Origin of the sequence: Synechococcus sp. Cu2B8-bc1011, assembly GCF_047302735.1 — a bacterium.
Classification (GTDB): Bacteria; Cyanobacteriota; Cyanobacteriia; order PCC-6307; family Cyanobiaceae; genus Synechococcus_C.
Genome location: NZ_CP138915.1, coordinates 2,188,879 through 2,410,019 on the forward strand (window position 1 = coordinate 2,188,879; position 221,141 = coordinate 2,410,019).

Here is a 221,141-nt window from a genome sequence, read left to right on the forward strand (position 1 = left end):
GTGGCATTCTTGAAGCTTTTGGATGAGATAAGCGGCTATCCCAGGAGAATCGGCGAGGAGCGGACCGATCCTCCAACCTTCTCCATCTTGCAAAAGGCAGGGGCGAATGCGGCCGAAACCATGGCAGTTTCCCTTGTCATCAAGAATGGTAAGAACCTCACCAGATGGGTGTCCAAGCCAATCAGCAAGGAAGTGGGGCCTTGGGCTTGGCTCCCTCTGGGCGTCGTACAGCTGAACAGCTTCTAAAGGAACACTGCTCCCCTTCACCACCTGCAAACCGGGAGGAAGATCGCCCATCAAGTCTTCTGAATTGCTTTGGTTAAAGCAGCGCCAACGGGTGGTCATCGAAGACGATTCAAACCCCCATCCCGCATAGTCCAAGATTCGAGCAGGGGCTGCCTCTAAACCGATGCAGGTCAGATCAGCAAGGTGGTCGAGAGCATGCATCCAAAGCCGCTGTCCATACCCATGACCACGCTGATGGGGGACCACGAGATAAAGGCCAATAAAACCGTAATCAGGGTTGTACCGAACGCCAACGATGCAACCAATCGGCTCCTGATCGAGCCAAGCAATCCACAAACCCTGACGATCAGTCTGTCGGTAAATCTCAAGATCCCCAAGACCTGGAGCAAATCCCTCACGACGAGACCAATCCGTCACGAGTGGAATCTGGTCAGACTTCAATTCGCGAATTTGAAAACGCCCCATCCAACCGAACCAAACATGGCAAGGTTTCAATCATGGGGAGGAGCCTAGCGAAGTCATCAGAATTCATTCTTGAATATTCGTTCCAAATCCTTTCGAAACTGTTGAGAGCTCAAAGGCTGAGCTTTTTGACGAACTGAATTCCTAATCAGCAAAGAGCGGATCCACCAGATTTGAAGAGCTGCAAAGGAAAATCCCACAATCAGAAGGCTGACTGTGGGGGAATCCAGTGAAATGGCCATGGCTGTGACACTGATCAAGCAGGATGGGGTCTGAACGGGACAGAACCTTGCGCGAAATGAGTGTGGCCGAACTACTACTTCGCAACGTAGGAAAATTTGCTGCGGTATCAGGAGTAATCGGTGTGGTGATTTGGTTGAGCTGGGTCATGCTCGATGTCAAACACCTTCAGTCAGGATTCACCCTTCCTTGAAGCACTCAATGAACTAAGCAACACCATCTGAGACCACTGTGTCAATGGCACCGGATTGCCCACGTTCAAGTTCTGGACTGAAGCGACGCACAATCAATTCATCAATCGAAAACAAACCAGGACCTAAGGCCAAGACCGCAACTGCCGATGCGAAATAAAGACCTAGCAGCTCAAGCAAATAGATGTTGAAACCTGCAGTAATAATTGCGTGATAAATAGCGACAGAGATTGTTCCCATAATCGCGAGAGCACCGAAGCGTGTGAGGAGACCTGTAATCAAAAGCCAACTACCGATGACTTCAGAAAAGGCTGCGATATAGGAAAGAAGTATTGGGAAGGGAAGATGGAGTGGACGTACAAATGCGTCAGCAAAATTCTCAATATTGGCGAGCTTCTCGTAACCGTGATGAATCAAGAGAGTTCCAGTGATGACCCGAAGGATCAAAATCCCGAGATCCGAGAGAAAAGGTTTTGTCGCAATGGATCTCAGCACAGATTTTAATTCTTCTCAACATAGCTTAATAAAAACCTCGCTCCTTTGTGAAGCAAAACGTCGCCAAGACACGACATTAGGAATAAATACTCACTCACACCCAGGCCGGCGCAGGCGTCATAATGAGAGTTGTATCGGATTATTGACATGACAAGCGAAGCGTTGATCACTATTTTTCTAGGGTTTGGGGCAGCAGTGACAAGCCTTGCGTTTTGGAAACTAAGCCAGAGCCGTTCACCCCAGAATTCCTCGACCCGCTGATACAAGCCTCCTGCAGATGCTTCTTGCCTCGAGGCCGAATGTTCATTCAGTCGACGAACCTCTTGTAAAGCCAGCGAACAAACCCGCCAAGAACAGGAATAGGACCAAAGGTAGGGCCGACAAAATCGAAATAATCCCGATGACTAATGACCTTTCCATCAAAATTAAGCTTCAGCCTAGAAACTCCGGGATAGATAAACTCAATTCCCTTGATTTTTAGCCCCATCTCCCATTCAACGAAAGCGATATCGTCGTCAATCGAGATCGCACCTGGGACAAGATAGAGATCATCACACCGCTTGATCAATCCATCCTGTGCTTTGATATATGCCTCGATACCTTGAGATTCCTGCGTTGGATCTCGAAAATAAACGTTCTCGTCATACAACTCTCTCCATTGAGATTCTGTTGGTGCTGGCTGCCCATAGGGTTTGGTGAACAGAGCTTTTAAACGATCAGCATCCATGGGTTCAGGTTTAAGGCTGTCCTAAGCCTATGAAAAGAAGAGTGATCTCTGCATACCATCGAGATCAATTTGTTGGACATCTTGTGTCAAGCCAAAATTTCCAATACGAACCCGTGGAGGCTTTCGGCGAAGGCCTGACCACCAAACGCCCCTGGAATCAAGGGTCACTTGACTTTGTCGAGCGTCTCAACGGAAGAGTCGCAATGTTGGGGTTTATGGCTGCAATTATTGGAGAGTTAATAAGCGGTCATGGCCCAGCAGGTCAACTTGCAGATGTCATCCGCTGGTATTTATCGTTGTAAGCCAAACCAAAAACAATTGACCTCTACTAAGTCAATTCAATAACGGCGTTACCGAGATCAACTGAACACGGCAATTATTTGCTCATTCAATACAAAATCATTCCACATACTCAACCCAGGAGGCGAACTGAGCCAAACAATTCTCCTGATCGCCAAACAGAAACCAACAGATTATTACCATTAGACACACTAACAATGATGGCGCTAATGCACTTATAAACATTATCTCATGTCCCATCCACTCATTTGCTGTTATTTCCAAATTGGACAAACAATAATAATCAACATCAACACATCACGCTTCAAAAAAATCATCGAATCACGACGCGACAATGTCTGACATCTCAGGCTGGAGTAAAACGTCTCGGGCATTGTTCAGACGAATCATTGTCTCTGGATCACCTCCCTTATCAGGGTGATGCTGCACGGCCAATGCTTTGTGCACCCTCTTCACCACCTGTTCAGTTAACCGCCCTGAGAGAGCTAATCCCAAGGTCTGTCTCGCACAAATCGCTTCAAACTCAGGATCCCTCCCCAAGGGCTGACGCTCGCGACCATGGTTGGAATGACCAGGTTTGCGCTTGCCACTTCGGTTTCGCTTGTTCCCACCAGCATGACCTGTTCCAAAACCAGACCCCCCTGGGGCCTCTTGACCGCTCGACATGGTGATCGCACATAACGTGCCAGCCTGCCGGATCGCGATCAGCGAACGCAAAGCAAACCCTCACGGGTTCAAAAACGGCCTTGGGTCTTGATCGAAACGATGCTCAAAGGGCGGGGTGGCTGGCTCTGCCTCACCATCAAGAGCTGCTGTCGCCTCAAGGGCCTTCCTCAACAACCGAGCACTCTGCAATGGCATATCTCTCGGCACCGAAATTCGATCTCTTAAGTAACGCAGACCACTTGCACTGTCAGGATTTGGCTGGCAAGGATCGCCTGATATCAAATAGGTCAATGCAGCACGCAGGGGCTGATCAAACGCAGCACCGAGAGGATTGCGAGCCAACAGCGCAGAACGATGGCGCATAACTCTCTCGAGTGCCCTTTCAGAAGACATCACTCCATCGTCAGTCATCTCGGAAGACCAACCAGTTTCGAGTTCAGCGAGACCAGCACCTTGATCCACCGCACGCGCCATCGCTTGCTGTTCGGGACTTCCATTGCTCCAACAACCACCCATTTGTGGTGGCAAGTCGTGGGCATGGGTATGAACATCGCTTTGGGTACCGCGATAGGTCGGAAGCTGCTCCAAAGCGTTGAGCCATTGATCGATACCTGGATGCTCTTGACGAAGTGCAAAGCCCTTGAAATAGGCCAGCGATGCATTCATCCTCTCGACGTAAGGAACGAACACCAGATCTGCCGTTCCTGGATGAGCTCCACCCGGATGATCAGGATCAAGCCAATGGCCACCTCCCGCAGACAGAGCCTCCTCCATTTGACGTGCAACCGTCTGAAATTGGTCACGCGCTTGAAGCTCCTGCCGGTTGTTCAGCCTGGGAGTACAGAGCCAAATGCACCAAGCGCGAAACAAAAGACGTTCAAGATCGCGCAACCGGCGCACACGTTTGTCATGCATCCCTGCACCCAAAGGGCCAAAGGCATGCTCCAACACTTCAAGGATGCGATCACTTTCTGTAAAAAGACGTCCATCCAACTCAAGGGCTGGAAGCATTCCTGATGGCACCTTGGCGGTAAACCAGGGCTCCTTCGGCCCATAGCAGCGCATGGTGACTTTTCGAATCCGATAGGGGACTCGACGAAACTCCAGCCATAGCCAAACCTTCTGGCAATACGGGCACCAAGCATGGTGATCACGAAATAGCGTGACTCGCACCTGAGACTCCGGCTCTCCGAACAAGCGCAATGTGGCTTGTGCATTAGCTGGACCTTCACAACGCTCTGCAGGATCAGGAGCCAAGGCATCCAGCTGCTCCCAGCTCAGGACAACAGCGTTAGCGAGCAGATCGGCCATAGCCCACGTTCGGATCTATGCATGATCAAGGATCATCGAGCTTACGGTGGCTCAGGAGGGCATACTCCCTAGCCTCGGCCGTGGTGTGCAGCATTGGCTCGCCGCCATTCAGCAGCCAGAATTCCAGCCGAGCGTCATCGGGCGCTTCGAAAAAGTACACCTCTAAAGGCATCAAAACTTTTTCACAAAAGAACTGATTCTCACCAATACATTTGAGAATTATCATTTTTGAGGAGTCGTTCCGATAGCAACATTCACCCATCTAAGAATTCCGTTGACGATCAGAAGAACATCCTCTGAAAATCTCCGAAAGGTTGTCTAACTCAACACAAAAACAGACTCGTTTTAGGTTTTTTTTATTTCCAATGCGACCATTCCCTTGTCCCTGGCCTCTCTCATGAATTTCGCCATTCTGAATGCGAGAGAGAAGGCAGTGCGCTTAACAGGCACTGGTCTCAAGAGCATTGATCTCCTGGGATGCTGGCATCTGCAAACGATTTGGTCGAAGGCAGACCCAAAAGCCAATCCATTTAGCAGCTGGATGCTGAGAAGCCTGAATGCCCGCCTGGAGATCAAAGCAGGGCTAGGGATCAACTGCAAAGACTTGCGTCTTACGAACGCCATCAACTTGGGGCCTGTTGAACTCAAATTTCAAGGTCCAGGTTGGTTGAAAGGGAAGCGGCCATTACTGATGTTTCACTTTGACTCGCTAACTTTGCGGATTGGTGGACTTGTCTTGCTCAAAAAAGCATTGCCCGCTCCAGATCAAAAGCGCACCCCTTTTTTTGCTCTGATCGAACGCAATCCTGATGGCTGGATGGCGGCCCGTGGACGCGGTGGCGGACTCGCGCTCTGGATACTCAAGGATTGATCCTTTGTTCTTGCCATTGCGTGGCGGACAACCACAGCCGTCGCACGTGCGGATGTGGCTTGAGATCGAGCTGCTCGATGCGATGCAAGGAAATCCGAAGCAGGCGCAAATGCTCTGGCATCGCCGAATCGTCTGACACCTCCTGAGGCCATGGGCCTTGTGGATCAAACGGATCACCGGGAGGGGGCCAGGCCCAGACCGATCGCCCAGGTGGTGAGAGCCGCTTCCACTCTTGATTCAAGGCCACAACATCCCCTGTCGGAGCGATCAGTCTTGCCGTTCCACGGAGGCGAAACTGCTCGCGAGCCTTACGAAACAACCAGCACAACTCCACCTCAGGTGTTCGTTCAATCTCTAAACACTTCTCACTGCGGGCATCAGTGAGCAGATCCATGGTCGCCGCCGCACTCCAATCGCGGAAAACGAGCGTTCGCACTCTGGGGCAACCATCAACCCCAAGACTTGCAAGCTGCACCCAGCGACCACCTGGTAACCGGCCTTCCCGCTTGAGTGCCGCAATCAAGAGTGGTCTCCAAGGAGGGAGCTTCTGGGCTGCATCCATCTCAGTGCTTACTCTCCAGCCAAGGATCAAGAAAAGTAAGCGGCTTATTCATGGTCTCCGAGAAGCCCAAGATGCCCTGGTCGCGGTGGACGTAGAGAACGGAATCATCCTCGTCCAGCAGAAATGTGCCGCCTCGCTGCGTGAGATAAGCGTTGTTGGGTACATAAGTACCCCACTTCGTTAGCACTTCATTCATGTTGCGAAGACGAACCGTGGCGAGCTCGAACGGACGCTGGAACCCGTCTCCCCCAGCCAGGCGAAACAGGGGAGAGTCTTCAAAACGGGCGGGAGCATTGCGGTCTCCCGTATATCCCCTGAGAACTTCAGCAAGAGTGCCAGGGGAACCAATCCCTGCACACATCAACAGAAGCGATGGCCAAGGGCCTCCAGCAGCTTGAAGCCCTGGTGATAACCCAACACTGCGATGCAGGTCCGCATCGGGAACCACCCGAAGCTGAGACCTTGGAAATCCTGTAAAGACGCAAAAACGATCAGCGCCTGCTTGATCGCCAATCGCAATGGCCAACGTCTTGATCCCTTGAGTCTCCAAACGAGACAGTGCAGGCACAAGGGCTTGGGCATATTCCATTGAGTCGAAATCACCCAGCTGAGTGAACAGCAACACCAAACGCTTGGAGCCTGATTCCATGCCAGGAATTTGCTGGAGATAAGCGCGTATGGCTTCTGGTGCTTTCATATTGGATCCAGCCTTAACGGAGTCATTCGACACTGAGATCTGAACCCTAATCAAAATTGGATCCGATCTCCTGATTTAAAAAGTCCATGCACCCACTTAGGACGTAGAAAAGATCATGGGGAAGAGTAATCAATTGCTGATTGCACCATCCACAGCAACCTCAAAAGGTTCGGGTATATAGCGTTTGACTGATCAGGTTTGAATCTTCCTAAACACAAACGATGGCCTCTAGGCATGGCCAATTTGCAATGAATTTGATTGCTGCAATCCCTTCGACTGTGCTGAATCGGAACCAGTCTCAAGACAGTGATTGGGGCTCATCACTTCGTACTCCAAAATCCGAGATCATCGACAGGATCGCTTCTTCAATCTCTAACTCTTCTAACCGCCATTGCTTGGAGGAAGCATTCGGAATTTCAATGCGCTTGTAAATGTGACCATCGGTCACGAGGTACTGGCTGGGATGAACCATGTTTTGAGAGGTGACGATCAAGGAGAGGCCTCCATCCACATTCCAAATCTGATCGGACCATCCAGTGTGTCAAAGGGTTTGTCTTGGGGAGCACATCAAGAGTGGCGGCCCCCTCCCTGCCACCAGCCACGCTCACAAGCGATGGTGGGCGGACATTGAGGACTGAGAATCGTGAGCTACAGAGCGATGATGACCCATCCATGAATGCAGCATTCAGCATGAAACCCCAACATCTTTGCCTTCCGCTGCTGCTGCTTGCGCTGGGAGTATCCGGCTCTGTTCATGCCAGTTGCGACTCCTTTTCAACGCAGCTGAGCAGGATTAATGCTGAAGAGAAAGAGTCCTTCAAAAAAGCGCGAAAAAAGCACATCCAAAAGAAATGTGGACCTCAAAGCCAATCCTGGATCGGAGGAGCGGCAGGCTCCAGGCGATTTGAATATTTAAATTGCAAACTCAGTGCGAGGAATAGCGAAGCATTCAAAAAAGAATGGGCTGTCAATGCTGCGACTTGGGAGGCCGAGCGAGAGAAAGTAAACAGTGAGCGCCTCTCTTTAGGTTGTCCTGAATGATTGATTGATTCCACAACACCAATACAACAAACCAGTTCAGCATTCCGCCTCCATAAGGCCGCCTGATGGACTTGATCAAACGGAAGATGCACAACCTGGGGGCTGATTCACCGTCTTAACCACGAGGAGGTCGGTGGTAAGCGCGGTGAGCTCACAGCCCCAGACCTAGCGAACGGCAAACACCAGGTTGGCCCCATCGTCTCGACAAGGAGCTAACGGGTACTGGCTCAAGCACTCTCCGCTTCCCAGACAGACATATCCGCAATCGAGCGAGCAAGCCTGATTCAGCTTTAACCAGCAACAACCTCGGCATTGACGCGCGCGACCAACTCAACTAGAACATCTGTACCAGCGACAGACTCTTGGCTCCGAGCTCGCCCTACGCCACTTTCCAGGCTGAAGCGTGGATGCATCACTCTGTCATCAGCCCTCGAAAGACATGCCACACCAGGACTGGATCCAGGACCCCAACTCCACTGACACGAAACGCTTCCACACCGACGAAAAGAGCTGGAGCCGTGATCCATACGTCTTCGTGGATTCAGGGCGACCTCTTTCAGGTGACCCTCCCTTGTTGAAGACGCGTGTGCATTTGAGCCAGCAAACAGCTGATCAACTTTGGCAAGAGCTCGTACGCGTTGGATGGAGGCCCTGCAGCCCACAGTGGAGCCCAGACTCAGACATCTGAGCTTCTTCCCATACCAATCAACACTGCATTCGGAATGCGTCTTGCGAGGCGTTTAACCGAATTGGTAATGCTTGCGAACAGGTTGGTGAACCTCCCAAGTGCAGCTCATTCCCTTTGGAAACACAACAAGATCTCCAGCCCCAAAGCGGACGGGCTCGCCCCCATCCGGGGTCACCGTCACGTCCCCGTCCAGCAACAGACAGGTTTCACTCTGGTCGTACGTCCAGGGGAATGTGCTGATGTCGCAGCCCCAAATCGGCCAGTCGCGCAACCCAAGAGCCACGATCGTGCTCTCGGGACAAGGCGATGTGACGCTGATCATCGTGCTCATTCAGCAGACTGTCTCAGATTCGCTGATTTCGGGGCGCCTGACCATCCCCAACGAGCAATCCACGCTGCCAACGTGATGTTTGTCGAAGCAAAAGTCCGCTGAAGCCAGCAAGACCGACACCCAACCAAAGCAGCCAACTCAACTGACCGGCTCCCATCAACACAGCAGACAGCCATAGCGATCCCCAAAGCCAAGGCCGTAGGGAGCGAATACGACGCAGAGCAACCGAACAGCTGCGACAGTGCTTGGTATGACTGTGATATCGGTCCATTAAGGCTTCCACATCTTGACGAGGTGGAAGCGGTCGCCCCGCAAAGGGTCCACCACCTTGGCGGTTGACCCAGCGATGCAGGGCCTTGACATATAAATCGGCTGAAGTTGGGAGGACAAAGGCCTGTTCAGCAGCAGCACTACCACCAGCGGTTTCAAGGACCCGTTCTTGCCAGTGCAGGAATACCTGATCGTCTTCCAGGACCTTGTGGTTCCCGATGTGCTGCAACCAGCGAGGCCGCAGTCCCACCAAGAGACGAGGAGCAGCTGCCTTGAACTGAAAGGGAAACCGAGCAAACAAGCGACATTTGCCTGGGCTGATCGGTACGGCGTAAACCACCGTCAAAATGCGCGCAAAACCCTTGGCCGTGAGGTCGTGCCACATCAGCTGGGGAGCTCGAAAGTGCGTGTCCTGTGAGCCGAGCTTTCCCTTGCGAGGACCTTCCTGCCAAAACGCTTCAAACCCTTGCGAGTCCTCGTGGGTAATCACAGCATCCACGGGAGAGGCATTCTCCCTTTTGCCCACGGTGCGGTGATGGGTGAAAGGAACATGACTCACATCCAAGACATTTTCAAGAAGAGTGAGGGCATCCATCGGCAAATCGCGGAAGGTGTCCTGCACAATCCAGCCATCCGCCCAACCATCTCCCTGATCCTGAAGAACGGGAACTAAAGGAAGTGCGGCAGGGTCTGCCGCTGAAGGGGTGCCACTCCAGACAAACAACAATCCCTGACCTGTTGCTGTAGGCAAGCTCCCACAACCCGTTCGCTTTGATTCCGGGCGGCCTCGCTCCCCCATTTGCGGGATCGCCCGGCAAGTGCCTTGCCCATCAAAACTCCAACCGTGATAAGGGCATTCCAAGTGACCAGCCTCATTAATACGGCCTTCACTGAGAGGAACGAGTCGATGAGGGCAGACATCTTGAAAAGCCCTCCAGCGTTGGCCTGGGGCATCCCACCACAACACCAGGTCTTGCTCAAGGAGGGTGAATCTCTGGGGACGGGTCCGAACAAGATCGCGCAAATAGGCCACAGGCCACCACTGTTCACTCCAGCTGGGGTGCACGGCTACCTCACGACTGACGCCATGATCGTCGGATCATGATCCTTGACGTGAGTAGAAATGGCTTAACGAGCAGATTGGCCGTTCAGAACAAGTCAAGCTGACTCCAAAGCGAGCGATCCTTGAAGAAAGGAGACTGATAAGCCTGCCTTTGCAGTGCTCAATGCCATGACCATCTGCTCCCTTCAACCCTTGATCAACTCCTAGACACCTTTTCTATGGTCTTGACCGTTTTTTCATTCCTTCTGGCACTGTTTCATTTCGTCGGGCCGATGCCCAGCGATCTGGGCATCCATCAAGGTCAACTGAGTCCTTGCGAATCACCCGCACACTGCGCTCGACTTGAGTGGGAGCGAAATGATCCAATCGGAAGCCTGAACGAACTCACCAAAGTCATCCAACAAACCCCACGATCCGAGATCGTCGAACAGCGATCAAACTACCTCCATGCAACGGCCAGCAGTCAGATCTTCGGCTTCGTGGACGATCTAGAGCTCTATGCCGATACGGAACGTTCCGTTCTCCAGGCACGCTCAGTTTCAAGACTTGGAGAATCAGATCTTGGCGTCAACGCACAACGTCTTCGACGATTGGAGGCGGCCTTGTCTCAATACGAGTAATTGAAATCATGTGGTGTTCAATGTCATGAGATCACGTCGATCCGTGCACCTCGAACACAGACAGGGGGCGTCGTCATGAACGCTGATTGACGCATCAATGGAACGCCCACTAGAGCTGCTAATCCATTCTGAAATTGTTGTGATCAATGCTTGAGCAGAGCATCTTGATTGGGATCAGTCTTCTGTCAGACCAGTTGAGCGGCTAAATCAACAGCACTTTGCAGAGCGCCTTCCGCCATGCCAAAGCCTGGGCCAGCGATCCAATCTCCACAAAAGCCAACCGAGCTGGGCTCGCACCATTGAAGGGACTTGGGGAGGGGGTGATCGAGAGGCTGAGACGCTCCCCAGCGCATCACCCCCAAGGAACGGGCCAGAGGGAGTGCCTGAGCCAACTCGGGCCAAGGCCGCAATAATTCAGTCAGAGCCTTACGCTGACGTGATTCCTGTTCCAACAACAAACCTGGCTGGCTAGCTGGCGTGATCGGGGATCCGTCGTCGATGCCGTGGACGACTAAACCCAGCCTTTGATCGTGTTGACGATGGAGGACCATCCGTTCGATGCCAAACCTTTCTTGGGCATCAGTGGTCAACCAAATTTGTCTCGGGAGATGGTCGGTACAGCGAGGAAATTCGAGCATCAAATTCCAGCGCACCGATGCATCCATCTCAGATATTTGCGCGAGTGCGGTGTCCAATAAGGGATCGACCGTCAGAGGAACAGCCGAACGCAACGGAACATCGGGCCAACCCAACATCTCTAGAGACCGGGGATGGGCGAGAAGATTGCCTGTGACCACCAAAGAGCGCGCCCGACGCTGACCAGAGAAACACCACCATCCGCTCTCTCTGCGCAAGCGACTGATTCGTTCTCCAAATGCCCCTTGCGTTTTGGAACCTGCAGCCCGCATGAAAGCTTCGGGCACGGATGCCATGGTTGGCACACCACGAAAACGCGGCCCCTGGAGCAGTGGATGCTCTGGTGGGTCAACAAGACAACCCGTCTCACTCAACCCAACCACAAGTCCTAGATCGGGCTGGACAATCCCTTGATCCAGAAGAGGATTCCACAGTTCAGCAAGAGGCCCCTGCGGTTGTTGACTGAAGCTGAAACAAGGTGCTCCATGGTCAAGCCGCCAGATCACGTCATCCCGTCGACGCCTGGTCGACGCACGACCACCCGGACCTCGACCAGCCTCTAGTAGCAAGATTGTGCCGTCAAAACCGCGTTGGCGAAGCGAAGCAGCAAGACCAGTACCGCCAAGACCAGCTCCGATCACAGCAAGATCGACGTCGAGGTGCTGAGAATCAGCCAATAAGGTCATGTTTGTGAAGCGCCAAGGTCGCAGAACGATGTCAAAGCGAATCTTCAAAAACGCCATGCCCATTAAGTCTGGTCCCTACGGCGATCCACCGCGCACAGCGCGTCGGGACTACTTCGTTGTTCTGTTGCTGTTGCTATGGCGTATGCGCTACGACCTCTTGTTGTTAGCCGTAATTGGCACTCTGATCTTGACCGAAACAGTAGCTACAAATTGGCAACAAAGCGGCAGTTTAGTTTCAATTATGGGAATCACCGTCTCAATCTTTATAGGTTTTAGAAATACTCAGGCGATTGGCCGCTGGTGGGAAGCACGACAATTATGGGGTGCAATCGTTAACCAAAGCCGCAACTGGACAGACACCCTGACAAGCCTTCTTCCAGAAGAAGAGTTAATGAGCACTCACGGACGAAATCTAGTGCGTTATCAAGTTGCAATGGTTTGGCAGCTTAACTTTCAGTTAAGGAATTTTTACCATCACGATCTAAGGCGTTTCCAAGACTACCTCCTTGAAAACCTAGGAATGAAACCAACCACAACTCTCAGACAACTAGGAGAGGCCAGGGCAATTGCTGTTCGCGAATTATATGAGAACAATAAAATTGATGCCCGTGGAAGAGAACAATTAATGGACATTGCTAGGGCCACCGTAGATGCCATTGGTGGTCTCGAGAGAATTAGAAACACACCATTGCCTGCAAGCTACGACGTATTTGTCCGGATGCTCAGCTGGATCTTCGGTTTTCAGCTTTTATTAAACTTCAAAATGGATGGCACATCCTTTGTGGGAAGCATCACAGGGATCTTGCTGTTCCTAGGCTTTTTAATGGCAGAGCGCATTGGTGCCTACGTTGAGGGGCCTTTTGACGAAGATGGAAGCACATTTGCATTGCCTCTTAATGCAATCTGTCTAACGATTAGCCGAGACTTACTTGGAAACGAATCCGATTCATGCCTTCACCATTTTTCCAAAGATCCTGTTCGTTGGACATAAATCAGTTAAAACTGAGATAACAAGCCATAATTAGCAAAGTGTCCTCACCAGAGAAAGATGACAGAAGCAAAAGGACTTGAAGCAATTAATCCTGCCACTGGAGCAATCATTGCCACATATCCATGCATGCATCAAGAAGAGATCGTGCAAGCGATAGAGCTGGCGCATTCTGGATTCCAACAATGGAAACACTCTACTTTTTCCGTCAGGTCAAAAGCACTCACTCAGGCCTCACAGGCCTTGAAAGCCAACAACGTTGCCTTGGCGGAATGCATCACCCAAGAAATGGGAAAACCCATTCAGCAATCATTTGCAGAAGTGGAAAAGTGTGCCTGGGTCTGCGACTATTTTGCAACAAATGGTCAACAGCACCTATCTGATGAAACGATCAAACTCGATCACAAGACTGCAATCGTAACGGCACAACCGCTTGGAATTCTATTTGCAGTGATGCCTTGGAATTTCCCTCTATGGCAAGCATTCAGGGCGATTGCACCAGCCTTAATGGCAGGAAATACGCTCCTTCTGAAAGGTGCATCCAATGTGCCGGGATGTAGCAAGGCTATTCAAAACATCTTTGACAGCTGCGACATCCCTCAAGGCGTGTTCACGAATCTGCCTATACGATCAACGGATGCAGAACTGGTGATTTCCCATCCAAACGTGCGCGCTGTCACCCTGACAGGGAGCGAAGAAGCCGGTCGAGCTGTGGCATCGATTGCAGGTGCCAATCTAAAAAAATGTGTTTTAGAACTAGGTGGACAAGACCCCTACCTAGTCCTTCACGATGCAGATCTTGATTTAGCAGCAGAGCGTTGCGCAGCAAGTCGGATGCTTTGCTCCGGACAAGTTTGTATTGCAGCAAAACGATTAATTATTGTCAATGATATTTACGATCAATTCTTGAAACTTCTGCAAGAAAAATTGCACTCCTATGTCTTGGGGGACCCCATGAATCCTGCATTCAATATTGGACCATTGGCACGATTAGATCTACGGCAACAAGTTCATCAGCAGGTTGAAAAAAGTATTGAACAGGGGGCAAAACTTCTCAAAGGTGGCGTTGTCCCAGAACAACAAGGCTGGTGGTATCCCATCACCATCCTTGAAAACGTCAAACCTGGAATGCCTGCATTTGACGATGAAATTTTCGGCCCTGTGCTGAGCCTTGTGCGTGCAGACCATGACGAGCATGCGGTTGAACTGGCCTCAGAAACGCGCTTTGGGTTGGGGGCTGCTATTTTTTCTGCGAACACCGCCAATGCCCAGCGGATCGCCATCGAAGAGATTGAGGCAGGATGCGTCGCTATCAATGATTTTGTACGAAGTGATCCTCGGGTTCCCTTTGGCGGGATCAAAGACAGTGGTTATGGAAGAGAGCTAGGCAAGCTTGGCATCCATGAATTTATCAACAGCAAAAGTATTGTTTGAGCTTGATTGCCACGCAAGCGACTGAAACAATTAAGAGCGATTGAAAAGATGAGTAGCGACGCATCATCTCGTGGAATCAATACTCAATAACGCTTCGGAAAGAGAGATGATTGGTCGAGATGCATCGCTTGTTACTTCAAGAATCCTTCCGATCGAGGCCGGAGTATTCAATGCCTCCAAGCAACAACGAGCGACCAGACGTCTTGGGATGGAATCATTTTCCTGCTGATCGGGACCTGACCAGTACACACCCTCTACGTTAAGTGCTTCCTCTCTTTCACTAAGACCACCCGGCCTAATGACGGTCCAATCAAGGCCGCTATTCTCAAGAGCTTTCTCTCCAATTCGTTTCCAAACAAGAATCAAACCAAACAAGTTCAGGGGGTGACGCCAGCGTCCTGCACAAAGAGAACTCACGAGAATAACCCTGGATACACCAACTCTCAGACAGCTTTCCACCTGAGAACGCACGCCCAATGCGTCAACCCGCATCGGACCTAACAAGTCAATCGAAGGCCTCGCACCCGTTGCAATCACTAAGGCATCAACCCCTTTTAAGGCTGAATCCAAAGCAGTTGGATCTTGCAAGCTGAGTCGAACTTGCTCAGCATTCATGAGGGTGTCGGGAATCACAGAAGAAGACCGGACCAACAAACGCGGACGATCTCCAGAAGCCATCAACTCTTCAGCAACACGAGATCCTGTTTTTCCAGAGGCCCCGGTAATCGCAATCGTCCTGTTACTCATTCAAATCTCCTGGTAGAACCCCAGAATCCATGGGTTAACCGTAAACGAGAACTAAGATGAGTTGTGATCAAAAATGCATCATTCAGGAGGGAAACTGATCAGCCAATGAAATCCTTAACAACCATTGCCTTGCTATTGATTTCCAGCATTCATCCACAGCAAAGCCAAGCGATGACAGAGTGTGAGCTACTGACACGGGTCATGAATAATTTGGGAGCAAAAATGAGCATCAATCGATATGTCATCTCGAGCAAAAAAGACGAAGCTCTGATCAAGCAAGCAAGCAATGATCTCTCCGAACAAACAAAAAACTACAGAGCAGCTAAAGAACAATACAAAAAAGCCAACTGCAAAAGCATCTGGGACAACTAATCAATGATCACTCGATCGTACTCAAAGTGAACAAAAAAAAACCGATAACCAAAGGCTATCGGCAAAAGAATCAAAGAAATTAGACACTCAAATCAATCGAGCGTAACTTATTTGGAGTAAACAACGCCTCGATAGGTCAATGAGGGATGTTCTTGCATTTCAGCCCTGACAAGTTCACGGCACGTGTTGTAGTGCTCATGGCGGTAAGTCAATTCAACGCAAGCTTTAACGTTCGAGGGCTTACGGGTTTCGTAGGCCTGACCTCTGTAGTGAAGGGTAGTCATGATGTTCTCCGAGAAAACCCAAGTCCCCGTTCCTTGGCTTGGGCCGATCTGCGCCTCGCAAAAACGAGGTGAACGATGCAATGGGTAGCGGTTGCTACTGCACAAACATAGTGATCGGTCAAGAGAATCGGCGTTCACCTCGATACAAAGACACAAATCAGGATCAAAGGAAACCATTGGGATGGGTGTGCTGAATTTGCACCACATGACCTTCTCCATTCACACGGCAAAGCCAGGGGGCCTTGGCACGAGGAACATTGACGCGAACCGCAAAGCCCCCCTTATAGGGTTCAGTCCCAACGATCTGAAGCGAATCACGCCTTCGCCCAACCTGATTCGAGACCGCGCGAAGACATGTGGACTCTGCATGCTGGCGCTGATTTCCACCGCCATGGCCAGAGTGACCTTGAATCAAACTACCGATCAAAGCTCCTGCAAACGCTCCGATTGCAGCCCCCGTACTCGTCGAGGAAGAATTGTCATAGCTAGGACTCGGATCGTGCGCAGTTTCTAAACGAACAGCAAGACGCTGCGCTTGACCTCCATCGTTCCATGAAAAAACACTACTGTTTCGGCGATCACGAAATTGCGCGTTGTGTAATCCAGAAGACGTTTCAATTTGCAGCGCCTCCTTGGAAGGTCCGCGAAAGCGATAGACGGCGCCATTATCAAGCTTGATCACCAACACGGTGGTGCCAGCATTCACCTTTTGTTGACTGACGCAATGACCCTGAAATGTGGCAATACCACCACTCATCAATCGGCACACGCCTTGAGCACGAGCGATGGTCTTCGCAGAGACTCTTTCAGGCCCCAACAATAATTGTAGTGATGAAATAGTAGCCACCCCAGATACAGCGACACCAAAACAAACCAAACGCTTCATATCAGTCAAAAAAGATCACCACTCATTGGTAGCAAGACCTCTGGTTCATGGCCAAAATGGGCATCAACAGAAAGCCTTTCGATAGCAAGAGAGCATTCAATATGACGAGCCAAAACAGCTAATGCAGGAAGAGAAATCACTCAGAGCAAAACAACCGATGCACAAAAGGCTGAATCCCAATAGCCTAAAAAGACAAGGTATGATTAATTTAAGCCTAGAAGGCTAAATCAACTGACCAACAAAACTTAAAACCTTGGCAAAACACGATTATTTTCATACCAAAGCGCAGAGAAACCAACAGAAAATCCATGCATTTTCAAGCAATGCTTCGCATCATTCAAAGACTGTTTTTGGCAGCACCTTTGCTATTGATCATGAGCTGTGAGCCGGGAAATTCTGCAAGGCAGTCCAATAGCGCAGACAACATCAAACAACGCCATGCACAACAGTCAAAAATAATTGATCCTGGCCAAACCGGTCCAAATGCTGACCTCCTTCAGGGAAATCACGACGATTTTTCACTCAAAGCCAGGCGTCTTCGCAGCACCGACACAATGAGCAACAGCCAATGGGTGGTCGAATTATTTAAAGGGAGCAAACGCCTTGCCCTATGGCCTGCCATCAGCGGATACAACACCAATCCCACCGCCGACCGGCGTTGGAGCCCAGGAAATGGAGCAGCTCTGCCAATCGGAGACTATTTGCTGGGGCAGCCAGAGCCATGGGGAACAGACATCTGGTTGAATTTGCAGCCACAATTCAAAACAGACCGAAGTGGACTCGGCATACACCATTGCAATCCAGGAAGTGGATGTCTTTGCATTCCTAATCGCAACAACCTAGAAGCCGTTGCTGCATGGGTAAAAGCCACCGGGATCAATACGTTAACTGTTCAGAATTAAACAGAGCAAGACAATACATCACAACAACCATTAGCCAAAGACCCAAGATGGATCAACAGAAACGAATAAAAAAAGCCTTAACAAAGCCCATGGCCAAGACAGATCGAAATCATAGTGAAAACAATTCCGGCAAATACAAAAGCTTCAAAACCGATAAGACGAGAAGCCAAACTTTCTAACCAATCTGTTCAAAATAAATTCATAAAATACAATCATTCGAGCAGCTCCTTCTGCATTAAATTGTCGAAGACTAAATTCACTCAATTGAGCTGATTCTAAATACAAGCAGAATGCTCATAGCCTTGTGGCCTGACAAGCATCACAAGACCAATCACCTTCGCAGTAAATCCAACACTTTACGCTAAAGCGAATCCAAGCAGTTTCAATAATAACACCACTGAAATACAACGAATAACATGCCAGAGTCCCAACGTTTCAAAGAAGATCTCCACACCATAACCATGAGCTGGACCGTTGCTAAATGTTGGACAAGCGTTTTACCCCAGGAGGGCTACCGACATTTTCGCCTCATCCTTCAGGGCGGGAAAGGGCATTCACGATGGGTGGAACTAGAAGCAGTTCTTGATTCAAACGTGCGACTGCGCATCAACTGGAACGAACTCCGAAACCAAGAGATTTGGACCAGCGGTTGGCAACAGCTGCCACCAGAGGAGTGAGGTCTGACTCGCAGGGCAGCCAACAAACGCGCCAAAATAAAGGTATGGCAGTTCAAATTCTTACTGAGGATCAGCGATACAAGCTCGACCGCGAGCCTGATCGAATCTTTTATTCAGAACCACGCTTCGTCCAGCACTTAGACGAAAGCTTCAGGACACGTCTAACGGGCTTTTACAAAGAACATATTCCGTCTGGAGCTGTTGTCCTTGACCTGGGTTCGTCTTGGGTGAGTCACCTGCCAGAAGAGATCCATTACGAGCGAGTGATTGGCCATGGCATGAATGAAGCGGAACTCGCAGCCAACACAAGGCTCGACAGTCACTACGTCCAAGACATGAACCTGGATCCCACAATCCCTTTAAAGGATGCATCCGTTGACGCCTGTCTTGCTGTTGCTGCTTGGCAATACTGGACACAACCAGAAAATGTCGCGTCGGAGATGCTCCGGGTCACGAGACCCAATGGCACAGCCATCGTTGCATTTTCGAATCGGATGTTTTTCACGAAGGCTCCGCAGGTTTGGACCGATAACGACGACACGCAGCATCTCGACTACGTCGGCACGGTGCTGCAAGCCAATGGATGGTCTGACGTACGGGTGTTTGCGGAAGAAACAAAAGCCTCTGGGTTGATGGGACTGGTAGGAGGCAAAGGCGACCCATTTTTCGCAGTTGTCGCGCGCAAAAGCATCGACTCATGATCAAGACATGATCCACAAGACAATCAAAAATCTTGAGAGGAAGCTCAGCCTTCCAGCCCCAGCTCAAAACGAAATCACATCAACACAAACCCGTAGAGATTGGCTCAACAATCAACAAAATCAAGCTCATTATTTAAATTTGATTCTGATTTAAACCTTACAAATAACACATCAAATTCTCCTCTCTTTCAAGTCATTTTTCATTGCTGAGAAGCTGAGAGTTTTGAATTGTCAATCAGAACCTGCGCTTACAGGTCGAGCGCGCGAAGCAAGTCCCGCTGGGCCCTGCGACCGGTAATGGCGTGGGCTGCCATCGCACCACTTGCAGCCACGGGTGGAATACCAATCCCTGGGAAACAACTCGCACCACACTGCAAAAACCCCTCAAGAGGAGTGGTCACCCCAGGGAACAGCCCTTTCGATGCCGACAACGCAGGGCCATAGCTGCCTTGATGCGTGGATAGGTAATGACGGTGGGTAAGAGGAGTTCCCTCCATCACCACTTTGCAACGACCGCGGAGATCGGGAATCCGTTGCTCCAACACATCCCAAAACACCTGACAGCGTTGTCCACGTTTCTCCTGATAAGCCGGCGTTCCCCTCTGAAGACCAGCCCACATTGACCAGGGTTCATTGGCCGGGGTATAGGCATGAAGCACGTGATGGCCCTCAGGCGCCATCGTTGGATCGAGCACAGTTGGAATCGACACCACCACGGCATTGCGCTCAGAATCAATGCCCCGTTCCCAGTCACCAACCCAAACGGTATGGATCGGCAGATTCTCAAGACCGTTCGCATCAAATCCGAGATGAAGATGCAAAAAAGAATGACAACCAGGAGATGACAGCCGTTCCTGACGCCAAGCCTTTGCAGCCATCTCAGGCAACAAAGCCGCCGTACCCCAGGCATCCGCGTTGCTCACCACAACATCGGCGTGAAGCGTCTCACCATTGCTGAGCTCGACGCCGATGACACGATCACCGTCGAGAAGCAGCCGGGTCACTGTTGCACCAAGCCGCAAGCGGCCTCCGTATGACTCCATGCCGCGCACGAGTGCGTTCACGACGGCCGCACTGCCTCCGCGCGGAAAATCAAGACACGATTCAGGGTCAAACCATTCACCAAACAAAGTGGCCATCGCGGCTGCGTTGGTGTCAGCCATCGGCATACCGCTGATCAAAAAACAGAGCAAATCAACCCAGTGGCGAAGAAATGGGTCCTGGAGATGACGATCAACTAGAGGCCCGAACGCACCACTGAGATGGCGGATGGCTGGCAAATGCTGAACCAGTCGTCCACTACGGCTCAACAGAGAACCAATTCCATCCACAGATGCCGGTAACGCCAGCAATGGCAAGGCATCTGCTGCTGCTGCAATCGGCTGCAACACGGCGGTGAAACGCTGCCACTCAGCCACAGCCCCAGGTCCACGCAGCCTTTCCACCACGCGTTCGAAGCCATTTCCTCCAACACCAACACGGAGATGTCCTTCTGGAAACAAGACATCCCAATCCTTGTAGGTCAAGACATCCAGTGGCTGATCCAACGCACGCAGAATTTGAGCAAGGGGATTACTGCTTGGCCAACGTGACAATCCACTCCAAAGGGATGGGCCAGATTCGAAGTGATAGCCCTGTCTTTCAAAGCCATGAGCAGCGCCGCCTGGCTGGCTATGGGCTTCTAGAACCAAAACATCCTTTCCAGCCCGGGCAGTGAGACCGGCACAGCACAAGCCGCCGATCCCGCTTCCAATCACGATCACCTCAGCACTTTTTGGCATCAATCACCAATCAGAGATCCGAACTCGGGTCATAGCCAGTCACAGCTGTGATCGCGAACAACACCTCCCAATCAAAAGATCGGTTGAAATGGTTCAAAGCACCAAGGTCCATGCCAGAACAATCCTCCCCAGGCCAAAACCAGCTGTCGCTATGGCGTCGAACGCCTCCCCTGGTGTTGCCCATGGTGGTGCTGAGCTGCGGGCTAGTTGTCGCCGGAGCTGTTGCTGTGAAAGGAATTCGAACCGCAACAGACACCGTGACCGTGACCGGTGCCAGCACTGAAAGGTTGCGCAGCGACTATGCCGATTGGACCGTGACCGTGAGTGGGAATGGTGTGAGCCAGCAGCAGGCTTATCAAAATCTGCAACCCGATTTAAAGCGCACGCTTGCATTTCTGCTCGATGCTGGCATCCCAGAAAGCAGCACCCAACTCACTGTTTTACGGACTGATCGCAACGATATTCGCAACCGTGTGACCGGGATGCTCACCAGCACCGAGTGGACGGCACGTCAATCCATCCACGTTGGCAGCTCAGATGTGGCCTTAATCCGCAAGGCATCAAACAAAATCAGCAACCTGATTGGCGACGGTGTGTCATTGGCCATTCAGCCTCCGGCTTACACCTACACAAAACTGGCCGAAAAACGTGTCGATATGCTGGCCAAAGCCACCGCTGATGCTCGAGATCGAGCGATTGCGATCGCGAGACAAGCGGGCTCCGGCATAGGAGCGATCACCAATGCCGACACAGGCACCTTCCAAATCACCGTGCCGAACTCCACAAAAATGGGGAGTTATGGCTCCTATGACACCAGCACCATCGACAAAGACATCACCGCCGTGATGGGAGTGACGTTCAGAGTGCAGTGATCATTCTTCCCTTAATCCTGTTAGGTCTGTCCTGGCTGCAGGAAGGCATCGACCAACTCCTGCTGGGCGGACGCTGGAATTTGGCGATGGGGCCCGGCACTCCTTGGTGGACCCTTCTGACCGCTCCGTTCAGCCATGGAGATCTTGGTCACCTGATTGGGAACAGCATTGTTTTTCTCCCGCTCAGCTATCTCGTGCTGTTGAAAAGCCTGCGCGGTTATGTAGCGGTTTGGATTGCCGTGATTCTTCTCGAAATTCCGCTCTGGTTGTTTTGGCCGGTTGGCAGTCACGGGCTCTCAGGAGTCGTCTACGGACTCCTTGGCTACCTCGTTCTGATCGGATTTCTTGAACGCAGACCGCTAGCCATCGCTCTAAGCGTGATCGCCGTTGCCTTGTACGGAAGCGCCCTGCCTGGATTGCTGCCTTGGGCCTCACCCGCGGGGGTGAGCTGGATTGGTCACGCGAGTGGATTCATCGCTGGCCTTTTGGCAGCCGGAGCTGTGTCACGGGAGCCTCATCAGCCGTCGGCTTGATCCTCAGCCGATTTGAGAAAGCGACCTGATAGTCGAACCGCCAAGACAGAGCAAGCGGCTCCATAGCCGATAAAGGTGGCCACTTGACCAAAAGATCCCATCTCGTAAACCTCCCCGCCTAACAACACCCAATCAACGAGTGATGAGGCCACACCCCACACAACAACCCAAACCGAAACGTAGAGAATCCCCCTCACGGCGGTGTTCACGGCAGCTCCTTTTGAAAATGCTTGTTCGATGAGACGCTAGGCCAACCATCAATCCAAGTCCTTCAGGACTGATGGGATCGCTGATCACTGAGCCTGATCACTCATTCCTTTCAAGATGCATTCTTCAAAGCTTCTTGAAGCAACCTGACAACCATGCTTCGTGTCGCTAAGACCTTGGCGTACTCACTTTGATCGAAGCAGAAAGGCTCCCCTATGTCTGAAGACAATCAGCAGCAACCTGTCGTGATCAAGCAAGGAGGCGGCGGCACTGGAATTGGACTGGTTCTGGCGGCATTAATTCTTGGAGGTGCGCTGGTCTACGCCGTCACCATTTGGTCAAACACACAGAAAAGAATGATCGAGGCGCCGAGAGAAACGATCCAGAAAGGCGTGGACACCATTAAAAAAGCGATTCAGCCTGACTCTTAGAAGTCAATCTCTGACTGAATTGAGGAGGGGGCATGGAGTCAAAGATCAGGCTTCACCCTCCCTCGATCGATTGCTGCCGACTGTGATGGCGATAGAGATCGCTGTCTCCATCGTCTTCCGGCTCAGAGTTCTCATGGGGCGCGCGGGGTTCAGCCGCTTCAATCCGCTGTTTAGGGATCACAGCGCTTTCTTCTCTAGCGATCGCACGCTCATAGGCCGAATTGGCCTCTGATAAGCCATCGCTACGAAGAGATGCCATGGCCTCAAAAGCAGTGTGGCCATGATGGCAGTCCTGCGACTCGATGACCATTGCTCAGAAAAGAGCGTGCTTCCCATCTGCTCCACCGCCTGGATGAGCACTATCCAGATCCACCCATTCCTCTCGATCACAGCGACCCTTTCAGCCTGCTGATCGCAGTGCTCCTTAGTGCGCAGTGCACCGACAAAAAAGTCAATGAAGTCACACCAGCCTTATTTGCTGCTGGTCCAACACCAAGTGCCATGGCGGCTTTGACGGAAATGGAGATTTTCGGTCACATCCGCCAGCTCGGGCTTGCCAAAACCAAGGCCCGAAACGTGCGCAAACTCGCTCACCTCTTGACCACGGTGCATGGGGGGATAGTGCCGAGCAGCTTTGAAGAGCTCGAGGCACTGCCGGGCGTTGGCCACAAAACCGCCAGCGTGGTGATGGCCCAAGCCTTCGGAGTACCGGCGTTCCCCGTGGACACTCACATACATCGCCTGGCGCAGCGCTGGGGACTCAGCAATGGAGACAGCGTGGAGCGCACCGAAAAGGATTTGAAAGCACTATTCCCACCGGAACGCTGGAACAAGCTCCACCTGCAAATCATTTTTTATGGACGCGAGCACTGCACTGCTCGCGGATGCGACGGAACGATTTGCCCAATGTGCCGCGAGCTGTACCCGAAGCGACGAACACCAGTGATTTGGAGAAGGCCTTAAACGCAATGCTGCCCAACGTCAAATCTCTGTTACAGTTCGTTTCAATTGCATGACCTCCATGGAACGCACTCCCGCTAACGACGCCTGGTTCCAAGGCAAAGCAGCTCGCTCCATTCACGAAGATCAACTGAAGAAAGTTGAGCTCTTCAACGGTCGTGCGGCCATGATCGGTTTCGTCATCGGTGTGATCACTGAAGGACTTACAGGCCAGGGGATTCTTCATCAAATCGGCCTCGGCCCCCTCGTTGACGGCTACGTCACTTGCAGCGTTCAGACGCTCCCCTTCTGTTTCTGATCAGACCAGACAAGGCTTGTCAGCCCCCTAGCCTTAGGATTAAGGGCTGACAGTCCAAGCCAATGGCTCGAAAGCGGCGCAAACTAAGCAAAGACATGGAGGCCGAAATTAAAGCGGCCCATAAAAAAGTTGAGTTTATTTCCGCGTTAATTCGAGACATCCGAGAAGAAGACATTCAAAACGAATACGCCGAAGCCTTTGTACAGGTGCACGCCGCATGCACCCACCTCGCCCAGCTTTACGAGGCTGAGGGCATTACTGAAGAAAGTGAAGGAACACTGGTGCTCTACAAAGGTCTCCTTAATCAATTTGAAGAAGAATATGAGCTTTAGGACATTTTTATAATCTGGTCCTCTATCACTAATTTTTTTCTAAAAATCCGGTAAAACCGGCTTGGTTATTAGAAACAGATTGATGCCAAACAACGACGAACCACGCTGGTTCACGCTGGCAATGGCAAGCCGCTGGCCCCTCGCTGTTGTCATTGCGGCATGGTCAGTCGCTGTTGCTGCGATCCAGATTCTCCGCCAACCCATCCCGATCGGACTGCCCCTCGATCAGCCATTTCCAGTTCGCCTGGTTGGTGGAGTCACTGTTGACGAACTCAAGGCACCTATCCGCGTGAAAAGTGAAGGATCGATCGCCATTGAAGCTTCGACAAAACTCCCCATCGAAGCCTCTGAAGCTATTCCTGTCCAAGGCCAAGTGTCAGTCAGCAAACCTGTCTTGATTGATTCCAATCAGTCTCTTGAAGTCCAAGGACAGGTTTCAGTTGACGAGGTCATAGCCCCAGTCAAAGTGCAAGGTGTGAATGAAGGTCCTGTCCTTGTAGGAACATCCGACGAAGATCAGTTAACCGTGGGTGGAGCCGTATCAGTAACCGAGGTAGGCGGTCCCATCAATGTGCGCCTGCGCGATGCGGCGAAATCTGTTTTGCCGATTCCTTAAATGGCATCCCTTCCCGCTGATCTCACGCTTGCTGTTGTTGGGCACCTTGAGTGGGTTAATTTCCTTGCCGTTGATGCATTGCCGGCGCCTGGGCAGATCAGCCGTGCCCATCGCTCCCTAGAAGAACCGGCTGGAGCCGGAGCTGTCGTGGCTGTTCAACTGGCCAGACTGACGGGCCAAAGAGTGACCTTCTTCACGGCCCTCGGGGAGGATGAAATCGGCTTACGAAGCGAAGCCCGCCTGCGTGAGTTGGGTGTCACCCCAATTGTGGCCTGGCGGGACCAACCCACCCGACGCGGCATCAGCTTGGTTGATCACAGCAGAGATCGGGCGATCACAGTGATCGGAGAGCGACTGACGCCGGTAGCCAATGATCCATTGCCCTGGGAGCAGCTCGCCGATTGCGATGGGGTGTTCGTCTCGGCAACCGATCCGCAGGGCCTGAGGCTGGCACGAGCAGCCAAGGTTTTAACGGCAACCCCCCGCCTTCGTTTACCGCTTCTTCAAGAGGCAGGAGTCAGTCTCGATGCCTTAATCGGCAGCAATTTGGATCCAGGCGAGTCGATCGAAGAGGGTGCACTCACCCCAGCGCCAACCTTGCGGATCGCCACCGAAGGAGAGAAGGGAGGGCTCTTCAGTCCAGGGGGCCGATTTGAAGCCCAACCTCTCCCCGGCCCCCTGATAGAGACCTACGGATGCGGCGACAGCTTTGCAGCTGGCGTAACAGCCGGACTTGCTGCAGGAGTGTCCATCCCTGACGCGATCAAGCTTGGAGCCCAGTGCGGAGCGACCTGTGCAACACACTTTGGTCCCTACGCCTGAACCCCAAAACACAGCGTTCCAGCGGACTGGGAGAGGCTGTGAGTTGTACATACTCTCGAGAAGACAAGAACCACCGGAAAGACCGTTGCCATGTCTGATCTGAAGTGTCCCTTTAGCGGCCATTCAGGCGGCAACAAGCAGGGCATCTTCACCGGTTGTGATCGCAGCACTGGTGAATCACGCTGGACTGCAAGCCATTGCTGAGGTCTACGCCCAAAACGACGGCCAGGGAGGCTTCGTGGGGGATTGTGTAGATGCATGGGGCAAAGTGATGGAGCTCGATCGCTTGGATAGGTCTTGAGCGGAACTCATCGCTTTAAGCCCAAGCCACAAAAAAGCCCCCGCCTTTCGGCGGGGGCTTCCTCGTTCAGTTGACCTGAACTTGGATTGGGTTCCGGATCAACCGATGGCAGGTGCCTGAAGAGCCACAGGTGTGGACTCAGCAGCAGCCAGGTCGAGGGGGAAGTTATGAGCGTTGCGCTCGTGCATCACTTCCATGCCAAGACCAGCTCTGTTAAGAACGTCGGCCCAGGTGTTCAGGACGCGGCCCTGACCATCAAGGATCGACTGGTTGAAGTTGAAGCCGTTCAGGTTGAAGGCCATGGTTGACACGCCAAGGGCGGTGAACCAGATGCCGACCACAGGCCAGGCTGCAAGGAAGAAGTGCAGGCTACGGCTGTTGTTGAAGGAGGCGTATTGGAAGATCAGGCGACCGAAGTAGCCGTGAGCAGCCACGATGTTGTACGTCTCTTCTTCTTGGCCGAACTTGTAGCCATAGTTCTGGGACTCGGTCTCGGTGGTTTCACGCACCAAGGAGGAGGTCACCAGTGAGCCGTGCATGGCGGAGAACAGTGAACCACCGAAAACACCAGCCACTCCCAGCATGTGGAAGGGGTGCATCAGGATGTTGTGCTCAGCCTGGAACACCAACATGTAGTTGAAGGTTCCAGAGATGCCCAAAGGCATGGCGTCAGAGAACGAACCCTGACCGAAGGGGTAGACCAGGAACACTGCAGATGCAGCAGCAACAGGTGCGCTGTAAGCAACACAGATCCAAGGGCGCATGCCCAAGCGGTAGGAGAGTTCCCACTCACGTCCCATATAGGCGTAGATGCCGATCAGGAAGTGGAACACAACCAGCTGGAAAGGACCGCCGTTGTAGAGCCACTCGTCGAGTGAGGCAGCTTCCCAGATGGGGTAGAAGTGCAAGCCAATGGCGTTGCTGGAAGGAACAACAGCACCAGAAATGATGTTGTTGCCATACATCAGTGAACCTGCAACAGGCTCGCGGATGCCGTCGATATCAACCGGAGGTGCGGCGATGAAAGCGACGATGAAGCAGGTGGTAGCGGCAAGCAGGGTGGGGATCATCAACACACCGAACCAACCGACATACAGACGGTTGTTGGTGGAGGTGACCCACTCACAGAACTGCTGCCAGCCATTAGCGCCGGAGCGCTGCTGGATGGTGGTAGTCATGAGAACGGAAAAGAGCCTTTGGGATGAATCCCGGTGGCGAATAAGGAAGGTCGGTCAACCCGACACAAGAAATGTAACGGAAGTTTGCGCAACTGACACGATCCCCGGCGTGAGGCCTCCTGATCCCAATGATCAGCTCAGCTAATTAATGGCCTTACTGTTGGTGAACAGGCAGCCTGAGGAGAATGCAAACAAGTAGACGGTTATTTCTGAAGCTGTTAGCAACCACGGCAATCAGTCGGGGGTTGCTGAATGCTGTTCAAGCAGCTCCCCATCAGAAAACGTTCGCATCAGGGGATGCCTTAGAGCGAGGAGATCATCGCTTTGCCTTGATCAGTGATCTCAACGGACCTTATGGGTCAACCCTCTACAGCCCAACCGTTGCAAGAGGACTTGATCTGATCTCTGAACTGCAACCAGATCTGGTCCTTTGCGCAGGAGACATGGTGGCCGGCCAGAAGATCAGCCTGACGGATTCTCAGCTGGAGGCGATGTGGAGCAGCTTCCAATCCACCATTCTCAATCCTCTCCTTCAGCAGGGGATTGGAATGATCCCAACGATGGGCAATCACGACGCATCCAGTCAGAAAGGGGCCTCTCAGTTCGTGTTTGCAAGAGAACGCCATCAGGCGGAACGCTTTTGGGAACGACAAAAGAGCCGGCTAGGGCTCGAGTTCATCGATGCGAAGCAGTACCCATTTCAGTTCAGCGTTCAACAACCTGGCTTGTTTGTCGTCGTGATTGATGCCTCTTCCGCCAAGGTTGATCGAGCTCAACGGCAATGGCTTGAGCAAGCACTGGCCTCAGAGTCCAGATCTTCCGACGATTGCTGTGTGGTGATGGGACACCTCCCCCTGACCGCCATCAGCCAGGGTCGGGATCGTGCCGGTGAGTGCATCGAAGACGCCATGCACCTCACCGATTTGATGCAACGCCATCGTGTAGACCTCTATCTCTCAGGACATCACCACGCCTGGTATCCAGGCGAACTCAAAGGGCAGCGACTGCTGAGCCTTGGTGCCATGGGAAACGGACCTCGTCGATTGCTAGGGACGCAACGCACATCTGATCCGAGCCTCACACTGCTTGATCTTTTTCCAGCCACAAAAACAGTTCTTGAAACCACATTTAGCCTGAAAACATTGGAGCCCATCAGTCTTAACTCCCTACCAAAGCAGTTGAGCTCAAAATCGTTTCCAACTTTGGATCGGCGTGAAACCAGCTGGTCCTATGGCTCCTAAAGACGCTTCCTCTCTCATTGACCAAAAAAAAGCCCCCACCTTTCGGCGGGGGCTTCCTCGTTCAGTTGATCTGAACTTGGATTGGGTTCCGGATCAACCGATGGCAGGTGCCTGCAGAGCCACAGGTGTGGACTCAACAGTTGCCAGGTCGAGGGGGAAGTTATGAGCGTTGCGCTCGTGCATCACTTCCATGCCGAGACCGGCACGGTTCACCATGTCGGCCCAGGTGTTCAGGACGCGGCCCTGACTATCAAGGATCGACTGGTTGAAGTTGAAGCCGTTCAGGTTGAAGGCCATGGTTGACACGCCCATGGACGTAAACCAGATGCCAACAACAGGCCAGGCTCCCAGCAAGAAGTGAAGGCTACGGCTGTTGTTGAAGGAGGCGTATTGGAAGATCAGGCGACCGAAGTAGCCGTGAGCAGCCACGATGTTGTACGTCTCTTCTTCTTGGCCGAACTTGTAGCCATAGTTGTGGGACTCGTTCTCAGTGGTTTCACGCACCAAGGAGGAGGTCACCAGTGAGCCGTGCATGGCGGAGAACAGTGAACCACCGAAAACACCAGCCACTCCAAGCATGTGGAAGGGGTGCATCAGGATGTTGTGCTCAGCCTGGAACACCAACATGAAGTTGAAGGTTCCAGAGATGCCCAAAGGCATGCCATCAGAGAACGAACCCTGACCGAAGGGGTAGACCAGGAACACTGCAAAAGCTGCAGACAGCGGAGCGCTGTAAGCAACACAGATCCAAGGGCGCATGCCCAAGCGGTAGGAGAGTTCCCACTGACGGCCCATATAAGCCGAGATGCCGATCAGGAAGTGGAACACCACCAACTGATAGGTGCCGCCGTTGTAGAGCCACTCGTCGAGTGAGGCAGCGTCCCAGATTGGGTAGAAGTGCAAGCCAATGGCGTTGCTGGAAGGAACAACAGCACCAGAAATGATGTTGTTGCCATAAAGAAGTGAGCCAGCGACAGGCTCGCGGATACCGTCGATATCAACCGGAGGTGCGGCGATGAAAGCGACGATGAAGCAGGTGGTAGCTGCAAGCAGACAAGGAATCATCAGCACACCGAACCAACCGATATAAATACGGTTGTTGGTGTCTGTGACCCACTGACAAAAACTTTGCCAGCTGCTTAAGCGACCACTGCGAACGGCAGTTGCCATGAGAAAAAAATAAGAGCAGGATCGATCACTCCATCCTCAAAAAGGACAGACGATCGAGCTCAAGATGATGAAAAGACCTCCACAATTCAAGAGGAACAAACAGATCTCATCATCTCGACAACATTGTTCATGACAACTTCATGAACTCTTCATGAAGTTGTATCAAGCACCAGCATATCTCTGTGATTTGAGCCATTCCTTTGCCTGATCAGCAAAACCGGGGAGATCCAAGCGTTCACGCTCTGCGGCCTTCGCTACCAACAATGGGGCCTGACGCTTCAGATCTTCAAGATCAGGTTCGGCAACTCCTGCATTCAGGGCCATCCAATCCGCCATTGACGCTCCCACAACTCTGGTGAGATAAGCAGCGCTGAGGCCTTGAATCAGTCCCGCCGCCAACCAAGTACCACCGTCAAGTTTGGCCATCCCGAGCAAGGCTTGGCCACTCCACTCCACCACACCCTGACCAAGAGCTGCAGTCCCCAATTGGCGCGCCACAACCTGCAACACCTCAGAGCTCCAGGAGCAGCCCCAGATCTGAGCCATATCCTTCACCATCAAGCCGTTCACCACAGCCACAGCCAGAAGATCAACGCTTGGAACAGGGGAGGCAATCACAACACCAGCCACAATCCACTGACTTCTTTGAAGCAGCGATCGGAAGCGTTCACGACGCAACTGCTCCAGCTCCGCTTGCCAGCGCCGATGAAGAGAGGTCAACAACCGTTGCTTGGTGATCTCTCGGCTCCGAGAAGGCTGAACGAAATGACGTCGTACGGGAAGCAAGCCCTGCCGTAAGTCAGCTGACTCACCACTCCAGAACAAGAGTCGATCGCACCATTGTTTAGGTAACTGACAGCTCAAGGCTTCCTGTCGCGCTTCGCGAGATTGGTGGACAGAATCCCTGATCAACAACCAAGCAGGACGATCCGTTGGCAACTGTTCAAGCCGCAAAAGATCAGCTGCCCTAAGAGGCATTGGAAGTCCATACAAGATCACATCAAGTTCTTCTAGCTCCTGAGGCCAGCTCCAGACATCAGCAACCACTGGCAACGGCTTCGCAATACAGAGCTCAAGTGAATGGACACCCTCCAACGCGATTTGGAGCTCGGACGTGGTCGGATGAGTGCCACCCTCACTCACGACCACTCCGACACTGAGAGGTTCATGCAGAGCTTTCAACCGGTCCAGCTCCTGTTCGCGGGGAGATCGCAACCCATCCAGACCTAATGAAAGCTCAAGCTCCGAGAATTGCGCGAGCACCGCTTCACAACGACGGATCCAACCAGGGAGGGAAGAAGGCTCAGAAAAAGAGGCAGGCTTGGAGGGGCGGGTCACCCACCAGACGCCTGCCCCTAAAGCCAGTAGCCCCGCACCTCCTCCAGGGAGGTGAACAATGTCGCTGAGCACCCAACTTCCAAATACCAGGCTCCCTCCAGCCAGAGCAAGTTTCCCTGCGATGGATGGAATCAGCTTTTTGGTGCTGATTGATGGAACCGGCATCAGCACAACAAATCCACAACTTGGAGCTTACTTAGCTCAACCTTTTAGTCAGAACAAGCACTTGCGCACCTACAAAAACTGGCAGCGCCGACTCCGTCCCTCAAAACGGGACCTTTCAGCTAGACATTCATATGGTTGGTAGGCCTGTGCCTGACATCGATGGCCCGCGATCGTCGACATGAGGTCAAACGGGTCCTACTGGTGGCCCTCATCATCAACGTGGCCATGACGTTGCTGAAGTTGCTGGTGGGTGTAGCTAGCGGATCGCTGGCTGTCATCGCTGACGCGATGCACAGCGCAACCGACGCCCTTTCAAGCTTGACAGGACTGATCACGAACGGGCTTTCGGATCCGAAACCGGATCGGGATCATCCCTATGGCCATCACAAATACGAAGGCATTGGGGCTCTAGCGGTCGCCGGTTTCATCTTCTTCACCGCAATCGAAATCCTGATCACTTCAAGCGAGCGATTGGCTCAGGGTTTGCCTGAACTTCGGATCAATGCCACGGAGCTTTTGCTTCTACTCCTGGTGCTCGTTTTCAATCTTCTGCTCGCAAGCTATGAGCGTCGTCAGGGTCGCCGATTGAACAGTCCGCTGCTCCTCGCCGATGCCCACCACACCACGAGTGACATTTGGACCACGGTGATTGTGCTGGTAGGCCTGACTGGGGCTTGGCTATTCAAAATCAGCTGGCTAGACGTGGCGCTGGCCATGCCACTCGCAGTGCTTCTGATCCGTGTCTGCTGGCAGGTGTTACGCGACAACCTCCCATGGCTTGTGGATCACATTGCAATTGCACCCGAAGCCATCAACGAGCAAGCCTTGGGGGTCCCCGGAGTCCTCAATTGCCATGACATCGCCAGCCGAGGCATCCTGGGCCAGCAGGTGTTTATTGACATGCACATGGTGGTGGATGTCGATGATCTGATCGCAGCACATCAAATCACTGAGCGGGTTGAAGAGCGCCTGGAATCCCGGTTCGGACCTGTTCGTTGCACCATTCATCTCGAACCTCGGGACTATGCCGAACAAGTGATCACCTTCCGTGGGACCCACGGATAAGCGAGGAGATCAAGAAAGGAAGCCTCTTGGCGTTCGATGATGCGTCACACTTGCGCCTGATTCCAGGCCTCGGGCCATGACTGATTCCAACCGAGATTCCCGTCAACAGGGCAGACAAGGCGAGGGCGGCGGGGGCTCCCGTGGCGGCCGCCATTCCGGCAACCGTGAGGGGGGCGGATTCCGTATTCGACTCAGTGATAACGAAATGCGTGCGGTGAGAGCCCTGCAAGAGGCTTTCAATCTGCGCTCAACCGTTGCCGTGCTGGGGTTTGCCGTTCGCACTCTTGCTCAAATGCTGGAGGACGGACAACTCACTGAGCTGGTGGCTCAGCAGAGGGCCCAAGGGGGCGGGCGACGATTCGAAGACGGACGCGGAGACGGCAATCGGGGTGAAAGAAATCGGACACCCCGTCCTGATCCCTTCGCAAGACCAGCTAAACCCCAACCTCCGGCCCCTGAGCCTCAGCCTGAGGCTGAGGCTGAGGCCGCACCTGAAACAGACGCCTCAGCAGACGCCAGCGCTAGCGATGGAACCGACACGCAAGCGACTGACGACAACACTGAGACAGGAGCCTGACCGATGGGGCGTCCGAGGGTGCTCTCCGGCGTTCAACCAACAGGTGCTCTTCACTTGGGCAACTGGTTGGGCGCCATTCGCAATTGGGTGGACCTGCAACACGACAACGACACGTTTTTTTGTGTCGTAGATCTGCATGCCGTCACCGTTCCGCACCAACCAAATCGCTTATCGGAGGACACCCTCAGCACTGCAGCTCTCTACCTGGCCTGCGGTCTCGATCCAGATCAATCCACCGTTTTCATCCAAAGCCAGGTCAAAGCTCACAGCGAGCTCTGCTGGCTTCTGAACTGCGTCACTCCCTTGAACTGGCTGGAGCGCATGATTCAGTTCAAAGAAAAAGCGGTGAAGCAAGGCGACAACGTCTCGGTAGGTCTACTTGACTACCCAGTGTTGATGGCCGCCGACATCCTTCTCTATGACGCAGATCTTGTGCCGGTTGGAGAAGATCAGAAACAACATCTGGAATTGGCGCGCGACATCGCCCAACAACGCATCAACGCTCGCTTCGGCTCAGAGGATCACCCGCTTCTGCAGGTTCCCAAGCCATTGATCATGCGCGAAGGAGCAAGGGTGATGAGCCTGACGGATGGCCGCAACAAAATGAGCAAAAGCGATCCAAACGACAACAGTCGGATCACCCTTCTTGATCCACCCGCACTGATCACCAAAAAAATCAAGCGGGCCAAAACAGACCCTCAAATGGGTCTTGAGTTCAGCAACCCAGATCGACCTGAAACCGACAACCTCCTCGGCCTCTATGCGCTGCTAAGTGGCAAAGGCCGAACAGCCGCGGCCGAGGAATGCGCAGAGATGGGCTGGGGCACGTTTAAGCCCCTACTGGCAGAGGCCGCCGTGAGCGCTCTTGAGCCGATTCAAGATCGATACAACGAGCTCATGAATGACCGGGCGGAACTAGAGAACGTGTTGCAACAAGGCCGTGAACGGGCTGAAGGTGTGGCAACAGCGACCGTGGATCGCGTCCGCAAGGCCATGGGCTTCCTAACGACCTAATCAATAAAGCATTCTTTGAAAAGATTCTCTAATACTTAAAGCTGACTGAGAAGTCTTGACGCCAACCCCGAGAGATGCCAGAGAGAGCTAGCTAAAACAGCGCGTCTCGCGAGTCTCGAGCAGGGATTGATTAAGTGTTTCTGCTCATGCACAACTGATACTCACTCGTCAAGGCGGGTAGGTAACGACTCGCCAAAAGCATCCTTTCCTGAAGAAGGTGGTGTCTCCATTACGGAACGTCACCTTTTGCTGAGCTCCTTCGCCAAGCTGCCCCTCGCCGTCTTACCTGCGTTCCGTCAAGCCAGCGGCGTCGGTGTTGTCAGCTTGGTGCTGCTTCTGGGCGTTGGAGAAGGCATTCACGCCGAACGCTCCAGCGAAAGACTTGATCAAGCAGAAGAAGTGGCATCAGCCCTTCTTCAAGACGTCAAAACGGACCATAAAGCCTCCCCCTACGTCATCACTCCTGAACGACGCGCCCTGCTCAACACCATTCGCTTTGCGGAAGGAACTTGGAAGGACGGGCACGATCTTGGCTATCGCACGCTTTATGGAGGCGGCCAGTTTGAGGATCTCTCCAAACACCCCGAACAGGTGGTCGTTAAGCGTTATGTCAGTGCCGCAGCTGGTGCCTATCAATTCTTGCCAACCACTTGGCAGGAGGTTTCAGGCCGTTTGAGTTTGCCCAGTTTCTCTCCAGAACATCAAGACCAAGCGGCTCTTCATCTGGTCAAAAGACGCGGAGCTCTCAACGAGGTAGACCAAAAAGGCTTAACAGCTGAAGCGATGAATAGCCTCGCCCCTGAATGGGCATCTTTTCCCACTCATTCAGGACTTAGTGCCTACGGTCAGCCCGTCAAAAGCCATGCTGAGTTAGCCAATTTTTATTCAGAAAATCTTCAGAAGCTTCGCCAAGGCGCCTAGAGCGAATTCTTCGCATTCGCCTCGGATACACGGGCGGCAAGGACCCAGACCTCGGTCACAAGCTGGTGCCAAGGAGTCATCGCCTCCATCGAGATGGCCATTGCCGCAGGGGTGGCATTCACGAGGGCTCTTGTAGCCGTAATCGCCTTAAGGCCCTCATCAATTCGAACTCCCATCGCTTCGCGCTCAACGCGTGTCATCACTGAATCCGGACAAGCTGTTAGGAGTTCCTGACCACGTTTGAACCAGTGGTTGAAGTCATTGAGCAACGAGTCCAACAACGACTTGAGCAGTTCATCCGCCTCTTGATTCATTGCATGTTCAACGCACACCCATAGGATGGCGGGCCTTGAACAGGAAACGGTGAGCAGCGTCGCAGCAACCACCCCCGCACCTATCGCGCCTGTGATTCTGCCCAAGACCAGCGAAAGTGAGAATCTGCTCAAGATTCGCCACTCCATGAGCCACGTGATGGCCATGGCAGTTCAGAAGCTATTTCCCAAGGCCCAAGTGACTATTGGTCCCTGGACTGAGGCAGGGTTTTATTACGACTTCGACAATCCGGAACCCTTTACGGAAGCAGATCTCAAGGCGATCAAGAAGGAGATGGGAAAAATCATTGGCCGCAAGCTCCCGTTAGAACGCATTGAAGTCAGTCGTGAGGAAGCAGAACGTCGAATCAAGGCCCAAAACGAGCCTTACAAATTAGAAATTCTCGAGAGACTAGTCGAGCCAATTACGCTCTACACCCTGGGTGAGCATTGGTGGGATCTCTGTGCTGGGCCTCATGTAGCCAACACAAGCGAACTCAATCCAAAAGCGTTTGAGCTCGAAAGTGTGGCAGGTGCCTACTGGCGTGGTGACGAAACCAAGGCTCAGCTTCAGCGCATTTATGGCACGGCGTGGGAGACCGCCGAGCAACTGTCAGAGCACAGACGCCGCAAAGAAGAAGCACTCCGTCGTGATCACCGCCGCCTTGGCAAAGACCTCGATCTGTTCTCCATCGAAGATGAAGCGGGCGCGGGCCTTGTCTTCTGGCATCCCCGAGGCGCACGCATGCGTCTCTTAATTGAAGACTTTTGGAGGCAAGCACACTTTGAGGGGGGGTATGAGCTGCTCTACACACCCCACGTCGCAGACATCAGCCTCTGGAAGACCTCTGGACATCTCGACTTCTATGCGGAGAGCATGTTCGGCCCCATGGAGGTGGATGAGAGGCAATACCAGCTCAAGCCGATGAACTGTCCATTCCACGTTCTGACCTACGCCAGCAAACTTCGCAGCTATCGAGAACTTCCGATCCGATGGGCGGAGCTTGGAACCGTTTACCGCTACGAGCGCCCTGGGGTGATGCACGGGCTGATGAGAGTCCGTGGCTTCACGCAAGACGACGCCCACGTGTTTTGCCTACCCGAACAGATCAGTGATGAGATCTTGCAAATCCTGAATCTCACAGAACGGATTCTTTCAACATTTGATTTCAGTAACTACGAGATCAACCTTTCAACAAAACCAGACAAAGCCATCGGCGATGACGCTGTCTGGGAGCTCGCGACCAAAGGCCTGATCGAAGCCCTAGAACGCAAGGGCTGGGCCTACAAAATCGATGAGGGTGGCGGAGCGTTCTATGGCCCCAAGATCGACCTAAAAATCGAGGATGCCATTGGTCGGATGTGGCAGTGCTCCACCATTCAGCTCGATTTCAACTTGCCTGAGCGTTTCGAACTCGACTACATCGCTGCTGATGGAAGCAAACAGCGCCCGATCATGATTCACCGGGCCATTTTCGGTTCACTCGAACGATTTTTCGGAATCATGACCGAAAACTATGCGGGAGACTTTCCGTTTTGGCTCGCCCCAGAACAGATCCGGCTTCTCCCGGTGACAGATGAAGTTCTGGGTTATTCGGAAGAGCTTCAAAACCAGCTCAAAGCAGCTGGTATTCGCGCCAGCATCGATCGCAGCGGAGACCGTCTTGGGAAGCTGATTCGCACAGGAGAACAAATGAAAATCCCAGTGCTGGCTGTTATTGGAGCCAAAGAAGCTGAACAGGGCGCCGCGAGCCTGCGCAGCCGCCGCGATGGCGACCTTGGCGTGATCACCAAGGAACGCCTGATCGCAACGGCACAATCGGCCAACCAAGACAGGCAAGCATCACTTTCTTTTGACAACAGTGGGAGCGTTGGGGAATGAGCGATCCAGCGATCAATGGTTTGGCCGATCTCAATCGATTACGCAGTGCTCCTCCGCTGAGTGCGATTGAGCGGAAGAATCTCAAAACTGAGCTGATCGCTGAGATGAGCCACTTCGCCTGGTTCACGGTTGGCGTCATGGCCTCCTCATCCATTGAAGCGATGACCTGTCTTCGCGACCTTGAACTGGCGATGGGTTGGCCATCCATGCAGCTCGCGGATGAGACACGGATTGACAGCGGCGTTTTCCTGAAAGCCAACCAATCCACCGGTTGCATTCGCATCCGTGCAGAGGAGGGCCTTGGTCAAGGCTTCTTGCTCAGCGGACATCAAGTTGAATCGCAACACTCAGGTCCGACCTGGGGCCCCCTACCACTCGACCTGTTTCGTGACTGAGCATTCCAGAGCCTTATCAAGACTTGTCGATTCCGATCAAAGCGATCAGCCTTGAGCTGAGATGATCCGATCGATCCAATGCAGGCAACGACTTACCTGGCCGGGGATCTCGGTGGCACCAAAACGCTCCTAGCCATCTACAGCGATCAAAACGGCAAGCTGAAACAAGAGCATGTCCAGCGTTACGTGTCGGCGGAATGGACGTCTCTGGACTCCATGCTCATTCACTTTCTGCAAACGCGCCCAGACACCAACTCCAATCCTCAAACCAGCTGCTTCGCCGTCGCTGGCCCAGTTAAGAACCGAGCTGCTGAACTCACTAATTTGGGATGGTCGATCAGCCAAGAGTCGCTGAAACAATCCGCTGGTTTAGAGCAGGTGGAACTCGTTAACGATTTCGCTGTTCTGATCTACGGCCTTCCCCATTTCAGCGACCGCCAGCAGATCACCCTTCAAGCAGGACGTACAAAGACTTCTGATAGCACTCAATCCGAGCAAGGCCCCGTCGCCATTCTTGGAGCGGGAACGGGCTTGGGCATGGCTCGGGGGCTTCCGAGCAACAAGGGATGGATTGCGTTGCCCAGCGAGGGGGGGCATCGAGAGTTCGCGCCCCGTTCCAACGACGAATGGGCCCTTGTTCAATGGCTCAAGCGTGATTTGTCTCTAGGCCGGATTTCTGTGGAGAGGGTGGTAAGTGGTACCGGATTGGGCCATGTCATGCACTGGATGCTGCAGCAGTCGGAAGATACAAAGCACCCGCTACAAGAGAAGGCCAAAGCATGGAGATGGAACACACCAGGGCAGCCTGATTATCACGATCTCCCGGCTTCAACATGCCAGTACGCCAAAGCTGGCGACCAGCTCGCGAACGCGGCAATGACGCTTTGGCTTAGTGCCTACGGAGCAGCCGCCGGAGACCTTGCCCTACAGGAACTGTGCACGGGTGGGCTCTGGATTGGTGGGGGCACGGCCGAAAAAAATCAGGATGGATTGAAGTCCATGCATTTTTTAAACGCCATGCGTCAAAAGGGGCGCTTTCAACCGTTTTTGGAAGGTTTAACGGTGCGCGCTGTGATCGATCCGGAAGCTGGTCTGTTTAGTGCTGCTTGCAGAGCACGAGAACTGGCTGAGTCGAGTGGGACACTGGCCTGAGTGGAAACGCAGGGATGGCGCAGCCGCGTATCGGCCAAACAGTGGTGGTGGATGTTCCCGCTACCACCGCCAACATTGGACCAGGATTCGACTGTCTAGGCGCTGCTCTGGATCTCAACAACCGTTTCACCATGCGTCGAATCGATGGCGATGGAGAGCGATTTGAACTGATCATCGAGGGACAGGAGGGGTCTCATTTACGGGGAGGACCGGACAACCTCGTGTATCGAGCCGCGCAGAGGGTCTGGAAAGCAGCTGGCCAGGAGCCCATCGCCATCGAGGCTCGAGTGCGTCTAGCCGTTCCTCCAGCCAGGGGGCTCGGCAGCAGTGCCACAGCAATCGTTGCTGGACTCGTGGGTGCTAATGCCTTGGTGGGAGAACCGCTCAGTCGAGAAAAACTGCTGGAGCTCGCCATCGATATCGAAGGACACCCAGACAATGTTGTGCCTTCGCTGCTGGGGGGACTGTGCATGACAGCAAAGGCTGCGTCTCAACGCTGGCGAGTGGTGCGTTGCGAATGGATGCACAGCATTAAGGCCGTTGTTGCGATCCCAGCCATTCGCCTGAGCACCAGCGAAGCGAGGCGTGCCATGCCCAAATCGGTCCCCATTGGTGATGCAGTGGTCAACCTTGGTGCCCTCACCCTGTTGCTGCAAGGCCTCAGGACCGGAAACGGCGATTTGATCTCAGACGGAATGCACGACCGCCTGCACGAGCCCTATCGCTGGAGGCTGATCAAAGGTGGGCAGGAAGTGAAAGAGGCTGCGCTCGCGGCTGGAGCCTGGGGATGCGCCATCAGCGGCGCAGGGCCAAGCATTTTGGCGCTTTGCGCAGAAGAGCGAGGGCAAGCCGTGAGTCATGCCATGGTGAAGGCTTGGGAAGCGGCTGGCGTCGCTAGTCGTGCTCCACTGCTTAGCCTCCAGACGGCGGGGAGCCACTGGCAACCCAAAGCCGCTGAGTAGAATTACTCAGCAAAGCCCCTAGGGCTGATAAGTTCAATCACAATCTTGCGAACGTCATGGACGCCAATTTGCCGTTGACGGCTGCGTCTCAGGCAGCGTTCCCCTGGCTCTCTCTGATCGTTTTGCTTCCTGCAGCGATGGCTTTGTTAATGCCGTTGCTCCCGGGGGACGACTCGAAGCCATCATCTTTGCCGCGCAATCTGGCTATCGGCGTCCTTCTCGTGGACCTCGTGCTGATGCTGGTGGTCTTTAGCCAGCATTTCGACCCCAGCGACAGCAGTCTTCAGCTCGTTGAACGGGTGAGCTGGGTTCCATCGATCGGCCTGGAATGGTCGCTTGGCGCCGACGGCCTTTCAGCTCCCCTTGTGGTTCTAAGCGGACTAGTGACGCTTTTATCCGTTGCCGCCAGCTGGAACGTTCAACACAAAACCAAGCTGTATTTCGGTCTTCTGCTTGTTCAATCCTCTGCTCAGGGACTGGTCTTCCTCTCCCAGGATTTCCTGCTGTTCTTTCTTGCTTGGGAGCTGGAGCTCGTCCCTGTCTACCTCCTCATTGCGATCTGGGGCGGAAGCAATCGTCAATATGCAGCCACAAAATTCATCCTCTACACCGCTGTTGCATCCCTCCTGATTCTGATCAGCGGTCTGGCTCTAGCCCTTTCCGGCGATACCTTCACGCTCAACCTGACTGAGCTCGCTGGTCGATCTCCAGGCGGAACCTTTGGGTTGCTCTGTTATCTCGGCTTCCTGATCGGTTTTGGAGTGAAGTTGCCGATTTTTCCGCTTCACACCTGGCTCCCAGACGCTCACGGAGAGGCCAATGCGCCGGTGTCGATGCTGCTTGCGGGTGTGCTGTTGAAGATGGGCGGTTATGCCTTGCTGCGCTTCAACGTTCAGATGCTTCCCGATGCCCATTTTGTTCTTGCACCAGCACTGATCGTTCTTGGCATCGTCAACATCATTTATGGAGCGTTGAACGCTTTCGCTCAAGACAATGTGAAACGGCGGATCGCCTGCAGCTCAGTCAGCCATATGGGGTTTGTGTTGCTTGGCATCGGTGCTGTCGATGCCCTCAGCCTGAGTGGTGCCATGCTCCAAATGATCAGCCATGGACTGATCGCAGCAGCCATGTTCTTCGTGACAGGCTGTTTTTACGAACGCACCAAAACGCTGTCCATTCCCAACATGGGCGGACTCGCCAAAGTGCTGCCGATCACTTTTGCTTTCTTCCTAGCCAGCTCACTCGCCTCCCTTGCCCTTCCTGGCATGAGCGGATTCATCAGTGAAATCACCATCTTCCTGGGCATCACGAGTCAGGAAAATTTCACCACCTTGTTCCGCGTTACCACTGTTGCAATCGCAGCGATTGGGCTCGTACTGACCCCGATATATCTCCTTTCCATGTGCAGGCGCGTGTTCTTCGGCCCACGAATCCCTGCTTTGGCTTTCATCGATGACATGCGCCCTCGAGAATTAGTGATCGGTCTCACCTTGATGGTGCCAACTTTGGTGATTGGGATTTGGCCCCGTATCGCCATGGATTTCTACGAAGCAGCCACCGATGCTCTCGCCAGTGATCTCGGCACTCATAGCCTGGTGGCTCTCACGACCCTGCTGCCGGCGGGCTGACAGCGATGACCAACTCAGAACTCTTGCGCGGGCATGGCCTTCCGCGCTTCGAGGCCATCGATGCATCCCAGGTCAAAGCTCATATCCCAGCACTGATCAACGACCTAGGAGAACAGCTCAGCACGCTGGAATCCACTCTTCAACAGCGCCTAGCTGACAACAGACCGCTGAGCTGGGATGAGGTGATGACTCCACTTCACCTGCTTGGTGAACGCTTGCGCTGGAGCTGGGGGGTGGTGAGCCATCTCAACGGCGTCTGCAACAGCTCGGAGCTGCGCGAAGCCCATGCCGCACAGCAACCCGATGTCGTCCGTTTTGGCAACCGCGCTGGGCAAAGCCAAATCATTCACCAAGCACTGGAAAGCCTTCAACAGAACCCCAGTCATCCGCTGGATCCCACCCAAATCAGGATCCTTGACGCCGAACTGTTATCGATGCGCCATCGAGGGGTGGGCTTGAGCGGAGCTGATCAAGAAGCTTTTAACGAGGCCAGCGAACAACTCGCCTCGCTCTCCACCCGATTCAGCAATCACGTGCTTGACGCCACCCAGGGTTGGACCCTTCTGGTTGAGGACGCAGACCAACTCCAAGGCGTACCGGAACGGGCCATGCAGGCTTTGGCTGCTGCAGCAAAGGAAGCTGGTGATAAACATCGCGATGGACAGGAACCCACAGCCTTGGAAGGGCCTTGGCGACTAGGTCTCGACATGCCTCGATACCTACCCGTTCTGACCCATGCCGACAACCGCAACCTGAGAGAAACCGTCTACAGAGCCCAGGTGAGTCGGGCGAGCTCAGGAGAACTCGACAACACTCCTCTCATCGAAGAAATCCTCGACCTTCGGACCCATCAGGCTTCCCGCCTTGGCTACCAAAACTGGGCGGAACGAAGCCTGGCTTCAAAAATGGCTGACAACGTCGAAGCAGTTGAAAGGCTTCTCGAAGAACTTCGCGTTGCAGCCCTGCCTATCGCAGAACAAGAGATCGACGAGCTCAGGGACTGTGCCCGTCGTCATGGTGGGAAAGAAGCGGATGATTTCAGCCCCTGGGATGTGAGCTACTGGGCCGAGAAACTTCGTCAAGAACGGTTCAACCTCAATCAAGAGGCTTTACGTCCATGGTTTCCACTTCCACAAGTGCTCGATGGCCTTTTCCATCTCTGCGAACGTTTGTTTTCCATCAAGATTGAAGCTGCTGATGGCGAAGCACCGATCTGGCATCCGGATGTGCGCTTTTTCAGAGTCAACGATCAGGGAGGCCATCCACTCGCAGCGTTTTATCTCGATCCCTTCAGCAGGCCCGCCAGCAAGCGAGGTGGAGCATGGATGGATGAATGTCTAAACCGGTCTCGCAATTCGGAGGGTGTGCTCACCAACCCTGTGGCATACCTGATTTGCAATCAGACCCCACCCTCCGGTGACATCCCAAGTTTGATGAGTTTTGAAGAGGTTGAGACCCTGTTCCATGAGTTCGGCCATGGGCTTCAACACATGCTCACCACGGTGGAACATCCCCAAGCAGCTGGGATTAACAACGTGGAATGGGACGCGGTGGAGCTTCCCAGTCAGTTCATGGAGAACTGGTGCCTTGATCGCCAGACCTTGATGGGAATGGCCCGTCATTGGAAAACAGGGGAGCCCTTGCCTGAAGAGGACTACAACAAACTGCGCAACAGCCGCACCTTCATGCAGGGATGCGGAACGCTACGCCAGGTTCATTTCGCTTTAACCGATTTACGTCTTCACAGCACATGGACTCCTGAGCTGGGTCAATCCCCTGATGCGTTCAGACGCAAGATCGCAGACAGCACGACCGTATTGCCCCCGATCCCTGAAGACCGATTCCTTTGCGCCTTCGGCCATATTTTTGCTGGTGGTTACTCCGCTGGTTATTACTCGTACAAGTGGGCAGAGGTCTTAAGCGCCGATGCTTTTGCCGCTTTCGAGGAGGTTGGCCTCGATCAGGAAAAGGACGTACAAGCCACCGGTCAACGCTTCCGCAACACGGTTCTCAGCCTGGGAGGAAGTCAGCGACCAGCTGATGTCTACAAATCCTTCCGGGGTCGAGCAGCCAGCACTGACGCATTAATTCGCCACTCCGGACTGACAGCAGCCAATCGTTGAACTTGCAGACATGCACCATGACCTGCTTGCACTGAGTTCCAGCTGGAACCTGGCTCAAACCAATCGATCAACGCGTGTTCCGCTGGTCTCGCTGGAGGAAGCCCTTGAGCGCAGCAGTTTGAAGAAAGGGATTAGCCGTCGAGATTTTCTTGCAGCGCTCCTGAAAGACGTTCAACATCAACGCCTTCTTCCTCTGTTGGCGATGCTTCCTCGCCGCTGGCGGCAGGAGCCAGCATCACTGCCGGAACACTTGAGAGGTCTGGGGATCTTGCTTGGAGAGGGACTGATAAGTCCCCTCCTCCTGGCTGCATTCGCTGATGACTTGCAGCACTTACTCCCTCAGCGAACCAACCCAAGACGCTCAGCTTTAGATCTTTGGTGCCAGCGCAACTACAACGATCCCGGCGGCCAGCAATGGCCCCTGCCTGAGGGACTGGATACCTGGAAGTCACAAGCGACGGCATCCCTCTATCCACAGAACCAACACAGTGCGCCGAACTCTCGAACAGGGCTAGCGGGACTGTCATCACTCGGTGGGGAGATTGCTTGGAGCAATCACGGACTCTCCTATCTCCAATCCGCAGAGGCCAGACATCGGAATCAACAGATGGCTCAAGTGTTCAACGTTCTTGGAAGCAATCTTCTGGGTGGACAGAGCCTCAACCTCGACACCTATCGCTTCGAAGGTCAGTCCTGCGGAAAGGATCTAATCCAGTGCCTTCAATCCAAAGGATGGACGTGTCAAGCGAGAGTGCGGACCAGTGTGGCCAGCTTCGGACTTGGAGCCAGTACACCCAGTTCTGATAGCAATCAATGGGCTCAAATCCCCCTTGCGGTCCCTTACCGAACCGGCTTGCAAGAGACGAATCAAAAAGAAATCAACGCGTTACTACCCCACGCCTGCTTAGAGCTGGAATTACAACCGCCAGAGGATGAAACCGTTCTGCTGCAGTACTACCAAGGCACCGAAGGCCTGAATGGCTGGGCCGCGATGAATGACTTGGATCGACCGTGGCAAAACGGACGTTCCAACGGCAGCGTCCAATACTCGCCAACGGTCTTTCGCGATCAACAACTGTCCGACGCGATTGAACTGTGCGAATTAATGGGCGCCATTCACAACAGCGAGGCGAGCATGGAAAACCTCCATCTCGGTGGCTATGGAGCGATCGGTTTCTGCATCGACTCCACCGCGCTCTTGGAATATGCACTGACAGGTCAGACCAACCTGTTTCCACTCACACTCGGAGGCTTATGGCGAGAACGGCTCAGCGCAAAGCTGGATCATTTACTTGAAGAAAGCATGCGTCCCAATGAGGACGCCGTTGATCGCTATAAGGGAGCACTTGAAAACATGCCTCAAGATCTTTATCACACTTCAGTGACCCGAAACGATGCGAAGAGACGCCTTTTAGCCAGTCAACCGAGTTATTCACCTTTTTTACTTATCCAAGATCTCAACCGGCAGAAGAGCTGACCAAACTGCGTTCAAGTTCACTACAAATTGCAGCAACAACCTTTTCACGGAAGGCCACACTAAAAGGTCCGGAAGAACCGTTATGACTCATACGATCAATGAGATAACGATGCAAGCAATGCGATCGCTGCCAACGGTTCCAGTTTGTCAAAGGCAATAAGCTCAATCGACCTGGATAAGCGAGTCGGCCAAACGCAGCCACAGGATCTTTACTGCCGACCACCATCGCAACATCCTGAATACTTTCAAGAGCCGCATTCCCACTAAAAACCCCACAGATCGAAATCACTTGAACAGGACTACAGCAAAGCTTTTGCAACATTTCAGCAGTACCAATCGCCATTTCAGCACCACCGCTATAGCCAACTAAAACCACACGAGATGCGTGCGAAGGATGAAAATTTAACTGCTCTAATCGTCGGGCTATTTTCAAAGCCAATTCATAATTCATCACAGGTCCATAACGTCGATCAGACGAGATACCGACCTTAATGACATTATTTGCCTGAATACAAAATGCACAAATAAATTGGACAAACCCATTAGGATGATGTTCTTGAAGAGCAAACAACCACTGCCAAAACCATCGGGAGTAAGAAGCAGCACGGAGTCCAACATCCGTGATGGTATAAGCCTCAATTCCTTTTACCAATAGGGAATCCTTGGCAATTTCAGACTCCAAACAATTCAGAAACTCTTGAACTCTTGGCGGATGACTCTCTTCACTTTGGTGAATGCCATCGAGATACACCAAAAAATGGCGATGCTCTGACCGCTTCTCCTCATTCCCAACAAACAAACCGCTGGCATCTGGGAAGCTTTGCATCCACCCTTCCCAAAACACAAAGTCAACCATCACCGAATACACACCCACTAAGGCCAGCACAACAACAATCGCTCCTCCAGACACACCAAGAAGCTCTAAGAGAGATCCGGATTGCAGAAGAGAATCCGCATCGCGCCGCACCACCCCGACGCCAATCAGCATCAGGATTCCCACCAAGACCAACACACCAATCAAGACACGCGCGCCTAGGCGAATGCTGTGCCGATGACCATGAACGACGGCGTTGCTTCTAGTCATCGCTGGATTTGAAGTGCAACTTCTTTAGCCAAAGTGTCATAACTCGATCGCCATCGCTGAGAAAACAAAGCCCCTACAAGCAGCAGAGCAATCACAAAGCCAGGCAGGCAAACAAATAGGGCATGAAGGAAAGGAATCCCATACATCGCATTCACTAATATGATCATATTGAGATGCATCCATGCCAGAAGCGTGACGGCAATAAGATCACTCACATAAGGAGCGGCAACCAGGACATAAAAGAGTCCTGGCCAGAGTGCTACTGCCATCCGATTACCAAAAACAATGGGCTGCAAGGGAACCCCTTCCATCAAGGCCAGCATCAGACAATGACTAATCAGGCAAAGCAGAAGAGCCAGACTAAGAACCAGAGCATCGACGACCATATGGAGAAAGATTTGCCTAGGAGTGAGTCGATTAGCAAGCAGAGAAAACAGATGAGACGCAGACATTGAAAAACCGACAGCCACAAGAAGGCCCACACCAGTATCAAGGGCCAGAAGAATCTGACCCATCGCAACAAGCTGCTCTGTAAGTTGCTGAATCATCAGCTCACGAACGCTGAACTTGAGGACGATTTACAATCCATAGCACCATGATAGAAAGAACGGCGCAGTAGAAGCACCAAACAGAATTAAATGTTGCGCTGTAAGTAATCCACGTAAGGAAGATCGAGACAAAGATCAACACACCAAACAACTTCACAGCCCGATCACTTACAGCGACCAGCGGCAGAACAATAAAGCCCCAGTAAACAAGTTCTCCAACCGGCTCAGTATTGACGAAATTATGAAAGATGCTTTGGAGATTAGAGACGTCATACATCAATCGACCGTTACTGAATACGGAAGGCTGAAGAGCTGGAGGATTAAGCAATAAAGGAACATAGAAAAAGATTCCTAAAACCGTTGCAACAATTGCCACCCATTTCAAACGTCTTTGCAAACCAATTGAATCTGTTGTTCGACTAATAGACCAGGCACTCCAGGGAATCCAAATCATCCAAAAACAATAAGCAAAAAACAGGAATCCAAGCCCGGCGATTGATGTCAAAGGCTCAATCTTTCCACCCACGATTCCAGTCCACTCCAACCCCTCTACAAATTGCTGAACACCAAAAAAGAAAGGCACGAGTGCTAAAGGTTTGTATCCAGGCTGTTCAGCCTTAGAAGCGAGGTGATGGGAATACAGCCCTAATGGCATGAGAACCGCAGACGCAGTGAAACTCGCAGAAGCCGAGAAGCACATGAGCTCTAATCAAAATCATCGAACGACCAAGCTTGGCCACGCACGCCAGCGTTGTCAGTTAATCAATAAGAAGTGATTCGATCAACAGATCAAGCGATTTGGGATGTGACATCAATTGCTGATGCGTCCAAACAGGTACTGCAGTGCTCGTCCCGATTGGGAGCACGGCTTGCCACCCAGGGCAGACCATTAGATCCCAACGGCAGAAAAAGCTGATGCACTCCACAGACTGCAAGTCGGAGTAATCGCCGTTCAAAGAGCGCAGCAGGGGACTACCCCGCTTCATGTCTGCCAAACCAGCGAACAACCAGGCAGGAATGCACTGTGCTGTGAGCGTTCCCTGTTGGGGGCTGCCAACACTAATAAACCGATGCGTTCGCTTGGCGCCCCCGAACTCTTGGAGCCAAGTCCGACCAATCACCCCGCCCATTGAAAACCCAAGCAAGTCAATCGTTGTCTCCACTCCCCAACGTTCTTGAATCAGGCCATCCAGCTGCTGAGCGAGCTTACGTAGAGGAATCGCACCGAATCGATGAGGCAAATGGGGGGAAAAGACAGAAGAATGTTGTCCTTCAAGACGACGTTCCAAGCGAGAGAACAACCGAGGCGTATCGAGAAGACCGTGCACCAAAACGATGGGACGGGTGGCAGCTTCAGATTGCATAAAAGCCCTGCTGAACAGACCAGTTACGCCGCCGCTCAATGGCAACCGACCCCGTAAAACCTGCAATAGGAGGGTGGCACTTCTGCAAGACCAGATGCATTGGCAAAGGACCGTAGAGACGTTCCAGCACCTCAAAAATCTCCTCACTGAAACATTCAATGGTGAGGCAACACAGCTCGCTCACCAACGCCTGAAGAGCCCCCACCGCCAAGCTGTAATCAGCGGTTGCGCTGAGATCGTCGGACTTGGCCGATGCACTCAGATCTAACCCCAGAGTGATATCGAGTTGGAACCATTGACCATCCCGTCTTTCATGGTCCAGAACGCCGACATGAGCCCAGAGACGCAGGTCATGGATATGAATCAAATCCAAAGGAGTCACTCCGTCCCGATGGGTAGGTCGTGATGACTGAACGGTTTACGCCCTTCCGCAAAATCAGCAGCAACATGCCCATCACCGCGCAATCGGTAGCGATAGGTCACCAAACCTTCAAGCCCTACAGGCCCACGCGGGGGCAAGGTCTGGGTGCTGATGCCAACTTCTGCACCAAATCCATAGCGGAAGCCATCAGCGAAACGGGTTGAGCAGTTGTGATAAACACCGGCGCTATCCACTGCCCGCAAGAACCGTTCTGCAGTGTCGTGATTCACAGTCGCAATGGCCTCCGTATGGCGTGAGCCGTACGTCCGTATGTGTTCAAGAGCTTCGTCGAAATCCTTCACCACTCGCACAGCCAGCACAAGATCTAGATATTCCTGACTCCAATCGTCCCTGGTGGCGACCTGATCGACCCCTAACTCTCGACTGGCCTCATCACCGCGCAAACACACACCAGCATCTTGGAAGGCGGGAACAGCCTCTTTCAAAAACAATGGCGCAATCTGCTCATGAACCAGGAGCGTCTCGATCGCATTGCAAGCCGCCGGGTACTGGGTCTTGCTGTCGATCGCAATACGCAACGCCTGCGCGCAGTCAACCTCTTGATCTACATACAGATGGCACACACCATCGGCATGGCCAAGAACCGGAATGCGGGTGTTGTCCTGAATGAAGCGGACCAGCTCATTGCTACCCCGGGGAATAATCAAATCGACAAGACCATCGAGGCGCAAAAGAGCCAAACTCTCCGCTCGGGTTGTTAGCAAATCCAACGCATCTGCAGACACCGATGTGCCGTCTAAGCCCTCTTTCAACGACTGCATCACCGCTTGATTCGTGCACTTGGCCTCGCTACCACCCTTCAGGATGGCGCCATTGCCTGAACGAATCGCTAGCGCAGCGATTTGAATCACAGCGTCTGGCCTGGCCTCAAAAATCACCCCTAAAACCCCAAGCGGGACAGTGACGCGCTCCAACACCAGCCCATCGGCCAGCTCGCGATGCAACTGCCTGGCACCCAAAGGGTCCTGCAGGGAAGACAATTGACGAACGCCGTCGATGGCTCCTGCCAATTTGCCCGCATCTAATTTGAGGCGTGCCACCAACGCAGGCGCCAAACCATCAGCGGAGGCCTGAGCGAGATCCTCCGCATTGGCAGCAACGATGCGATCGGCATGGGCCTCCAGCGAGGCTGCCATTGCCATCAAGGCCTGTTGACGCTGTTGATTAGGACTCTGCCCCAGGTCCACTGCAGCGCGCCGAACCTTTGTCGCCAGGCGCAAAAGATCAGCTGATGGTTCTGGCACACCCTGACTGTTCATCGTCGCGCGCTTGTTCTTTGGTTCATCATCTCGTTTCGCGTTACGTCAAGCGTTCGATGGCCAGTCGTGCAGCCCCGAGACGGCCTGCACCGTTTCCAAGAGCACACGCTTCAATCTTCAGACCTTGACGACTCACGGCCTGCACCCGTTGTTCAACTTCCTGACGAACAGCAGGCAGGAAATGGGACGCCGCTCCAGAAATTCCACCACCCACGAGCACCAGTTCTGGCGTAAACATGTACACCAACGAACTAATACCTACGCCAAGGGTGATCCCATAACGGGACCACACCGCTTGAGCTTCCCCATTCCCATTCGCAGCCAAAGTTGCCAATTCCGCTGGGTCTCCATCCCACAGCCGCCTCAAAGCAGAAAGGCTGGCGAACTGTTCGAGACTGCCTCGATTTCCGCTGTTGCAAGGTGGGCCATTGGGGTCGAGACCAATCAGCCCAGGCTCGGCCGCGGCCCCATTGTGACCCGTGAATAAGCGGCCCGACAGCATCACGCCTCCCCCCACACCCGTGCCGAGGGTGAGCATCACCACATCGGAATACCCCTTTGCCGCCCCGTGCCATGCCTCTCCGACCAGGGCACAGTTGCCATCGTTGGCGAGGGTGACCCGACGTTGAAGACGAGACTCCAGCCAATCGGCCAGGGGAATATCCTCCCAGCCAGGCAGGTTGATGCAAACCCTGGCGACGCGGGCCCGCACATCCATTGGACCAGGCAAACCAATTCCAACGATTAAGGCTCGGCGATCGGGATCCAAGGTTTCAATCGCCTCTACCAAAGCAATGCAAACCGCACCAGGCGTAGCAGGCTGAGGGGTCTGCACCTGCAGCATGTCAAGAAGGCAACCATCGGCCGAAAAGCGACCTAACTTGATCGCCGTTCCACCCAAATCGATGCCAATGACCTCAGGGGAATTCATCACTTAGAACCGGAAGAAAAGCTGGAGTTGACTTTGCCAAGTACCTTGCGAATCAACAGCACCAGAGACACTTAGCTTTTGGTTTATTTGATAACTAAGACTGCCCTGAGGAGGAATATCATTACGATTTGGCGCGGACTGGACAGACAAGTCGACGCGATCCGTAATGCTGATTCCCAGGTCAGTCACAATCGCCAATTGAGGAGGGACTTGGCCCGAAAGTCGCTCACTATTATTGTCTACGTTAGGAGTTACGTAAGTTGGGTACAAAGCAAATTGGAGCCTCTGATTAAAGGCATCAGTTAACGTGCCTAACACAGGTGAAAGCAAAGATTGACCGAGAACTGCTGCAAGAGCTGTTCCAGCACCTGCCCCTGTCAACCCAGACAAGGAATTACCTCCAACCAAACCAAGCAGTTGGGTCTGAGACATCGGAGGTGAGCTTCGCAATCGAATACTGTCAGCGAGGCGATTCGCAGGACCTTCAGCCTGGAGCATCACTTTCACCAAACGCAATTGACCTCCGGCGCCGAGAGCTCCTGTGCCATTGGTGTCAAAGATGGACGTATCGGAAGAATTACCACCAAACCCAGCATTAACACTATCCGAAACTCTTGTCGCCATAGCGACATCGACGTAAGGAATCAGGCCAAGAGAGGGAGTAAAAACTGCCACATTTGGAGCTTTACGATCCAAATTAAAGGTGCTCGTGAATAACGAAATACGACCAGTAAGCAACTCCAGCACACCTCGTAGCTCAATATTTGGATCCAGAGGACCATTTAAAGTGATCAATCCCGCTGTTGTAAAGTTAGCCACAGGCTGTACTCTCACCTTTAAACGAGGCCCAAACTGGACCCGAAAGTTATCAAAAGCAATGAACGGCAAATTGGGCAGAGATTCCTTAAGTTTTTTATTTGGATCCTCCTCAACATCAGGCCCGAGCAAAACAAGTGGGGCTTTAAAATTCCAATCTTCTTCAAGCAGAGCATTCGCTGAGACGAAAGGTCTTGCAAGATCAACCTTGGCGGCCGTCTTAGCACTATCCGCATTACTCGTTTTTGATCTTCTAAATAGAGATCTACTTGGAGTAATCGCCCCTTCACTCAGCTGAAGATTGCCTCGAAAATCTGGACTCACAAGTGCTCCACTCACGCGAAGATCAGCAGCAATCGCCACATCAGCAATGGGCACCTTGATTCGAGCCTTCTCAACGGTGATCGCCAAAGGAACCTCTTCAGGCGCAGGTTTAAACATCTTCAGAGCACCACTGGCCCGAATGGTTCCTGAACGACCAATTCGCCCCTTGAGTTCCTGCACCTCAAGGCGATCGAAATCGAACACAACGGAACTTTTAACCTTGCTAATCACTTGGTCCCGAACAACAAATTCTCCATCGTTCATGACGATGAATCCATTGGCCTCAGGGGCTAAAAGACTGCCGCCAATCAACAGTCTGAGATCGGTGTTGCCCTGATTCCAAGCAACGACATCTCTCGAGAAACCAGCCAGGAAGTGAAGACCATCACCATGACTTTCAACCCTGACGTCCAAGGGGCGGTCGGGCGTGAGGGGGACTTGTCCAATCACCGTCAGAGGCTCATCAGCACCCTCTGACCGCAGAGCCAAATCAAGCTGCAACGTCTCATTTGAAAGCAAAATCTGACCGCGATCGAGTGCAATCGGTACCTGCCCCACGCGTGCCTTCTCCAGGACAAGCTCCGTTGTCAGTACTGGTGCCCCCTCACCCAAGCGATAGCTGCCCGTCAGACCTAAAGCCCCTTGCAAAGCTGGTGGAACCGGTGCCACCAGTGCCAGAAGACTGAACGGCAAATGAACCAGAGAGAAGCTGCCTTGACCAGCGTGAAGGGGCCCCTTGATCTCAGCGATGAAGGGTTTCACCTGCAGGGCAATATCTTCGTCATCACCATCGATCCAAAGGTGACCCCGCGCTGTGAGATCCACTTCGAGGCGCTTGAGGCTTGGCCCCTGAACAGCAACGACAGCATCAACTTGCCCCCTTAGATCTTCCGGATGAAACGCTTCTTTCTCTCTGCGATCACGACGGGCCTCTGCCAATGCCAATTGGGATCGTCGAAGCGCCTTCAACTGACCATCGAGTGATCCACCAAAGGTGTTCACCAGCAAGGTGCCTAGGTCGGTGGCATCGCCTTGATTAGGAGGAAGAGCCTGGGAGAGTTGCGGAAGGCTGAGCGCACTGGCTGTCAGCCAGCGTGCACTCAGGCCACGGGCCTGAAGCTTGGCGTTCAGTCCAGCATTCCGATATCCATCAGCCTCAAAGGTGATCTGCCCGCTATCGCGAGGCAGGAGTTCGCCGCTGATGTCATACCGATCGTTTTTGTAGTTGACCGTCATCAGCGCTTGGCCGAACTGAATTCCCAGCAATCCCGGCTGCGCAAGCTTGAGATCGGCCGACATGCTCCAAGGCTGCAAGCTCAAATCACCGGAACCACTCAAACGGCCATACACCCCTTCCCATCGCTGTTTCGGAGGCAGAGCCAACTCCAAACCATCCACACTCAGGTCATTTGCTGTCCAGCGGTAAAGAGCAGGACTGCCACTGATTTGCAGCTCACCGTTCCTGCGCTGCAAGCGCACGGTTTCTGGCAACCAATTGCCCCCGAGTTGAGCGTCAAAGGAGCCAGGAATCACCGCTCCAACGGATGCCATCTGGAGCTGTCCACCACCGCCAGGGCGACCTTGAAAGCGACCTTGCCAACGTTCAACCAGGCGGATACCACCTGCACGAGGACTATTCACTTCGAGCTGAAGGTCAGGCTGCAAGGACTGCAGAGGACCACGGACCTCCCCTTCGGCCGCAATCGTGCCATCCATCACCGTCCCAAGCAGAGAACCAAGCCGGCTAAGTGGATAGTCCCGTAAGCGCACATTGGATTGCAACGCGCCAACCTGCAGGCCACCCTTTCCGAGTTGAAGGGGCAACACAGCATCAGCATTGAGCTGAGGGCTGCTGAAGCGATTGAGGCTCAACAACCCCTGATCTGAAAACCATTCGGCCTGAAGTGACCAACGTTCAAGCAAAGGATTGCTGTCCTGATCGAGCGCCAACTGAAGTCGAGGCGACAGGCTGGGCCCAGACACACGCAACTCACCATTGAGAGGGGCTTTCGTCCCCAACAGCTCAGGAATCAAAGGCAGTCCCTTCCATGCCTTTCCGACCAGTTGAAGCTGCTTGGTCTTGATATCCAGCTGAGGGTACAAGTCTCCCTGCGCCTCTACCGATACACCGGGAGCGTCTAAAGCAAGTGTTTCAAGCTTGGCTTTCCATGCCTTCGGGCGACGCCGATCTCCCCGCAGCTGCAAATCAATCGCAACGGGTTGATCAAGGACCTTGGCTTCGGGAAACCTCCATTGCCCCGACAGCTTGAAACGGGGCTGAGACCAGTCACCATCCAGGCGCATAGCCAGCTGATTGTCCTGATTCAGCTCCTTCAGGGTGGCGCTTAAATCAAGGCTCTGATTCAGTTGAAAGCGACCGCCCAAACTGGCCCGATAGGGGCCATAACGCCAGTCACTGCGTGGAATCGTGAGTCGATCATCATCACAGTGGAGACGTAGCTGTCGCGACGCAAGTGCGTGCTGAAGCGGCTTGCCGCTGATCTTCACGCCGAGAACAGAGACTCCACCATCACAGCTGGTTTGACCTCGATTCCAACCAAAACTGAGATCACCACCCACTTGGCCCCTCAGTTGGATGGGCTCGGCCATCGGAAGCAACCCTTGCAACCGGTTTAGACGGATCTGCTTCAGACGCGTCGTGAGCAGGAATTCAGGACGGTCCCAGTGAGCACGTCCTTTTAACGTCACCGAGCCTCGATCGGGAAGACCAATTTGAAAGCCGCCATCGGCCCATTTCTCATTGAGACGGAGGCGCGTGGCTCCCGCCAAAGAGAGCTGAAGGTCGGCTGGTTCAACACGAATTTGAGCTGGATCAACAAGCCGCACACGAAGGTCGACGCGATGAGGGAAGTCCCCCTTTGGCCGAGGACCTGGCACCCAAAACTGCCCTTGCTGATTGCGACTTAGGTTGACGTTTGCCCCTTTCAGTCGGGCCACGACCACCAGCCGCAAATGGCGAATGCTGGAGAGGGGATCGATCCCCAGGCTTAGTTGTTGGACACGAACGGTGGACGCATCCTTCGTTCCAGGAAGAATCTTGATCTGTCCAATCCCGATTCCATCAAGACCAAGTCCGCGATAAGGACCAATCTCAATCGGATGCCCCAGCGGCAAGGACAGTTGCTGTTCCAGTGAGGGACGCAGGCCATTGACAGCCCCTTCAATCAATCGGTCAGCCGTGAGCCAAATCGCAGCACCAGCCACAACTGTGAGACCAAGTCCCGAGATCACCACTCTTGGAGCCATCGCGCCTTTGCCAGTGCTCCCCATTGATGACCGTCATCCCAGCCAAGGTCGACGCAATATAGAGAGGAGATTTGCCCCTAACCAGCCCATGCCGCTTTCGGAATTATTGGAGGTCTCCAGCACATGGCTGGCCTGGAGTGGCCTAGGCCTCTCAGTTCTGACCGTGGTTGCCTTCGTAGCCCGTTGGGGACTGCGTTTTCGACTTGTTGGCGTCAGTAGTTTTACGTTCTTGTTAGCGGTGAGTTGCTGGGCTTTTTCGATCAGTTATTCCCCCCCGGTGCATGTGGATGGAGCTCTGCAAGTGCCGATAGTGTTTGATAACGGCAGCGACCTTGTCGTGGCACAGGCTTCCAGTGATTTTGAACAAGACGCCATCACACCCACGCTGAACCAGATCGCTGCCAACCTCCGTCCCGGAGGTCGCAACGTAGAAGTACGCATTCGCCTCCGGCAGCTTCAGGCCGTGAGCGAGGGCACCTCCAGACCGGTAGTGCTGGGAGAAACCAAACGAGACTTCAGTCAGGGATGAGCCCAAATGCCCCTCTCCGTGCCCTACCACAAGGTTTTCGAGATGAAGAGCGTGATTTAAAAAAGGCAGGTATCAGCAACTGGGGGCAGCTCCGTGATCTCACAGATCAAAACCTGAGCCGTCTTGTCGCAACGGGTCGATCTACAGCACGCAATCTCAAACGCCTCCGCGGCATCGCTGAATTGGTGTGCTGCTTGGAACTTGCCCCCGCCGATGCAGCTCTATTGATGCACGCAGGCTTTGCAACGATCGCAGCCATCGCAAGCTCCTCCCCACAGGAGATTACGAACCGCACCGGACGCCTGGAACGCCAGTTAGGGAGTGGCAGAGCTCCAGTTGTGGATCTTGCGATTGCCAAACAATGGATCAGGGAAGCGAAAGCCAGGCAAACCACGAACTGACCGCTCCAAGCTGCAACCCCTCTCTTACCCCTTTCAAATAGTTGTAGTTATTCAAGGAGGAACCCTTGCGTCCCCTCCAACAAGGTTTCGTCAAAACGTCGGCTTTGCGCAAGCTGACGATTCGATGCCTGTCACTTTCAATGTTGATATCCGCTTCTGCAGGGTTTGCTCAATCCAGCCTTTTAGAGAGCGTCAAGACAAACCCAGCGGAAGCCAAAGCGCTGTGCCAGTCATTCAGAGCCATGAACAGCAATGGCCAGTCCGCATTGTCATCTGAAGCCATCAATCAACTGGCAAATCAACGCAACCTGAGCGTGAACAATGCAGAAATCTTGGCCACTTATGTGATCGGACTGCACTGCTCGGATGTTCGCTGATCAGATATTCCCTGATCAAAGATTCGCTGACGCGAGATTGACCACCCCTGATGGCGCGTCTTTGGTGTCGCGAATCTGGACTCCACAAGGGACTGGTCCCTGGCCCACCCTGCTGATGAGACAGCCCTACGGCAGGGCCATTGCTTCCACCGTGACCCTCCCCCACCCGCTCTGGTGGACCGACCAAGGATTCGCAGTCGTCGTCCAAGACGTGCGCGGTCAGGGCAGTTCTGAGGGAACGTTTCAAGGGTTTGGCCAAGAAGCTACCGACACCGCCGCGACCCTCAATTGGCTCCGCGAACGGCCTGAATGCAATGGCCGCATTGGCCTGTATGGGTTGTCGTATCAAGGCCTCACCCAACTGCTCGCACCAGCGGATTGCCCAGCTCCTGATTGCCTCGCGCCCGCCATGTGCGGTTTGGCTGAACGAGAACATTGGAGTTGCGAAGGCGGCGCTCACTGGTGGCACCTCGGTCTTGGTTGGGGTTTGCAGCTTGCCGCACTGCAAGCCCAACGCCACAACGATTCCGTCGTCTGGAACGAAATCCAAAGCGCTTTGGTGGATGGTCGCTATCTACGTGAGGGAATCGGGCTCTTGCAGCGACATGACCCCAAGGGAATGGCGTTGCGCTGGTTGCAACAACCTGCAGATCAGGCCGAAGGATGGACTCTCCATCGCCCAACCGAAGCCTGGCTCCGCAAACCCATGCTGCTGATCGGAGGCTGGTGGGATCCCCATCTGCGAGGCCTCCTCGACCTTCTCAAAATGGCCCGATCCAGTGGTGGCAATCCCGAACTTCACATCGGCCCAGCTACCCACCTGAAGTGGTGGCCAGAAACCAACCAGCTACTGCTGGATTTTTTTAATCAACATCTCAAAAATCCTCCGCCCCGCAGCCAAGCCAAGACAAGAGAGATCAGGCTTTGGGATCAAGGCGATGCCACCTGGTCTCGTCAGATTGGAAATGAGTGCTCCAGCGCCTGTTGGCACCTCAGCAGCCAAGGTTTGGCTTGCCTTGATCTCACCGATGGGCAATTGCTCGATGCAGGGATACCTGGATCGGGAACCTGCGTCATCGTGCATGACCCGTGGAGACCCGCACCGGCCATTGGTGGGCATTTGAGTCCCACGGCTGGGCCGTGCGATCGAAGGATTATTGATCAACGTTCGGACGTGGCAGTCTTTAGTTCCGCGCCGCTCCAAACAGCGCTCCAGCTATGCGGTCGCCCTCTCTTGAGATTAAAGGTGTCCGCCGATCAGCCAGCCTTTGACCTCTGCGCTGCACTGTCAAGACTCCCCGCCAATGGAGATGAGGTGCAGCAGCTTTCAACAGGTGTGTTGCGCGTGCGACGGTCCATGGACTCGGAAGATGGCCACATCACACTGGAGTTGCAGCCACTATTTGTGAGCTTCCAACCTGGAGACCGACTACGGCTCTCGCTTGCGGGGGCCTCATGGCCAGCGATTGGGATCAATCCAGGAGATGGGAAGCAACGGTTTGGCCCACCCAACAGCGATTGCCGCGTGATCACCCTTTGCTTACAGCTGGAGGAGGCGACACTGCAAATGGCGCCACTACTCCTTCCCCAAGCCGGATGAACTCCGGCAAACTAACCCCATTGTTGCCCCACATTCATGAAGCTCTCCTCCTGCCTTCTGGTCTGCGCTCTCGCGGCACCGATGCTGCAGGCGTTCCCTGTGCCAGCGGCACGCGGAGAACAGCTTTTAGCCCAGGGAGCACTGGCCCCACGCACTCCTCTGAGCACCAGTGAAGCCAGCCAAGCGGCGGATTCACTCCTGACGGCTCTACAAACCCGTAATGCCCAGGCTCTCTTTGAGCGCCTATCCACCCCGCTGAAAAACGCAACAACCGTTGAAGCCGTTCAAGGTCGCTTAAATAATGCGCATCGGATTAAATCCACGCGCGTTGTGGCGATTTATCCAGGGATAGATGACACAACGGTGGATGTAATTGCCCAAACCGAAGAGGGAAGCAAGGAGCTCCTTCTCGTGCTTGACGATGAAGGCAAGCTTGTGGCCTGGAAGTGGTTGGGTGAAACGTTGCCGATTGAGACAACGGCTCTGAAATTTGTTCGCGATCTCGACGCACAACGCTGGATTGCTGCTCGCTACTACCTTTCGCTTGATTTTCAAAAAGAAATTTCCCCAGAAGATCTGGAACGCAAGTGGAGCAAATTGAGCCGCATTCTGGGAGGCGTGAAGCGGGTCAAAAACGCTGTTGTTTCAAGCAGAGGAGCCGAACAACAACTCGTTCTGGTCACCATTGAATTTGGAACCGTGACCGACAACTTGTTTGTGATTTTCGATTCTCGAGGCCGGATCATCAACGTTGACTTCTCAGAGGATCTGGTCTGATCCCAAAAACTCGGGGGAATCCATGCAGCCGCGGCGGGGTTTCCGCTTAAGCTCCCGGGCTAACGAAGTCCATCCCCCTGCATGACCAGCGCTGTTCTCGACTGGATGGTTCAGGACAGCCAGAGGCTGGCTGAATGCCGACACGATCATCCCTTCTCTCTTCTTGGTCCCCAACAGCTGGAGTCGGGCCAATGGGTTGTTAGGGCCTGGGTTCCTGAAGCTGAAACCGTTGAGTTGATCCTCGATGGCAAACGCCAATCGATGCAGACTCCCCATCACCCATGGGTGTTCGAAGCCGAATGTTCAAGGGATCCAGGACATCACTACAAATTGCAGATTCGCCGAGGCGGGATCGAGCACGAGCAATTTGATCCTTGGGCCTTTCGGCATGAGTGGATGGGAGAGATGGATCGCCATCTGTTTGCAGAAGGCAACCACCATCACATCTGGCGTCGGATGGGGGCCCACCGCTGCCAACAAGGTGGCATCGAGGGGGTGATGTTCTGCCTTTGGGCACCGAACGCACTCACCGTCAGCGTGATTGGCAATCTCAATTCATGGGATGGTCGATATCACCCCATGCAGCAAAGGCTGGGCGGCATCTGGGAATTGTTCGTTCCCGAACTGGAGGAAGGACACTTTTATAAATACGAGATCCGCACCCAAGACGGCCACTGTTATCAGAAGGCTGACCCCTACGGCTTCCAGCATGAAGTCAGGCCTGATACCAGCTCCATCGTGAGTCATCTGGACGGTTTTCAGTGGAATGATGACGCCTGGATCAGTAGCCGAGATCGTCGAAACCCCCTCGATCAGCCGATCTCGGTGTACGAGATGCACCTCGGCAGCTGGATTCATGCCTCAGCGGACGATCCGTTCATCGAAGCCGATGGAACACCACGCCCACCAGTTCCTGCTGCTGATCTCAAGCCAGGTGCCCGCCTACTCACCTATCCCGAGCTGGCCGATCGTCTGATTCCTTACGTCAAAGAGCAGGGGTTCAGCCATATCGAATTGATGCCAATCACGGAGCATCCTTTCGATGGGTCATGGGGATACCAGGTCACAGGTTGGTATGCACCCACAAGCCGCTACGGCACTCCCGACGAATTTCGAGCCTTCGTGGATCGCTGCCATGCCGAGGGCATCGGGGTAATCATCGATTGGGTGCCTGGTCACTTCCCCAAAGACAGTCATGGCCTTGCCTTCTTCGATGGCTGCCACCTCTACGAACACGCCGACCCACGGATTGGCGAGCACAAGGAATGGGGGACGCTGATTTTCAACTACAGCAGGAATGAAGTCAGAAACTTCCTGGTTGCCAATCTCGTCTTCTGGTTTGACCAGTTCCATATCGATGGCATCCGGGTTGATGCGGTGGCATCGATGCTCTACCGGGATTATTTACGACCCGATGGTGAGTGGTTAGCCAACGAACACGGCGGCAGAGAAAACACCGAAGCGGTTCGCTTCCTCCAACAAGCCAACCACGTTCTTTTTCAACATTTCCCCGGCGCGCTTTCAATCGCGGAAGAATCCACTACTTGGCCCATGGTGACTCAGCCCACGGAGAACGGTGGGCTGGGCTTCAATCTCAAATGGAACATGGGTTGGATGCACGACATGCTCGATTACTTCGAGCTGGATCCGTGGTTCCGCCAGTTTCATCAAAACAACATCACGTTTTCGATCTGGTACACCTACACCGAAAACTTCATGCTTGCCCTGAGTCACGACGAGGTCGTGCATGGCAAGAGTCATCTGCTTCACAAGATGCCTGGAGATGACTGGCAGAAGTACGCCAACACCCGTGCCCTACTCGCCTACATGTGGACGCACCCAGGCAAAAAAACGATCTTCATGGGCATGGAGTTCGGCCAACGGGCGGAATGGAACGTATGGGGCGATCTGCAGTGGGATTTGCTGAACTACGCGCCGCACGCAGGCGTTCATCGGATGGTGAAAGAGCTGAATGCGCTCTACAAGCAAGAGCCTGCTCTCTGGCAAGACGATTTTGATCAGTACGGCTTCCAGTGGATCGATTGCAATGACAATCGCCACTCCGTGATCAGCTTCATGCGCCGAGAAAGAACAAACGGCTCCTGGCTCGTGGTCGTGGCCAACTTCACGCCCCAAAGCCATTCCCATTACAAAGTGGGCGTTCCAATAGCTGGCTTCTACGAAGAAATCTTCAACACGGATGCTGCCAAATACGGCGGCAGCAATCTGGGAAATCTTGGTGGGAAGCCCTCCGACGAGTGGGGCATCCATGGGTACGAGAACTCCCTGGAGCTCTGCCTGCCACCGCTCAGCCTGATGGTGTTCAAGCATGACCCCAAAAAAAGTTTGGCCGAAGTCACTAACAAAGAGAGTGCTTAGGTTCAGGTGATGTGACAAAACTGCCCGGATCGCCGTAAAACACAGCGTTTTGGTCAGTTTGGTCAGGTAGGTTGCCGCCTTGATCTGCACGCATTCATGAGCGATACCCTGCCCCTACTGCTCCGTGCCGCCCGCGGAGAATCGGTAGAGCGTCCTCCTGTCTGGATGATGCGCCAGGCAGGTCGCTACATGAAGGTCTATCGCGACCTTCGCGATCGCCACCCGAGCTTCCGAGAACGTTCTGAAAACCCAGATCTCTCCTATGAGATTTCCATGCAGCCGTTCAAGGCGTTCCAGCCTGATGGGGTGATTCTCTTTTCAGACATCTTGACTCCACTCCCTGGCATGGGGATCGATTTCGACATTGTTGAGAGCAAAGGCCCTCAAATTGGTGATCCGATCCGGAGCCTCAGTCAGGTAGACGCTCTGAGACCTCTGCAGCCCGAGGAGAGCATGCCCTTTGTCGGCGAAGTGCTTGGGCGCCTGCGCAGCAGCGTTGGCAATCAGGCCGCCGTCCTTGGCTTTGTAGGCGCACCCTGGACCCTGGCGGCGTACGTCGTGGAAGGGAAAAGCAGCAAGAACTATGCAGTCATTAAAAAGATGGCCTTCCAGGAGCCAGAACTCCTGCACAAACTTCTTGATCACTTCGCAACGTCGATTGCCACCTACCTGCGGTATCAAATCGATTCCGGAGCCCAGGTGGTTCAGATGTTTGACTCCTGGGCAGGGCAACTCAGCCCCGCCGATTACGACACGTTTGCAGCTCCGTATCAGAAAAAAGTTGTCGATCTCGTCAAGCAAACCCATCCCGACACCCCGTTCATCCTTTACATCTCAGGAAGCGCAGGGGTCTTAGAACGTATGGGTCGCACTGGTGTCGACATCATTTCTCTGGACTGGACGGTCGACATGGCTGAGGGACTCGCCCGGCTACCTGACCACGTCGGCGTGCAAGGCAATGTCGATCCAGGACTGTTGTTTGGCACACCAGAAGCGATTCGCGATCGCATCGATGATTGTGTGCGCAAGGCCCGTGGTCGTCGCCACATTCTTAATCTGGGCCACGGGATTTTGCCTGGCACTCCTGAGGAGAACGGTCGCGCTTTCTTTGAAGCCGGCAAGACTGTGATGGATCGAATCGGGGGGGCCTGATTGATCCAAACACCCGCAAGAATCCTGATTACCGGCGCAAGTGGTTGCGTCGGCCAGTACACAGTGGCTTGGCTGCTGGAAAATTCTGATGCTGAGTTGCTGCTGTTGCTGCGTGATCCAGCCAAACTGACTGCGATCTCAGCCGATCAGCCACGTGTTCGCCTGTTGGTTGGAGATCTACGTGAAATAGATCGATTTACCAGCGAACTCTCCACTGTGACCCGAGTGATTCACACGGCTACCGCCTGGGGAGATCCTGAGCGTGCCCATCAGGTCAATGTTGTTGCTGTTAAAAAGATGCTGGCCCTGCTGAATCCGGCAGTCGTTGAGCAGATCGTTTACTTCTCCACCGCCAGCATTCTGGATCGTTCCTTGCAGCCGCTTCCTGAAGCCCTGGCCTATGGCACCGAATACATCCAAACCAAAGCTCAATGCCTGAGGGAGCTTGAACAGCACCCTTTGGCTGAGCGCATCGTGGCGGTGTTTCCAACACTGGTCTTCGGAGGGAGGGTGGATGGAACCAGTCCGTTCCCAACCAGTTATTTAACGGAAGGCCTAGCGGAAGCAAGCAAATGGTTGTGGCTTGCCCGCTGGCTGAGAGCTGATGCCAGCTTTCATTTCATCCATGCCGCTGACATTGCAGCAATCTGCGGACTTCTTGCGACCAAGCCTCACCAACACAATCCAGAGCCTGGCCAGGGACCGGTCCGCAAAATTGTGATGGGCCAGCCGTGGATCAGCGTGAACGAGGCAGTTGCCACGCTCTGTCGCTGGAGAGGGGTGTCGCGAACCCCTGGAATACCCCTTTGGAGCTGGCTGATTGAAGGCTTGATCAAAATCCTCCCGATCGAAATCAACGCATGGGATCGATTTTCAATTCACCAGCGTCACTTCATTCATGATCCCGTGACCCAGCCCGAACGGTTCGGTGGTCAAAGCCATGGGCCAGACCTTGAAACAGTTCTGATGGATTCAGGTCTTCCACACCGTGGAAGACCTGAACAGCGTTAAGATTGTAAAAATGTTTATGTGCTCATGATCAGCCGTTTGCGTTCTCTCCTTTCAGCCGCGATTGCTTTCGCTCTTGTTCTAGGACTTGGCGTTTCCACCGCCAACGCCGCCACTGTTGAAGTGAAGCTCGGTACAGATGCCGGAATGCTTGCTTTTGAGCCAAACACTCTCAACATCAAGGCTGGAGACACTGTCAAATTCGTCAACAACAAGCTGGCCCCTCACAACGCCGTTTTTGATGGCCATGACGAACTCAGCCACAGCGATCTAGCCTTTGCTCCAGGCGAATCCTGGGAAGAAACCTTTACTGAAGCTGGAACTTATGATTTCTATTGCGAGCCCCACCGTGGCGCTGGCATGGTCGGCAAAGTGATCGTTGAATGATCGTTTAAATCAGCAGTTGAACACAAGTCCGGCGAGCGTTTTAACAGATGCTCACCGGACTCTTTTTTTGTTGACCGAAATGGATAGGGTTTAAGGAAGAGAAGCTGATGGTGATGCTCAATCTCATTTCCCTGTTCGCCTTGATCCTCTGCATCAGCCTCAACCTGTTGGGAGCGACACCTGCATCTGCAGCCAGTGCTCCTGGCGTTGACCTCGAGCACGGTGGACAACTCTTTTCTTCAAACTGTGCGGCATGCCACATGGGTGGTGGCAACGTGATCAGTGCGTCCAGAACGTTGAGTCAGAGCGATCTGCAAGCTCATCTCAATGAGTACGGCGACGATCACATCGAGGCCATCGAACACCAAATTGAAAACGGAAAAAATGCAATGCCCTCGTTCGTGGGGAAATTAACTGAGCAAGACATCATTGATGTGGCCGCCTACGTTGAGCTGAAGGCTGAAAAAGGCTGGCAGCGATGAGCCGAGAGGGGTGGAAAGACTTTTTGCATGCCGCAGAACGAAGCCCAGCTCTTCAGCGTGAGCTGAACGCCTGTAGCGAAACAACAGACATCATTGAGCTTGGCAAACGCCTCGGCTTCGCTTTGTGTTTGGACGACCTCAACCAAGACGCACAAGCCGAAGCCATTACTCAGTGGTTCGAGCAGAGCACAATCCAATGATCAAAGCGAATGCAATGGCCAGCGAACAGTTGGATCGGGTCATTGAGATGGCCTGGGAAGACCGCACACCCTTTGAAGCCATTGAATATCAGTTCGGTCTCATGGAAAAAGATGTGATCAGCTTGATGCGCCAGACCTTAAAACCAGGATCCTTCCGTACTTGGCGTCAACGTGTCTCAGGCCGGAAAACCAAACATGCGGCCACGAGCCATGCCGAGCGCTTCAGAGCAGCTTGCCACCACTAGGCAACATCAAGAATTCAATTGTCCGATTGGTTGTTTGAACGACTCGCAATTTTGGCGTCAGCCCAACGTGAGAAAAAATAAACAGCAATAAACATCGGCAAGTAAGCGATCCACATATTGTCAATCTCGAGGCCACTATTGTTAATGAGCACCAAGCCTCCATAGCCAACAACAAAATAAATACCAGCCCTACGAAGAGCACCAGCCAGCTTCGGATTCATCACAATCAAGCACCTTCCCTTACGCTAAGAGATCACTCAAGGAAAGGCATCACCCTCGTTCTAACCGATACGTTTTCGAATGATCTGTTCGCCGTCGTCAAAGAAGCATCGCGAACTCACTAAAGACGGCTTTTCAGCAAATCGGATCGCAACCTCAGAGCTATTCATCGAGTGAGGCAGATTCCTAGATAGCAATCAATCATTGCCACAACCATTCTCTTCCTTATATCAATTCCAGAGGATTACCCAATACCCCTCTACTACATTTCCAGAGATTGACTGGAAATCAGTTAATGGCACCTGAAACAAATCACCGAAAACGCTCATGGATCCCTCATTTACGCACAGCCCCAATGAATGATGATTAACATGACCCGAAAGAACTGATTCAGATGGACTCTCATGGTCTTTACGGACAACCTTTCAGCAAAGATGAAGCCAAAAACCAATGGAAGGAAATTTGTCTATTGAGACAAGAGTTTGTGGCTAAAAACCCCTACTCTCGAAAAGGTGAAGCGATGAATTGGGCTATTGAATCCTACTTTATGGGCATCAGATCTGGGCTTGAAAGACCATTGGTCGCTTAATTTATTTCAGTTGACGTGACCCACCATCATCTCCAAAAAAACAGTTTGCTCCTTAACTCCATTCAGTATTTTTGCCGATAATATTTGCAGCACAGACTTACCTCTGCATAGCTTTCGAGATCAGCGTCATCGAGCAGATCAGAGACGCCTCCTCCACCGAACCAAAAGTTCCAATCTTGAACCACCTGCTCGAAATTATTTTCTTGCGTAATCATGCCTTAGCGCGTAAGGCAGATCAGGGATACAGAGTTTTTTGTGAGTGTGAACCCACTCACCCCTCAATGCAACAACTGTGGGATATGACCTCGTCGAGACATCGCAGCAGGCACTGCACTTTCCCTGCGATTATGTGCACTTACAGGCGTTAGAAGGTTGCACTCAGACTTCAGCCTGTGACTGCTTAGTTGCCTCGAGAACTGCGAGGTAAAGGTCTTCCGACACTTCTCGGATGTCGTATTCCGTAGGCATGGCGCCATGGTGATATTCGTGTACCACTGTCCAGCACTGACGTTCCACATCACTGAGCTGGGCTCCGTAGACGGCATGGACACGTTCCACTAATGCTGTCACCAAAGCTGGATCAGTTGCCATCCCTATGTCCCATTCAACGTTGAGGATCGGCTGACCCTACAAGTGCAGGTCGGTAAGCCGCAGACTGACGCAAAGACCGACCCAACAAGATCGGTTCTCCTCTCTACAAATGGGAAACATCCACATACGGTTCCAATCAATAAAACTTAGACACAACCATGCAACCCACAGCTGAGCAATTCACTGAAAAAGCCTGGTCCGCGATCACATCAGCCCAGCAGCTGGCCCAGAACCGCCGGCATCAACAACTTGAAAGTGAACACCTTTTGAGAGCGTTGTTGGATCAAGAGGGCTTGGCGGGACGAATCTTGGATAAGGCTGGGGTGTCTCCACCAGCTCTCCTAACGGCCGTAGACAGCTATCTCAGCCAACAACCATCACTCACCAACGCTCCGGACTCGGTGTTCCTTGGCAAAGGTCTCAATGCCCTGCTCGATCGAGCTGAAACGCTGAAGCAAAGTTATGGCGATAGCTTTATTTCGATTGAGCATCTGCTGCTGGCCCTCGCCGACGACGGCCGCTGTGGACGTCAGCTTCTTAACCAAGCTGGCACAGATACCTCACGTTTAAAAACCGCCATTAATGCCGTGCGTGGCAGTCAGAAAGTGACCGACCAAAACCCTGAAGGAACCTACGAATCTCTGGAAAAATATGGTCGCGATCTCACCAGCGCTGCTCGCGACGGCAAGCTCGATCCCGTTATCGGTCGGGATGAAGAAATCCGGCGAACCATTCAAATCCTCAGCCGACGCACCAAAAACAATCCTGTCCTGATCGGTGAACCTGGGGTTGGCAAGACAGCGATTGTGGAAGGGCTAGCCCAACGCATCGTCAATGGGGATGTGCCTCAGGCCCTACAAAATCGTCAGCTGATCGCTCTCGATATGGGAGCACTGATCGCTGGAGCCAAATATCGCGGTGAATTCGAGGAACGACTGAAAGCCGTGCTCAAGGAGGTCACCAACTCCGAAGGACAGATTGTCTTGTTTATCGATGAAATTCACACCGTGGTTGGCGCAGGTGCCACCGGTGGGGCCATGGATGCGAGCAACCTGTTGAAGCCCATGCTTGCGCGAGGGGAACTGCGCTGCATCGGTGCCACGACCCTGGACGAGCACAGACAACACATTGAGAAAGACCCCGCTCTGGAACGTCGCTTTCAGCAAGTGCTGGTCGATCAACCCACCGTGGAAGACACCATTTCAATTTTGCGGGGCCTGAAAGAACGCTACGAAGTGCACCACGGAGTCCGCATTGCTGACAGTGCGCTTGTTGCAGCAGCTGTTTTAAGTAGTCGGTACATCGCCGATCGCTTTCTTCCAGACAAAGCCATCGACCTTGTGGACGAATCAGCCGCCAGGCTGAAGATGGAGATCACCTCCAAACCAGAAGAGATTGACGAGATCGATCGCAAAATCTTGCAGCTAGAAATGGAGAGACTCTCGCTAGGACGCGAGTCTGATGCGGCCAGTCAAGAGCGATTGGAGCGCCTGGAACGCGAACTTGCTGAATTATCCGAACAGCAAAGCACCCTCAATGCTCAATGGCAGCAAGAAAAAGGTGCCATTGACGAGCTCTCTTCTCTGAAAGAAGACATCGAACGGGTACAGCTGCAAGTTGAACAAGCCAAGCGGAGTTATGACCTCAACAAGGCCGCAGAGTTGGAATACGGAACACTCGCTGGACTTCAGAAGCAATTGCTTGCGCAGGAACAAGCATTGGTAGACACCGATGACACTGCGGACAAATCACTGCTAAGAGAGGAGGTCAGCGAAGACGACATCGCTGAGGTGATTGCGAAGTGGACGGGAATCCCCGTTGCCAAGCTTGTGCAATCAGAAATGGACAAATTGCTCAAACTTGAAGAGCAACTCCATGAACAGGTCGTAGGACAAAACCAAGCGGTCACAGCTGTAGCAGATGCCATCCAGCGTTCTAGAGCCGGTCTAAGTGACCCCAATCAACCTATCGCCAGTTTTTTATTTTTAGGACCCACCGGAGTAGGCAAAACAGAGCTTTCGAAGGCCTTGGCCGCTCAACTCTTTGATAGTGAAGATGCGTTAGTGCGAATCGACATGTCGGAGTACATGGAGAAACACACGGTGAGTCGCTTAATCGGAGCACCTCCCGGGTATGTGGGATATGAAGCTGGTGGACAACTCACTGAAGCGGTGAGGCGCAGACCCTATGCAGTGATTTTGTTTGATGAAGTGGAGAAAGCTCATCCCGATGTTTTCAATGTGATGCTACAAATCCTTGATGATGGACGTGTCACTGACGGACAAGGACGCACTGTTGATTTCACCAATGCTGTGTTGATTCTTACGAGCAATATCGGCAGTCAATCCATTCTCGATTTAGGAGGTGATGACAACCAACACGAAGAGATGGAGAGCCGAGTCAACGAAGCTCTACGCAGCCACTTCCGACCGGAATTCCTCAATCGAATCGATGACACCATCATTTTCCACAGCTTGCGTCGCGATGAACTGCGCCTGATTGTTGCCCTACAAGTGGAACGGTTACGACAACGCCTTAGCGAGCGCAAACTGGATCTCCAGATCAGCGAAGAAGCGACCGATTGGTTAGCCAACGCCGGCTATGACCCTGTTTATGGCGCTAGGCCACTCAAGCGAGCCATTCAGCGCGAACTAGAAACACCCATCGCAAAGGCGATTCTCTCTGGTCACTATGGAGAGGGAGACACTGCTGATATTCAACTTGAAGGTGAGCGCATTAGCCTGAAATAGTTCTCATTACCTTGACCAAAGGGTGCAGAATCAGCGAGCCTTTCAGAGTGTCTAGATCGACGCTCTGAAAGAGAACGCATTATTCGTCGCATCCAACCTGGACCGAAAGCCACAATTAAACTCGACATGTATCCAAGAAAACCATTTAAGGGGTAGACAATTCATATCATTTCTGGAAGTAGTGTCTACTAATTCCCCCCTCCAAATGCGACGGGAAATGGGGTTGAAGTGCCTGAATCGTTCCCTGTCAGAATCAAGCTTGTGCAATCCCAAGCCAAACCCTGCAAAGGTCACGCCAGCTCGGGATCAACCAAAATCTACGTGGAGAGTTAAATAGTTACGAAAACCCAATTCTTATTTCAACAAGTTTAGTGGAATAAAAATGCAAAGACAGAAGCATTTTATCTTGAACTTGACCCTTCAGGCAACCATTCAATCAGCAAGTGCTATGCAGAACAAATTTCAATGGACAGCCCCGGTAAACCACTCTGGCAACGCCTGAAAACACCCCGCATTGGCCTGGTTTTCCCGAGCCTCTACTTTCCAACAGCAGGTTCGACCAAGATCACGTTCGTTTAAAAGATCATTGGCCCAGTTCCATAACAAATGGGCTGTACTTTCCATTCCCACATTGTTCATAACCCGAAGATCAAGGGCTCCCTGCTCATGTAGGGAACGCCACTGCTCCAGCAAAGGATCATCTTGGTTGACCAAAAAGGTGTGATCAAACTGGTCTCTCAACTGTTTCTCTAAGGGACGCAAGCTTGAAAAATCCACGACAAATCCACAAGCATCCAGCTCATTGGCCACAAACCAAAAGGTGAAGCTTCGGCTATAGCCATGCACAAAATGACAATGTCCAGAGTGTTGCCATTGCCTATGGCAACAGGGATAGCCCTCGAAATGCTTGCTGCAGGTGAAGCCGGCGGGAGGCAGAAACATCAGCTCGGAAGAGGGAGCACACTGCGGGAGAATTGACCTTGTCTACATCTACATGCACCGAGCCCCAATGCCAGCCGCTGATGCCGCCTTCATTGACGAACTCCGCTTCAATGACAAAGGGCTAATTCCTGCAATCGCTCAAGACTGGCTAGACGGAGCGATCCTCATGCAGGCCTGGATGAATCGTGCAGCACTGGAGCTCACACTGAGCACTGGTGAAGTGCACTACTGGAGTCGGTCTCGACAAGAGATGTGGCACAAAGGAGCAACCAGTGGTCACATCCAACATCTCAAGGGCTTTCGCTACGACTGCGACGCGGATGTGCTCCTACTCACCATCGAGCAAGACGGCGATGTGGCTTGTCACACAGGCGCACGCAGCTGTTTTTATGACAATGGTCCAGTGCCCAGCAAAGGAGGACACGACGCAGCCGCCCCTCCAGCCGATGCCTGCACCGAATTGATGCGCATGATTGAGGATCGCCGCAAAAGCCCGGTTGAAGGCAGCTATACCAACCGATTACTCGAAGGGGGAGACAATCAAATTCTCAAAAAAATCGGTGAAGAAAGCGCAGAATTTGTGATGGCATGCAAAGACAACAACGCCAACGAGATCGCAGGGGAAGCGGCTGATTTAATTTTCCATCTCCAGGTGGCACTGGCTCATCACAATGTGAGTTGGCGGGATGTTCAGGCCGTACTAGCCAACCGCCGTGGCGCGCCAAGACGCTCCTAAGGCTTCGGAGTCAAAGGCAAGCCAAATTGACTTGGCTGCCCTCGCATCCACTCCAGGGTGAGCCGATCACGGGGCGACAGCTTCAACACCGGCGAGGCGCCTTGGACAGGTGCCATCGCATCACTGGGCTCCAAGCTATGGGCCCACAGCCCGAACGCATGCCCTAACTCATGAAGCGCTGTGGCCTGTTGAGACTCAGCTCTCAACTCAGGTGACACCATCACGGTGACCTGGGGCTCAAGACGCCACACCCCCTGGCGTTGCACCTCCAACACCTGAAGCACGCTTCTGCCATTGCTCGCGCGCCATCCATCAGCAAGACGTCGCCGGGGCGGCCTGCGTCGCTCTACTCGAATATGGGCCCGCTCAGGATCGTCAACCCGAATGATCGGCAACACAGAAGACCACTCATCAAGAGCACGATCCACAGCACCGAACCATCGACGTTCCCAACGATTGGGCTCAACGCTGTGAACTGGTTGAACCCAGACGCACCAGCGCGGCAAAACCGGAAAACCGGATGAGCTAGTCGCCAATCTGGCCCCATAGCCTGGGGCATGGGTCAGAGCACTTCGGCGCAACGGATCGGTTCTGATCTGCTGAGCCTGAACTGGAGGACAGGGGTCAACTTGCATGCTTCAGATCACGTCGCCGGCAATCCCACACCACGAGCCATCAGCGTTGCCAACAAAGGCACAAGGGCAAAACCCGCAAGCTCAATGTTGACAATCCAGCCCAGACGTGTGGCGAGCGCCTCAGAGACTTTGGGGAGTTCACCCTTTCGCAGGGGAATCGCCCAGAGGATATACGTCACTGTGGGATACAACGACAAGGCACCCACGGATAAATACAGACCGACCTTCCACCAGAACAAGGGATTGGTTGTGTAGAAATCGCTGCCTTGCCCGAAATACAGGACACGAAAAATGCCACTGACCAGCAGTGCCAAAGCGGCCATTCCGTAAATGATGTCGGTGATCACCATGGCCGTAGCGGCCCGACGATCCGGATCCGGACGCAATAAGCGACGCTCAACGACGAGAGCGGCAAAGCAGAGCATGAAACTGAGGTAGTGCACATAGGCCACACCAGCGCTTTTAGCGATCTCTGGGGTCAGCAAAGTGGCCAGCGGCATAACAAATGATTCAGTGGGGCTGACCGTAGCTGCTGGCTTGCCACACTCGCGAAGACTAGAAGCAGAAGGGGGCACAGAGCCCTAGTAAACGCGCAACAAAAAGAAATAATGGAGCAATAGTGAATAACGAAAAAAACATGAATTAAGCTGTAAACATAAATTCCGCACTCTTTATTACGCCCTCTGGATAGAAAGACTTTCGCCCTAAGTTCAAGAAAACCAGGAGTCACAGATGGTGAGTTCTCTGAGTGCTTTTCTCGGCGAAATCGGTCGGCATCAGCTGTTGACGCCTGAACAGGAATTAACCTTGGGCCGGAAGGTGCAGGCCATGGCAGCTCTCACTGAGCGCTGCACAATGGCGGGTGGCGAAGGGGATGCATGCGTTTACAGCGACGAAGAGAAGCGCATTATCAAGCGAGGAGAAAAGGCAAAAAATCAAATGATCACGGCCAATTTAAGGTTGGTGGTGAATCTTGCGAAGCGATATCAAGGCAAGGGACTTGATCTTCTTGACCTGATCCAAGAAGGCACACTTGGACTAACCAGAGCCGTTGAAAAATACGATCCCACCCGAGGCCATCGGTTTTCCACCTACGCCTATTGGTGGATTCGACAAGGATTGAACCGTGCCCTTTCGACACAAAGTAGAACGATTCGGATCCCTGTGAATGTCAATGAAAAGCTGACGAGATTACGCGCTGCTAAAGCGCGACTCATGCAAAGCAATGGACTTACCCCATCCGCCGAGCAATTGGCCGAATGCATGAAGTTGCCAGTCAGCGAAGTTGAGGACTTGTTGGGCTGTGAACTTCGCAGCGTCACCGTGAGCTTGCAGGGAGTGGTGAAGTCAAAATCCGATCCGTCCGAACTGGTGGATGTCCTTCCCAGCGATGAAATTCCACCGATGGAGCGGGCTGAAATCGCCGAGCGCACAGATTCCGCCTGGAATCTGCTCGACAATTCGAACCTGACTCCGAAAGAGAGAACCATCGTCATGCTGCGGTTTGGACTGGATGGAAGCCACGAGTGGCGCACCCTTGCCGAGGTCGCCCGACAGATGAATTGCAGCAGAGAATATTGCCGTCAGGTGGTGCAACGGGCTTTACGCAAACTGCGCAAAACCAGCATCCAGCACGGCTTGGTGGAACCCGCCCACTGAAAAATCAGTGAATTCAGTGATAGTGGAGAAATCTTGACTACCCAACGCTGCATCGTTCATGACTGATGCCTCTTCCTGCACTGATTCCGTTTTTGAAGCTGACGTGATCGACAGCTCCGTCATCGATGAGGGAGTGTTTCAACGACTATTAAGGCGCGCGGGAAGGACGATTGCAGCTCCAGCCCTAGAAGCCCTCGAGATGGTGCTGGATCAGAGCACTCCTCCTCAGGCAAGGCTCACGATGCTGGCAGCGCTGGCCTACCTCCTCATACCGACCGATCTCATCCCCGACTTTTTGCCCGTCGCGGGTTTTAGCGATGACCTTGTTGCCTTAACAGCTGTGATCGGTTTATGCAGTAAGCACATCACACCGGACATTCGTCTACGGGCACAACGCAGACTGGATCGATGGTTTCCCCTCGGACGCTCATGAACCCCTGGTCTCCCGACGTTGAGGAAGAGCTGACCTCAATGTTGAAGGATTGGCTGAAACAGCAGGGTCGAACCCAAGCCGATCTTCGCCGAAGCCTCCGAGCAACCTCAACACGCATGCCCGCTCTGATGGAAGTGCTTGAACGAGAGCATCGGCTCGGAGGACTGCCCCGGCTCGCAGCAAAGCTCTGCAGCATCGAAGCTGATTGGATCAATCAGGCTCCCGCCCATGCCAACGCTTCCGCAGGCGACTTAACGACCGACACGGATCCATTTGGCCAACTCGATCTCCTTCTGCGCGAAATCCGCGACGATCGCGGCAACTGAGCAAAATCACAGGCAAAGTGGTCTTAGATGCCTTCCTGCCTTGCGTTTATCCGCTTCCCTCGTCTTCAGCATCGGACTCATGGCTGGTGCTGGTTTCTGTGTTGTTGCTCCCCAGATGGCGAAGGCTCAAACGGAAACATGGCTCCTTGGACCTAACAGCCGCTCGGGGCCAAGCAGCACTGTGGTGCCAACGGATTGCGTCACGGGAGACGACGGCTCGATCACCTGCGATACCAAGATCGAAAACCCCGCAGGTACAACCCCTGCCAAGCCTTACTACTCCCCATTCACCAACTGATCAGCCGTGCCTCAGGCCCGTCGCAAACGTCGATCCTTCCTGCTGCTCGTCGACTCCGCAGAGCAACAAGTAGCCAAGCTGCTCACGGTCATCACAGCCGTGGTGATTGTGGCCGCCCTGATTCAACTCACGATTCGGGTCAGCCTTGCGCTGATTTATACCGAGCGCAATTCCTATTGGCTCGGTGATGGGCTGATCAAAATTCTTGGAGATCTCCTCACCGTCCTGATTGCCCTTGAAGTTCTTCAGAACGTCACCAGCTACCTCAGGAAACATGTCATCCAGATTGAGCTCGTTCTGGTAACAGCTTTAACGGCTGTTGCCCGAAAAGTGATTGTTTTACCTGCAGGATCTGAAAACAAACCGCAACTTCTGATTGGGCTTGGTATCGCTTCGATTGCCCTTGCCGGCTCCTACTGGCTCGTCAAACGCTCAAGCCCTCTTGATTCAATGGCAAGACAGGAGGACTGGAATTCACAGACCAATACAGAGCGAGCCATACAGTCCCAGGATGAGGATCTGTCCTCGCCAGGCGGTGGCGACGATGGGCTGCAATCAAGAGCTGATCTCCCGCGCTGAGATCGACCCATTCATCGGGATCCTTGAATTGCAATCTGGCACTACCGCGCAACAGGGTTAGCCACTCGTTTTCAGCCTGGTCGTACCAGAACTCCTTCGGGCTAGAAGCCGCGCATGACTCAATCCGCATCAACCGCCAACCACGGCCTTGGCAAAGCATGCTCTCTTGCTCCTCTCCGGGTTCCAAACCCTGTCCGAGGAACAAGTTGTTAGGCGGCCGATCAATCACTGCTCTCTCTTCATCTCCCCAGCGCCGAGCGATTTCAAACCCCCAGGACCGGGCCAGTTGCACGACTGAGTTGTGATCGTCACAAGCAGCGAGCTGCTGACGTCGCTCAGGATGATCGCGAAGTGACTGAACCAAGCCATTCAAATGATTCACCTTCTGCAGGAATCGCTGAAGATCCTTTTCGGCCAACTGGAAGTTCCCTGAATTCTCTAATCCTGCCAACAATCGAGACAAGCATCAGCACTTCGCAGAACAAGGAAGCAAACTATTGCTTGACCAGCATCTGTGAGCATGATTTCACTTCTGTCATCAATTCTGCTTGCCGTGATGCTGGTATGGCCATCGACTGCACTTGCAGTTGAGTCGGGAGCCTCCTTATTTCAAAACAATTGCGCTAGCTGCCACCCCAATGGCACAAACATTATTCGTCGAGGGCGCACACTCAAGATCAAAGCATTGCGACAACGTGGACTCGATAGCAGCGAGGCCATCGCACAAGTTGCCCGAGAAGGAATCGGACAAATGAGTGGTTACGCCGATGCCCTTGGAGACGGTGGGGATGTGGTTGTAGCCGAATGGGTTTGGCAACAGGCTCAAAAGGCTTGGACCCAGGGATAAACATCCAGCTGCGTCCAAATTCCTTCACGCCAATACACATCTTGTTCAAGGAGGGCACAGACGCTGGCTTTGCTGTCTGATTCAAAGATGGCAAAGACATGAGTGCTTCCTTCCGTAGGGCCCAACGTGATTAATGTTCCCTGTTCTTTAAGAGCACGCAGTCCAGCAAGATGCTCATCTCGAAAAGGCTCACGCTTTTGAAGTGCGCCATCACAATATGTACCCCAAAGAACGAAGCGCGCCATTGATCAACCCTCCCTTAAGTGTTTTATTGACAATAGAATGGCATCTTTACACTGCATAAATCATTTAAATCGATTGAATCGTTGTTGACAATCACATTAAGAAGCCTCTGGTTCGATTTCGATCTCTTTGGACAACAGCTTCGATAAGCAAGCCAGATCATCATCCAGCAGCATCCCTCAATTGCCTGCAAAACTCTCCGGCCTCTAATGCGGCTTTCCCGGGCGCTGCAGCGGCAATGCGTTTCACCAGAGCACTGCCCACAATCGCACCATCAGCTCCCCACTGTTTCACTTGCAAAACTTGTTCAGGACCAGAAATCCCAAACCCAACAGCCACCGGACCGCTGTTACAAGCCTTTAAATCGCGCACTAAAGACGCCACGCGATCTTGGAGCTTCACGCGCTCTCCAGTTACACCGGTCACACTCACCAAATAAGTGAAACCACGGCTGGATTCAGCAATTCGCTGCATCCGATTCTGTGGTGTTGTCGGTGCAACGAGCAGCACCAAATCCAGTCCAAACGTCGCAGCCAAAGGCGACAATCTCTCCGCTTCCTCCAAAGGAAGATCAGGCACCACTAAGCCTGCAGCACCAGCAGCAGCAGCATCCGCAAAAAAGCGCTCCGGCCCTCGATTGAGTAGCGGGTTCGTGTAGGTAAACAGAATCACAGGCATGCTGAGCTGATCTTTCAACCCAGCCAACATCTCGATCACTTTCGCTGGCGTGGTCTTTTGCTCCAAAGCCCGAAAGGCAGCAGCCTGAATCACAGGACCATCTGCCAGTGGATCCGAGTAGGGGATCCCTAGCTCAACAATGTCAGCACCATTGGCTTGAAGGCTCAGAAGCAGATCAGCAGTTGCGCTCAAATCTGGATCCCCTGCCATCAAAAATGGCATCAATGCCATGCGTTGCTCCTGAGCCGTTCGGGAGAAAACCGCTTCAATCCTCGAAAATTGATCCGTCACAGAAAGCAGAGGGTCTGATTAACGGAGCCTACGGTTTAGTGGTCTGTTCCGCTTCGGACTCATCCAAATTGAGAGATGCGAGCAAGGCTTGCTGCTCATCCGGGCTTAAGGCATCAAAACGAGCCTGAAGCTGCTCTGTTGTGAGTTGGTCGTATTCCTTTCGGTAGCGGCGTCGCTGCTGCATGTAGGTCATCTGTCCAGTCACCACCCTGAAGAGGTAGGAGCCTGTCCAACCCACAACAATCACCACCAACACAGCTTCAGCAGCGATTCCTGCTGAAAACCCCTCAAACCCTGCAGCCTTAAACAGCCAGAAACCAACACCCCCAGCGAGTAAGAGACCCAGACCAAGCTTGAGAACACCTGCACGCGTCAAGGGACTTAAACCTCCCCTTGGCCGCTGAGGCGGAGATTAAGGAATGGTGCGAACACAATCATCCCCGGGAAGAAGAAGAACACCAGGCCGTACACAGAGAAGCGCTCGATCTTCCCCATCACATGCCAGCGCACATTCATCCAAAAGAAGAGTAGGAGTGGCATCACAACGAGGTAGAGGCCACCCAAAGCCGCATAGCCACCGATCACAAGCAGCGTGTCTAAGGAAACCGAAGACAGAAGATTCTCGATGGACACAGAAGACGACCTGGTTAGGGTGAATCTAAGATGTCGAAGCGAGCTTGCATGGCACGCGGGGGCGTGGCGGAATCGGTAGACGCACGCGACTTAAAATCGTTTGGGCTGAAAAGCCTGTGGGGGTTCAAGTCCCCCCGCCCCCATTAGGTCTGACGTGGTCAAGGCCGAGCACACTTCCTAATTTGAGAGCTCGCACCGATCGGTCGAGTGATGTCCAGTTCCGTCAACGCGCTCTCGACCCAAAAGCGGGAAGAACCTCCTCATGAGATCCATCGCTGCAAAGAGCGTGAGGCTGGGGATGTCGCATGGAATTTATGGGGGACCTACCTCAGCGACCGTCAATGGGGCACCGTTCGGGAGGATTATTCCGCTGACGGCAATGCATGGGAGTCATTTCCCTTCGAGCAGAGCCACCTACGCACCTACCGCTGGGGAGAGGATGGCTTACTTGGCTTGAGCGACGTTGAGGGATTGCTCTGCTTCGCGCCTGCACTTTGGAACGGTCGGGATCCAATTCTCAAGGAACGATTGTTCGGCCTCGGGAATCCCGAAGGCAATCACGGTGAAGACATCAAGGACACGATGTATCACCTGGCAGGAACACCAACCTGCAGTTATGCCAAAGCCCTTTATCGCTACCCACAAGCAACATTTCCCTATCAACATCTTCGTGATGAAAACAGGCGTCGCTCCCGCGACGAAAAAGAATATGAGCTAGTCGATACAGGAATCTTTTCAGACAATCGCTTTTTCGACATGGAAGTCGAATATGCAAAAGCTGATGCCAAAGACATCTTCATTCGCCTCACCATCACAAATCACAGTGATGAATCATCCGAGCTACATCTCTTACCTAGCCTTTGGTACCGCAACACCTGGTCCTGGGGAGATCCTCAGTCGAGACGGCCAAACTTGCATCTCCAAGGAAACAGTTTGGTGTCGGAGGCCATTGATGGCCTTGATGCTTACGAACTGAACTGCAGTGAAAAGGGCACGTGGCTTTTCACAGAAAATGAAACCAATACTCAGGCTCTCTGGGGCGAACCCCTGACTCAGCCTTACGTGAAAGACGCCTTCAACCGCTATCTAATTAACGGGGAACAGAACGCCGTCAATCCAGCTCAGCAGGGCAGCAAAGCCGCTCTTCACCTCCATCACACTCTCGCCGCAGGAGAGTCTTGGGTTGTGCATTTACGACTGCGTCGACAAAGCGACCAAGCAACGAACCAAACATTGCCAATCGCTGCAGCGGACAGCGCACGTTTGGTTGAGATGCGATACCTGGAATGGAAGCATCATCAGGAATGGATTGCTCCAGGTCTCAACGACGAAGACCGCGCCATCCACTCTGCTGCAGGAGCAGGGCTGTTCTGGTGCAGAAAATTTTACAACTGGAATGTCACTCGCTGGCTAAGAGGAGACAACAACTCAACTCGCCCTCCCAAACAACGCTGGGAAACTGAAAACGCTTACTGGAAAACATTACGCGCTAAAAATATTATTTCCATGCCAGATTGCTGGGAATACCCCTACTTCTGCCAATGGGATTTAATGTTTCACGCCGTCGCTTTTGCAGAATTCGATGCTGCTGAAGCGAAGCAACAATGTCGAATGCTAAGACAGGCCTATTACACAGCAACAAATGGTCAATCCCCTGCCTACGAATGGGCACTTTCTGATGCCAATCCACCCATTGGTGCCTGGGCAGCCCTGCGTATCTTTCAGATCAGCCGCCGCCACACAGGAGAAGGAGACTATGCCTTCTTAAGGGCAAGTCTCCGAGAGCTATTGCTCGAATATGGTTGGTGGACAAACAGAACTGATCGCAATGGAGACAACCTGTTTGAGGGAGGCTTCCTAGGCCTCGACAATATTGCCATCTTCGATCGACGCTATCCTCTTAAAGACGGAAGTCGCATCGAACAATCAGATGGCACAGCCTGGATGGGGCTCCTGAGCCTTAACTTGCTACAAACAACGGTGATTCTTGCAGAAGAAGATCGAGAAGAATACATCGAACTGTGCTCACGTTTTGTTCGCGATTTTACTCGTCTAACATATTCTCTAAATAGTTCTGTTGGCCGAGGATTTGTTAACTGGGACGATAAAGATGGCTTTTATTATGACGTTCTCAAGCGCCCTGATGGCTCTACTGATTATCTGCGCACTAGATCGATTAGTGGTCTCATCCCACTTTTAGCTGTCAATAGCTTTGCCGCCAGCAGCGTAAAAGCTATTCCCTCTCTAGACGTTGGCCTACATCTCGCCCAGCTCGAAGAAGAACGGGGAGCACCTTTCGATGCAATCAGCCACCTTGGATCCTGGAATCACGATCGCATTTTGTTCTCCATCGTTCCACCTGAAAGACTTAGGCGCATTCTTAAACGCGTTTTCGATGAAGAAGAATTCCTTTCCCCTTATGGAATCAGAAGCCTATCCAAAGCCTATGAAAACAACCCATATTCATATCAACAGGGTGATGACTATGCTTCGATTAGCTACAGCCCTGCAGACAGCCCCATAGCAATGTTCGGAGGAAATTCAAATTGGCGTGGGCCAGTGTGGATGCCAATTAATTTCCTATTAATCGAGGCTCTTCAGAAATTTGGTCATTTCTTCGGCGATGATTTCAAAATAGAGTTCCCAACAGGTTCTGGACAAGAAATGAATCTCTGGGAAATTTCTCTTGAACTAGAGAAGCGCCTTATTGGAATATTCAGACGGGATGAAAACCAACGCAGAGCCTTCAATGGTGATGTTGAACTCTTCCAAAATGACCCCCTATGGCGTGACTTATTCCTATTCAATGAATATTTTCATGGCTGTAATGGATCAGGGATTGGAGCGAGTCACCAAACAGGCTGGACCGCAATCGTTGCAAAAATGATGACGCAACTTCAGCGTTGGCAACCCAACAAAGAAAGCTGACGCAACGCGCCAATCTGACTACCTTGAAAATGATTTACCCAGATCAAGATCATGGTTTGCTCCACCCGATCGACTGCGCGCTGTACGTCGATCGAACCTCAAGGAGAAGACTTTGATGTTGTGATCATCGGAAGTGGCGCTGGGGGTGGAACTCTGGCCAGGGCACTTGCCGATTCCGGCCATTCGATTCTGATCCTCGAGCGAGGTGGATGGCTGCCAAGAGAACCTCAAAATTGGGATCCGGTTGAAGTGTTCCAAAATGATCGTTATGTCTCCAAGGATCTTTGGGAAGACAAAGATGGGACATCCTTCCAACCAGGAAGCCATTACTTCGTAGGTGGTGCTTCAAAAATGTATGGGGCTGCTCACTTCAGGCTGCGTGAGCGTGACTTTGAATCGGTGATGCATGTTGATGGAGAGTCACCGGAATGGCCGATCAAATATGACGTTTTTGAACCCTATTACCGCAAAGCAGAAGAGTGGTATCACGTGCATGGTTTAAGAGGCGAAGACCCGTTTGAACCCCCTGCATCGTCTCCTTATCCCTACGAACCGATTAGCCATGAACCCCGAATGCAAAAGCTGGTCGATGACCTTCGATCTGCAGGACTAAGACCTTTTCATCAGCCCACAGGTGTTGCTCTCAACGAAACATCGCCAGCATTTAGTGACTGCGTGCGCTGTAACCGCTGCGATGGTTTTCCCTGTTTGGTGCATGCAAAAGGCGATGCTGAAGTGATGGGAGTGAGGCCAGCGCTCAATCATGACAACGTTTTCCTCCTAACCAATGCCGAGGTTGTTCGGCTCAACACCAACTCCTCGGGCCGTGAGGTCAGTGAAGTAGTTGTGAATCACGAAGGCAAAGAACGGCATTTCAAGGGAAGTATTGTTGTGATCTCTGCAGGGGCCGCGAATTCGGCTCGTCTGCTTTTAATGTCAGCTAATGAGGCGCACCCCCACGGATTAGCCAACAGCTCGGATCAGGTAGGAAGAAACTATATGTACCACAACTGCAAAGCAGTTGTGGCCTTAGCGCATGAGCCAAATGACACGGTGTTTCAGAAAACGGTAGCCATCAATGACTGGTACTTCGGAGACAACGATTTTGATTTTCCAATGGGTCATGTGCAAATGACGGGCAAAACCAATGGGGCCATGATGAAAGGATATAAACCACGACTGACCGCCTTAGCTCCGACTTGGAGCATGGACAAACTCGCAGAGCATTCCCTGGATTTTTGGATGCAAACAGAGGATCTACCTCGGTCATCCAATCGTGTCACAGTTAATCATGAAGGTAAAATTCATCTGAACTACACCCCAACCAATAATCAAGCATCGCAGGAGTTAATCTCAAGGTTAGAAGGATTACTAGACAAGCTGTACCTAAAAAATCACTTAGCAGAAAGGCAGGTGTACTTTGCATCAGCCATGGAGCTTGCGGCAGTAGGCCATCAATGCGGCACTTGTCGATTTGGTCAAGACCCAAAAACCTCTGTCCTAAATCTGAATTGCCGCACTCATGATGTCGACAACCTTTACGTTGTTGATACCAGCTTCTTCCCAAGCAGCGCAGCGGTGAATCCATCTCTCACCGCTATCGCTAATGCCATTCGCATCAGCGATCACCTGCGTGAGCGACTCAACGGTTAAGCCAGAAACTGTTGCAAACGTGGAGCAACCCAAAGCAGATCAACACTGATTGGCCCTCCACCTGATGTCATCAAAACTGAACACATCACCACATACATCGCTGCTTTTTCCCAACTAGGAGGCTCTCCAACTCCCATAGGGCCTGCGTAATCTCCCTGAGGGATTTGAAAGGGATCAGGGGCGATAAAGGGAAAGCCATTGCGAAGCTCCAAGACAACGGCATAAATCATCGACACAGCAATGGCCATTGCCGCTAATGGCGTGAGGAACCCAACCACTAAAGCGATACCTCCAGCCCACATTGAAAAGGCCGAAAGAAAGCAGAGCCAAGCGGGAGTTTTCATCGCATCAGCCCAAAGGCCAAGGTTGCTTAATTTCGTCCAGCCATGACGAATGAAAACTAAACCGGTGAAAAGGCGAAGCAAGATCAAACCACTGGATGCAAACCCCAAAGAGGAATCAGGAACCAGAAGAGAAACAACGTCCATGAGTTTCACCACGATGCACAAACATTACAAACAGTTGTCGTTGTAGTCATCAAGGATGAAGCCAAAGGCGATGACCATCAGGATCCACCAACAATTGACCTGTCGCCAAGGTGGTGTCCCTTACCAGGATCTGAGCATAAAGAGCATCTTGAGGATGCAAATCAACGGAGGACGGTCCTATCGGTTCAGGCTGCACGTAACGAAGAAACTCAACTCCACAACCAGATCTTCCTCCAACTCCATGAATCACAACCTCAGCAGCGTCCAAATCATCAAGCCGTTGCTGCTCCACACCCTGGTTGTAAGAGGCGTATCGCAACTCCAATCCCAACTCGCGAACATAAAAGCGCAGGCTCCGATCCGAATCAGAAACAGCGATTGCACTGTGATCAAGCCCCTGAAATAAAGACTCGCCGGATTGATGCCAACGGGGATCGCCCATCCCCTCTGGGAAAAACAAGAGTTCCATCGCATGGCCGCAAGCATTTCTGAATTTCCACGCTCCAACCCCATTGGGCAGATATTGAGGTGCAGCAGAAATGGGGGTCACAACAGGCGCCAATCTCTCAGCAGCCCTCAGCAAATCACGCACCACAATCGCGACATGTTGAAACCACAGTGTGTTCGACGGCCCTGGATCCACCTTGTGGCGTAGTGGTGCCTCCGGGAAGTGAATGATTTCAATGCGTTCATGGCCCAACAAAAAAGGAGTGATCTCTGCCCGACCGGCGCTCAGTCCAAAACGCTGCACAGCGGCCTCTTTCTCGAGACATTGCCGAGGTTGCGCAACAGCTCCGAGAGCATCGAAAAGGGGTGCTAGTGCTTCAGGTTGAGGGGCTGAAAACGCCACACCCTCAATCCGTCCAGATTGTGAAACCATCTATTGTCCTGGAAACCTTTGTCTGTTGATAGCAACAAGGCTTACCGATTAACTGCCAGGACTGACAAAAGCGGCTAATTGAAGAGTAGATCTAAAAAGAGCCATGACTCAGGTTCCCCACGCTTTAGCTTCCCTCTGCCTGCAGGACAAAGTCATTGTTGTCACAGGCGGAAATTCCGGTATTGGCAAAGCAATTGTTGAAGTGGTGGGAAGCCTGGGCGCCAAAGTCGTGATCGACTACCGCTCTCATCCTGAGCGGACTGAGGAATTAATCGATGAAGTGGGCGAACTCGGTGGTCGATCGATTGGTGTTCAGGCTGATGTCAGCAAGCTCGAGGATCTACAACAGTTAATCGATACCGCTGTACAAACATTCGGAAAAATTGATGTGATGGTAAACAATGCTGGTATCGAAACGCGTACATCGATTCTGGATACCTCTCCAGAAGACTTTGACAACGTTATGAATGTGAATTTACGCGGTGTATTCTTCGCTACTCAATACGCTGCAAAACAGATGATTAGCCAAGGAAGTGGTGGCCGAATCATCAATATCTCTTCAGTCCATGAAGATTGGCCTATGCCAAATAACACCCCATACTGCGTCGCCAAAGGGGGCGTTCGCATGCTCACACGCACGGCTGGAGTGGAACTCGCAGGCAAAGGCGTCTCCATCGTGAATGTAGGCCCCGGAGCAGTTGCAACCCCCATTAACGACTCCACCATGAACGATCCAGAATTACTAGCCAAATTGAATGCAGCCATCCCGATTGGGCGTATGGCACAGCCAGCGGAAATCGCTTCAGTGGTTGCCTTTTTGGCCGGGAATGGAGCCAGCTACATGACAGCCACTAGCGTGTTCGCAGATGGCGGGATCATGATGAGCAGCCCTGGGCTCTGATCGCGAAGGCTTCGCAGTTCATCATTCGCATCGGATCAGGTCCACTGAATCACCATCTTCCAAAGATGTCCCTCAAGTTCCTTGCCGGCAGCAAGGGCCTCGAGGGCATCCGGCGAAAACGTCAAGCTCGCTGATGGCTGATGCACCAGGATGTCCAAAGAGCTGAACTAAAATCTATCGTCGTCGCCATGGCTGCAATGTCGTCGAGACAAGCTGCTCATGGGGTCGAAAGTTGACCTTGATTCATTAGGACAGAGCAGGGTGCTGCAGCCCCCTTGTGTTGACATAAATGGAATACATAGTGTCCCAGCTGCACAAAAACAGCCGATTGCCATTCACACCACCGAAGCAGAGGTTGCCGACCAGACGTGGTGTAGCAATCCGGCCCAGCAAAGTTCCATCGGGAGCAATGCAATGGACCCCGTTACCAGCACTGCTCCAGACATTGCCGATCGCATCCACACGAATTCCATCGGCGTTGCCATTGTTGACTCGGTGGAAATCTCGGCGGCCCGAGAGCTTCGAACCGCCTTCCTCAACGTCGAATAGGTGGATCAGGGGATCAGGGGTCGAATCATCCGGGGCACAGGTATCGACGACATACAGCATCGACTCATCAGGTGAAAAGGCAAGCCCATTTGGCCCTTTCACCTCGTCTGGAGACGTCATGGCCTGGAGTGAGCGATCCGCCGGATCAAAGCGATAAATCACCGCTGGCTGACAGGAGTGCCGACGCCCTCCTTCGAAATCATTGACCAGCCCATAGAGAGGATCACTGAACCAGACAGTGCCATCACTCTTGACCACAACATCATTGGGGGTGTTTAAAGGCTGGCCCTGATGAGAGTCCACTAACGAAACAACCTGACCGTTGTGTTCTGTTCGCAGCAAAGCACGATGACCATGGCTGCAAGTCAGTAACCGGCCCTGACGATCCCTTGTTTGCCCATTAGGGAAGCCAGCGGAATGTCGAAAAATACGGAGACCATTGCTTTCATCCCAAGACAAAATCCGATCGTTTGGGATGTCAGACACCAGTAGCCGCTGCTGGTCACCGAACCACACCGGCCCCTCCAGCCATCGGCAACCGTCGAACAGTTTCTCCAACTGTGCGTTGAACAACACCAATGAGTGAAATCGAGGATCGACCACTTCGACACTGGTCTCGACAAACTCACTGCGATACACGCTCATTGTTTGTCCTTTCAGCTGAATGATCCTGGAGGAAGATTTCTCCAAGCTTGATCATTGCGCTGGATAATCAGTTGCACACAGGGTTCATCGCCAACCTGCGCGGAAAGATGTCCAGTGCGTCCATCTGGCGTCATGATGCAACCCTGATCTCCGCCGTACGAATATTCGCCAGCTTTCATCAATGCAATCTGCCCATCCATACTCGTCACAGTCCAGGCCCCACGCAGCACATAAATCCATTTTGGCTCAGGATTCTCATGCCAAGGCCCCACCCAGCCGACCGGCAGATAAGTAACAAACGCATTGCCATCCTTCATCAAACCTCTTGAAAACTGAGGTGAATTGCGCTCTCCCAGACGACCAAGAGTGAACTGACTAATCGTGCAACTCTCTTGCCGACTGATCCCATCGGCATCCGTCCAGAGATGCCAATAGGTTTCAGCAACAGGTGCCAGAGGGTCGCTCATGATCTTGCACGATCTCCTGGCAGAACCCTATTCAGTTTGGGCCGGAGTGCCCATTTATTTCCACACACCAGGCGAGTGTTTCCCCGGCATGAAAAAGGAGAGGCCACTCTGACTCAGGCAAGGTGTCATCCCCAACGCGTGCTGACTGGGGAGGCAACAATCGAGAGGGAATGGGCTGATCCCGCCGAACCAACGTCACGGTGTCTGCATTCAGGGGCAGACCGTAAAAATGCGGACCGTACTCACTGGCAAAGCCCTCAAGGCGATCAAGTGCTCCTTCCTGTTCAAACACGGTGGCATAACTCTCCAGCGCATGGAACGCATTGAAAATTCCTGCACATCCGCACGCTGAGTCCTTACCTGAGCGGGGGTGTGGTGCCGAGTCCGTACCTAAGAAGAAACAAGGAAGACCACTGGTGGCAGCCTGGACCAAAGCCCTTCGGTGGCATTCTCGTTTCACAATCGGAAGACAGTAGAAGTCACTGCGCAGGCCACCGACAAACATCGCATTTCGATTGAGGTGAAGATGATGCGGCGTGATCGTGGCGGCGATGCGTTGATCACCGCCCTGATAAGACTCCCGGATATAGATCACAGCTTCCTCAGTGGTGATGTGCTCGAGAATGATGCGCAGCCTGGGATGACGTTCACGCAAAGGCTTCAAGTGCCGCTCAATGAATTGGGCTTCCCGATCAAACACGTCCACATCGGGATCGGTGACCTCGCCATGAATCAGGAGGGGCATATCAATGGCCTCCATACACTCCAGCACTGCTGAAATGTTATGGAGATCACTCACACCAGCTGCTGAATTGGTGGTGGCATTAGCGGGATAAAGCTTGGCTGCACTGAACACGCCCTCACGAAAGCCGCGGTCCAATTCCCCAGGATCGATGGCATCGGTGAGATAGGCCGTCATCAGAGGTTCAAAGCTGACTCCCTCGGGCAGAGCCGCGAGAATCCTGGCGCGATAAGCGACTGCCTCATCGACCGACGTCACAGGTGGACGCAAATTGGGCATCACGATCGCCCGGGCAAAGGTTCTGGCAGTGGCAGGAAGTACAGCCTTCAACATGGCGCCATCCCTGAGATGCACATGCCAGTCATCCGGACGACGCAAGACCAGACGATCTGAGGACGTCATCTAAGAAGAGAGCTTCTGGAGTGAAGGCAATTGATTCACCGCATTCAGCAAGACCTCGTGGCGATTTGCGCTGACGTGATTTTCTGGGAGAAGATCGAGCAACTTCAGTTTCTCTAAACGCCTTCGAGTTGCGCCTGGCAAGACCACCAAATACACCGAACGACCCACCTCGATAGCCTCCTTGATCGCATTCTCAAGCGCTAGTGAGGCGGTCACACCAAGATGCGAAACTTCGCTGAGATCAAATAACACAGCTTCACAGGCCTCAATCGCATTGTGCTCACGATTGATGGTTTTGGCGACACCAAAAATCATTGGACCTGTGAGCTGAAAGAGCAACAATCGTCCCGAAGCTCGATCGAGCAATGCTTGTTCTTCGAGCGGAAGAGTCACATCATCATCGGTCGTACTAATCGTCTTCACCCCCTTGGACTGAAGGGCCGTCATGCGTTCAATCGTTAAAACATTGGCGACAAACACTCCGATAAAGACGGCCCAAATCAAATCCACAAGAACAGTGAGACCAATCACCCCATAAGTGATGCATGCCGCCTTCATCGATAAATGATGCGCACGCATTAAAAAACTCCAGTCGATAATGTCAAATCCAACCTTGAGAGCAATGCCCGCAAGCACTGCGAGGGGAATGAGCGACGCCAGAGGTGCTGCCAGCAAAATGACAAGCATCAAAATCAGTGCTCGTACAATTCCGGACAAGGCCGAACGCCCTCCAGCCTGAATATTGACAACCGTTCCCATCGTGGCTCCGGCCCCAGGCAAACCACCAAACAAACCAGACACCAAATTCCCGAGACCCTGTCCAATTAATTCTTTATTAGAGTTATGTTCTGTACGCGTCAGGCTATCTGCCACTACAGATGTCAGCAGAGCGTCAATACAGCCGAGCATCCCCAATACTGCTCCATTCACCACCATCAACCGCAGCAAATCTGGAGTGATACCAGATAACGTAGGTGGTTGGAAACTGGGAAAATCAGCTGAAAACTCTGGAATTCGACTTAACCCCACATCCGCAAATACTGTGAGTGATAGAGCTGTTCCAACAATTAAGGCGAGAAGCTGAGGAGGACAAAAACGCTTCCAATTTTCAGGGGTAAACCAGAGGATCAGGAGAGTGATCAGTGCGAGTAAAAACTCAAGGGGTTGTGCACCTGAAATCAATTGAGGAAGACTGGACAAGGTGCCGATCACACCACCGCTTGGATTGGTCTGCCCTAGAAACGGGGCCAACTGAAGGATCACCAGAATCACACCGATTCCAGACATAAAGCCTGAAATCACGGTGTAAGGCATCATCGTGATGTATCGACCTAGTCGACAAAGTCCGAACAGGATCTGGAAAAGACCTGCCAGCATCACCACCATGAAAGCCAGAGCGAGGGCTGTTCCTCGGTCGGGGATTTGACTGGTGAAATTAAGAATCACCGCGGTGAACACCACCGTCATGGGACCAGTGGGTTCGGAAATCAAGGTGGACGTACCGCCGAAAAGAGCAGCCACCAAACCGATAATCACAGCACCCCAGAGACCTGCTGCTGCACCAGCACCAGAGGCCACTCCAAAAGCCAATGCCATCGGAAGTGCAACCACAGCTGCCGTTAGTCCGCCAAAAGCATCCCCCCGGATATTGCGGGTGCTGATGTAATTCAGGAGCACCAGAGTCTCGTCATTGAAGTTGAATGATGTTAATCCTCGTCACCGCTAAAGCCGTTGAGGCTGGTAAGGACAATGGTCGCTAAACAAGCACGGAGTCGATGCCTGACTTTCTGATCTCTACCCTCGAGCTCTTGGTGGGAATCGGACTCCTGTTCGGAGGAGGAGAGTTATTCGTTCAGGGTGCGGTGATTCTTGCCGTCATCCTCGGCGTCCCTCAGCTGGTCATTGGCCTGACAGTTGTTTCGCTTGGAACGAGCGCTCCAGAGTTTTTTGTCAGTATCAGTTCTGTGGTTCAAGGGGCTGATGCACTCGCCGTCAGCAACGTGGTGGGAAGCAACATTTTTAACGTGTTGGTCGTGCTCGGCTGCAGCGCCCTCGTTCTTCCTCTGAAAGTGGAAAGCCGCCTGGTGAGAAGGGATGTCCCCCTCCTCTTAGCCGTCTCGGCGGCGGCTTGGGGGATGGCTTCGGCCGGACGTGTGACCTGGCAATCGGGCGTCGCTCTCTTGCTGGCTCTTGTCATCAACACTGTTTGGGAAATCCGAACCGCACGGGAGGAACCAGAGGAAATGGAGCCTGCCGAACCAGAGATTGACGTGAAAACCGCCCAACAGGGCTGGATCAAAGCCTTGGTTCAACTCGTGGTGGGCATTGTTGTCCTTGGCTGCGGCGCTCACCTGCTGGTGAAAGGAGCCAGCTCCGTTGCCTTAAGCCTGGGCGTGAGTGAAGCCGTGATCGGACTCACCATTGTTTCTGCTGGCACCTCCATGCCGGAATTGATCACCTCTCTGGTCGCTGCATTGCGAGGGAGAACCGATCTCGCCATCGGCAACGTCGTTGGCAGCTGTCTCCTGAATCTTCTCCTTGTTCTTGCTGGAGGTGCCATCGCGGCAGGAGCAAGAGGTCTGAATGTCACTCCGGATTTAATCCATGACGACATGCCTGTGATGATTCTGACCAGCTTGGCTTGCCTACCAATCTTCTGGACAAAAGGACGAATTACCAGACTTGAAGGTGGATTACTAGTCGGCTTATACGTTCTTTACATCACAGACAATGTTCTCCCCCGCACCGGGCTTTCCTCTTGGTCAGATGAATTTCGGCTCGTCATGCTTTGCGTTGTGCTGCCAGCCGTTGTCGTTCTGATCGTCGTTCAGGCAGCTCGCTATTGGAGACAGCTCAAACGCAAAGAGCTCTCAAGCTAAAAAGACTTCTGCTTGCATTCCGTTATGGAGGGATGACTGCAGAGCGAAAGATGTACATGCTTGAAATGCTTCGATCGGCATGCCGATGATTGGGCTGCTCCCCCCGCTCAACGACAAGAATCTCCCCTGGCTAGATGTCATTCATCCCATCGTGGTGCATTTCGTGATTGCGATGGCTCTGATCACGGTGGTGTTTGACCTGATTGGAGTGCTCACACGGCGCCAGAACCTCTTTGAGGTGAGCTTCTGGAACTTGCTGGTGGCGACAGTGGCCATTTTCGTGGCCATCATCTTTGGACAGATTGAAGCCGGTTTAGCCACTCCTTATGGAGCTTCAAGAGACATTTTGAATTACCACAGCACGATTGGTTGGTCCCTCGCTGCGATTCTCAGCCTGCTAACAGGCTGGCGATACGTCGCAAGGCAAAAAGATCCCACAGTGCTGCCCAGAGGATTTCTGATAATTGATTCAGTTTTAGCCATTTTGGTGTTCTGCCAGGTTTACCTAGGCGACAAACTCGTTTGGGTTTATGGACTCCACACGGTCCCGGTTGTCGAAGCAGTCCGTAGTGGAGCCCTGTTATGAATTGCATCAGCACCATTCTCTCGCCGGTGAATGAAATCGCCGACAAACTTGGGGCTAATGATCTCCCCTACTCGATCCCGATCCATCCCAATTTGGTGCATTTCACCATTGGGCTGTTTGCTATCGGAATCGCGTTTGATTTTGCAGGAGCCTTTTACCCTTTGGAGAAACGAGTCTTTCGTTTCCTGGCACTACCGGCAACACGAAGCGGGTTTCACGATGTTGGTTGGTACAACATTCTCGCTTGCAGCGTGATCACCTTTTTCACCGTTGCAGCTGGCTTTTACGAAATGCTCCTTGCCGTTCCACTACAAGGAATTCGCAGCATCATTGGCCAGAATGCAATCGACACCATGCTGTGGCATGCGATCGGAGGGGTCGCCCTGCTACTCATCATTGTGGTGATGGCTATCTGGAGAGGATTTCAGAGATTTTCGTGGCGCAAAGATTACGGTCGTCAGGTGAGCTGGCTCTATCTCGGCTGCGGAGCCGTAGTGCTTCTGGTCATGGGCGTGCATGGAAGCCTTGGGGCATGGCTTGCCAGTGAATTTGGCGTTCATATCACAGCGGATCAACTCCTCGCCGCCGGTGCCGATCTCAATGAGGTGCTGCCATGACGACCACAACGCCCAAGAAGGGACCCAACATCAGCGCGATTGTCATCATCACAGTCGCTATCGCGATCAATCTGATCCTTTCCAAACTGATGGCGAACTGGTCTCTCAGTTGGTTCCCACCACAAGCCTCCAGTGCCGCTCCTTACGTCGACAATTTGTTCGCATTAGAGACGGGGGTCGGCACGTTCATTTTTTTAGGTTGTACAGGTGTGATGGGTTGGGTGCTGTTATTCAACCGGGCTGGAAAATATGACGAAAGTGATGGGGCGCCGATTGAGGGCAACACCAAATTGGAAATCACTTGGACGATCATTCCCCTGGTGACGGTATTCCTAATCGCCACCTATTCGATGAACGTCAATATGAAGCTTCAAACCCTCGGACCCAAGCATAAATACGCCGTCGGCACGGACCCAACCGTGCTGATACAGACCGATCCCATGGCCGAGGTGGGACCCATCGATATCATTGCCCGCCAGTGGAGTTGGGAGTTTGTCTATCCAGACGGAGTTCGCAGCTCTGAGCTACATCTCCCGATTGATCAGCGAGTGAATTTCCGCATGATCTCAGAAGACGTTCTCCACAGTTTCTATGTACCGGCCTTCCGGCTCAAACAAGACATCATCCCAGGCAGCATCATTTCTTACAGCCTTACTCCCACGAAGGAAGGGAGATTCCGACTCCGAGACGCCATGTTCAGCGGCGCCTATTTCTCACAGAACCAGACCGACGTGATTGTCGAAACCGAGCAGGACTTCGCCGCATGGTTAAAGACCACGGCACAACAACCGCTTCAAAAGGGTCTTGATCCAAGTCGCGCCCTCTATGACCGTCGCATCGCGCGCGGTGACAAAGGCTGGGCGACCGTACCTCCAGCTCCTGCACCGATGGTGAACGACCCCGGTGATCCCTCCGTTCCTCACGACGCCTGAGACATGCCATGACAAGCAACACCTACGACCTCCGCATTCTCAAGGCACCTCATCCAGTTCCCGGAGCACCTGACAACTGGAAGCGCTTTTTCAGTTTCAACACCGACGCCAAAGTAATTGGCATTCAATACATCGCTACGGCGCTGTTCTTCCTCTTGGTAGGAGGACTTTTGGCCATGATCGTACGGGGTGAATTAATCACTCCTCCCGCCGATCTTGTGGATCCCACGGTCTACAACGGGCTCTACACCATGCATGGAACAGTGATGCTGTTCCTGTTTTTGTTCCCAATTCTCAACGGCTTCAACAACCTGTTGATTCCAACGATGATCGGGGCACCTGACATGGCATTTCCAAAGCTGAATGCAGCTGCTTTCTGGCTGGTGCCGGTGTTCTCCATCGTCTTGATGGGAAGCTTTTTCGCCCCCGGTGGGCCAGCCTCATCGGGATGGTGGTCCTATCCACCCATGAGTCTGCAAAATCCACTCGGCCATTTCATTAATGGCGAGTTTCTCTGGATTCTTGCAGTAGCACTCTCTGGCATCTCTTCGATCATGGGTGCCATCAACTTCGTAACAACAATCATCCGGATGCGGGCCCCTGGAATGGGTTTCTTCAGAATGCCGATTTTTGTTTGGACCGCATGGGCCGCCCAAACCATCCAGTTGATAGGACTGCCTGCTCTTACTGGTGGTGCGGTGATGCTGCTGTTTGACCTCAGCTTCGGCACAAGCTTTTTCAGGCCAGAGGGTGGCGGCGATCCTGTGTTATTTCAGCACTTTTTCTGGTTCTATTCCCACCCTGCCGTTTATGTGCTGGTGCTGCCTGTCTTTGGCATTTTCTCTGAGCTCTTTCCTGTTTATTCGCGCAAACCTCTCTTTGGCTATCGCTTTGTAGCAATCGCCTCCTTCGGAATTACTTTTCTCAGCCTGATCGTGTGGGCTCACCACATGTTTTACACCGGCACACCGAACTGGATGCGTCACATCTTCATGTTCACCACGATGCTCATTGCCATCCCAACTGGAGTGAAGGTATTTGCCTGGATAGGAACACTCTGGGCAGGCAATTTGAGGTTGAGCACACCAATGCTTTTCTGCATCGGAGGTTTGATCAACTTCATTTTTGCCGGCATTACTGGTGTGATGCTGGCCACAGTGCCAATCGATATCCATGTCGGTAACACCTACTTCGTGGTAGCCCACTTCCACTATGTAATCTTCAACACCATTGTTTTTGGGGTTTTCGCTGGCATTTACCACTGGTTCCCAAAATTCACGGGGAGGATGTATTACGAAGGCCTTGGGAAAGTCCATTTCGTACTCACCTTCATTGGTGCCACGCTCAACTGGCTACCACTCCACTGGGCTGGATTGCTAGGGATGCCCCGACGCGTTGCCTCCTACGACCCAGAATTCGCCATTTGGAACGTGATTGCGAGCATCGGAGCTTTCATGCTTGGCGTTGCCTCAATTCCCTTCATCCTGAACATGGTGAGTTCCTGGGCTCGCGGACCCAAAGCTCCACCCAACCCCTGGAGAGCGATTGGCCTGGAGTGGCTCTTGCCATCCCCACCTCCTGCCGAAAACTTCGAAGACGATATTCCTACTGTCATTAATGGTCCCTATGGCTACGGCTTAGGCAAACCTTTAGTTGAAGACGAGGACTTCTACATCCGTCGCTCCATGGAGGCCTGAAACGATGACCACAACGAATCCCGACTTACCCCTCAATCATCAACCCGGCCACATCAAGCACGATGGGCACAACCTCACAGGTTTCATCATTTTCCTGTGTTCAGAAAGCATCATTTTTCTAGCCTTTTTTACTGGCTTTGCACTTCTAAAAATCACCGCACCAGAATGGCTCCCTGAAGGTGTTGAAGGGCTCGAAACACGCATGCCTTTGATCAACACAATCGTGCTAGTTAGCTCAAGCTTTGTGGCCTATTTTGCTGAACGCTATTTACATCAGAAAAACCTTTGGGGCTTTCGGGCTCTATGGCTCCTCACGATGGCGATGGGAACTTATTTCGTTTACGGGCAATATGTGGAATGGTCAGAACTTCAATTCAGCCTTAGCAGTGGAGTCTTTGGAGGTACATTTTTTCTGCTCACAGGATTCCATGGCCTTCATGTCATCACAGGCATTCTGTTGATGGGATTAATGCTACTTCGATCTTTCAGACCAAACAATTACGAGAAAGGCGAGATGGGCGTCACCTCAGTCAGTCTTTTTTGGCACTTTGTTGATGTTATCTGGATCATTCTTTACCTCTTGATTTACGTCTGGCAACGCACAACCTAATCAATCTGAGCTTTTCAGATCGGCCTTCATTTTTTCAATCATGATCATCGACGACCGCCATTACGACGTCATCATCATCGGCAGTGGTGCCGGTGGTGGCACTGTTGCCGGCGCTCTGAGCCGGCAGGGTCACTCCGTGCTCATGCTCGAGCGAGGAGAAGGCATGGCTCTCGAAGATCAAAATGTGGCAGATGTGGATCTGTTCCGAAAAGATCGTTATCACCCCAGGAATGAGCGCTGGTTTGGGCCCGACGGTGATCCGTTCGCACCACAGACCACCTATGCCCTCGGCGGCAACACCAAAATCTGGGGCGCCGTGCTGGAGCGCATGCGCGAGAAGGATTTTGCGGAAGTCCCCTTGCAAGAGGGAATTTCGCCGTCCTGGCCCATCAGCTACGACCAGCTATCGCCTTATTACTCAGCCGCCGAAAAGCTGTACCGCGTCCACGGTCGCTCAGGAATCGACCCAACAGAACCAAGCCGCTCTTCCCCTTTTGAGCATGAACCAAAACCACTGGTTCCCTTCCTTGAGCCCCTGCGAGAAGCGCTCAAACGCCAGGGATGTCAGCCCTATGACCTACCGCTGAGCTGGTCCAATAACCGGGAGGATCCAAGTGGGGATTCCCAGCTGTATGGCCTCGACAATGCGGACCACTCCAAATTAGAAATCCGAACGCAAGCAACGGTCAAGCGTTTGCACGTGAACCCGCTCGGCAGCTCCATCAAAGGTGTGGAAGCTGACGTAGCAGGAGAAACATGGCTATTCAAAGCCGATCTCATCGTGCTAGCCGCCGGAGCCATCAACTCACCGGCCATCCTGCTGCGATCGCATTCAAGCCATCACCCCCGCGGACTCAACAACGGCTCCGATCAAGTCGGTCGCAACCTGATGAATCTGCAACTCACCTCCATCCTGCAGCTCGCGACCGAACGCAACGACGGACGTTATGCCCGTTCACTCGGAATCAATGACTACTACTGGGGAGACAAAAACGTCTCTTTTCCGCTCGGCCACATTCAGGCCGCGGGAGGCGTCTTGCAGGACGCCCTGTTTGCGGAGTCACCGCCGGTGCTATCCCTTGTCAGCAAAATGATTCCTGATTTTGGGCTGGAGCGACTGGCCTCCCGCTCGGTGGCTTGGTGGGCCATGTCTGAAGTCTTACCCGACACCCACAACAAGGTCTGGCTGAACAACGACCAGATCCGCATCAACTACATCCACAACAACCGCGAAGCCCATGATCGATTGGTCTACCGCTGGATTGACACCCTCAAAGCGATCGAAGCCGACCCACTCACACGGGTCGTGAGTACAGCACCGACCCACCCTCGGGGTGAAGCGCCCCTCAGCGTTGTGGGCTATGCATGCGGAACCTGTTGTATGGGAACCGATCCAGCGGCCTCGGTGGTCGATGCCACCGGTAAGTGCCATGAACTCGACAATCTCTACATTGCCGACACGAGCGTTTTCCCAAGCTGTCCAAGTGTTGGGCCTGGTCTGACCACCATCGCCTTAGCCCTGCGGCTCGCTGACACGCTCAACCAGCGCATGAGCTAACCCAAACCAAGGGCTGAAGAGATCAGGCCATCGTTACAAACTCCTCTGAAACCGTCGGATGCAAGGCCATGGTGCGATCGAAATCGGCCTTGGTCGCCCCCATCCCCACGGCAATAGCAGCCATTTGGATAATTTCAGCGGCATGTTCACCAACCATGTGACATCCGAGCACCTTCTCGCTGCTTGCCTCCAAAACGAGCTTCAACAAACAACGTGGGCCGTGTTTAGGCAAAGCCTGAGCCATGGAGCAAAAACGCGCGCGATGAACCACCACCTGATCCGCACCGAGCTTGGCGATTGCTTCCTCTTCCGATAACCCCACAGTGGCCAGCTCAGGCTGGCTGAACACAGCACTCGCCACTAAGTCGTACTTGACCTGCCTTGGAGTGCTTCCAAACACACTGTCCGCAAAGGCACGCCCCTCATCTACCGCGACGGGGGTCAAGCAAATGCGATCCGTCACATCTCCCACAGCAAAAATGTGCGCATGATTGGTGGCTAGATCTGCGTCCACAGGAATACGCCTCTCCTCAACCACCACACCAGCAGCATCGAGGCCCAGCCCTGAAAGGAATGGTTGACGACCAGTCGCCAAGAGGACCCCGCCACAGGGAAGTCGATCCCCGGTTTTGGTGACGACAGTCAAATCGTTCGGTCCGCCCTCAATCGCAGCAAGTCCTTGTCCAAAGCGCAGGTCGATGCCCTTCTCCTGCATGCCCTCCTGCACAACGCCTGCTAGTTCGCTGTCGAAACCTCGCAAAAGCTTTTCACCACGTACCAATTGGGTCACCCCAACACCAAGGCCTCGCAGGATGCCAGCAAATTCACAAGCAATAAATCCGGCTCCCACCACCACCACCTGGTCCGGGAAACGCTCCTGCAAAAACATGTCATCGCTCACCCAAGCCAGCTCAACCCCTGGAACATCCGGCCGCACGGGGCGCCCACCAACCGAAATCATCACCCGCTTGGCTTGCAGCACCTGATCGATCTCGCCCTCCCGCATCCTTGAGACACCAATGCGATGAGGATCTAGAAATCGCCCCCAGCCTGTGATCAGCTCCACTCCTGCTTTCGCCAAAAACTCGATGTGAAGAGCATTGAGGCGATCCACCTCCTGACGCACATTGCGCAAAAGCACGGACGTATCAAACGTTGCCCCCTCAACACTCACTCCATAACTGGACGCCCCCTGCAGTTGTTCGGAGACAAGAGAGCCATACACCAGAAGTTTTTTCGGCACGCAGCCGCGAATGACACAGGTCCCGCCGACGCGATCTCCCTCCACAATCGCCACCTTGGCTCCATAACGAGCAGCACGTTTGGCAGCGGCTAGACCTCCTGACCCAGCACCGAGAACAACAAGATCAAAACTTTGTTCCATGGAGCCAACTGTTTTTTTCATATTTTGCCCGCTGCCTTCAGTCCACGAGTGCCAAAACAATCAGTGCCAAGTCAGCTCAGGGATGCTTCACGAGTCCATTCACAACTCAACCTCGGCATAGTGGAGTGCATGCAGCGTTGAGATCTGCCCTCTGCATCTTCCTGAATACGCCCCCATACCGGATCACACCAAAGGGTTCAAACTTTTTGAGGTGGCCGTTGCTGACCTTCACCCCACACAGATGTGTGTGGGGATGGCTGAGGTATGGAATCGGCAACGCGATTTCCGTGAGGAAAGTTCTGAAGAACGTCGCAGGTATCTCAATCGCAAGCCAGTGCCTTTGGTACGCAATCAGAGTGGAAAGCTTTGGATGGTGGATCGTCATCACCGCCTCCGAGCCTTGCTCGAAATGGTTCCAACGATCATGACTTACGGCTACGTGATCGACGACCTAACCAGTGACAGCAGGGAGGAGGCTCTCCAGGCCCTGCACGACAAAGGCTGGCTCTATCTTCACGACGGTAGAGGCAATGGCCCGTGGCCAGCGAAAGACCTGCCCGACACCTTGCTTGGCCTCCAGGATGACCCTTACCGCAGCCTGGTTTGGAAACTGAAGCAGGAGGGGGTGATCAAGCCACAGCCCTTGATTCCTTATCACGAGTTCCGTTGGGGCCTCTGGTTGCGCACTCGACCCATGCCTCCATTCAGCTCCAAACATTTGGATCCAGCCCTGCCTGCAGCACGCAGGCTTGCTCGCTCATCAGCGGCATCCCACCTGGCTGGCTGGAAGGGCGGTGATCCTTAACGACGACGTCGAGAGTCAATCTGCAACAGATCCTTCACCCGTTGAACCTGACTAGCGAGTTGAGGGTCGGTCGCCAACTTCTTTTCCACTTGTTCAATGGCATAAATCACGGTGGTGTGATCCTTTCCTCCGAAGGTGTCGCCAATTCTGGGCAAGCTCAAATCTGTTCCCTGCCGCATCAGGAACATCCCCACCTGACGAGCCTGGCTCACCGCCCGACGCCGGCTGCTGCTTCGCATGTCATCCGCGGTGACATCGAACACCTCTGACACCTTGTCAATCACTTGCTGCGGTGTGACATCAACCCCCTGGCCGCTGGGGTCGAGCATCGGCGCCACCGATTCCACGGTCATGGGGATTCCTGTGATCGAAGAGAACGCAACGGCACGGGTGAGCGCTCCCTCAAGCTCGCGAATGTTGGAGGTGAAGCGGCCCGAGATGTATTGGATCAGGTCCCGAGGGAGAGCAACGCGCTCTTGCTCTGCTTTTTTCTGAAGAATCGCCATTCGAGTTTCCAGATCAGGAGCCTGGATATCAGCGATTAATCCCATCGAAAATCGAGAGATCAAACGCTCCTGCAGCCGCGGAATCTGGCTGGGTGGCCTGTCGCTTGCAATCACAATCTGTCGCCCTGCTTCGTGCAAAGCATTGAAGGTATGAAAGAACTCTTCTTGGGTGTATTCCTTCCCTTCAATGAATTGAATGTCATCCACCAAGATGAGATCCGCAGCCCGATAACGGTCTCGGAATGCCTGCATACCGTCCTTACGAATCGCAGTGATCAGATCATTGGTAAACGTTTCAGTCGACACATAAAACACGCGCGCTTCCGGATCAATCTCTAGGCGGTAGTGCCCGATGGCCTGCATGAGATGGGTCTTCCCTAGGCCCACACCTCCACAGATGAACAGCGGATTGAATTCACGACCCGGGGCCTCGGCTACTGCCAAAGCAGCCGCATGCGCCATTCGGCTATTAGGTCCCACCACAAAACGATTGAACACGTAGCGCATGTTCAAGCCGGGAAGCCTCCGAGGCGTCGTGCTCGACGGCGGAGCCACTGCAGCGGCCGTTGAGGGCAACGGCTGGCTAGAAGGCGACAGGCTCGACAGTGGAGCCACCTCAGACCCAGCATCTTCATCGTCTTGAGCGAGCACGATCACCTCGATCGGATGACCAGTGATCTCCTGCGCGACTTCAGCAATGGTGCTGGCGTAATTCTTGCGCAGCCAATTGCTGGCAAAGCTATTGGGAGCCTGCAGGGTGAGCGTCCGTCCTTGAAAAGAGCTGCAGCGTGCAGGACGAATCCACGTTTCGAAGGTGGGCTTACTGAGGTTGCTCTGAAGAGCAAGCTGCACCTTGTTCCACAGCTCACTGCCCGTCAGCGTCACATCCCACCTTCTGCGAATGCCGAATCTACGCGCCTTATGCCGAGCGGCCCGTCTTTAATGAGACCAGTTTCAACTCGTTTCTGTTCATGGCAGCTGCCGTCTCCCGCACCCTCCTGGCACGATCCATGCCCTGGATCGGGATCGGATTAGTCAGCTTGGCCATGGGAGGGTGTGGATCGTCCTTGCGTCAACGTCTTGGCCTAGAGCCTGAAGCGAAGGCACCCGCAACTCTGCCCGAAGTGAGTGATGGGCCGCGGTCGGCGCCGCTGCAACCTGGCCGTAACGTCATCGTCCAAGCCGTTGAAAGGGTTGGTCCGTCGGTTGTACGCATCGACACCGTGAAACGAGTCTCCAATCCATTGGGCAACCTGTTTGGAGGCGGACCAACCACCCAAAAACAAGCTGGTCAAGGTTCAGGATTCATCACACGCTCTGACGGCCTGATCTTCACGAATGCGCACGTGGTGGAAGGCGCTGACAAAGTGGCTGTCACATTGCCGGACGGTCGCAGCTTCAATGGACGGGTTCTGGGCGGCGACCCTTTGACCGATGTTGCTGTGGTGCGCGTGGTGGCTGAAAAGTTACCGATTGCACCCCTTGGGAACTCCAACAACCTCAAACCCGGTGAATGGGCCATTGCGATCGGCAATCCTCTCGGTCTCAACAACACGGTCACAGCGGGCATCATCAGCGCTGTGGATCGGACCAATGCCGTAGGGGAAGGTCAGCGTGTTCCGTACATCCAAACCGATGCTGCTGTGAATCCAGGAAACAGCGGAGGGCCCCTCATTAATGCCGCCGGCCAAGTGATCGGCATCAACACAGCGATTCGCCAAGCGCCTGGCGCGGGACTGAGTTTTGCCATCCCGATCAACTTGGCCGAACGCATTGCCCAACAGATCATCAGCACGGGGCAGGCCTCTCACCCCTTTATCGGTGTACGACTCCAAAGCCTGACCCCCCAGTTGGCCAAGGAAATCAACGCCACGAGCAACCTTTGCACCGTGCCAGAGCTCAATGGCGTGCTCGTGATTGAAGTCGTGGAGGACAGCCCCGCAGCCAAGGCTGGCATTAAACCTTGTGATTTGATCCGAGACGTGAATGGCTCCGCTGTCAACGACCCCTCCGAAGTTCAGCTGGCCGTTGACCGAGGCCAGGTCGGTCAGGCCATGCCGCTGATTGTGGAACGAGATGGAGAACAGCAAACATTGGAGGTCGTACCCGAGGAGCTGCCACGCCGAGGATGAGTCAATCACCCATCCCAACACTCGTTGTGATGGCTCGCTGGCCAGCTAGCGGTCGCTGCAAACGTCGCCTGGCCGTCGACATCGGAAGCGAAAGGGCAGCCATCGTTCAGCAACGCCTCACCGCCCATACCTTTGCCATTGCTGAAGCGCTCACCGAGCAGGGTGAGGTGGACGTCCAGGTGGCGATGAGCGGTGTCAGTATCCGATCAGCCCAACGCTGGCTGCCCTGCTTACCGCCTTGCACCCTCGTGGATCAGGGTCGGGGATCACTGGGGGCGCGCATGCTCCGCCAGATTCAGCATGCGCGCATCGGACAGCCCAACAAGCCGGTGATTGTGATCGGAACCGATCTTGCAGATCTGTGCCAAAACGATCTGCTCCATGCCATCCAGAGACTGCAAAACCAGCCCTTGGTGCTTGGCCCCTCCGCAGATGGTGGCTATTGGTTGCTGGGGCTGGGCAGTGCGTCAACGCAGCTCCAGCTCGATGCACTTTTCACTGCCGTGCCATGGGGAAGCGACAAGGTCTTGGAGATCACTTGCGCTCGCGCTCGGGAACTAGGCCTCACACCCCATCAGCTCAGGATGAAAAACGACATTGATTGTCTTGCTGATCTGAGTTCATGGCAGCGATGAGCGCTGAGACTCCCACTCTCAGCGTGGTTATTCCCTGCCTCAATGAGGCGGAGCGTCTCCCGCTTCTCCTCGCTGACCTGCAACGCTGGCCTCTCCCGATCGAGATCACGGTTGTCGATGGTGGCAGCAACGATCACAGCCCTCGCATCAGCGCTCTTGCGGGTGGTTGCTGCATCACGGAGTATCCACCTGGTCGAGGCAGGCAACTTGCGGCAGGTGCCCGGCACTCCATCCAGCAAAACAAAGGCGAATGGCTTCTCTTTCTCCATGCAGACAGCCGTCTACCAAGCCACTGGGGAAGCAGCGTGCTGCATCGGATTCAACATCCAGATGCGCAACGATTCGCATGGTTTTTTGACTTGCGCATTCAACCCAGCACTCCGGCCCGACGCCTGCTGGAAGCGGCGATCTCTCTTCGAAGCCGCTGGTGCCAACAACCCTACGGAGATCAGGGACTCCTGATCCACAGGTCCCTCTATGAGCGCAGTGAGGGCTATGCACCCTTGCCAGTAATGGAGGATCTCGACCTCGTGCAGCGACTCAGCCCACTCACACGCTTGCGTGCTCTTGGCCTGGCGGTCACTACCGATGGCCGCCGCTGGGAACGGGTGGGCGTGTTGCGTCGCAGCCTTGAGAACGCCATGTTGCGGCATCGCTGGCGACGTGGGGAATCACCAGCTCGCTTGGCAGCGGAGTACTACGGGAAGGCCCTTTCGACCAATCAATTGGAGTACCAAAAACCACAACGATGACCATTGGGCTCTAAGTCCCAGCCAAGTCGGTCATAAAAAGGCAGCACCCCTGGATCGGCAAAGAGCGTGGCGCGCTCCGTTCCCATCTCTCTTAAAGCCTCAAGGATGTAATCCATCAACTGACGCCCAAGCCCAGCGCCCTGATACAGGGGGTGAACAGCTACATCCCAAATCGTGGCCTCAAGAACGCCATCTCCAGTGCAGCGTGCAAAGCCCACCAAGCGTGGAATACGTGGGTCATGGCGCCATAGCCCCACCCTAAGCAAGCTGTTGTCGAGAGCCTTACGAACGCGGCGAACAGGTCTGCGACTCCACCCCACCGCCTCTAGAAGCTGTTCCAGCTCTACCAAATCCATCGGCCGAGATTGGCTAAAAACCAGGCTGAGCTGGGTATTAGACGTTTCACAGATCCGAGCCTCTTTCCCATAGGAATGAACCAAAATCTCTTGGGTGAGAGAGGAAGTGCTAGTCACCCTGTTCTGCGACGATTGATTAATCCTGACGCACCGATGACCTCTGATCTTCTGCTGATCGCCGTGCACGGTTGGATGCTCAGCCGAAAGGTCTGGGCACCATTTGAAGACAGCTGGACTCGTTTAGACACCTCCATTCCTTTGTGGTGTCCTGATTTACCAGGATTTGGAGTGGAGTCTCGACCTCCCCAGCTTCGACCAACTTTGGTGTCCTACGGACAGTGGCTAGCGGGACAGATTCACGCTCGAGCCAAGGGTCGCCAAGTGGTCTTAATGGGCCACTCGCTTGGAGGAAGCATTGCCCTGCATGCGGAAACCTATCTTCGTCGAAAGTGGGATCAGCCACTCTCGGGCCTTGTGATGTTGGCGGCTGGAGGTGGGATCTACCAACCCAGACCGTTTCGACGTCTCAGGTTTGGAGGGCAATTAATTTTGAGACTTCGTCCCGCACATCTTCCAGGGCCCATCGACAAGTTGGGGCCATTTCAAGCGGAACAACGCGCTGCACTGGGGCTTCTGGTCAACAGCACAACCCGAGGAGCTGTCAAACAGATTCCAAACCTGGTTGCGGGATTGAAGACCGACAACCTATGGATTAGCGGTGAACACGATCGCGTCATGGAACCCGGATATGTGCAACACCTGGCCAAATACAGCGACAAACACTGCCTAAAAGAACTCAAGAAGTGCGGACATCTGGCGATGCAGAGCCATCCGGACCTCCTTGCAAAAACGATTCATCATTGGCTTATCGATCAAAGCCTGGCAAGTCCACGCTCCTGAAGATCAGCAAGTTCGGCGTACAAACCGCCACTGGCCCGCAACTGAAGATGGGTGCCCTGCTCGATCAGGCTTCCTCGGCGAAGCACCAAAATCCGATCAGCCGCCTCAACAGTGGCAAGCCGGTGGGCAATCACCACTGCGGTGCGGCGGTTGAGAAGACGATCTAAGTCCCGTTGAAGAGTGGCTTCCGTGGAGGGGTCCATAAACGCAGTGGCTTCATCCATCACCAGGACGGTTGGGTTTCGAATCGCCACCCTGGCCACAGCAAGCAGCTGCCTTTCCCCAGAACTGAGATTGCCACCTCGCTCTCTCAATTCGGTTTCCAAACCTTCGGGCAATCGACCTAAAAGGGTATCCAGGCCCAGATCACGGCAAACATCCTGCAATTTCTGGTCATCGAGCGGCCGATCCAAACGCAAGTTGTCAGCCACCGTTCCACTAAAGAGAAAGGTGTCTTGAAGCACCACACCCAACTGTCGACGCAGCTCTTGCAAAGGCAAAGTGCGTATGTCCTGGCCATCAAGAAGGATTCGTCCCCGCTGGGGCTCGTACAACCTGCAGAGGAGCCGAATCACCGTGGTCTTGCCTGATCCGGTGGGTCCAACAAGCGCAACATGCTCACCAGGAGCGATCCGAAAACTGAGATCTCGCAGAATCGGCTCGTCTTTTCGGTAGGCAAAGTCCACCTCTTCAAAGATCACCTCACCACGCGGTGGTGAGGATGAAGCGTTCGAGAGAAGCGTGGAACCAACCCCGGAACCAGGGGTGGCGCCATGGTCAACAATCTCGAGAGGTTCCTCCAGAAGCTCTCCGATCCGTTCAACGGCAGTCAGTCCACCCTGAATCTGCGTAAACCTCTCAGCCATTTGGCGCAGAGGATCAAACAGGCGCTGTGAATAAAGGATGAAGGTCGTGAGCGTGCCAAGTCCCATCGCTCCTGCTGTCACCATCCATCCGCCAAGAGCAAGCACTAGGGCAACAGCGCCTAAAGACACCCACTCCAAAAAGGCAGAGATGCTGCTGTCAAAAAAGATCGTGCCATTCACGGCACTTCGATACGCCAAACCGGTTCTCTGAAACCGATCTCCATTCACGGCTTCACGGCGAAACATTTGCACAACCTCAAGGCCCTGGAGGTTTTCCTGAAAATCAGCATTGAGTTGTGAAAGCTCCTCTCTCACTCGATAATTGGCCTTGCGATAGCGCCTTTGCAGCCAAACAATCACGAGGGTGACAGGCACTTGGGTCACCAACAACAACAAACCCAAACGCCACTCGATCAGCAGCATCGAAACCGCAATGACCAACAGGCTGACAAGGTCACCGAGCACACCGACGGCACCGCTCCCAAAAACTTCAGCCAAGGCATCCACATCGCTCGTGAGGCGAGTTAGGAGCTTGCCCACAGGCATGCCGTCATGAAACCGCAGAGACAAACTCATCGCATGCGCGAACAAGTCCTTGCGGATTCGAGCGGTGAGCCGCTGGCCGACGGCTTGAATATTGAACGACTGGACCCCCTGAAGAGCCAAGCGGACCAAAACGGAGCCCAGCAACATCAGAATGATCAGTCGGATCGCAACCGTGCTGTCGAGGCCCTGAAAGAGAGGAATCACCGATTCATTAGCGGCCCCACCGACACGCCGTAAAACGGCAATCGCCTGACCGACCAACAGTGGCTGAATTGCGCCGGCAAGTGCCACCGGAATGAGCAGTACCAACGTGAGCGTGAGCCGTCGTCGATCTCGCCCCAAATAGCGTCCTAACCGTTTGACCCGCTGAAAATCCGAACCAGCCATCAGCTGGCCACCTTGGGCACTGGTGTTGTGGACCGCATCGCTTCAACGATCTGGCGCAAATCACCTTGATCAAGGCGCAGTGAGAGGGGATGACCCACCAGACGAGCTGTTGTATGGAAGAGATCTTCGATCGCGACTAAACCGTTGTCGCGAAGGGTCCTGCCCGTAGCCACCAAATCAACAATCGCCTCGGCAATTCCAGTGATCGGACCAAGCTCCACCGAACCTGTGAGGTGGACGAGCTCGACAGGCAAGTCGATGGCATCGAAGTGGTCGCGAGCACAGCGGGTGAATTTGCTTGCCACTCGGCAATGGGGAGGAAGATCCGTCGCCCGTTGATATCCGCTGCTGGCCTTCACAGCGACTGACATTCGGCAACCACCAAAGCCCAGGTCCACCAACTGCGCGACAGGCATCTGATGCTCCCGCAAAACGTCGTAACCCACCACTCCAAGCTGTGCCTGGCCGTATGCCACGTAAACGGGAACATCTCCGTTTCTCACAAGCAAAGCTCGAGCTCGTCCACACGCTGATGGAACCATCAGTTGCCTGTTATCCGGATCGAGAACTGCCGAAAAGTCGAGCCCTGCCGCTGCAAAACGGGCCACTGATTCTTTCAGAAGCGCTCCCTTGGCTAGGGCAACAGTGATCATGGAATCAATCTTTGAACAGAACTTTAACGATGGCGATGGCCTCCACGATTGATGGGATTCACCCGGTTGCTGTCCTCAACGACAACATCGTCTGGGTATGGGTACGTGGGAGTCAGGCCATCGTCATCGATCCTGCCGTCGCCGCCCCCATTGTCGACTGGCTCGATAGACGTGGATTGCAGCTCGTTGCAGTGCTTCAGACCCATCACCATTCCGACCATATCGGCGGCACACCTGGACTTCTTCAACGCTGGTCATCCGCTGAAGTCATCGCAGCCGCGGACGACCAAGAACGCATCCCATTTCAAACTCTGTCCGTCCGCGATGGTGACGAAATCGAGCTCCTAGGCAGGCCGGTCAGGGTTATGGATGTTCGCGCCCATACACGAGCTCACATCGCTTACTGGTTGCCACAAGGAGAGATCTCAACCTCTCTAACGAGTGTGTTGTTTTGCGGCGACACCCTGTTTAGCGGCGGCTGTGGTCGACTCTTTGAGGGAACACCTGCCGATATGCATCGCGCCTTGCAAAGGCTGGGATCACTGCCTCCAGAAACCCTGGTCTGCTGCGCTCACGAATACACCGAGGGGAATCTGCGCTGGGCCGCGCAACAGGAGCCTGACGATGCCCCCATCGCGAAACGACTCAGGGAGGTTGAAGCGAAACGTCGGTCAGGCTCCCTGACCCTTCCCAGCAGCATTGCCGAAGAGTGGCGCTCCAATTTATTTTTGCGGGCAACCAGCTCCGAAGAACTGGGGCGACTGCGTCAACACAAAGACAGCTGGAGAGGCTGATCCCATCAGCTCAAGACTTGAAGCGATAAACACTGAGGGTGGAGCAGAACCTCACTGTTTTGCTGCAAAGAGAGCCTGCAGCGCAATCCCCTTTGATGGTCTTCAGCAAGGGGCCTGATCAGACGCAACTGCTGATCTCCGATCTGAATGCGATAAAGCCAAGAACGACCCAAAAATTCCCGCCCCATCACACAGGCATCTCCTGCAGGATCGGGATCCAAATCAATTAACGCCGGATCAATTAAAACGGTGGCGTCTTCTGGGAGAGCCATGGAGCGCTGCTGTTCAGGGATCTCCAGATCACCAAGCAAACAGTGCAACAACGACATCGATTCGCCCCTCCAGACCGGGAGAACATTGCGTTGAAGCACAAACCGCCCCACGAAGGGTGTTGCCGGAGCCTCCACAAGCTGTCGGGGTGTATCGCATTGATGAAGATGACCGTCGCGCAGAATGGCAACTCGCCCGCAAATGGCAAGGGCCTCCTCCGGGTCGTGGGTCACGAGCAAACCACTGGCACCGCATGCACTCAGCACTCCAGGGAGCTCACTGCGCAAACGCAAACGCACTTCAACATCAAGATTGGAAAAGGGTTCATCCAGCAACAAAACAGAGGGTGCGGGAGCAAGAGCTCTTGCCAGAGCCAAACGTTGACGTTGTCCCCCGGACAATTCATGGGGGTAGCGACCTTTCAGATCGGTTAGGCCCAAAAGCTCAAGCAACCATGACGCGCGGCTGGTGTCCTGACCGCGACGAAGTCCAAAGCAAGTGTTGTCCCAAGCGTTGAGATGGGGAAAGAGCGCATAGTCCTGGAAGACCATGCCCACGCCGCGACGCTCTGGAGCAAGGCGCACATGGGACGACGCGACGTCATTCCCATGCAGTCGAACCACACCCTGGCTGGGATATTCAAAACCAGCAATCAAGCGCAAAAGCGTTGTTTTGCCGCAACCTGATGGCCCCAGCAAACCCACAAGCTCCCCCGTCTTCAGTTGAAGATTGATGTCTTTCAACGTCCACGCTTCCTCCTCGCCGCCATAGCGGTGCCAGAGACGATCAAGCTCAACCGGCCACGACTCCATCAGCACGGAACGCAAAAATGAAGTTTCATTCTGAGCCGTGACCATGTCATCCATCCCACTCAAGGCTGTCATGACCCAAGAGGCACCAGCACCGGTGGGGCCATACAACCAGGCTGTGATCGCGGGCGGTTGGCTGTATTGCTCCGGTCAAATTCCTCTTGATCCTGCAACTGGAACGATGGTGGGGGAGGGAAATGTGGAGGCCGAGACCCGCCAAGTGCTCCGCAACTTAAAAGCTGTTCTCCTTGAGGCGGGTACCGATCCCACAAAAGTCGTGCGTACAACCGTGTTCCTCGTAGATCTCGGTGACTTTCAAGCTGTGAACGCAATTTATGCAGAGATGTTTGGTGATGGAGTCAGTCCTGCCAGAGCTTGCGTTCAGGTTGCAGCGTTGCCGAAGGGCTCAAAAGTAGAAATTGATTGCATTGCATGGCTGAACTAAGGATGGATTGGGCCCTCCTCCAGAGGGGGGGGGGGCCGCGGTTTCTTAGGTTGAGACAATGCTGAGAGAACCTATGGCCCAAGCCAAGCTGACCATTGGCGAACTCGAAGCGGGCTACCCCCTGTACTGCAAGGCCTTACGCAGACTTCTCAAAGAAGGACGAAGCATCAAGGACATTGAACGAACAGTGTGCTGGGGACACCTAGAAACGCTGAATCGCTGCCTTCCAGGGCGCTACAAAGCGCCATCTTATTTGCTTGCATTAATTCGAAGAGATCTCGATCAGCCCAAGCACTCATGACAGATCAAGGAGCGTCAAAAATCGTTGTCAAAGGCTGAGAAGGATCACGCCCCTCGATCTCACCCTGAAAGACACGACTCGCCAAGACATCTTCTGCTTCGATGGTGGTCAGATCATCGCGATCAAGGGATTGATCGAGGCGAGAAAACAAACGATTCGCTTGACGGAGTCTCAGACGATCAAGAGCATTTCGAATCGAACGAGCATTCGCAAAGAATGGCAACTGACGCCTCCTCTTGATGTAACGACAGAAGGCATCATGCGCTGATTCGCTGAAGTGGTAATCCTGCTGATTCAGAAGAAGGAGGGCAATCGCCATGAGCTCCTCTTCGCTGTAATCAGGAAAATCAATATGGTGAGCAACGCGCGAGGACAGACCTGGATTGGATTGATAAAAACTAGCCATTCGATCCTTATACCCAGCAAAAATCACAACAAAATCTGATCGCTGCCGCTCCATATCTTGCAATAAAATTTCAATCGCTTCCGCTCCATAATCACGCTCATTATCGGACTTATAGAGATAATAAGCCTCATCAACAAACAAAACACCACCCAAGGCACGCTTAATCATCTCACGAGTTTTTGGTGCTGTATGTCCAACATATTGCCCCACAAGATCGTCGCGAGTCACGGTCACAACATGCCCCTTTCGCAAATAGCCAAGACGATGAAGTATTTGAGAAATACGCTTAGCAACTGTGGTTTTTCCCGTACCGGGCCTACCAGTAAATGACATATGCAGACCAGGGGCTGTGCTTTGCAAATCCAACTGCTGACGAGCTTGATCCACCAGAAGTAAAGCCGCAATTTCACGAATGCGAGTCTTCACGGGTTGCAAGCCAACCAACTCCTGATCCAACTGCTCAAGAACCTCGGCAACACCTGAATCGGCATAGGCAGCGGCCAGATCAATAGAAGAGGGCATCAATCCCTGAAGCAAAGCAACGATCATCATCACTCAGCTGACTGTCATTGCCTTCAGCCTCAGGACGCAGGGTGATATTCACATAGGTTCGGCCAAAACTAATATCAGGAAATCTTTGCTTCGCTTCGCTGAAATCACCAAGCCGATCAAGAAAATCACGCGTAGCGCTGTAGCTTTCAAACTCAAATCGGCGTTCAAGGCAAACTGGCCTTTTGCGCTCATGCCACTGATCCATAAAACCATCCTTTCATCAGACACAAACCTAGTAGAGAACGTGCCACAGGCAGAAGAAATAAGTTTAAAACTCAACCTACAACTCGAAGGGAATAGAGTGTGAATATCTCCGCAAAGAGAGAAATAGACACATAATCGAAAGCGGTAACAATCGCCAAGCAAAGAAAACTTGACGCAAAAAGATCACGATCCCTCGTCAAGCAAGACAAAAGAATGAACAAATATCATGAAAACTTAAAATAGATACATAGCAACGATAATTATGATACGCAAAACAAGACACGAGCAAACAGACTTGAAAACGTCAAATCTCAAGGTTGAAAAACCGAATGGATAACCTAGAGGAATTTCGACGATCACTTGAACGCAGTTATAGAAAGAATGATGCCAAGCAAAAAATCAATGTAGTAGCCGGCAACCTTGAAAGAGCAAAATCAGAATTAAGCGCTAAGGCAATTACTACCTTCAACACGATTAAGTCAGCAGAAAACGAACTGCAAAATAGAAGCACCTGGCAAAACAGCGTCCAATAAAAGGAACCCAAAAAGGAACACTATGAAAGAAACAAACATCAGGCTGCTCGAATCATTTATTGAGACCATTGAGTCAAGCAGAATCAACAGAGAGCGCTGGCTCAAAAAAGTTGGGCAAATCGGGCTTGAGCAAACGCTCGGAGAATACAACAAGTCAATACAAATCAATCCAACAAAAGTATCGAATGATCAAAAGCAGAGAGATTAATGAGACAATCAAATCGCAAGAATATACAGCAATAAGCACTCAGATGCACAAAGCCTGGAGTTGGAAACATTCAAAATAGATTGGTCTACGATCAAGTCATGGCCTACACAATCTTTTTCGCAACATCCACAGGAAAAACTGAAGATGTTGCCGACAAACTCAAAGATCTATTACCAGGTACAGAAACTAAAGATGTAGACAATATCGGATCTGCAGCAGAGCTAGCTGAAGCAGAGGCACTCATATGCTGTGTTCCTACATGGAATACAGGCGCAGATGAGGGTCGCTCTGGAACAGCTTGGGATACCTATGCTGAAGAGATACCAAGTATGGATTTCAGCGGAAAATCGGTAGCAATTGTAGGACTTGGTGATTCATCATCCTACTCTGACTATTTCTGTGATGCAATGGAAGAATTATACACTGCATTCATACAAGCAGGCGCAAACCTAATCGGGAAAGTACCAACAGACGGGTACACATTCGCAGAGTCAAAAAGTGTAATTGATGGCAAGTTCTGTGGCTTAGCTATTGACGAAGACAATGAGTCAGACCTAACAGATCAACGCCTCAGCGACTGGGTCAAACAAATAAGTTCTGAAGCTTAAAAGTGAAACAAGAAAGCGCCCATAATGGGCGCTTTTTAGTGATTATTTATGCACCCAATCAACACGGAACTCAGTTCTAGAGTTGAGAAATTTGTCAATTGACATTGCAGCAATACAACCATCTGAGCAGGCAACAACAGCCTGCTTGAAAGGAGTGTTACGAATATCTCCTATCGCCCAAACTCCAGGAATAGACGTCATCATATTCTCATCCACATCAACTCCTCCATCGGCTCGAAGTGGAATCATTCCATGAAGGAAGTCGGTTATAGGGAGCGTCCCTGTAGAGTATAAAAATGCTCCAGTCACATCCAAGGAGAAAGTTTTTTTATCTTTCGTTGATTGAACCTTTGCAGAATTTAATCCGGAATCAGATCCATGAATAGACAACAATTTAGTTCGTTCCCATTGTTTTACATTGGGAAGATCTTTAAGTAACTCAACGCGATTCGTAGATCGACTTGGCTTTCCACTTGTAACCCAATGAACTGTTTTTGCAAATTTAGTGAGAACAAGTGCCTCATCAACAGCCTCTTGATTAGAGCCATAAACCAAGACATCCTCATTGCGATAAAAAGCAGCATCACAGGTAGCGCAGTAACTAACACCACGACCTAAAAATTCCTTCTCTCCTGGAAGAGTCGAAGTCCTGCCCATCGCGCCTGTCGCTAAAACGATCGTGCGTGAACGAAAAACACCTTCCGGTGTATAAACAAGTTTTTGATCGCCAGACAAATCTAAGCTGAATACTTGAGCGCGCAGATAATTTGTTCCATAAGAAATAGCCTGTTCTCGCATCATATCAAGCAGATCAGACCCAGATATCTCATTAGAGACTCCAGGATAATTAGCTATTTTATGAGTAATAGCCAAAGCCCCTACCGATTTATTTTTATCTAAAATATAGGTCTTTAAGGATGATCTAGACGTATAAAGAGCACAGGAGCACCCGGCAGGGCCACCTCCTATAATCAACACATCGGTATCAATATAATCTGTCATGATGAAATTTTTCTCGAGAGTGAAGGGTTGAATTGATCTGGAAATGCAGTTGAAAATGAATCAGGAATCATCTCGAGAAAAGAGTTAATCAATTCTCCATACAATTTTGGCTGTGAAAAATGAGAAAAGTGATGACCTCCTGGTAAAGAATAGAAGCGGTCGCCATTGTTTAAATGAGGCTTCCAACGGAGAGCGGAGTTCTGATCAATAACAAAATCATGAGAACCATTGATGATCGACAAGGGAATGTCAATCGAAGAAAGATTGGGTAGAAGCGAATGTGAAGCAATAGACCCAGGAATAAAATCAGAATCAAGACATTTTTCAAAGAATCCAGAAAGAACTAAATTAGTATAATTGGATTTTTTATCGAACAAAAGTGGAACAATATGAGACAAGATAGATGATCTTGCACAGGGTAATTTCCGCCTCATTTCCAAATAATGACTCGTCCATTGATTGGTAGAGATAGGGTCAACAGAAATCAAAGTAAGTGAACGAAACAATGTTGGGAATTGTCGCGCAAACAAAGATGCGACAGTACCACTAAGGCCATGTGCTACAACATGAGGAGGAGAGTCCAATTGATCAACAGTTTCTCTAAGAAAGTCAAAAATCGTGGACAATGAGCATATCTCATCAAGATCATGCTGAAAAGACCAACGGCGTACATGCCTTGACTGACTTAAAATGCAAGCAAGCTTCTTATTAAAGCAAAAAACAGAAGGCTGCAAATCAATCCAAAGAATCGATGACATGCTTAGATTATGCTTTTATTATGTTGGTTCACCATTAGCGATCGCAGGAACGAAGAAGCACAGCATTGAGATCAATATGTTACGAACGAACCAGACGAATGATCACCATTCATCCCAGGTATGACCTTAATAATTCCTTGCTGTACTTTTAATTCTAACGTAGAAATTAATCGATACTCAGCACTATCGGCAGTACTCTTCAAAAAAGAAAGTGCATTCAATGCAGAGAGGGGGATTACCATTGAGGTAACTGCATCCAAGTAGATTGCCACAGTAGACGAGATTTTCATGAAGCAAAATGAGAAGTTGGAAGAGCAATAAGAAGCTAATGAAGCCAAGCACTTAACGAATGAGAAGCTGAAAACCCGAAGAAGCAATCACCAAAGTTCTTCTTCACAATCGGTCTTGACGATCAAGTCAGAGGTGGCATAAGCTACACATAAGAGTGCATATTTATCTTTAATCTGTGCCTCATCTAGAAAGCTTTGATCACTTTGATCCAAAGTCCCCTGAAGAAGTCGACCTACGCATGAACTACATGCACCAGCGCGGCAAGAGTAGGACATATCTATACCCGCTTGCTCTGCTGCATCCAAAATATACTCATCATCAGGACAGTGAAATGAGACCTCTCCTTGAGGTGTCATCAGCTGAACATTAAAAAATGTCATCGCGAGAAAAGTCCAGCTACTACTTTATTACATTCGTCTATCAATTCGAAACATCGAGTGATCGGAAACGTATCATTTAGCACTTTTAGCTTAACAATGGCAACAACCGGCTAGACACTTAGACGAAAATCTGCGACCAAAGATATGCCCAAGATGGCTAATCTGATAGAACTCAGAAGATCATCTTATCAATAACTTATAGGCGCACTTGATAGCATTAAAAGGCGAATTTAATCAACATGAAAGAAGAAAGATTTTCCCACTTCCTAGGTTCAGCCAATGGATGGAGATCCAAGCGCTTAAGGCTTGCAATCGCCTTAAGAAAACAAGGATGGTCTTATCAGCAAATAGGAGAGCATTTAAGTACAACTCCACGTTCAATAGGGAGGGATATTAAATGTTTCGTTATTAAATCGAAAGAGAAACTAGCCCTGCAGGTCCAAGTACCATCATGATCCAAAACAAGGCTGATCAGAGTCAAACCAAGTGACTCCCAGGATGAAAAATCCAATCATCAAGCATCTGGGCCAACTCCTCGCACCAGGGTAAAACTCAGGATCATCGTGATCTTTCATTGGGAGGGTCTTAACTACTGAGCAATTATCTGTCAATCAGCAATGAACATATAAGCAGCAAAGAATGTGAGACGAATCAATCAGTCACACAAGCTTCAAAATTGTTCAAAACCGGGTATTTATGAATACAATAATAATTAGAGAAGTGCTCCTCGCTGACATCCCATCAAGCGCTCAGACCATGATTCTGCATAAGCTCGATTGGCTTTTTGCTGATCAACATCAGTTGTATCAAGGGGATGTGGCATCGTGCCGGAGATTGCACCATTGGTGACACAAAACATCGATTTTTGAAAACTAATGCAGATCTGAACATGAACATCATGCATTCCTCTGCCATGCGACTTGTACCAGTCACTGAGTTCCTCTGGAAGATTTCGGTACATATCTTGCATGCACAAACTTGGAGGAATCCCAGCTCCCATACTGGGAATTGGATCTGCGTACAAGGCTCCATACTTGAAATCGCTGATGTCAGCTGAAATTTGTCGGGCCTGAGCGTTATACGAAACGGTTCCCAGGAAGGGCATTCCTCTAAAAAAGACAGCCTCCACGTATGGAACAGCCACATCAACCAGAAATGTCAGTCCGGCCTCTGGAGGTAGAACCCATACGTCTTCGTTCCCAACCGTAACTTTATAAGTCATCGGATTACCAGCAGCTGCAACTAAGCCATCTCTGATGTGATGAACAGCATCAATAACAGAACCAATTTCACCGTTGCGATATCGGCGAGAAAGATCGAGGAACAGGTCACTCATCACCCGCCAAAACAGACCAAGGGCATAAATAGTGGCCATCGATCGGATTGCTTCAGGAGCAAAACCTGGATACAGCCGATGCACCAATGCCAACAAGGGATCACGGCGACTACGCAACTCAATGATCTTCTGACAAGTCTCAAGAAAAGGCTCTGAATCGAAATAAGCATCCATGCCGCCAGTGCCGTGCCAAAACATTGCCTTTTGGCAGTATTCGGCATACTCAAAGTTGATGCGATCGCCACGAAGATGCTGCCATAAGCGTTCAATACTGAAACCTTCGTGAAAGAATCGCATCACTGGAAATGGATTCAGCAGCTGGGTTTCACCCTGATTCACCAGGTTGCGGCTGTAAGCATCAAGAACGATCCCGTAGCTATCGAGAACATTGACAATCTGCAAAAGATGATCAGGTGTATCAGCTAGTAAAGGCTCATCAGAGAGTAAACGACGAATCAGCTCTTCACGATCAGGGAGGGTTGGAATCATTGGGACATCATTGATCTTTGTAGCAGTCATGAAAGTCCTCCTGTGATGGGTAAGAGCGCTAATTCGCTTAGACCGGTTGTGGCTGCCTGACTCATCCCAACCAAAAGATCCGGTGCAAGACCCAGGAGCAGCACAATGAAGGACAGCGCGATCGCCGGAAGCTGCTCATGGAGCGGAACTATAGAAAGAACGATTGGATTAGACACTTTGCCTGCAGCAATGGCCAAACGTCCAAAGAAAGCTCGGTTCACAAGCAACAAGAAATACACAGCTGTCAAACCTGATCCCACCATGCAAAGCAAAGTGGCAATTGGAAATGGCTGAAGGCTTCCCCTGAAGACAAGAAATTCAGAGATAAAACCTGCCATACCAGGGATTCCTGCACTTGCCATCACACCCACGATCATCAATGATCCCGTGAGAGGTAAGCCGCGCTGAGGGTTAAGAAGTCCGCGAAGAACATTCAGATCTCTTGTTCCAGTTCGTTCATAGACAACACCGACAGCGAGGAAAAGTATCGCTGAAATCAAACCATGGCTCACCATTTGAAAGAGGGCACCGATCAAGCCCAATGGCGTTGCAGCGGCAGCAGCGAGCAAGACATATCCCATATGACCAACAGAGCTATAAGCCACCATCCGCTTCATATCGGATTGAGCAATGGCAGCTAGGGAGCCATACAGCACAGAAATCGCTGCCCAAAGAGCCAGCCAGGGGGCCGCAACCTCCCATGCCTCAGGGAAGAGACCTAGGCAAAATCGCAGTAATCCGTAGGTACCAAGCTTGAGAAGAACCCCTGCTAAGAGAACCGACACTGGAGTTGAGGCTTCGGTGTGAGCATCTGGAAGCCAGGTATGAAACGGAAAGAGAGGAATCTTGATCCCAAAGCCGATCAACAGCGCCCCCATCAACAACAGCTGGGAGGTGAGCCCCATCTCTCCTGAAAGAATGGGGCGGATGCCAAAATCAACGCCCCCTGTCACAAGAGCGATCCCAAGAAAGGCTCCAAGGATCAGGACTCCAGATACTGCGGTAACAATCAGGAATTTGGTGGAGGCATAAGCTCTGTTAGCACCGCCCCAAATGGCAATCAGCAGCCAAAGAGGAATGAGTTCAAGCTCATAAAACAGGAAAAAGAGCAAAAGATTCTGAGCAAGAAAAGCTCCATTTACAGCGCCGCTAATAATTAACAAAAGCGCAAAATAAATCCTTGGACGATTATCGATCTTTCTCGATGCCACTGCTGACACGAGACATAGAACTGCATTCATCAAAACCAACGGAAGTGAGATTCCATCAACCGCCAAGGAGTAATCCAGTCCAACACTGGGAAGCCAGGGAAAGTGTTCCTGAAGCTGCAAGCCCGAGTTGCTGGGATCAAACCAAAAGAGCACCGCAAAACTGGCAATGCACTGAACCGAAAGAATGACCAGGGTGAGGCGTCTAAGTTGAGCCGGAGTTGATCCCTGAGGCCAAAGAGACAACAGAAGCGCCCCCAAGAAGGGGATGATCAGCAACAGAGTAAGAATCATCATTAGTTCAGTTCAGCCACCAGCTCAGGGATGACAAAAGCAACACAATCGCAGCAATTACAGTTAGAAGATAGCTTTGACTTCGGCCACTGATACTCAACTTCAGGCCTTCTGCACTCTGAAGTGAGAATCGAGCAAGGCCATGCAGTAATCCATCAACAACATTTCGATCAAAGCTGTAAGCAAGCTTCGAGAATAAGGCCACTACATTAACGATCGTCAAGCGATAAAATCTTTCGGTATAGAAATCATTTTCAAGAAGGTCCTGGAACCAACGCAGCACCGGATTGAGAGATCGAGACCAGGCTTTGTTGAGGGGGATGAAAGCTCCTACCAACAAACCGATCAGTCCACTACCCACCACAACAGCAGCCGCCCACAGCGGGAAAGCAAGCAAACCATCAAGAGACTCCAGACGAATCAAAAGGAGCGGAGTTAACACAACAATCACGGCAAGAGACACCATCGGGAAGGCCATCTGCCAGTTCACCTCTGCCGCTCGACGCGTCTTTGTCAGAGATCGACCAAGAAAGACCTGCCGGTACACCCTCGTGAGATTGAGAGCTGTTAATGCATTGGTGAGAAGGAAAACTGGAACAAAAATCACTGAGCGAGCTCCCACCAACTCAACGGCCTGAGCTAGGCAAAGGAATCCTCCTAGGGGGAGAAGTCCCACAAGCCCAGCACTCCCCACCAAATAAGAACCTGTTGTGGCAGGCATTCTCCCACCAAGACCACCAAGCTCAGTGATGTCCTGACAATTGGTGGAAGCGATCACGCCACCCACACTCATCGAAAGCAGTGCCTTCGAAACAGCGTGGGCGAACAGAAGCAGCAGAGCCAGAACGGGCACCTGCAGGGAAATAGCAATAAAGACAAGTCCTAAATAGGCAGTCGTGGAATAGGACAGGGTGCGTTTGATATCCACCTGAGCGATCGAAACCAGAGACCCCCCAATCGCACTGATCGTTCCAATCACCTGGAGAACAACGAGCGTGACTGGCGCGTTCTGCAGAAGAGGCATCACCTTGAGTAAAACAATGGCACCACAGGTCACAACCACAGAGTTGCGAAGAATGGAAGCTGGGTTAGGACCTTCCATGGCTTCATCAAGCCAGAGATGCATCGGGAACTGGGCGCACTTACCCGTAGGTCCAGCAATCAGGCCGAGTCCGAGCAACGTCGCCGCCAGTGGGCTGATTGTGTCTGCAGCAGACCAGGCATAGAGGTCGTCAAAGCTGGTCACGCCTGACCAGGTGGCTAAGGCCACCATTCCCATCAAAAGCATCACATCGCCAACGCGCTTGGTGAGGAATGCATCTCTTGCCGCAGTAACGACAAGAGGCTGGGAGTACCAAAATCCCACAAGGAGGTAGGTCGAAAGCGTGAGCATTTCCAACAGGAAATAGCTCTGGAACAGGGAGTCACTCAAAACAACCCCCGACATCGCTCCTTCGAAAAACCCAAGCAATGCAAAGAACCTGGCTAAGGCCCACTCCTTATCGAGATAGCCGAGGGAATACAACTGAGAGAAAAAACTCAAACCCGTAATCAGCTCAAGAGCAGACACGTTGGTGAGAGAAAGACTGAAGCTGATCTCTAGATTGAGATCAGCCACACTCAGCCAAGGGAACGTCAGAAGAGTGGGTCCAGCGGCCATCACCTCGCGCAAAACCAGGCTTCCATGCACGAAAGCCAGCAGGGTGAGGATGATGTTGAGATAGGCCGCAGGGCGATGGGAATCCCTCCGGAATACCCCCAAAGCCCAAGGCAGTGAGATCAACATCCCGGAAAACCCGTAGAGCGGGATTAACCAGGCGGTTTGCAGTGGCAGCGTTGCAGCTGAGATCAAGGGAAACGGGGCGTTTGCGCCGTTGAAAGGAATGTTGGGGCGGAAATCTAAACGGAGTTGGCGAGACGTGACGTATGGATCACATCCGCCGCGTCACATTCGTACAAGAGAGAGCTGGCTCCACTTCATCGTGAGGCCGAGCAATGATATGGGCAGCCACAAGGCCATCTCCAACACGCTCACAGGCATCAGCTCCAGCGCGAACGGCAGCGTTCACAGCTCCGGTCTCTCCACGAACCATCACCGTGACGTATCCACCCCCGACGTATTCACGACTAATAAGCTGAACTTCGGCAGCTTTTGTCATTGCATCAGCAGCCTCAATTGCCGGAACCATGCCTCGGGTCTCAATCATGCCAAGAGCGATACCGAAGGCAGGCCTGGAAGAAGGACTCGGAGAAGCCTGAAGCGAGGATCCTTTTCCACTACCTCCACTTGTAGGTGTCCCTCTCGAGGCGCTGCGAGCAGACGATCTTGTTGCAGGAGCAGACGCGCTCGCTACAGGCTTCACATCCACAGTTGCCTTCGCTGCTGCTGAGGTGGAGGTAGCAGCTTTGCTAGCTGGTGTTGACCTAGCGGAGTCTGCGCTGGAACGTCGACGGGGTGAAGGAGTGGCCATGAGATGGATTGAGATGAGGGGGAACGGAGAGCAGAACGAGACTTAGTTATCCATCTGGCATCCAGTGGTCGATGATTCCACCGATGGTGAGGTCTGTGAGAACAGTGTTATCTGGACAGGCATGGCGTGCAGCAGAACCACTAGCCGTAAACACCCAGTTACCTTCTCGAGCTCCAACAGGGTCAACAGCAACGAGTTTTTTACCCTTGTTGTTTTTAAGAATTCGCAGGTGCATATGGTCCAAACCTCCGACGCGGAAAGTACACACCAAAGTTCCCATCACCTGCATGATTTCCATTAGCTCTTGGCCTCTTTCGATGCAGATGATGGCTTCGGTGGGTCGGGATCCCAATGGTCAATGATCCCAACAATGGTGAGATCGCTGGGATACGACTTACTTCCTGCAGCTTCTCTAGCTGCAGAACTGCTGACGCAAATCACCCAATCACCGGGCTTCGCGCCAACAGCATCGACGGCCACCTTTTGGGTGCTGCCGTCTAAAACCACCTGAAGGTGTTTGTGTTCAAAATCAGGAATGCGATTTGTAGAAACCAGTGGCTTGACGACCTTGACGATAAGCATGATCAGTGAGCCTCCTGAACTACAGGATCGAGTGTGGACCCTACAACTTCTGCAGGAGATGTTTGAGTTCGATCTCGAATAGTCAAACAGGTATGGAGTAGGCCATCACAAACGAGATCGGAGTAACGATTGGAAATGGCAGAGTTAACTCTCTGACAATCTGAAATCGCTCTTTCGCGCGCACCAGGCACGGAGCTTGAATAATCAAAACGGATCACAACGGGAATCGGCAAATCACGTGAAACGTTTAAGCCTTTAAAGATTTTCACACCAACATCCAAATCAGGTGCCCCTTCTTCAACAGTATCTAGGTGGGCAAAATATGTAAGATTTCGCAAATGGACTTCTTTAAAACCAATACCTACACCAATAAAACGCTCTGCATGACCGGCATCGGGATAAGGACCATCATGAAGATCGGATACGTAATCAATCTGAGAAATATTGTTAGCCATTAAGCGCGTAATCAAGGAGACCATTCCCGAATCCATCGTTCCAGGCGCACCAGATTCAACAGCTTCAGCGATCTGAATTAATGCCTGATCAGGAGACATGGTGGACGTTGCCTGATAAAGATCTTGAGCTGACACCCATCGATCTAACTGAGTTGAACTGTCGCTTGCGGGTGGATGAACCCTGATCGCATCAGTATCGGTATCGAGTCCAATCAGCAACAAATCAACGGAAGCACCACAACAAAAGCTGTTCTCAACAGCTTGTCTGAAATCAAGAAGGCGCTGATATCCAGCTGAGGCTGCCAATTTGTCATCACTTCCGTGGGCAGCGCAGCCCTGATGGCTGGGGTCCAAGGAACTGAAGTGATAGGTCACGACCTTGAGATAACGGGTGTCTTGACTAGCCGCGTTAGGGATGGACTCGCGATAACGCCGGTGTTCTGTTTTGACCCATCTGTTGACCGTATTTTCGACGTCAAACAAGGCACCGGCATGGGAGCGACGACGCACTGAGCTGAACGGAATCCGTAAGGCGTAAGCAATGGAATGAGCCAGCCGACCATCAGCACAAGGCGTCACATCGAGGAGATGGAAGCCACAATCGAGAAGAAAGCGTTCAAACGTTTGCGCCGCTTCACTGCCTGAAGAGGCAGCGAGAGGATCGCTCTGAAAAAAGCAATCACTAAAGACACGATGCGACTCAAAAACACACCACGCGTAGAGCGCCCTCATATCTAATGGGCGAACCCAGGCACGCTCAAGAATGTGCTTGGGTAAGTCAAATCCAAGTTCACGTCGGGCTAACAGCTGAGCTTGATCTATAAAGTCAGCTTGATGTTGAAGTGCTGAAATCTTTTGAAGGACCGGAACAATCCTTTCGAAGCGACCCTTAACTTCCAGTTCATAGGACCGTAAATGGTCATTAGCAACTGAATCCGTTAAGGGATGCAGGCGATTAAATGGTGGACGGTTGGATGTTGAACGGTTGGATGTTGAACGCTTCGAACTGCTTGACAGTGCACTTGAAGACTTTTGATCGCGACGGACCCAGCCTGGCTGTTGCGGCACTGAACGCCGACTGTCTTGGCTTGTCCTGACGCGACCGGCACCAAGCGTGCCTTGAGGCAAGACAGCAGCCTTGCCCGATGTGGTGAGCGCACGCCGTCTTTGAAGAGAGGCATCACGGGCCGAGAGCGGATTGGAATCAGCTTGCTTGGGCTCAGCGGGAGACAAAGAATCAGCTCTCTCTTGTTGCAGCTGACGTCGAGTGGGAGCGGAGGGAGACAGAGGTCGCCCGCCGCGGGAAGGCACAGAGCGGACCATCAGTCGATCAGCCCCTTGCTCCGCCTGAGACGGTAATCAGGGAACCCTTTGAAGTGTTGCCACTGGAACCCGTCACGCGACTTTCTGGCCATTCAGACTGCTCGTTGCGCTTTCGTTCGAATGGGGGCATGGCACCCATCGCGCCAGAGCGGCTGGGATTACGACGACGAGCAGAGACTCCTTCCGTACCGGTCACGTGATCACCACGATCCCAGTCATCACCAGTCACTTTTGTGGACGATCCTTCTCCAGTGACCCTGGAAGCAGGTTCTTCAGTTGCGACTTCAACCTCAGGAGTCGTGGGTTGAAATTGACGTCTGGGTTGCGTTTGGAACTGACGATCTTGAAATTCGCGATTATCGAATCGGAATTGCTCAGTGCCGGTGATTTTGCCACCGGCCAAATCAAAAGGGCCGGTTATGCGGCTGCTGTCTTCGTAAGAGGTGCCGGTGACCCCTTTGCTGGATTCCCGTTGTTGCTGAGCGGCACGGGCAGGAGAAACCACACTGAATCGAGTCCAACTTGATCCTTCAGCAGATTGACCATGGGTCTCGGTTCCCGCTGGTGCTGCTTCACCACATGCCACTGAAAGTTGATCAGCACCAATATATGGAGTTCCAGTCACCGCTTCACAGGCACCACGTTCGGCACCAGTCATGACGCCACCAATACCTGGTTGAAGTCCAGTCATTGGAGCGGCAGGCGTGCCAGGACGGACCGGCGTCCGCTCGCGAATGGCTTGAACAGCGGAGTTACCGCAATATTGACCAGCTTGCTCAAGACCTGCGTAAGGGGTTCCCGTGACAGCCTTACAACTTCCCGGTTCATCACCCGTGACGTTTTCAGAGCGACCGGTGCGCGTGCCGCTCACCACTTGGTTGCGATTGGTGATACTGAATCCAACTTTGGCGGCTTCAGGATCGGGCTTGGCTCCACAAAAAGAGTTGACCTGTTCAGAACTGATGTACTGATCACCAGTCACGCGATGACAGGATCCGAATTCATCACCGGTGACACTTGAGGAGCGGCCTACCATCGTGCCTGTAACACCTGTGCCAGATAGGGTTTCAGACAGACCAACCTTGGCAGCCGGACGTCCTTCGGGAAGGGGGTCTGACCCTAAATATTGATCACCGGTCAAAGAGCGGTTCGCACCAGCTTCATCACCAGTCACGCTCGAGGATCGCCCCACCATCACTCCACTTACAGGTCGGCCTTGCTGAGTCAGGCTGTGGCCAACTTTGCGAGGAGAAGGGGTCGTTCCACCGCAATAGGCGGCGCTTTGGTTGGCCGAAATATATTCCGTACCTGTCACGCTTTTGCAGGTGCCGGGCTCATCTCCAGTGACTTTCTCAGAGCGACCAACTTCGTTACCTGTGACGCGATTGCCATGGGAAGTAGCAGATACACGAACCTTGGCAGGTGTGGTTGGAGTCGGAGCGCTCTGACAGAAGGTCTGAAAGACCTCTGCACCGAGATACTCAGTACCAGTGATGGAACGGCAAGTGCTGGCTTCGTTACCTGTCGTCTTAACGGAGCGATTGGCTTGAGTGCCAGTCACAGTTTGGCCACCGGTGGTCTCCGACTCACCCACCTTCCAGTGCGCATCGGCGGCAGCGGCTTGCTTGGATCCGTTCCGATTCGGGCCTGTTGGACGCGTGACTCCAGCGCTTTGCTTGCTACGAGCTCCTGATTTCGCACGAAGCTCACGTACTTGCTGAGCCAGCTCACGGCTGGTGAGGTCAGGATTCGCCTGACGGGCCACTGCAGCGGCGCTTGTGGGTTGTTTTCCTGCTGTTTTCCCGTGTTTAGACATCGCTTCACGACGGGCTAAAACAAGTGCTCTACTTGGATTTTCGATGGCACGACGCTTTGGAGCTTGGCTGCGACGGGAGGAATTTTTGGTCGAAAGATCCACAGAGACAGCCTGACGAGTCAAACGAGTTGGTGTTTGAACAGCGCCATTGCCGCCACAACCACACTCTTTCTTGCCGGCCGCAGGGGCTGTAGTGGTTGTTGTTGTCGCTGTTTGACGAGCGACCTCAGCCCGGTTTCTGTCTTTGGTTGTATCTGCTGATTTACCACGACGTGACAAGGCTTCTCGGCGCGCGAGCACAAGCTCACGACTCGGTTGACTGACGGGTTTCACCCGAGAGCGATGGGCACCTGATGAAGTTGACAGCGATTGATTTCTTGGTCGCTCAGTAGCGACAGGGGGTGCAGCGTGTGAAGGGGCTACCGCAATTGGATCTGCGTTGGTGCGCGTTTTGCGGGCATCGTCGGCCGACCGAACGCGATTCGCACCTGCTGAAACAACAACGGATGCCTTTTTGCCAGCAGTAGTGAGAGCCTTACGGCGTTCGAGTGCTAGTTCGCGACTAGAAAGTCTTGCCATGTCCGCCCGAGAATGTCTTCGTGAATTGAAGGGAACGAGTCCCTACAGGAAAAGTTGAGCCCTGATCAACTCAGGGCTCGAAATCGTGAAGACGAAGGATCAGCGTCCTTCGAAAACCACGAAACAGGCACCTTGGCCTTGGGTATATGCGTCGTAGCCGACCATGCGCACGTGATGGTCGGGGTATGCGCGATGGCAGGCCTCGAGTTCACTCACTACAACGTTCAAATCCTTCTCACCGAAAAACGGGAGCTTCCAATAGGACCAGTAAGAGGCCATGGAATTGGAAGGATGGACGTGCTCAATGAGCGGGCTCCAACCTTGGGCAATGATGTAAGCGATCTGGTCATAGATCTCGTCCTGGGTCATCGGCGGAAGAAAGCCGAATGTCTCCAGGGTGGCGACTGTTTGGTAGTCACCCACGGTGCTCTGAAAAGGCATGGGGATCACGCTTTAAAAAAATGTTTTGGCTGGACCAAAGTCCTCGAGCCGGATTTATATCGAAGTTCGGGAGAGGGGTGAAAAAATTCACCCCTGTCACCGATCACTGAACGTCGAGTTTGTCGACGGTGTCGAATTCGAACTTGATCTCCTTCCAGGTCTCGAGAGCGATCGCCAGCTCAGGGCTGTGCTTACCGGCTTCCATAAGGATGTCGCGGCTTTCCTTCTCGATTTCACGACCGGCGTTGCGTGCCTTGACGCAGGCCTCGAGGGCCACACGGTTGGCAGCAGCACCAGCTGCGGAACCCCAGGGGTGACCGTGGGTACCACCACCGAACTGGAGAACGGAGTCATCTCCGAAGATGGCAACCAGCGCGGGCATGTGCCACACGTGGATACCGCCGGAAGCAACGGCAAACACACCAGGCATGGAACCCCAGTCCTGATCGAAGAAGTTGCCGCGGCTGCGATCTTCAGGAACGAAGGATTCGCGGAGTTGGTCGATATAGCCGAGGGTGGTCTGACGATCACCTTCCAGCTTGCCGACCACGGTGCCGGTGTGGAGTTGGTCACCACCTGACAAACGCAGACACTTAGCGAGGACGCGGAAGTGAATACCGTGCTTGGGATGACGGTCAATCACAGCGTGCATCGCACGGTGAATGTGCAGCAACATGCCGTTCTTGCGGCACCACTTCGACAAACCAGTGTTAGCTGTAAAGCCACCGGTGATGAAGTCGTGCATGATGATCGGCTGATTGAGTTCCTTGGCGAACTCAGCACGCTCATACATCTCTTCAGGAGTATTCGCGGTCACGTTGAGGTAGTGACCCTTTCGCTCTCCCGTTTCCTGTTCGGCCAGCTTGATGGCTTCTGCAACAAATTCGAAGCGGTTCTGCCAACGCTGGAACGGCTGGGAATTGATGTTCTCGTCGTCTTTGGTGAAGTCCAGACCGCCACGGAGGCATTCATAGACAACACGGCCATAGTTCTTACCGCTTAAGCCAAGCTTTGGCTTAATGGTGCAACCCAGAAGAGGGCGGCCATATTTGTTCATCCGGTCGCGCTCAACGGCGATGCCGTTTGGTGGACCAGCGCAGCACTTAATGAAGGCGATCGGGAAGCGAATGTCTTCCAGACGGAGATGACGCAGTGCTTTGAAGCCAAACACGTTGCCGACCAATGAGGTCAGAACGTTGGTGATTGAACCCTCTTCGAACAGGTCGAGGGGGTAAGCGATGAAGGCATAGAACGACTCCTTGTCACCAGGGACGTCTTCGATGCGATAGCAGCGGCCTTTGTAGAAGTCGAGGTCGGTGAGGAGCTCGGACCACACAGTGGACCAGGTACCAGTTGAAGATTCAGCGGCAACAGCAGCTGCAACTTCTTCTTTAGGGACACCTTCTTGGCCGGTGCACTTGAAGCAGGCCAGCAGGTCGGTGTCTAGGGGAACGTAATCGGGAGTCCAGTAAGTGTCTCTGTACTCCTTGACCCCAGCGTCGTACTTCTTGCTCATGGATTAATTCCGTTAAGTCGGTAAGGGAAAAGAGAGGCGCAACCCCATCAGGGGGTTAACAGCTGATCTCAGTCCTTTTGTCCGAGGAAATTGCCGTTGCCGAGTGCTGGCTCAACTTCGCGATGAGGGCGAGCAATGATGTGCGCCGCGACAAGGCCGTCGCCGACACGTTCGCAAGCGTCTGCACCTGCACGCACAGCAGCGTTTACAGCACCTGTTTCGCCACGGACCAAAACTGTGACGTAGCCACCGCCGACGAATTCACGACCAATCAGGCGCACTTCAGCAGCCTTGGTCATTGCATCAGCTGCTTCGATCGCTGGGACCAGGCCGCGTGTCTCGATCATGCCGAGAGCGATACCCATGGTTTCGTTAGCCATTGCCTACCGAGTAAGGGGGGGTGGAATGTTCGCCGATGACATTGGTCTGTCGGAGGCCAACTCGTCAAGCTGTTTGGGCCTTTTTCGAGATCATTGTCCATGCTGAACCTCATAAGCACTACTGATCACCCTTGCCCGCACTGATCTGAAGCCCTGTGCGGGTTCGCGTGAGCACACCAACACAAGAGGTGGCCAAGGGTCTTCAAACCCCATATCTTTCTCGACGAAGCGAAGTTTTCCGCGTAAGCGGAGTGGAATGTTCAACCCCAGCTGAGCTTCATTTTCGAATCTGAACGATATTTTTTACCCTTAACCCACACAATGGGACTCTTCCGATCTTTTTCAGTGCTCACACTGACGATTGCCAGTGGCAATCCACGCAAAGTTGCTGAAATCGAGGCAATGCTTGGACCTCTGCCACTCAATGTGGTTCGTCAACCTCCCGATCTTGAGGTTGAGGAAACAGGTACCTCCTATCTGGAAAACGCCCTCCTTAAGGCTTCTGCTGCCGCTCAGCTCACAGGCACTTGGACTCTTGCTGACGATTCTGGGCTCGAAGTAGACGCCCTCCATGGCGCTCCCGGTCTCTACACAGCTCGCCTGGCGCCCACAGACGACGAGAAAGTCTCCAAATTGCTGCGATCCATGGCCAATCAGCCCTATCGCAGTGCCCTCTTTCGCAGCGCGATGGTGCTTTGCTCCCCAGATGGAACGTCGATTGAAAGCTCGGAAGGCATTTGTTGGGGTGAACTCCTCAAATCACCTGCCTACCCAGGTGGTGGCTTGGAATCACTCTTCTGGCTACGCGAAACCCGATGCAGCTATGGAGAAATGACAACAGCCCAACTCAGCCGACTTGGAAGTCGCGGAAAAGCTGCCAGGGCCATGGCTCCTCGCTTACGTCAGCGATTAGGGATTCATTGACCAAAACGTTCCTGTTGATTTTGGATCAGCCGGATCAACCCATCACCTTGATGAACAATTGCGATTGATCGATTCAATCGCCCGCATTGCCGCAGCCGCAGCCTCTTCAACATCACCTTCTCTCCCAGCAAGAGTGAGACGTCCAAACGCGCCAACCGCTTTGACATCCACCAACGTGATGTTCGAGGACTTTTCAGCCTCATTCGCAGCAATCAGAACGTAGCCAGCAGGCTCTGTTTCAAGAATGAACATGCTCATGCCGGCTTCGATCATCGATCCTCTGCGGTTCAGACGATTGATAAGGACGGCATGGTCAGGAGTAATAGCCCGAATGACTTCTGTCCAACTGACATCAGCAGGAGTTCGTCGGTCAACGGAACTGCCAATCGCCTCTAGAACCACATCACCGGAGTGGATCACCGTGCTTTGGTCCCGGTGATAAAGCGCCATTGAGCCAAAGGCGCGCTCCACAACCATCTGGCCAAGACGGACATTGCTGGCCTTGAGAGCAATATCCGTGACTCGATGCACCGCCATCCCTGGTGAAACTTCCATCCAAAGACAGGCATCACCTGGGATCGGCAAAAAGCCCTGACTCACGGTGCCCATGTAGGCAGCGAGTTGGGGTTGAAGAGAGTCAAGAAAGACATAAGTGCGCAGTTCAATGGACTGCACATGGCTATTTTGTCTCAATAGCCTTGGGGATTCGCTGTCGGTCGTGACGACACAGCTCGCTCCGCTCGCCGAGGTGTGAACCTCAGTTCCGGTGACGAGAGCGCTTCCGCCTACTCGCCGCTCCCGGGCATCGAAGCTGGCGAAGCGTTTCATTGCGGAGATGTTACCGGAAGGTTGCTCACAAAATTCGTCTCGCGACTTGCATCAGCCAACGGAACCGATACTGTCCGCGCAAATCGGAAGCGCAGAATGGCAGCCAATCAAACCCATAGCCCAGAAACAACCTCCTTGAGTTCTGAGCTCAGCGCCGAGCAAGCGCTCGGGATGATCGGAATGGGCTTAATGCAAAAGCTCAATCAGGAGGGCCCCGGTCGTTGGATTTGGAGCGATGCTGAAGATGGTGGTGCTGCCAATCTTGTTGAGTTGCGCCAAAGACTCGAACTGACAGACCTAGCGATTAAGACAGGAGCCCCATTAAGTACGGCAGAAGTCACCCAATTGCTAGGAGTCCGCCCTAGTTCCGAACAAGTTGAACGAGGGGGGCTAAGGGCAAGCCGTTTGAGCAGAAATGTGTGGCGTCTGACCCAGATCAGCTTGGATTCATCTCAGTCAACAGGTGGATTCGGCGACGATCGTTTCCGTCGTCGCCTTTGAACAGGGTCTTTGATTGCAATTATTCGGAATCAGCCTTGCCGGCGGTGTCGTCCTTCGACTGATCCGAAGAGCTTTCATGGTTTGAATCCGTTAGCTCTTCAACTTCGATGCAATCCGTAGTTTCGGCCAGTTGCTCGCGAGCAGCAATCACAGGAGCTGCTTTCGCTTTGAGTTGTTGAGCTGCTTCCTCGAGGGTCATCGTTTTGCTCTGTCTGATCTGACTCACAAATTTTTCGTAGATCGCAACCTGGTCGCGATATTCATTGAGTTTTGAGGTTTGAAGTTCAATCTCAGCTTTATCGAGAGTGGCGAGAGCTTTTTTAAGCGACTCACCAGCGACCTCAGCGTCTGCAACTGTTGAAGCAGGGGTTAGAGCTTCAACCTTGTCCAATGCTTTTTCGACCTCAGCTGTTGCAGAGCAGACGAGACCAGAGTCCGAAACCACTTTGGCTTCGTCTTTGACTGCTTTTTGCTCAACTGACTGACAGGCCGTTAACGCCAAACCAAGAGCCAAAGCAGCAGGGAAAGCTCGCAAAGACAACATCAGATCGAAGACATCATTTGCGCTGAAATTTAGTCATCTCCAGCGCATCTGGCCCAACTGGAAATCAAGACCCGATCCCGAAGATATTTGTTAGGTCTGAGCACTAAGCGATTCTGACGTCATGGTGACTGATAGGACGTGCCTTAAATGCGATGAGCGTGAATCTGCTCAAGGAATCAGGACCACGGGAAGTGTTCTGTGGTCTGACCTCGATCGTCTGGCTGCACCGCAGGATGCCTGATGCTTTTTTCTTGGTGGTCGGTTCACGCACCTGCGCCCATTTGATTCAAAGCGCTGCTGGTGTGATGATTTTTGCTGAGCCTCGTTTTGGAACAGCGATTCTGAGCGAACGCGACCTAGCTGGCCTCGCCGATGCTCAAGATGAACTCGACCGTGTGGCTCGTGAGCTTCTGGAACGCAGGCCCGAGATCCGCACCCTGTTTTTGGTGGGGTCATGCCCCAGCGAGGTGATCAAACTGGATCTAGCGCGGGCCGCAGAACGACTCAACGATGAATTGAGAGGCCGAGTGCAGGTCGTGAATTATTCGGGGAGTGGAATTGAAACCACGTTTACCCAAGGGGAAGACGGGGCACTTTCAGCCTTAGTGCCCCTGCTGCCCTCCACAGATCAACGTCAACTGTTGATGGTCGGGACTCTTGCCGATGCCGTGGAGGATCGCCTCATTCACCTCTTTGGTCGGATTGGCATCGACACGGTTTGCAGCTTGCCCCCACGCAAGTCCACTGAACTGCCAGGAATTGGCCCAGGAACAACGGTCTTGTTGACGCAGCCGTACCTCACGACAACAGCACGCTTACTTCGCGATCGGGGTGCTCGCGTCCTGACAGCGCCCTTCCCCCTGGGTGCTGAAGGAAGCCGCAGCTGGATGGAAGCCGCAGCAAAAGACTTTCAAATCAACGCTGATCAGGTTGCCACCGTGCTGGATCCGTTGGTAGCTCGCGCTCAAAGCGCTCTGGCGCCACACCGAGACATCCTGAACGGCAAACGAATTTTTCTCCTACCGGAGTCTCAACTCGAACTTCCGCTCGCTCGCTTCTTACAACGAGAATGCGGCATGGAACTGGTGGAAGTAGGGACTCCCTACTTGAATCGCGAGCAAATGGCTGAAGAGCTTGCGCTTCTCCCTGAGGGCACGTCTGTCATGGAGGGACAACATGTGGAGAAGCAGCTGGATCGCGTTCGTGCCACTCAACCCGATCTTGTGGTCTGCGGGATGGGTCTTGCCAATCCGCTCGAAGCGGAAGGAATCGCCACCAAGTGGTCAATTGAACTGGTCTTTAGTCCCATTCATGGCATCGATCAGGCCGGGGAGTTGGCTGAACTTTTCTCCCGCCCGCTGAGACGACGCGAACTCATTCGTCAAGCGCTGAACCCGCCCAGTAGCGCCCCCATCGACTCTGACCCCGTTCACGCCTAAAGCCATGCAACTCACTCTCTGGACATACGAAGGACCACCTCACGTTGGTGCCATGCGCATTGCGGCATCCATGGAAGGTGTGCATTACGTGCTGCACGCACCCCAGGGCGATACCTACGCCGATCTGTTGTTCACGATGATCGAGCGTCGAGATCAACGGCCACCAGTCACCTACACCACGTTTCAAGCCAGAGATCTCGGTGGTGACACCGCCGAACTGGTGAAGCGCCACGTGAGAGAGGCTGTGGATCGTTTCCAACCCGATGCCCTTTTGGTTGGTGAAAGCTGTACGGCGGAATTAATTCAGGACCAACCTGGAGCCTTAGCAGCTGGCATGGGCTTGAACATGCCAATCGTGAATTTAGAGCTACCGGCTTACAGCAAAAAAGAGAATTGGGGCGCAGCAGAAACCCTCTATCAATTGGTTCGGTCTCTGTTGAAAGATCAAGCTCCCTCTGAGCTGAAGCATGACCCCAAGGCCTGGCAGCAGCAGGGACGTCGCCCCCGGGTGAATCTGCTGGGTCCGTCGTTGCTCGGCTTCCGCTGTCGCGACGATGTGCTTGAAGTGCAAAGGCTGCTGAATCTCCATGGCATCGATGTCGGAGTGGTCGCTCCATTAGGAGCCACGGTGGCAGATGTGCATCGACTCCCTGAAGCCGATCTGAATGTGTGCCTCTACCCAGAGATCGCCGAATCCAGCTGCGCTTGGCTCGAGCGCAGTTTTGGTATCCCGTTCACCACCACCGTGCCGATTGGAATTGGTGCAACCCATGATTTCCTCGTTGAAGTTCACAATCTGCTGGGGATGACACCCCCTTCCCCTCAAGAGGGGATTCGTCAGTCAAGGCTGCCCTGGTACTCCGAATCGGTGGACTCCACCTACCTCACAGGAAAAAGGGTGTTCATCTTTGGAGATGGAACGCATGCCTTGGCAGCAGCGCGCATCTGCAAAGAGGAACTGGGCTTTGAAGTGGTTGGCTTAGGCACCTACAGCAGAGAAATGGCTCGACCCGTGCGAGCAGCAGCGAAAGCGATGGGGATTGAGGCCCTCATCAGTGACGATTACCTCGCGGTGGAGGCGGCGATGGCCGCAGCGGCACCTGAACTGGTGCTCGGCACACAAATGGAGCGACACAGTGCCAAACGACTAGGGCTCCCCTGTGCAGTGATCAGCACACCGATGCATGTCCAAGACGTGCCTGCACGCAACAGTCCTCAAATGGGCTGGGAAGGAGCGAACGTGATCTTCGACAGCTGGGTGCACCCGCTCATGATGGGCTTAGAGGAACACCTGATCGGCATGTTCCGTCACGATTTTGAGTTCGTGGATGGCCACCAAAGCCATCTCGGACATTCTGGAGGTTCTGGAGCAATTGCAGACACTGAGGTAGCGGTGAGCACCCTCACGGACGAGCTGGTCTGGACTGCTGATGGAGAAGCGGAGCTGAAAAAGATCCCTTTCTTCGTTCGGGGGAAAGTACGCCGAAACACAGAAGCCTTCGCAAAATCCACTGGGCGCAACCAAATCGACAGCGAAACGCTCTACGACGCGAAGGCCCACTTCAGCGCCTAACAACCCAACCCAATTGTTCAGACCCAAATTTATTACCTGGAACAACGCATGATCGGCTGAGTCTTTGTACTCAATACTCCAACTATTTTCACGGCAATCCGCCCAATCCTCGTCAGTCTTTCAACACCATCACTCCTGATGTTTCGATCATGAATTGAAAGCTGACTGTTCAAGCTTGCTGAAGTTAAATGAAAACAACACCCACGAAGCAGGTCTCTGCATGACCACAACTCTCACCCGTCCGGCGGATGGTGACGGCAGTGTTCAGGTCCATCAGGACCCAGGGACAAAAATTGAAGAGGGAGCTCTTGTCATTGCCGTCTATGGCAAGGGTGGCATTGGCAAATCCACCACCTCCTCCAACCTGTCTGCCGCGTTTTCAAAACTAGGCAAACGCGTGCTCCAGATCGGCTGTGACCCCAAGCACGACAGCACATTCACCCTCACCCACAAAATGGTGCCAACGGTGATTGACATCCTCGAAGAGGTCGACTTTCACAGCGAAGAGCTGCGCCCCGAGGACTTCATGTTCACGGGATACAACGGCGTGAAATGTGTCGAGAGCGGAGGACCGCCTGCCGGAACCGGTTGCGGCGGCTACGTCACCGGCCAAACCGTGAAGCTCCTTAAGGAACATCATCTTCTGGAAGATACAGATGTGGTGATCTTTGACGTGCTGGGCGACGTGGTCTGCGGTGGCTTCGCTGCACCGCTTCAACACGCGAACTATTGCCTGATCGTGACCGCCAACGATTTTGATTCCATCTTCGCGATGAACAGAATTGTGCAAGCGATCCAAGCCAAGGCGAAAAACTACAAGGTGCGCCTTGGAGGAGTGGTAGCCAATCGGTCAGTTAACACGGATCAAATCGATAAGTTCAATGAGCGTACGGGCTTACGCACGATGGCTCATTTCCAAGATGTCGATGCAATTCGCCGTTCACGCCTGAAGAAATGCACCATTTTCGAGATGGACGAGAACGAAGATGGCGTGAAAGCTGTTCAAGAGGAATACATCCGTTTGGCCAGCAATATGCTCGACAATGTTGAACCATTGGAAGCCGTATCCCTGAAAGACAGGGAGATCTTTGACCTTCTGGGTTTCGACTGATCAGAGACCCACGAGTTGCATCGAAAGCTCCCAGACCCGTTTGGCGACATGAGGATTTGTCGCCTTATCGGACAATTCTTGGCTGAATTGTTTTCCAGCTTTCTTTTGACGATTACCCCAACTCCAATGCACACCTGATTGGTTGAAATCGGGATTCGCCACCACCATTGCAACCCGTTCACCAGCAAGAGACTGAGAGACATAACCGCCCGTAATCTTTTTCTGGAACCAAGGGAAAATCACTTGAAAGGCCTTAGGGGTGTTTCGGAATAAAGGAGTGTCAGCTACACACCCTGGATAGAGAGACGTACAGCTAATCCCTGTGCCCTGGTAGATCCGTCGATGCAGTTCCTGGGTGGTAATCATGTTGCAAAGCTTGCTGTCTTTATAAGCCTTGCCTGGCTTAAAGGTCTGACCACTCGCCATGGTGATCGGATCTTTAAAACCCGCTTCGAAACCTGAAAGATCACCAAGATCAGCAGGAGCGGGAATAGGAATTTTCCCGCCAAGTTCCTTGGAGTTAGCGGTCACAGTGCCAAGGATGACAATCCGTTTTGAGGGATGGCTGGATGCTTTTAATCGATCAAGAAGCAACTGAATCAACAAAAAATGGCCCAAATGGTTGGTGGCCATCGACAATTCGTAGCCCTGGGGAGAGCGCTTGGGCTGTTTCAACTTCGGGTCATACACCGCCGCATTACACACCAAGGCATCAACCCCGACAGAAAGGCTCTCCACCGCATGACGGACACTCTCAAGATCGCCTAGATCCATCAGGATGTGATGAAGGCGGTGGCTGGGGATCTCCAGCTGATCGGCAGCTCCGGCAGCTCTCTGAGGATTCCGATTCGCCGTAATCACAGTCCACCCCTGTCGAACCAACGCCTTGGTGGCGTTTAAGCCAACACCGGATGTAGTTCCGGTAATGAGAACGGTGCCGGGAGTTCCCATTTGAGATGCCTTCATCTCATTCCAGTTTGACCTTTGAAGTGTCGTTGGTGGTGAATCGAAAAGGCCCGGTATTCAGCGCCAGATAATGCGAAGACGGTTTGGAGCAATCCATTGATCCTGTTCATCCATGAGGCGATCTCTTCCACCGAGGGTGAACAAACGATCAAAACGTTGCTGTAGACCCAGGAGCTTGTTGGTTTCTACATCAACAACAGCGGCAAGCTCCCCATGGCGATCTAATCGCTCCTGGTAAGCCATCGAAAGCCGAACGAGACTGACCCCACCAAGACTGATCAAACCAATCTTTACGGCTAATGCCAGGCCGCTGCAGAGCAAATCTCTACGGTCACCCTGATTTTGAATCAGGGCAGCACGGGTCCCTGCATCGACCGGGGCCTTTGCGGAGCGATCAAATGACCTCGATCGTTGTCGTATTGGCGATGAAGCTGCCTTAGCCATATCCGCTTGTAACGCAGCGAACAAAGACTGCAAGAGCCCATCGCGCAACCAATACGTCTGTTTACGCCCGATACAAGCTCACACATAGGCGAATAGCCAACACACCGGCATGGGCAGCCACCACTAAGGCGATCAAAACTTCAGCTTGAGTAATAGAAGTGACCATGTCGGATTGATAACGCTCCACCATTCTTTCTCCTCAACCCCTCTACAAGCCATCATTCGCAAAGGCCTGTCACACCATCATGGATGCCCAAAGTCGGACGGAACCGGTTGTTATCGATGCCGTTGCCATTCAGACGCTTGATCTCAGGCCGATAAACCCATGGATGGAGCGGCCGCTCACAGACCTACTCAGGGATGGCGCAGGGTTAGAGCTCCAGTACAAGTGGCCAAGGGATGCCGAAGATCCCAGAGAGCTGAGCGAATGCCCAGAGCCCCGTCTTTGGGCCCTCAGGGCAGATGCGGTTTACCCCTGGCTGCCCCTAGTGCTGGAACGATCAGGCGGAAGCCTGATCCAACATGTGGCGATGGTGGTTCCCCACGATTTCAGCCCCAGCGAAGGCATTCGTTTCGACCCCCAGGCCCTTGAGATCTGGATCACTCACCGGCTGATGCTTCTAGATCAGCATGGGGCAGATGCGGGGATTCCTGGACATCAACGCGGCAATCTTTCCTTGATGGCGGCAAGCCTTGGATTCGAGTTAGATGGAGGGTTCTGGGAGCTGCTGGACCAGGCGCGATGACCCCGAGGAGAGCCGGATTTCAATGGTGCTGCCTAATGCTGGCGGGGGTTCTTCTCCAGGGCTGCTTGAGGAGATCACCAGCAGAGCAAGCCCTAACAGCACCAGCACCGCGAGACGCTTCCTAAAACCAGATGGAATTCATTGGATGGATGGACGCCAACATCTGGATGGCTATTGGCTTTTTGTTAGCTGCCTACTCAGTGGTGGCGAACGATTCGCTCTCTACACTCGGCACTTACATTTCATCCAACAAAAAACGCACTCCCAAGGTGGTGCAGATGATTTTCATCTGCACCGTCACGATCTTCGTGCTGATGCTCGGCTGGTCCATCAACGGCGGCGACCCTGCTTGGGGACGGCTGGCAAACTTCCCGACTCCTGAAACTTTCACCTGGGCCTACATCATTCCTCCGATTGCAGTGCTGGGGCTGACCGCCTGGGGCGCGCCCGTCAGCACATCCTTTCTGGTGCTTTCCGCATTTGCTCCCAAGAACATCCCAAAACTTCTAGAAAGCTCACTGGCTGGTTATGTCCTGGCGTTCTGTCTCGGACTGGCGGCCTGGGGCCTTGGAATGTGGCTACTGGAGCGTTGGGTGTTCAGGCGGACCCAGGAAGGCAAGGATTTCAACAAGGTTTGGTATGGCCTTCAGTGGTTCTCCACCGGCTTCGCCTGGAGCATGTGCATGGTGCAGGATCTCGCCAACATTTTCGTCTTCCTTCCCCGCGAGCTTGGATTATTTCCGATGCTGGTCTGCACCGCCATCCTCTGCATCGGACTGTGTGTGCTCGTCGCCATCGGCGGTGGTCCGATTCAGGGTGTGCTTCGCAGCAAAACCAACACCACTGATCTGCGTTCGGCCACGGTGATTGACTTCATGTTCGGACTTTGCCTGCTGTACAAGGCATTTCTCAGCAGCTTCCCGTTTAGCACAACGTGGGTGTTCCTGGGTTTGCTGGGTGGTCGTGAAATCGCCCTGCGCATCAAAGAACAGGAATTCGAATACGTGTTCACCAACCGATCCGCAGGCAGTCTCGGCAAGGTCGTCGGCAGCGATCTCTGGAAAGCGTCCATCGGCGTGATTGTCAGCCTGGTGATCGCTCTTGGCCTTCAGCCTCTGATCGCCTGGAGTGCAGCCTGAGAGCAAGCGACGACCAATCCGATCCGTTCTGCAGATCAGTGCATCTGGAGCGCTAGCTGCATGGCACGGCGACCGCTGTCGAGAGCGAGCAGCAAAGCCAGCCCCCGTAGCAACCACGCCAAGGTCTGGGGCTTGATCGAATCAAGCCGTGAAGCACTCCACTGAGCAGCCAGCGCAGCCGTCAAACCGAGCAACAGTCCGATGGAGAGCTGACCCCGACCTTCGAAAAAAAACTGAAGCGACGCGGCCGAAGCCGAACACGCCACCGCCAGAGTGCTGAACCTGATGGCCAGACGAATCGGCACATCCAGCCAGCGCACCATCAGCGGCACCATCACCAGGCCTCCTCCCAGGCCGAGCAGACCTCCTGCCAGTCCAGCCACAGCCCCAACCGCCCCCAGGCCTGTGAGAGGAACACGGAGGGAGTCATCGACCCTGCCGTCGCCCTGTTCGGCACGAATCGAGACGGTCAGCACCCAGTACATCAGGCTCTGCATCAACAACAGCTGCCAGCCAGCAGCAAACCTGCCAAGCCGGCTGAAGACCAATGCGCTTGCAAACGCCATCAGAGCAATCACCAAGCCTTCCTTCCAGGGAATGGCTCGGTGGCGCAGATGGATAGCCGTCCCGCCCAGAGCTGTGGGCACGATGGCGAAGGTGCTGGTCGCTAGGGCCTGATGGGGTGAGAGCCCCATCCAAAGCAGCAAAGGCGCGAAGATCAGACCACCGCCGATGCCCAGCAGACCGGCCAATCCCCCGGCAAGTAGTCCCAGAGGCACCACCAGCAGCCACTCCAAAATCTCCATTGCGCCCATGTCGATTCCTGCATCCTGCCGGTCTGAGTTCGGACGCCTCGGCCGACTGATCCCAGCTCTCGCCGGCCAAGGACCAGAACATATGGCCTTTGATGCCCTGTTGTTGGAGCATTGCCAAAGCACAAACAATCCTGGCCCCGTGCTCCGCTTCTATCTCTGGGAAGGATCCTGGTTGTCACTCGGGCGGCATCAGACACCACGGTCCAATCATTGGCTCAATTTGGTACGAAACGGACGCTTAAACGTGGTCCGACGCCCCAGCGGTGGAGGGGCTGTTCTGCATGGCGGTGGCCTGACCTACGCCCTGATCTGGCCGGATCCACCCCGACAGCGACGCGAAGCATATCGCCGGGTCAACGCTTGGATCACCGCTGGATTAGCGCGACTCGACCTTGAGCTTTATCCAGGAGATGATCCTGCCCTGACTGGAAGCCAAAACTGCTTCGCCAGCGCCACAACGGCGGATCTCGTGGATCCTTCCGGGCATAAACGCATCGGCAGCGCTCAGTTTTGGCAAAGGGGGCACCTTCTTCAGCACGGTGAAATCCCCTTGGCTCCGTCCCCACAGCTTTGGCATGAGGTCTTTGGAACCGATCCACCTTGCTGGCAGTCCGCCACACCGTCGGCGGCAAGGGTTGAAGCGGCTCTGACCGAGGCGATTGCGGAGCTTTGGCCAGGACTCCGCTGGGGCGTGACTCCAATGAGCGGTCGGGAACAGCAGCTTGTAGCGGAACGGGCCTCCGATTATGAAGTCAATGATTTTGAGGTCTCATCCAACAATCCGGAGGCCCGCATGGAGGTCACCGCCTGGAGAAGCGGTAGGCCAAAGGGGTAGTCATTTCGGCGCCTAGAGGCTTCGAGAAGGGGTGCCGGCAATTTGAGGGACAATCCCTTCAAAACGGCTTCGCCTACATCACTTCGATCGAGAGTTCCGGAGGGAAGACCAGCAGCACCGGTTACCAGTAAGCGGCCATGTTCACTTTGCTCGAGTGCGAGAACGGCTTTCCAGAGTGGATCTGACTCTTGAAGAGAAGGGAGTTCAGCCAGCGGTCGCATGTGCTCCCCGACGGTCTGTTGATCCCAGTACTGAACGGAGAGTTCCTTTAGGGGCTGATCAGTGACATATCCAATCCAGCGCCCAGAGCGACAAACGAGCACCCAGTCGGGCATGAGATCACTCTCAGACTCAGCTCCTCTCAGGCGCATTTGGCTGAGGCTGCGCAAGGTTTGATCGGCTTCCAACACCCTGAAACGCTTGGAGGAAGCAGGTCCGACAAGCAAGTTGATCAGGAGCTGCTGCAGAGCCAGAGTCTGAGACTGGGAACGCGAGGCTCCCATGCCGAACCAACCCAACATCACAAGCCAAAGGCCCAACAATCCACCACCACGAAGAAAGATGTAGGAGCCGAGCATGATCCCTGTGAGTGAGAGAAATCGACCCGTGGCTGTCGCCACCTGAATACCGCGGCGCTGGCTCCCTGTGAATTGCCACACCAGCGCTTTAAGAATTAAGCCGCCATCGAGAGGCAGTCCCGGCAAAAGGTTGAACATCGCCAGGACCAAATTCAGAACACCAAGCTGACCAACAAGATTGCCCAGCAAAGGATTGGCATGGTTTGCCGCGTGCTGACTGGCCAAAAGCAAGCCAGCCAAAATAAAGCTGACCGCCGGACCAGCCGCGGCCACTCGGAACGAACCCATCGCGGTAGAGCATTCCCGTTCCATACGCGCAACGCCACCAATCAAGTGAAGCGTGATACTGCTCACCTTGACTCCTTCCCTTATCGCGACAAGGGAATGCCCCAGTTCATGCAAGAGCAGCGAAACAAACAGGAGGAGTGCAGTGGCCAAACCCAACAACCAGCTCAAGACTGGCGCACTAGATGCTTCTGGGAGAACCGCTGCCTGTTGCTGAAAAGCAAGGGTTAACAACCCCAAAATGATGAACCAGCTCGGTTGGATCCGAAGCGGAATGCCGCAAATCCGCATCAGCTGCCAGCCATCGCCCATGGGCTCCTCCGTTGGGCACTGCCGTGGCCCGTGGTCCAATCCTAGAAAGGAACCACTCGAGCACCTGGATCGAATGTCCGACGCGGCGATCGCGCTGAAGATCTGTGGGCTCACCGATCCTTTTCAAGCCTGTTCCATCGCGGCCATGGGAGTGCAGGCGATCGGAGTGATCGGCGTGGACAAAACACCCCGTTTCGTCGAGGAGCCGCGTCGACGATCCATTTTTATGGATTTGGAACAGCTGCATCCAACCGTTGAGCGGGTCTGGGTGGTCGCCAATCCCTCCGATCACGCCGTAGCAAGCGCACTTCACGGAGAGGGGACGCCAACCATTGTTCAACTCCATGGATCGGAGACGCCAGAGCGCTGCATCCAGCTGAAGCAGCGCCATCCCAAGGTGCGCTGGTGGAAAGCCCTGAGACTCCGGACTGAACAAGATCTGAGTTCACTGAGCTCTTTTGAATCCCCTCTCGACGCTCTTTTGCTCGATGCCTGGAGCCCTGATCAACTTGGTGGAACCGGCCATCGCCTGAACCCAAGCTGGTTCACCCACTTGCATGACCAGCTGAAACCAAACACCGTCTGGTGGTTGGCTGGAGGAATCAGCGCCGAATGGGTCCCTGAACTTCTCAGAGTGGTTTCACCCTATGGACTCGACGCCTCAAGCCGTCTTGAAGCGGAACCGGGAGTGAAAGACCTCAACAAAGTTCGCGCCCTTGTTCAAGCCGTTCATGACAACGGACCACTTCGGCAATAAGTTGCAATCAATTCAAGCGATTTCCATGGCCTATCGGGCTGCAGCATCTGTATTGCTTCTCTCATGGATCAATCTTTTCCCTGCAGCAGCGCAAGCGCAAGGAATGCTTCCAGGTTGTCGCCTCGAAAACGGCAGTTTGCAATGCGTGCCTGGGTTAACGGCAGACCCTGAAAAACAAATCAACGTTCTCAATCAAGAGATCTCATCCGACGTCCAGATGGAGGGGCGGATCACACAAACCATCCAAGGACTTAAAAAATTCGTCCTGATCGGAGAAGCAAAAGAAGGACAACTCCTTAAAGCTGAGTTTGATCTCCAGGGAGATCAGATCAACAGCGTTCATATTCACTGGTACCAACGCCAAGGGAATGGTCATTGGAAACTTGTGTCTGATCGAAGCGAGGAAACCTATCGAATCAGCGAAGCCAATCGAGGTGGTGAAGTTATGGCTGTGATTGTTGTTGCAACCAGTGATGGAGAGGTCCAGCGAGTGAGCAGCAACGTGATTGGCCCCATTCAATAACGCCTATTCAATCCCGCTGATCCCACTTCAGCTCAGACCTGAAAATCAGGTGCTGAGCATCGCTTCCTGGTGCCGCACTAGCTCAAAGAATTCTTGCTTAAGGCTGGGGTCATGACGGAAATCTCCACGAACCACTGAATTCATCATGCTGGTTTGCGGTTCACGCACACCTCTCCATTTCATGCAGTAGTGCTGAGCTTTGATGATGATGCCCAAACCTTGGGGAGCGCATAACCGCTCAATTTCGTCGGCGAGGATCATGACCGCTTCCTCTTGAATATGAGGCCTTGAGAACACCCAATCAGCCACACGGGTGAACTTGGAGAGGCCGATGACTCGCTCACCAGGCTTGATTCCGATCCAGCAATTCCCCATGATCGGAACAAGGTGGTGAGAGCAGGCAGAACGAATACTGATGGGACCAACGGTATAAATCTCGTCTAATTGCTTGACGTTTGGGAAACTCGCAACCTTCGGTTGATCGTGATAACGACCCTTGAACACCTCACGGAGATACATCCGAGCCACACGTTCTGCCGTCTCAGCAGTGTTGTGATCATTTTCGATATCTATGACCAAGCTGCGCAGAAGATCCCTGACACGATCAGCAACCTCATGCTCGAGTTCATCAAGCTCACCAGTTTGGATAAATGCCGCCACGTTGTCATTTGCCAGGAAAGAAATACCCTGATCAATAAGACGTTGGCGAATTCTCTGAGAAACGGGTTGGACTCCAGTGTTGAGTTGAGCCAATGTTCCGTTGGAGATAGCAGGAATAGTAGAAGTCATGTCAGGGTGTTATCAGAAGGCACCAGTAGCTGGCATCAAAGTGAGGTCTTCAACGATTTGCGAGGACGGTTGTTGCGCAAGATGAAGAAGCGTAACAGCAACTTGATCGGCTGGGAGCATGGCACGCCGGTCGAAGGTGCTCTGGACTGTTGGCGAGTCCCAAAGAGACGTATCAACAGCACCCAGGGTGAGCGTGCAGGCGCGGATCCCGTGAGTCCTTTCCTCTTCAGCAAGACAACGCGTGAAGCTGGCCAAGGCTGCCTTCACAGTGCAATACGCACCCCAATTCGGGAAAGCATTTCGAGAAGCATGACTACTGATGTTGATGACCAGTCCACCCGCAGGGCGCATGGCAGGAACCACGGCAGCACACATTTGAAACACACTGGTGAGATTGAGCTGCATCAACCAATTCCAGCGATCCAAGGGCATCTCAAGTAGCCCTCCTGTCCACGCAGCTCCCGCGTTGTTGATCAAGACAGCAGGGGTAAGCCCCTGACTGAGCAACGCTTCCACCCTTGGAGCAATTTCATCAGGCTTTGTTAGATCAACAGCTCCGCACACGATGCGCTGACCTGTCGAAGCTAATTCAGTTGCAAGGGATTGAAGAGAGGCTTCGCTGCGGGATAAAAGGATGAGATCCCACCCAGCTTCAGCGAAAGCAAGAGCAGCACTACGGCCAATACCGCGAGATGCTCCGGTAATTAGTACAGAGGGCAATGAGCCTCAGCGATCCTGGCAATCCTAAGAAGCTGAGTCAGCATTTGACGAGGCTGGATCGAGGTATCGGCCCATCGCCCGAAACTTTCGGTAACGCTGATCCCGCAATTCTTGAGGCGGTAGTGCCAAAAGCTCTGAAAGATTGCGCTCGAGAGCTTCCCGCAGTGTTGCGCCCGCCTCAAGGGGGGCCCAATTGTTTCCCCCAGACGGTTCCGCAAGCACCTCATCAACCACACCAAGACTGAGTAAGTCTTTGCCGGTTATGCGCAACGCTGCCGCCGCTTCGGGTGCTTTGGCTGCATCACGCCAGAGAATCGAGGCGCAGGCCTCAGGACTCGCCACCGTATAAACGCTGTGCTCAAACATCAGAAGCCGGTCAGCAACACCAATTCCAAGAGCACCACCAGATCCGCCTTCCCCAATCACCGTGGCAATAATTGGCACTCTCAGGCGGAACATCTCACGGAGGTTGACGGCGATTGCTTCACCCTGCCCCTGCTCTTCGGCCAGTAAGCCCGCATAAGCACCAGGAGTATCGATAAAGGCAAGAATCGGCAGACCAAAACGATCGGCATGCTCCATTAATCGCAGGGCCTTGCGATATCCACCTGGGGTCGCCATCCCGAAGTTACGCGCCACGTTTTCCTTCGTGTCACGCCCCTTTTGATGCCCCAATAGCACCACCGAGCGATCACCTATGCGACCAAGGCCACCCACCAAAGCCTGATCGTCGCTACCGCGTCGATCACCATGGAGCTCAACCCAGTCATCGCAGAACATCTGAATAAAATCCAGAGTGCTCGGACGATGGGGATGGCGAGCAACCTGAATTTTCTGCGATGGAGTCAGGTTTTGAAAAATCTCTTCGCGTCTGCGAGCAGCAAGGGTTTCAAGCTGAAGCAACTGCTGGCTCACATCAACTTCTGAGTCCCTTGCTAACTGGCGAATTTGCTCAATCTGCTGTTCAAGCTCAATCAGGGGCTTTTCAAACTCGAGCAGGGGGCGACGTGCCATGAAAACCGGATCTGTGAACGTCAGGCAGCGGCAGCCTGAAGCTGCCCCTGGAGGTTGAGAGTTGAGAAACCGTGACGGACCGAAGCAGCGCCAATGAAATCCATCTTCTCAAGGGTGATGTTGTTCCTGCCCCAGCTGAAGTTGGTGTGACAAGCCTCAAATTCGAGAAGAATGGCTTCTGCAAAGCAAGCAAACATTTGCCGCTGAGGCTTCTCCATCTGCCATTCAGCATTCTCCATCATGGTCCAGCCGATATCGGATACAAATTCAACGATGCCTCCTTTGAGGACATGAACCCCTTGTCCAGCCACCCGCGAATCGAGGTTTTTGGGATAGCCACCATCGATCATTAGGCAGGGTTTCTGTAGGCGATCCGCATCAATTTCCAACGTGCGGGGCATGCTCGCTACCCAGACCACAACATCAGCCTCGGGGAGCGCTTCATCCAGGCTGAGAATGCGGCCGCCCCCCAATTCCTGTTGCAGGTCTTTCAGGGGCTGTTGCTGACGAGCGACCATGAGCAGCTCTTTAATTCCAGTGCGCTGTGTTAGCCAGCGACAAACGGCACTTCCGATATCTCCAGTTGCTCCCACCACCGCAACCCGAGCCTTCCTGAGGTCGATACCAAGTAAAGGAGCATTGATTTCAACCTGTCGACTGATGACCCATGCCGTATGGGTGTTTCCAGTCGTAAATCGCTCCCATTCCAGCGTTGTACTGCGAATGGTTTGATGCTTCAGAAGGTTGAAATTCTCGAAAATAATCGAAGTAAAACCACCCAGAGCCGTGATGTTGATCCCTTTCTTCTGAGCTAGCTCCATGGCATTCAGCACTTTGCGCCTTGCCGTTTTGAAGCGGCTCAGCATCTCTGGGACAAAGCAGGAATCGATATAAGCACCTTCAATTGTTTTTCCAGTCAGGCTCGTGACTTCAAGATGCTCTACCAATTGAGGGGGTGCACTGCACCAAACTTCAAGATCACCCTCAGCAATGTGATCGTAACCCAGCTCTAAAGCCTTACGCCTAGCAGCTTCAAAACTGGTGGAATGTCCGATCAGACCAAACATGTGCTGCCGACGGTCGTACTTAAAAGCAGGAATCTGAACCGCATCAACCGATCAGGTGATGGATTTCGCATCCACCTAAGCACGGGCAGGGTTCAGGGTGAACGGAAAGGGGCGAAATTGAAGCCCACCATCCGCGACACCCTTGGGGTTAAAACGTCGTTAGACAGACAGTGCTGCTGCCGCCATGCGAGCGATATCGCGGGAGCTAAACCCGATCTCGTTCAAAGCTTCCTGATAGGCAATCAAAAAATCTTCGATCAGATCTTCTTTTTCCATGTGAAGAACAGAAGCATCAGCAGCCACCTGCTCGAGCATGGAACGAATGAGCGGAAGATTCATTTTATTGGCTTCCATCAACTCGTCGCGGCTTGCTTCAAAGTTGGCCTTCAGCCACTCTTGCCCATAGTTCAGGTGGGTGTACTCATCCTTAACAACACCCTCCGTGATTTTGCGAGCGAAGGGGTCAGCAACAGGGATATAGATGTGATAAGCCGAGATCGCGAAAGCCTCGATCAATAGGGCCTGGATGAGCAGACAAGTCACCACCTTCCCCTCTTTCAGAGCAGATTGGAAGTTGCCATGCAAAGGAGCAAAAAACTCTTGGGCAAAGGGCATGTCAGCCACAACGTCCAGGTTTTTTGCACAGGCGGTGAAGCCCTTCATGTGCTTCATTTCCATCTTCGCTAATTTGGCGAGTTCCTCTGCCTGCTCAGGGATCAGCGTGCCCAATGAAAGGTAATTGTCATGCGCTTCTTTCTCGCCTTCGATCACGATGGCGTTGATGCGGCTGTAAGCATCTTTGTACGCATCGGTTGTGAAATCAGGTAGCTCTGCCAAACCCTGCTGATCGTCGAGCACAGCGACTGCTGTGGAGTCAAGGGTTGGCATGAGTCTCTTCCGGTTATCAGCAATGTCCACGACTGTAACCAGTGTTCACCACAACAGACGTGCTCAAAGGGTCAGTTGACAACCGCAACACGTTGAGAAGGGGGCCAATCACTCGCCAATAAACTCTGAAAAAGGTGCACCCAATGCTGCACTAGACAGGATTCCAAGGCTTCACCACATTCAACGCTGGCGGCGCGTGAATCACCGATCACCCCACTACGACTTAAGTCAGTTGTTAACCAAGCCGTAGGAGCGGCCCCTTCAAGACTCCAGCCGGGCGGGGGGGTCGCGACAGAGGAGGGCTGGCGATGGTCACCATCTACAGGCCGTGCCTCCCCCACCAACTCCGGCTCGAGAGCGAGCATCAAACTTGTCTCGGCCTGAGCAGCATGCAGTCCGCCCCGTAGCTCATCTTCAGGAATTAACGCATCTAAACCTGGAACACCACTCCACAGGAAGCAAGGAAGAATCGCCATGGATGGCGATTGAACACGCAGTTCCCTCGCCGCAGACTGCAACAATCCGATCTGCCCCCCATGGGCGTTGAACAACACCAAGCGCTTAGCCCCTTGGGTACACAATTGCGTGCCCACCTCGATGATCAGCTGGGTCAACAATCCCGAGGACAAGCTCAAGGTTCCAGGAAAGCCTGAATGCTCTGGCGAGAACCCAATCGACTGCGAAGGAAGGCTCCAAATCGGGGCGTTTGGCGCAAGCTCTGACAAGACAGAAGCGAGGATCCGCTCGGAAAATAAAGCGTCAGTAGCAAGTGGAAGATGGGGGCCATGTTGTTCAAAAGCGCCCATCGGCCAAACCACGGTGGAACGGGATTGCTGCAGGGCCTTTTCCGCTTCTGGCCAACTCAACCTGTCCAAGCGTCGTGTCGTTGAAACACCCAAGTGAGCTTGTGCAGTCATGAGCCGACAGGCCTCCCATTTCCTGCCAGACTGGCTGATCGAGGATATTGAGACCCATGGCGGGATCAGAAGGCCAACATTCCATAGACAGCAAGGGTCAAAGCCCGGCAGCGCAGCCCCCACGCAAGCCATTGCAGGTCATGCATATCAGCCGCAAAGACGAACAGGACCGCCTCCATCGTGAGGCCGAAGAAGCGCGAGCAGCCGCAGATGCGGCGATGGCACGGGCTGTGGAGTTGGAGAAAGCTGCACAAAGAGCTCAGAACACAACGGCTAGGCCTCCCATGGCTCCAACGTCGACGGCTAAGCCTTCGGCCGTTGACGACGACGATGTTCGCTTTGGGACTGATGAGTTCAGTGGCATGAGCATGGCCGATCTTCTCGGCCCATCCGATTCGAATGGAAAGTCCTCCAAGTCCAGTCCAAGTCCTGCCAAAACGTCCAATCGAAGTGTCGACGACTTTGATTTTGACGAAGGTGCTTTCCTAGCCGCCCTCGATGCCAATGAACCTGTTGGCACAACAGGTGAAGTGGCGACTGGAACCGTGATCGGGATGGAAAGCGATGGTGTTTACGTCGACATCGGCGGCAAGGCCCCAGGCTTTATGCCCAAGAACGAATGTGGTCTCGGAGTGATCACCAACCTGAAGGAGAGATTCCCCAAGGGGCTCGAAATTGAAGTCTTGGTGACTCGCGAACAAAATGCTGATGGCATGGTCACCATCAGCTGCCGCGCGCTCGCTCTTCGTCAGAGCTGGGACAAGGTGAAGCAGCTTGAAAAAGACGGCAGAGTTTCTCAGGTCAAAGTCACTGGTTTCAACCGTGGTGGTGTGACCTGCGATCTAGAAGGACTACGAGGCTTCATCCCCCGTTCCCAACTGCAAGACGGCGAAAACCATGAAACCTTGGTGGGGAAAACCTTGGGTGTGGCCTTCCTCGAGGTCAACTCTGAAACACGGAAATTGGTCCTTTCTGAGAAGAAAGCAGCCACTGCCGCTCGTTTCTCAGAGCTAGAAATTGGACAACTGGTGGAAGGCCATGTCGCCGCCATCAAGCCCTATGGACTGTTCGTGGATCTCGGAGGAATCAGCGGCCTTTTGCATCAATCCGCCATTACCGGAGGGAGCATGCGGTCGATGCGTGAAATTTTCGATCAAGGCGACGCTGTGAAAGCGTTGATCACGGAGTTGGATCCTGGTCGCGGACGGATCGCATTAAATACCGCAATGCTGGAAGGACAGCCCGGGGAATTACTTGTTGAGAAAGACAAAGTGATGGCAGAAGCAGCCGATCGAGCCAACAGGGCTCGTAACGTCCTGAAGCAACAGGAACAATCAGCTGGATGATCTCCGCCGAACAGATCCCTAACGATGCGAGTGATCATTCAAGCGCGATCCTTTCAAGTGACTGGGAACTCGATTTTTATTCCAGACCCATCCTCGAGCCTGATGGCAAAAAACGTTGGGAGTTGCTGATCATCAGTTCTCCCAGCGAGGGAACGACCAGCAGTTTTCGCTTTGAAAAACGCTGTCCAGCCGGCAGTGTGAATTCCACCTGGTTAACCAGCGCTCTCACAGAAGCCATTGCAGCCGCCGAACAGCAAGGTTGGTCGGTCCCTCGAAAGCTGCGTTCGTGGCGAAGCTCCATGCGCACCATGGTTCAGAGGGCTGCATCTGAACTGGGTCTCGAAATGGTGCCAAGCCGTCGAACCTACGCCCTGTTGGATTGGATCGCTGAGCGCGAACAGGATCTCTACCCCAATGAAGAGGGGTATATGGCAGGGCCTCTTGCTCCCCCTCCAGCACCGGTCAGCACGCCTCCTCGTCCCTTACCTGAGTCCGTGCGCGGTGATGCCTGGAATTGGGCCGAACTTCCCGCTTCAGCCTTGCGTGAAGCCGCCGAATGGCCGATCGGATTCCGCGGCCTGCTCCCAGTTCCCACCTCGATTAAGGATGACCAAGTCATCCCAGGCTTACGCCTGTTCAGCCAAACCAGGGGATTAGCCCTTGCTGGTCTCCTCGGTGGGATTGAACCAGTTCGGCTCAAGGTGATCGGCACCCAACTTCTCCTGGACGCTGGTCAGGATGACTGCTGGCTCGTGAGCGATCTCAGTTCAGAGGAAGCCACGCACGTTTCAGCTGTCATGACACAGGCTTCTGAGCACGCAAACGGTTTGCAGTTCATCGCTGTTCAAACCTCTCCCGAAGCCGAGCGTTTTGAAGGTTTTTGGATGCTGCGGGATCAAGCAGAGCCATGACATCTGCTGCCGATCCATTCCGCCAGCCCGACAACCTGTTTAACACCCTTGAGCATTGGACATGGGTGGGCTGCTACGGCGGTTATTACCTCACCTCAGACGCGATACAGGCCGCCGGGTTCGAACATGGGTTTTTCACCCGTCTTTGGCACAACCGCGGGCCGGATTCCTTAGCGGCCTATCTCTCTGCCGGAGTCAGTGTCCATCGCCCCCAACAAGTTCACGGCAACCGAGTTCTCAATGCTGGAGAAGCCATCGGTTCTCCATGGCCTGATGCCGACGGTCTCGTCAGCGACCGGGGTGGGCAAAGCCTCTGGGTTTGCGGCGCCGATTGCACCCCTGTTCTTCTTGCAGACCCCACCAGCGGCCACGTAGCTGCTTGTCATGCAGGCTGGCGAGGGGTCGCCAGTGGGATTCTTCCTGCTGCAATCCGCCGTTTAGCAACGCGAGGAGCTAAGCCGGAGCACCTGATTGTGGCCCTTGGTCCAGCGGTCAGTGGGGCTCTCTATCAGGTACAGATCAACGTGGCAGAACAGGTAGGACAGGCTCTCCATTCAGATCGATCTCTGCAGCTCAACGAAATGGAATCCCTGGGCATTCTTCTTCCCGATCCAGACCTGAACAAGTGTCGCCTCGATATTCGTCTTGCCGCCCGTGAACAGTTGCATCACTGCGGGGTTCCAGATCAACAGATCAGTCTTTGCCCTCTCTGCACCGTTTCAGAGCCGAGTCTGTTCCACTCCTGGCGTCGCGATCAGGTGAAAGCCGTGCAGTGGAGCGGAATCGTTGGTCAAGCCGTGGACTCCTCAAAGTGAGGAACCCAGTCGCAAGCCCACAGCCTCTGCCACGCGAATTCCATCAATCGCTGCAGACAGGATCCCACCCGCGTAGCCAGCCCCCTCGCCAGCCGGTGTCAGACCCACCGTATTGATCGACTCGAAGTCGTCGTCGCGGGGAATCCGCAGGGGAGACGATGTGCGTGTTTCCACTGCTGTTAACAGCGCATCGGGATGGTCATATCCCTTGATGCGACGTGCAAAATGAGGCAAGGCCTCTTTCAATGCAGCCACCATTGGCATCGGAAGAAGGCTGCCTAAATCACTCGGTGACACACCAGGCTGATAAGAAGCGCCGATTGCTCCGAGTTCTGTTGTGGGACATCCGGCCAAGAAGTCCTGGAGCCGCTGCACCGGAGCGCTGTAATCAGCCCCCCCGAGAACAAACGCTTTGTGTTCCAGCGCACGCTGGAAAGCAAGACCGGCCAAGGGATCCCCCGGCCAAGCGGCATAGGCCGCTAAGTCGTCTTCATCCACAGGAACAACCAATGCGGCGTTGGCATTGCGCTCATTGCGTGAATGCTGGCTCATGCCGTTGGTGACGACCCGACCCTTCTCAGAGGTCGCTCCAACCACCAATCCGCCAGGGCACATGCAAAAGCTGTAAACACAGCGACCATTTTCAGCGTGGTGAACGAGCTTGTATTCCGCCGCTCCGAGGAGTGGATGACCGGCGTTCTGCCCCCAGCGAGCTTGATCGACCAAAACCTGGGGATGCTCGATGCGAAAGCCAACCGCAAACGGCTTGGCTTCAAGAGCAACTCCCGCCTGCTGGAGCATCTGAAAGCTATCTCTCGCTGAATGCCCTGGAGCCAAGACCACCTGACGACAAGCCAAAGCACTCCCATCCGACAAGGACAGTCCAACCACTCGCTGGGACTTACCTGAAGCATGAGGACCATTGCAGGGTTCCAGCAGGAGTTGATCAACCCGACTGCCGAAACGAACCTCTCCGCCGAGAGCCTCGATTTTGGCCCGCAGCCCCCTCACCACCGTGGCCAATTTGAAGGTTCCGATATGGGGTCGATGCTCCGTAAGAATCTCGCGATTCGCTCCACAGGCCACCAGTTCCTCCAGAACTTTGCAGCCGTAATGGTCAGGATCACTGACCTGGCTGTATAGCTTCCCATCCGAGAAAGTTCCGGCACCACCCTCGCCGAACTGGGCATTGGATTCGGGATTGAACTCAGCCGTTCGGCGCCAAAATCCAAATGTATCGGCCGTTCGCTGTTTCACTGGCTGTCCCCGTTCCAGCAACAACGGACGGAACCCCATCTGAGCCAGAAGAAGAGCCGCAAAATAACCACAGGGGCCAGCTCCAACCACCACAGGCCGCTGCTCGGAATGTCCGCCAATCCATTCCGGAGCCTGCGCTACAAATTTGTAGTGGGTGTCTGGGGTCGGACGAAGTCTTCGATCGCCGTGCCTTCGGCGCATCAAAGTCGCTTCGCCATCCACTGCGACATCCACGGAATAAATCAGCTGAATGCGGTCGCGGCGACGGGCATCCACACTCCGCTTCACCAACTCACAGTGAAGGAGACGCGCCGGTGGAATCTTCAGGCAACGCAGAACCGCCTGCTCGAGATCATCAGGGCCGTGATCCAAAGGAAGACGCAGCTCACTAAGTCGCAACACCGGCTTGAAAAACTCCCCTCACTGACTCCTTGTCAAAACTTAGGAAGATGAATCCGTTTCGTCCTCTTTCATCTCAGGATTTGTTGATGGAATCAACAGAGCGAACAAACCTGCAGCCAAAAGCAACCCTCCAAGTCCAAGGGCGAGGGGTTGATTGTCGCCTGGAACATCACCCCAGACCGCCGTACTAAAAAACGCAGCTGATAGAAGCAAACAGGGCACCATCACGATGCCAGCAGCGAAGCGATTTTTTTCCATCTCAGCCTGCAGTGCAACTTTGTGTGGCCAAACCGTTTGAGACCAGGGACATCCCAAGGTCCTGATCGGCATCTAGAGGGGTAACGCGAGCAATCAAAACACCCTCTTCATTTCCCTCTGGACGAAGGTTCACGCGTTTGCGTCGAGGCACTGCTTTTTTCAAAAGATCAACGGCAGCCTCTTCATCGACAGGATCGACTGCAATACATGCCAAACGAACGCTGTAATTGCGATTGCGATCTCCGATCTGAAGAAGAGTGGAGGAACGCACTTGCAACACTTCTGCTGCCATGGATGGCAATGGTGAAGCCACCATCACCACCAACAAAATCAGAAGACTGGAGCAACAACGAATCAGACCTCCGCTCCGCAAACGGGACAAAAATGGGGATCGCAGGATGTAATGGTGAAGCAGTCCAGATTTGTTCATCTGCAGTCCTGGGCCAACTCTGGATGGGAGGGAAGACCCACCATCTGTGCATTGCTGGCACCTGGTGGAACCATCGGATAACAGTTTTCACCGCGTCTGACGTGAACATCAATCAGGGTCGGACGAGGTGACGCGAAGGCCTCACTGAGCTTGCTGTTCAGATCATCTCGTTCAGTGATCTTGACTCCATCAACCCCAAAAGCCCTGGCTAATGCACTGAAATCAGGCATGCCATTGAGCATGTCGGATGCAGAGTATCTCTCCTCATAAAAGCTTTCTTGCCACTGCCGAACCATTCCCTGCCAGTGGTTATTCACAATCACAACTTTCACTGGAAGTGAATACTGAGCCAGTGTTCCGAGTTCCTGAATATTCATCAGGATGCTGGCATCACCAGCAATACAAACCACTTTCTGATCAGGGAATGCCACCTGTGCCCCAAGAGCCGCTGGCATTCCAAAACCCATGGTTCCAAGTCCTGCGCTGCTGATCCAACAACGCGGCCCGTTGCGCAAGTACTGCGCAGCCCACATCTGATGTTGGCCTACATCGGTGGTGATGATCGCGTCACTGGCGAGATCCCGGACAGCCAACAGCACTTCTTGCGGAAAGATCGCTCCTTCCTTGGCAGGGATGGTGAGCGGATAAAGCTCCTTCCAGGTGTTGATTTGTTCCAACCAAGACGAGGTCGTCAACTCGGCGGAATGCGGGAAACTCTGATCGACAAGTTGAGCAAGACTTAAACCCACATCACCCAGCACGACCACATCGGGGCGCCTGTTCTTACCAACCTCCGCAGGATCAATCTCAAAATGAATGACCTTGGCCTTGGGAGCAAACGTGTCCAGCTTGCCTGTCACGCGGTCATCAAAACGAGCACCAACGGCGATCAATAGATCGCAGTCTGTGACTGCAAAGTTGGCATATGCCGTGCCATGCATCCCCAACATGCCCAAGGCGAGTGGATGATTCTCGTCAAAAGCTCCCTTCCCCATCAGGGTGGTGGTCACAGGGATCTGGAAGCGCTCAGCCAAGACTTGAACGCTGTCGTGGGCACCTGCGCTGACCGCGCCACCCCCGACGTAAAGAAGGGGACGACTCGAGGCTTGAATCAACTCAAGAGCATCTGCCACCGCCTGAACCGAAGGCTTGGCCGGCTGCCTGAACCCAGGCGGGTGGATCGAGCCCGGTTGCACTGGGACGTAATCGAATTCTTCTTGCCCTACATCTTTGGGGATATCAATCAGCACAGGGCCAGGGCGTCCTGACGCAGCGATCAGGAAGGCTTGAGCCACCACTGAAGCAAGATCTGCTGGGTCACGAACCACCCAGGAGTGCTTCACGATTGGCAACGTGATGCCGAAAATATCTGTTTCCTGAAAAGCATCAGTACCAATAGCCGGTCTAGGGACTTGCCCTGTAATGACCACCATTGGCACAGAATCCATTTGGGCCGTGGCAATGCCCGTGACCAAGTTGGTGGCACCAGGTCCAGACGTTCCGAAACAGACGCCAACCCGACCAGTGGCGCGGGCATAGGCATCGGCCGCATGGGTGCCGCCCTGCTCGTGACGCACCAAAATGTGCTTCAGCCATCCTTCGCTCTCAGCGATATGCAGAGCGTCATAGATCGGCAGGATCGCACCGCCCGGATAGCCAAAAATGGTGTCGACCCCATGGAGCCTGAGGGCATTCATCAAGGCATGGGCGCCGGTGATACGGCGTTGACCATTCCAATCCAATGCATCCGCGGCCGTGGGAACGGATGTCAGGGTCACGGCTGCCTCACAGGGATCTGACCCTAAAGATTAAGTGGCCATCTGGCCAATTGGCACTGTTTAAAGCAAACCAACAGCATGCAGTGGGCCATGGCCGCTGATCAGCTCAAGAAGGAATGCGAAAAAACCAATCATTGCCAAGCGTCCATTCCACACTTCTGAGCTGTTGTTCCAACCCCACTCCCACTTCTCCTGGGGGTAGAGCTTCACCGTGGTGGGAAGTTCGGCCGCCTGATCGAGATTCACTTCAGGACCCTCAAGGCTGGAGACGACTAAATCAGCCAATCCGGCAATGAAGGGCGGATAGGTGTCCAAAGCCCGAACGCGTCGGAAATTCACAACACCTGACTCGGTTGCGAGCTCGCGGTATTCGATGTCAATTTCCTCAAGCGTTTCGATGTGCTCACTCACAAAGCTGATGGGGACGACCACCAGATCTTGCGTCTTCGCCCGGCCGAGCTCTTCGAGGGCTTCCTCGGTGTAGGGCTTGAGCCATTCCACCGGCCCAACTCGGCTTTGATAAGCAAGAGTGTGGGGGTTGGAATGGCCAACAATGGTCTCCAATTCAGCCATGATCAAGGCTGTGCAGGCTTCAATTTCCTTTTGATAAGGATCACCGGCCTCTTCCACATAGCTCTTCGGCACTCCGTGGGCGCTAAAGAAGATGTGCGCATTCTCAATGTCGTCACTGGCACGAACCTGCTCGGCAATGAGCTCTGCCATCGAGCGCACATAGCCTGGATGGTCGTACCAACTGCGAATACAGCGCAAAGGCAACGACTCAAAGCGCTCATCCATTTGCCGCAGGCGTTGGAGCTCACGGAAGCTCGAACCGCTGGTACTGATCGAGAAATGGGGATACAGAGGAAGGACGACAACCTCATCAATGCCGTCAGCCTTGATATCAGCCACCGCCGATTCCGTAAACGGGTGCCAGTAGCGCATAGCCACGTAGCTGGTCGCATCCACCCCCCGCTGGCGCAAAAGGCTCTGGAGCTCCCGCGCTTGCTGCTCAGTGATTCGGCGCAGAGGAGAGCCTCCGCCGATTGAGCGATAGGCCTCTTGCGACTTGCTGCTGCGCAACGTGCTGATCAACCAAGCCAGGGGTTTCTGCAGAATCGGATTCGGAAGCCGAATGATCTCTGGATCTGCAAACAGGTTGTACAGAAAAGGGCCAACATCCTGAATCCGTTCTGGTCCACCCAGATTGAGCAGAAGAATGCCAACCCGAGCCATCGAAATTTCTTTGTATTAAGGGGTTGAGCGTAACTCCCATCAACGTCATGGTGACGCTGTCTTTACAGGGTCATGAACTTCGACACCGCTCTAAAGGCCGCCAATGCGGCCCTGGCCGAGCAGGGCTGCGGTCTTCGTGTGGAGCGGCGAGGACAAAAACTCAATCTGCGTGGAAGGCTGCCATGTCGCCAGCAACCCAACCACAACCAGTGGAAAACTCAGCGCCTGAGTCTTGGACTGCTGGCCGACATGAAGGGGTTGAAAGAGGCTGAGCGCATCGTGCAGCTTGTGGAGTTGCAATTACACAGACAGCTTTTTGCTTGGGACCAATGGTTACCGAAGCAAAAAATGCAGCAGAGCAACAACTCAAAAGGCACATCTACCACGATTGCCAATCCCCTGGATCGCAATCTGGAAACGTTTAAAGAAGCCTTTTTCGCAGATCCCCGTCGTCGTCGCTCCCCCGCCGGAAGCCGCACCACTTGGAGCGGGGCCTACCAGCCCTACCTAAGACGCCTCAAGGCATTGGCTCTTGAACAGCAATCGGCCCTCACTCCTGACTTATTGCTTCTGACCTTGAACAGTTATCCCGATGGGAGCCGGAGTCGCCAACAGTGTTCCACTGCACTAGGGGCACTCGCCCGTCATCAAGACCTGCCCCTTCCGGATGCATGGCGTGCAGAGGCAGGCGGATACGGCCTCCACCGCGCTCGTTTTCGGCAGTTACCTAGTGACCCGCAAATTCTCGAAGCCATTTTGCGTATTCCAAATCCGGGTTGGCGCCTTGTTTATGGACTGATGGCCACCTATGGACTTCGCAACCATGAAGTGTTTTTCACGGATGTTTCGGCTTTAGCGGATGGAGGAGACAGGGTGATCCGCGTTCTGCCCACAACCAAAACCGGTGAGCATCAGGTTTGGCCCTTCCATCCGGAGTGGGTGGATCGCTTCAACTTGAGGGATCTCGCCTCAAACGCTGCGGCGCTCCCTCCCGTTTGCACAGATCTTCGCCAGACCACACTCCAACAAGTTGGACGACGTGTAGCAGAGCAATTCAGGAGGTACGACGTTCCCCTGACGCCCTATGACCTTCGTCATGCATGGGCCGTACGCACCATCCACATCGGACTTCCCGATACCGTTGCAGCCAGGATGATGGGACATTCCGTGGCGATTCACACCCGCACCTATCACCACTGGATCACCAGGCGAGATCAACAGCAGGCCGTCGATGCCGCGTTGGCCAGGAGAGAAGCCTGATGACATCACCCCTGCGCCATCTGGCCTATCGCTATCGCTGGATCTACAACACCGTCACAGGAGTCTCTGCTCTGAGTGTTGGAGGTGTCGAGCGACTCCGCCGCCTTGGACTTGAAGCGCTCGGTCCTGTTCTGCCAAGGGGTGCCAGGGTGCTCGACTGCTGCTGCGGCTCAGGAGAAGCGGCGGCGCCATGGATCGAAGCAGGGTTTCAGGTCACGGGGCTCGATGTCTCACCCAAGGTTCTGGAACTCGCCGCAGCCCGCTACCCACTCCTCACCTGCATTGAGGGGCTGGCAGAAGCTCCGCCCTGCGCAACCGCCAGTTTTGATGCCATTCAGATCAGCCTGGCGCTGCATGAATTCCCACGGGCAGAACGCCAGCAGGTGTTGATGTCCTGTTTGGCATTACTCAAACCAGGCGGCTGGCTGGTGGTTGTCGATCTCCATCCTGCTGGTCCTCTCTTGCAACTTCCCCAACAGCTGTTTTGTGCTTTGTTTGAAACGGAAACGGCGATTGCTTTGCTCGAGGACGACATCCCCAAGCAATTGCAGGAGATCGGCTTTACCACTGTTGAGCAGTCTGTTCTGGCCGGGTCTGCTCTCCAACGCATCACAGCGCGCTGCCCCTCCAGCGGCATGCTGGAGGTCACGGGGAAGATCTCATGAGCTCGGATCGAACGTCAGCCGGAAAATCATCTCCTGGGGACGCATCAGCGTTAGATCAATCAGCCGAGTCACTGGGGATGGGAGGCGATTTAGCCCCAGAGAAAGACGCGGATGCCTACCGAAAGCGCATGGCACGCCGACAAGACGTGCAGCGACAACGCGTCTCAGAGCGAAGTGTTGAAAAGGGATTGGTCTTGGTGTTCACAGGTCACGGCAAGGGAAAGACCACGGCGTCTCTGGGTCTGGCCTTAAGGACCCTGGGTCACGGACACCGTGTTGCCGTTGTCCAATTCATCAAAGGTGGATGGGAGCCTGGAGAAGCCAAAGCCTTAAAAGCCTTTGGAGAATCACTGAGTTGGCATGCACTCGGAGAGGGTTTCACCTGGGAAACCCAAGATCGTGAACGTGATCGTCAGCTGGTTCAAGCCGCTTGGGACACCTCGCTCTCCTATCTCAAAGATCCCAAGCAAAAGCTTGTGGTGCTGGACGAAGTGAATGTGGCGTTAAAACTTGGCTATCTCGAACTGGATCAAGTCCTGCAAGGCCTCGATGAGCGGCCTGAACTCACCCACGTTGCTCTGACCGGCAGAGGAGCTCCGAACGGGCTGATCCAACGAGCCGATTTGGTTACGGAAATGTCCCTTGTCAAGCACCCCTTCCGGGAACAGGGCGTTAAAGCACAGCAAGGAATTGAGTTCTGATCAAATCGAGTTCTGATCAATGCGTCAGCAGCGATCTGGTTGACTTCCACACCCAGTTAGCAGGGCACCATCAGCAGCGCATCCACTTTCTCGATCCTTGAAGAACAGCCTTGCTACTGTCCTAAAGATAAGGATATTGAATGGCCTACGCGCGTGCCCTCCTGAAGCTCAGCGGTGAAGCGCTGATGGGCAATCAGGGCTACGGAATTGATCCAGAAATTGTTCAGGCCATCGCCACAGATGTTGCCGAAGTTGTTGCAACTGGAACACAGTTGGCGATTGTCGTCGGCGGCGGAAACATTTTCAGAGGTTTGAAAGGTTCAGCCGCAGGCATGGATCGCGCCACCGCTGACTACGTCGGCATGCTCGCCACCGTGATGAATGCCATCACCCTCCAAGACGGACTGGAGCGAGCCGGTATTCCCACCCGCGTTCAAACCGCCATTGAAATGCAAGAAGTGGCTGAGCCCTACATCCGCAGGCGCGCAATGCGACATCTAGAGAAAGGCAGGGTGGTCGTGTTTGGGGCAGGTTGCGGCAATCCGTTTTTCACCACCGACACCACAGCTGCTTTACGCGCAGCAGAAATCAGTGCTGATGTGGTGTTCAAAGCCACCAAGGTTGACGGTGTGTATGACAAAGATCCGCATCAATTCCCTGATGCCGTCCGTTACGACTCCTTGACCTTCCAACAAGTGCTCAGCGGAGAGCTGGGCGTGATGGACAGCACTGCCATCGCTCTTTGCAAAGACAACAACATCCCGATTGTTGTTTTCAATTTGTTTGAACCTGGCAACATCGGCAGAGCCGTAGCCGGTGAGCCCATCGGTTCTCGTATCAGCAACTAGTCATCGTCATGTCGAACTCCGATCTCGAAGCCAACATGCGCAAGTCGGTGGAAGCCACCCAGCGCAACTTCAACACCATCCGAACGGGCCGAGCCAATCCTTCGTTATTGGATCGAATCAATGTTGAGTATTACGGCGCTGACACACCACTGAAGTCACTCGCCAGTCTCTCCACACCCGACTCGCAAACGATTGCCGTTCAACCCTTCGATATGGGATCCCTGGCGCTCATCGAAAAAGCGATCGCAACGAGTGACTTGGGATTCACGCCCAACAACGACGGCAAGGTCATTCGCATCAACGTGCCACCCCTCACAGAAGAACGCAGAAAAGAGTTCTGCAAGCTTGCCGCAAAATATTCAGAAGAGGGGAAGGTGGCATTGCGCAGCGTGCGTCGTGACGCTATTGACAAAATCAAGAAACAAGAAAAAGAAGGTGATCTTTCAGAGGATCAAAGCCGAGATGAACAAGATAAAGTTCAGAAAACAACCGATCGTTTCATCGCAGAACTTGAAAAACATCTAGCTGATAAAGAGGTGGAAATCCTCAAGGTTTGAGCACCACTGACGTTGCTGTAATCGGGGCTGGTGCAGCCGGCTCCAGCACGGCCTTCCATCTCGCCCGCTTAGGACATCGCGTCACCGTTCTGGAACGCGAGCGATCAGAGCGGATCAAACCATGCGGTGGTGGGATGGCAGCCTCCGTTCAGCGGTGGTTCCCCTTCGACCTTCAACCAGCTGTGGATGACGTCATCCAACAGGTTGATTTCAGCTGGTGTCTCACTGATCCAGTGGTCGCTGAGCTTCCAGGCTCTGCACCCTTCTGGATCGTCAAACGTGAACGGCTTGACGCACTGTTGCTGGAGCAAGCGATCGCTTTAGGAGCAGAGCTTCGGCGACCCTTCGAGGTTGTCGACCTTGAGCGGGGTGAAAGCCACTGGCTTGTTCACAGCAAAGACGGTGAAGTGATCAATGCCAAAGCCGTTGTTTTGGCTGATGGCTCAGGCTCTCCCTGGCCCACGCGCTTTGGGATCGGCCCTCGAGCTCTGCACATGGCTAAGACGCTCTCTATTCGACTCGAAGGAATGGGCACCTTGCAACCAGGAACAGCAAGGTTTGAATTTGGGCTCGTCCACCATGGTTTTGCCTGGGCGTTTCCATTAGCGAACGGCATCAATGTGGGAGTTGGCACTTTCATTGGCCGTCGGGCCAGTGACGCGGAAGCCGTGCTCGAGCAACTCCTACCGGATCTGGGGTTTTCTTCCACAGACGGGCTGCGACAAAACGCCGATTTAAGAGTTTGGAATGGCCACACAGCCCTCCATGGCAAAGGCATCGTGGCAGTAGGTGATGCGGCATCGCTCTGCGATCCCTTTCTGGCCGAAGGCCTCAGGCCATCGCTGATGAGCGGTTGCGAAGCAGCCGCCAGTCTTGATTCTTGGCTGAAGGGGACTCACCCTGACCTGTCCAACTACACAGAGAACATGCGCGAACGCTGGGGCGATTCGATGGCTTGGGGACGCCGCATTGCCCAAGTGTTTTATCGATTTCCGAAAGTGGGCTATCAACTGGGAATCAAGCGCCCCACTGCGCCGCAGCGCATTGCCCAAATTCTCTCTGGTGAGATGGGATACGGCGACATCGCGCAGAGGGTCATCCGCCGGTTGATGCTGCAAAGGGGTTAAAGATCAAGCGTTAGCTGTTGTGAATCATCGGGCGCAGGGTTTCGCCTTCGTCGAGGGCGGCCCTGGCCCGTTGGTGCCAAACCTGAACGTCTCGACCCGTGACGCTGCTGAATGCCATCGGCAATGGCAAAAAAACCAGAGCGCTCCCTGATCGCCCAAATTCTCTGCTTGGCTTCCCGCGCCGCAAGCGCAGGTTCCACGATGGGCAAGGGATAGTCCACTCCAATTTGGATCCCTGCTTGTCCTTGCGCCGCCCTCGACAACTTCCACGGCTCATGCACGTAGACATCGGAAACCAGGTGGAGTTCAGGCAGCCAAGTGCGAATGAATTCACCGTTCAAGTCATGGTCTTGCCCCTGCTTGATCGGGTTGTAAACCCGAACGGTATTGATGGCCGTACTGCCTGACTGCATCTGGCACTGGCTCCAATGGATTCCGGGCTCGTAGTCCACGAACTGTCGCGCCAGATGAAGGCCGCTATCACGCCACGGCAACCAGAGGTGGTAGCTGGCAAATGACATCAACATTGCTCGCATCCTGAAGTTGATCCAACCGTGGGCCCGCAAGGCGCGCATGCAGGCATCCACGAAAGGCACTCCAGTGCGTCCCTCAGCCCAAGCGGAGAGCCGCTCATCATTCGTGCAGCGCAGCCCGCGCATGAACGGATGAAAATCTTCGAATTCAATCGCCGGCTGCGCTTCAAGCTTTTGGATGAAGTGACAATGCCAATGCAAACGGGACTCGAAGCTGCTAATCCCACGACCGCTGAAGCCACGGCTTGTTTGAATCACCTCTCGCATCGAAAGACATCCCCAGGTGAGATAGGCGGAGAGCCGAGAACAACCGGTGAAAGCGGAGTTGGGGCTGGAGATGGAGCGTGCATATCCCGGCGCCCGATGTTCGAGAAAATCAACCAGTTCCAGCAAGGCCATCGAACGACCACCGCTTTGGCGATGCGGGCATGGATCAGATGCCAATGCTGGGTCGGGTCGGTCCGGAATGATGCCGGCATCGACCCCCTCGATCGATGGCAGACCTAAAGGGGATGGCGTGATCGGTTCAGCCATCTGCGCTTCCCAGCGTTTGGCCCAACGATTGCGCGAACGCAGCCGGCGGATCACACCAAATTGGGGAATTTCCTTCCAAGCGATGCCGTGCTGCCGGCACCAAATGGCTACCCGCTGGTCGCGCTGATAGGTCCAACCATTGCCGGTTTCTTCATGGCTCCACAGCGCCTCTAGACCAAATTGACGATGGGCTCGCTCGAACACCTCCAACACATCACCACTGCGGACCAGCAGCGGTTGGCCTAGTTCCGCGAGAGCCAAGCGCAAATCCAGCAACGACTCCCGACAAAACAACCACTGCCTCTCCGAGGCGTCTTGCTGCTGCCACAACTCGGGCTCAATGACATAAAGCGGTAGGACTGGTCCCCTGAGCAAGGCCTGCTGCAAAGGCTTGTGATCTTTCACCCGAAGGTCTCGCTTGAACCAGACAAGCTGGAGCGCCATTGAAGCCGACCCCCTAAAGCCTCGTCGGTTGACCCTAACGATGGAGTACGGACTCAGCGAGCCTCTGCACTGACACGCCCTCGATCTATCGAGAGAGGGCGTACTTGACGACGGAAGCCTTAAACCAGCTCGATCAAACGGCGGTCAAGGACAAAGCACCACCGAAACCCAAACGCACATCGTCTGGTGTCAAACGACCGTCATGATCTTGATCTAAAGCGTCAAAGACCGCATCACTTCCCAACCATTCATCGCGGGTGATGCAGCCATCGCCGTTGAAATCGTTCAGCATAAAAATTTCTTGAACAGCATGGCTAAATGCGGAGCCACCCTCAATCTGAGCCAAACGGTGCGCAAGTTGCTGCTCAAGAGTTTCGATCGCTTTGCTGAAACCTTTGATGCCTTCACTGAGTTTGTCAGTGGCCATTCGATCTTGAGCCATCATCGAACTGAAGCGCTCCTGATCGACGTGCATTTGCTCTGCAACAGGAGCCAGATTCGCAGGATCGAGCTTGCGAATCAACGAAGCATCGCTACTGCGCAATTGATCCAGCAGTTTCGGGGAAATGGTTAATAGATCACAACCGGCAAGCTCAGTGATCTCATCAAGATTGCGGAAGCTAGCTCCCATAATTTCGGTTTTATAGCCGTATGTCTTGAAGTAGTTGAAGATACTGGTCACTGAAATCACACCAGGGTCTTCTGGACCTGGATAGGAATCGCGCCCTGTGTCGGCCTTGAACCAATCGAGAATGCGACCCACAAATGGCGAGATCAAGGTCACGCTTGCTTCAGCGCAGGCCACAGCTTGTGAGAAGCCAAACAACAGGGTGAGGTTGCAGTGAATTCCATCCTTCTCAAGAACTTCAGCCGCTTTAATTCCCTCCCACGTTGAGGCAATTTTGATCAAAACACGGTCATTACTAATTCCCGAGTCGTTGTAAAGGCGGATGAGCTTCCGCCCTTTTTCAATCGTGGCCTCGGTGTCATAACTTAAGCGGGCATCCACTTCCGTTGAAACTCGGCCAGGCACGATCTTCAGAATTTCCTTTCCGAATATCACGCTGATTTCATCCAGCGCTTCGTGCACCACTTGCTCCACAGGAGCGCTCTCTCCTAAAAGCCGGCGGGATGCCCGCAGAGCTTCATCGATGAGATTCTCATAAGCAGGAATCTGAGCCGCAGCAAGGATCAGAGAGGGATTAGTCGTCGCATCACGAGGAGTGAAACGCCTGATCGCTTCGAGATCACCCGTATCGGCCACCACCACTGTCATGGCGGAAAGCTGCTCAAGGAGGGTGGCCATGGCGCACTTAAAACTGTATGAATTCAACGTAGCGACGATTTTCAAACTGACAGCTCAAGGGGGCGATGTGTCCGTTTGTGCAGATTTAACCGGGCCACTTGGTGGGATTTTTTCAATCACCAACAGCCCATCAATGATGGATTTAGCCACAGGCAAAGCCACAGTTGAGCCATAGGCATGGGCCCCTTGTGGTTCATCAATCACCACCAGCACGACATAACGAGGGTTCTCGATCGGAAGCGTTGCGACAAAACTGCAAATCAGAGCTCCAGGCACATACACACCATTCACTGCCTTTTGGGCCGTGCCTGTTTTGCCACCAATGCGATAACCAGGGGTGCGAACTCCCTTACCACTCCCTTTTTCCACCACAGATTCCATCCAATTCAAAACCGTGCGCGTGACCTCTGGGCGGAGCAGGGGCTGTCCCATCCGGTCTCCACTCGGCGCCAACGCATGACCGGCCCGTAAACCCCGGGTTATGTGAGGGCTCACAAGCCTCCCGCCATTGGCGATCAGGGCGTGGAGTTGAACAAGCTTGAGAGGCGTGAGTGAGAAGCCTTGACCGAATGCTGCGGTTGCTGGCTCGATGGGCTGATTGGTGAATTGTTCCTTGGTCTTTAACTGGCCAGCCACCGCACCGGGGAGGTCTGTATCCGGCTTCGCATCAAGCCCAAGTCGGTTCAACCAGTCCCAGTAATGAGAGGGACGCATTTTGCGCATCGCCTGGACCATGCCGACATTGCTCGATACCTGAAGCACAGTTGCGAAATCGACGACGCCATTGCCCTTCCGGTCGTGGTTGCGAATCGGCCAACCACCAATGGTGAGGGCCCCACTGTCGTAAACCTTCTCATTGGGTTGGATCACACCTTCTTGCAGCGCTAAGGCCAAATTGATCGGTTTAAAAGTCGATCCCGGTTCGTATAGATCTTGAACGGACCATTCCCGAAAACGCTCTGGCTTGAAGTCCCAATAACGATTCGCGTCATACGTCGGCGTTGAGGCGAGCGCCATTAATTCGCCATTGATGACATCCATCACGATTGCCACTCCCTTTTTGGCTTTCCAGGTTTTGACCTGTGCCGTCAGCGCCTTTGCAGCAAGCTCCTGCAAGCGAGCATCCAAGGTGAGCTGCAATCTCAGGTCATCTCCGAAAAACACCCCAGGGGCCAGGTTGTCTGGCAATGGCGTTCCGTCTGCTCCGCGACGAAGACTACGGGCCTGTTCATGGCGCTGCAGGTCTTCATGACGACTTTGCTCCAGGCCTGCCTGGGGCTGACGCTCTTGATTGAGGAAACCAACGACATTGGCAAAGAGAGATCCCTGCGGATAAACGCGGTAGGGATAGGGCTCGAGATCGATGCCACTGATTCCTAGGGAACGAACTGTTGTTGCCGTTTCAGGATCGACGCCCTCTGCCAACTTGATGCCAGACGAGCTGTCTCCCATTCTTTTGTTGAGCTCGCGAGTGGAAAGGGCCAACACGGGAGACAGGCGTGCCGCAACCTCCTGACGATCACGAATGAGTGTTGGCTCGTCGCCAGGAAAGTTGAAGTAACGAGGATGGGCCCAGAGTCGGTAGCGCTCCTCGTCCAAGGCCACGAGTCTGCCGTTGCGATCCACAATCGGCCGACGGCTGCCCAGGGGTTTGGTGCGCTGCGTTTGCACCACACGGGCCCGCGCCTCCAACTCAGGGGCTTGAAAAATCTGTAGCCAGGCCATACGCCCGACCAATCCCAATAAGCCTGCACACAGCAGGACAAACACCATTTTCATTCGACCGGCGGGCACCGGCTCAAGACGAATCACCCGTCGTCGTTCACGACGAGACCTAGAGGTCGAGCCTTGCCGGTTGGCTGGCATCTTTTTAATACCCGTGATGAATTGAACGATCCATCAAGGAGCCAATGAAAGCCAAGTGATCATGGGATGCGCCGGATTCAGCCTCAGTGGGACGTTCGAGATATAACAATTTTTCTGCGGTCGTCGGAACCATCGACTTTGGCGCCTGGGTTCGATCGAGGAGATAACGCTCCAACATGGCTGTGGACTCCGTCAGTCGATGGCCCACTCCTCGTGTGTCCTCCAAGCGTTCAAAAGCGACCGTCCAGCGGTATTGCCAGTGAAGAGTGAGGCCACTGAGAGCCAGCACGGCTGTGAAAACACCAATCAAACTGCCATCAGCCGCACGATGAAGGCCAGCAAGCAGGGGAGAGCGGCGTGCAACACGCTTAGCGGATAGTGAGCCCTGGATGAGCTCGAAGGCACCAGTGGCTGATGCGTGTTCCTGTGGAGCAGGTTGAGTTTGGGGAACCGCGACCACTTTGAGCGAATAGGTTGATGCGCCAGTGAACCACCCGTATGGTCCTCCCGCAAGGCTGAAATGTCTTACACCATCAGGGAAATTGGCTCAAGTTCCGAGCAAGACAAGATTCAGGAAGGTGACACCATTCCAGAGAGCATGCATCACCACACAAGGAAGAAGACGACCACTGCTCAAACGCAGCAATGCCAACCCCAAACCAAGAACCAATAAAGGAAGTAATTCACCAATGCTGAGGTGAGCAACCGCAAACACGAGGGCGCTACCAAACACGCTCAAACCCCGCCCGAACGAACGCCCTAAAACCGGCAACAACACCCCACGGAATACGGTTTCTTCGAACAGTGGGGCTAACACAACCGCTGTAATGGCAAGCAAGATCAAGGCCAACGGATCTCTGCCATTCAGCACCATTTCCAGCAATGGATTACTGCCTCCCTGATCGCCGATGACGTGACTCATCAGCCAACCGGTCAACACCACAGGTGGCATCACCATCAACCAGGCGCGACCTCCCTGAAACAGAGCTGACCACCAGGGGCGAACCCGCCACTGCAGCCAACCGCCTACAGGCATCAAACGTTGATCCAGACCATCCAGCTGACTTTTGAGAATGAGCAGCGGTGGCGTCGCTAAAGCGCAATAGCCAATCAGCACAACCACCGACTGGCTGAGCGGCGCCGCAATGCTCCGAGCCACCAAGGCTGAGAGAGGCGTTACAAGAAGGGGGACCAACACCTCACCCAGCACCACAAAACCGCCAGCGATCAGCAGCACCATGTCAACCAAGCCAAGGGGAGCGGATTGCAGCTCAGGCCAGGCGGACTGCTTTCGGCGAAAAAGCAACCAAAGCTGCCGAACCAGCAGAAGAGATCCCAACAACAACGCTCCGAGCGGCATGAGCTCACTGAGAACAAGACGTCGGGCCGCGGCCTTGGCAGCTGAGCTTTCCACACAAGCAGCCTGGGACCCTCCCAGTGCTTCACAGACCAGACGCCGGGTTAAGGGATCAGGACTGTTCTCAGTTAACAGGTCTTGATCCTCAGAGGAGAGTTCGCGGGGAAGGGGCTCGGTGGCCAGGGTCTCCTGAAGCGTCCGAAGGTTTGGGAGCTGGAGTGGAGTCTCCAGAAGGGTCTTGCGACGCCCTGGGTCGTTTTCTAACGATGCATATAAGAGCGTTTGGCGATCACTGAGGCTGTCAAGAGGGGTCTCTCTGAGTGTTTCAAGCAAGCTCTTAGCTGGATCTTGGCCAACAAGCAGAGGTTTGAGCGTTGGCGTCAACGCCGGGTCGGCCAACAACGCCAGCTCTTGCTGCTCCAAAGACAACGCGGGAGCCACGGAGGGTCGCCCGAGGCTATCCATCAAGCCGAGGAACCAAACGCTGCAAGCCAGCACCATCGAAACGACAGCCAAAAGGACTTTCCACTTGGGCACTGCGTTTGAACGTCCGTTCAGCGGGCTGGTCAACAGACGATGGGCGACTGCAACCAATTCTCTCCGGCGAAGGGCTGCCAACAACCGATTTTGACCATTTCGGCGTGTAATTCGACCATGCGCCCATACGATGACCGCGCCTTTCCCCCTTGTTGCGGTGTCACTGCGTCTCCTCCTGGTCCGCCACGGCCTGAGCAGCTTCAACGTTGAGCGCCGCATCCAGGGGCGTAATGATCTTTCAATACTCACTACGACTGGCGAAGACCAAGCGCGTCGCCTAGGCATGGCCTTGGCCGACGTGCCGATTGATGCGGCCTACAGCTCACCTCTTCAACGTGCTGCCGCCACCACAGCCGGAATTCTGAGCGTGCGGCAAGACGGTCTATCCCCCGTCCTGGATGACGGACTGCTGGAGATTGATCTTGAGCCCTGGAGCGGACTGACCGCCGATGAACGGGCGATCAAGGATCCCGAGGGCTACACCACCTGGCGTCAACGACCTGAAGCCCTAGAACTCACTCGCGCTGACGGCACGCCATATCAACCGGTTACCGAGTTGATGGGTCAGGCCAGGGAGTTCTTGAAAGGCCTCATGGATCGGCATCCGGCGACCAGCGACGACACCGTGCTGGTGGTAGGTCACAACGCCATTCTCCGCTGCTTAATCCTGGTGTTGCTTGGCGAGCCCCAAGGCGGCTTCAGGCGGCTGCGCCTGGACAACGCATCGTTGTCGGTGTTCAACCTCTCCTCAGGGCCGAATGGTTACCAAGTTCAGATCGAATGCTTAAACAACATTGCCCACTTAGAACCTTCGCTGCCAGCCAAAGGCTCCAAGGCGCGTCTGATCCTTGTCCGGCACGGTGAAACAGATTGGAACCGGCAGGGACGTTTCCAAGGACAGATTGATATTCCTCTCAATAGCAATGGCCATGCCCAAGCAGAGGCTGCGCGCTCCTTCCTCGAAGGTGTGACTCTGGATCGTGCCTTCAGCAGCTCGATGTCTCGCCCAAGAGAAACCGCTGAGGGGATTTTGAAATCGCACTCAGGGGTCCCGCTCACCGTGACTGATGGCCTAATGGAAATCGGCCACGGGCTTTGGGAGGGAAAACTGGAGTCAGAAATTCGAGAGGGCTGGGAAGAGTTACTTCAAGCCTGGAAAGACGCTCCCGAAACCGTACAAATGCCCGAAGGAGAAACCATTCAAGACGTATGGGAACGCTCCGTGGACTGTTGGAACACCATCGCTGATGGCCTGAATCCCTCCGAGACAGCCTTAGTTGTGGCGCATGATGCGGTCAATAAAACAATCCTTTGCCACCTCTTAGGGCTTGCGCCCAAAGACATTTGGTCTGTGAAACAAGGCAACGGTGGCGTCACGGTGATCGACATGCCCGAAGATCCCAGCCAACCTGCTGTTGTGAGTTGCCTGAATCTCACATCCCACCTGGGTGGGGTTCTGGATCGAACAGCAGCGGGAGCACTGTGAACCGATGACTGAGACGATGCTGCTCGATCCGGTACAGGTTCTAGTCTCCAGCGATCAGCCGCTCCAAGTAGCCAGTGCTGCTCTCTTTGAGGATGATCGCCTCATCGCCCTTGGGGACGAAGCGAGAGAGAGAGCTGCTGAGCAGGGTGTTGCAGGCCAGAGCCGTGCCCACCAACTGCTGGCCCCGTGTCTCGTCGACCCCCATTCAAGCCTTCCCAGTCCCTTCACAGGCGGGGGAGAGACGCTCGAAACGCTCATTCACTCAGCAGGGCGAGCCGGCTATGGACAACTAGCACTGCTGCCAAACGGTGAATCGGAGCGCGACAGTCCAGAACGCTTAAAGGGTTTCCAACCGAGGGGTTGCGATCTCAAAGTTCATTTATGGGGAAGCTTCAGCCATCGCGGTGAAGGAGAACGCCTCAGCAGTCACGCCGATCTTCTTGACGCAGGTGCCATCGGTCTCAGTGCTGGGCAACAGATCCCATCTGTCAACCTCATCGACCGCGCCTTACTGCTTGGGGAGATGGCTGGGGCTCCTGTGCTGATTGCACCCAATGACCCCAGCCTGCGCGGCAACGGAATGATCCGGGAGGGCGTCGAAACACTTCGCGCCGGATGGCCTGCCGATCCAACCATCAGCGAAACACTCCCGATGGGGCAACTCCTGGAGCTGCAGCGACGGCACAGCACTCGCAAGCTTGTGCTCATGAATCTCTCTACCGCTGATGGCGTAGAGATGCTGAGCCACACCACGTCACCACCACTGGCCACTGTGAGCTGGTGGCACCTGGTGCAGGATCGTTCCAACCAAACAGCAGAAAACACCCATTGGTTTGTCACACCGTCCATTGGTGGACAAGCCGATCGCCAAGCCTTAATCCAGGCCTTAGGAGAAGGAACGATCAACGCCGTTGCGGTCCATGGCATTCCACTCGACGATGAGGAGTGTCTGTTGCCTCCCGATCAACGCCCTAAAGGCCTATCCGGGCACCACTTGGTGCTGCCAACGCTCTGGCAACGCCTCGTGGTCGATTTGGGGTGGAGCGTGAACCAGCTCTGGCAAGCGCTCAGTTTTGGCCCGGCACGGTTGCTTGGACAGGACGAAGAACGACTCAGCATCGGAAGCAACCGCTGGTTGCTCTTTGATCCTGACCAAATCTGGAATCAAACCCGTGATGCCCCCTACGCCCCCAAAGCGGCCAATCAACCTTGGATCGGCGTTCCGATTCGGGGGCAAGTGGTGAGTTGTGGACTCAAGATCCCAACGAACCAAATCGGTTGAATGGCCAGAAACGCCAGACCGCTCGACCAATAATCTGATCTTCAGGCAGGAAGGCCCCTCCCGGCCAATAGCGACCATCCCAGCTGTTACTGCGGTTATCACCAAGAACGAGTACGCGTCCCTTCGGGACCGTGGCGTTCAGAGTGCGGCAAAGACTCATCCCCCGCTTGTCCAGAGGGCAATAATTGGTCACATAGGGTTCGTCGAGATCAACACCATTCACTTTCACCTCTCCTCGAGGGTTCACGACGACCTGATCACCTGCCACAGCCACAACGCGTTTGATGTAGGCATCACAGGCCGGATGGCTGACGCCAGGAATCAACCCAATCAAAGGGATATTCGCGAGAACGCATTGGAAAGGTGGGGGTGACGTTGTTGAACGCAGTGCAGGATCGAAGGCATAGGGAGAGTTGAACACAACAATGTCTCCCCGCCGAGGTTTGCGGCCGCGATAGGTGAGTTTCTCGACAAGCAGGCGATCCTGGATCTGCAAGCCAGGAAGCATCGAGCCTGAGGGAATGAAGCGTGCCTCGGCCAAATAGTGACGAATCCCGAAATAGAGAGCCATCGTGAAAAACAACGGGCCCCAAAAATCCCAGAGCGGATGTCCAGAACCCCGGTCCTTTTTCAGAGCCTGGTTGGGCTCCCGGGGAGGCTCGCTGCTGTTGGGCCGGTCATCGTCAGAACGACTGTTGCGTTGCTTATCTGCCAACAGGCACCTTGCTTCAATCCTCAAGATCACGATAGGCGCGATCAGCCTGCGCTTCTAGCCTAAAAACAGGCACGGTGATCCATGGTCCGACCCCGCTGGCAGGGCGTGAAACCCCGCACCATCCAATTGTTCTGGAATCGCTGGGATCAGGTCTTAGCCCTGATTGCAGCGCTCAATCTGATCTGGGTGATTTTCGATGTCACCTACATCCCGCTGCGAAATTTCTGGCTGCAAAGAACGCTCTACCCCCTCCCCTCGATCAACTTGGCCTTGCCACTGCCGTGGCTGCCCGACATCACACCCGTTTATGACCCGCTGAAGGGCATCGAAGTTCATCGAGACACGATGTCCTATGTCGAGCATTTCCGCAGACTCGAAACCACCGCCTCAAAATTGGGCATCAACAGTCAAGCCGCTCGACAAATGCGGCTTGAGATGGTTGTCAGAAATAGCCAATTAATGGATGAAAACCCATTCATCAGTTCTGGGAATGTAGGTGCATTCGAAAAGCTCAAAAACCGTCTTAGAGCAAGAGCTGGGATGGATTCAGCCAAGCAAGCTGCGGCCTATCTCCTCAGCGATCGCTACTTGAGTCAGCATGACTGGGGACAAGAGCGCCAATTTTGGAACACCAAAATCCTTCCGCTAGCGGAGACCAATTACGCGCGCGGGATTGATGAAAACGGAATGCCCATCGACCTCTCCTGGCGGATCGACATTCCTTTTCAAACACTGTTCCTTTTGGACATCCTGATCCGGACACTCCGACTGAAACGACGGTTTCGGGCGATTACCTGGAGAGATGCCTTACTCAGGCGTTGGATTGACCTACCCCTCTTAATTCCATTTTGGCGTCTGTTGCGAGTCGTTCCAGTTACAGAGCGGCTATCACGCGCTCAACTTTTGAATCTTGAGCCCCTTCGAGCAGCGGTCAGTCGCGGCGTTGTAGCGGTCCTGGCACTCGAATTATTTGAAGTGATCACACTGCGGGTTCTGGATGCCATGCAAGGCATCGTGCGCTCGCCGAATCTTCCCGACAGGATTCTCCGGCTTTGTAGTCATCAATCTGTTGATAACAGCGAAGAGCGTGAACTCGCAGAGCTGGTGCGCCTATGGCTCCCCCTGATCCTCACCCAAGTGGGTCCAGGGATGCGGCCACAACTTGTGGCGCTATTCGGCCACGCCCTTCAGCGCAATCTGGATGCTCTGGTCTTGCCGGCACCGCTCAGGGAGCTACCTGGAGTGCAAAAAGCGGAATCCGAATTGAGCCGTCAGCTCGCCATCGGAATGGTGGATTCGCTACTCGGTCTTTCAAAGAGTGCGGGCGACCAACTTGGCCAGAAAGATCAAGTTCTCGAAGATCTTGGGATTCAAACGCTCGATCGTTTCTGGGAGGAGCTCGCTCGAACGCTCGAACAAGGCGTCGTGCTGGAACGTAGCCAAGAACTCTTGGTGGCGTTTCTCGAAGAATTTAAACGCACCAGCATGTTCCAACTACACACCCAGGGTGGAGTGGACGAACTGATCACCGAGCTCGATGGGATTAATTTCAACCCAAAAGAGCCTGATTCCACTCCTCAAGCTTGAATCCCACCAAAAAGTCGCCACTGGGCAAGGCAACAAAAGGGCGTTTGATCAAACGCCCATCTGCTGCCAATGCAGCCAGGGCTTCATCGTCACTCATCGCTTTTACAACCGCTGCTCCAAGAGCTCGATAGCTCTGGCCACTGGTGTTGAAGAGAAGTTGACGACGAACTAACCGATCAAAGGCAAGTGAAAGCTCCTCTTTTGAAGGAGGAGCAATCGTGATGTCAAAGACCTCATAGGCCAAGTTATTGGCATCCAGCCAAGCCAAGGCCTTACGACACGTTGAACATCTGGAGTAGCTGTAAACCTTGATGGTTGGAGCCAAGCTCAACGCCCAAACAAGTTCTTCACAGCTCCAAGCAGGCTGTTTGAACCCTTGCCAACGCCTTCGTCAGGGCGCGTCCGAATCGTTACATCGCCTATCACGCTGGTGCGGCAGCTCAAGCGATAGTTCGCAGGGCGGTCAGCGAGATAGACCTCCTCAACGTCGCTACGGGGTGAGAGGTTCTGGGCTCCTTCGAGGACCTCGATCACACAAGTTCCGCACTGGCCAACCCCACCACAGTTGTTGAGGTTGTTCAGACCCTTGTAAGGATTAATCCCGGAGGAAAGGGCTGCTTTGCGCAAATTCGCTCCTTCGATGCAACCGACCTGTTGGCCTTCCTGCTCAAAACGGATGGTGGGCACGGGTCGTTCACATCTAGGCGCGAACCAACTTACAAGAAGAAAGCCCGAATAGCGCCTCAATCTCAGATCTTGCCGAGAAAAGCTGGATTCAGCACCCTGGGGGCTTACCCTTCAGCCGCTCGAATGCATGACTCCACCAGGGGAGCGACGGCATCCGAATCACGCCAACCTCCGATCGAAATGACGCGACCGTCCATATTTTTGTAAGTACGGAAAAACTCAGCCACATCCTCAAGCTGGCTGGGTGCAATTTGTTGGATGCTCTGAATCCCGGCCTGCCGAGGGTCAGCGACGGGAACGCAAAGGATTTTGCCGTCGTAATGACCCGTGTCATTCATGTCCAGCACCCCGATCGGCCTGGCTTTGATTAAACATCCCGCAAAAGTGGGTTCCGCCATGATCACCATGGCATCGAGAGGGGACCCATCCTCGGCAAGGGTATTGGGAACAAATCCGTAGTCAAAGGGATATCGAATCGAAGGGTGGAGCACACGGTCCAGTGCCATCACTCCAACATCTTCTGAAAACTCATATTTATTGCAACTACCCGCTGGAATTTCAACGATCAGGTTGAGTAGCCCCGGAGAGGGCGAAGGAGGCAGGGACCTCAGATCCATGGCGATCTTGCGCAGTGAGTGGTGTCAAAGAACCCATTGGAGGGCGATCGGTCAGCACAGCAGCCAACGGAATTCCAAGGCTCGTGAAAGCAAGGATGAACCCGAACAAGGCAAGTGTTGGTGCAGCAACTTGAAACGAGGGTTGCTGAGAAGGTTCGGGGGCAGGCTCGGGGTCCATGCAGACAGGATTAAGGACATCCGGTAGGGGGGGTTGTCCCTGTGCAAGCCATACCTGATGGCATGAAAAGCTCCGGAAAGGCGTTATGGAAAGGCTAGAGATAATTGTCGCACCATCTCAGCTCTAAGCGGCTGGACGCTCTTGTCGATCACGACGGGCAGCAAGGTCAGAGGGTGCTGCGGGAAGGTCTTCAAGGTGAGTTCGAATCTGGCGCAACTCCTCGAGGATGGCAGCGAGAACTTGCTGAGTCGCGGTCGAGGGAGAGTTGAGAACTTCAACGGTGACCTCCTTAATCCTCAACACATCCTTGGCAAAACGCGCCACTTCATTCGGATGAAACAGAAGAGGATCTTTTTGATCGCTTCGATATTCAGGATTTAACTTCTTGGGGTTAAAAGGAGGATTTAAATTGCGAGTGTCAGTATTCGTGTAGCGATAAACGGATGCTCTAGATCGGTTCAATGATTTCTGAACATCATCGATAGCCACTAATGCATCTGATTGAGCCATCACCACATCAACATCTGCTCCAGATATTGAAGAATCGTCGGCAGCAGAGACAGGACCATCGATCGACCTAGGAAACATGAGACTGATTTAGGACGCGCTGGATTGGGCCGACAGTAGCAGCTGAAATTCAGGATGCCAGAGAGGTTCCAGGCGATCGGGACACTTCCTAAAGCGACCTTTTTATGCAGCGGTGGTAGCTTCCAATCTCACTCAACTCAGAATTGCTATGCGCGTCTCCCGCCTGATGCTGGTGACGCTGCGGGATGTTCCCGCTGACGCCGAAATCGCCTCGCAACAATTGCTGATTCGTGGCGGATATATCCGACGCGTTGGATCAGGAATCTATGCCTATCTCCCACTGATGTGGAGGGTCCTTCAAAGGGTGATGAGAATCGTCAGGGATGAGATGAATCAAGTTGGGGCACTTGAAACATTGTTACCTCAACTTCAACCCGCCGAATTGTGGGAAAAAAGTGGCCGTTGGCAGGGATACACCGCAGGCGAGGGGATCATGTTCCACCTTGAGGATCGCCAAGAGCGCTCCCTTGGCTTAGGCCCTACCCATGAGGAAGTGATCACGGAATTAGCCAGTGACCTACTGAAGTCCTATCGCCAGCTCCCCGTCACTCTTTACCAAATTCAGAGCAAATTCAGGGACGAGATTCGCCCGCGCTTTGGCTTGATGCGAGGCCGAGAATTCATCATGAAGGATGCCTATTCCTTCCATGCGGATGAAGGCGACCTGGCCAGCATGTATGCGGAGATGGAAAGGGCCTACACCCGGGTGTTCCAACGTTGCGGTCTGACGGCTGTCGGAGTGGATGCCGACAGTGGAGCCATCGGCGGCGCCGCATCCCAAGAGTTCATGGTGACGGCAGATGCTGGAGAAGATTTAATCCTCATCAGCCCTGATGGTGATTACGCAGCAAATCAAGAGAAAGCCGTCTCAATCGCACCCCCTGCTCAGGCCTTACCAAGCGGAGAGCCACAGGTTATTTCCACTCCAAAACAGATCACGATTGAGCAGCTCTGCTCCGCCCAATCGCTTGATCCCAGCCAGATCGTGAAAGTTCTGCTACTGCTTGCCAAGCTCGAATCTGGCGATGAACAGCCGGTTCTTGTCTGTCTACGCGGAGATCAAGAACTCAACGAGGTCAAGCTTGTTAATGCACTGACGCAACAACTCGACAGCCCCGTTCTCGATCTCAGCCCGATCAACGCCGATCAACTGAAATCACAAGGACTGAAGCCTCTCCCGTTTGGCTCAATCGGTCCTGACCTCCCTGATGACGTCCTCACCGGAGCGCGCAGCTGGAACACTCGGTTCTTCAAACTCGCCGACACAACAGCTGCGGAGCTGGAGCGTTTTGTCTGCGGAGCCAACACCAGCGATGAGCATCGCTGGGGGTGCAGCTGGTCTGATCTCGGAAGCATGCCTGCGCTGGATCTCCGCAATGCCAAGGCAGGGGATCACTGTGTCCATAGCCCAGAACAGAGCCTCGAAGAACGACGGGGAATCGAGGTGGGGCATATTTTTCAACTCGGTCGCAAGTACTCCCAATCAATGGGGGCGCAAATCACCACCAAAGAAGGAAAACAAGAACACCTCTGGATGGGGTGTTACGGCATCGGGATCTCACGGCTGGCCCAGGCCGCCGTTGAGCAACATCACGATGACGCCGGAATGATCTGGCCGCTCAGCATTGCTCCGTTTCAGGTGATCGTGGTGGTGGCCAATGTTCAAGACGAGGTCCAAATGGACCTCGGTGAGGCGATCTACAACGAACTCCGGGACTCGGGGATCGATGCCCTATTGGACGATCGTGGCGAGCGGGCTGGGGTGAAATTCAAGGATGCTGATCTCATTGGCATCCCTTGGAGAGTTGTCGTTGGTCGCTCTGCTGCAGAAGGAAATGTGGAACTGGTGCAACGGTCAGAGCGAGATGCCAACGTTTTAAGCCGAGCCGAAGCAGTCTCGTCCCTTCTCGAAGCCATTCCAACCGAGCTTCGCGTCCAACTCTGACCCGCGTAAAGTCCACAAAAGTCCCTCCGACATGATCGCCGTACTGAAACGCCTTACCAGCCGTCTAATCAATGTGAGCCTGGCCCTTTGCCTTGGGCTTTCTTTGCTCGTGACGGCCTGCGGAAACGAGTCGTCCACGCTGACCGGGGACTACGTCCAAGACACCGTGGCTGTTGCCCATGCCATTCACGACACTTTGGCGTTGCCCCAGGACGCGGCTAATCACCAAGAGGCGGAAGGAGAGGCACGCGACTTAATCACCAAATATGTTTCGCGTTACAGAGCCCGTCCCAAGGTGAACGGCTTGAGTTCGTTCACAACGATGCAAACCGCACTCAACTCTTTAGCTGGTCACTACAACAACTACACCAACCGTCCCGTTCCCGAAGCTCTAAAAGCCAGAATTGACAAGGAGCTGAGCAAGGCCGAGAAAGCAGCAGTTCGCGGCACTTAATCACAAAATTGAACAGCACTTTGACCTGAGGCAGCACTTTCTGCGAAACTGCTGGATTGTGCAGAAATGCGGCTTCGGGCCGCCGATTCTTTGGCCAACGTTGTCGTCATCGGTGCTCAATGGGGCGACGAGGGAAAAGGAAAGATCACCGATCTTCTGAGTCGCTCCGCTGATGTCGTGGTGCGTTATCAGGGAGGCGTTAACGCCGGCCACACCATCGTGGTGGATGGTCGAGTTCTCAAACTTCACCTAATCCCTTCTGGAATCCTCTACCCAGACACCACTTGCCTGATCGGCTCCGGAACCGTGATTGATCCCAAGGTGATGCTTGGGGAACTCGACATGCTGATCTCCAACGGGATCGACATTTCAGGCTTGCAGCTGGCATCAACGGCACACGTCACGATGCCCTACCACCGCCTCTTGGATCTGGCGATGGAAAAGCAACGCGGTGAACGCAAAATCGGCACCACCGGTCGCGGCATCGGCCCCACGTATGCCGATAAGTCTCAACGCAGTGGCATTCGCGTCTTAGACCTCCTCGACGAAGCTCGACTTCGGGATCGGCTGGAAGGGCCGCTGAGCGAGAAAAATCAATTACTTGAAACCATCTATGGCGAAAAGCCACTGGATGCTGAAGAGATCATCCGTGAATATCTGGCTTATGGAAAACGCTTAGCCCCTCATGTGGTGGATTGCACCCGCGCCATTCATGAAGCCGCAAGCGACCGCAAGAACATTTTGTTTGAGGGAGCTCAAGGAACTCTGCTGGATCTCGATCACGGCACCTATCCCTACGTGACCTCCTCCAACCCGGTGTCAGGAGGTGCCTGCATTGGGGCAGGTGTGGGCCCAACCCTGATCGACAGAGTGATTGGGGTCGCCAAGGCCTACACCACTCGGGTTGGGGAAGGTCCCTTCCCTACAGAGCTTTCAGGAAGTTTGAACGACCAGCTGTGTGATCGAGGCGGGGAATTTGGAACGACCACGGGGCGCCGTCGCCGCTGTGGCTGGTTTGATGGCGTCATTGGGCGCTACGCCGTTCAAGTCAATGGACTGGATTGCCTTGCAATCACCAAGCTCGATGTCCTGGACGAAATGGATGAGATCAAAGTGTCCGTTGCCTACGAGCTCAATGGCGAACGCATCGATTACTTCCCCAGTAGCTCCGAAGATTTCGCTCGCTGCAAACCAATCTTTGAGACCCTCCCAGGTTGGCAATGTTCCACAGCTGAATGCCGTCGACTCGAAGACCTTCCTGCTCCGGCGATGGACTATCTGCGCTTCCTCGCTGACTTAATGGACGTTCCGATTGCGATTGTTTCCCTCGGGGCCAGTCGAGACCAAACAATCGTGGTGGAGGATCCGATCCATGGCCCGAAGCGCGCGCTCCTCAGCGCCTGAGCGCGCTCGCGTCGGCGCTTCACAGCCGCGATCCAACGAACAGCCATACTTCCGCTGTATTAACGACAGCAGAGATGTCCTCCACTCCCCGGTTCAGCACTACCAGTTCTCTCGACGTGGTGGGCATCGGTAATGCCATCGTCGATGTCTTGGTTCAAACCGAGGACCAGTTTCTAACCGATCACAACCTCACCAAGGGCAGCATGGCCCTCGTTGACGAAGAACAAGCCAAAATCCTTTACGAGGCGAGCGGTGCAGGTCTCGAAACCTCTGGAGGTTCAGCCGCCAACACACTGGCCGGACTCGCTCAGCTCGGAAGCAAGGCTGGTTTCATCGGTCGTGTGCGTGACGACCAACTCGGAACCATCTTTACCCACGACATCCGCGCCGTAGGAACCCGTTTCGAGACACCGGCAGCCGTGACCGGTGCGAGCACGGCCCGTTGCCTCATTCTCGTCACTTCGGATGCCGAACGCACGATGTGCACCTACCTCGGTGCCTCGACTCAACTGGACCCTGATGATCTCGACCTCTCGATGGTTCGCGACACCAAAATCCTGTATCTCGAGGGCTACCTCTGGGATAGTCCAGAAGCAAAAAAAGCCTTCATCACAGCGGCTGAAGCCTGCAGAGCAAGCGGCGGACAAGTCGCCCTCTCCCTCTCTGACGGCTTCTGCGTTGACCGTCACCGTGACAGCTTTCTCGAGCTTGTCGATGGACATGTTGACGTGCTGTTCGCCAATGAGGATGAGATCAAATCGCTCTACGGAGCAGCAGATTTCGAGAGCGCGCTTGAGCAAGTGAAAGGTCGCTGCAGCGTGGCCGTCCTGACCCGCAGTGCCCAAGGGTCTGTCGTTCTTTGCGGTGATCAGAGGTGGGAAATCCCCTCCTACAAGCTCGGCGATCTCGTCGATACCACTGGAGCAGGAGATCTCTATGCGGGTGGCTTCCTGCATGGCTACACCCAAGACCTTCCCTTGGATGTCTGCGGGAAAATGGGGTCAATCTGCGCCGGACAGGTTGTGACCCAATTAGGACCTCGTTCCAAGGTTTCATTGCCAGACCTCATTGCTAAGCATCTGGATTGATAGACGCCGCGGCCCAAGCGCCATAGGCGTGCGATGACTGAGCCTGCCAATGAAGAATCTCGGGGGTGTCGTAGCTGTGGAGTGCCTCAATAGCTCCAAGCAACGCGTTCAATCCCGTTGCAGTGGTCTTGATCAAAAGCTGCACTTCCTTGGCCTCTTCAACCACGCCTTTCCAGCGGTAGCAAGACTGAATCGCCTGAAGGCTCACGCATGCGGCAAGCTCACGGCTGATCAGCGTCTGAGCAAGTGAATCAGCTCTCTCTTGATCAGCCTCCGTCGTCAAGACCAACCACAAAGCATCAGGGTGTTGTGCCATTCAGGTGCACCAGAAGCTGGTCCAAGCTATGCACAACAGGAACGTCAGCCATGGGAACTGGTCGGCGCAGAAGCCATAACCCAAGCCCCATCTCCATCGAAAGATTCTCCCAGAGCGACTCAGTCGCTCCCCCCGACTGCCTACAAAGCACGTCCGTAATGCCCCAGCGCCTGCAAAGTGCAGCTTCCAGTGCTCCTGGCTCGGAACCCTGAAGGGGTCGTACCACTGCGAGTTGTTCCTGTGAAACACCCGCTGCTGCTGCCTGGACCAGAGACATCGGCGACGGCAGAACCCTTGCAAAAACGATGGCCCCTGCTTGTCGAGCGACCTTCGCGGCCTCAACCAACTGGCGGGCACCGAGGGCCAGAAGAAGTCGTTGTCCTGCTAAGGGCTGATTGGCAAGGTCAGCGATGGAGCCGAGCACAACGGCCTTGCCCGACGCCTCCCTCAGGCGTTCGAACCGCACCAGTTGCTGGCCAGAGCCCTGACAAGACTGGTGCAACTGAGTACTAATCCTTAGCGCAAACGGGTGCGTGGCATCCACAACCCAATCCACAGGAATCCTCTGCAGCCATTGCGAAATTGCCTGCGAACCTCCCAGAGCACCGACGTGTATCGCTTCCACAGCCATTCCCCGATAAGGATGGGCAGCCATGTCACTGACAACGCTGACGTGAACCTGCCAGCCCTGGGAGATCAAAGCCGCAGCCAAAGGGGGGCCATCACCCGTACCTGCCAGCAACCAAACAGTCCCCTGGCGATTCGTCTGTCGGTGCATCAGGATGGCGATCACTGTGACAGCTGAGAATGAACCACTGCGTGCTCGAGGTGGATGTCCTTCAAGCTCCCACCCTGCGATACACCCAAGACAATCAAACGCCCATTGCTGAGATGGACGTGTCCTTCGATGCCCTCCGACCCGATGACCCTAAGGGGCAATTGAAGGTCGTCGGATGGGGCAACCTCGCCCAGGACCTTCAAAATCGCGTGCAAGTCGGGCAGCGGCTCGTGATTGAGGGCCGACTGCGCATGAACACAGTTCCCCGTCAAGACGGCACCAAAGAGAAGAGAGCTGAGTTCACCCTCTCCAGGCTGCATTCAGTGGGTGCAGCGGGATCCAGCCCGGGCCAGCCCCCTGCCGCTGCTCGCAAAGCGCCAGCTCGACCCGTACCAGCTCAGACGCCCCAGTCTTCCGAATCACCGACCAAGCCCGCGGCGGCTGGACAGGATTCAGCGGCTCAATGGAACACCTCTCCCCTTGTTCCCGAGACCGACGACATTCCCTTTTAACGCCAGCAAGGAGCAGGGTTTTTACTGATTTTTGTCAGACAATTGCTCTGAAGCACGCAAGAGCAGCTGACCCAGCTCTCGCTCGAGGGCCGCTAGATCCAGTCTCAAAGCTGGCCAGCGGCCGCGATCAATTTGTTCGAGCAACCAAGCGCGATCCGTCTCCAGCTGAGCAATAAGCTCTCTGGTTTCAACAGCCTGTTGGGACGAGGGATTCATGATTGTTGGACTCCTCCACCCATCCTGCAGTCCTCTTGGTCACAATGGCTGCAATGCACGGGCCTCAATGAACGAACTCATTTCGCCCGGAAGTCTGATCACCATCGCTGGCGGTGTCCTCACCGTGGTTGGTGCTCTGGCCTACGGAGCTGGCAATGCCAATCTCAGCCTGCCCACCATTTTTTACGGAATTCCCATTCTTCTCGGGGGTCTTGCCCTCAAATCCTCGGAACTTCCCCCAGCACGCCGGGTGACTCCCAAAAGGCAATTTCGCGAAGAACGCGAGACGGCATCTCCCGAACTGGTCAAGTTGCTGAACGATGTCACACGCTGGCGCTATGGGCAGAAAGCTCACTTAGAGAGCTCACTCGAAGCGTTGAAACTCTGGGATGAAGACAAGCCGTCTCAGCTGCTGGAAATTGAAGAGATGAGTAATGAAGCGGGATATGGTCTGAGGATGCGCTTTGCCTGTGAAGCAGTGGGGCTCGAGCGTTGGCAAGAACGCCGCGAGCGCTTGGGTCGTTTTTTTTCGAAAGGTATGGAAGCGGAAATTATTCCACTGGAAAACGATCAACTCGATTTGACCCTGCTCCCCAAGAATGAGGCCACGAGAGGCGAGCATGGAGAGCCCTGAGCAGCTGCAGCATGGATGATTCCCTACGGGTCTCCGTCCTGAGCGAGGCCCTTCCTTACATCCAACGCTTCGCTGGTCGGCGCATCGTGGTCAAGTACGGCGGCGCGGCCATGGTCCACGCAGAGTTGCGTGATGCCGTATTCCGCGACATCGCCCTACTTGCCAGTGTGGGAGTGCAGCCGGTGGTGGTTCATGGGGGTGGCCCAGAGATCAACACCTGGCTGAAGCGACTCGACATTCCCTCCGAATTTCGTGGCGGTTTGCGGGTCACCGATTCCGACACGATGGACGTGGTGGAGATGGTTCTTGTTGGCCGAGTGAACAAACAGATCGTCAACGGACTCAACCGTCTTGGAGCAAGCGCTGTAGGCCTCAGCGGTAGCGACGGCCGACTGGTGGAGGCTCGTCAATGGGGGGATGGCAACCATGGCTTGGTCGGCGACGTGGCTCGGGTGAATCCCGATGTGTTGGAACCACTTCTGGCACGGGGATACGTTCCGGTGATTTCAAGCGTGGCTGCCAACCCGGATGGGGAATCTCACAACATCAATGCCGACACGGTTGCTGGAGAGCTTGCTGCGGCACTCGAGGCAGAGAAATTGATTTTGTTGACTGACACCCAAGGAATCCTTCGCGATCGCGACAATCCCGACTCCCTGATCCGACAGCTCAGGCTGTCGGAGGCACGGCAATTGATCCACGATGGCGTTGTTGCCGGTGGAATGACGCCCAAAACAGAATGCTGCATTCGTGCTCTGGCTCAAGGGGTTGCTGCAGCCCACATCGTGGATGGTCGTGTCCCCCACGCTCTTCTCCTTGAAGTCTTCACCGATGCAGGCATCGGAACGATGGTTTTGGGCCGCGGTTAATCGATGACCAATGCACTGGTAGCCGCGGAAGCCGCTCTCGAGCGTGGCGATTACGGCCAGTGCATCGCACTGTTGGAGCCGCTCGCAGAAGCCAACACGATCAGTGACAGTCAAGGAGCTGAGATCCACATGCTGTTGGTCACAGCCTGGATGGGGAAGGGGGATGAGAGCAAGGCCCTGAGCACCTGCCGACGCCTCACACGATGCAAAGATCCAGAGCTAAGAACACGGGCACGGCAGTTGCTGGATGTTCTTGAGGCGCCAAGCCTGGAAAGGCCTGCGCGCTGGTCAATGCAATTGCCAACATTGGAGATGGATCCGCGGGTTGGCCAACGACCCAAGCTATTCAATCGCCGCAAACTGCCACCACCACCACCATCACCTCCTACCGGTCCAACTCGAGCCCCGGCAGCTGGCTTCGCATTACTTGTCATCACCGTGCTGGTTGGGCTCATGCTCTTGTTGAGCGGCTGCGTACGCATCACTGCAGATCTCAGCCTCCCAGGACCAGACAGGGTGGAGATGGCTTGGACAATCGACAGTCGCAGTGGCTTGAAACTTCCTTGGCAGGACGCGTTCAGCCGAGAGTTGAGAGCGATGCATCTGCCTTGGAAGGTTCGCAACTCAGGACACGGTCATCTTGAGGTCAAAGCACCAACCCAAAACAGTGAGGACGCCGCTGCACTGCTGAGCCAAACGGTCGAAGCAGCAGGACGAACAGCCGGCCTTGTACTACCAGCACCCACCCTCAAACTGGAAGAGCGCAACTGGCTCGTGGGTCTCAAGCAAGAGCTGCTGTTGGAACTGGATTTAAGAGCTCTGGAGAGCCTGAATGAGCTGCAAATTGTGGTGCGTCTTGGGAACCAAGCGAGCTTGCACGATCTGCAAAGCAGCCCTGCAATCGCAAGCAAAAACGCCAAGGGAGAGCTCATCTGGCCGCTCACGATTGGCGTGCAGAACCGGTTGCAGTGGAGTCAATGGCGCTGGAGCCGCCTTGGAGTAGGCAGTCTCGCGATCGTGGCGCTGCTGATTTTGACTGCCAGCTTGCAACGGCTTCGGCTGATGATGGGTTTCGGTTACCCGGAATTACCGTCCTGAATTCAGAGCTGTAGCGGGTCTGGATCAACAGCCAGTGACACCCCACTGGGCAAGCCATCCCAAAGGGAGCTGCCAGAGGGCAAAGGCAAGGCCGAAGCTTGTGGACCATGCATCAAGAGCTGCCAGCGACTGCGTCCAGCAACCCTTGCCACCGGAGCTGGAGCTGGACCGATGAGCTGCCAACCAGCATCCTTGCAACCGGGCCGAAGTTGTTCCGCCACAACGGCAGCAGCAGTTGCCGTTGTGGATGCGGACGTCCCAGACAGCCGCAAGACACAAGCCCTGGCATAGGGCACCAATCCGGCTTCGCGTCGCTCCCGAGCTTCCTCCTCCAAAAAACGCTCGTAACGACCATCGACCAAGTGCAAAATCACCGGATGATCGGGGCTATAGGTCTGAACAAGGACTTGCCCGGGACGCTCTCCACGGCCAGCCCTGCCTGCGAGTTGCAATAACAACTGAAGCGCCTGCTCCCCAGCCCGGAGATCGGGACGGTGCAACAAGCCATCAGCTGCCAACACGGCGGCCAGCGTGACGCTTGGCAGGTCCATCCCTTTCGCCAGCATTTGGGTTCCCACCAAGACATCCGCTTCACCCGCCGCAAATTGCTCCAACAAACGCCGATGTCCGTCGCGTCCACCGGTGGTATCGCGATCAAAGCGCAGCAATCGCAGACCCTCCAACTCAGACTCCAGTTGCTCCAAAACCCTTTGAGTGCCAGCACCAAAGGGCTTAAAAGCTGACGAGCCACAATGCCCACAGTTCGTCGTCACCGGGGCTCGGTAATCACACCAGTGGCAACGCAGCCACTGGTGACCGGTGCTTTTTCCATGAACGGTCAACGCCACATCGCAATGCGGACACTGCATTACCTCACCACAGCTTCGGCAGCTCAAAAACGTGCTGTATCCACGGCGGGGCACTAGCACAACCGCCTGTTCTCCCTGTTCAGGAAGTTTCGACAAACGATCCATCAGCGCCCTGCTGATCAAGCGCCGATGGCCATCGGCGAGCTCATGGCGCATGTCGATGATCTGAACCGGCGGCAAAGGCTGATGAGAGATGCGCTGTTGAAGACGAGCTAAAGCCAACGGACCCTCTGGAGCGAGTTGAATCCAGGTCTCAAGTGAGGGTGTTGCACTACCCAGCAAGACACGACCTCCCTCCCTTTGCACTCTCGCCATCGCAAGGTCCCGGGCGTGATAGCAGGGCATCGGAGACTCCTGCTTGTAGGAGCTGTCGTGCTCCTCGTCCAAGACAATCAAACCCAGGGGACTGAGCGGCAGAAAAATGGCCGAACGGGTGCCCACAATGACGAGCGGTTCTTCTGCCTCCAAGCTGTTGCGCCAGGTGTGGACCCGTTCTCTTTCTTTGCAACCACTGTGATATTCGAGCACTCGAGAGCCAAATCGACGCCGACAGCGATCCACCAGCTGGGGAATCAAACCAATTTCGGGAGTCAGCAACAAAACATGTCGCCCTGCTGCCAACTCATCAGCGGCGAGCTGGAGGTAGACCTCGGTCTTCCCTGAACCGGTGATTCCCCAAAGCAACACACCTCCACCCTCGGGTTGCTTTTGAAGGGTTTCAATTGCAACCCGCTGCTCGCTGTTGAGAGTTCTGGGAGCTTCAGTCGCATCGACCAAGTTCACCGACACCGGACTTGGCTGCGCATCAGAGGCGAGACGCAACTCACGAACCAAAAGCTCTCGGCGCACTAGGGCTTGCACGATTCCTGATTGAAAACCTGCAGCGACGAGATCTCGCTGCCACGCTCCCCCCCCGAACTCCTGCAACTTGGACACCAAGCAGGCCTGTCGCGCTGGCAAATCAGCATCCAAATGGGGGGTGCTGTCAGGCAAGGACACCCACCAAAGCTTGCGTTCCTTCACGGTTGTCACAACGCGCTGACCCAACCAGCCAGGAGGGAGAGCGGCTTTCAGCATTCGAAACGGGCTGGTATGACAACGTTGTGCCATCTCCTCAAGCCACAATCTCCAGGCTTGTCCAACGGCAGCCGATTGCAGGAGCGCATCCACAGGCTGGAGCGGGCGGCTTGCATCCTCAGGTTGTGTTCGACAGGCCGTGACCAACCCCTGAATGCGGCGACCGCGCAGGGACACCTGAACAAGATCCCCTAAACGAACATTCAGTTGCTTCTGATCGCAGTACGTGAAGGTGCGACCATCCCGACCCGCTTCAACCCAAACATCGACCACCACTAGAACTGGTGGCGGGCGGACGGGGTTTTTCGAAAAATCGGCTATTGGGGTTGCGTTCATGACACGTTTTTTTTAAGATAAATATTGGACAGCTTCAAAGGCTGTTGTTGGAACAAGCAGAGTTCCTTCCAAAGGGAAGATCCGAAGCTCGAGCCATGGAATTCCATGAAGCCGACCGGTCTGAGAATGCCCTTGACAGTTCTGCATCGGACCCCTCCAGCTCTCCCAATTTTGCTTAACGCTCAGCGTTTTTCTTTGCGCACCGTTTCTATGAAGGGAAGGTGACGCCTCAAAAGCATCCGCCCGCATCAGGACGGTTGCATTGACTGTTGATGACATTCGCTTCCTATTCCGCTCTCTCCTTCGTTACTGACCGCCATGAGTCCTGCCGCGACCAAGTTGGCAAAGGCCAAAGCAAAACAAGCGCCTTCAATCATGATGCTGGCCGACGAGAAAGGTCAGCCCAAGCAAGTGAAGGCCAAAGCAAAGCCTGCCTCAAAAGCCAAGGCAGCAACAAAGGCCAGCACCAAACCAAAGGTAAGTAAACCCACTAGCAAAGCTAAAACCAGCAAAGCCAAAACCAGCAAAGCCAGCAGCAAAGCCAAAGTCAGCGCTACTTCAGCGAACCTGGACGCCTCTGCAGATCAACTACTGGCTGCAGCTGCAACGACTGCCACCGCAGTAAAAGCCACTGAGACGTCAGCAGCAAAAGCCAAAGCAGAAGCGAAAGCCAAGGTTTTAGCGAGCATCAAGGTAGGACCCAAAGGTGTTTACACCGAAGATTCCATCCGCGTTTACCTTCAGGAAATCGGACGCATTCGCTTACTGCGTCCGGACGAAGAGATTGAATTGGCTCGCAAAATTGCGGACCTACTGCATCTCGAAGAACTCGCAGCGCAGTTTGAAAGCGATAACGGCAAACTTCCTGACACCAAGGAATGGGCAGCACTGGTTGAGATGCCAGTGATTCGCTTCCGCAGACGATTGATGCTTGGCCGACGAGCCAAAGAAAAAATGGTGCAATCGAACTTGCGCCTCGTGGTGTCGATTGCCAAGAAATACATGAACCGAGGCCTTAGCTTTCAGGACCTCATTCAGGAAGGCAGCCTTGGCCTCATTCGTGCCGCGGAAAAATTCGACCATGAAAAAGGATATAAGTTCTCAACTTATGCCACCTGGTGGATCCGACAAGCCATCACTCGCGCCATCGCAGATCAATCGCGAACCATCCGACTACCTGTTCACCTTTACGAGACTATTTCCAGGATCAAGAAAACAACCAAGGTCCTCAGTCAGGAATTTGGACGCAAACCAACAGAGGAAGAAATCGCCGAGTCGATGGAAATGACCATCGAGAAATTGCGCTTTATCGCCAAGAGTGCACAGCTTCCAATTTCCCTCGAAACACCCATCGGCAAAGAAGAGGATTCACGGCTAGGCGACTTTATTGAAGCCGATATCGAAAATCCAGAGCAAGATGTTGCTAAAAATCTTCTTCGCGAAGACCTTGAAGGAGTTCTTGCAACCCTTAGCCCTCGCGAACGAGATGTCCTGCGCCTTCGCTACGGCCTTGACGATGGACGCATGAAAACATTGGAAGAAATTGGACAAATCTTTGATGTAACCCGTGAGCGGATTCGTCAAATTGAAGCCAAAGCCCTTCGTAAATTACGTCATCCCAACAGGAATGGAGTCCTCAAGGAATACATCAAATAAAAAGCCAAGCTTGAGGCAGCAGTTCTCCCACCTCCTGTCTTTAACAGGGGGTTTTTCAATGCTCCATTGCAGATCAACTTATTACCTGTAAAGCGAATTAGCCATCGATATACTTGAGCAGGATCTTACAAGTAAGATCTGTTTTAATATTCCTCTCCTTCCCCCATTTAAGGCCTCGAATTCATCGAGGCTACCTGCAAGATCCTGAATCAAGATATGAAACTCCTGAGGTCCCCGCTGGCTGGGGCACGCATCGAATGACTGATTCTGAGCCTGAAAAGGGACGCCCAGAAGGGACAGGAACGGAATACAGAAGAGACTTCTCTCGTCAAAGCATGACCTCCATTAGCTACTCACACTGACACCAAACCTTCAAACAAAACACATCAACTAAAACCTTACCCACCAACAAAGCCAATGAGTATCAACCACAGACATGCACCACGCGACTTCCTAGAGGCGCTGGAGTCACTCAAACAAGCAAGACTTGCGACCCATGCATTCATGACGCATGACCACCTATTCAGAGGCCTAACCGAAGCTGAACAAAATAGCTTGCAAAACAGCATCACACCATTCTTTAATGCAATTTTTGAAATCGAAGACAGAATTCTATCCTGGTATCGCGACATTCATCCAGAGCTCATACACGATGACGACCTAATCGAATCAATCGAGGAAGAGTTTGGCTACGAAACGCTACTTTCCGAAAAAGCAAAACTAGACTTAGAAAAAATCCTCAAAGAAAACACTGAAGAAACCACTCAAATCTAAGCGCATAAATCTGATTAACTCAAGACTCAAAACCCAATACTGATCACGACATTCTTGCAAGCATCGACCTACACTTCCCCCTCAATGCATTCAGTGAATTCCTGGAAAGCTCTCTTCAGTCGTTCAACAGGCGTCTCCGAAGGCGGACACTCTTGGGATGTATTGCGTGCATAAACCTGAAGAAGCCGAGGATCAGGATCAAGAATGGATGCCACCGCAGCCTTGTAAACCACAATATTTTTTTGTGAGGTCAAGCCCTCTAAGTAAGGCTCTAACTCCCAAGGCTGATTGGGGTTGGCTTTGATCACGCTGAGTGGACGAATCAATTGATACGCCCTTTCGCCATCTGGATCCGTTGTGTTCCTAAGCCGCGCCATCAAGACACCGCCACTACTTAATAGAATCAATTTGATCGTGCCCTCATTTAAGAGAGGCAAAAAAGGGAGGGCCTCCTTCATGGACGCTGCCTGATCCGTGACAGGCAGGCCGTCCTTCCGAACACCGTTCACCACAGGCCCTGGCATCGCAATCGCTCACTTGTGATGAATTGTAAAGCTGAGCGTTCGAGCAAGGGCGGCGACCCATGCCAATTTTCATAGACAGGCAGGTGACAGCGGGGGGCACGTCTGCGTAATCTTGCGGACTGAAGTCTCTCAAACATGGCCCTCGAGCACCTGCGCATCGCCTCACGCCGCAGCCAGCTGGCCATGGTTCAGACCAATTGGGTCAAAGCAGAACTTGAAAAAGCCCACCCTGGTCTTGCCATCTCTGTTGAAGCAATGGCGACCCAAGGCGACAAAATCCTCGACGTTGCCCTAGCAAAGATCGGAGACAAAGGCTTATTCACCAAAGAGCTAGAAGCTCAAATGCTGGTGGGCCGTGCCGAGATCGCCGTTCACTCCCTGAAAGACCTCCCCACAAATCTTCCCGAGGGGCTGATGCTGGGTTGCATCACCGAACGGGAAGACCCCGCAGATGCCTTAGTGGTGAACAGCAAAAATGCTGAGTACACACTTGAGACACTGCCGGAGGGTTCCATTGTTGGAACCAGCTCCCTACGGCGCCTAGCCCAACTGCGCTATCACTACCCGCATCTTCAGTTCAAAGACGTTCGCGGAAACGTCATTACACGGCTCGAGAAGCTCGACTCAGGCAATTACGACTGTTTGATTCTGGCCGCAGCTGGACTCAGCCGACTCGGCTTCGGAGATCGAATTCACCAAAGCATCCCAGGGAACATCTCCCTTCACGCGGTGGGGCAAGGAGCTCTAGGGATTGAATGCGTTTGCGATCGCCCCGAAGTGATGGAGCTGATTCAAGTGCTAAATCATGCACCAACCGCAGCCCGTTGCTTAGCGGAACGCGCATTCCTGAGAGTTCTTGAGGGAGGCTGCCAAGTGCCAATCGGCGTCAACACTCAAATCAAGGGAGACACGATCCAGCTCACGGGAATGGTGGCCAGCCTCGACGGCAAACGGCTGATCCGTGACGAACAAGCTGGCTCCCTAGCTGACCCTGAAGCGGTGGGACGAGACCTCGCCCACAAGCTCAAGGATCAAGGAGCCGGCGAGATCCTTCAAGAGATCTTTGAACAGGAGCGAAGCCAGTGATCGCTGGGCTCAACGCGTAATTTCTACAGCCATCCCCACTTCCACGTGGTCGTAGAGCTGTTGAACATGCGCATTCAACATGCGCACACAGCCATTGGATACGGCCGCTCTGGTTTTCACCCAATGGGGCCAGGGAGTGCCATGAATGCCAAATTGATTGGGTCCACTGCGTAGGAAGCCAATCCAGCGATGTCCCAACGGGCTTTGAGGACCGCGTTTGGGATGCACCTTTCCTGACTTGGTGCTCTGGTACTGAGGGTTAATCATCATGTTCTCGACCTTGAACATCCCAGAAGGCGTGGGGGTCTTGGGATCACCAATCGCTACCGGCCATGGGCCCAGGGTCTGACCCTGTCGCACAACGCTGATTTGCCTTCGGCCCAAGTCCAAGACAACACGCCCCTCAACGGGCTGACGCACAGCCATCGATACATGGGTGGGCTGAGATCGAGACAGAGCTGGAGCCGCCACAAGAAAAGAGGAGGCGAGCAACGCCACTGGAAGGCCAGAAGCGCAAGCAGTGCATTTAAGACTCACGAGTAGACGGCCAAGACTCACTGGTCTCAACGTATGCACTGTGCGAAAAAAAAACCGCACACCGCGCGAAGCGAAACCTTAAGGATTTAAGAAATGTGCTACTCAAACCCCAGCCCATCAAGACTGGAATGAAGCACCAACTGTCCTGGCCCGCAGGAGACGCACAGCTGTTCCTACAAGCCATGCAAGAAGTGGGCTCCATGGGAGGCATTGCAAATATTGAGCCCATCACCATGGAAATGATGGAATCCATTCAGAACTTTGTTCTGAAGTCGTCCATCGACCTGAACCATCTAAACGGGATCAAACCTGAAGATCTATCAGCAAAAATATGCGACAGAAACAAACGAGAGCAACTCCTTCAAATTCTTATTCTTATCCCTTATGTTGATATGAAGGTCGACCCCAGGATGGTCGCGATTGTAGATAATTTTGCAGATCACTTAGAAATTCACCCCCAAACCATTAAAGATCTACATCGAGTTCGAGACAACCACTTAAAGCGACTTCTAATTGATTACGGACGTAGAAGTCTAAGCGAATTCTTAGGCCTCGACTCAGCACCGAAAGTCATCAAAGGTGTCATCACAATGTTCCATCAAGCCATCGGAGATCGGTCTGTCTCCGAACGCTATCAACAACTAGAGACCTATCCAGAAGGTAGCCTAGGCCACACTTTATTTCATTGGTATCGAGACAGGAATTGGGCACTACCCGGGGAGAAAAAAAGCACATCTGAATTGCTCTTAAATCATGATTGCTGCCACATCCTTGGAGGATTCAATACAGATGTGCAAGGCGAGATGAATGTAGCGGCATTTCAAGCTGGGCTTTTTGACGATGGATTTGGATTTGAATCACTTCTAGAAGTCATCCTAGATTTTCACTTAGGGAAAGCTTTCAGCACTGTTGGAAACATCATTCCACCCTCAACTGGAGCCTTTCACCCAAACGATGCGATGGCTGGCTATGAAAAGGGTCTAGCATGCAATGTGAACCTAATTAAAGATTTAGACTTCTGGCTAGAAGCTGACCAACCCGTTTTAACACTGAGAGACAAATTCAACATTCCAGCCTCATCAGGACCTCTTTTAATCAAGCCCTAAAGCAACCAATAAGCAAAAAAAAACGGGGTTACACCCCGCTTTTACCAAAGTCTTCAAAAGGGTTCTAAGGACGTCAGTCAACCAACTTGGGATCAATATCAGTCATGTAGCGAGCTTCGCAGCTCTTGATGATCTCCACAGCTTTTTCGGTGCCAAAAAATCCATTCACCGTGCAGGTTCCTGGCTTCTTCAAATCCTTGTAGTGCTCCCAGTAGTAAGTGGTTTCCTTTTTCCATTGTTCACCAAGATCTTCGAAGCTCTTGATGTGATCAACGCGTTTGTCATCGGCCAAAACGGCGATCACTTTGTCATCAACCTCACCACCATCATCAAAGGTCATAATCCCGATGATCCTTGCTTCCACAATCGACCCCGGAATCAAGGGTTCGGTCACATTCACGATCTCAATATCGAGAGGGTCACCGTCCTCATCCCAAGTGCGAGGAATACAGCCATAGGCAAAGGGATAAGCCAGAGACGAGTAACCAACCCGATCCAACTTCAGATGGCCTGTTTCCGTAATGAGCTCGTACTTGTTGATCGTATTGGAGTTGAGCTCCACGATGGTGTTGAGGCGTAGCTCAGCCTCATCAGCAAAGGCCGGCAGCACATGAAGCAGGTTGGGCATGCTGCGGCTTGGAGCCTGGTCGAGATTGGCCATGAAAGAGGACGATCAGCGCCGGAATCCTACGGGGAGGCAGATCCAAGTTATACAGCACGCATTCGCAACTTGAGCGTAACGGCTAAGCGCCAGCAGCTGAGCTCGTGGCTAAAACCCGATCGAGTTTGTCTTCTAAATAGCGCAAGAATGGTTCAGAAGTCAGGGCTCGGCCACTCACGGTCTGCACCAATTGTTCCGCATTCATGGCCCGTCCGATGGGGTGTATATGCTCACGGAGCCAGTCCAACAAAGGGGTGACATCACCCCGACGAACATGCTCTTCGGGGGAACCGATGGCAGCAGCCATCGCCTCGCTCAGCTGAGCACTGATCAGGTGTCCAAGTAGATACGAAGGGAAGTATCCAAACAGTCCTTCGCTCCAGTGCACATCTTGAAGACAGCCCTCTGCGTCATTGGATGGTGTCACTCCAAGAAGTTCTCCGTAACGCCGATTCCATTCAGCAGGAAGCTCCTCCACCGGAAGGCCTTGCTCGAGCAGAGCAATTTCTAGATCCGTTCGGATCATGATGTGCAGCCCATAGCTGAGCTCATCGGCCTCGACCCGATTGAGACCCGGAGCCAAGGGATTCATGGCGCTCCAAAGAGCATCTGCTGATGGCAGCGGAGCCCCCGCAGCCTCGAAATCCGGCCACCACTGCTGCGCAAACGGCTGACTTCTCGCCACTCGGTTTTCCCAAAACAGCGATTGACTTTCGTGCACGGCCATGGATGTTGCCTGCCCCAGAGGCCAGGCAAACCATTGATGTTTCTGATCGGGAAGCCCCTGCTCGTAGAGGGAGTGGCCCCATTCATGGGCAGTGGCCAGGAAACAGGAGAGCGGTTGGCCTGGAACAACTCTGGTGGTGATCCTGTAGTCGCTCGGGCCAAGCGTGATCGAAAAGGGATGGGGAGATCGCGCAACACAGGTGATCGACGCATCTTGCCCCCAGGAGGTCAACAACCTGTCGCAGAGGTGTTGTTGTGCTGGTTCAGAAAGATCCCAACTGAGCGCTCGCTCCCGTGTCTGCCCACCAGCTCGTTGCAACAACTCTGGCAAGCGCTGCCTCAGCGGTGCAAACAACTCCTTCAGCCTCTTCATCGTGAGATCGGGCTCAAATGGCTGAGCCAGTGTTTCCCAACAACTGCGCGGCTCTGCAAGCTGGCGAGCCTGCTCCTGACGCAATCCAATCATGGAGCGCAAGGAAGGAGCAAACAAGCCGAAATCAGAGTCAGCTCGAGCTTGTTGCCAATTGTTGTAGCCGTCGGCTTTAGCCGTTGCCAACGCTGCCACCAATGTGGGATCTAAGGCCTGTTGCCGGCCCAGATCCTGTTCAAGCAAATCAAGGTTTCGGCCGCGATCAGCCTGCTCTGTCGTTGCAAGCCCTGAATGACTCCACTCGACCCGGGCTTCCTGGATCAGATCGGCGTACTCCCGAGAGCTTTGCCGGGAATGCAATTGAATCGCGAGTAGCGCCAACTGCTCTCCACGCCAGGCTGCACCTCCAGAGGGCATGCGCGTGTTTTGGTCCCAGTAGAGCGTGCTCGCGATGGAACCAATGATTTTGGTCTGATGCAGGTAATCGCCTAACCGATCCCAGGCCATTGTCCTGGATCCCATCTGGGCTCCATCTCTGCTTGAACCCTATACAGCTCGGTGCTTGAAGGTGAACACACCAACACATTTCATCCGTGCCATTCACCCCATCAAGCGGAATGGTTTGGTCAAGGCAGCGGTCAAGAGTCCTCTTGCCTGCTGTAAGCAGCAGGCACAAGCACCAAGAACAACATCCACCAAGCCACAATCGCCAGGGTGGTGGGAAGCGTGATCCAAAGTTGATGAAGGAGCAGCCAGCTACCAATGGAAATCACAAATCCTGTGAGCAAAATGCTCCAGGGCTGACACCACCACGGCTTGAGAGACCAAAAAGAAACTGGCTGCTGATTCATACTCAGACCTACTTTTTCCTGCAATAACCAGCACCAACATTCATCCAACCGGAGTCGCAAGCTTCACCATTCGTTGGCCTCATTTGGTAATAAATGGGCGACACGCAGGTGGTGCCAAGTGTGTTGACATAACCCAATGGGCACTGATTATGCCCCTCTGCTTTCGGAATCCTTTTCTGAGCGAAGGCATCGGTAGGTGCAAGCAAAGACACCAACACACCAAGAGCGAACAAGCGGACCATTCAAGTTGAATCAACTTTGGGAACTTTAGTGATGACATTGCCGGGCGACAGAAAGCAGCGACTCACTGTTTGCGGCAATACCCTCCCCCCACATCCACCCATCCGGATGGACAGGATCTGCCATCGATGGCTTGGACCTTGTAAGTCATCATTCCGAGCGTGCTGCATTTTCCATTGAGCATGTCCACATAGCCCAAAGGACAATGGCTCTCGATCTTTTTGACAATCCGCTGCGCCGAAGCGGATGGCGCCTGACAAACCCACAACACAACAGTGGTTGAGGCAAGGAAAGAGCTCAAAGCCCAGGTCCTCATCAAGGACGCACGATCAAGCAAGGGCGCCATCGCCATGGGCACTCAAAACGCCCTAAAACATTAGTGGTAGTTCTCCCAATCGTTTGGTTCTGAACCAAACTTCAACGAGCACAAGAGCCAGATTCATCCATGTCAAAGCAAGCTGTTTTGCTCGATGACGCTGCACGCCAGAACCTCTGCTCCTCTTGCCCTGCCTGGACCATTGCTTCTGATGGGTTGGAACGAGAGTGGCGCTTTCACTCTTTTGTTGAAGCGTTCGGCTTCATGACACAAGTTGCATTGCTAGCAGAACGCGCCAATCACCATCCCGAGTGGAGCAATGTTTACAACCGTGTCACCATTCGACTCACGACCCATGATCTTGGTGGACTTTCCAGCCGTGATGCCGAATTAGCCCAAGCGATCGACGGCCTCTCTCCAATCCTTTAAAACCGGCCATGTCAGAGACTGCTTCGAACCCGAGGATTAAAACCAACGGCACACCTGTCACGATTCTCACTGGATTTCTAGGCGCCGGTAAGACCACTCTTCTCAACCACATTCTCAGCAATCAAGACGGGCTCAAAACTGCCGTGCTCGTGAACGAGTTTGGAGAGATTGGGATTGATAACGATCTCGTGGTGAGCACCAGTGCAGACATGGTGGAACTCAGCAATGGCTGTATCTGCTGCACGATTAATGGTGAATTATTGGAAGCCGTCGAGCGAATACTGGAGCGCCCTGAACCTTTGGACTATCTGGTTGTAGAGACCACAGGTCTTGCCGATCCACTTCCTGTAGCCATGACATTTCTGGGCAGCGAGCTTCGAGACCAGACCAGGCTGGATTCAATCATCACCCTGATTGATGCTGAAAATTGCAATGCTCGCGTTTTTGAGAGTGAGGTAGGGCGCTCTCAAATCATTTACGGAGATATCCTCCTCCTAAACAAAACGGATTTGGTATCAACAGAACGGGTCAAAGAGTTAGAAGAAAGCCTGCGCGATATCAAAAAAGATGCACGTATTCTTCATTCCGTAAAAGGACATGTTCCCCTGCCTTTATTGATGAGTGTTGGATTGTTTGAAAGCGATCGTGTTTCGAATACTGCCGATCACGACCATGGAGCCCACGATCACGCGCATCACGACCACAGCCACGCGCACCATGGCCATGAGGACCATCTCGACATCGAGGGCTACACCTCACTTTCATTCAGTAGCGACGGTCCCTTCTCCCTTCGCAAATTTCAGAACTTCCTCGACAATCAATTACCAGAAAGCGTGTTTCGCGCCAAAGGCATCCTTTGGTTCAACGAAAGCGAAAAGCGTCATGTTTTTCACCTAGCTGGAAAACGCTTCTCTATCGATGACAGCGATTGGAATGGCCAACGCAAAAACCATCTGGTGTTGATTGGTCAGGAGATGGACCACAACGCCCTAAGAGAGCAGCTTCAAGAGTGCGTCGCCACCGACTCTGGCAAGGTTTCCACCTAAACCAACCGTTCCATTCCAACGTTTATGTTCAAGGGGAGATGTCGAAACGCAAGCAATCTGATTAGAGTTCAACCAGCTTTGGGTAGGCGATGTTGGAGCTCACCCTTCTGGGCACTTTTTGCATTCTGATCGGCATTGTCCTTTGGTTTACCGCCAACTCCGATGATGACGACAACAGCGGTGGCGGCCTGATGGAACCTTCACTCATTCCGATCCCGATAAGGACTGATCGACGCTGACTGCGCCATCTCCGTCTATTCCCTTTCTCTAATGAGGGATTCAACGAGCGGTCGATCAGGCCAAGCGTGACGCTCTTGAGTATCATTCTCAACAGGCTCATGGAGCGAATGCAAATCAGTAGTAATTCATTGCTTCGGCATCGACCTGACTGCGTTCCAGTGTTGTGAAGAGTCGATCCATAGGCCTTTACAGATCAATCGCCTCAGCATCGATTCACCAAATCGATCGGTTGGGTGATCTCTTTGGATGAGCCCTACCACCCATGACAAGCAAGAGCTTGCAAGGCCAATGGCAGCAGGGTCGAACTCTCTTGGCGGTCCTGGCCTGCTTCCTCGCCGCACTCGCGCTCTTTCCCTTGGGCGGATTAATCGGAGAGGGGATGAGAGGCATCCTTCTTGGTTCGGCCAGCCTTGGTGCTGATGGTCTGATCCAAATTCGGGGGACATCACTCCTGCTGCTTGGCACTGCGAGCCTCGGAGCCGTTCTTGGCTCCGCGAACGGCTGGCTTCTCGCCAATTGCCGCTTTCCAGGCCGACGCCTGCTTCGGATCGCCCAGCTTCTCCCGCTCGCCAGTCCTTCATACCTGCTGGCTGCAACGCTCGTTGATCTGGGCAGCATCCATGGGATCCGAATTCATGGTCTTGGCTGGGGGGTGCTGGTCATGGCGTTAAGCACTTACCCCTACGTTTTCCTTCTCAGCACTGAAAGCTTCAGCATCTGCGGGCGCCGTCAGCTTGAAGCCTGCCGATGCCTCGGCGTTGGGCCATGGGAAAGCTTTCGACGCATCGCTCTCCCGATGGCTCTCCCTGCCATCGGAGCAGGAATCGCCCTGATGGGAATGGAGGTGGTCAACGAACTGGGTGCCGTCCAACTTCTGGGTATCCCAAGCCTCTCCGCTGGAATCCTCCAGGCCTGGCAACTTGAAGGGAACCCAGCAGGAGCGGTCGGACTTGCCTTAGTCACGCTGATCATCGTGACGGGACTGTTGGTCGGCGAGCGCAAGCTTCGTCGTCGTAGCCGTCGATGGTCCGAAGGCCTAACAGGTGGAGAATCTCCGAACTGGAGTCTCACTGGCACGAGAGCCTTAGCCGCGCAGGCCTTGGGGTTCATTCCACCGTTTCTGAGTCTTGGCACACCATTGATCTGGGCCTGCTTAAACCTGGATCAACTGCAAACCGGTTTACAGCTAGAGCTATTGCTGCTCACCTTGCGCAGTCTTGGGCTCGCCCTTGCCGCAGCAGGCTTGGCCTTAGCAGCTGCCTTACTCCTTGCCATCACAAAGCGCTGGACCACGGCACCTTGGCTGCACAGCCTCACCTTTCTCGCCGGGCTCGGCTACGCAATTCCAGGAGCCGTACTCGCCCTGGCCTTACTCATCATCGGTGGCCCTTGGCAGCTCTCACCCATCCTGCTTTTGCTCTGGGGCTACAGCGATCGTTTCCTTGCAGTTGCCAAAGGGGGGCTTGATGCAGGCTTAGAGCGCATGTCACCCAGCCTTGATGAAGCAGCCACTGGACTGGGCTGCCGCTGGCCGGAGGTGTTACGTCGCATTCACATTCCCCTGCTCAAGGGCCCGCTCGCGGTTGGCGCACTCCTTGTCTTTGTGGACACCGTGAAAGAGCTACCTCTGACCTTCGCACTTCGACCCTTTGATTTCGACACCCTTTCGGTGCGCGTCTTTCAATACGCGAGTGACGAAAGGCTTGCCGCAGCGCTTTGGCCTGCATTGATGATCCTGGGACTCGGACTCATTGCTGCAGCCGCTCTGGTACCAGGCCTCGACCACACAACTGAGACTTAATGTTCAGGCAAAGACTGGCAACGAGGGCTACGACGAGGAGCCAACACACCCACCAAATTTCGCTGAATCAGACTGAAATTATCGTCACTCACAATCACGAGAGTGCGTCGCCCATCTTCAAGCTTTGGTCCCCAAGCCAGACCTTCCCAATTGTCTCGAGGGATCTCCTCACTCGTGAGATCCCAACCCGTTATGGGCTGCAATGCCAACGGAGACATAGGTTCAGGCCAAGAGAACACTTGAAGCCTGGCTGTCCATTGCAATGGCCGATGACGACGAATTAGTGCCAACAATGCAGGGGGGCCATCCAATGCAAGAAGTTCGGTGAGTCCCACCGTTTGTTTCGGATCGGAACTAAAGGAATCAAGACGAATGCGACCACGCTCTTGCATGACGCCTTCCAAGTTCACATGGGCTAACCGAACGATATCTCTACCCCCTACCTCGAGATCTTGAAGCAACGGTGCCTCCGCTGCCAACACCATCCCCCCATCGATGGATCGTGTCAAAGACTCTGGCCCTTGATTGACAGCGAGTCCCTGGCCAGGAAGAGCTGTCCAAGATGAAGGCAGAGACATCGTCTCCAACAACCGACCATTGCGAAGCGAAAAGCGCTGAAGACGAGCCTGATGCCCTGCTCGACGTCGCCCCTCGCTAACAATCCAAACTCCATGATCGCCCGTCAGCACCAAACCCTCGGCGTCGGACGTTGAAGGAAGGGGAGTTCCGCTTTGGTTCCGCAACACCAAGCGGGGACCAACCTGCAGTTGACCGCCTGATTGCAATGCTTTTGCAACAGGTCCAACGGGCAGCAAATATCCCCGGGACGCATCACTCACCAACCAAAGGCGGTCGTCCGATGCTTGGTAAGCAGCTGCTGAAAACCCGCCAAGGGACAACCCGTTATCGGCCCGTTTTGGGAGTTCCCAAAGACGGATCAGAGCCCAACCAGCATCGAGCGGACAGGGCAAAGCCTCCCAGCGCATCGGGAGTTCAGGAAGCGGCCACACCATCAGATCAACCGCTTAAACGCGAACCTTTGCCGTCATCCAGGCATCACCCTTCACAGCAGCGGCAGCGATCAAATCCGCCAACGTCACGAGCAATCGATAACTGAGTGCCACTGCAAGCAATGGCGCCTCCGGCACAATCGTGCCCATACGAAATAACAAAACCGCCTCAAAAACCCCCAAACCACCTGGAGCAGCAGGAACAACCAGGCCAGCCGTCCAGGCGAGGGCAAAGGCCGCAAGCCAAAGGCCCAGAGGCTGCCCAGCCAAAAGTCCGAACGTCTGCAAGCAGCACCAAAACCCAGCAAATCGACAGAAAACGAACAGCAGTTCAGAGGCGAGAGGCCACCAGGGGTAAGAGGGTCTGCCGCTGCCCAAGTCCTCATCCTCAATGGAGGTCATCCCCCCCGGATCCACACGATTGAGCTGGCGCAACTTGCTGGTCTCCAACCGACGCAACAAAGGCTCACGCCAACGCGGCAACAGCAGCGCAGAAGGAAGAACACAGAGCAACGCCAAACCGTTTTGGAACCCACCGAACGGCACCCAAAGCAAGGCAGCAACGGCCATCACCATCGGCTCCATCAACACCGAGACCAAAGCCTTGCCCCCTCCAAGGTCAGACCGCAGAGCACGAAAACGATCGAGGAAATGCCAGATGCCACCAGGCAAATATTTGAGCAAGTTGCTTCGCAGATAAAGCGGCACCAAGGACAAGCGTTCCGGCTGATGCCCGAGCCAAACCACCAAAACCTTCCATGCCAAGGCATTAACCACCAAGCTGAGCCAACTCAAACCAAGCCCCAATAACAACCACCACCATCCCTGTCGGCTGATGGTGAGGGCGCGCAATCCTGTGGCATGGCTTGCCAATGCCACTCCCACAAAGGCGAGGGTCAGCAGGGTGATCCAAAGGCGTAAACCACCAGGCAAAGAAAGCCGTTTCAGCACTGCCAGTCCTCCTCGGGCACAAAAGCATGGGCCTCAAGAGGGAGGCGATCACGAAGCTCCATCACGGTGAGACCAGCCTCAGCAGACACACGCTGAAGCTCATCTTGCTCCCACTTCAGCGTGAAAGTCCCATCCGGACGGCGAGTCTGCTTGGCACGAATCAGGCCCCAAGGCGTTGCGATGGCCCCACAACGGCGGGGCAGCACCCAGCGCCCCTGTTCCCGCTCCCTCAAGCCGATGGTCGGACTATGGCGCCACCACACCTGCCGCAAGGCAGCGGCTTGATCTGGCGTTGTAAGGGCCATCACCGAAGTCCCAGGCCTTTGCTTTTTCATCAACACAGCTCCCTGAACCACATCCAACGCACCCGCCAAACGCAAATGCTGAGCCAGGCTTGCCAACTCTTCGGCAGTGGCATCATCAATCCAGGCCTCCTGCACCACAAGCTCCTGCCAACCAGGCTCTGGTTGGCTCTCATCACGCATACGGATCAAGCGCAGCAAGTTGGGACGATCCAAAGAGCGATGGCCAAGGCCAATGCCGACGGCTTCTACCTCCATCCTTGAGGGGCGTTGAAAGTGATCCGCCAACACAGCCACTAAGGCCAACCCTGTGGGAGTCGTGAGCTCAACAGCAGGAAGATCCTGCCCGGTGAGGAGCGGCAGCTGATGACGCCTGGCCAATTCCAGTACCGCTGGCACAGGAACAGGAAGCACCCCATGGGCCGTCGTCACTTGACCATGACCGGCTGGGGGTGTTGTGCAATAAATCAAATCAGGGGCGAGGTGCTCAATACCAGCGCAGACGCCGATGACATCAACCAAGCTGTCAATCGCGCCAATCTCATGAAAGTGAACTTGGTCAGGGGCACAACCGTGAACCGTTGCTTCTGCATCAGCCAGGGCCTGAAACACCTTCAAAACCCTGATTTTTAGAGAAGCAGACAACGAGGCCTCCGAAATCAACCGGCGGAGATCAAACCAGCGACGATGGGGAGGACTGGGGTCCTCATTCCTCACCGTGAGGCGAAGCCCACGCAATCCTCCACTCTGAGACTCCTCAACGTTGAGTCCATAGGCCTTCGCGAGACCAAGCGCCTGCAAAGGCTCATGAATCACCAACTCCGGCACTCCTAAATCCAGGAGTGCCGACAACAACATGTCCCCGGCAAGACCCGTCGGACAATCAATGACCAGAGCGCTCATACAGGCTCTGGAGGCATGCCGTCCAGCAACCTGTCGGCGATCGATTCAATCTCTGTGCGTCGCGAACGCAGCAGCTGCTCCACCTCCCGGCGTGCTCGGCGTTGCTCTCGCTGAGCCGTGTCGACATCTTGTCCAGAGACGCCCCAGATACGTCCAAGCAGAGCCTTGTCATCTGCGCCACCTTGAGGGGGGCCCTCTAGCAACGTCTCAGCAGCCATTCCAGCCTGAAGAACCCGGCTCCAACGACGCAAGTCTTCCAAAGACAAACGCGCCCGCTCGGGCAGAGCAAATTCGGTAACACCGTTGCAGCGCAACCCCGCCTGAAGACAGCCTCGGGTACCAACAAGAACGCGTTTAACTTCGAGATTTTCCTCCTGAGCCACCAACCAGTGACCAGCCTCGTGAAACGCGACTCTGCGCAATCTGTTACGTCCGCCTGGAAGGGATTCCGCGAGAAGGTGGCCTCCCATTCCATTCAGCTGAGCAGCATCAACGGTGAGACCCAACAGCGCTCCTCCCAAACCGAGAGCAATCCATGCCGGCGATAGTCCGACTAACGGCCCAAACACAGCCAAACCGGTGGCACTAGCCACCGCGACACCGGCGGTGGTGTTGAAGGCGGGGGAAGAGGGCATCAGGTCTTGGCAGGTCGGGGACGAGCGCCTCCCTTACGGGATCCCTCCCGACCTTTTCCACCTCGAGTCGGCATGGGTGCAATCACTTCAAAAGCTTCAACGGCGAGGAGCTGTCCTTGACGACGCACATCCAAGCTCACGAAATGTCTTAGATGCTCGAGGGGCAGCTCACCTGTGAGCTGAACTTTGAATGGCAAAGGACGGAATCCATCGGCTCGAGGCAGCTGTCGTACCTTCACCACGAGCTCATTGGCTTCTGGCTTCGTGAAGATCAATTCGCCACGAATCGAGAAGAAGTCGTCTCCTTCGGGCAGTTGATCCAGAGCACCCTCGGCATCTGTAGCTTCGGCATCCGAAGATTCAGCTGTCGCCAGCGTGCTCGGCTCCCAAATTCCTGCAATTTGGAGATGCAGCTGCTCAGACTCACGACAGCGGGGATACACCACCCAGAGATGGGGTGCAGTCATGTCGAGGTGACGGCGCATGAGGGTGAGCATTCTTCCGAGGACGACAGCCTCTAATTCATTGCCATCGGAATCGATCAAGACTCCACGGGTCAGCTGATCGTCGGATTCCGGTCGGTAGACGCCCCTTACAACACCGATCGCCCGGTACTGGAGGAGTTCTGTAACCGGGGAAATCGGATGGTCGCGCATTGCCGTCAGTGGCTTCCATATGCCTTCGTTAACTCTAGCCAGCTCGAGGGATTCGATCCAAAGTGGTCTCAGCACTCCCCATGCAGATTGCCCGGCGCTAACCGATTACAGGCGGTTCGAAATCGATGGTTGATGGGGTTGGGACTTCCTTTGGCCCTGCTGACAGGCTGGCTTGTAGCCCAATCAGCTCATCAATATCCAAAGCCCGAACAGAGCAATCAAGAGGCGAAGGCAGGCGTCAAGCCTGTCAAGCGTCCAACCAAAACCAAACTTTCTTCAGCGATTGAGCCAGAGCAAAGGCTGGAGCAACGCGCCCTCTCCCATCCTCGCGAGTGGCGTTGGCGCATGCTCCTGGCTCAATCGAAGCTCCAACGAGGTGATCGTGATGGAGCCAGGCGTGAGCTCATCACCCTTCAAGCCCTATGGCCTCATCGCCCAGAAGTACAGAACCTCCAACTGTTGTTGGATGTGGGAACCAAGCGTCAGGCCACCGCTTTGGGACAGACAAGCGATCGCTTCAAGAAAACACCAAAAGGTCAAAGACTCCAGCTTGGATTGCGCCTCGCTGATCTGCAACGCCTCTCCGGACAAAACAACGCAGCCATCGCCACGTACCGCCTGATTGCCGCGGAATCTCCAAAGAGCATGGACCCCCTGCTCGCTCTCGCTCTCCTCCATCGAGACATGGGCCAAAGTCAGCAATCGCAAAACGTGCTGCTCAGTCTCCGAAACAGGCTTTCTGTCAGTGAAAAGAACAAGCAAGCCCTCGATCAGCTAGCGGTGCGCTGGCAACTTGATTCCTTCCGAAAGGGTGCAGATAGAACGGCAACACCTGGAGCAACCGTTCTGCCCACTCCGACTAAGGCGCGGGCTGCGACGACTCCAAGGCCTTAAGCGCTGCATCGATGGCGTCGGATGGCGGTGTGGCGTCATTCATGGCGTTGGCCCTGCGCAACCGGTTCATCAAATCCATGGGGTTGGTGGCATCCAGCACCGACTCCTGGTCGTTCTGACCTGGCACGGTCTGGAACACATCACGTTGCTGGGGAGACTGATAGCCACTTCCCATCGGGCTTTCCTGAGCCAAAACTTCCGCGGAGGCAACCAGCGCAAGCACACTGATAATTCCAAGGAGATGAGGTCTTAAGGCAGTAAGCGATGGCACGTTCTCAGCTCCCAAATAACGGCCTGATGCTAAGGGTCACCTTCAGAAGCCGCATCATCCGTGCAAAATGCCAGCTGGACTATTATTGCAAACAGAGATCAGTAAAACACTAGTTATACCAATGGCTTAGGAGATACGAGAAAAGCCACTGCACCTACAAGCTGTACCAACAAAAGGACGAAAAACGAACTGACTTGGTCACAAAAGGCCAGAAGCCTTTATCGCCTTGACCTGCTTAAGAAGCTTCAAGTGCGCCATGAAGACTTGAGCTGCTGCTACGTGAAAACGATCGGCATTAGATGCAGACCAACCTCAAAAAAAGCAGGATCAATGGTTATTCCACGCTCAACTCAGTGTTTCAGATCAGTTCGTGAATATTCAGCCAGGAGATCGATAGCGACAGCTACGCCCCATTTTTTCTTACGGGTTTTGTAACGTTTTCAGCCCCACTTACTAAAAGCTTTACGACTGATATCAATACTCATAAAAGCCAATTCTGTTGCCATTTTTATGCACCATGAACCGTTCATCGGTTGGATCAGGTCGCCAAATACCTCCGCGCTTATCCACAAAAAAACCGTCGCCTTGATCACTAAATTGATGACTATATACTTCGACCACTCCATCTGCCCAGATCATCGTCATTGTAAATGGATTTTGCCTCACCGTGCATTGCATTGACATATCATTGAAGTAGCAAATTCCTTTATACTCAACTGCTTTTACAGGAGCAGATACAATCAATGAAGATCCAATAGCAAGTGTAGCAATAGCTAACGAGAAAAGTTTCATCCGACGAACATTTGAGTCTTTCATCCCTTGACGCAATAGCAGAGCCTGCCGTGCGTGAACAGCATTCATTGAAGACAATGGAATGAGTGGCAATCCAGCAACAGTTATCTCAGAAAAGAATTTCATGTAAGAAGTGACCATCCCTTTGGTCCCAGTATCATCAAATCGGCAGAAAAAGGCATCACCCGTTCCGTGGAATGGAAGATCTGGATCATCCCCAAAAAGAACTAAAAGCTTACTCCCAGCTGCCAAACTATCAGCCTGCCTCTCTCTTCTTCAACCAATAAAGGCAGCATCCAGTCCAACTCAACCTAAGCAGCGTCATCCCTTCCAAACTCTTCAATGCCCAGTGCCAGCCGAGCCCCATGGTCATCGGCGTCATTCGCTCGCAGCACCATCAACAGCTCCTGCCGCAGAGCCAGCGTCATCTTCTGATCGCAGAGAATTCACCAGACAGGAGGAAAAACACACCGATGAAACCCCAAAAATCCGCTCTGCCAGAGCCGCCCTAGGGGTGCTCCTGCTGCTGAGAGAGAAAGGTAGAAGGCTTCAGACAATTTTGCCAAAAATCTAAGCAAACTTTCATGTAAGGAAGGTCAAGTACGGCAACACTTAAAAGACTCATCAATCCGCCATTCATGAAACTTACCAATGCCTGGGAAGTGGGTTGGCTTGGTCAGTCATCAGTTGCGTTGTTTTTAATTGTTCTTGTCTGCGCTTTTTATTCAACGGTCAAGAATACTAATCAAGGAGCCAACACAGCTAGGTCTTCCTTAGAGCAGATCAACAAAGAATTTTGCGAAGGCATGCGCAAGCGAAACTCAACCATCAAATTAGACATTTGCAGTTAGTGATGTTTTTAGACAATTTTGTCAAAATCATCGCGTGACAATCTCCTAAACAATGGATTCCAGACTGAGCATTAGATCTCTGTAGACATTCCCATTTGTTCTAACGAGAACGCTCTCTTTTTAATCCTAGTCTTGCTCTTACTTGAGGTATTGCAATCTCCGCTGCCGCCAATAAAGCACAAGTCTCTTTAAGTGGTGCTATTGGTGATTCTGGAAGGGCTGAGTATTTGATTTCGATTCAATAGCGGAACGCTGTCACCACCTCGTAGACACCTTCGTTCTTCCATTTAACCCACTTACCAGTTTCCATTGCATCATTTCTCCTTCCTACAATTGTATTATTTGCTTTATCGTTGACGCAAACACGAGAGAGGACAAGTTCCTTTCCATTCATGGGATATCTCCTCGTCAAGGAGGGATTTACATAATCACAACTTCCTTGTCCTTCAAAAAGGCCAAGGGCATGTCGAGCATTCTCCCAGGATATTGATTCATGGACATCACCAGTCTGTCGCCACCAAGTACAGGCAGCCTCTGCTTTCTCAAGTGAGGAGTAAATCTTAGGCTTGCCAGACGATGCTCGATCAACCACTTTGCCAACAATTGGAAGAATCACACCAAGAGACAACAAGAGGATGATCGCCTTGCCTTTCCTGGACTTCCAGTCCATCTTATTAGTTAAAATTTTCATTGCTTAGCTCCGTTTCAGAAGAGAGGTTAAGCCATAAAAAAGCAGTGGAAAGCCCCTTTCATAAACAACTTGGCTGATAACAGCAGTGACCTGGGTCATTATATCTAACAAACAAGTATCAGCTGTTTTGTTTAGATGCCAGGATTGCTGGCGATCAGTCCAATAGTTCCATCACGGCCGCCACATCCGACCAAGACGGTCTTGTCCAACCCATAACTACTTTTGGCATCCCAGTCTGTGTGTGTCTGGTTATTTCATACAGTAAGCAAGGAGAGATATTTTTGGCTCCTAGCTGGGTGATGACATGGGAGCGGATTGCATGGCTTTTGATTGCATATCGTTTCTTACAGTTCACCGTCCAGCGATGACTGAACAACTTCAGAGAAGGATCATATGACTTTGGGAAGATCAGCTCATCAGAAGTGTTCTTGACTACATCAGGCAGGAGCTCTTCTAAAACTGCTTTTAGCTTCATGCAAATTGGAACCTTACGTACATCTTTTTCTCCACCTTTCAGCCGTCGTTCAATCGTTTCGGTCTGCCACTCAATCAAGCGTATGGATAACTCGGACATGTCTATGTCGGAATATCTCAAGCCTTGGTGATCCATTGCACGACAGCCTGTATAAAGCTGAAGGAAGAATCCAAGATCTTTTAGCTGGAGTGCCTTGACCTTTGCTTGTTGAACAAGTTCAGGGGCTAATGCATCATCTTTCGTTGATTCTTTTAGTTTCTTTTTCAGGCCAGACCATACATTTATTTGAACTTCACCGGCATCAATAGCCCAAGTCCAGAAGGCGAGCATTGTTCCAAGTTCTGTCTTGACACTTGAAGGTTTCTTTTGCTCCAGAAGGTGGTCCTTGTATGCAGCTGCTTGCTTGCGGTTGATGCCAGCTAGGTGGTCACTGCCATACCAATCAGCCAAACGCCTAAGACGACCTCTCCAGGACAGCTCTGTCGTAGCGGCAGGAGCTTCAGCCTTGAGTCTTCGGTCTATCCACGTCAGATAGCTGCTAGAGCCGCTTAGAGAGGCTTCTTGCTGCTGAGGAAGCTTGGGCTGAGGCTCATCAGGCAAACCCGGCTTTTCAAGCTCTTCACGGCTGTAGAGCACTGAGTTGATCTGGTCATCAGTGAGACCAACGCTTTTAAGACGTTGTTCGAGATGGATCAGAACAATGCCATCAACATCAGGACCACCGTCTTGCTCGAACTGCTGACCTATGGGATCTAAACCGCGCTTGTCTTGGAAGAGCTTGTCGATCTCCAGAACAATCCGAGTTCGATTCTTGAGAGCTTCCGCATGCGTCTTGCCAGCCTTCCTGACCACGGCGCTGGTACCCATGACCTTCCTGAGCGGATTGGGGACAGCAACACGGATGTAAAAGCCGCTACGGCCTGGGATAGTTGTGATGGCGCCCATAACAGCACTGTATCTACAACCTGTACCTACAATATCCCAAAAGATCCCTGTCCACCACTAGAAGAAATCGTTTTCGTCAGCCATGAAAATCGCCAGCTGGAATGTCAACTCAGTGCGAACCCGACTGGATCATGTTCTGAATTGGCTTGAGCACTCACAAGCAGATCTGTTGGCATTGCAGGAAACCAAGGTGGACGACCCTCAATTTCCGCTAGAGCCGTTTCTCCAGAGGGGATATCAAGTTCAGATTCACGGACAGAAGGCCTACAACGGCGTTGCACTGATTAGTCGCACACCACTGGAGGACGTGCGCATGGGTTTCAGCGCAGAACTCGTTGACGACGCAGAAGCCGAAGAGCTTGGAGCGCAAAAACGCGTCATCAGCGCTCTCATCGATGGCGTACGAGTCGTGAATTTGTACGTCCCCAATGGATCAAGTCTCAGCTCGGATAAATACAGCTTCAAACTCACCTGGCTGTCCTGTCTGGAGCGCTACTTAAGGGCCATCCAAACCAGAGATGAACCGCTTTGCGTGATGGGAGATTTCAATATCGGTCTTGACGCGAAAGACCTCCCTGATCCAGATCGCTTAACCGGGGGGATCATGGCCTCAGATCGCGAGCGGAACGCGTTGAAAGCGGCCCTAGGTCCTGACCTTCAGGATGCATTTCGTCTGTTCGAACCGAACAGCGGCCATTGGAGCTGGTGGGATTACCGCAGTGGTGCTTGGGATCGAGATCGTGGCTGGCGAATCGATCACATCTATCTCGATGAAACGCTTCGGGACGTAGCTCGCAGCTGTTCAATCGACAAGCAAGAACGGGGACGCATCCAACCCAGCGACCACGCACCTGTCGTGGTGGACCTGGCCTGGGACTTCGAGGAGGTCGAAGAGGTTGAGGACTGATTCTGCCCAGAACGATGTTTGAAGCCAACACTTCGTTCAATACACAATGGCTTCTGCGGGAAGCGATTGTCCCTCGGCTTGCAATTGCACGGAACGTCGCATCGACTCACCGCAACTCTGAGGTGTCGGGAAGATTTTCCCGGGATTGGCACGGCCAAGCGGATCAAAAGCAAGCCGAACCCACTGCATGCTGACCAGGTCATCGGCGCTGAACATTTGGTCGAGATAACAGCGTTTATCACTGCCAACCCCGTGTTCACCGCTGATGCTGCCGCCAACCTCAAGGCAAAGATTCATGATCGCGCCGCCGAGAGCTTTCACCCGTTCATTCACACCCTGCTCTGAGGTGCGGTACAAGATCAAAGGATGCAGGTTGCCATCACCGGCATGGAACACATTCGCAACGACGAGACCGTGTTCGGCACTGAGCTGATCAATGGCCTCGAGGACCCTGGGCAGCGCCGTACGTGGCACCACACCGTCTTGGAGGTAATAGCTGGGGTATTGCCTACCCAGCGCTGAAATGGCACTTTTACGGCCTTTCCAAAGACGGGCGCGATCCTCTTCACTCCAGGCTTCACGGATCGCTCCAGCCCCAGCCTCTCGACAAAGGGCCGTGGTGACTGTGACAGCTTGCTTGACCTCCTGTTCCTGTCCATCGAGCTCAATCAATAAAACAGCTCCGGCCTCCGGCGGATATTCCTCTTCGCCAAACGCTTCATTCACCGCCTCAATGCAGGTCTGATCCATGATTTCCAGACCAGCCGGCAACACCCCCGCGCGAGTGATCAACCGCACAGCCTCTCCAGCGGCCTGCATGGACGGGAAATCTGCCAGCAACACACCAACAGCATCGGGAGCACGCAACAAGCGAAGGGTGATCGCCGTGGCGATTCCAAGGGTGCCCTCACTCCCAATGAACACACCCCGAAGATCAAGCTCAGCCGCATCGCACAACGAGGTGCCAAGGCGCGTGGGTGTGCCGTTAGGCAGCACTACATCCAAGGAGAGCACATGGTTGCTGGTGACGCCGTACTTCAAACAATGCACACCACCTGAATTTTCAGCGACATTGCCACCGATGCTGCAAACCACCTGACTCGAAGGATCTGGGGCGTAATAAAAGCCATCACCAACAACCGCACGACTCACCCAACTATTGATCACCCCAGGCTCCACCGTGATCGTCTGATTTTCGAGATCAATCTCGAGAATGCGGCGCATCCGACTGGTCACGACCAACAGCGCTTCTTGCTCAACCAACGCACCACCTGAAAGCCCCGTGCCACTCCCTCTCGCCACAAAAGGAATGCCTTGACGATGACAACACGCCAAAATTTGGGCTACCTGTTCGGCCGTTTCCGGCAACACCGCAAGCCTTGGCATGTGCCGATCCATGGTGAGACCGTCACAGTCGTAAGACAACAATTCCTGCCGTTTCGCGACCACTGATTTGGAGGGAAGAAACCCTCTCAACTCCCGCTCAAGCGCTGGCCAGTCGTAGTTCACTGATGACGTGCCGAACAGTTGCAACCTAGGCAGGTTTGTCATCAATTCTTAGGCTTCAACTACAGAAAAAACACATCGGGCCGATCTTGGGTCAAGATGTTGCACGGTTTGCAATTGCCCTTTGGCTCCCGTCCCCGTGACTGCTTCCAACCTGAACACCAGCCACTCCGAAGCCATTTTCAGTGCTGCCAAGGCTCTGATGCCCGGCGGAGTGAGCTCTCCGGTGCGCGCCTTCAAGTCGGTTGGCGGACAACCCATCGTGTTCGATCGGGTTAAAGGTCCTTACGCCTGGGATGTCGATGGCAATAAGTACGTGGACTACATCGGCAGCTGGGGGCCAGCCATCTGCGGTCATGCTCATCCAGAGGTCATCAGCGCTCTCCAGGAGGCGATCGAAAAAGGCACAAGCTTTGGTGCTCCCTGCGCTTTAGAGAACACCCTGGCCGAGATGGTGATTGAAGCCGTCCCAAGCGTTGAGATGGTGCGCTTTGTGAACAGCGGCACGGAAGCCTGCATGTCGATGCTGCGCCTGATTCGAGCTTTTACAGGGCGCGACAAAATCATCAAGTTCGAAGGCTGTTACCACGGCCATGCGGACATGTTCCTCGTCAAAGCTGGCTCAGGCGTGGCAACACTCGGTTTGCCTGATTCCCCCGGAGTGCCAAGGAGCACCACAGCCAACACGCTGACAGCTCCGTACAACGATCTGGAATCGGTCAAGCAGCTCTTCGCTGAGAATCCTGACGCCATTGCTGGCGTGATTCTCGAGCCGATTGTGGGCAATGCAGGGTTCATTCAACCTGAACCAGGCTTTTTGGAGGGCTTGCGAGAACTCACCAAAGAAAACGGAGCACTTCTTGTCTTCGACGAAGTGATGACTGGATTCCGCATCAGCTACGGCGGCGCCCAAGCACACTTTGGAGTAACTCCCGATCTCACCACGATGGGAAAGGTGATTGGAGGAGGCTTACCCGTTGGTGCCTATGGCGGTCGCAAGGAGATCATGGAAATGGTCGCCCCAGCGGGTCCTATGTATCAAGCAGGAACGTTGAGTGGCAATCCGTTGGCAATGACGGCTGGAATCAAAACACTTGAATTACTTAAGCAGCCAGGAAGTTACGAAAAGCTCACTGCCACAACCGAACGCTTAATTCAAGGAATCCTGGATGCAGGCAGAGAAGCGGGGCTTCCAATCACCGGTGGCAGCGTTGGAGCCATGTTTGGTTTCTTCCTTTGTGAAGGTCCAGTCCGTAACTTCGAAGAAGCGAAAGCAACCGATTCCGTTCGATTTGGACAACTTCACAGAGCAATGCTGGAACGCGGTGTATACCTTGCACCCTCAGCCTTCGAAGCTGGCTTCACGTCGCTTGCTCATTCAGATGAGAACATCGACGCGACCATCCAGGCCTTCCGAGACAGCTTCGCTGCAATCTCCTGAATCGAACAAAGATCAAAGGTCAATGTGTCGCCCATGCGATGCTGAGCCTTGTTTTATTGGTCACTGGCGCTCAAGCCAACGAGACGAAACCATCTCGACAACAACCCTCTTGGGTTGATTTGAATCTGGATTTCATAGCTCAACCGTTGGTTGGAGTTTCAGGAGGACTAGAGCCGTCCTCAAGTAGTTGGATGCAACAAGTTGCCGCGGGACTCACCCTCAGCACGGGCCTCAACAAAGATCGAAGCAACTGGACAGATTTAGATCACTGGCAAATTCAGTTGGGACTAAGTCAGTTCGCAGGCAATCCAAATCTCAATGATCAACTAGGAACAGACTATCCACTGCAAAGCTTGGTCACTCCAACAGGAATGTGGATCACACAAGCATCATTAGAGCGAATCGAAGGCGATAACAAACTCGATTGGAGCATGAATGCTGGAGTAATCGCAATCGGAAACAATTTAATGGATATACCGATCCTAGATTATTATATAAACGACACATTAGACACACCTTACAATCTATCCGTGATTGGCTATCCAATCACACCACTTACCGCGACAGGAGCACAAATAGGCTTGCACCACAATCAACTAGGAAGCCTTGATTATGCCTACTACAACTTAGACAAGACCCGTCAAATTGCTGGCTCTCTAGGGGTTACTCCACTAACACCGAAGCTCGAAGGCAATCTACAACTTGTCCAGTGGTCGATCAATCCGTTAGCCAATTCGAAACAAACAACAACAGAGGAAGGAGAACAAAACATGCCAGACCCGCTCATTCAATTGGGCGGCTACATTTCAACTACCAACTTGGACGTAAGCTCGAACAAAAATATTGGCGAGGGTACCAATCGAGGCATTTACGGAGCAGTCACTTGGCCAATATCCCTACCGATTGGGAAAGACAGCAGGATCTGGATCTCTAGCAACTTCAGCCTCGATCCAAACAACAATCCACTAGCAAGCTATACAGCTGCAGGACTGCTCAGCCAAGGCATCTTGCATGGCAGGCCTCAAGATGTACTGGCAATAGGCTTAAACCGAAGCGGATTCAGTCGCAGCATTACCCCCGACCAAAGCTACGAAGGGGTCATCGAACTCAACTACAAGATACAAATCTCTGAGCGCCTACAAATACAGCCGCTCATGCAATGGATCATCAACCCCTCTGGGGTAGGATCTCAATCAACAATCTGGGCAACAGGAGCTCAAATCAACCTTTCTATATAAGTTCGCATGGGGATACAAGCAACAAGCCTGCTCTATATCTTGAGACAAACCGTATGCCTCTCGATTGCCTGTAATGCAACAGCAATGCTGCTTCTCGATGGCAGTTCAAGGAGTAGCATCGCAGAAACAGTGACCTTAACCCTCAGCAACGGCGACAAAATAAAAGGAACATTGATAAAAAGCGAAAGCAATGAGCAAACAACAGTCATCAATCATCCCAGCCTTGGAAGACTGGAAATTCAAGCCAATTCTCTGAAAGCAAAACCAAAAAAAAAGCGCTGGACAGGAAGCTTCTCAGCTGGGGTAACAGGCTCAAATACAGACCAAGACTATGATCTCGATAGTACATCTCAACTGATTACACAATACAAGGATGAGGTAAACCTGCTTTCCTTTAAAGCCAATACAGAATATGATTTTTCAAGAAGCGAGGATCAGAAAAAAGGATCTACAGACACCAACCAAGGGCAAATCGACTTACGATATTCATACACATTCTCAGGAAAGTTAAGTGCCTATGCATCAAATATATATGAGTACGACATGCTGAATCAAGTTGGCAAAAACAATCTTATCAACTCGATTGGGCTTGGATATGACCTCATTAAAACTGATACAACAACACTCAACTTCTCGGCAGGACCCGCTGCACAGAGTGTCTGGGGAGGCCCTGGTTGCAATACTGATCAATACTGTGGCAACACTTACTTTGGAAGTAGTGCCCGAATTGGTTTCGACTGGGTGCCAAACAACTTCTTTAATCTTTCGCTAAGCAATCAATTTACAGGCTCCTATGTTGATGGAGTGTCTCCGAGCAATAACTTCTCAGGAACAATCAAAATCTATCCATTCGGAAACAAAAAGCTTTTCACATCGCTCAATGGACAACTCATTTACAATGCATTAACCACTCCACAAATAGACAATAGTTTTTCATTACAATTTGGCACACAACTTTTTTAAGGTTGTTCAGCTACGACAGCTCCTTCCGCCCCGCGAGGATCAGCCACTCCATAAGTACCGCTATTGAGTTTCGCCTCCACCCTGTTTGCGGAACCCATGGAGCGAGTGAACCACAATGCATGGCCTCATTGTTTTAAGAGCTCAAGAGTGTCGAGACTGAATCACTGCTCAAGCTGCAAGGAATCAGGCCAAAGCTGACGATGAATCCTGGGTGTAGCGACAATTGTCGCAAGATAGAGACCATGAACAAACCGATTTAAAACGCCTGCAGAACAGTCGTCATAATCCTGCTCCCACCAGGGCTCCCCGTCGCCAACCAAGAATTAACCTCTTGATTCAGCACAATTATCGGCATCATTAAGCTGAGGGGTCTTCGACGTGGAGCAACTGCATTTTGCTCCCCTCTACCAACCATAGGCATTAGGAACACCAGGCTTGGCGGTAAAGTCTGCCAGCTCATGATTCAAGAGAAAACCAGAGCCTGGAACGGCGATTCCATTGCCATAAGCAGAATTCAATGCCGTGGTTAATGCCACCAATGAGCCATCACTTTCAGCCATTGTCCCGCCAAATCAGCCGCAGAAGGATGAGAGTTAAGGTTTAATTGAGGACAGATACTCAACGATCGGGCAAAACCCCGCAACCTTAGTCGACACACACAAAAGAATCAAAAGGCCATTAAATACCACCAAATCGTTCATAGAAACAAGCTCCTGAGGAAACGACACCAACATCAAAAGGAATGATTCCCCTGCCTCATCAAAACACCAAGAACAAGCCCAGAGATCGCTAATTTCCCTCTCAAAAGCGTGCCGCCAAGACAAATTGCACCACAACAGCCTGATCAGCAGGACGTTCTCATTGGCTGGCAACAATTCATACTAAGGACCACCAACTTCAAACGAAAATCTGAGCAGAAACTGAAATTCAGCGATAATTTTCAAATTGAAGCGGAACATCTAACTCTTCTTCCTTGCTTTTCACGAGTTGAATTGCAGCCTGAAGGTCATCCTTACTCTTACCCGTGACACGAAGGCTTTCCCCTTGAATCGCAACCGTGACCTTCTTCAATTCATCGCGGACCATTTTGCTGAGCTTTTTAGCAAGCTCTTGACTGAGCCCCTTGCGCAATTGAATAACCTGCTTCACACGATTCCCCCCAACAGCTTCAGGAGTTTGGAAGTCAAAAATCTTGAGAGAAAGATCTCGCTTCGTTGCTTTAGTCCTCAAGATATCTTCAACAGCTTGCAATGTCATGTCACTAGCTGTGGTGATAACCACTTCCGTTTCCGCCAGTTCAATCTCTGTACCTGAATCCTTAAGGTCGTAGCGATTGCCAACATCTCGTCGAACTTGATCCAAAGTATTGACCAGCTCCTGGCGGTCAAAATCGGAAACCACATCAAATGAATATGACGCCATAGTGCTTTGCTGCTAATCCGAACAGGTCTTCACTCAACTTACTCACGTTGAGCGATCATGGCAGGATCAACAAACAAACTCATAGCACCCCCGGTGGTTCTGAACCTGAAAAGGAGAGTTTCAGAGCCCTAAAGCCCGCAAGCCATTGCAACGCCCATGCCATGCTGGTCGTTGCGACAGGAGTTGCAAAAGAACAAACCAAGCAAAGATTGAGTCAATATTATTTTAAAAGGATTTACCAAGGTTTGAGATTAAGAATATTTCGCAACTAATTTATAATTGCCAAAGGCTACCGACGCAGCATTTCAGGATCTCCATGACAACACCTCTCGATCAAGCACGCGCCATTGCCAATGAGATGGAAAAACTTGCGGATCAGCTAACGCCTAATGTAATTCGAGCCGCTCGGTCTGATAAAGAGGGACGCAAAAATCTCGATCGTCTTGAATACGCCCTTGGAACGATTGGGAAGGCACTCATCCTTACTGATTACAGCGTAGATGAGCAAAAAGATCTCGATAAACTAGAGGAGTTCAGAGAACTGCATGGAAAGAAGTAAGACAGCGAAGTCTTAAAGAAACCTGCGCAAACAAAGATCCACGCTATGAGTTTGACATTTCGAATGCAGCTTGCTCTAGGTCTTTCCAGGTCAAATCAATCAAAGGGAGTGCTTCATCAATTTCTTTTTTCAAGCATGAGGCCTCATCACTTAGACCCTGCTCGATGTACTGCTGATATTTAAGGTATTGGTTGACCCAGATCAGGATCGTGGGGGTGTTGTTCGTCATGCTTCTCGTATGGCGAGACATTCCATCAACAGGGGACGAAGATGAAATGCCATTGGGCATCATCAAAACCAAAGCTAATCGATTCATCCGCTTGTAAGGCCTGGATGAGCGAGAGCTCACTTGCTATCTCGCGAGTCAAGCCTGCCCCAGAGGGGATCAGTGGCCGAATTCCAGAAACTACAGGGTTTCCCTGTTCCAAGAACTGAGCATCAGAGTGTTGTCAAAGACACCACTGTGAACCCAAAAAATTGATCAATCACCTCAAAGAATCAAAAGCATTCAACTGGCTTGGACGAATCAAGTCCATTCCTTCTAAAGCGATTCTCAATCAATGCCCCCAAGCAAAACACTAAAAATCATGTTTTTCACCCTCAACCACCATCGAAACCAATAAAGGCCAGTAGCGATAGCTCGATCGAATCAAGAGAGCCCAAATGAACCAGAGAAGCCAAAAATTAACGCTTTCATCGATGGCTTGACCACAGACCTGATCCAACCGCTTGGCCACAGAACTTGAAACTTGCTCTTGCAACGAGCGATTCATCGCTGCGCACACCCTCCCGGCGGGAAGACGGAACAGTTCTGCAGAAAGCCAGGCTGGAGCCAAAGCCACTGGGATCGCAACCAACCATCTGCCGACAAATCGCTCTAAGGAACGACTCGGCACAATGCGTCTCGGCTTGGGAGAGGGCATCGAACGCCAATCCAGACGCACACTGATCTGAAATTAGAAACGACTGGCCAACTAGACCAGCGGATTGACATCAAGCGAAAGCTTTGTCATCAGTGATGCGTTGACAAACCAGGCTATCCAACGCTGAAGGAGTCAGCATCACACAGCTTGAATCAAGAAAGTGAGGATGATTGCGTCGATAGGTTGTTGCATCCTCTGCCCAAAACTCACTCCTGCAAGCCGTTCCAACTGAAATGGGGTAGAGGCTTAAACTATTTCGACCGACGTTGATCGCGATTAACAACGACCGCGCTTGTGGATTTGCCATAGAAAGATCAATACTCACCTCACCAAGGTCTCCGCAGCGATCCACCACCTGCTCCAAGGCCAAGGCATTCACAGGGAAAGTCCAAACAACCTCAAGCAGTGACTATTAGGACATTGTGTATTAACACATCATTGATCATCGACCAGAAAGAGCGATGATCACATTGACAAACGTGAACGCTTGTCCAGCCATTGAGAAAATATCAAAACAACGAATATCAGTTGAATCAAACACATTACTCAAACAAGGAAGCTTTGCTCTCGCAAAGTTTTATTTAAGTCGATTTTTCACACCCTCAGCTATTAAGATTTACGTTTAAACGTATAGCAACCACCGTGATACCCAGTGAAGGGCTGGGCATAGGTAATCAGTTCCCAACCTTGCTGTCCAAGCTCGTTCATCAAGCCCACCAAAGTGACATCATGCTGAGGATGTCTTCGAGAAATCAACTGCTTTTCATCAAGCCAAAGTTCCTCGATTTCTCCAGTCCACGACTTTCCTTTCGGAACAAAACGCAATTGCGTGTATTCCCAAGTCATTGAGGTCTGCCATCATCGCATTGACTGTAAAGCAAAGATCGAGCTGACCAACCGTAGACGGCACAATCTCAATCGACCCCAAAGCAGCTAGCCCAACGCAACCATGTGCTTCAGGCCATTCTGACCAAGTGGTAAGCGTTCGGGCCTTAACCCTTAGCCAACGACAAACACGGCCGTGATAAAGACAGCAGAAATAGCTGCTAAAAAGCTGCCAATACCGGCTGCTTGAATCCAGTTTGGGCTCATCAAAAGTCCTCGATGCCTTTGTTCTGGCTCAAGCCAAGCTCTGACATCAAGGTCTGTCGTGAAACGGAAACGAAAAAGCAACCAGAAGAAGAGAGGCCGCCCCTCCCGGATGGAAGAGACGGCCTAGCTCGCTCGTTTGTGCATATCGCTAACCAATCTTCAGTGAATGTGTATCGGAGAAGCGTGAACCTCGAAACGACAACAGTGAACTGAAAGAGGAGTGCGAAGCGTCTGGCGTGTGGCGCCTGGGGCCTGGTTCCTAAGTGGTGAGTGGTTGAACTCCTTAGGGCACCTGTTTCGGTGCAGATGGAGTGTCGATCGACGTGGCTGTCAAGAGATTGACTGCCGAAGGACGGACCTCACCGTTGGGTGAGAAAACTGTTGGAGCAGGGGCCAAGTAGTCAGGCTGCTTCTTTGATCTGCTCAGGTGGAGTATCGGCCGTCATGGCTCCTCCGATCTCGATACAGCAAGTGTGGCGCAGGCGAGCGAAAAGCACATCGGTGCAATGGCGCATTGCTATCAGAACCAAAACCGACGAGATTAGGAATGGCGTGCGTGAAGACTCCATTCCCTTTGAGCTGGAATGAGACGCCCCTAACGTTGATCTAGCGACTGCTGATCGAACATTCAGCCAACATCAAATTTTGATGGCTGAACGATTCAGAGCTTCGTCATCGACGATCCACTCGCTCAAGCGGGAAGCAACTGGACAAAAGCTCATAAAACTAGGTTCACTATGCCTGTAAGTCGAAAAGATTTCGACTGTTGCTAAGCAACATTTGGGGCCACAGACAGAAGACCCATAGCGAGGACAAATCATGACTTCCCTCCTTTTCCAATATCATCTCGCTTTCTCATGACGACAACTGAACAAAGCATGAGACATCCACCAGAAAGCGATGAATGATGCACGCGGAGAGATCACCTAATCGACCAATTTCAAAGCTTTCAGGACTTTCAGGCGAATCCCTCCAAGTTTTTCCCAAGCAGCTAAAGCATCAGTCTTGGAGGCATATGGCCTCCAATCGTCTTCGACAATACGCCGTTGGATATGAGCCGCTACGCGTTGAACAACTGCTTTATCACTAGGGCGATCGAGATGGATCGTTGTCCCGTTTAACTCAACATCCATATCAGTTCGAGTCTCCTAGCAAAGTAAAGATTTTTGAGTTGCGGAGGATGACCTCAATTTAGCTTCGCATGGTCGAGCCCTCCCCTGTGCCTCCGCTCCAGGCTCTAACACAGAGGAAGGCTTACCTCTCGATCCAGGACAACACTTGGAAGAACAGGACCGTACCTCTAACCGAACAGCAGCCACAGATCAAAACTCAATAGATTGCGCTGAATGCTGAAAACACCAATGACTAATCACCGTTTATCAATCGAACAAAAGTTCCAACTCGAAGCAGCTTTTAGAGATATTGATGCTTGCGATGACATTGAAAGACTTCGCAAGATCACCAAAGAAATCATCACAGCACAGGAAAACGAGAAGGCCTTTGCAAGAGAAGCCATTGCACGAATGCGCCATGAGATCGAGGCGCATTCAACCTCTACATTTGGATTCAATCGCGCAGCAGGCTAAGCAAACATTCAATGGCCTAATTTCTGGATCCTCCCCTCAAATCGATTAATTGCTCAATGTCAATCTGGTTTCATAATGCTTGCATCTGGCTTCTGAAGACACCCATGAAGGCTATGACTAAGATCAGCCATCAACTGGAAGAGCATCTGCTCACGCAACAGCAGAAAAACGTGACAAAGCATGCAGTCTGAGGCATAACGAGTTGACACAGCAGATCGACCCATGCCCCTACCCAAATGGGAAATGATGACGGACGAAAGTCAATCGATGGTTAAGAAGACCGGGATTGGATTAGGTATTGGCATCTTGGTGGTTTGGGTTGCCCTGGGGTTCATCAAAGCAATCCTTCCGATCATTTTTCTTGGCGGTGCAGGATATTTGGGTTGGAAGGTCCTTAACAAAAAATAGTTCTAGTTGCTGAAAGGCCTTGGAAATACGGCATTGAATCTGAGGAAGACAAGGAGCGATCGCTACGATCATTTGAGAAGAAACCTATCGACATCTGCAGTGATCCCAGAGGACTTTGATTATTCGGCTTCCATTTCCTTGATGGACATCAGGGAGAATTTGCCTTTCATCGATCCGGAGGACCTCTCGTCCCAAGACGTGTTGGAGATACTTCTGCATCTCTTTCGGAAAAAGCCAGGCTTTATTGACCGGGGCCACGAAATTAATAACAAGGAAACAGCCTGGGTGAATGCATTCTTGTTTCGACTCACGCCTGCCATCGATCACGATGCCAGAGAAGCCTTCGTCGTAGAGGTCATCGGCTCGAGTGTCGACCGAATGACAAGTTTACGTTCAGAATCTTGAACACAAGAAATGGATGAAGAAAATCCAAGGCTCTCTAGACCAAGCCTGTCAATCAAGAGTCATTGAACCTGGGAAGCTACATCAAAGGGAGTAACAGACATCATCATTCCCCATCAACAAGAGAAGATTAGGCTTCATAGAAGCGATAAGACATCAATGCTCCGTGGACGAATTGTCCATCCTTTCAAACAAGTTGAGATTCAGATCAGGCGTTTATCTTCTATTGATTTAATAGCCCTTTGACCATTGATAGCACTCATGGGAGCCAAGCTGCAGACCATCCAGCGATCGGACAATGTGCTTGACCTCATCACCGTTCACCCAATGAATGAAGCCATCGTCGACATCTGAGACTTGAAGCATTGTGTTCACCATCGGATCCCTGAAGCCTCCATCACAGCCCAGCACCTGTCCCATCCACCAATTGCCATCAGCCTTGGGTGCATCCTGGTGGACCGCCTGCACAATGACAAAGTCGCCAGCACTTACTCTCAGGGCTGCGGAAGCAGCCTGGCCAGCAAACTGACTTCGACCCTGGAGAGAACGATCAGCACTCACTAGTACTCCTGCACTGCTAGGCACTTTTTTAGGGTGCCTGCGCCAGTTGTCAAGCCCATGACGGATCTGGAATTGGAGAGCTTTTGAATGCCAACGAACATCCCTATATGCTCCCGTGCCAACCATCTGGGAAGAGCCTGAAACCGAACTCCTGGATACGGGTGGCCCCTCTTCCAGGCCAAGCGATGCGGACATAGACCGATCAGGTCCCTCTCGGAGACACCCATGACAACGGCATCCCTCCTAGCCCAAGAACGCTATTGGAATGATCTTGCATCAGAACAAATCCGACGTGAACGATTGGTCAAAGCTGAACGCCTCAACGGACGTTTGGCAATGCTCGGATTTGTGGCTCTTATCGCCACTGAGGACCTTTTACATCAGGGCCTTTTGCAGTCCTTGGGCTTCTAAAGCAAAACAAGAGACCAACGAATTCAATGTTTTTGAGAGCAACCCATGATGAACAACACAAAATCACGCTTCGGTTTCGTGAATTTTGCTGAAACCTGGAACGGGCGTCTTGCAATGCTTGGTTTTGCAATCGGCCTCGGGACCGAGCTGCTAACGGGTCAAGGAATCCTCAACCAAATCGGCCTCTAAGTCGATCGTCACACCATCTGAGGCGACAATCCGAGCCAATTGTCGCCTGCTCCCAAGATCTAATCGATGGAACGACGCCACCAGTCTCTTAACGGTGATCACTCGCTCCTCCTTCAAGGCTTGAGACAACCGTCAGAGTGAAAGGCTGAGTCATTTCTTCAAAGTGGAATCGTGATCGACCACTTGTTGCGTCTAAACCGCCAACGCTTCCCTGAATCCTCGGCCTTAGGGACACTGTCGGAATAAAAACCCTTCGGATCATCCAGGTTTTGACCGATCTCTGTTGCTCCACCCAGAGGAATCTGAAAGCCAACGTAGTGATCACCTTCCTTACGGCATAAACGCACCGGAGACTGCGAGTAACTGGTCCAAACCCCTGCTCTCTTCACTGTGTATTTGCCAGCACTCTCCGCCCATTGATTGCAAGCTCTAAACGCAGCCTCTGGAGACTCATAGCGGTTAAGACCATAAATAAAACTGATGCAATTAGGCACTTGCGTAATAACCAATGCTGCCAAAAGGAGCTGTGTGATTCGACTGGAAGCCATAGGAGCTCCTGGTTATGAAATAACTTTGATCATGGTCAACCCTTTCCATGACATAGGTGGACTCCCTTCAAACTCAAAGCAACGTTCTTCTCAATCAAACAATCGCTCGCTCCCACCTTCAAAGAGAGCAACACACAGAAGCAAAACCAACCCATCCAATCAAAAATTAAAATTTATTGTTCAGCCTGTAAATATCTAAGCGCAGGACTGGTCCTAGAGATTGAGAGGGGGGCAGGGAAGGAGATTCGGGGTAAAAACTGGACGACCATTCGTAAATCCCCTGCCTTGGATTAATGCTTGGAATCACAACACTAATAATCTGACCAGGCTTTACAGAAGGACTAAAGACAATCTCAGTGATTCCTCGTTCATCATCGAATTGTATCGTTGCGAGCCCTTTTTTTCCCCGCTTCCTTAGATTATAAAATCCAGAATAAACAGTGAGATCCTTGTCTCCCCACTTCCACCTTTCAGTGCCAGTAATTTGCGACAAAGCAATTCTTTCAAGATTTGCTCCAGCATTGGCGGGCAATTCCAATGAGATCACAGGATACGATCTCTGATAAGAATTTGAGTATGAATTGTGAATGGAAATACTTCTAGGAGGATTTTCAAAAAACTCCTGACCGTATAGCTCCGTCGAATGCGCGCTCAAGGGCTGGGCACAAAGAAAAAGGAGAGAGAGTGTGGCAGCCTTATTCACGGGTCTATTTTTTGTGATTCTAGTAGAGAACTCAAGGAGAGAGAGCGCCATCAAATAGGCAATACATCTAACCTATGAACTAATTTTATAGGCAGATCGAGCAATTTCTATTGATCTTTT

The 221,141-nt window shown here is 53.2% G+C and carries 252 protein-coding genes, 1 tRNA gene and 1 pseudogene (1 of these 254 running past the window's edge); 122 read left to right on the forward strand and 132 right to left on the reverse strand.

Going from position 1 to position 221,141, the window contains the following annotated elements; all coding sequences use genetic code 11:
• The 4 genes from SIC18_RS11395 to SIC18_RS11410 all read right to left on the reverse strand — a co-directional run.
• Positions 1–711, reverse strand: the 5' portion of a protein-coding gene (locus SIC18_RS11395; protein ID WP_048346777.1) for a GNAT family N-acetyltransferase. It extends 168 nt beyond the left edge of the window; 711 of the gene's 879 nt are visible here — the first part of the coding sequence; its start codon is at positions 709–711; its stop codon lies beyond the left edge, outside the window.
• A 141-nt stretch (positions 712–852) separates the two neighbouring features.
• Positions 853–1,098, reverse strand: coding sequence for a hypothetical protein (locus SIC18_RS11400; RefSeq protein WP_413429675.1), 246 nt, complete (start codon positions 1,096–1,098; stop codon positions 853–855).
• A 56-nt stretch (positions 1,099–1,154) separates the two neighbouring features.
• Positions 1,155–1,634 carry a DoxX family protein gene (locus SIC18_RS11405; RefSeq protein ID WP_048346779.1) on the reverse strand — a complete coding sequence of 160 codons (480 nt, stop codon included), beginning with the start codon at positions 1,632–1,634 and terminating at the stop codon, positions 1,155–1,157.
• Between the two features lie 307 nt (positions 1,635–1,941).
• Positions 1,942–2,361 (reverse strand): nuclear transport factor 2 family protein, encoded by a 420-nt coding sequence (locus SIC18_RS11410; protein WP_048346781.1) that lies wholly within the window; start codon positions 2,359–2,361, stop codon positions 1,942–1,944.
• Positions 2,362–2,444: 83 nt separating this feature from the next.
• Here SIC18_RS11410 and SIC18_RS11415 point away from each other — a divergent pair, with 83 nt between their 5' ends.
• Positions 2,445–2,663, forward strand: a complete 219-nt coding sequence (locus tag SIC18_RS11415; RefSeq protein ID WP_048348225.1) for a chlorophyll a/b-binding protein — start codon at positions 2,445–2,447, stop codon at positions 2,661–2,663.
• 319 nt (positions 2,664–2,982) lie between these two features.
• Here SIC18_RS11415 and SIC18_RS11420 read toward each other — a convergent pair whose 3' ends face one another.
• The 3 genes from SIC18_RS11420 to SIC18_RS11430 are packed head-to-tail and all read right to left on the reverse strand — an operon-like array spanning position 2,983 to position 4,864.
• Positions 2,983–3,327 (reverse strand): molecular chaperone DnaJ, encoded by a 345-nt coding sequence (locus SIC18_RS11420; RefSeq protein WP_048348226.1) that lies wholly within the window; start codon positions 3,325–3,327, stop codon positions 2,983–2,985.
• Positions 3,328–3,387: 60 nt separating this feature from the next.
• Positions 3,388–4,638: a glutathione S-transferase gene (locus SIC18_RS11425; RefSeq protein WP_250395371.1), complete on the reverse strand. Its 1,251-nt coding sequence runs from the start codon at positions 4,636–4,638 to the stop codon at positions 3,388–3,390.
• Between the two features lie 25 nt (positions 4,639–4,663).
• Positions 4,664–4,864 carry a DUF1830 domain-containing protein gene (locus SIC18_RS11430; RefSeq protein ID WP_250395375.1) on the reverse strand — a complete coding sequence of 67 codons (201 nt, stop codon included), beginning with the start codon at positions 4,862–4,864 and terminating at the stop codon, positions 4,664–4,666.
• Positions 4,865–5,035: 171 nt separating this feature from the next.
• Between SIC18_RS11430 and SIC18_RS11435 the strand changes: the two genes are divergently transcribed.
• Positions 5,036–5,509 (forward strand): hypothetical protein, encoded by a 474-nt coding sequence (locus SIC18_RS11435; RefSeq protein ID WP_413429677.1) that lies wholly within the window; start codon positions 5,036–5,038, stop codon positions 5,507–5,509.
• Here the strand turns inward: SIC18_RS11435 and SIC18_RS11440 are convergent.
• The 3 genes from SIC18_RS11440 to SIC18_RS11450 form a co-directional block, all read right to left on the reverse strand.
• Positions 5,499–6,071, reverse strand: coding sequence for a pyridoxamine 5'-phosphate oxidase family protein (locus SIC18_RS11440; protein WP_048346785.1), 573 nt, complete (start codon positions 6,069–6,071; stop codon positions 5,499–5,501). The two genes, SIC18_RS11435 and SIC18_RS11440, sit on opposite strands and share 11 nt — an antisense overlap.
• Before the next feature lies 1 nt (position 6,072).
• Positions 6,073–6,768 (reverse strand): AhpC/TSA family protein, encoded by a 696-nt coding sequence (locus tag SIC18_RS11445; RefSeq protein ID WP_413429679.1) that lies wholly within the window; start codon positions 6,766–6,768, stop codon positions 6,073–6,075.
• 298 nt (positions 6,769–7,066) lie between these two features.
• Entirely contained in the window at positions 7,067–7,261 is a 195-nt protein-coding gene (locus SIC18_RS11450; RefSeq protein WP_245407346.1) for a hypothetical protein, read from the reverse strand.
• A gap of 179 nt (positions 7,262–7,440) precedes the next feature.
• Between SIC18_RS11450 and SIC18_RS11455 the strand changes: the two genes are divergently transcribed.
• Positions 7,441–7,809: a hypothetical protein gene (locus tag SIC18_RS11455; protein ID WP_413429680.1), complete on the forward strand. Its 369-nt coding sequence runs from the start codon at positions 7,441–7,443 to the stop codon at positions 7,807–7,809.
• A gap of 290 nt (positions 7,810–8,099) precedes the next feature.
• On the opposite strand, the gene SIC18_RS11460 is transcribed toward SIC18_RS11455, so the two are convergent.
• Positions 8,100–8,222, reverse strand: coding sequence for a hypothetical protein (locus SIC18_RS11460; protein ID WP_256381404.1), 123 nt, complete (start codon positions 8,220–8,222; stop codon positions 8,100–8,102).
• A gap of 26 nt (positions 8,223–8,248) precedes the next feature.
• Here SIC18_RS11460 and SIC18_RS11465 point away from each other — a divergent pair, with 26 nt between their 5' ends.
• Complete coding sequence (locus SIC18_RS11465) at positions 8,249–8,497, forward strand: DUF1651 domain-containing protein (protein ID WP_413429682.1); 249 nt, start codon at positions 8,249–8,251, stop codon at positions 8,495–8,497.
• A 52-nt stretch (positions 8,498–8,549) separates the two neighbouring features.
• Here SIC18_RS11465 and SIC18_RS11470 read toward each other — a convergent pair whose 3' ends face one another.
• A complete protein-coding gene (locus tag SIC18_RS11470) occupies positions 8,550–8,819 on the reverse strand; it encodes a cupin domain-containing protein (RefSeq protein WP_413430547.1) in 270 nt (89 codons plus the stop codon).
• A 22-nt stretch (positions 8,820–8,841) separates the two neighbouring features.
• Positions 8,842–10,164 carry a Rieske 2Fe-2S domain-containing protein gene (locus SIC18_RS11475; RefSeq protein ID WP_048346789.1) on the reverse strand — a complete coding sequence of 441 codons (1,323 nt, stop codon included), beginning with the start codon at positions 10,162–10,164 and terminating at the stop codon, positions 8,842–8,844.
• 215 nt (positions 10,165–10,379) lie between these two features.
• Between SIC18_RS11475 and SIC18_RS11480 the strand changes: the two genes are divergently transcribed.
• Positions 10,380–10,781, forward strand: a complete 402-nt coding sequence (locus SIC18_RS11480) for a DUF1499 domain-containing protein (protein WP_048346790.1) — start codon at positions 10,380–10,382, stop codon at positions 10,779–10,781.
• A gap of 185 nt (positions 10,782–10,966) precedes the next feature.
• Here the strand turns inward: SIC18_RS11480 and SIC18_RS11485 are convergent, their stop codons facing one another.
• Entirely contained in the window at positions 10,967–12,103 is a 1,137-nt protein-coding gene (locus SIC18_RS11485; protein ID WP_413429684.1) for an NAD(P)-binding protein, read from the reverse strand.
• Between SIC18_RS11485 and SIC18_RS11490 the strand changes: the two genes are divergently transcribed.
• Together SIC18_RS11490 and SIC18_RS11495 are read left to right on the forward strand one after the other, a co-directional pair.
• Positions 12,102–13,094: a bestrophin family ion channel gene (locus SIC18_RS11490; RefSeq protein WP_413429685.1), complete on the forward strand. Its 993-nt coding sequence runs from the start codon at positions 12,102–12,104 to the stop codon at positions 13,092–13,094. The genes SIC18_RS11485 and SIC18_RS11490 overlap by 2 nt on opposite strands.
• A 57-nt stretch (positions 13,095–13,151) precedes the next feature.
• The gene (locus SIC18_RS11495) at positions 13,152–14,525 is read left to right on the forward strand and encodes an NAD-dependent succinate-semialdehyde dehydrogenase (protein WP_413429686.1); all 1,374 of its coding nucleotides are present in this window, start codon (positions 13,152–13,154) and stop codon (positions 14,523–14,525) included.
• A 63-nt stretch (positions 14,526–14,588) separates the two neighbouring features.
• Here the strand turns inward: SIC18_RS11495 and SIC18_RS11500 are convergent, their stop codons facing one another.
• A complete protein-coding gene (locus SIC18_RS11500; RefSeq protein ID WP_413429688.1) occupies positions 14,589–15,272 on the reverse strand; it encodes an SDR family oxidoreductase in 684 nt (227 codons plus the stop codon).
• A 105-nt stretch (positions 15,273–15,377) separates the two neighbouring features.
• Between SIC18_RS11500 and SIC18_RS11505 the strand changes: the two genes are divergently transcribed.
• Entirely contained in the window at positions 15,378–15,644 is a 267-nt protein-coding gene (locus SIC18_RS11505) for a hypothetical protein (protein WP_048346794.1), read from the forward strand.
• A 107-nt stretch (positions 15,645–15,751) separates the two neighbouring features.
• Here the strand turns inward: SIC18_RS11505 and SIC18_RS11510 are convergent, their stop codons facing one another.
• Positions 15,752–15,928 (reverse strand): DUF4278 domain-containing protein, encoded by a 177-nt coding sequence (locus tag SIC18_RS11510; protein ID WP_071841260.1) that lies wholly within the window; start codon positions 15,926–15,928, stop codon positions 15,752–15,754.
• A gap of 163 nt (positions 15,929–16,091) precedes the next feature.
• On the reverse strand, positions 16,092–16,685 hold the full coding sequence (locus SIC18_RS11515; RefSeq protein ID WP_157028585.1) for a hypothetical protein: 594 nt from the start codon (positions 16,683–16,685) through the stop codon (positions 16,092–16,094).
• Positions 16,686–17,188: 503 nt separating this feature from the next.
• On the opposite strand from SIC18_RS11515, the gene SIC18_RS11520 reads away from it, so the two are divergent.
• The 3 genes from SIC18_RS11520 to SIC18_RS11530 all read left to right on the forward strand — a co-directional run bounded on the left by SIC18_RS11520 (position 17,189) and on the right by SIC18_RS11530 (position 19,094).
• Positions 17,189–17,716, forward strand: coding sequence for a hypothetical protein (locus SIC18_RS11520; RefSeq protein WP_413429690.1), 528 nt, complete (start codon positions 17,189–17,191; stop codon positions 17,714–17,716).
• A 416-nt stretch (positions 17,717–18,132) separates the two neighbouring features.
• Positions 18,133–18,393, forward strand: a complete 261-nt coding sequence (locus tag SIC18_RS11525; RefSeq protein WP_350223245.1) for a TIGR02450 family Trp-rich protein — start codon at positions 18,133–18,135, stop codon at positions 18,391–18,393.
• A gap of 44 nt (positions 18,394–18,437) precedes the next feature.
• The gene (locus SIC18_RS11530; protein WP_413429692.1) at positions 18,438–19,094 is read left to right on the forward strand and encodes a class I SAM-dependent methyltransferase; all 657 of its coding nucleotides are present in this window, start codon (positions 18,438–18,440) and stop codon (positions 19,092–19,094) included.
• Between the two features lie 248 nt (positions 19,095–19,342).
• Here the strand turns inward: SIC18_RS11530 and SIC18_RS11535 are convergent, their stop codons facing one another.
• Both SIC18_RS11535 and SIC18_RS11540 read right to left on the reverse strand, forming a co-directional pair.
• Complete coding sequence (locus SIC18_RS11535; protein ID WP_413429694.1) at positions 19,343–20,875, reverse strand: phytoene desaturase family protein; 1,533 nt, start codon at positions 20,873–20,875, stop codon at positions 19,343–19,345.
• 10 nt (positions 20,876–20,885) lie between these two features.
• On the reverse strand, positions 20,886–21,059 hold the full coding sequence (locus tag SIC18_RS11540; protein WP_413429695.1) for a hypothetical protein: 174 nt from the start codon (positions 21,057–21,059) through the stop codon (positions 20,886–20,888).
• On the opposite strand from SIC18_RS11540, the gene SIC18_RS11545 reads away from it, so the two are divergent.
• The gene (locus SIC18_RS11545; RefSeq protein ID WP_413429697.1) at positions 21,058–21,747 is read left to right on the forward strand and encodes an SIMPL domain-containing protein; all 690 of its coding nucleotides are present in this window, start codon (positions 21,058–21,060) and stop codon (positions 21,745–21,747) included. The genes SIC18_RS11540 and SIC18_RS11545 overlap by 2 nt on opposite strands.
• On the forward strand, positions 21,744–22,280 hold the full coding sequence (locus SIC18_RS11550) for a rhomboid family intramembrane serine protease (protein ID WP_048346798.1): 537 nt from the start codon (positions 21,744–21,746) through the stop codon (positions 22,278–22,280). Before SIC18_RS11545 ends, SIC18_RS11550 begins: the two co-directional genes overlap by 4 nt.
• On the opposite strand, the gene SIC18_RS11555 is transcribed toward SIC18_RS11550, so the two are convergent.
• Positions 22,265–22,489 carry a hypothetical protein gene (locus SIC18_RS11555; protein ID WP_048346799.1) on the reverse strand — a complete coding sequence of 75 codons (225 nt, stop codon included), beginning with the start codon at positions 22,487–22,489 and terminating at the stop codon, positions 22,265–22,267. The two genes, SIC18_RS11550 and SIC18_RS11555, sit on opposite strands and share 16 nt — an antisense overlap.
• Before the next feature lie 213 nt (positions 22,490–22,702).
• Here SIC18_RS11555 and SIC18_RS11560 point away from each other — a divergent pair, with 213 nt between their 5' ends.
• Positions 22,703–22,918: a hypothetical protein gene (locus tag SIC18_RS11560; protein ID WP_048346800.1), complete on the forward strand. Its 216-nt coding sequence runs from the start codon at positions 22,703–22,705 to the stop codon at positions 22,916–22,918.
• A 52-nt stretch (positions 22,919–22,970) separates the two neighbouring features.
• On the opposite strand, the gene SIC18_RS11565 is transcribed toward SIC18_RS11560, so the two are convergent.
• Complete coding sequence (locus tag SIC18_RS11565; protein WP_413429699.1) at positions 22,971–23,177, reverse strand: hypothetical protein; 207 nt, start codon at positions 23,175–23,177, stop codon at positions 22,971–22,973.
• Between the two features lie 50 nt (positions 23,178–23,227).
• Between SIC18_RS11565 and nth the strand changes: the two genes are divergently transcribed.
• The 6 genes from nth to SIC18_RS11595 all read left to right on the forward strand — a co-directional run bounded on the left by nth (position 23,228) and on the right by SIC18_RS11595 (position 26,247).
• Positions 23,228–23,881: an endonuclease III gene (nth, locus tag SIC18_RS11570; RefSeq protein WP_048346801.1), complete on the forward strand. Its 654-nt coding sequence runs from the start codon at positions 23,228–23,230 to the stop codon at positions 23,879–23,881.
• A gap of 58 nt (positions 23,882–23,939) precedes the next feature.
• Complete coding sequence (locus SIC18_RS11575) at positions 23,940–24,176, forward strand: high light inducible protein (protein ID WP_048348234.1); 237 nt, start codon at positions 23,940–23,942, stop codon at positions 24,174–24,176.
• A gap of 62 nt (positions 24,177–24,238) precedes the next feature.
• Entirely contained in the window at positions 24,239–24,508 is a 270-nt protein-coding gene (locus tag SIC18_RS11580) for a hypothetical protein (protein ID WP_048346802.1), read from the forward strand.
• 82 nt (positions 24,509–24,590) lie between these two features.
• Positions 24,591–25,124, forward strand: coding sequence for a hypothetical protein (locus SIC18_RS11585; protein ID WP_048346803.1), 534 nt, complete (start codon positions 24,591–24,593; stop codon positions 25,122–25,124).
• Positions 25,125–25,946, forward strand: a complete 822-nt coding sequence (locus SIC18_RS11590) for a PfkB family carbohydrate kinase (RefSeq protein ID WP_413429702.1) — start codon at positions 25,125–25,127, stop codon at positions 25,944–25,946.
• Positions 25,947–26,103: 157 nt separating this feature from the next.
• Complete coding sequence (locus SIC18_RS11595; RefSeq protein ID WP_413429704.1) at positions 26,104–26,247, forward strand: hypothetical protein; 144 nt, start codon at positions 26,104–26,106, stop codon at positions 26,245–26,247.
• A gap of 98 nt (positions 26,248–26,345) precedes the next feature.
• On the opposite strand, the gene psbA (SIC18_RS11600) is transcribed toward SIC18_RS11595, so the two are convergent.
• Positions 26,346–27,425, reverse strand: coding sequence for a photosystem II q(b) protein (psbA, locus tag SIC18_RS11600; RefSeq protein ID WP_006854385.1), 1,080 nt, complete (start codon positions 27,423–27,425; stop codon positions 26,346–26,348).
• 185 nt (positions 27,426–27,610) lie between these two features.
• Here psbA (SIC18_RS11600) and SIC18_RS11605 point away from each other — a divergent pair, with 185 nt between their 5' ends.
• Entirely contained in the window at positions 27,611–28,666 is a 1,056-nt protein-coding gene (locus tag SIC18_RS11605) for a metallophosphoesterase family protein (protein WP_413429706.1), read from the forward strand.
• Positions 28,667–28,759: 93 nt separating this feature from the next.
• On the opposite strand, the gene psbA (SIC18_RS11610) is transcribed toward SIC18_RS11605, so the two are convergent.
• Together psbA (SIC18_RS11610) and SIC18_RS11615 are read right to left on the reverse strand one after the other, a co-directional pair.
• Positions 28,760–29,836, reverse strand: a complete 1,077-nt coding sequence (psbA, locus tag SIC18_RS11610) for a photosystem II q(b) protein (protein ID WP_413429707.1) — start codon at positions 29,834–29,836, stop codon at positions 28,760–28,762.
• Between the two features lie 162 nt (positions 29,837–29,998).
• Positions 29,999–31,339, reverse strand: coding sequence for a YcjF family protein (locus SIC18_RS11615; RefSeq protein ID WP_413429709.1), 1,341 nt, complete (start codon positions 31,337–31,339; stop codon positions 29,999–30,001).
• Between the two features lie 159 nt (positions 31,340–31,498).
• On the opposite strand from SIC18_RS11615, the gene SIC18_RS11620 reads away from it, so the two are divergent.
• From SIC18_RS11620 to SIC18_RS11635, 4 genes are all read left to right on the forward strand, one after another.
• Entirely contained in the window at positions 31,499–32,404 is a 906-nt protein-coding gene (locus SIC18_RS11620) for a cation diffusion facilitator family transporter (protein ID WP_048346808.1), read from the forward strand.
• Between the two features lie 76 nt (positions 32,405–32,480).
• Positions 32,481–32,981 (forward strand): hypothetical protein, encoded by a 501-nt coding sequence (locus SIC18_RS11625; RefSeq protein ID WP_048346809.1) that lies wholly within the window; start codon positions 32,481–32,483, stop codon positions 32,979–32,981.
• Between the two features lie 3 nt (positions 32,982–32,984).
• Complete coding sequence (gene trpS / locus SIC18_RS11630; RefSeq protein ID WP_413429711.1) at positions 32,985–33,995, forward strand: tryptophan--tRNA ligase; 1,011 nt, start codon at positions 32,985–32,987, stop codon at positions 33,993–33,995.
• 246 nt (positions 33,996–34,241) lie between these two features.
• Entirely contained in the window at positions 34,242–34,916 is a 675-nt protein-coding gene (locus SIC18_RS11635; RefSeq protein WP_048346811.1) for a glycoside hydrolase family 104 protein, read from the forward strand.
• Here SIC18_RS11635 and SIC18_RS11640 read toward each other — a convergent pair.
• Entirely contained in the window at positions 34,913–35,230 is a 318-nt protein-coding gene (locus SIC18_RS11640) for a DUF2605 domain-containing protein (RefSeq protein ID WP_048346812.1), read from the reverse strand. The genes SIC18_RS11635 and SIC18_RS11640 overlap by 4 nt on opposite strands.
• Before the next feature lie 25 nt (positions 35,231–35,255).
• Here SIC18_RS11640 and thrS point away from each other — a divergent pair, with 25 nt between their 5' ends.
• From thrS to SIC18_RS11675, 7 genes are all read left to right on the forward strand, one after another.
• Positions 35,256–37,109 carry a threonine--tRNA ligase gene (thrS, locus tag SIC18_RS11645; protein ID WP_048346813.1) on the forward strand — a complete coding sequence of 618 codons (1,854 nt, stop codon included), beginning with the start codon at positions 35,256–35,258 and terminating at the stop codon, positions 37,107–37,109.
• The gene (locus tag SIC18_RS11650) at positions 37,106–37,504 is read left to right on the forward strand and encodes a DUF1824 family protein (RefSeq protein WP_413429714.1); all 399 of its coding nucleotides are present in this window, start codon (positions 37,106–37,108) and stop codon (positions 37,502–37,504) included. Before thrS ends, SIC18_RS11650 begins: the two co-directional genes overlap by 4 nt.
• A gap of 78 nt (positions 37,505–37,582) precedes the next feature.
• Positions 37,583–38,656 (forward strand): glucokinase, encoded by a 1,074-nt coding sequence (gene glk, locus SIC18_RS11655; RefSeq protein ID WP_413429715.1) that lies wholly within the window; start codon positions 37,583–37,585, stop codon positions 38,654–38,656.
• Between the two features lie 14 nt (positions 38,657–38,670).
• Positions 38,671–39,618, forward strand: coding sequence for a homoserine kinase (gene thrB, locus SIC18_RS11660; RefSeq protein ID WP_048346816.1), 948 nt, complete (start codon positions 38,671–38,673; stop codon positions 39,616–39,618).
• Positions 39,619–39,674: 56 nt separating this feature from the next.
• Positions 39,675–41,246 (forward strand): NAD(P)H-quinone oxidoreductase subunit 4, encoded by a 1,572-nt coding sequence (locus tag SIC18_RS11665; protein WP_048346817.1) that lies wholly within the window; start codon positions 39,675–39,677, stop codon positions 41,244–41,246.
• Between the two features lie 5 nt (positions 41,247–41,251).
• On the forward strand, positions 41,252–43,369 hold the full coding sequence (locus tag SIC18_RS11670; protein ID WP_048346818.1) for a M3 family metallopeptidase: 2,118 nt from the start codon (positions 41,252–41,254) through the stop codon (positions 43,367–43,369).
• A 10-nt stretch (positions 43,370–43,379) separates the two neighbouring features.
• A complete protein-coding gene (locus SIC18_RS11675) occupies positions 43,380–44,846 on the forward strand; it encodes an ArgR family transcriptional regulator (RefSeq protein ID WP_413429718.1) in 1,467 nt (488 codons plus the stop codon).
• Here SIC18_RS11675 and SIC18_RS11680 read toward each other — a convergent pair.
• Genes SIC18_RS11680 through SIC18_RS11715 form a run of 8 tightly spaced genes read right to left on the reverse strand, consistent with a single transcriptional unit; the run spans position 44,827 to position 54,881 of the window.
• Positions 44,827–45,930 carry an alpha/beta hydrolase gene (locus tag SIC18_RS11680; RefSeq protein WP_413429720.1) on the reverse strand — a complete coding sequence of 368 codons (1,104 nt, stop codon included), beginning with the start codon at positions 45,928–45,930 and terminating at the stop codon, positions 44,827–44,829. The two genes, SIC18_RS11675 and SIC18_RS11680, sit on opposite strands and share 20 nt — an antisense overlap.
• Positions 45,927–46,478, reverse strand: a complete 552-nt coding sequence (locus tag SIC18_RS11685) for a hypothetical protein (RefSeq protein ID WP_250395515.1) — start codon at positions 46,476–46,478, stop codon at positions 45,927–45,929. Before SIC18_RS11685 ends, SIC18_RS11680 begins: the two co-directional genes overlap by 4 nt.
• 4 nt (positions 46,479–46,482) lie before the next feature.
• Positions 46,483–47,178: a hypothetical protein gene (locus SIC18_RS11690; protein ID WP_048346822.1), complete on the reverse strand. Its 696-nt coding sequence runs from the start codon at positions 47,176–47,178 to the stop codon at positions 46,483–46,485.
• A gap of 58 nt (positions 47,179–47,236) precedes the next feature.
• A complete protein-coding gene (locus SIC18_RS11695) occupies positions 47,237–47,842 on the reverse strand; it encodes an esterase/lipase family protein (RefSeq protein ID WP_048346823.1) in 606 nt (201 codons plus the stop codon).
• A complete protein-coding gene (locus SIC18_RS11700) occupies positions 47,832–48,215 on the reverse strand; it encodes a dihydroneopterin aldolase (protein ID WP_250395516.1) in 384 nt (127 codons plus the stop codon). Before SIC18_RS11700 ends, SIC18_RS11695 begins: the two co-directional genes overlap by 11 nt.
• Before the next feature lie 5 nt (positions 48,216–48,220).
• Entirely contained in the window at positions 48,221–49,543 is a 1,323-nt protein-coding gene (locus tag SIC18_RS11705) for a glutamate-5-semialdehyde dehydrogenase (protein ID WP_048346824.1), read from the reverse strand.
• 40 nt (positions 49,544–49,583) lie between these two features.
• Entirely contained in the window at positions 49,584–50,474 is an 891-nt protein-coding gene (locus SIC18_RS11710) for an ROK family protein (protein WP_048346825.1), read from the reverse strand.
• 3 nt (positions 50,475–50,477) lie between these two features.
• Positions 50,478–54,881, reverse strand: coding sequence for a translocation/assembly module TamB domain-containing protein (locus SIC18_RS11715; RefSeq protein ID WP_413429722.1), 4,404 nt, complete (start codon positions 54,879–54,881; stop codon positions 50,478–50,480).
• Between the two features lie 88 nt (positions 54,882–54,969).
• Here SIC18_RS11715 and SIC18_RS11720 point away from each other — a divergent pair, with 88 nt between their 5' ends.
• The 12 genes from SIC18_RS11720 (at position 54,970) to SIC18_RS11775 (ending at position 64,418) form a co-directional block, all read left to right on the forward strand.
• Entirely contained in the window at positions 54,970–55,410 is a 441-nt protein-coding gene (locus tag SIC18_RS11720; RefSeq protein WP_413430549.1) for a Ycf51 family protein, read from the forward strand.
• Positions 55,407–55,811 (forward strand): DUF4332 domain-containing protein, encoded by a 405-nt coding sequence (locus SIC18_RS11725; protein WP_413429724.1) that lies wholly within the window; start codon positions 55,407–55,409, stop codon positions 55,809–55,811. Before SIC18_RS11720 ends, SIC18_RS11725 begins: the two co-directional genes overlap by 4 nt.
• A 140-nt stretch (positions 55,812–55,951) precedes the next feature.
• A complete protein-coding gene (locus tag SIC18_RS11730; protein WP_245407351.1) occupies positions 55,952–56,188 on the forward strand; it encodes a hypothetical protein in 237 nt (78 codons plus the stop codon).
• Positions 56,178–57,788 (forward strand): CocE/NonD family hydrolase, encoded by a 1,611-nt coding sequence (locus SIC18_RS11735; RefSeq protein ID WP_413429726.1) that lies wholly within the window; start codon positions 56,178–56,180, stop codon positions 57,786–57,788. Before SIC18_RS11730 ends, SIC18_RS11735 begins: the two co-directional genes overlap by 11 nt.
• A 36-nt stretch (positions 57,789–57,824) precedes the next feature.
• Positions 57,825–58,565 (forward strand): DUF3887 domain-containing protein, encoded by a 741-nt coding sequence (locus SIC18_RS11740; protein ID WP_413429728.1) that lies wholly within the window; start codon positions 57,825–57,827, stop codon positions 58,563–58,565.
• A gap of 81 nt (positions 58,566–58,646) precedes the next feature.
• Positions 58,647–60,944 (forward strand): 1,4-alpha-glucan branching protein GlgB, encoded by a 2,298-nt coding sequence (glgB, locus tag SIC18_RS11745; protein WP_413429730.1) that lies wholly within the window; start codon positions 58,647–58,649, stop codon positions 60,942–60,944.
• Between the two features lie 96 nt (positions 60,945–61,040).
• Complete coding sequence (gene hemE / locus SIC18_RS11750; RefSeq protein ID WP_048346831.1) at positions 61,041–62,096, forward strand: uroporphyrinogen decarboxylase; 1,056 nt, start codon at positions 61,041–61,043, stop codon at positions 62,094–62,096.
• The gene (locus tag SIC18_RS11755) at positions 62,097–63,107 is read left to right on the forward strand and encodes an NAD-dependent epimerase/dehydratase family protein (protein ID WP_413429731.1); all 1,011 of its coding nucleotides are present in this window, start codon (positions 62,097–62,099) and stop codon (positions 63,105–63,107) included.
• A 24-nt stretch (positions 63,108–63,131) separates the two neighbouring features.
• Positions 63,132–63,491, forward strand: coding sequence for a plastocyanin (gene petE / locus SIC18_RS11760; protein WP_048346833.1), 360 nt, complete (start codon positions 63,132–63,134; stop codon positions 63,489–63,491).
• 113 nt (positions 63,492–63,604) lie between these two features.
• Positions 63,605–63,973, forward strand: a complete 369-nt coding sequence (locus tag SIC18_RS11765) for a c-type cytochrome (protein WP_048348240.1) — start codon at positions 63,605–63,607, stop codon at positions 63,971–63,973.
• Positions 63,970–64,173 carry a Nif11-like leader peptide family natural product precursor gene (locus SIC18_RS11770; RefSeq protein ID WP_048346834.1) on the forward strand — a complete coding sequence of 68 codons (204 nt, stop codon included), beginning with the start codon at positions 63,970–63,972 and terminating at the stop codon, positions 64,171–64,173. The genes SIC18_RS11765 and SIC18_RS11770 overlap by 4 nt, the downstream gene beginning before the upstream one ends.
• Positions 64,170–64,418 (forward strand): TIGR03643 family protein, encoded by a 249-nt coding sequence (locus tag SIC18_RS11775; protein ID WP_413429732.1) that lies wholly within the window; start codon positions 64,170–64,172, stop codon positions 64,416–64,418. Before SIC18_RS11770 ends, SIC18_RS11775 begins: the two co-directional genes overlap by 4 nt.
• 14 nt (positions 64,419–64,432) lie before the next feature.
• On the opposite strand, the gene SIC18_RS11780 is transcribed toward SIC18_RS11775, so the two are convergent.
• Positions 64,433–64,639 (reverse strand): hypothetical protein, encoded by a 207-nt coding sequence (locus SIC18_RS11780; RefSeq protein ID WP_048346835.1) that lies wholly within the window; start codon positions 64,637–64,639, stop codon positions 64,433–64,435.
• Between the two features lie 965 nt (positions 64,640–65,604).
• Positions 65,605–65,817, reverse strand: coding sequence for a hypothetical protein (locus SIC18_RS11785; RefSeq protein WP_048346837.1), 213 nt, complete (start codon positions 65,815–65,817; stop codon positions 65,605–65,607).
• 158 nt (positions 65,818–65,975) lie between these two features.
• Here SIC18_RS11785 and clpB point away from each other — a divergent pair, with 158 nt between their 5' ends.
• On the forward strand, positions 65,976–68,567 hold the full coding sequence (gene clpB / locus SIC18_RS11790; protein ID WP_413429734.1) for an ATP-dependent chaperone ClpB: 2,592 nt from the start codon (positions 65,976–65,978) through the stop codon (positions 68,565–68,567).
• Positions 68,568–69,029: 462 nt separating this feature from the next.
• Here the strand turns inward: clpB and SIC18_RS11795 are convergent, their stop codons facing one another.
• Positions 69,030–69,509, reverse strand: coding sequence for a 6-carboxytetrahydropterin synthase (locus tag SIC18_RS11795; RefSeq protein ID WP_048346839.1), 480 nt, complete (start codon positions 69,507–69,509; stop codon positions 69,030–69,032).
• Between the two features lie 67 nt (positions 69,510–69,576).
• On the opposite strand from SIC18_RS11795, the gene hisIE reads away from it, so the two are divergent.
• Positions 69,577–70,245 carry a bifunctional phosphoribosyl-AMP cyclohydrolase/phosphoribosyl-ATP diphosphatase HisIE gene (hisIE, locus tag SIC18_RS11800; RefSeq protein ID WP_250395215.1) on the forward strand — a complete coding sequence of 223 codons (669 nt, stop codon included), beginning with the start codon at positions 69,577–69,579 and terminating at the stop codon, positions 70,243–70,245.
• Here hisIE and SIC18_RS11805 read toward each other — a convergent pair.
• On the reverse strand, positions 70,242–70,880 hold the full coding sequence (locus tag SIC18_RS11805) for a peptidase (protein WP_413429736.1): 639 nt from the start codon (positions 70,878–70,880) through the stop codon (positions 70,242–70,244). The genes hisIE and SIC18_RS11805 overlap by 4 nt on opposite strands.
• A gap of 8 nt (positions 70,881–70,888) precedes the next feature.
• Complete coding sequence (locus SIC18_RS11810) at positions 70,889–71,380, reverse strand: DUF2214 family protein (protein ID WP_048346842.1); 492 nt, start codon at positions 71,378–71,380, stop codon at positions 70,889–70,891.
• 232 nt (positions 71,381–71,612) lie between these two features.
• On the opposite strand from SIC18_RS11810, the gene SIC18_RS11815 reads away from it, so the two are divergent.
• The 5 genes from SIC18_RS11815 to SIC18_RS11835 are packed head-to-tail and all read left to right on the forward strand — an operon-like array spanning position 71,613 to position 74,175.
• Entirely contained in the window at positions 71,613–72,539 is a 927-nt protein-coding gene (locus SIC18_RS11815) for a sigma-70 family RNA polymerase sigma factor (RefSeq protein WP_048346843.1), read from the forward strand.
• 58 nt (positions 72,540–72,597) lie between these two features.
• Positions 72,598–72,972 (forward strand): YkvA family protein, encoded by a 375-nt coding sequence (locus SIC18_RS11820; protein WP_048346844.1) that lies wholly within the window; start codon positions 72,598–72,600, stop codon positions 72,970–72,972.
• Positions 72,969–73,298: a hypothetical protein gene (locus SIC18_RS11825; protein ID WP_048346845.1), complete on the forward strand. Its 330-nt coding sequence runs from the start codon at positions 72,969–72,971 to the stop codon at positions 73,296–73,298. Before SIC18_RS11820 ends, SIC18_RS11825 begins: the two co-directional genes overlap by 4 nt.
• Before the next feature lie 40 nt (positions 73,299–73,338).
• On the forward strand, positions 73,339–73,596 hold the full coding sequence (locus tag SIC18_RS11830; protein WP_413429738.1) for a hypothetical protein: 258 nt from the start codon (positions 73,339–73,341) through the stop codon (positions 73,594–73,596).
• A gap of 6 nt (positions 73,597–73,602) precedes the next feature.
• Positions 73,603–74,175, forward strand: a complete 573-nt coding sequence (locus tag SIC18_RS11835; protein ID WP_250395213.1) for a phosphate-starvation-inducible PsiE family protein — start codon at positions 73,603–73,605, stop codon at positions 74,173–74,175.
• Here SIC18_RS11835 and SIC18_RS11840 read toward each other — a convergent pair.
• A pseudogene (locus SIC18_RS11840) lies at positions 74,138–74,557 on the reverse strand (Nif11 domain/cupin domain-containing protein); the annotation flags it as partial. The gene SIC18_RS11835 and the pseudogene SIC18_RS11840 overlap by 38 nt on opposite strands.
• A gap of 138 nt (positions 74,558–74,695) precedes the next feature.
• On the opposite strand from SIC18_RS11840, the gene SIC18_RS11845 reads away from it, so the two are divergent.
• Positions 74,696–75,022 carry a c-type cytochrome gene (locus SIC18_RS11845; protein ID WP_413429740.1) on the forward strand — a complete coding sequence of 109 codons (327 nt, stop codon included), beginning with the start codon at positions 74,696–74,698 and terminating at the stop codon, positions 75,020–75,022.
• On the opposite strand, the gene SIC18_RS11850 is transcribed toward SIC18_RS11845, so the two are convergent.
• From SIC18_RS11850 to SIC18_RS11865, 4 genes are all read right to left on the reverse strand, one after another.
• Positions 74,998–75,267: a YciI family protein gene (locus SIC18_RS11850; RefSeq protein WP_048346849.1), complete on the reverse strand. Its 270-nt coding sequence runs from the start codon at positions 75,265–75,267 to the stop codon at positions 74,998–75,000. The genes SIC18_RS11845 and SIC18_RS11850 overlap by 25 nt on opposite strands.
• Before the next feature lie 160 nt (positions 75,268–75,427).
• Positions 75,428–76,174 carry a tryptophan synthase subunit alpha gene (trpA, locus tag SIC18_RS11855; RefSeq protein WP_413430551.1) on the reverse strand — a complete coding sequence of 249 codons (747 nt, stop codon included), beginning with the start codon at positions 76,172–76,174 and terminating at the stop codon, positions 75,428–75,430.
• 88 nt (positions 76,175–76,262) lie between these two features.
• A complete protein-coding gene (locus SIC18_RS11860) occupies positions 76,263–76,610 on the reverse strand; it encodes a DUF3007 family protein (protein WP_413429742.1) in 348 nt (115 codons plus the stop codon).
• Positions 76,611–76,615: 5 nt separating this feature from the next.
• Entirely contained in the window at positions 76,616–76,867 is a 252-nt protein-coding gene (locus SIC18_RS11865) for an NAD(P)H-quinone oxidoreductase subunit L (RefSeq protein WP_048346851.1), read from the reverse strand.
• 57 nt (positions 76,868–76,924) lie between these two features.
• On the opposite strand from SIC18_RS11865, the gene SIC18_RS11870 reads away from it, so the two are divergent.
• From SIC18_RS11870 to SIC18_RS11880, 3 genes are all read left to right on the forward strand, one after another.
• Positions 76,925–77,010 (forward strand) — tRNA-Leu (locus tag SIC18_RS11870).
• A 67-nt stretch (positions 77,011–77,077) separates the two neighbouring features.
• A complete protein-coding gene (locus SIC18_RS11875) occupies positions 77,078–79,795 on the forward strand; it encodes an MGH1-like glycoside hydrolase domain-containing protein (RefSeq protein ID WP_413429745.1) in 2,718 nt (905 codons plus the stop codon).
• A 51-nt stretch (positions 79,796–79,846) separates the two neighbouring features.
• The gene (locus tag SIC18_RS11880) at positions 79,847–81,448 is read left to right on the forward strand and encodes a GMC family oxidoreductase (RefSeq protein WP_413429747.1); all 1,602 of its coding nucleotides are present in this window, start codon (positions 79,847–79,849) and stop codon (positions 81,446–81,448) included.
• On the opposite strand, the gene SIC18_RS11885 is transcribed toward SIC18_RS11880, so the two are convergent.
• Positions 81,445–81,936 (reverse strand): DoxX family protein, encoded by a 492-nt coding sequence (locus tag SIC18_RS11885; protein ID WP_048348243.1) that lies wholly within the window; start codon positions 81,934–81,936, stop codon positions 81,445–81,447. The genes SIC18_RS11880 and SIC18_RS11885 overlap by 4 nt on opposite strands.
• A 49-nt stretch (positions 81,937–81,985) precedes the next feature.
• Positions 81,986–82,816: a VOC family protein gene (locus SIC18_RS11890; protein WP_413429749.1), complete on the reverse strand. Its 831-nt coding sequence runs from the start codon at positions 82,814–82,816 to the stop codon at positions 81,986–81,988.
• A 103-nt stretch (positions 82,817–82,919) separates the two neighbouring features.
• Between SIC18_RS11890 and SIC18_RS11895 the strand changes: the two genes are divergently transcribed.
• Positions 82,920–83,717 carry an SDR family NAD(P)-dependent oxidoreductase gene (locus SIC18_RS11895; RefSeq protein WP_048346854.1) on the forward strand — a complete coding sequence of 266 codons (798 nt, stop codon included), beginning with the start codon at positions 82,920–82,922 and terminating at the stop codon, positions 83,715–83,717.
• 246 nt (positions 83,718–83,963) lie between these two features.
• Here the strand turns inward: SIC18_RS11895 and SIC18_RS11900 are convergent, their stop codons facing one another.
• The 4 genes from SIC18_RS11900 to SIC18_RS11915 are packed head-to-tail and all read right to left on the reverse strand — an operon-like array spanning position 83,964 to position 88,199.
• Positions 83,964–84,911 carry an SMP-30/gluconolactonase/LRE family protein gene (locus SIC18_RS11900; RefSeq protein WP_413429751.1) on the reverse strand — a complete coding sequence of 316 codons (948 nt, stop codon included), beginning with the start codon at positions 84,909–84,911 and terminating at the stop codon, positions 83,964–83,966.
• Between the two features lie 11 nt (positions 84,912–84,922).
• The gene (locus SIC18_RS11905; RefSeq protein ID WP_048346856.1) at positions 84,923–85,378 is read right to left on the reverse strand and encodes a cupin domain-containing protein; all 456 of its coding nucleotides are present in this window, start codon (positions 85,376–85,378) and stop codon (positions 84,923–84,925) included.
• Between the two features lie 31 nt (positions 85,379–85,409).
• Positions 85,410–86,522: a dihydroorotase gene (gene pyrC, locus SIC18_RS11910; protein ID WP_048346857.1), complete on the reverse strand. Its 1,113-nt coding sequence runs from the start codon at positions 86,520–86,522 to the stop codon at positions 85,410–85,412.
• Positions 86,523–88,199, reverse strand: coding sequence for a SulP family inorganic anion transporter (locus SIC18_RS11915; protein ID WP_413429754.1), 1,677 nt, complete (start codon positions 88,197–88,199; stop codon positions 86,523–86,525).
• Between the two features lie 98 nt (positions 88,200–88,297).
• Here SIC18_RS11915 and SIC18_RS11920 point away from each other — a divergent pair, with 98 nt between their 5' ends.
• The 7 genes from SIC18_RS11920 to SIC18_RS11950 all read left to right on the forward strand — a co-directional run bounded on the left by SIC18_RS11920 (position 88,298) and on the right by SIC18_RS11950 (position 95,401).
• Entirely contained in the window at positions 88,298–89,401 is a 1,104-nt protein-coding gene (locus SIC18_RS11920; RefSeq protein ID WP_048346859.1) for a calcium/sodium antiporter, read from the forward strand.
• A 79-nt stretch (positions 89,402–89,480) separates the two neighbouring features.
• Complete coding sequence (locus SIC18_RS11925; RefSeq protein WP_048346860.1) at positions 89,481–89,987, forward strand: DUF2231 domain-containing protein; 507 nt, start codon at positions 89,481–89,483, stop codon at positions 89,985–89,987.
• The gene (locus tag SIC18_RS11930; RefSeq protein WP_048346861.1) at positions 89,984–90,604 is read left to right on the forward strand and encodes a DUF2231 domain-containing protein; all 621 of its coding nucleotides are present in this window, start codon (positions 89,984–89,986) and stop codon (positions 90,602–90,604) included. Before SIC18_RS11925 ends, SIC18_RS11930 begins: the two co-directional genes overlap by 4 nt.
• Positions 90,601–91,536: a cytochrome c oxidase subunit II gene (locus SIC18_RS11935; RefSeq protein ID WP_048346862.1), complete on the forward strand. Its 936-nt coding sequence runs from the start codon at positions 90,601–90,603 to the stop codon at positions 91,534–91,536. The genes SIC18_RS11930 and SIC18_RS11935 overlap by 4 nt, the downstream gene beginning before the upstream one ends.
• Positions 91,537–91,544: 8 nt before the next feature.
• The gene (locus tag SIC18_RS11940; protein ID WP_048346863.1) at positions 91,545–93,233 is read left to right on the forward strand and encodes a cbb3-type cytochrome c oxidase subunit I; all 1,689 of its coding nucleotides are present in this window, start codon (positions 91,545–91,547) and stop codon (positions 93,231–93,233) included.
• Positions 93,234–93,237: 4 nt separating this feature from the next.
• Entirely contained in the window at positions 93,238–93,843 is a 606-nt protein-coding gene (locus tag SIC18_RS11945; RefSeq protein WP_250395037.1) for a heme-copper oxidase subunit III, read from the forward strand.
• Positions 93,844–93,883: 40 nt separating this feature from the next.
• Positions 93,884–95,401, forward strand: coding sequence for a GMC oxidoreductase (locus SIC18_RS11950; RefSeq protein WP_048346865.1), 1,518 nt, complete (start codon positions 93,884–93,886; stop codon positions 95,399–95,401).
• A gap of 22 nt (positions 95,402–95,423) precedes the next feature.
• On the opposite strand, the gene gorA is transcribed toward SIC18_RS11950, so the two are convergent.
• A complete protein-coding gene (gene gorA, locus SIC18_RS11955; RefSeq protein ID WP_413429757.1) occupies positions 95,424–96,785 on the reverse strand; it encodes a glutathione-disulfide reductase in 1,362 nt (453 codons plus the stop codon).
• A gap of 211 nt (positions 96,786–96,996) precedes the next feature.
• Between gorA and SIC18_RS11960 the strand changes: the two genes are divergently transcribed.
• Positions 96,997–97,590, forward strand: a complete 594-nt coding sequence (locus SIC18_RS11960; protein ID WP_413429759.1) for a ParB-like protein — start codon at positions 96,997–96,999, stop codon at positions 97,588–97,590.
• On the opposite strand, the gene dnaA is transcribed toward SIC18_RS11960, so the two are convergent.
• Positions 97,587–98,981 carry a chromosomal replication initiator protein DnaA gene (dnaA, locus tag SIC18_RS11965; RefSeq protein WP_413429761.1) on the reverse strand — a complete coding sequence of 465 codons (1,395 nt, stop codon included), beginning with the start codon at positions 98,979–98,981 and terminating at the stop codon, positions 97,587–97,589. The genes SIC18_RS11960 and dnaA overlap by 4 nt on opposite strands.
• Before the next feature lie 86 nt (positions 98,982–99,067).
• Between dnaA and SIC18_RS11970 the strand changes: the two genes are divergently transcribed.
• From SIC18_RS11970 to SIC18_RS11980, 3 genes are read left to right on the forward strand one after another with little or no spacing between them, the layout of a single operon-like run.
• Positions 99,068–100,228, forward strand: a complete 1,161-nt coding sequence (locus tag SIC18_RS11970) for a trypsin-like peptidase domain-containing protein (RefSeq protein WP_048346868.1) — start codon at positions 99,068–99,070, stop codon at positions 100,226–100,228.
• A complete protein-coding gene (locus tag SIC18_RS11975) occupies positions 100,225–100,863 on the forward strand; it encodes a TIGR04282 family arsenosugar biosynthesis glycosyltransferase (protein ID WP_048346869.1) in 639 nt (212 codons plus the stop codon). The genes SIC18_RS11970 and SIC18_RS11975 overlap by 4 nt, the downstream gene beginning before the upstream one ends.
• Positions 100,860–101,615, forward strand: a complete 756-nt coding sequence (locus tag SIC18_RS11980) for a TIGR04283 family arsenosugar biosynthesis glycosyltransferase (RefSeq protein ID WP_048348245.1) — start codon at positions 100,860–100,862, stop codon at positions 101,613–101,615. The genes SIC18_RS11975 and SIC18_RS11980 overlap by 4 nt, the downstream gene beginning before the upstream one ends.
• Here the strand turns inward: SIC18_RS11980 and SIC18_RS11985 are convergent.
• Complete coding sequence (locus SIC18_RS11985) at positions 101,585–102,088, reverse strand: GNAT family N-acetyltransferase (RefSeq protein ID WP_048346870.1); 504 nt, start codon at positions 102,086–102,088, stop codon at positions 101,585–101,587. The two genes, SIC18_RS11980 and SIC18_RS11985, sit on opposite strands and share 31 nt — an antisense overlap.
• Before the next feature lie 36 nt (positions 102,089–102,124).
• Between SIC18_RS11985 and SIC18_RS11990 the strand changes: the two genes are divergently transcribed.
• Entirely contained in the window at positions 102,125–102,871 is a 747-nt protein-coding gene (locus SIC18_RS11990) for an alpha/beta fold hydrolase (protein WP_250395718.1), read from the forward strand.
• Here the strand turns inward: SIC18_RS11990 and SIC18_RS11995 are convergent.
• Both SIC18_RS11995 and hisG read right to left on the reverse strand, forming a co-directional pair.
• Entirely contained in the window at positions 102,844–104,670 is a 1,827-nt protein-coding gene (locus SIC18_RS11995) for an ABC transporter ATP-binding protein (RefSeq protein ID WP_413429762.1), read from the reverse strand. The two genes, SIC18_RS11990 and SIC18_RS11995, sit on opposite strands and share 28 nt — an antisense overlap.
• The gene (gene hisG / locus SIC18_RS12000) at positions 104,670–105,323 is read right to left on the reverse strand and encodes an ATP phosphoribosyltransferase (RefSeq protein ID WP_048346873.1); all 654 of its coding nucleotides are present in this window, start codon (positions 105,321–105,323) and stop codon (positions 104,670–104,672) included. Before hisG ends, SIC18_RS11995 begins: the two co-directional genes overlap by 1 nt.
• Positions 105,324–105,352: 29 nt before the next feature.
• Here hisG and gloB point away from each other — a divergent pair, with 29 nt between their 5' ends.
• Positions 105,353–106,117, forward strand: a complete 765-nt coding sequence (gene gloB / locus SIC18_RS12005) for a hydroxyacylglutathione hydrolase (protein WP_413429763.1) — start codon at positions 105,353–105,355, stop codon at positions 106,115–106,117.
• Positions 106,118–106,122: 5 nt separating this feature from the next.
• Here the strand turns inward: gloB and SIC18_RS12010 are convergent, their stop codons facing one another.
• On the reverse strand, positions 106,123–107,244 hold the full coding sequence (locus tag SIC18_RS12010) for an ABC transporter ATP-binding protein (RefSeq protein WP_413430552.1): 1,122 nt from the start codon (positions 107,242–107,244) through the stop codon (positions 106,123–106,125).
• On the opposite strand from SIC18_RS12010, the gene SIC18_RS12015 reads away from it, so the two are divergent.
• A complete protein-coding gene (locus SIC18_RS12015) occupies positions 107,243–107,641 on the forward strand; it encodes a RidA family protein (protein WP_048346875.1) in 399 nt (132 codons plus the stop codon). The two genes, SIC18_RS12010 and SIC18_RS12015, sit on opposite strands and share 2 nt — an antisense overlap.
• 73 nt (positions 107,642–107,714) lie before the next feature.
• Complete coding sequence (locus SIC18_RS12020; RefSeq protein ID WP_011619860.1) at positions 107,715–107,942, forward strand: DUF3136 domain-containing protein; 228 nt, start codon at positions 107,715–107,717, stop codon at positions 107,940–107,942.
• A gap of 4 nt (positions 107,943–107,946) precedes the next feature.
• Here the strand turns inward: SIC18_RS12020 and cbbX are convergent, their stop codons facing one another.
• Positions 107,947–108,870 (reverse strand): CbbX protein, encoded by a 924-nt coding sequence (cbbX, locus tag SIC18_RS12025; RefSeq protein ID WP_413429764.1) that lies wholly within the window; start codon positions 108,868–108,870, stop codon positions 107,947–107,949.
• On the reverse strand, positions 108,854–109,105 hold the full coding sequence (locus SIC18_RS12030; RefSeq protein ID WP_048346877.1) for a 4a-hydroxytetrahydrobiopterin dehydratase: 252 nt from the start codon (positions 109,103–109,105) through the stop codon (positions 108,854–108,856). The genes cbbX and SIC18_RS12030 overlap by 17 nt, the downstream gene beginning before the upstream one ends.
• Positions 109,106–109,433: 328 nt before the next feature.
• On the opposite strand from SIC18_RS12030, the gene SIC18_RS12035 reads away from it, so the two are divergent.
• Together SIC18_RS12035 and fldA are read left to right on the forward strand one after the other, a co-directional pair.
• A complete protein-coding gene (locus tag SIC18_RS12035; protein WP_413429765.1) occupies positions 109,434–109,637 on the forward strand; it encodes a hypothetical protein in 204 nt (67 codons plus the stop codon).
• Between the two features lie 306 nt (positions 109,638–109,943).
• Positions 109,944–110,453: a flavodoxin FldA gene (fldA, locus tag SIC18_RS12040; RefSeq protein WP_048346879.1), complete on the forward strand. Its 510-nt coding sequence runs from the start codon at positions 109,944–109,946 to the stop codon at positions 110,451–110,453.
• 42 nt (positions 110,454–110,495) lie between these two features.
• On the opposite strand, the gene SIC18_RS12045 is transcribed toward fldA, so the two are convergent.
• The 14 genes from SIC18_RS12045 to SIC18_RS12110 all read right to left on the reverse strand — a co-directional run bounded on the left by SIC18_RS12045 (position 110,496) and on the right by SIC18_RS12110 (position 125,804).
• The gene (locus SIC18_RS12045; protein WP_048346880.1) at positions 110,496–111,455 is read right to left on the reverse strand and encodes an NAD(P)/FAD-dependent oxidoreductase; all 960 of its coding nucleotides are present in this window, start codon (positions 111,453–111,455) and stop codon (positions 110,496–110,498) included.
• Positions 111,452–112,213, reverse strand: a complete 762-nt coding sequence (locus tag SIC18_RS12050; protein WP_413429766.1) for an alpha/beta fold hydrolase — start codon at positions 112,211–112,213, stop codon at positions 111,452–111,454. The genes SIC18_RS12045 and SIC18_RS12050 overlap by 4 nt, the downstream gene beginning before the upstream one ends.
• A 377-nt stretch (positions 112,214–112,590) precedes the next feature.
• Positions 112,591–112,884, reverse strand: coding sequence for a 2Fe-2S iron-sulfur cluster-binding protein (locus SIC18_RS12055; RefSeq protein WP_048346882.1), 294 nt, complete (start codon positions 112,882–112,884; stop codon positions 112,591–112,593).
• Between the two features lie 712 nt (positions 112,885–113,596).
• The gene (locus SIC18_RS12060; RefSeq protein WP_048346883.1) at positions 113,597–114,739 is read right to left on the reverse strand and encodes a CO2 hydration protein; all 1,143 of its coding nucleotides are present in this window, start codon (positions 114,737–114,739) and stop codon (positions 113,597–113,599) included.
• Positions 114,736–116,241 (reverse strand): NADH-quinone oxidoreductase subunit M, encoded by a 1,506-nt coding sequence (locus SIC18_RS12065; RefSeq protein WP_413429767.1) that lies wholly within the window; start codon positions 116,239–116,241, stop codon positions 114,736–114,738. Before SIC18_RS12065 ends, SIC18_RS12060 begins: the two co-directional genes overlap by 4 nt.
• Before the next feature lie 7 nt (positions 116,242–116,248).
• A complete protein-coding gene (locus SIC18_RS12070; protein ID WP_413430554.1) occupies positions 116,249–118,027 on the reverse strand; it encodes an NAD(P)H-quinone oxidoreductase subunit F in 1,779 nt (592 codons plus the stop codon).
• A 145-nt stretch (positions 118,028–118,172) separates the two neighbouring features.
• A complete protein-coding gene (locus SIC18_RS12075) occupies positions 118,173–118,712 on the reverse strand; it encodes a BMC domain-containing protein (protein ID WP_048346885.1) in 540 nt (179 codons plus the stop codon).
• A gap of 46 nt (positions 118,713–118,758) precedes the next feature.
• Positions 118,759–119,010, reverse strand: coding sequence for a carboxysome peptide B (locus tag SIC18_RS12080; protein WP_011619878.1), 252 nt, complete (start codon positions 119,008–119,010; stop codon positions 118,759–118,761).
• On the reverse strand, positions 119,010–119,294 hold the full coding sequence (locus SIC18_RS12085; protein WP_048346886.1) for a carboxysome peptide A: 285 nt from the start codon (positions 119,292–119,294) through the stop codon (positions 119,010–119,012). The genes SIC18_RS12080 and SIC18_RS12085 overlap by 1 nt, the downstream gene beginning before the upstream one ends.
• A 2-nt stretch (positions 119,295–119,296) precedes the next feature.
• A complete protein-coding gene (locus SIC18_RS12090) occupies positions 119,297–121,072 on the reverse strand; it encodes a carboxysome shell carbonic anhydrase (protein WP_413429768.1) in 1,776 nt (591 codons plus the stop codon).
• 7 nt (positions 121,073–121,079) lie between these two features.
• Positions 121,080–123,467: a CsoS2 family carboxysome shell protein gene (locus SIC18_RS12095; protein WP_413429769.1), complete on the reverse strand. Its 2,388-nt coding sequence runs from the start codon at positions 123,465–123,467 to the stop codon at positions 121,080–121,082.
• A gap of 99 nt (positions 123,468–123,566) precedes the next feature.
• A complete protein-coding gene (locus tag SIC18_RS12100) occupies positions 123,567–123,908 on the reverse strand; it encodes a ribulose bisphosphate carboxylase small subunit (protein WP_011619882.1) in 342 nt (113 codons plus the stop codon).
• 103 nt (positions 123,909–124,011) lie between these two features.
• Positions 124,012–125,424 carry a form I ribulose bisphosphate carboxylase large subunit gene (locus tag SIC18_RS12105; protein ID WP_011619883.1) on the reverse strand — a complete coding sequence of 471 codons (1,413 nt, stop codon included), beginning with the start codon at positions 125,422–125,424 and terminating at the stop codon, positions 124,012–124,014.
• 68 nt (positions 125,425–125,492) lie between these two features.
• On the reverse strand, positions 125,493–125,804 hold the full coding sequence (locus tag SIC18_RS12110; protein WP_006169870.1) for a BMC domain-containing protein: 312 nt from the start codon (positions 125,802–125,804) through the stop codon (positions 125,493–125,495).
• 321 nt (positions 125,805–126,125) lie between these two features.
• On the opposite strand from SIC18_RS12110, the gene SIC18_RS12115 reads away from it, so the two are divergent.
• A complete protein-coding gene (locus SIC18_RS12115) occupies positions 126,126–126,728 on the forward strand; it encodes a non-canonical purine NTP pyrophosphatase (protein WP_250395072.1) in 603 nt (200 codons plus the stop codon).
• 42 nt (positions 126,729–126,770) lie between these two features.
• On the opposite strand, the gene SIC18_RS12120 is transcribed toward SIC18_RS12115, so the two are convergent.
• The gene (locus SIC18_RS12120) at positions 126,771–127,556 is read right to left on the reverse strand and encodes a BMC domain-containing protein (protein WP_048346891.1); all 786 of its coding nucleotides are present in this window, start codon (positions 127,554–127,556) and stop codon (positions 126,771–126,773) included.
• Between the two features lie 96 nt (positions 127,557–127,652).
• Between SIC18_RS12120 and SIC18_RS12125 the strand changes: the two genes are divergently transcribed.
• The gene (locus tag SIC18_RS12125) at positions 127,653–128,057 is read left to right on the forward strand and encodes a hypothetical protein (RefSeq protein ID WP_048348248.1); all 405 of its coding nucleotides are present in this window, start codon (positions 127,653–127,655) and stop codon (positions 128,055–128,057) included.
• Between the two features lie 19 nt (positions 128,058–128,076).
• Here the strand turns inward: SIC18_RS12125 and SIC18_RS12130 are convergent, their stop codons facing one another.
• Positions 128,077–128,601 carry a hypothetical protein gene (locus SIC18_RS12130; RefSeq protein ID WP_413429770.1) on the reverse strand — a complete coding sequence of 175 codons (525 nt, stop codon included), beginning with the start codon at positions 128,599–128,601 and terminating at the stop codon, positions 128,077–128,079.
• A gap of 152 nt (positions 128,602–128,753) precedes the next feature.
• Between SIC18_RS12130 and SIC18_RS12135 the strand changes: the two genes are divergently transcribed.
• The 3 genes from SIC18_RS12135 (at position 128,754) to bchL (ending at position 132,724) form a co-directional block, all read left to right on the forward strand.
• The gene (locus SIC18_RS12135; protein WP_250395069.1) at positions 128,754–130,040 is read left to right on the forward strand and encodes a ferredoxin:protochlorophyllide reductase (ATP-dependent) subunit N; all 1,287 of its coding nucleotides are present in this window, start codon (positions 128,754–128,756) and stop codon (positions 130,038–130,040) included.
• 4 nt (positions 130,041–130,044) lie between these two features.
• Entirely contained in the window at positions 130,045–131,613 is a 1,569-nt protein-coding gene (locus tag SIC18_RS12140) for a ferredoxin:protochlorophyllide reductase (ATP-dependent) subunit B (protein ID WP_048346894.1), read from the forward strand.
• A 220-nt stretch (positions 131,614–131,833) separates the two neighbouring features.
• Positions 131,834–132,724 carry a ferredoxin:protochlorophyllide reductase (ATP-dependent) iron-sulfur ATP-binding protein gene (bchL, locus tag SIC18_RS12145; protein WP_048348249.1) on the forward strand — a complete coding sequence of 297 codons (891 nt, stop codon included), beginning with the start codon at positions 131,834–131,836 and terminating at the stop codon, positions 132,722–132,724.
• Here the strand turns inward: bchL and SIC18_RS12150 are convergent, their stop codons facing one another.
• From SIC18_RS12150 to psaM, 3 genes are all read right to left on the reverse strand, one after another.
• Entirely contained in the window at positions 132,725–133,675 is a 951-nt protein-coding gene (locus tag SIC18_RS12150) for a protochlorophyllide reductase (RefSeq protein ID WP_413430556.1), read from the reverse strand.
• 72 nt (positions 133,676–133,747) lie between these two features.
• Entirely contained in the window at positions 133,748–134,134 is a 387-nt protein-coding gene (locus SIC18_RS12155) for a hypothetical protein (RefSeq protein ID WP_413430558.1), read from the reverse strand.
• 61 nt (positions 134,135–134,195) lie between these two features.
• Positions 134,196–134,300, reverse strand: coding sequence for a photosystem I reaction center subunit XII (psaM, locus tag SIC18_RS12160; RefSeq protein ID WP_048348251.1), 105 nt, complete (start codon positions 134,298–134,300; stop codon positions 134,196–134,198).
• Between the two features lie 79 nt (positions 134,301–134,379).
• Here psaM and SIC18_RS12165 point away from each other — a divergent pair, with 79 nt between their 5' ends.
• On the forward strand, positions 134,380–134,880 hold the full coding sequence (locus tag SIC18_RS12165) for a CRR6 family NdhI maturation factor (RefSeq protein ID WP_048346896.1): 501 nt from the start codon (positions 134,380–134,382) through the stop codon (positions 134,878–134,880).
• Positions 134,881–135,029: 149 nt separating this feature from the next.
• Positions 135,030–136,019, forward strand: a complete 990-nt coding sequence (locus tag SIC18_RS12170) for a hypothetical protein (RefSeq protein ID WP_244281953.1) — start codon at positions 135,030–135,032, stop codon at positions 136,017–136,019.
• 35 nt (positions 136,020–136,054) lie between these two features.
• On the opposite strand, the gene SIC18_RS12175 is transcribed toward SIC18_RS12170, so the two are convergent.
• Positions 136,055–136,825: a TSUP family transporter gene (locus SIC18_RS12175; RefSeq protein ID WP_048348252.1), complete on the reverse strand. Its 771-nt coding sequence runs from the start codon at positions 136,823–136,825 to the stop codon at positions 136,055–136,057.
• A 7-nt stretch (positions 136,826–136,832) separates the two neighbouring features.
• Here SIC18_RS12175 and SIC18_RS12180 point away from each other — a divergent pair, with 7 nt between their 5' ends.
• Positions 136,833–137,669: a lipoyl protein ligase domain-containing protein gene (locus SIC18_RS12180; protein WP_413429771.1), complete on the forward strand. Its 837-nt coding sequence runs from the start codon at positions 136,833–136,835 to the stop codon at positions 137,667–137,669.
• Here the strand turns inward: SIC18_RS12180 and SIC18_RS12185 are convergent.
• A complete protein-coding gene (locus SIC18_RS12185; RefSeq protein ID WP_413429772.1) occupies positions 137,579–138,844 on the reverse strand; it encodes a site-2 protease family protein in 1,266 nt (421 codons plus the stop codon). The two genes, SIC18_RS12180 and SIC18_RS12185, sit on opposite strands and share 91 nt — an antisense overlap.
• A 73-nt stretch (positions 138,845–138,917) precedes the next feature.
• Between SIC18_RS12185 and SIC18_RS12190 the strand changes: the two genes are divergently transcribed.
• Positions 138,918–139,601, forward strand: coding sequence for a phosphoribosylanthranilate isomerase (locus SIC18_RS12190; RefSeq protein ID WP_048346900.1), 684 nt, complete (start codon positions 138,918–138,920; stop codon positions 139,599–139,601).
• Entirely contained in the window at positions 139,576–140,124 is a 549-nt protein-coding gene (locus tag SIC18_RS12195; protein ID WP_245407355.1) for a hypothetical protein, read from the forward strand. Before SIC18_RS12190 ends, SIC18_RS12195 begins: the two co-directional genes overlap by 26 nt.
• A 45-nt stretch (positions 140,125–140,169) precedes the next feature.
• Here the strand turns inward: SIC18_RS12195 and folE are convergent, their stop codons facing one another.
• The 6 genes from folE to SIC18_RS12225 all read right to left on the reverse strand — a co-directional run bounded on the left by folE (position 140,170) and on the right by SIC18_RS12225 (position 145,519).
• The gene (gene folE, locus SIC18_RS12200) at positions 140,170–140,913 is read right to left on the reverse strand and encodes a GTP cyclohydrolase I (protein ID WP_048346901.1); all 744 of its coding nucleotides are present in this window, start codon (positions 140,911–140,913) and stop codon (positions 140,170–140,172) included.
• 12 nt (positions 140,914–140,925) lie between these two features.
• Positions 140,926–141,633: an SDR family oxidoreductase gene (locus SIC18_RS12205; protein WP_048346902.1), complete on the reverse strand. Its 708-nt coding sequence runs from the start codon at positions 141,631–141,633 to the stop codon at positions 140,926–140,928.
• A 24-nt stretch (positions 141,634–141,657) separates the two neighbouring features.
• Positions 141,658–142,647 carry an acetyl-CoA carboxylase carboxyltransferase subunit alpha gene (locus SIC18_RS12210; protein ID WP_048346903.1) on the reverse strand — a complete coding sequence of 330 codons (990 nt, stop codon included), beginning with the start codon at positions 142,645–142,647 and terminating at the stop codon, positions 141,658–141,660.
• A 20-nt stretch (positions 142,648–142,667) separates the two neighbouring features.
• Positions 142,668–143,714 carry a long-chain acyl-[acyl-carrier-protein] reductase gene (locus tag SIC18_RS12215; RefSeq protein WP_048346904.1) on the reverse strand — a complete coding sequence of 349 codons (1,047 nt, stop codon included), beginning with the start codon at positions 143,712–143,714 and terminating at the stop codon, positions 142,668–142,670.
• A 159-nt stretch (positions 143,715–143,873) separates the two neighbouring features.
• Positions 143,874–144,602, reverse strand: a complete 729-nt coding sequence (locus SIC18_RS12220; protein WP_413429773.1) for an aldehyde oxygenase (deformylating) — start codon at positions 144,600–144,602, stop codon at positions 143,874–143,876.
• 71 nt (positions 144,603–144,673) lie between these two features.
• Positions 144,674–145,519 carry a creatininase family protein gene (locus SIC18_RS12225; RefSeq protein ID WP_413429774.1) on the reverse strand — a complete coding sequence of 282 codons (846 nt, stop codon included), beginning with the start codon at positions 145,517–145,519 and terminating at the stop codon, positions 144,674–144,676.
• Between the two features lie 56 nt (positions 145,520–145,575).
• Between SIC18_RS12225 and SIC18_RS12230 the strand changes: the two genes are divergently transcribed.
• Genes SIC18_RS12230 through pgeF form a run of 3 tightly spaced genes read left to right on the forward strand, consistent with a single transcriptional unit; the run spans position 145,576 to position 148,591 of the window.
• Positions 145,576–146,865: a S1 RNA-binding domain-containing protein gene (locus tag SIC18_RS12230; RefSeq protein WP_048346907.1), complete on the forward strand. Its 1,290-nt coding sequence runs from the start codon at positions 145,576–145,578 to the stop codon at positions 146,863–146,865.
• The gene (locus tag SIC18_RS12235; protein ID WP_048346908.1) at positions 146,862–147,776 is read left to right on the forward strand and encodes a Tab2 family RNA-binding protein; all 915 of its coding nucleotides are present in this window, start codon (positions 146,862–146,864) and stop codon (positions 147,774–147,776) included. The genes SIC18_RS12230 and SIC18_RS12235 overlap by 4 nt, the downstream gene beginning before the upstream one ends.
• The gene (gene pgeF, locus SIC18_RS12240) at positions 147,773–148,591 is read left to right on the forward strand and encodes a peptidoglycan editing factor PgeF (protein WP_048346909.1); all 819 of its coding nucleotides are present in this window, start codon (positions 147,773–147,775) and stop codon (positions 148,589–148,591) included. The genes SIC18_RS12235 and pgeF overlap by 4 nt, the downstream gene beginning before the upstream one ends.
• Here the strand turns inward: pgeF and SIC18_RS12245 are convergent.
• From SIC18_RS12245 to hemH, 5 genes are read right to left on the reverse strand one after another with little or no spacing between them, the layout of a single operon-like run.
• Positions 148,583–150,250 carry an NAD(P)/FAD-dependent oxidoreductase gene (locus SIC18_RS12245; RefSeq protein ID WP_413429775.1) on the reverse strand — a complete coding sequence of 556 codons (1,668 nt, stop codon included), beginning with the start codon at positions 150,248–150,250 and terminating at the stop codon, positions 148,583–148,585. The genes pgeF and SIC18_RS12245 overlap by 9 nt on opposite strands.
• Before the next feature lie 39 nt (positions 150,251–150,289).
• A complete protein-coding gene (locus SIC18_RS12250) occupies positions 150,290–150,508 on the reverse strand; it encodes a GIVxVP protein (RefSeq protein ID WP_048346911.1) in 219 nt (72 codons plus the stop codon).
• Position 150,509: 1 nt separating this feature from the next.
• Complete coding sequence (locus SIC18_RS12255; RefSeq protein WP_413429776.1) at positions 150,510–150,938, reverse strand: thermonuclease; 429 nt, start codon at positions 150,936–150,938, stop codon at positions 150,510–150,512.
• Entirely contained in the window at positions 150,935–152,716 is a 1,782-nt protein-coding gene (gene ilvB / locus SIC18_RS12260; RefSeq protein WP_413429777.1) for a biosynthetic-type acetolactate synthase large subunit, read from the reverse strand. The genes SIC18_RS12255 and ilvB overlap by 4 nt, the downstream gene beginning before the upstream one ends.
• A gap of 60 nt (positions 152,717–152,776) precedes the next feature.
• On the reverse strand, positions 152,777–153,952 hold the full coding sequence (hemH, locus tag SIC18_RS12265) for a ferrochelatase (protein ID WP_048346913.1): 1,176 nt from the start codon (positions 153,950–153,952) through the stop codon (positions 152,777–152,779).
• A 72-nt stretch (positions 153,953–154,024) separates the two neighbouring features.
• Here hemH and SIC18_RS12270 point away from each other — a divergent pair, with 72 nt between their 5' ends.
• The 6 genes from SIC18_RS12270 (at position 154,025) to SIC18_RS12295 (ending at position 159,110) form a co-directional block, all read left to right on the forward strand.
• Positions 154,025–155,212: a site-specific integrase gene (locus tag SIC18_RS12270; protein WP_048346914.1), complete on the forward strand. Its 1,188-nt coding sequence runs from the start codon at positions 154,025–154,027 to the stop codon at positions 155,210–155,212.
• On the forward strand, positions 155,212–155,877 hold the full coding sequence (locus SIC18_RS12275; protein WP_048346915.1) for a class I SAM-dependent methyltransferase: 666 nt from the start codon (positions 155,212–155,214) through the stop codon (positions 155,875–155,877). The genes SIC18_RS12270 and SIC18_RS12275 overlap by 1 nt, the downstream gene beginning before the upstream one ends.
• On the forward strand, positions 155,874–156,578 hold the full coding sequence (gene cobO / locus SIC18_RS12280) for a cob(I)yrinic acid a,c-diamide adenosyltransferase (RefSeq protein ID WP_048346916.1): 705 nt from the start codon (positions 155,874–155,876) through the stop codon (positions 156,576–156,578). Before SIC18_RS12275 ends, cobO begins: the two co-directional genes overlap by 4 nt.
• A gap of 140 nt (positions 156,579–156,718) precedes the next feature.
• The gene (gene pyrH, locus SIC18_RS12285; RefSeq protein WP_048346917.1) at positions 156,719–157,426 is read left to right on the forward strand and encodes a UMP kinase; all 708 of its coding nucleotides are present in this window, start codon (positions 156,719–156,721) and stop codon (positions 157,424–157,426) included.
• Positions 157,427–157,434: 8 nt separating this feature from the next.
• A complete protein-coding gene (gene frr / locus SIC18_RS12290) occupies positions 157,435–157,983 on the forward strand; it encodes a ribosome recycling factor (protein WP_048346918.1) in 549 nt (182 codons plus the stop codon).
• Positions 157,980–159,110 carry an NAD(P)/FAD-dependent oxidoreductase gene (locus SIC18_RS12295; protein WP_413429778.1) on the forward strand — a complete coding sequence of 377 codons (1,131 nt, stop codon included), beginning with the start codon at positions 157,980–157,982 and terminating at the stop codon, positions 159,108–159,110. The genes frr and SIC18_RS12295 overlap by 4 nt, the downstream gene beginning before the upstream one ends.
• Here the strand turns inward: SIC18_RS12295 and SIC18_RS12300 are convergent.
• From SIC18_RS12300 to SIC18_RS12320, 5 genes are all read right to left on the reverse strand, one after another.
• Complete coding sequence (locus SIC18_RS12300; RefSeq protein WP_413429779.1) at positions 159,107–160,621, reverse strand: deoxyribodipyrimidine photo-lyase/cryptochrome family protein; 1,515 nt, start codon at positions 160,619–160,621, stop codon at positions 159,107–159,109. The genes SIC18_RS12295 and SIC18_RS12300 overlap by 4 nt on opposite strands.
• 133 nt (positions 160,622–160,754) lie before the next feature.
• Positions 160,755–161,927 (reverse strand): transaldolase, encoded by a 1,173-nt coding sequence (locus tag SIC18_RS12305; RefSeq protein ID WP_048346921.1) that lies wholly within the window; start codon positions 161,925–161,927, stop codon positions 160,755–160,757.
• A 54-nt stretch (positions 161,928–161,981) separates the two neighbouring features.
• Complete coding sequence (locus SIC18_RS12310; protein ID WP_413429780.1) at positions 161,982–163,793, reverse strand: peptidoglycan D,D-transpeptidase FtsI family protein; 1,812 nt, start codon at positions 163,791–163,793, stop codon at positions 161,982–161,984.
• A 4-nt stretch (positions 163,794–163,797) separates the two neighbouring features.
• Positions 163,798–164,253 carry a hypothetical protein gene (locus tag SIC18_RS12315; RefSeq protein ID WP_413429781.1) on the reverse strand — a complete coding sequence of 152 codons (456 nt, stop codon included), beginning with the start codon at positions 164,251–164,253 and terminating at the stop codon, positions 163,798–163,800.
• A gap of 87 nt (positions 164,254–164,340) precedes the next feature.
• A complete protein-coding gene (locus SIC18_RS12320; RefSeq protein ID WP_084764242.1) occupies positions 164,341–165,720 on the reverse strand; it encodes a CPBP family intramembrane glutamic endopeptidase in 1,380 nt (459 codons plus the stop codon).
• Positions 165,721–165,844: 124 nt separating this feature from the next.
• Here SIC18_RS12320 and SIC18_RS12325 point away from each other — a divergent pair, with 124 nt between their 5' ends.
• Positions 165,845–167,173: a histidine phosphatase family protein gene (locus SIC18_RS12325; protein ID WP_245407367.1), complete on the forward strand. Its 1,329-nt coding sequence runs from the start codon at positions 165,845–165,847 to the stop codon at positions 167,171–167,173.
• A gap of 4 nt (positions 167,174–167,177) precedes the next feature.
• Positions 167,178–168,455, forward strand: a complete 1,278-nt coding sequence (locus SIC18_RS12330) for a dihydroorotase (RefSeq protein WP_413429782.1) — start codon at positions 167,178–167,180, stop codon at positions 168,453–168,455.
• On the opposite strand, the gene lepB is transcribed toward SIC18_RS12330, so the two are convergent.
• Complete coding sequence (gene lepB, locus SIC18_RS12335) at positions 168,427–169,200, reverse strand: signal peptidase I (RefSeq protein WP_413429783.1); 774 nt, start codon at positions 169,198–169,200, stop codon at positions 168,427–168,429. The two genes, SIC18_RS12330 and lepB, sit on opposite strands and share 29 nt — an antisense overlap.
• Positions 169,201–169,251: 51 nt before the next feature.
• On the opposite strand from lepB, the gene SIC18_RS12340 reads away from it, so the two are divergent.
• Positions 169,252–170,757 carry a hypothetical protein gene (locus SIC18_RS12340; RefSeq protein ID WP_048346926.1) on the forward strand — a complete coding sequence of 502 codons (1,506 nt, stop codon included), beginning with the start codon at positions 169,252–169,254 and terminating at the stop codon, positions 170,755–170,757.
• Here the strand turns inward: SIC18_RS12340 and SIC18_RS12345 are convergent.
• The 4 genes from SIC18_RS12345 to SIC18_RS12360 all read right to left on the reverse strand — a co-directional run bounded on the left by SIC18_RS12345 (position 170,720) and on the right by SIC18_RS12360 (position 172,827).
• Positions 170,720–171,082 (reverse strand): Spx/MgsR family RNA polymerase-binding regulatory protein, encoded by a 363-nt coding sequence (locus SIC18_RS12345; RefSeq protein ID WP_413429784.1) that lies wholly within the window; start codon positions 171,080–171,082, stop codon positions 170,720–170,722. The two genes, SIC18_RS12340 and SIC18_RS12345, sit on opposite strands and share 38 nt — an antisense overlap.
• A gap of 2 nt (positions 171,083–171,084) precedes the next feature.
• On the reverse strand, positions 171,085–171,444 hold the full coding sequence (locus SIC18_RS12350; protein WP_048346928.1) for a 2Fe-2S iron-sulfur cluster-binding protein: 360 nt from the start codon (positions 171,442–171,444) through the stop codon (positions 171,085–171,087).
• Between the two features lie 104 nt (positions 171,445–171,548).
• Complete coding sequence (locus SIC18_RS12355; protein ID WP_048346929.1) at positions 171,549–172,061, reverse strand: inorganic diphosphatase; 513 nt, start codon at positions 172,059–172,061, stop codon at positions 171,549–171,551.
• A gap of 301 nt (positions 172,062–172,362) precedes the next feature.
• Entirely contained in the window at positions 172,363–172,827 is a 465-nt protein-coding gene (locus tag SIC18_RS12360) for a hypothetical protein (protein ID WP_048346930.1), read from the reverse strand.
• Between the two features lie 148 nt (positions 172,828–172,975).
• Between SIC18_RS12360 and SIC18_RS12365 the strand changes: the two genes are divergently transcribed.
• The 4 genes from SIC18_RS12365 (at position 172,976) to SIC18_RS12380 (ending at position 177,718) form a co-directional block, all read left to right on the forward strand.
• On the forward strand, positions 172,976–174,772 hold the full coding sequence (locus SIC18_RS12365; RefSeq protein WP_413429785.1) for a proline--tRNA ligase: 1,797 nt from the start codon (positions 172,976–172,978) through the stop codon (positions 174,770–174,772).
• A gap of 31 nt (positions 174,773–174,803) precedes the next feature.
• Positions 174,804–175,226 carry a photosystem II protein Psb27 gene (gene psb27, locus SIC18_RS12370; protein ID WP_048346932.1) on the forward strand — a complete coding sequence of 141 codons (423 nt, stop codon included), beginning with the start codon at positions 174,804–174,806 and terminating at the stop codon, positions 175,224–175,226.
• Positions 175,227–175,292: 66 nt separating this feature from the next.
• Positions 175,293–176,630, forward strand: coding sequence for an adenylosuccinate synthase (locus SIC18_RS12375; protein WP_245407095.1), 1,338 nt, complete (start codon positions 175,293–175,295; stop codon positions 176,628–176,630).
• A gap of 74 nt (positions 176,631–176,704) precedes the next feature.
• On the forward strand, positions 176,705–177,718 hold the full coding sequence (locus SIC18_RS12380) for an adenosine kinase (RefSeq protein ID WP_048346933.1): 1,014 nt from the start codon (positions 176,705–176,707) through the stop codon (positions 177,716–177,718).
• Here the strand turns inward: SIC18_RS12380 and cutA are convergent.
• Together cutA and cobK are read right to left on the reverse strand one after the other, a co-directional pair.
• Entirely contained in the window at positions 177,702–178,034 is a 333-nt protein-coding gene (gene cutA / locus SIC18_RS12385) for a divalent-cation tolerance protein CutA (RefSeq protein WP_048346934.1), read from the reverse strand. The genes SIC18_RS12380 and cutA overlap by 17 nt on opposite strands.
• A complete protein-coding gene (gene cobK / locus SIC18_RS12390) occupies positions 178,018–178,812 on the reverse strand; it encodes a precorrin-6A reductase (protein ID WP_413429786.1) in 795 nt (264 codons plus the stop codon). The genes cutA and cobK overlap by 17 nt, the downstream gene beginning before the upstream one ends.
• A 29-nt stretch (positions 178,813–178,841) precedes the next feature.
• Here cobK and SIC18_RS12395 point away from each other — a divergent pair, with 29 nt between their 5' ends.
• Positions 178,842–179,324: a single-stranded DNA-binding protein gene (locus SIC18_RS12395; RefSeq protein WP_250394894.1), complete on the forward strand. Its 483-nt coding sequence runs from the start codon at positions 178,842–178,844 to the stop codon at positions 179,322–179,324.
• Positions 179,325–179,345: 21 nt separating this feature from the next.
• On the opposite strand, the gene SIC18_RS12400 is transcribed toward SIC18_RS12395, so the two are convergent.
• The gene (locus tag SIC18_RS12400; RefSeq protein WP_048346936.1) at positions 179,346–179,540 is read right to left on the reverse strand and encodes a hypothetical protein; all 195 of its coding nucleotides are present in this window, start codon (positions 179,538–179,540) and stop codon (positions 179,346–179,348) included.
• 67 nt (positions 179,541–179,607) lie between these two features.
• Between SIC18_RS12400 and SIC18_RS12405 the strand changes: the two genes are divergently transcribed.
• Genes SIC18_RS12405 through SIC18_RS12415 form a run of 3 tightly spaced genes read left to right on the forward strand, consistent with a single transcriptional unit; the run spans position 179,608 to position 182,141 of the window.
• Positions 179,608–180,174: a DUF2854 domain-containing protein gene (locus SIC18_RS12405; protein WP_048348260.1), complete on the forward strand. Its 567-nt coding sequence runs from the start codon at positions 179,608–179,610 to the stop codon at positions 180,172–180,174.
• A gap of 11 nt (positions 180,175–180,185) precedes the next feature.
• Positions 180,186–181,043 carry an acetylglutamate kinase gene (gene argB, locus SIC18_RS12410; RefSeq protein WP_048346937.1) on the forward strand — a complete coding sequence of 286 codons (858 nt, stop codon included), beginning with the start codon at positions 180,186–180,188 and terminating at the stop codon, positions 181,041–181,043.
• 3 nt (positions 181,044–181,046) lie between these two features.
• Entirely contained in the window at positions 181,047–182,141 is a 1,095-nt protein-coding gene (locus SIC18_RS12415) for a DUF3153 domain-containing protein (protein WP_413429787.1), read from the forward strand.
• A 2-nt stretch (positions 182,142–182,143) separates the two neighbouring features.
• On the opposite strand, the gene priA is transcribed toward SIC18_RS12415, so the two are convergent.
• Positions 182,144–184,423: a primosomal protein N' gene (gene priA / locus SIC18_RS12420; RefSeq protein WP_413429788.1), complete on the reverse strand. Its 2,280-nt coding sequence runs from the start codon at positions 184,421–184,423 to the stop codon at positions 182,144–182,146.
• 318 nt (positions 184,424–184,741) lie between these two features.
• On the opposite strand from priA, the gene rpoD reads away from it, so the two are divergent.
• Together rpoD and SIC18_RS12430 are read left to right on the forward strand one after the other, a co-directional pair.
• Positions 184,742–186,079 carry an RNA polymerase sigma factor RpoD gene (gene rpoD, locus SIC18_RS12425; RefSeq protein WP_048346940.1) on the forward strand — a complete coding sequence of 446 codons (1,338 nt, stop codon included), beginning with the start codon at positions 184,742–184,744 and terminating at the stop codon, positions 186,077–186,079.
• Positions 186,080–186,496: 417 nt separating this feature from the next.
• Complete coding sequence (locus tag SIC18_RS12430; protein ID WP_413429789.1) at positions 186,497–186,853, forward strand: hypothetical protein; 357 nt, start codon at positions 186,497–186,499, stop codon at positions 186,851–186,853.
• A 68-nt stretch (positions 186,854–186,921) separates the two neighbouring features.
• Here the strand turns inward: SIC18_RS12430 and SIC18_RS12435 are convergent, their stop codons facing one another.
• Positions 186,922–187,377 carry a DUF6561 domain-containing protein gene (locus SIC18_RS12435; RefSeq protein ID WP_413429790.1) on the reverse strand — a complete coding sequence of 152 codons (456 nt, stop codon included), beginning with the start codon at positions 187,375–187,377 and terminating at the stop codon, positions 186,922–186,924.
• 135 nt (positions 187,378–187,512) lie between these two features.
• Between SIC18_RS12435 and hemC the strand changes: the two genes are divergently transcribed.
• Complete coding sequence (hemC, locus tag SIC18_RS12440) at positions 187,513–188,463, forward strand: hydroxymethylbilane synthase (RefSeq protein WP_048346944.1); 951 nt, start codon at positions 187,513–187,515, stop codon at positions 188,461–188,463.
• A gap of 9 nt (positions 188,464–188,472) precedes the next feature.
• On the opposite strand, the gene SIC18_RS12445 is transcribed toward hemC, so the two are convergent.
• Positions 188,473–189,000, reverse strand: a complete 528-nt coding sequence (locus tag SIC18_RS12445; protein ID WP_413430562.1) for a L,D-transpeptidase — start codon at positions 188,998–189,000, stop codon at positions 188,473–188,475.
• Between the two features lie 128 nt (positions 189,001–189,128).
• Here SIC18_RS12445 and SIC18_RS12450 point away from each other — a divergent pair, with 128 nt between their 5' ends.
• The gene (locus SIC18_RS12450; RefSeq protein WP_048346945.1) at positions 189,129–190,106 is read left to right on the forward strand and encodes a hypothetical protein; all 978 of its coding nucleotides are present in this window, start codon (positions 189,129–189,131) and stop codon (positions 190,104–190,106) included.
• Between the two features lie 73 nt (positions 190,107–190,179).
• On the opposite strand, the gene SIC18_RS12455 is transcribed toward SIC18_RS12450, so the two are convergent.
• The 5 genes from SIC18_RS12455 to SIC18_RS12475 form a co-directional block, all read right to left on the reverse strand.
• Entirely contained in the window at positions 190,180–190,767 is a 588-nt protein-coding gene (locus SIC18_RS12455) for an inorganic diphosphatase (protein WP_048346946.1), read from the reverse strand.
• Positions 190,768–190,849: 82 nt separating this feature from the next.
• On the reverse strand, positions 190,850–192,385 hold the full coding sequence (locus SIC18_RS12460) for a carboxypeptidase M32 (protein WP_413429791.1): 1,536 nt from the start codon (positions 192,383–192,385) through the stop codon (positions 190,850–190,852).
• Between the two features lie 116 nt (positions 192,386–192,501).
• Positions 192,502–192,714, reverse strand: coding sequence for a DUF6737 family protein (locus SIC18_RS12465; protein ID WP_048346948.1), 213 nt, complete (start codon positions 192,712–192,714; stop codon positions 192,502–192,504).
• 8 nt (positions 192,715–192,722) lie between these two features.
• Entirely contained in the window at positions 192,723–192,956 is a 234-nt protein-coding gene (locus SIC18_RS12470) for a hypothetical protein (protein WP_413429792.1), read from the reverse strand.
• Between the two features lie 62 nt (positions 192,957–193,018).
• The gene (locus tag SIC18_RS12475) at positions 193,019–193,306 is read right to left on the reverse strand and encodes a hypothetical protein (RefSeq protein WP_053068547.1); all 288 of its coding nucleotides are present in this window, start codon (positions 193,304–193,306) and stop codon (positions 193,019–193,021) included.
• A gap of 93 nt (positions 193,307–193,399) precedes the next feature.
• Here SIC18_RS12475 and SIC18_RS12480 point away from each other — a divergent pair, with 93 nt between their 5' ends.
• From SIC18_RS12480 to SIC18_RS12495, 4 genes are all read left to right on the forward strand, one after another.
• Complete coding sequence (locus SIC18_RS12480) at positions 193,400–193,699, forward strand: 4a-hydroxytetrahydrobiopterin dehydratase (protein ID WP_048346950.1); 300 nt, start codon at positions 193,400–193,402, stop codon at positions 193,697–193,699.
• 8 nt (positions 193,700–193,707) lie between these two features.
• The gene (locus tag SIC18_RS12485) at positions 193,708–194,745 is read left to right on the forward strand and encodes a CobW family GTP-binding protein (protein WP_413429793.1); all 1,038 of its coding nucleotides are present in this window, start codon (positions 193,708–193,710) and stop codon (positions 194,743–194,745) included.
• Positions 194,746–194,834: 89 nt separating this feature from the next.
• A complete protein-coding gene (locus tag SIC18_RS12490; RefSeq protein ID WP_245407097.1) occupies positions 194,835–194,984 on the forward strand; it encodes a hypothetical protein in 150 nt (49 codons plus the stop codon).
• Positions 194,985–195,247: 263 nt separating this feature from the next.
• A complete protein-coding gene (locus SIC18_RS12495; protein WP_048346952.1) occupies positions 195,248–196,786 on the forward strand; it encodes an ABC transporter permease in 1,539 nt (512 codons plus the stop codon).
• On the opposite strand, the gene SIC18_RS12500 is transcribed toward SIC18_RS12495, so the two are convergent.
• Genes SIC18_RS12500 through SIC18_RS12520 form a run of 5 tightly spaced genes read right to left on the reverse strand, consistent with a single transcriptional unit; the run spans position 196,783 to position 201,243 of the window.
• Positions 196,783–197,799, reverse strand: a complete 1,017-nt coding sequence (locus SIC18_RS12500) for an esterase-like activity of phytase family protein (protein WP_413429794.1) — start codon at positions 197,797–197,799, stop codon at positions 196,783–196,785. The genes SIC18_RS12495 and SIC18_RS12500 overlap by 4 nt on opposite strands.
• Positions 197,800–197,811: 12 nt before the next feature.
• Positions 197,812–198,747, reverse strand: coding sequence for a lysylphosphatidylglycerol synthase domain-containing protein (locus tag SIC18_RS12505; RefSeq protein WP_048346954.1), 936 nt, complete (start codon positions 198,745–198,747; stop codon positions 197,812–197,814).
• Entirely contained in the window at positions 198,741–199,952 is a 1,212-nt protein-coding gene (larC, locus tag SIC18_RS12510) for a nickel pincer cofactor biosynthesis protein LarC (RefSeq protein ID WP_413429795.1), read from the reverse strand. Before larC ends, SIC18_RS12505 begins: the two co-directional genes overlap by 7 nt.
• Entirely contained in the window at positions 199,949–200,587 is a 639-nt protein-coding gene (locus SIC18_RS12515) for a hypothetical protein (RefSeq protein WP_048346956.1), read from the reverse strand. The genes larC and SIC18_RS12515 overlap by 4 nt, the downstream gene beginning before the upstream one ends.
• Positions 200,587–201,243 (reverse strand): hypothetical protein, encoded by a 657-nt coding sequence (locus tag SIC18_RS12520; RefSeq protein ID WP_048346957.1) that lies wholly within the window; start codon positions 201,241–201,243, stop codon positions 200,587–200,589. Before SIC18_RS12520 ends, SIC18_RS12515 begins: the two co-directional genes overlap by 1 nt.
• Positions 201,244–201,330: 87 nt before the next feature.
• Here SIC18_RS12520 and SIC18_RS12525 point away from each other — a divergent pair, with 87 nt between their 5' ends.
• The gene (locus tag SIC18_RS12525; RefSeq protein WP_250395646.1) at positions 201,331–202,137 is read left to right on the forward strand and encodes a tetratricopeptide repeat protein; all 807 of its coding nucleotides are present in this window, start codon (positions 201,331–201,333) and stop codon (positions 202,135–202,137) included.
• On the opposite strand, the gene SIC18_RS12530 is transcribed toward SIC18_RS12525, so the two are convergent.
• The 4 genes from SIC18_RS12530 to SIC18_RS12545 all read right to left on the reverse strand — a co-directional run bounded on the left by SIC18_RS12530 (position 202,103) and on the right by SIC18_RS12545 (position 206,084).
• The gene (locus tag SIC18_RS12530) at positions 202,103–202,408 is read right to left on the reverse strand and encodes a hypothetical protein (RefSeq protein ID WP_048348263.1); all 306 of its coding nucleotides are present in this window, start codon (positions 202,406–202,408) and stop codon (positions 202,103–202,105) included. The genes SIC18_RS12525 and SIC18_RS12530 overlap by 35 nt on opposite strands.
• A 474-nt stretch (positions 202,409–202,882) precedes the next feature.
• Positions 202,883–203,452, reverse strand: coding sequence for a hypothetical protein (locus tag SIC18_RS12535; protein WP_413429796.1), 570 nt, complete (start codon positions 203,450–203,452; stop codon positions 202,883–202,885).
• An 837-nt stretch (positions 203,453–204,289) separates the two neighbouring features.
• Positions 204,290–204,742 carry a hypothetical protein gene (locus SIC18_RS12540; protein ID WP_413429797.1) on the reverse strand — a complete coding sequence of 151 codons (453 nt, stop codon included), beginning with the start codon at positions 204,740–204,742 and terminating at the stop codon, positions 204,290–204,292.
• 154 nt (positions 204,743–204,896) lie between these two features.
• Positions 204,897–206,084 (reverse strand): tyrosine-type recombinase/integrase, encoded by a 1,188-nt coding sequence (locus tag SIC18_RS12545; protein ID WP_413429798.1) that lies wholly within the window; start codon positions 206,082–206,084, stop codon positions 204,897–204,899.
• Between the two features lie 160 nt (positions 206,085–206,244).
• On the opposite strand from SIC18_RS12545, the gene xth reads away from it, so the two are divergent.
• A complete protein-coding gene (gene xth / locus SIC18_RS12550) occupies positions 206,245–207,069 on the forward strand; it encodes an exodeoxyribonuclease III (RefSeq protein ID WP_413429799.1) in 825 nt (274 codons plus the stop codon).
• Between the two features lie 36 nt (positions 207,070–207,105).
• On the opposite strand, the gene SIC18_RS12555 is transcribed toward xth, so the two are convergent.
• A complete protein-coding gene (locus SIC18_RS12555; protein ID WP_250395981.1) occupies positions 207,106–208,620 on the reverse strand; it encodes an FAD-linked oxidase C-terminal domain-containing protein in 1,515 nt (504 codons plus the stop codon).
• A 94-nt stretch (positions 208,621–208,714) separates the two neighbouring features.
• On the opposite strand from SIC18_RS12555, the gene hemL reads away from it, so the two are divergent.
• The 3 genes from hemL (at position 208,715) to SIC18_RS12570 (ending at position 212,217) form a co-directional block, all read left to right on the forward strand.
• The gene (gene hemL / locus SIC18_RS12560) at positions 208,715–210,016 is read left to right on the forward strand and encodes a glutamate-1-semialdehyde 2,1-aminomutase (RefSeq protein WP_048346965.1); all 1,302 of its coding nucleotides are present in this window, start codon (positions 208,715–208,717) and stop codon (positions 210,014–210,016) included.
• A gap of 38 nt (positions 210,017–210,054) precedes the next feature.
• Positions 210,055–211,254, forward strand: coding sequence for a carbohydrate porin (locus tag SIC18_RS12565; protein WP_413429800.1), 1,200 nt, complete (start codon positions 210,055–210,057; stop codon positions 211,252–211,254).
• Positions 211,255–211,338: 84 nt separating this feature from the next.
• Positions 211,339–212,217 (forward strand): DUF481 domain-containing protein, encoded by an 879-nt coding sequence (locus tag SIC18_RS12570; RefSeq protein WP_413429801.1) that lies wholly within the window; start codon positions 211,339–211,341, stop codon positions 212,215–212,217.
• 161 nt (positions 212,218–212,378) lie between these two features.
• Here SIC18_RS12570 and SIC18_RS12575 read toward each other — a convergent pair whose 3' ends face one another.
• From SIC18_RS12575 to SIC18_RS12590, 4 genes are all read right to left on the reverse strand, one after another.
• The gene (locus tag SIC18_RS12575; protein ID WP_413430594.1) at positions 212,379–212,537 is read right to left on the reverse strand and encodes a hypothetical protein; all 159 of its coding nucleotides are present in this window, start codon (positions 212,535–212,537) and stop codon (positions 212,379–212,381) included.
• Positions 212,474–212,677 carry a gamma-glutamyltransferase gene (locus SIC18_RS12580; RefSeq protein WP_413429802.1) on the reverse strand — a complete coding sequence of 68 codons (204 nt, stop codon included), beginning with the start codon at positions 212,675–212,677 and terminating at the stop codon, positions 212,474–212,476. The genes SIC18_RS12575 and SIC18_RS12580 overlap by 64 nt, the downstream gene beginning before the upstream one ends.
• Positions 212,622–212,777: a gamma-glutamyltransferase gene (locus tag SIC18_RS12585; RefSeq protein WP_413429803.1), complete on the reverse strand. Its 156-nt coding sequence runs from the start codon at positions 212,775–212,777 to the stop codon at positions 212,622–212,624. The genes SIC18_RS12580 and SIC18_RS12585 overlap by 56 nt, the downstream gene beginning before the upstream one ends.
• 367 nt (positions 212,778–213,144) lie before the next feature.
• Positions 213,145–213,639 carry a YajQ family cyclic di-GMP-binding protein gene (locus tag SIC18_RS12590; RefSeq protein WP_048346971.1) on the reverse strand — a complete coding sequence of 165 codons (495 nt, stop codon included), beginning with the start codon at positions 213,637–213,639 and terminating at the stop codon, positions 213,145–213,147.
• A 316-nt stretch (positions 213,640–213,955) separates the two neighbouring features.
• Between SIC18_RS12590 and SIC18_RS12595 the strand changes: the two genes are divergently transcribed.
• Positions 213,956–214,198, forward strand: coding sequence for a hypothetical protein (locus tag SIC18_RS12595; protein WP_048346972.1), 243 nt, complete (start codon positions 213,956–213,958; stop codon positions 214,196–214,198).
• 578 nt (positions 214,199–214,776) lie between these two features.
• On the opposite strand, the gene SIC18_RS12600 is transcribed toward SIC18_RS12595, so the two are convergent.
• The 4 genes from SIC18_RS12600 to SIC18_RS12615 form a co-directional block, all read right to left on the reverse strand.
• Positions 214,777–215,121 (reverse strand): hypothetical protein, encoded by a 345-nt coding sequence (locus SIC18_RS12600; RefSeq protein WP_413429804.1) that lies wholly within the window; start codon positions 215,119–215,121, stop codon positions 214,777–214,779.
• A gap of 70 nt (positions 215,122–215,191) precedes the next feature.
• Positions 215,192–215,491 carry a hypothetical protein gene (locus SIC18_RS12605; protein ID WP_413429805.1) on the reverse strand — a complete coding sequence of 100 codons (300 nt, stop codon included), beginning with the start codon at positions 215,489–215,491 and terminating at the stop codon, positions 215,192–215,194.
• A gap of 239 nt (positions 215,492–215,730) precedes the next feature.
• Positions 215,731–215,967: a hypothetical protein gene (locus SIC18_RS12610; protein WP_048346974.1), complete on the reverse strand. Its 237-nt coding sequence runs from the start codon at positions 215,965–215,967 to the stop codon at positions 215,731–215,733.
• Positions 215,968–216,614: 647 nt separating this feature from the next.
• Positions 216,615–216,782: a hypothetical protein gene (locus SIC18_RS12615; RefSeq protein ID WP_245407102.1), complete on the reverse strand. Its 168-nt coding sequence runs from the start codon at positions 216,780–216,782 to the stop codon at positions 216,615–216,617.
• Between the two features lie 777 nt (positions 216,783–217,559).
• On the opposite strand from SIC18_RS12615, the gene SIC18_RS12620 reads away from it, so the two are divergent.
• From SIC18_RS12620 to SIC18_RS12630, 3 genes are all read left to right on the forward strand, one after another.
• A complete protein-coding gene (locus SIC18_RS12620) occupies positions 217,560–217,799 on the forward strand; it encodes a hypothetical protein (RefSeq protein WP_084764049.1) in 240 nt (79 codons plus the stop codon).
• Between the two features lie 267 nt (positions 217,800–218,066).
• Complete coding sequence (locus SIC18_RS12625) at positions 218,067–218,207, forward strand: hypothetical protein (RefSeq protein ID WP_413429806.1); 141 nt, start codon at positions 218,067–218,069, stop codon at positions 218,205–218,207.
• A 99-nt stretch (positions 218,208–218,306) separates the two neighbouring features.
• Positions 218,307–218,612, forward strand: a complete 306-nt coding sequence (locus tag SIC18_RS12630) for a hypothetical protein (protein WP_084764056.1) — start codon at positions 218,307–218,309, stop codon at positions 218,610–218,612.
• Positions 218,613–218,840: 228 nt separating this feature from the next.
• Here the strand turns inward: SIC18_RS12630 and SIC18_RS12635 are convergent, their stop codons facing one another.
• Positions 218,841–219,365, reverse strand: coding sequence for a DUF3104 domain-containing protein (locus SIC18_RS12635; RefSeq protein WP_413429807.1), 525 nt, complete (start codon positions 219,363–219,365; stop codon positions 218,841–218,843).
• A 30-nt stretch (positions 219,366–219,395) separates the two neighbouring features.
• Between SIC18_RS12635 and SIC18_RS12640 the strand changes: the two genes are divergently transcribed.
• A complete protein-coding gene (locus SIC18_RS12640) occupies positions 219,396–219,581 on the forward strand; it encodes a chlorophyll a/b-binding protein (protein WP_048346979.1) in 186 nt (61 codons plus the stop codon).
• 45 nt (positions 219,582–219,626) lie between these two features.
• A complete protein-coding gene (locus tag SIC18_RS12645; protein WP_048346980.1) occupies positions 219,627–219,770 on the forward strand; it encodes a high light inducible protein in 144 nt (47 codons plus the stop codon).
• On the opposite strand, the gene SIC18_RS12650 is transcribed toward SIC18_RS12645, so the two are convergent.
• The 3 genes from SIC18_RS12650 to SIC18_RS12660 form a co-directional block, all read right to left on the reverse strand.
• Positions 219,732–219,899: a hypothetical protein gene (locus SIC18_RS12650; protein ID WP_413430596.1), complete on the reverse strand. Its 168-nt coding sequence runs from the start codon at positions 219,897–219,899 to the stop codon at positions 219,732–219,734. The two genes, SIC18_RS12645 and SIC18_RS12650, sit on opposite strands and share 39 nt — an antisense overlap.
• Positions 219,900–219,928: 29 nt before the next feature.
• Entirely contained in the window at positions 219,929–220,318 is a 390-nt protein-coding gene (locus SIC18_RS12655; RefSeq protein ID WP_048346981.1) for a hypothetical protein, read from the reverse strand.
• A gap of 166 nt (positions 220,319–220,484) precedes the next feature.
• Complete coding sequence (locus SIC18_RS12660; RefSeq protein ID WP_413429808.1) at positions 220,485–221,072, reverse strand: DUF2808 domain-containing protein; 588 nt, start codon at positions 221,070–221,072, stop codon at positions 220,485–220,487.
• Positions 221,073–221,141 lie beyond the last annotated feature (69 nt).

Excerpts from the sequence above, each read along its gene's own strand:
- SIC18_RS12490 (WP_245407097.1), top strand. The coding sequence starts at position 194,835 with ATGTTGGAGCTCACCCTTCTGGGCACTTTTTGCATTCTGATCGGCATT.
- SIC18_RS11505 (WP_048346794.1), top strand. The coding sequence starts at position 15,378 with ATGAAATCCTTAACAACCATTGCCTTGCTATTGATTTCCAGCATTCAT.
- SIC18_RS11565 (WP_413429699.1), bottom strand. The coding sequence starts at position 23,177 with ATGGCATCTCTTCGTAGCGATGGCTTATCAGAGGCCAATTCGGCCTAT.
- SIC18_RS11560 (WP_048346800.1), top strand. The coding sequence starts at position 22,703 with ATGTCTGAAGACAATCAGCAGCAACCTGTCGTGATCAAGCAAGGAGGC.
- SIC18_RS12580 (WP_413429802.1), bottom strand. The coding sequence starts at position 212,677 with ATGAGCTGGCAGACTTTACCGCCAAGCCTGGTGTTCCTAATGCCTATG.
- SIC18_RS12100 (WP_011619882.1), bottom strand. The coding sequence starts at position 123,908 with ATGCCTTTTCAGAGCACCGTGGGTGACTACCAAACAGTCGCCACCCTG.
- SIC18_RS12635 (WP_413429807.1), bottom strand. The coding sequence starts at position 219,365 with ATGTCCGCATCGCTTGGCCTGGAAGAGGGGCCACCCGTATCCAGGAGT.
- SIC18_RS11945 (WP_250395037.1), top strand. The coding sequence starts at position 93,238 with ATGACCACAACGAATCCCGACTTACCCCTCAATCATCAACCCGGCCAC.
- SIC18_RS12215 (WP_048346904.1), bottom strand. The coding sequence starts at position 143,714 with ATGTTTGGTCTGATCGGACATTCCACCAGTTTTGAAGCTGCTAGGCGT.
- SIC18_RS12190 (WP_048346900.1), top strand. The coding sequence starts at position 138,918 with ATGTCCGACGCGGCGATCGCGCTGAAGATCTGTGGGCTCACCGATCCT.
- SIC18_RS12380 (WP_048346933.1), top strand. The coding sequence starts at position 176,705 with ATGTCCTCCACTCCCCGGTTCAGCACTACCAGTTCTCTCGACGTGGTG.
- SIC18_RS12570 (WP_413429801.1), top strand. The coding sequence starts at position 211,339 with ATGCTGCTTCTCGATGGCAGTTCAAGGAGTAGCATCGCAGAAACAGTG.
- folE (WP_048346901.1), bottom strand. The coding sequence starts at position 140,913 with ATGACTTCTACTATTCCTGCTATCTCCAACGGAACATTGGCTCAACTC.
- SIC18_RS12305 (WP_048346921.1), bottom strand. The coding sequence starts at position 161,927 with ATGGCCACCCTCCTTGAGCAGCTTTCCGCCATGACAGTGGTGGTGGCC.
- SIC18_RS12225 (WP_413429774.1), bottom strand. The coding sequence starts at position 145,519 with ATGACTGCACAAGCTCACTTGGGTGTTTCAACGACACGACGCTTGGAC.
- SIC18_RS11735 (WP_413429726.1), top strand. The coding sequence starts at position 56,178 with ATGTTCGCTGATCAGATATTCCCTGATCAAAGATTCGCTGACGCGAGA.
- petE (WP_048346833.1), top strand. The coding sequence starts at position 63,132 with ATGATCAGCCGTTTGCGTTCTCTCCTTTCAGCCGCGATTGCTTTCGCT.
- SIC18_RS11975 (WP_048346869.1), top strand. The coding sequence starts at position 100,225 with ATGAGTCAATCACCCATCCCAACACTCGTTGTGATGGCTCGCTGGCCA.
- SIC18_RS12365 (WP_413429785.1), top strand. The coding sequence starts at position 172,976 with ATGCGCGTCTCCCGCCTGATGCTGGTGACGCTGCGGGATGTTCCCGCT.
- SIC18_RS11675 (WP_413429718.1), top strand. The coding sequence starts at position 43,380 with ATGCACCATGACCTGCTTGCACTGAGTTCCAGCTGGAACCTGGCTCAA.
- SIC18_RS12515 (WP_048346956.1), bottom strand. The coding sequence starts at position 200,587 with ATGCCCTCTTCCCCCGCCTTCAACACCACCGCCGGTGTCGCGGTGGCT.
- SIC18_RS12340 (WP_048346926.1), top strand. The coding sequence starts at position 169,252 with ATGGTCCGACCCCGCTGGCAGGGCGTGAAACCCCGCACCATCCAATTG.
- SIC18_RS11650 (WP_413429714.1), top strand. The coding sequence starts at position 37,106 with ATGAGCGATCCAGCGATCAATGGTTTGGCCGATCTCAATCGATTACGC.
- SIC18_RS11725 (WP_413429724.1), top strand. The coding sequence starts at position 55,407 with ATGAGCCCAAATGCCCCTCTCCGTGCCCTACCACAAGGTTTTCGAGAT.
- SIC18_RS11885 (WP_048348243.1), bottom strand. The coding sequence starts at position 81,936 with ATGGACGTTGTTTCTCTTCTGGTTCCTGATTCCTCTTTGGGGTTTGCA.
- SIC18_RS11530 (WP_413429692.1), top strand. The coding sequence starts at position 18,438 with ATGGCAGTTCAAATTCTTACTGAGGATCAGCGATACAAGCTCGACCGC.
- SIC18_RS12565 (WP_413429800.1), top strand. The coding sequence starts at position 210,055 with ATGCTGAGCCTTGTTTTATTGGTCACTGGCGCTCAAGCCAACGAGACG.
- SIC18_RS11460 (WP_256381404.1), bottom strand. The coding sequence starts at position 8,222 with ATGCATCCACGCTTCAGCCTGGAAAGTGGCGTAGGGCGAGCTCGGAGC.
- glk (WP_413429715.1), top strand. The coding sequence starts at position 37,583 with ATGCAGGCAACGACTTACCTGGCCGGGGATCTCGGTGGCACCAAAACG.
- psb27 (WP_048346932.1), top strand. The coding sequence starts at position 174,804 with ATGATCGCCGTACTGAAACGCCTTACCAGCCGTCTAATCAATGTGAGC.
- SIC18_RS11620 (WP_048346808.1), top strand. The coding sequence starts at position 31,499 with ATGGCCCGCGATCGTCGACATGAGGTCAAACGGGTCCTACTGGTGGCC.
- SIC18_RS12105 (WP_011619883.1), bottom strand. The coding sequence starts at position 125,424 with ATGAGCAAGAAGTACGACGCTGGGGTCAAGGAGTACAGAGACACTTAC.
- frr (WP_048346918.1), top strand. The coding sequence starts at position 157,435 with ATGTCGAACTCCGATCTCGAAGCCAACATGCGCAAGTCGGTGGAAGCC.
- SIC18_RS12155 (WP_413430558.1), bottom strand. The coding sequence starts at position 134,134 with ATGGCTAAGGCAGCTTCATCGCCAATACGACAACGATCGAGGTCATTT.
- SIC18_RS12640 (WP_048346979.1), top strand. The coding sequence starts at position 219,396 with ATGACAACGGCATCCCTCCTAGCCCAAGAACGCTATTGGAATGATCTT.
- SIC18_RS11730 (WP_245407351.1), top strand. The coding sequence starts at position 55,952 with ATGTTGATATCCGCTTCTGCAGGGTTTGCTCAATCCAGCCTTTTAGAG.
- SIC18_RS11845 (WP_413429740.1), top strand. The coding sequence starts at position 74,696 with ATGATTTCACTTCTGTCATCAATTCTGCTTGCCGTGATGCTGGTATGG.
- SIC18_RS11625 (WP_048346809.1), top strand. The coding sequence starts at position 32,481 with ATGACTGATTCCAACCGAGATTCCCGTCAACAGGGCAGACAAGGCGAG.
- SIC18_RS11455 (WP_413429680.1), top strand. The coding sequence starts at position 7,441 with ATGAATGCAGCATTCAGCATGAAACCCCAACATCTTTGCCTTCCGCTG.
- hisG (WP_048346873.1), bottom strand. The coding sequence starts at position 105,323 with ATGATCACTGTTGCCCTAGCCAAGGGAGCGCTTCTGAAAGAATCAGTG.
- SIC18_RS11425 (WP_250395371.1), bottom strand. The coding sequence starts at position 4,638 with ATGGCCGATCTGCTCGCTAACGCTGTTGTCCTGAGCTGGGAGCAGCTG.
- SIC18_RS12135 (WP_250395069.1), top strand. The coding sequence starts at position 128,754 with ATGAGCGTGAATCTGCTCAAGGAATCAGGACCACGGGAAGTGTTCTGT.
- SIC18_RS11810 (WP_048346842.1), bottom strand. The coding sequence starts at position 71,380 with ATGCCGCTGGCCACTTTGCTGACCCCAGAGATCGCTAAAAGCGCTGGT.
- SIC18_RS12545 (WP_413429798.1), bottom strand. The coding sequence starts at position 206,084 with ATGGGTACCAGCGCCGTGGTCAGGAAGGCTGGCAAGACGCATGCGGAA.
- SIC18_RS12115 (WP_250395072.1), top strand. The coding sequence starts at position 126,126 with ATGGGACTCTTCCGATCTTTTTCAGTGCTCACACTGACGATTGCCAGT.
- SIC18_RS11925 (WP_048346860.1), top strand. The coding sequence starts at position 89,481 with ATGCCGATGATTGGGCTGCTCCCCCCGCTCAACGACAAGAATCTCCCC.
- SIC18_RS12030 (WP_048346877.1), bottom strand. The coding sequence starts at position 109,105 with ATGGATCAGTGGCATGAGCGCAAAAGGCCAGTTTGCCTTGAACGCCGA.
- SIC18_RS12175 (WP_048348252.1), bottom strand. The coding sequence starts at position 136,825 with ATGGAGATTTTGGAGTGGCTGCTGGTGGTGCCTCTGGGACTACTTGCC.
- SIC18_RS11575 (WP_048348234.1), top strand. The coding sequence starts at position 23,940 with ATGGAACGCACTCCCGCTAACGACGCCTGGTTCCAAGGCAAAGCAGCT.
- SIC18_RS12275 (WP_048346915.1), top strand. The coding sequence starts at position 155,212 with ATGACATCACCCCTGCGCCATCTGGCCTATCGCTATCGCTGGATCTAC.
- SIC18_RS11765 (WP_048348240.1), top strand. The coding sequence starts at position 63,605 with ATGCTCAATCTCATTTCCCTGTTCGCCTTGATCCTCTGCATCAGCCTC.
- SIC18_RS12300 (WP_413429779.1), bottom strand. The coding sequence starts at position 160,621 with ATGGCGCTCCAGCTTGTCTGGTTCAAGCGAGACCTTCGGGTGAAAGAT.
- bchL (WP_048348249.1), top strand. The coding sequence starts at position 131,834 with ATGACCACAACTCTCACCCGTCCGGCGGATGGTGACGGCAGTGTTCAG.
- SIC18_RS11510 (WP_071841260.1), bottom strand. The coding sequence starts at position 15,928 with ATGACTACCCTTCACTACAGAGGTCAGGCCTACGAAACCCGTAAGCCC.
- argB (WP_048346937.1), top strand. The coding sequence starts at position 180,186 with ATGGATGATTCCCTACGGGTCTCCGTCCTGAGCGAGGCCCTTCCTTAC.
- SIC18_RS11720 (WP_413430549.1), top strand. The coding sequence starts at position 54,970 with ATGCCGCTTTCGGAATTATTGGAGGTCTCCAGCACATGGCTGGCCTGG.
- SIC18_RS11420 (WP_048348226.1), bottom strand. The coding sequence starts at position 3,327 with ATGTCGAGCGGTCAAGAGGCCCCAGGGGGGTCTGGTTTTGGAACAGGT.
- SIC18_RS12140 (WP_048346894.1), top strand. The coding sequence starts at position 130,045 with ATGCAACTCACTCTCTGGACATACGAAGGACCACCTCACGTTGGTGCC.
- psaM (WP_048348251.1), bottom strand. The coding sequence starts at position 134,300 with ATGGTCACTTCTATTACTCAAGCTGAAGTTTTGATCGCCTTAGTGGTG.
- SIC18_RS12230 (WP_048346907.1), top strand. The coding sequence starts at position 145,576 with ATGGCGGGATCAGAAGGCCAACATTCCATAGACAGCAAGGGTCAAAGC.
- SIC18_RS12330 (WP_413429782.1), top strand. The coding sequence starts at position 167,178 with ATGACTGAGACGATGCTGCTCGATCCGGTACAGGTTCTAGTCTCCAGC.
- clpB (WP_413429734.1), top strand. The coding sequence starts at position 65,976 with ATGCAACCCACAGCTGAGCAATTCACTGAAAAAGCCTGGTCCGCGATC.
- SIC18_RS12085 (WP_048346886.1), bottom strand. The coding sequence starts at position 119,294 with ATGCTTATCGTCAAGGTCGTCAAGCCACTGGTTTCTACAAATCGCATT.
- SIC18_RS11465 (WP_413429682.1), top strand. The coding sequence starts at position 8,249 with ATGCCACACCAGGACTGGATCCAGGACCCCAACTCCACTGACACGAAA.
- SIC18_RS11930 (WP_048346861.1), top strand. The coding sequence starts at position 89,984 with ATGAATTGCATCAGCACCATTCTCTCGCCGGTGAATGAAATCGCCGAC.
- SIC18_RS12520 (WP_048346957.1), bottom strand. The coding sequence starts at position 201,243 with ATGCGCGACCATCCGATTTCCCCGGTTACAGAACTCCTCCAGTACCGG.
- SIC18_RS12460 (WP_413429791.1), bottom strand. The coding sequence starts at position 192,385 with ATGGGATCCAGGACAATGGCCTGGGATCGGTTAGGCGATTACCTGCAT.
- SIC18_RS12465 (WP_048346948.1), bottom strand. The coding sequence starts at position 192,714 with ATGAATCAGCAGCCAGTTTCTTTTTGGTCTCTCAAGCCGTGGTGGTGT.
- SIC18_RS12310 (WP_413429780.1), bottom strand. The coding sequence starts at position 163,793 with ATGCCAGCCAACCGGCAAGGCTCGACCTCTAGGTCTCGTCGTGAACGA.
- SIC18_RS12210 (WP_048346903.1), bottom strand. The coding sequence starts at position 142,647 with ATGGCACGTCGCCCCCTGCTCGAGTTTGAAAAGCCCCTGATTGAGCTT.
- SIC18_RS11890 (WP_413429749.1), bottom strand. The coding sequence starts at position 82,816 with ATGGTTTCACAATCTGGACGGATTGAGGGTGTGGCGTTTTCAGCCCCT.
- SIC18_RS12065 (WP_413429767.1), bottom strand. The coding sequence starts at position 116,241 with ATGATTCTTACTCTGTTGCTGATCATCCCCTTCTTGGGGGCGCTTCTG.
- SIC18_RS12015 (WP_048346875.1), top strand. The coding sequence starts at position 107,243 with ATGTCATCCATCCCACTCAAGGCTGTCATGACCCAAGAGGCACCAGCA.
- SIC18_RS12045 (WP_048346880.1), bottom strand. The coding sequence starts at position 111,455 with ATGACAGATTATATTGATACCGATGTGTTGATTATAGGAGGTGGCCCT.
- gloB (WP_413429763.1), top strand. The coding sequence starts at position 105,353 with ATGGCGATGGCCTCCACGATTGATGGGATTCACCCGGTTGCTGTCCTC.
- SIC18_RS11740 (WP_413429728.1), top strand. The coding sequence starts at position 57,825 with ATGAAGCTCTCCTCCTGCCTTCTGGTCTGCGCTCTCGCGGCACCGATG.
- SIC18_RS12645 (WP_048346980.1), top strand. The coding sequence starts at position 219,627 with ATGATGAACAACACAAAATCACGCTTCGGTTTCGTGAATTTTGCTGAA.
- SIC18_RS12540 (WP_413429797.1), bottom strand. The coding sequence starts at position 204,742 with ATGAAAATTTTAACTAATAAGATGGACTGGAAGTCCAGGAAAGGCAAG.
- SIC18_RS12620 (WP_084764049.1), top strand. The coding sequence starts at position 217,560 with ATGCTGAAAACACCAATGACTAATCACCGTTTATCAATCGAACAAAAG.
- SIC18_RS12610 (WP_048346974.1), bottom strand. The coding sequence starts at position 215,967 with ATGACTTGGGAATACACGCAATTGCGTTTTGTTCCGAAAGGAAAGTCG.
- SIC18_RS11805 (WP_413429736.1), bottom strand. The coding sequence starts at position 70,880 with ATGCAAGTTGACCCCTGTCCTCCAGTTCAGGCTCAGCAGATCAGAACC.
- SIC18_RS12165 (WP_048346896.1), top strand. The coding sequence starts at position 134,380 with ATGGATGCCCAAAGTCGGACGGAACCGGTTGTTATCGATGCCGTTGCC.
- SIC18_RS11990 (WP_250395718.1), top strand. The coding sequence starts at position 102,125 with ATGACCTCTGATCTTCTGCTGATCGCCGTGCACGGTTGGATGCTCAGC.
- SIC18_RS11485 (WP_413429684.1), bottom strand. The coding sequence starts at position 12,103 with ATGACCTTATTGGCTGATTCTCAGCACCTCGACGTCGATCTTGCTGTG.
- SIC18_RS12150 (WP_413430556.1), bottom strand. The coding sequence starts at position 133,675 with ATGGGAACTCCCGGCACCGTTCTCATTACCGGAACTACATCCGGTGTT.
- SIC18_RS11665 (WP_048346817.1), top strand. The coding sequence starts at position 39,675 with ATGGACGCCAATTTGCCGTTGACGGCTGCGTCTCAGGCAGCGTTCCCC.
- SIC18_RS12555 (WP_250395981.1), bottom strand. The coding sequence starts at position 208,620 with ATGACAAACCTGCCTAGGTTGCAACTGTTCGGCACGTCATCAGTGAAC.
- SIC18_RS12655 (WP_048346981.1), bottom strand. The coding sequence starts at position 220,318 with ATGGCTTCCAGTCGAATCACACAGCTCCTTTTGGCAGCATTGGTTATT.
- SIC18_RS12435 (WP_413429790.1), bottom strand. The coding sequence starts at position 187,377 with ATGCCAGGGCCTGTGGTGAACGGTGTTCGGAAGGACGGCCTGCCTGTC.
- SIC18_RS11435 (WP_413429677.1), top strand. The coding sequence starts at position 5,036 with ATGAATTTCGCCATTCTGAATGCGAGAGAGAAGGCAGTGCGCTTAACA.
- SIC18_RS12170 (WP_244281953.1), top strand. The coding sequence starts at position 135,030 with ATGGACGCCAACATCTGGATGGCTATTGGCTTTTTGTTAGCTGCCTAC.
- SIC18_RS12395 (WP_250394894.1), top strand. The coding sequence starts at position 178,842 with ATGAACCACTGCGTGCTCGAGGTGGATGTCCTTCAAGCTCCCACCCTG.
- SIC18_RS11900 (WP_413429751.1), bottom strand. The coding sequence starts at position 84,911 with ATGAGCGTGTATCGCAGTGAGTTTGTCGAGACCAGTGTCGAAGTGGTC.
- SIC18_RS12415 (WP_413429787.1), top strand. The coding sequence starts at position 181,047 with ATGACCAATGCACTGGTAGCCGCGGAAGCCGCTCTCGAGCGTGGCGAT.
- thrS (WP_048346813.1), top strand. The coding sequence starts at position 35,256 with ATGGCGGGCCTTGAACAGGAAACGGTGAGCAGCGTCGCAGCAACCACC.
- SIC18_RS11670 (WP_048346818.1), top strand. The coding sequence starts at position 41,252 with ATGACCAACTCAGAACTCTTGCGCGGGCATGGCCTTCCGCGCTTCGAG.
- SIC18_RS11935 (WP_048346862.1), top strand. The coding sequence starts at position 90,601 with ATGACGACCACAACGCCCAAGAAGGGACCCAACATCAGCGCGATTGTC.
- SIC18_RS11680 (WP_413429720.1), bottom strand. The coding sequence starts at position 45,930 with ATGACTAGAAGCAACGCCGTCGTTCATGGTCATCGGCACAGCATTCGC.
- SIC18_RS12590 (WP_048346971.1), bottom strand. The coding sequence starts at position 213,639 with ATGGCGTCATATTCATTTGATGTGGTTTCCGATTTTGACCGCCAGGAG.
- SIC18_RS11690 (WP_048346822.1), bottom strand. The coding sequence starts at position 47,178 with ATGTGCTTCTCGGCTTCTGCGAGTTTCACTGCGTCTGCGGTTCTCATG.
- SIC18_RS12430 (WP_413429789.1), top strand. The coding sequence starts at position 186,497 with ATGAGTATCAACCACAGACATGCACCACGCGACTTCCTAGAGGCGCTG.
- SIC18_RS11445 (WP_413429679.1), bottom strand. The coding sequence starts at position 6,768 with ATGAAAGCACCAGAAGCCATACGCGCTTATCTCCAGCAAATTCCTGGC.
- SIC18_RS12455 (WP_048346946.1), bottom strand. The coding sequence starts at position 190,767 with ATGGCCAATCTCGACCAGGCTCCAAGCCGCAGCATGCCCAACCTGCTT.
- SIC18_RS12130 (WP_413429770.1), bottom strand. The coding sequence starts at position 128,601 with ATGTTGTCTTTGCGAGCTTTCCCTGCTGCTTTGGCTCTTGGTTTGGCG.
- SIC18_RS11970 (WP_048346868.1), top strand. The coding sequence starts at position 99,068 with ATGGCAGCTGCCGTCTCCCGCACCCTCCTGGCACGATCCATGCCCTGG.
- pgeF (WP_048346909.1), top strand. The coding sequence starts at position 147,773 with ATGACATCTGCTGCCGATCCATTCCGCCAGCCCGACAACCTGTTTAAC.
- SIC18_RS11850 (WP_048346849.1), bottom strand. The coding sequence starts at position 75,267 with ATGGCGCGCTTCGTTCTTTGGGGTACATATTGTGATGGCGCACTTCAA.
- SIC18_RS11605 (WP_413429706.1), top strand. The coding sequence starts at position 27,611 with ATGCAAACAAGTAGACGGTTATTTCTGAAGCTGTTAGCAACCACGGCA.
- SIC18_RS11580 (WP_048346802.1), top strand. The coding sequence starts at position 24,239 with ATGGCTCGAAAGCGGCGCAAACTAAGCAAAGACATGGAGGCCGAAATT.
- SIC18_RS12270 (WP_048346914.1), top strand. The coding sequence starts at position 154,025 with ATGAACTTCGACACCGCTCTAAAGGCCGCCAATGCGGCCCTGGCCGAG.
- SIC18_RS12050 (WP_413429766.1), bottom strand. The coding sequence starts at position 112,213 with ATGTCATCGATTCTTTGGATTGATTTGCAGCCTTCTGTTTTTTGCTTT.
- SIC18_RS11470 (WP_413430547.1), bottom strand. The coding sequence starts at position 8,819 with ATGATCAGCGTCACATCGCCTTGTCCCGAGAGCACGATCGTGGCTCTT.
- SIC18_RS11820 (WP_048346844.1), top strand. The coding sequence starts at position 72,598 with ATGACTGATGCCTCTTCCTGCACTGATTCCGTTTTTGAAGCTGACGTG.
- SIC18_RS11615 (WP_413429709.1), bottom strand. The coding sequence starts at position 31,339 with ATGCCGGTTCCATCAATCAGCACCAAAAAGCTGATTCCATCCATCGCA.
- SIC18_RS12375 (WP_245407095.1), top strand. The coding sequence starts at position 175,293 with ATGCGGCTTCGGGCCGCCGATTCTTTGGCCAACGTTGTCGTCATCGGT.
- SIC18_RS12485 (WP_413429793.1), top strand. The coding sequence starts at position 193,708 with ATGTCAGAGACTGCTTCGAACCCGAGGATTAAAACCAACGGCACACCT.
- SIC18_RS11590 (WP_413429702.1), top strand. The coding sequence starts at position 25,125 with ATGGCATCCCTTCCCGCTGATCTCACGCTTGCTGTTGTTGGGCACCTT.
- SIC18_RS12060 (WP_048346883.1), bottom strand. The coding sequence starts at position 114,739 with ATGACTGCTACAAAGATCAATGATGTCCCAATGATTCCAACCCTCCCT.
- psbA (WP_413429707.1), bottom strand. The coding sequence starts at position 29,836 with ATGGCAACTGCCGTTCGCAGTGGTCGCTTAAGCAGCTGGCAAAGTTTT.
- SIC18_RS12500 (WP_413429794.1), bottom strand. The coding sequence starts at position 197,799 with ATGGTGTGGCCGCTTCCTGAACTCCCGATGCGCTGGGAGGCTTTGCCC.
- SIC18_RS11980 (WP_048348245.1), top strand. The coding sequence starts at position 100,860 with ATGAGCGCTGAGACTCCCACTCTCAGCGTGGTTATTCCCTGCCTCAAT.
- cbbX (WP_413429764.1), bottom strand. The coding sequence starts at position 108,870 with ATGCCCTCTTCTATTGATCTGGCCGCTGCCTATGCCGATTCAGGTGTT.
- cobO (WP_048346916.1), top strand. The coding sequence starts at position 155,874 with ATGAGCTCGGATCGAACGTCAGCCGGAAAATCATCTCCTGGGGACGCA.
- SIC18_RS11480 (WP_048346790.1), top strand. The coding sequence starts at position 10,380 with ATGGTCTTGACCGTTTTTTCATTCCTTCTGGCACTGTTTCATTTCGTC.
- SIC18_RS11685 (WP_250395515.1), bottom strand. The coding sequence starts at position 46,478 with ATGATTCAGCAACTTACAGAGCAGCTTGTTGCGATGGGTCAGATTCTT.
- SIC18_RS11410 (WP_048346781.1), bottom strand. The coding sequence starts at position 2,361 with ATGGATGCTGATCGTTTAAAAGCTCTGTTCACCAAACCCTATGGGCAG.
- rpoD (WP_048346940.1), top strand. The coding sequence starts at position 184,742 with ATGAGTCCTGCCGCGACCAAGTTGGCAAAGGCCAAAGCAAAACAAGCG.
- SIC18_RS11880 (WP_413429747.1), top strand. The coding sequence starts at position 79,847 with ATGGTTTGCTCCACCCGATCGACTGCGCGCTGTACGTCGATCGAACCT.
- SIC18_RS11825 (WP_048346845.1), top strand. The coding sequence starts at position 72,969 with ATGAACCCCTGGTCTCCCGACGTTGAGGAAGAGCTGACCTCAATGTTG.
- SIC18_RS11950 (WP_048346865.1), top strand. The coding sequence starts at position 93,884 with ATGATCATCGACGACCGCCATTACGACGTCATCATCATCGGCAGTGGT.
- SIC18_RS11430 (WP_250395375.1), bottom strand. The coding sequence starts at position 4,864 with ATGATAATTCTCAAATGTATTGGTGAGAATCAGTTCTTTTGTGAAAAA.
- SIC18_RS11640 (WP_048346812.1), bottom strand. The coding sequence starts at position 35,230 with ATGAATCAAGAGGCGGATGAACTGCTCAAGTCGTTGTTGGACTCGTTG.
- SIC18_RS11815 (WP_048346843.1), top strand. The coding sequence starts at position 71,613 with ATGGTGAGTTCTCTGAGTGCTTTTCTCGGCGAAATCGGTCGGCATCAG.
- SIC18_RS12020 (WP_011619860.1), top strand. The coding sequence starts at position 107,715 with ATGGCCCAAGCCAAGCTGACCATTGGCGAACTCGAAGCGGGCTACCCC.
- glgB (WP_413429730.1), top strand. The coding sequence starts at position 58,647 with ATGACCAGCGCTGTTCTCGACTGGATGGTTCAGGACAGCCAGAGGCTG.
- SIC18_RS11540 (WP_413429695.1), bottom strand. The coding sequence starts at position 21,059 with ATGGGCAACACCAGGGGAGGCGTTCGACGCCATAGCGACAGCTGGTTT.
- SIC18_RS11940 (WP_048346863.1), top strand. The coding sequence starts at position 91,545 with ATGACAAGCAACACCTACGACCTCCGCATTCTCAAGGCACCTCATCCA.
- SIC18_RS12095 (WP_413429769.1), bottom strand. The coding sequence starts at position 123,467 with ATGGCAAGACTTTCTAGTCGCGAACTAGCACTCGAACGCCGTAAGGCT.
- SIC18_RS12250 (WP_048346911.1), bottom strand. The coding sequence starts at position 150,508 with ATGGAAAAAAATCGCTTCGCTGCTGGCATCGTGATGGTGCCCTGTTTG.
- SIC18_RS12090 (WP_413429768.1), bottom strand. The coding sequence starts at position 121,072 with ATGGTCCGCTCTGTGCCTTCCCGCGGCGGGCGACCTCTGTCTCCCTCC.
- SIC18_RS12010 (WP_413430552.1), bottom strand. The coding sequence starts at position 107,244 with ATGGTCACGGCTCAGAATGAAACTTCATTTTTGCGTTCCGTGCTGATG.
- fldA (WP_048346879.1), top strand. The coding sequence starts at position 109,944 with ATGGCCTACACAATCTTTTTCGCAACATCCACAGGAAAAACTGAAGAT.
- SIC18_RS11710 (WP_048346825.1), bottom strand. The coding sequence starts at position 50,474 with ATGAATTCCCCTGAGGTCATTGGCATCGATTTGGGTGGAACGGCGATC.
- SIC18_RS12480 (WP_048346950.1), top strand. The coding sequence starts at position 193,400 with ATGTCAAAGCAAGCTGTTTTGCTCGATGACGCTGCACGCCAGAACCTC.
- SIC18_RS12035 (WP_413429765.1), top strand. The coding sequence starts at position 109,434 with ATGGATAACCTAGAGGAATTTCGACGATCACTTGAACGCAGTTATAGA.
- cutA (WP_048346934.1), bottom strand. The coding sequence starts at position 178,034 with ATGGCACAACACCCTGATGCTTTGTGGTTGGTCTTGACGACGGAGGCT.
- SIC18_RS12125 (WP_048348248.1), top strand. The coding sequence starts at position 127,653 with ATGGCAGCCAATCAAACCCATAGCCCAGAAACAACCTCCTTGAGTTCT.
- SIC18_RS11775 (WP_413429732.1), top strand. The coding sequence starts at position 64,170 with ATGATCAAAGCGAATGCAATGGCCAGCGAACAGTTGGATCGGGTCATT.
- SIC18_RS11785 (WP_048346837.1), bottom strand. The coding sequence starts at position 65,817 with ATGGCAACTGATCCAGCTTTGGTGACAGCATTAGTGGAACGTGTCCAT.
- SIC18_RS11500 (WP_413429688.1), bottom strand. The coding sequence starts at position 15,272 with ATGAGTAACAGGACGATTGCGATTACCGGGGCCTCTGGAAAAACAGGA.
- SIC18_RS11905 (WP_048346856.1), bottom strand. The coding sequence starts at position 85,378 with ATGAGCGACCCTCTGGCACCTGTTGCTGAAACCTATTGGCATCTCTGG.
- SIC18_RS11705 (WP_048346824.1), bottom strand. The coding sequence starts at position 49,543 with ATGAACAGTCAGGGTGTGCCAGAACCATCAGCTGATCTTTTGCGCCTG.
- SIC18_RS11920 (WP_048346859.1), top strand. The coding sequence starts at position 88,298 with ATGCCTGACTTTCTGATCTCTACCCTCGAGCTCTTGGTGGGAATCGGA.
- SIC18_RS11695 (WP_048346823.1), bottom strand. The coding sequence starts at position 47,842 with ATGCAATCTGAAGCTGCCACCCGTCCCATCGTTTTGGTGCACGGTCTT.
- SIC18_RS12355 (WP_048346929.1), bottom strand. The coding sequence starts at position 172,061 with ATGGATCTGAGGTCCCTGCCTCCTTCGCCCTCTCCGGGGCTACTCAAC.
- thrB (WP_048346816.1), top strand. The coding sequence starts at position 38,671 with ATGGCGCAGCCGCGTATCGGCCAAACAGTGGTGGTGGATGTTCCCGCT.
- SIC18_RS11895 (WP_048346854.1), top strand. The coding sequence starts at position 82,920 with ATGACTCAGGTTCCCCACGCTTTAGCTTCCCTCTGCCTGCAGGACAAA.
- SIC18_RS11495 (WP_413429686.1), top strand. The coding sequence starts at position 13,152 with ATGACAGAAGCAAAAGGACTTGAAGCAATTAATCCTGCCACTGGAGCA.
- xth (WP_413429799.1), top strand. The coding sequence starts at position 206,245 with ATGAAAATCGCCAGCTGGAATGTCAACTCAGTGCGAACCCGACTGGAT.
- SIC18_RS12195 (WP_245407355.1), top strand. The coding sequence starts at position 139,576 with ATGACAACGGACCACTTCGGCAATAAGTTGCAATCAATTCAAGCGATT.
- pyrC (WP_048346857.1), bottom strand. The coding sequence starts at position 86,522 with ATGACGTCCTCAGATCGTCTGGTCTTGCGTCGTCCGGATGACTGGCAT.
- priA (WP_413429788.1), bottom strand. The coding sequence starts at position 184,423 with ATGAACGCAACCCCAATAGCCGATTTTTCGAAAAACCCCGTCCGCCCG.
- SIC18_RS12585 (WP_413429803.1), bottom strand. The coding sequence starts at position 212,777 with ATGGCTGAAAGTGATGGCTCATTGGTGGCATTAACCACGGCATTGAAT.
- SIC18_RS12470 (WP_413429792.1), bottom strand. The coding sequence starts at position 192,956 with ATGGTCCGCTTGTTCGCTCTTGGTGTGTTGGTGTCTTTGCTTGCACCT.
- SIC18_RS11995 (WP_413429762.1), bottom strand. The coding sequence starts at position 104,670 with ATGGCTGGTTCGGATTTTCAGCGGGTCAAACGGTTAGGACGCTATTTG.
- SIC18_RS11440 (WP_048346785.1), bottom strand. The coding sequence starts at position 6,071 with ATGGATGCAGCCCAGAAGCTCCCTCCTTGGAGACCACTCTTGATTGCG.
- SIC18_RS11715 (WP_413429722.1), bottom strand. The coding sequence starts at position 54,881 with ATGGCTCCAAGAGTGGTGATCTCGGGACTTGGTCTCACAGTTGTGGCT.
- SIC18_RS11875 (WP_413429745.1), top strand. The coding sequence starts at position 77,078 with ATGTCCAGTTCCGTCAACGCGCTCTCGACCCAAAAGCGGGAAGAACCT.
- SIC18_RS12220 (WP_413429773.1), bottom strand. The coding sequence starts at position 144,602 with ATGCCAACCCTTGACTCCACAGCAGTCGCTGTGCTCGACGATCAGCAG.
- SIC18_RS12595 (WP_048346972.1), top strand. The coding sequence starts at position 213,956 with ATGACAACACCTCTCGATCAAGCACGCGCCATTGCCAATGAGATGGAA.
- SIC18_RS12625 (WP_413429806.1), top strand. The coding sequence starts at position 218,067 with ATGGTTAAGAAGACCGGGATTGGATTAGGTATTGGCATCTTGGTGGTT.
- hisIE (WP_250395215.1), top strand. The coding sequence starts at position 69,577 with ATGCCAGCCGCTGATGCCGCCTTCATTGACGAACTCCGCTTCAATGAC.
- SIC18_RS12235 (WP_048346908.1), top strand. The coding sequence starts at position 146,862 with ATGATCTCCGCCGAACAGATCCCTAACGATGCGAGTGATCATTCAAGC.
- hemE (WP_048346831.1), top strand. The coding sequence starts at position 61,041 with ATGAGCGATACCCTGCCCCTACTGCTCCGTGCCGCCCGCGGAGAATCG.
- SIC18_RS12405 (WP_048348260.1), top strand. The coding sequence starts at position 179,608 with ATGAACGAACTCATTTCGCCCGGAAGTCTGATCACCATCGCTGGCGGT.
- SIC18_RS12075 (WP_048346885.1), bottom strand. The coding sequence starts at position 118,712 with ATGGCCACTCCTTCACCCCGTCGACGTTCCAGCGCAGACTCCGCTAGG.
- gorA (WP_413429757.1), bottom strand. The coding sequence starts at position 96,785 with ATGGAACAAAGTTTTGATCTTGTTGTTCTCGGTGCTGGGTCAGGAGGT.
- SIC18_RS12080 (WP_011619878.1), bottom strand. The coding sequence starts at position 119,010 with ATGGAAATCATGCAGGTGATGGGAACTTTGGTGTGTACTTTCCGCGTC.
- hemC (WP_048346944.1), top strand. The coding sequence starts at position 187,513 with ATGGCCCTCGAGCACCTGCGCATCGCCTCACGCCGCAGCCAGCTGGCC.
- SIC18_RS11520 (WP_413429690.1), top strand. The coding sequence starts at position 17,189 with ATGAGCTGTGAGCCGGGAAATTCTGCAAGGCAGTCCAATAGCGCAGAC.
- SIC18_RS11545 (WP_413429697.1), top strand. The coding sequence starts at position 21,058 with ATGGTGGTGCTGAGCTGCGGGCTAGTTGTCGCCGGAGCTGTTGCTGTG.
- trpA (WP_413430551.1), bottom strand. The coding sequence starts at position 76,174 with ATGGCATTGATGCCATTTTTGATGGCAGGGGATCCAGATTTGAGCGCA.
- SIC18_RS12495 (WP_048346952.1), top strand. The coding sequence starts at position 195,248 with ATGACAAGCAAGAGCTTGCAAGGCCAATGGCAGCAGGGTCGAACTCTC.
- SIC18_RS12070 (WP_413430554.1), bottom strand. The coding sequence starts at position 118,027 with ATGTTGATCTCACTGCCTTGGGCTTTGGGGGTATTCCGGAGGGATTCC.
- larC (WP_413429795.1), bottom strand. The coding sequence starts at position 199,952 with ATGAGCGCTCTGGTCATTGATTGTCCGACGGGTCTTGCCGGGGACATG.
- SIC18_RS12360 (WP_048346930.1), bottom strand. The coding sequence starts at position 172,827 with ATGTTTCCTAGGTCGATCGATGGTCCTGTCTCTGCTGCCGACGATTCT.
- SIC18_RS12180 (WP_413429771.1), top strand. The coding sequence starts at position 136,833 with ATGTCGATTCCTGCATCCTGCCGGTCTGAGTTCGGACGCCTCGGCCGA.
- SIC18_RS12255 (WP_413429776.1), bottom strand. The coding sequence starts at position 150,938 with ATGAACAAATCTGGACTGCTTCACCATTACATCCTGCGATCCCCATTT.
- SIC18_RS12120 (WP_048346891.1), bottom strand. The coding sequence starts at position 127,556 with ATGAAACGCTTCGCCAGCTTCGATGCCCGGGAGCGGCGAGTAGGCGGA.
- SIC18_RS12600 (WP_413429804.1), bottom strand. The coding sequence starts at position 215,121 with ATGCCCTCTCCCAAGCCGAGACGCATTGTGCCGAGTCGTTCCTTAGAG.
- SIC18_RS11770 (WP_048346834.1), top strand. The coding sequence starts at position 63,970 with ATGAGCCGAGAGGGGTGGAAAGACTTTTTGCATGCCGCAGAACGAAGC.
- SIC18_RS12185 (WP_413429772.1), bottom strand. The coding sequence starts at position 138,844 with ATGGGCGATGGCTGGCAGCTGATGCGGATTTGCGGCATTCCGCTTCGG.
- SIC18_RS12055 (WP_048346882.1), bottom strand. The coding sequence starts at position 112,884 with ATGACATTTTTTAATGTTCAGCTGATGACACCTCAAGGAGAGGTCTCA.
- trpS (WP_413429711.1), top strand. The coding sequence starts at position 32,985 with ATGGGGCGTCCGAGGGTGCTCTCCGGCGTTCAACCAACAGGTGCTCTT.
- SIC18_RS11795 (WP_048346839.1), bottom strand. The coding sequence starts at position 69,509 with ATGTTTCTGCCTCCCGCCGGCTTCACCTGCAGCAAGCATTTCGAGGGC.
- SIC18_RS12450 (WP_048346945.1), top strand. The coding sequence starts at position 189,129 with ATGAAGCACCAACTGTCCTGGCCCGCAGGAGACGCACAGCTGTTCCTA.
- SIC18_RS12475 (WP_053068547.1), bottom strand. The coding sequence starts at position 193,306 with ATGGCGATGGCGCCCTTGCTTGATCGTGCGTCCTTGATGAGGACCTGG.
- SIC18_RS12660 (WP_413429808.1), bottom strand. The coding sequence starts at position 221,072 with ATGGCGCTCTCTCTCCTTGAGTTCTCTACTAGAATCACAAAAAATAGA.
- SIC18_RS11515 (WP_157028585.1), bottom strand. The coding sequence starts at position 16,685 with ATGAGTGGTGGTATTGCCACATTTCAGGGTCATTGCGTCAGTCAACAA.
- SIC18_RS11535 (WP_413429694.1), bottom strand. The coding sequence starts at position 20,875 with ATGCCAAAAAGTGCTGAGGTGATCGTGATTGGAAGCGGGATCGGCGGC.
- psbA (WP_006854385.1), bottom strand. The coding sequence starts at position 27,425 with ATGACTACCACCATCCAGCAGCGCTCCGGCGCTAATGGCTGGCAGCAG.
- cobK (WP_413429786.1), bottom strand. The coding sequence starts at position 178,812 with ATGCACCGACAGACGAATCGCCAGGGGACTGTTTGGTTGCTGGCAGGT.
- SIC18_RS11490 (WP_413429685.1), top strand. The coding sequence starts at position 12,102 with ATGTTTGTGAAGCGCCAAGGTCGCAGAACGATGTCAAAGCGAATCTTC.
- SIC18_RS11585 (WP_048346803.1), top strand. The coding sequence starts at position 24,591 with ATGCCAAACAACGACGAACCACGCTGGTTCACGCTGGCAATGGCAAGC.
- SIC18_RS12110 (WP_006169870.1), bottom strand. The coding sequence starts at position 125,804 with ATGGCTAACGAAACCATGGGTATCGCTCTCGGCATGATCGAGACACGC.
- SIC18_RS12615 (WP_245407102.1), bottom strand. The coding sequence starts at position 216,782 with ATGGAGTCTTCACGCACGCCATTCCTAATCTCGTCGGTTTTGGTTCTG.
- hemH (WP_048346913.1), bottom strand. The coding sequence starts at position 153,952 with ATGGCTCGGGTTGGCATTCTTCTGCTCAATCTGGGTGGACCAGAACGG.
- SIC18_RS11780 (WP_048346835.1), bottom strand. The coding sequence starts at position 64,639 with ATGAATCCGAAGCTGGCTGGTGCTCTTCGTAGGGCTGGTATTTATTTT.
- SIC18_RS11400 (WP_413429675.1), bottom strand. The coding sequence starts at position 1,098 with ATGACCCAGCTCAACCAAATCACCACACCGATTACTCCTGATACCGCA.
- SIC18_RS11525 (WP_350223245.1), top strand. The coding sequence starts at position 18,133 with ATGCCAGAGTCCCAACGTTTCAAAGAAGATCTCCACACCATAACCATG.
- SIC18_RS12400 (WP_048346936.1), bottom strand. The coding sequence starts at position 179,540 with ATGAATCCCTCGTCCCAACAGGCTGTTGAAACCAGAGAGCTTATTGCT.
- pyrH (WP_048346917.1), top strand. The coding sequence starts at position 156,719 with ATGGCCTACGCGCGTGCCCTCCTGAAGCTCAGCGGTGAAGCGCTGATG.